Genomic DNA, 227825 nt, shown 5'->3' on the forward strand with positions numbered 1-227825 from the left:
GGCACGCTGGACGCGGGGGAGAACACGGCCGCGGTGACCCGGGTGCTGCGCTCCAAGTCGGTCTGCGGCTGACGCCACTCACGAGGCGGCGCCAGCCGCCGGCCGCCGGGCCGTGAGCGGAGACGAGTGCCGGAACACCCGAGTGCATCCACGGGTCAGGACTGCGCCAGCGCCCGCTCCATCCCCTTGCGCACCGCGTCGATGAGGTAGGGCCGCAGCTCGGGCCCCGGCACGATCTCGTCGATCGAGCCCACCCGCTTCGCCCGCTGCACGCTGTGCGCGGTGTCGAACTCGTCGGCCACCTGCCCCAGCTTCTCCGAGCGCACGCTGGGCCGCACCGTCGCCAGCTCGGCGGTGAGCCGCCCGGCCTCGGCGTCGTCGCCCGCCTGCTCGGCCTCGGAGATCCGCGCGACCAGCCCGGCCACCCGCTCGTCGGCCGCCGTGCGCTTGTTGACCTCGCCCGCGAACACGACCGCCGCGGCGGGCGCCCCGCCGATCACCGACGCGTAGGAGCCCTCGACGGCCGCGACCTGCATGTTGTCGTGCAGCGTCTTGGAGAACACGACGAACGCGCCGCCGTGGTAGCGAGACACCACGCAGAACACGATCGGCCCGTCGAAGTTGACGACGGCCCGCCCGATCTCCGCGCCGTACTCCAGCTGCACCTCGCGCAGCGACTCCGGCGACCCGTCGAAGCCCGACAGGTTGGCCAGCACCACCAGCGGGCGGTTGCCGCTCGCGGCGTTGATCGCCCGCGCCGTCTTCTTCGACGACTTCGGGAACAGCGTGCCCGCCGTGAACGACGACGGCCCGTCGACGGGGATCCGCCCGCGCCGCGGCAGCGGGCGCGACTCGATCCCCAGCATCGCGACGGGCTGCCCGCCCAGGTGCGCGTCGATCACGACCACGCCCTCGGCGTCGATCATGTCGGCCCAGCGCTCCAGCGTCGGGTGGTCGGCGTCGGCGACCGACGCCATCACCGAGCGGATGTCGAAGGGCTTCTTGCGCTCCGGGTTCGTGACCGAGGAGAAGATCTCCCCGACGGTCGCGAAGTCGCAGCCCGGACCGCTGTGCGGCGACGGCGAGACGTCGCGGTCGACCGGGTCGGACGACGGCGCGGGCCGCGGGAACCGCTCGCCCGGCGCGCGGTAGGTGTGCGCGTAGTGGGCGAGCAGCACGTCGACGGCGCCGGACAGGTCGGGCGCCCAGTACTGCGCCTGCCCGTTCGGGCCCATGATCCGGTCGTAGCCGCCGATGCCGAAGTTGTCCTCGGCGCTGACGCCGCCGGAGTAGTCGAGGCTCTGCTTGCCGGTGAGCACCATCGCGCTCTCCGGCGTCATCACCAGGATGCCCTTGGTGTGCATGAGCATCGTGGCCTCGGCGTTCCAGTACGGCTGGGCGCCGACGTTGATGCCGGTGACCACGACGTTCAGCTCGCCGCCGGACTGCGTGAACTCGATGATCCCGCGCAGCACGCGGGAGATCCAGTCCATGTTCTCGGTGCCGGAGTCCATCGCGATCTTCGCGCCGGCCGACACCGCGAACCACTCGATCGGCGCGTCGAGGCGCCGCGCGAGCTCGAGCGCAGCCATCACGCGCGCGCACTCGGGCTCGGCCAGCGCGCCCAGCGCCTTCGTCGGGTCGCCGATCAGGACGACCCGCGTCATGCCCTCCGGGTAGCGCGCGGTCGGCGTGGTGATGGTGCCGAGCACGAGGTTGGCCGTGTTACCGCCGGGTGCGCGCTCGACGACGACGGGCGAGCCGCCCTCGCCGAGGTCGTACTCGGTGAACACGCCCGGCCGCCCCCCGGCGTCGGGGTTGCGCAGCAGCATCGGCACGAGCTCGTAGGGGTAGACCGCGCCTCGGCGCCGGGCGCGGATCACCTTCTGCGCGTAGGCGTCGAGCTCGCGCATCGGCTCGGTGGGCGGGTCGGTGACCCGCACCGTGAGCCCGGCGCCGGGCGGGCGCGACAGGCGCAGCAGGTGCTCCGTGGGCTCTCCCGCTCCGGCTCCACCCGCCCGCCCGGAGGCCAGCCGGAACTGGACCATCACCTGCTCCAGCCCGAGCGCGTCGCTGCGCGGCGCGAGCAGGCGGACCAGCGAGTCGAGGTCGGCGAGCGGGATGTCGACGACCGGCCAGACGTAGAGCAGGACGCGGTTCCACTCCAGCTTCGCGTCGGCGCGGCCGGCGGCGCGGGCCGAGCGCAGCGCGTCGAGACAGGCGTCCAGGACGTGCTCGAGCTGCGGGATCGCGCGGATGGTGCCGTCGTCGGCGCGCTGGACGGTGATGTCGCGGACGTCGGACAGCGCGAGCAGGCGCACGTCGTCGGGCACGTTGCGGCCGGCCGCGCGGAACAGGTGGACGTCGACGGGCGAGGGCAGGCGCTCGAGCGTGAAGTCGCCGAAGCGCCACAGCCCCAGCCGCTCGGCGACCATCGGGTGCAGCCCGCGCAGCGTGGTGTCCTCGACGGGCCGCCGGTCCGGCCCGGGGCGGAAGGTGAACCAGGCCGAGCGCTCGTCGCCCCGCGGACGCCGGACGGCGACGGCCACCTGCGCGAGCGGCTCGGGCAGCCGCCCCAGCAGCGCCAGGATCTTCTCCGCCGACCGCTCGGGGTCGGCGTCGGGCGCCTCGCCGGCGATCACGTACAGGTCGAGCGCGACCTTCGAGCCCGCCGGGACCTGCAGCAGCAGGCGCCGCAGGTCGCCCTGCACCGCCCGCGGGTCGGTGCCGGCCGGCGCGTCGGGGGAGGTGTAGACGGTGGTGGCGAGGACCGTGACCTCGCCGCCGTCGTGGGTGTAGGTCGCCGTCAGCAGGGGGCGCCCGCCGCGGTCGGAGACGGTGACGTCGCGCAGCGGCCGGATCCGGTAGTAGCGCCGGGTCATCACCTCGAGCATCGCGGCGTGGTGCTGCTCGCCGAACACGTCGAGGATCGGCTCCGCCGCGGCCACGATCCGCTCGATGCCCTCGGCCCGGGCGGGGTCGCCCGGCTCGGGCAGCACGTCGAGCTGCGCGCGCACCTGCTGCTGCCCGGCGGCCCGCTCGGCGGCGATCAGCGGGGCGTCGAAGCAGGTGTATCGGACGCGCCGCGCCAGGCTGCCGACCACCGGGTGCCGCAGCTGGGTGGCCGTGACGAGCTGGTCGAGCGTGCGCAGGTACTCCTCGCGCGCCGACTCCGGCAGCGCGTCGGGGTGCGTGAGGCGCCACTGCAGCAGCGCGAGCACCACCGGCACGTGCGCCGACGCGCGGCGGTGCGCGAGGAACATCCGGTAGAGCGCGCCGGACAGGGCCTCGGACTGCTCCAGGTCGGGCACGCCGTAGTGCGCCAGCGCCTGGCGCAGCCGGGCCTGGAACGACTCGGGCAGCCCCTCGGCCTCCGCGTCGCGGGAGCGGAGGTAGGCGTGCAGGTACTCCTGCGGGTTGCGCTCCTGCTCGCCGGTGGGCTCCCCGTCGACCGAGCCGCGGCGGTTGCGCGAGAGGGCGGCCAGGTCGGAGAAGATCCGCAGGACCGCGGTCTCGCCGGCCAGGACGGCCGGGTCGTCGGGCGCCAGCGCGTCGCGGGCGGCGGTGAGGCGGGCGAGCAGCGGGCGCGCGTCGCGGTCGTCGATGTCGAAGCCGAGCACGAGGTAGCGCAGCGAGGTGAGCGCGTCGGCGGCGTCGGTCGCGCTGTCGGACGGGCGGGCGTCGACGCCGGTGAGGGCGGAGAAGTCGACGCGCCGCCCGCCGGGGCCCGCGTCGGCGTCGGCGTCGGGCTGCAGGCGGACGAGCTTCGTGCCGCCCTCCACCTGCGTGTTCGCGTCGACGAGGATCTCCGCGACGCGACCGGCGACGGGCGCGCGCAGGGCCGTCTCCAGCTTCATGCTCTCCACGACCGCGACGACGTCACCGGCCTCGACCTCGTCGCCCGCGGACACCGGGATCGAGACGACCATCGCCGGGGCGGGCGCGCGGACGAGCCCGACCTCGCCGCCGGAGATGCGGTGCACGGCGCCGTCGACCTCGACGAGCACGTCGGGGTCCTGCGGCGCGGTGAGCACCGAGTAGGTCTGCCCGCCGACGGTGAGCCGGCGCTCGAAGCGGCCGGTGCGCTCGGTGTCGACGTCGAGCGCGGTGCCGTCGAGCAGCACCCGGTAGCGCGTGCCGCGCGCCTGCGCGACGTGCAGCCGGTAGGACTCGCCGCCCGCGCGGACGTCGACCTGGTACCAGGTCTCGTGCCCGACCTCGGGCCGCCCGCGCTCGGCGGAGGCGAACAGCCGCTCGCGCTGGCGGGCGACGTGCGCCTCCTGCGCCTCCACCGCGGTGGCGAGCAGCGCGACGTCGAGGCGCTGGGGCGGGGTGTAGCCCGCGGCCATGAGGCCGTCGAGCCAGGTGGTGTCGGTGTCGCCGGTGAGGATCTCCGGGCGGCCGAGCAGGTCGATGAGGAACGCCTTGTTCGTGGTGCCGCCGTCGATCACCGCAGCGGTCTGGCGCAGGGCCCGGCTGAGCCGGCCGCGGGCCTCCTCGCGGTCGCGGCCCCAGGCGATGATCTTGGCGATCATCGAGTCGTACTGCGGCGGGATGACGTCGCCCGCGGCCACGCCGGTGTCGACGCGGATGCCGGGGCCGCTGGGCAGGGCGAGGTGGTCGATGCGGCCCGGGGCGGGCGCGAAGCCGTTCTCGGGGTCCTCGGCGGTGAGCCGGGCCTCGATGGCGTGTCCGCGCGCGGGCGGCGCCTCCGGGGCGACGTCGACGAGCCTGCCGCCCATCGCGACGTGCAGCTGCAGCTTGACGATGTCGACGCCGGTGGTCACCTCCGTGACGGGGTGCTCCACCTGCAGCCGGGTGTTGACCTCGAGGAACGACAGCAGTCGCTCCTTGGGCTCGTAGAGGAACTCGACGGTGCCCGCGTTGACGTAACCGGCGGCCTTCGCCAGCGCGGCCGCGGAGTCGCGGAGCAGCCGCTCCTGCTCGGCGTCGAGCGCCGTGGACGCCGACTCCTCCAGCACCTTCTGGTTGCGCCGCTGCACCGAGCAGTCGCGGACGCCGAGCGTCCACACGTCACCGGTGGCGTCGGCGACGACCTGCACCTCGACGTGGCGGCCGCCGGAGATCGCGCGCTCGAGGAACACGGTGGCGTCGCCCGCGGTCTTCGCGGCCTCGGATCCCGCGCGCTCGAACGCCTCGGCGAGCTCCTCGGGCGCGTTCACCTTGCGGATCCCGCGCCCGCCGCCGCCCGCGGTGGCCTTGACCATCAGCGGATAGCCGATCGTCTCCGCGTGCCGGCGCGCGTCCTCGACGTCGGCGACGGGCCCGCCGCTCCACGCCGCCAGCGGGACGCCGACCTCGGCGGCCAGCTTCTTCGCCGCGATCTTGTCGCCGAGGCGCTCCATGACCTGCGCGGACGGTCCGATGAACACGATGCCCAGGTCGGCGCACAGCTGCGCGAACTCGGCGCGCTCGGAGACGAAGCCCCAGCCGGGCCACACGGCCTCCGCGCCGCACTCCTTGAGCGCGCGCTCCAGCTCGGCGTAGTCGAGGTAGGGGTTGGTGCCCGTGAACGCCTGGTCCGGGTCGTCGGAGCCGATGAGGACCGACTCGTCGGCCTCGCGCACGAACATCGCCGCCCGGTCGACCGCGGTGTAGAACGCGATCGTCCGCAGGGGGACGCGGTCCGGCTGGGCGTTCCACTCCCGCACGGCATGGATCAACCGCATGGCGGGCTCGCCGCGGTTGACGATCGCGATGCGCTGGAACGCCTGGTTCATCTCGCTCCCCTCGTCCGGTGCGCCGGGGTCACCGGCCGGGACCCACCCAAGCCGACCCGGCAGGGGCGGCACAACCTGCGCCCGGGGGAACCGGGGTGAAACCCGCCATGATGGGTGCGTGACGGTACGAACGACGGCGGTACGCATCCCGGTGGGCACGCTCGACGTCCGCGAGTCCGGTCCCCCCGACGGCCCGCCGGTCCTGCTGCTGCACGGCTTCCCGCAGGGCCCCGAGTCCTGGGACGAGGTGGTGCCCGCCCTGAACGGGGCCGGCTACCGCACGCTCGCCCCCGAGCAGCGTGGCTACGCGGCCGGTGCGCGGCCGTCCGGGCGCAGGGCCTACCGGCTCGCCGACCTGGCGTCCGACGCGCTCGCGGTGGTCGCGGAGCTGGCCGGCGGCCGCGCGCACGTCGTCGGCCACGACTGGGGCGCGGCGGTCGCGTGGCGGCTCGGTTCCCGGTACCCCGACGCCGTGCGCTCGCTCACCGCGGTCTCCGTGCCGCCCGCCGCGGCGTTCGCGCGGTCGCTCGTGACGACCCGGCAGGTGCTCGCGTCGTGGTACATCGGGGCGTTCCAGCTGCCGTGGGTGCCCGAGCGGCTGCTGCGGCCCGACGAGCGCGGGTGGTCGCCGGTCCTGGAGGGGGCGCTGCGCCGCACCGGGCAGACGCCCGAGCGCGCGCGCCGCGACGCGCTGCGGATGGCGCAGCCGGGCGCGCTCACCGCCGCGCTCGACTGGTACCGCGGCATCGCCGTCAGCGACCCGCGCGAGACCGACCCGCCCGTCACCGTGCCCACGCTGTTCGTCTGGAGCGACGGCGACACCGCGATCACGCGGCAGGGCATCGAGCTCACTCACCGCCACGTGACCGGGCCCTACACCTACGCGGAGCTGCGCGGGGTCAGCCACTGGATCCCCGAGGAGGCGCCCGCCGAGTTCGCCGCGCGCCTGCTCGACCACCTCGCCGCGCACCCGGGCTGAGCCGTGGAGATCCTCTCGTCCCGCGTCCTGCTGCGGCCCGCCGACCACGACGCGACCCTCGCCTTCTACCGCGACGTCCTGGGCCTCGCGGTCGCCCGCGAGTTCCCCGGCGGCACGGTCTTCTTCGCCGGCAACGGGTTCGTCGAGGTGTCGGGCGCGCGCGAGCCGGGGGAGCGCACCGGCGTCGCGCTGTGGCTGCAGGTCCGCGACCTCGACGTGGCCGCCCGCGAGCTCGCCGCGCACGTCGTGCGGGAGCCGCGGACCGAGCCGTGGGGCCTGCGCGAGATGTGGCTGGCCGACCCCGACGGCGTTCGCATCGTGGTCGTCGAGGTGCCGCCGGACCACCCGATCCGCCGCGACGTCCGCCACGACTGAGGCCTACGGCGCGGCGGGGTCGGCGTCCTGCTCGACGTTGCGCTTGATCGCGTCGAGGGTCTCCTCGAGCCCGCGCTCGATCCGCTCGTCCTCGACGTGCTCGGTGTGCAGGCGGACGGTCACCTGCGAGCCGGAGGCGGCGCCGGTGACCTCGAGCTCGCCGCTGTAGTCGTGCGGCCCGGGCGCGCCCCAGCGGATGGTGCGCGACTCCTCCTCGGCGGTGAACCAGGCGTCGCCCTCGCGCTCGGTGCCCTCGACCTCGGCGACGGTGTGCACCTTCTCCCCGCCCGCGGGCTCGGCCGAGCGCATGGCCGCGAAGTAGTGCGGCAGGTTCTCCACGTCGGAGAGGTAGTCGAACAGGACGCCGGGCTCGGCCTCGACGGTCGCGCTGCGCTCGTGGTCACCCATGCTGCGGGGCGTACCCCGCGCCCGCGAGCGTCAACCGGCTCGCAGGGCCGGCTCGAGCGCGAGCGTGTTCAGGCGCGTGCCCGACTCCACCACGTGGCCCTCGGCGCACCGCACCTCGACGTGCACCGGCGCGCCGCACCCGGCGTGCTCCACGCGCATCGGCGGGCCGTCGGCTCCGGCCAGGTGGCGGTCGCCGTAGTCGAGCATCGCGAGCAGGACGGGGCGCAGGTCGCGGCCCGCCGGGGTGAGCCGGTACTCGTGGCGCTCGCGGCGGCCGGGCTCGCGGTAGGGCACCTTCTCGACGAGGCCGGACTCGGTGAGCGTGACCAGCCGCCGCGTGAGGACGTTGCGCGCGATGCCCAGGTGGGCGGTCAGGTCGTCGAAGCGGCGGATCCCGTTGAACAGGTCCCGCAGCACGAGGACGGTCCACGCGTCGCCCACCAGCGCCGCGGTCCGGGCCACGGAGCAGCGGGCGCTGGGCAGCTCCCTGAAGTCCATGCGGCCAGGGTAGCCCGCGGATGGGTTGCGCGCGAGGACGCAGCATGTTTGTCTGCGTCCACCATGAGAACTCAGCGACCCGCCCTCGTCCTCGCGGTGACGTCGCTGGCGGCCTTCCTGGTCTTCCTCGACGTCACGATCGTGAACATCGCCTTCCCCGACGTCCGGGCGACCTACCCCGACACGTCGCTGGCCGACCTCTCGTGGGTCTTCACGGCCTACAACGTCGTGTTCGCGGCGCTGCTCATCCCGGCCGGCCGCCTGGCCGACGCCCGGGGCAGGCGCCGGATCTTCGGCGTCGGGCTCGTCCTGTTCGGGCTCGCCTCGCTGGCCTGCGCGCTGGCGCCGACGGCGGGTGCGCTCGTCGCGGCCCGCGCGGTGCAGGCCGTCGCCGCCGCGCTGCTCGCCCCGGCCTCGCTCGCGCTGCTGCTCCCGGCGTTCCCGCCCGAGCGGCGCGGTGCGGCCGTCGGGCTGTGGGGCGCCACCGGCGCGATCGCCGCGGCCACCGGCCCGGCCCTGGGCGGCGTGCTCGTCGACGCCTTCGGGTGGCGCGCGGTGTTCTTCGTCAACCTGCCGGTCGTGGTGCTCACGCTCGTCGCCTCGCGGTTCGTGCTGACGGAGTCGCGCGACCCCGACGCCCGGCTGCCCGACCCGGTCTCGGTCGTGCTGCTCGGCACGGGTGTCGCCGCGATCTCGCTGGGGATCGTGCGCGGGGAGGACGGCGGCTGGGGCGACGCGGTGTGGCCGCTCGTCGCCGGCGCCGTGCTGCTGGTGCTGTTCGGCGTCCGCAGCGCCCGGGTCGCGCGCCCGCTCGTGGAGCCCGCGCTGTTCCGACTGCGCAGCTTCGCCGGCTCGATCGCGGGCTACCTCGTGTTCTCCGGGGGCTTCTACGCGCTGCTGCTGTCGAACATCCTGTTCCTCACCGGCGTCTGGGGCTACGACGTGCTCACGGCCGGGCTCGCCGTCACGCCCGGGCCGCTGATGGCCGCGCTGGCGTCGTCGGTGGGCGGGCGGGTGGCCGACCGGTTCGGCGCCGGCGCGTCGGTCGTCACCGGGGGGCTGCTGTTCACGGCGGGCTGCGTGCTGTTCGCGGGCGCCGTCGGGCCCGACCCGGCCTGGCTCACCGTGTTCCTGCCCGGGCAGCTGCTCACCGGCCTCGGCGTCGGCGCCGTCTACGCGGGGCTCGGCACGGCGGCGGTGTCGGAGCTGCCGCCCGTGCGGTTCGCCACGGGCAGCGCCGTCGGCACCTGCGCGCGCCAGATCGGCGCGGTACTGGGCATCGCGCTGCTGCTGTCCGGGCTCGCCGCGGCCGGCTCGTCGTTCGAGGCGTTCCGCACGGGGTGGATCGCCATGGCCGCGGGTGGCATCGTCACGGTCCTGTGCGGGGTCGTGGTCGGCGCCGCGCGGGCCCGCTCCGCTCCCGTCCCCGCACCCGCTCCCGTGTCCCTGGAGGAACCGGCATGACCGCCACCCCGGCCCCGGCGCCCCCGAACGCCGTGCGTGAGCGCACGTACCGCTGGGAGGACCCGATGGTGACGGCCGCCGCCGCGGAGGGCGTCGACGGGCTCACGTTCCTGCGCCGGGTCGTGGCGGGGGAGGTCGCGCTCGCGCCGATCGGCTCGACGCTCGGCATGTCGCTGCTGGAGGTCGAGGAGGGGCGCGTGGTGTTCGGGCTGGAGCCTGCGGAGTTCCACTTCAACCCCATCGGCTCGGTCCACGGCGGCGTCTACGCGACGATGCTCGACTCGGCCACGGGCTGCGCGGTGCACTCCGCCCTGCCCGCCGGCGTCCGGTACACGAGCCTGGACCTCAGCGTGAAGTTCCTGCGCGGGCTGGGGGAGAAGTCCGGCCCGGTCCGGTGCGAGGGGCTGGTGGTGCACCTCGGTGGGCGGACGGCGCTGGCGGAGGCGCGGTTGTACGACGGGCAGGACCGGCTGTGCGCCCACGCCACGAGCAGCTGCATGATCTTCCGCCCGCCGACCTGACCCCCACGCCTCGCGAGTTCGCCGCCGGGCCGCGCGAGTTCGCCGCTTCTGCCCGGAGGTCGCCGCTCTGCTGCGCGAGCTCGCCGCCGGTGCCGTCAGGCCGCCGCACTCAGGCTCGGCGCCGCGGTCACCGGCGTGGCGCGCGGCGTCAGCGCCGAGATCACGGTCGCTCCCACCGCCGCCCCCGCCGCGGCCAGGAACACCACCGTGTACGCCGTGCCCGCCGGCAGTACCACCCCGCCGACCGTGATCGTCAGGCCGCTCGCCACCGCCGCCACCACCGCGCTGCACGAGGACGTGCCGAGCATGCGCATGAGGGTGTTGAGGCTGTTGGCCGCGGCGGTCTCGGTCGGCGGCACCGCGTCCATGATCAGCAGCGGGAGCGCGGAGTAGGACAGCGCCGCGCCGATCGCGGTGACCGTCGCCGCCACCATCACCAGCGCGAGCGAGCCGGGCAGGACGGCCATCGACAGGTTCCCGCCGATCAGCACGACCGTGCCCGCGGTGAGCGTCGTGCGCGGACCGAACCGCGCCGACAACCGGGCGGAGACCGGCGAGAACACCGCCATCGCGCCGCCGATCGGCAGCAGGACGAGCCCGGCCGTGACCAGTGACAGCCCGAACCCGTAGCCCGACTCCACCGGCGCCTGCAGCACCTGCGTCGTCACCAGGAACTGGGCGAACATCGCGAAGCCGATGAGGATCGAGCCGAGGTTCGTCCACAGGACGGCGGGACGGGCGGTGGTGCGCAGGTCGACCAGCGGCGACGACGACCGCAGCTCCCACCGCCCCCACGCGACGAACAGCACGACGGCCGCGACGAGCAGGCCGAGCACGACCGGGCTGCCCCAGCCCCAGTCGCTGCCCTTGGAGATCGCGAGCAGCAGGCAGACGAGCGCGGCGGACAGGCCCAGCGCGCCGGGGAGGTCGAAGCGCCCGCCCGACCGCGACGGCGACTCCGCGACGACCCGGCGCACCAGCAGGAACTGCACCGCGCCGAGCACCGCGGCCCCGGCGAACAGCCACCGCCAGCTCGTCTGCTGCGCGACGAAGCCCGTGATCGGCAGTCCGATCGCGCCGCCGATCCCCAGCGACGAGCTCATCAGCGCGACGCCGCTGCCCACGCGCTCGGTGGGCAGCAGGTCGCGCATGATGCTGATCCCCAGCGCGACGACGCCGAGCGACGCGCCCTGCAGCACCCGCGCGACGAGGAGCACCTCGATGCCCGGAGCGACGGCCCCCAGCGCCGACCCGACGGTGACGGACCCGAGCGCGACCAGCAGCATCCGCCGCTTGCCGTACATGTCGCCCAGGCGCCCGAGCACCGGCGCGCACACCGCCCCGGCGACGAGCGTGGCCGTGACCAGCCAGGTGACGGTGGACGTCGACGCACCCAGCAGGCGCGGGAACTGCGGCAGCAGCGGGACGACGAGGGTCTGCATGAGCGACACGGCCAGGCCGCAGGACGCGAGCACGCCGATCACGACGGCAGGACGGGACACCGGGGACGCCACCGCATCAGGTGAACAGAGATGGTTGGCAATGGCAAGTTGATAGCGTCCGACGGTGCGCACTCTCACCGACGTCTCCGACGGGTTCCGCGAGTTCTGGACCGAACGCCACCTCTGCACGCTCGTGACGCTGCGCGCCGACGGCAGCCCGCACGTCGTACCGGTGGGGGTGACGCTCGACGTCGAGGCCGGCATCGCGCGCGTGATCTGCCGCGGCGGCTCGCTCAAGGCCCGCAACGCCGCCGAGCGCGGCACGGCGGTGGTGTCGCAGGTCGACGGCGGCCGCTGGTCGACACTGGAGGGCACCGCGGTGGTGCGGACCGACCGGGTGTCCGTCGGCGAGGCCGAGCGCCGCTACGCGCAGCGCTACCGCGTGCCGCGGGAGAACCCGGAGCGGGTCGTCATCGAGATCGCGGTCCGTCGGGTGATGGGGTTGAGATGACGGGGTGCCGCACGGCACACTGAACCGGTCAAGTACCGGCTCGTCGGCGCGCCGGACCCTGTCCGACCTGCCCTGACGAGGAGCGCGCCGTGAGCGAGCCCGCCCGTGTGGTCACCCTCCCGCGCAGCGCGTCGCCGTCGCCGGACCTGGCGATCTCGACGCTCGGCCCGGCGCGCATCGCGTCACCGCTCGCCGAGCTGCTCGACAACAGCCGCACGAGCGAGCACTACGTCGACGAGGACGACAAGGTCCTGCTCGACGACACGCTCGCGGGCATCACCGCGCGCGGCGTCCCGGCGTCGGAGCTGCCGGGGATGGAGCCGTGCGGGCCCCGGCGCCGGATCTTCTTCGACCCCGCGAAGACGCGCGCGGCCGTCGTCACCTGCGGGGGCCTGTGCCCGGGGCTGAACGACGTGATCGCGGGGCTCGTCCGCACCCTGACCTACCACTACCGCGTGCGGCGCGTCATCGGCATCCGCAACGGCTACCAGGGCTTCGTCCCCTCCTACGGCCATGACGTGGTCGACCTGACGCCGGAGTCGGTGCGCGACATCGCCACCGACGGCGGCACGGTGCTCGGCACCTCGCGCGGCCACCAGGACCCCGACGAGATCGTCGACTGCCTGGAGCGGCTGCACGTCAACGTCCTGTTCGTCGTCGGCGGCGACGGCTCGATGCGCGGGGCCATGCGGATCGCCGCCACCGTCGCCGAGCGCGGCCTGATGATCGCCGTCGTCGGCATCCCGAAGACGATCGACAACGACATCCCCTACATCGACCAGAGCTTCGGCTTCCAGACCGCCTTCTCCCACGCGAGCGACGCCATCCGCGCCGCGCGGGTCGAGGCGACCTCCACCGCCAACGGCATCGGCCTCGTCAAGCTCATGGGACGCCACTCCGGCTTCATCGCGAGCTACGCCGCGCTCGCCCGCAGCGGCGCCGACGTCGTCCTCATCCCGGAGGTGCCGTTCGGCCTCGAGGGCGAGGGCGGCCTGCTCGCCCACCTGCGCCGGCGCGTGCAGGAGCGGGGGCACGCCGTCGTCGTGGTGGCGGAAGGCGCGGGGCAGGAACTGCTGGGCCACGACCCCGACGCCGACGCCTCCGGCAACGCGCGCCTGGGCGACATCGGGCCCTACCTGCGCCGCCGCATCGGCGACCACTTCGCCGACGCCGGCATCGAGACCTCCATCCGCTACATCGACCCGAGCTACGCGATCCGCAGCGTCCCCGCCAACCCCTACGACTCCGTCTACTGCGTGCGCCTCTCGCAGGCCGCCGTGCACGCGGCGATGAGCGGGCGGACGGAGATGGTGGTGGGCCGCTACCGGCGCCGGTTCGTGCACGTGCCGATGGCGGCCGCGGTGAGCCGGCGCAACCAGGTCGATCCGCACGGCGACCTGTGGATGGCGGTGCTGGAGTCGACCGGGCAGCCGGTGGCGTTCGCCTGACGGCCCCTGCCCCGCGAGTTCGCCGCCCTGCCCGGCGAGTCCGCCGATCGGGCCCGGCGGCCGCGGAGGGAGCGTCGCGAACTCGCCGGGCGTGATCCGCGAACTCGCTGAGTGCGATCGGCACATTCGCCGGACGTGATCCGCGAACTCGCGGGGCTCGATCGGCAAACTCGCCGGGGGGATGGGCGAACTCGCCGGGCCGGATCGGACAACTCGCCTGGCGTCGGCGGCAAACTCGCCGGGAGTTGTGGCGGGGTCGGTCGGGTGCGTGTCGATCGTGGACCGCCCGGCCAGCGATACTGCAGGCGTGCAGATGCGCTTCCTCGGCCACTCCACGGCCCGGCTGGAGCTGGCCGGGCGGGTGGTGCTGACCGACCCGGTCCTGACCGGGCGGGTCGGGCCGCTGCGCCGCACCGCCGCGCCGGTCGACCCGGCCGACCACGCGGGCGTCGACCTCGTCCTGCTCTCCCACCTGCACGCCGACCACCTGCACCTGCCGTCGCTGCGCCGCCTCACGGGGGCGCGGATCGTCGTGCCGCGCGGGGCGGGGGAGTGGTTGCGGGGCAAGGGGATCGCCCGGGTGGAGGAGCTGGGGATCGGCGAGGAGCTGGTCGACGGCGGCCTGCGCGTCACCGGCGTCGAGGCCGCGCACAGCGGCCACCGCTGGGGCCCGCGCTCCACCCGCGGCCCGCAGGCCCGCGCGATGGGGCACCTCGTCGAGGCCGACGGGCTCACCGTCTACGTCTCCGGCGACACCGACCTCTTCGACGCCATGGCCGACCTCCCGCGTCCCGACGTCGCGCTCCTGCCGGTCTGGGGTTGGGGACCCTCGCTCGGGCCCGGGCACCTCGACCCGGTGCGCGCCGCGGAGGCCGTCGCGCTGCTGCGCCCGCGCGTCGCCGTGCCGGTGCACTGGGGCACGCTCGCGCTGCCCGGCCTGACCCGCGCCCCGGGCGCGCGCGGGGAGAACATGCGCCGCCTGCTGGTGGAGCCGCCGCGCGAGTTCGCCGCCGCCGTGGCCGCCGCCGGCGTCGGCACGCACGTGGCGCTGACCGAGCCGGGCGAGCGCGTCGCGCTGCCGCCGCTGCCGGTGCAGCGATGAGTGCCCTCGGGATCGACTGGACCGACCCCACGACCTTGGGCTACCCCGTCGTGTTCGGCGGCGTGCTGCTCGGCTCGATCGTGCCGGTCGTCCCGACCGGGGCCGTGGTCGGTGCCGCCGCCGCGATCGCGGTGACGACCGGGCGGCTGTCGCTGGTCCTGGTACTGCTGCTGTCGGTCGCCGGGGCGCTGATCGGCGACCTCGTGACGTTCGCGCTGGCCCGCGCGGGCGGCGCGGCGGCGAGGCGGTGGCTGGCGCGCGGGCAGTCGCAGGACCGCCTCGACACCGTCCGCGGTCGGTTCGCGACGCGCGGCGGCCTGCTCGTCGTCGTCGGGCGGCTGCTGCCCGCGGGCCGCATCCCGGTGCTGCTCGCCGCCGGCGCGCTGGACTACCCGTGGCGGCGCCTGGTTCCCGCGGCGCTGCTGGCCTGCGTGCTGTGGGCCGCCGCGTACGCCGTGCTCGGCGTCGTCAGCGGCGGTCTCTTCGACTCCCCCGTGGTGGCCACGCTCGTGGCCACCGGTCTGGTGTTCGCCGTGGCCGGGCTCAGCGCCCTGGTGTCGCGGCTGCGAGCGGATGCGAGGAAGGCACGCGCATGAGTCCTCCCGAGGGTGCCGGGCGCATGGTGCGCGGCGGCCGGGTGCTGCTGCGGCTGCTCGCCGTCTGGGTGCTGACGACCGGCGCGCTCACCCTGCTCGACGAGCTCCTCGTCGGCTTCGAGATGACGAGCTGGTGGCAGCCGACGGTGCTCGCGCTGGCGCTCGGCGTGCTCAGCGCGGTGGTCTGGCCGCTGATCCTGCGGGTCGCGCTGCCGGTCGCGGTGTTCACCCTCGGCGTCGCGTCCTACCTGGTGATCGGCGCCGCGCTGCTGCTGGTGTCGTTCGCGATCCCGGGCGTCACCATCGTCAACCTGTCGACGGCGATCGGCGTCGCGATCGTGATGTCGGTGGTCGGCGCGCTGGTGTCGGGCCTGCTCGCGATCGACGAGGACGAGGTCTTCTTCCGCCGCGCCGCGCGCCGCCCCGGCGCCACCTCCGACACCGACGACCGCCCCCCGGGCGTGCTGTTCCTGCAGGTCGACGGCCTGGGCCACGACACGCTGCGGCGCGCGCTGCGCAGCGGCGAGATGCCGGTGTTCTCGCGGTGGCTCGCCGAGGGCAGTCACCGCCTCACGCACTGGAACACCGACTGGAGCTCGCAGACCGGCGCCAGCGTCTGCGGGATCCTGCACGGCGACTCGTCGGACATCCTGGGCTTCCGTTGGTACGAGAAGGACGGCGACCACGTCATGGCGTGCTCGAACCCGCTCGACGCCGCGGAGATCGAGCGCCGCGCGTCCGACGGGCGCGGGCTGCTCGCCGTCGACGGGGCCGGGCACGGCAACCTGTTCACCGGCGACGCCCCCTACGTCAGCCTGACGATGAGCGCGGTGCCCGTGCTGAGCGGGCGGGGCAGGCGCGGGCGCCACCACGTCGCCTCCGGGTACGGGTACTTCGCCTACTTCGCGAGCCCGGTCAACGCGCTGCGCACGCTCGGCGGGGCGGTCGCGGAGATCGTCCGGGAGCTGCGGGCGTCGATCACGCAGCGGCAGCGGAAGGTGTTCCCGCGCGTGCACCGCGGGCTGTGGTTCCCGTTCGTGCGCGCCGGCACGAACGTCATCGCCCGCGACGTCGTCGTCTCGGCGGTCATCGAGGACATGTTCGACGGCCGGGCCTGCGTCTACGCCGACTTCCTGGGCTACGACGAGGTCTCGCACTACTCCGGCGTCGAGCGCTGGGACTCCCTCGCCGTGCTGCGCGACATCGACCAGCACATCGGCCGCCTGCACCGGGCGACGCAGCTCGCGCCGCGGCGCTACCTCGTCGTGTGCCTGTCCGACCACGGCCAGACGCAGGGCTGGGCGTTCGCCGACCGCTTCGGCGAGTCGGTCGAGGAGCTCGTCGGACGGCTGTGCGGCGCGCCCGGCACCACCCACGGCGCCACCGGCCGTTCGGAGAAGGGCTGGCAGGCGGGCACCGTGCTGGCGGAGGCGTCGGGGCGCGGGTTCGTCGCCAACCGGCTCCGCGAGCGGGTGGAGCGCGTCCGCGCCGAGGAGCCCGCGCCGCACGTCGCCCAGGACGAGCGCGTGCCGCGCGTCGCGCCGGGCGTCGTCGCCGTGGCGTCCGGGCACATGGCGATGGTGTCGTTCACCGACCACGAGGGGCGGGTGGAGCTGGAGACGATCGAGCGCGAGTTCCCCGACCTGCTGCCCGGGCTCGTCGACCACCCGGGGATCGGGTTCCTGCTCGTGCGCAGCGCGGAGTTCGGGCCCGTCGTGCTCGGCCGCGACGGGCTGCACCGCCTCGCCACCGGCGTCGTCCTCGGCGAGGACCCGCTCGCCGGCTACGGCCCGCACGCCGCCGACCTCGTGCGCCGCGTCGACACGTTCGGCAACTGCGCCGACCTCATGATCAACAGTTGCTACGACCCCGCCACCGAGGATGCCCCGCCGTTCGAGCCGCACGTCGGCAGCCACGGCGGGCTCGGCGGCGCGCAGTCGCGCGGGTTCCTGCTGCACCCGGCGGTGCTGCCGGCGCCCGACCACGAGATCGTCGGCGCGGGCGACCTGCACCGTGTGCTGCGCGGCTGGCTCACCCACCTCGGCCACCCCGTTCCCGACGCCGTCCGGCCGGCGGACGTGACGAGCTGAGTCCTTTTCCGCGTATTGCCGGAAAGGGTGCGCCGCCGATAAGGTCGGCGCCATGACTGCCGGGTCGGCCTCGCGCCGCTCACGAGACGGGCACCCGGCCAGGGCGTGACCGCCCGGCGGGCCCGTGGCCCGCCTGCCCCACAGAACACCTTCCACCTGCGGATCCTCTGCGTCCGCGGGTCACCCGCCGTCGGCCCGCTCCGGCCGTGCTCGCCCTTTTCTCGTCCCTCCACCGCCGCGGCATCCACGTCGCCCCGGCGGCGCTCCGTCATGCCCAGGAAATGGAGAACAATTGCCGAACGCCTTCAACGACCCGATCATCGCGGAGTTCCGCGCGCACCACGGCAGGGTCGGCGGTTGGTTCGCCGACGCCCGCCTGCTGCTGCTCACGACCACGGGCGCCCGCACCGGCGCACCGCACACCGTGCCCCTGGGCTACCTGCCCGACGGCGGCGAGCGGGTGCTCGTCATCGGGTCTGCGGGCGGGGGACCGCGTCATCCCGCGTGGTTCCACAACCTGCGGGCCGACCCGCGTGCCGTCGTCGAGGACGGCGTGTTCACCTACCCGGCCGAGGCCACGATCCTCGAGGGCGACGAGCGCGACGCCGCGTTCGCGCGCGCCGCCGAGGCCGACCCGGGCTGGGCCGCCTACCAGGACGGCACCACGCGCGTGCTGCCCGTCGTCGCCCTGCGCAGCGTCCAGGACGGACCGCCCGACGTCGCCGCCGGCTCGCCCGGCGCGGCCCTGCGGCTCGTGCACGACGCGTTCCGGCGCGAGCTCGCCCTGATCCGTACCGAGATGGCGGACGCCGGCCCCGGGCTCGGCGCGCAGCTCCGGATGAACTGCCTGACGCTGTGCGCGGGCCTGCGCCACCACCACGGCGGCGAGGACGCGGCGATGTTCCCGTTCCTCGACCGCACCCGCCCCGACCTCGCCCCGGTGCTGGAGCGGCTGCGGCGCGAGCACGAGGAGATCGCCGCGCTCACCGCGCGGCTGGCCGCGGTGCTGGCCGAGGGGGGAGCGGGGGTGGCGGTGCAGGTCGACCGGCTCGTCGACGACCTCGAGCGCCACCTCGCCTACGAGGAGGAGCAGCTCATCCCGGTGCTCGACGGCGGGCGCTGACGCCCGCAGGCCGCACACCGCGGGGCTCGCACACAGGCCGCGGGGCCCGCACACAGGTCCGGACCTGTGTGCGGGCCCCGGACCCTGTGTGCGAGCGCCCCGCTCGCGGCGAGCACCCCGCCGTGTGCGAGCGCAGAGCGGGGGGTCAGCTCCCCGTGCCCTCCGGCGCCTCCACCTCGCGGCGCAGGATCTTGCCGGTCGGGCCCTTGGGCAGCTCGTCGACCACCCACACGTGGCGCGGGTACTTGTACGCCGCCACGCGCTCCTTCACGAACGCCTTGAGCTCGTCGGGCTCGGCCGACTCGCCGGACTTGAACGCGACGGCCGCGCCGACCTCCTCGCCGAGGTCGCCGTGCTTGATCCCGATGACGGCGGCCTCGGCGACGGCGGGGTGCTCGTAGAGCGCCTCCTCGATCTCGCGCGGGTAGACGTTGTAGCCACCGCGGATGATGAGGTCCTTCTTGCGGTCGACGATCGTGTAGTAGCCGTCGGCGTCCTTCGTGGCGACGTCGCCGGTGCGGAACCAGCCGTCGGGGATCGACTCCGCCGTGGCCTCCGGGCGGCCCCAGTAGCCCTTCATGACGTTCTCGCCGCGGATGGCGATCTCGCCGGGCTCGCCCTCGGCGACCTCGTTGCCCTCGTCGTCGACGACCTTCATCTCGCAGCCGGGGACCTCGAAGCCGATGGTGCCGGGCTTGCGCTCCTTGCCGGGCTGGTTGAACGAGGCCACCGGCGAGGTCTCGGACAGGCCGTAGCCCTCCAGGATCGTGCAGCCGAACTTGTCCTCGAACGCCTTCATGATCTCCACCGGCATCGCGGAGCCGCCGGAGATGCAGGTGCGCAGCGAGGAGACGTCGGCCGAGTCGGCGTCGTTGTGGTGCAGCATCCCGGCGTACATGGTCGGGACGCCCTCGAACACGGTGACCCGGTCGCGCGCGATGACCTGCAGCGCCTTCCCGGCGTCGAAGCGCGGGATCAGGGTCAGGCACGAGCCGGTGGCGACCGAGGCGTTGAGCCCGCAGGTCAGGCCGAACACGTGGAACAGCGGCAGGCAGCCCATGATCACGTCGTCGGGCGTGATCTGGATCAGCGCGTCGACGGTGGTGCGGCAGTTGGTGTCGAGGTTGTGGTGCGTCAGCTCGGCGCCCTTGGGCTGCCCGGTGGTGCCGGAGGTGTAGAGGATGACGGCGGTGTCGTCGTCGGCCCGCTCGACGGCCTCGGGCGCGGGCGACGCGCCGCCGAGCTGCTCCTCGGTCGGGCCCGTGGCGCCGACGATCACCGAGTCGATGCCGACGGTCTTCGCGGCCTCGGCGACCGCGTCGCCGCCGCCGTCCCAGCCGAACACCAGCGACATGCCGGAGTCCTCGAGGTAGTACTCCACCTCGCGCGCCTTGAGCAGCGGGTTCATCGGCACGACCGTGGCGCCGGCCAGCAGGGCGCCGTAGAACGCGATCGGGTAGGCGGGGACGTTCGGGAACACCAGGCCGACGCGGTCGCCGGGCTCGATCCCGCGGTCCTTCAGCATCCCGGCGACACCGGCAGCGGACGAGAGCAGATCGGAGTAGGTCAGGACGGCGTCGTCCAGGCGCACCGCCGGGCGGTCACCGTGGTCGGCCGCCGTCTGCACCAGGTTGGCTGCGAGGTTCGTCATGGAACGGACCCTAACCCGGGTGCGTGATGGGTCACACGCCAGAGCGTCCCGCGTTGATCACGGGGAGCAGCACCCGGTCGACGAGGGTCTCGACGAACTCCGCGTCGGCCGGTTCGTCGGTGAGCAGCAGGTGCTGCAGCGTCATGCCACGGGTGACGTCGGCGACCAGCATCGCGTCGACGCCGTCGCCGACCTCCCCGCGCTCGCGGGCCCGCGCGAGGATCACCTTCATCAGCCGCGCCTCCTGCGAGCGCAGCAGCTCCAGGGCCAGCGCGCCGAGCTCGCCGCTCGACGCCGCGACCGCGAGCAGCCCGTGCGTGAGGTTGCGGGTCGGCGCGGCGGAGGGGCGGTGCAGGTTGGCGACCAGGTCGCCGCGCAGCGTGCCGGTGTCGGGGAGCTCGGCGGACTCGTGGCCGGCGCGGGTGACGGCGTGCTGCAGCGCCGCCGTCATCAGCTCCTCCTTGCCCGACCAGCGCCGGTACACCGTCTTCGCGCTGGCATGGGCCCGCTTGTGCACCGCGGAGACGGTGAGCCGGTCGTAGCCGACCTCGGCGAGGACCTCCAGGGCGGCGTCGAGGATCGCCGCCTCACGCTCCGGGTCCGGCGGGCGTCCGGGGCCGCGTGTGCCCGAGGTCATAGGGGCGGATCTCCTCTCCGGGGAACACAGGGGCAGGGGCCGTACGTCACACTACAGGGAAACGACACACTGCCCTTTCCTAATGCCGCCACCCGGAACGGATGACGCTCATGGACGTACCCGCCCTCGTCTGGGGCCTGACGATCGTCGGGATCGTCGGTCTCCTCCTCTTCGACTTCGTCTTCCACGTGCGCAAGGCGCACATCCCCACGCTGCGCGAGGCGGCGGTCTGGTCGGCGATCTACGTCGGCATCGCGATCGTCTTCGGCATCGGCGTGTGGTGGTTCGGCGGGGCGACCATGGGCACCGAGTACTTCGCCGGGTACGTCACCGAGAAGGCGCTCTCGGTCGACAACCTGTTCGTCTTCCTCATCATCATGGCGAGCTTCGCCGTGCCCCGGGCGGACCAGCAGAAGGTGCTGCTGTTCGGCATCGTGTTCTCGCTGCTCGCCCGCACCGGCTTCATCTTCCTCGGCGCGGCGCTGATCAACTCGTTCGCCTGGGTGTTCTACATCTTCGGCGCGATCCTCATCGTCACCGCGGTGAACCTGCTCCGCGAGGACGACGACGAGGAGCAGCAGGACAACGTCATGGTGCGGCTGGCCAAGCGGTTCTTCCACACCAGCGAGCACTACGACGGCGACAAGATGTTCACCTACGAGAACGGCAAGCGGATGCTGACGCCGATGCTCCTGGTGATGGTCGCCATCGGCGCCACCGACCTGCTGTTCGCGCTCGACTCCATCCCGGCGATCTTCGGCCTGACCCAGAACACCTACATCGTGTTCACGGCCACCGCGTTCTCGCTGATGGGGCTGCGGCAGCTGTTCTTCCTGATCGACGGCCTGCTCGACCGGCTCGTCTACCTGTCCTACGGGCTCGCGATCATCCTGGGCTTCATCGGCGTCAAGCTGATCCTGCACGCGCTGCACGAGAACAACCTGCCGTTCCTGGGCGGCGGGGAGCCGCTGCCGGTAGTCGAGATCAGCACCGGGCTCTCGCTCGTCGTCATCATCGGCGTGCTGGCCGTGACGGTCGTGGCCTCGCTGTTCAGCGCGTCGGGCAAGGCGAAGAGCGTGTCGTCCGCGGCGCGCAAGCACGCGAAGGAGGCCGTCGACCAGGAGCTGGACGACGACACCCGGGCCCGCAACTACGAGCTGCTCGCGGCCGACGAGCAGCGCATCAAGGACCTGCCCGACGACAAGCACGGCCAGGAGGTCCGCGAGGACGCCGAGCTGCGCGAGCTCATCGAGCGGGCCCACCGGGAGGCTTTGCGCTGACGCACCCGTGAGTGGCGATCGTGGCCAGGGCCACGATCGCCACTCACGAGGGGGTTCAGCTGATCAGCGGGTCGCGGGGCAGGCCGAGCAGGCGCTCCGCGACCTGGTTGCGCGCGATCTCCGACGTGCCGCCCGCGATCGTCAGGCACCGCGCCCACAGGTAGCAGCGCATCACGAGCTCGTTGCCCCCCGCCACGGCCGCGGTGCCGGCCAGGCGCACCGCCAGCGCCGTGACGCGCTGGGCGTGCTCGGAGGAGAACAGCTTGTTGAGGTTGCCCTCCGGACCGGGCTCGGTGCCACCGACCGCCCGCGCGGCCTGGCGCAGCAGGAGCAGCCGCTTCGTCAGGTCCTCGACGACCAGCGCCCCCACCTCCCGCTCCGCGGCGTGCGGGTCGGGCGACGCGTCGGCGAGGGGCAGCAGGTCCCTGGCGCGGAACGGGATCGTGCCCGCACCGCCCCCGCCGATCGACACGCGCTCGTTGCCCAGCGTCGCCCGCGCCACCCGCCAGCCCTGCCCGACCTCACCGACGACGTCGGAGTCGGGCACGAAGACGTCGTCGAGGAAGACCTCGTTGAACAGGGCGTCGCCGGTGAGCTCGCGCAGCGGCCGGACGTCGACGCCCGGCGAGCGCAGGTCGATCGCCATCATCGTGATGCCCGAGTGCTTCGGGCCCGAGGAGTCGGTGCGGACCGTCGCGAAGCCCCAGTCGGACTGGTGCGCACGGGTCGTCCACACCTTCTGGCCGCTCACCCGCCATCCGCCGTCGACGCGGACGCCGCGCGTGGAGATCGCCGCCGCGTCGGAGCCCGCGCCGGGCTCGGAGAACAGCTGGCACCACTCGGTCTCCCCGCGCAGCGCGGGCAGCAGCCAGCGGTCGTGCTGCTCTGGCGTGCCGTGCTGGGAGATCGTCTGGATGTTCCAGGCGGTGATGCCCAGGGACGGCATGTCGACGCCGCGGAACTCCTGCTCGATGACGAGCTGCTCGGTGGCCGACGCGTCGCGGCCCCACGGCGGCGGCCAGTGCGGCACGAGGTAGCCCGACTCCACCATCTTCACGCGGCGCGCGGGCGCGTCGAGACCCTCGATCGAGGCGACGAACTCGCGGGCGGCCGCGCGGTGGGCGTCGGCCTCGGGCGGGAGGTCGAGGTCCGGGGCGCGCGTGACGCCGTCGCGGGTGAGGCGGGCGGCGTCGCGGTCGGCGTCACCGGTCTGCGCGACGACCGCGGCGAGCGTGAGCGCGCGGCGCAGGTAGAGGTGGGCGTCGTGCTCCCAGGTGAAGCCGATGCCGCCGTGCAGCTGGATCATCGTCTCCGCGGCCCGGACGGCGCCGGGCACCGACCGCGCGGCCGCCACCGCGGCGGCGAGCTCCGCGCCGGGCGTGCCGGCCGGGGCGCGCGAGGCGTCCCAGGCGGCGGCGACGGCGAGCTCGGCGTCGAGCAGCAGGTCGGCCGCCTTGTGCTTGACGGCCTGGAACGTGCCGACGGTGCGCCCGAACTGCTTGCGCTCCTGGACGTAGGCGACCGAGGTCTCCAGGCAGGCGGTCGCGATGCCCGCGGCCTCCGCGGCGGCCAGCACGCGGGTGAGCCGGCGCGCCACCGCGGCCCCGCCCGGGATGACGCCGAGCACGGGGGCGGCGTCGAGGGTGACGAGGGCGCCGCGGCGGGTGCGGTCGAGCAGCGCGGCGGGGACGTCCTTCGTGACGGCCTCGACCACGACCACGTCGTCGCCCGCCACCAGCAGGAACAGCTCGGCGAGCCCGCCGCCCAGGACGAATCCGGCGTCGCCGCTCGCGGTGGTGCCGTCGGTGGTGACGCCGGCGCCGAGCCCGACGGCCGCGGTGCGCGACCCGTCGGCCAGCCCCGGCAGCAGCGACGCCCGCAGCTCCGGCGTGCCGGCCTCGGTCAGGACGGCCGACGCGAGGACGGTCGGCAGGAACGGCCCGGGCGCGACGACGCGGCCCAGCTCCTCCAGCACGACCGCCAGCTCCGGCAGCCCGGCGCCCTCGCCGCCGTGCTCCTCGGGCACGGCGAGCCCGAGCCAGCCGAGCCCGGCCAGCTCCTTCCACGACGCGGGCAGCGCCTCGTCGGGCCGGTCGAGCAGGTCGCGCGCGGCCGCGCGCTGCCCGGAGAGGGCGGAGCGGGCCACCTGGGCCAGCGTCCGGTGGTCGTCGGTGATCGCCAGAGCCATGCCTGCACGCTAACCGGCGCGCCGTCCCGGCGGGAGGCGGTCGCGAAGAGACGAGCTCCGGCGCGGCGCGGGCCGACGCGTTGACGGGCCGGGAGATCGCGTTAGGTTACGGCCACCACGGCCGACCAGGGGGACCTCGATGCAGTCGTTGGAGCTGGTCGCCGCGGGGCGGCGGATGCAGGTCCCACCCGGGCGCCCCTTCGTCATCGGGCGCGGGCCCACCGCCGACCTCGACCTCCCCGGCGCGCACGTCTCGCGCACGCACCTCGTCGTCGAACTCACCGACGGCCGCTGGACGATCACCGACCACTCCCGCTACGGCACGTTCGCCGGCGGCAGGCGCGTCACGACGATGGCGGTGACGGGCCCGGTCACGGTGCACCTCGGCACGCCGCCCGACGTCACGGCGCTGGAGCTCCGGCCGGTCGGGGCCCCGCCGCCGCCCGGCCCCCCGTCACGGGACCGGCTGCCCCCGGTGCCCCGGGGCGGGGTGCTGGCCCGCCAGGGTGGCGGCGCCACGATGAGCTACAGCGTCGCGCGGGCCGCGCCGACCGCCCGTATCCGGGTGGGCCGGCTGCCCGACAACGACGTCGTCCTCGACGACCTGCTCGTCTCGCGCCACCACGCCGAGCTGCGGCGCACCGGTCAGGGCTGGCAGATCGCCGACCTCGGCACCGGCAACGGCACGTTCGTCAACGGGGTGCGGGTGCGGACGGCCGCGGTCGGGCCGCGCGACGTCATCGGCATCGGGCACGCCCTCCTGCAGCTGCACGGCGACGAGCTCGTCGCGGCCGTCGACACCGGCGACGTCGCCTTCGAGGTGCGCGACCTCGGCGTCACCACGCCCGAGGGCAAGGCCCTGATGCGCGACGTCGGCTTCGGGCTGGCCGGCAAGAGCCTGCTCGCGGTGGTGGGGCCCAGCGGGGCGGGGAAGTCGACGCTGCTGCGGGCGCTCACCGGCAGCCGGCCCGCCGACATCGGCGAGATCCGCTACGCCGGGCGCGACCTCTACGCCGAGTTCGACGAGCTGCGCCACCGCATCGGCCTGGTCCCGCAGGACGACGTGCTGCACACCCAGCTGACGGTGCGCCGCGCCCTGCGCTACGCCGCCCGGCTGCGCTTCCCGGCCGACGTCAAGCGGGCCGACCGCGAGCGGCGGATCACTGAGGTGCTCGAGGAGCTCGGCCTCACGAAACACGCCGACCAGCGCATCGACACGCTGTCGGGCGGGCAGCGCAAGCGCACGTCGGTGGCGCTGGAGCTGCTCACCAAGCCGACGCTGCTGTTCCTCGACGAGCCGACGTCCGGCCTCGACCCCGGCCTGGACAAGGCCGTCATGCAGACGCTGCGCGGGCTGGCCGACGGCGGGCGCACGGTCGTCGTCGTCACCCACAGCGTGGCCAACCTCGACCAGTGCGACCGCCTGCTCGTGCTCGCCCCCGGCGGTCACGTCGCCTACTTCGGGCCGCCCGGCGAGGCCCTGGCCTACTTCGACCAGCCCGACTACGCCGAGATGTTCCTGCTGCTGAGCCGCGTGCCGGGCGAGGAGATCGGGGCGCGCTTCCGGCAGTCGGCGCAGCACCGCCGCTACGTCGCCGGCGCCACCGGGTACACGCCCCGGATCGCCGACCGCTCGGCCCCCTCGGCGGCCCCGCCGCAGCAGCGCTTCGGCACCCAGCTCGCGGTGCTGTGCCGGCGCTACCTGGCGGTCATCGCCTCGGACAAGCAGTACGCGATCTCGCTGGCCGCGCTCCCGCTGATGCTGAGCCTGCTGGCCCGCCTGGTGCCGGGCGACTCCGGCCTGTCCGTCACGGCCGCCCTCGGCGCCGCCGACGGCCAGCCGCTGCAGCTGCTGCTCGTGCTCGTCGTCGGCGGGGCGCTGGTGGGGCTGGCCGCCTCGATCCGGGAGCTGGTGAAGGAACGCCCGGTGTACGTCCGGGAGCGCGCGATCGGGCTGTCGCTCCCGGCGTACCTGGTGTCGAAGCTGCTGGTTCTGGGCCTGATCACCGGGCTGCAGGCGGTGCTGTTCACGCTGCTCGCGACGCTCGGGCGCGACGGCCCCGACGAGGCGCTCGTCCTGGGGTCGCCGGTGGCGGAGGTGCTGCTCGCCGTCGTCGCCGTCACCGTGGCGTCGATGGTGGCGGGGCTCGCGATCTCCGCGTTCATCGACAACGCCGACCGCGGCATGCCGCTGCTGGTGCTCGTGCTGATGCTGGAGCTCGTCGTCAGCGGCGGGATCTTCCCGGTGCACGGGCGGCCGGTGCTGGAGCAGCTGGCGTGGCTGGTGCCGTCGCGGTGGGCGTTCGCGATGGGCTCCACGACCATCGACATGAACCGGCTGCAGACCGACCCCGACCCGCTCTGGGAGCACAACGCCGGGCAGTGGCTGCTCGCGGTGGCGGCGCTCGTCGTGATCGTGGCGGTGCTCGTGGCGCTCACGGCGGTGCGGCTGCGGCGCCTCGACCCGGTGCGGGCGCGGCGCTGAGAGATCCTCGCGGCCCGGGTGCAAAATCCGGCCGGGCCGTTCGTGGAGTCGGTACACGCCCCCGCGACCGGGGGCAGGACACCGGGAGACCGCCATGACCACCATCCCCACCCGCGCCGGCACCACCTCGGCGCCCGACGAGCTCACCGCCGACCGCGTCACGAAGTCGCTGCTGGGCTACGGCGTCATCGCCGGGCCCGTGTACGTCGTCGCCTCGGTGGCGCAGGGCCTGCTGCGCGAGGGCTTCGACTTCTCCCGCCACGCCTGGAGCCAGCTCGCGCTCGGCGACGGCGGGTGGATCCAGGTGACCACGTTCGTCGTCACCGGTGCGATGGCGGTCCTGGCCGCGCTCGGGCTGCGCCGCGCGCTGCGCACCGGCCCGGCCGCGACGGCGTCACCGGTGTTGCTGGCGCTGTTCGGGCTGAGCCTGGTCGTGGCCGGGATCTTCCCCGTCGACGCCGTGAACGGGTTCCCGGCCGGCCTGCCGCAGGCCACGACGATCAGCGGCACCGCGGCGGTGCACCTGCTCGCCGGCGCGCTCGGGTTCCCGTGCCTCGCCGCGGCGCTGCTCGTCCTCGCCCGGCGGCTCTCCCGCGAGGGGTTCGCGGGGCTCGCCACGGCCTGCCGGGTCGTCGCGCCGCTGTTCCTCGCCGGATTCCTCGCCATGGCGGCGGGGCTGCTCGGATCGGCGGGCGTGCCGGTGTTCGTGGCCGTCGTCGTCGCCGTGTTCGCGCTGCTCACCGTCGTGTTCGTGCACCGCTACCGGACCATGCCGAACACCGACGGCCGCTGACACCCACCCCCCCGAGAGGAACCTCCCGATGCGCTACCTCGTCGTGCTGGAGGCCAGCACCCCCGACACCCCGCCGCCCGCCGAGCTGATGGCCGGCATCCTGGCGCTGGGGGAGGACGCCACCCGCGCCGGCGTGCTGCTGGACACCGCGGGCCTCGCCCCGAGCGCCGCGGGCGCCAAGGTCGCCGTGGGCGGTGACGGGCTCCGCGTCACCGACGGCCCGTTCGCGGAGTCCAAGGAGATGATCAGCTACGCCGTCTACGACACCCGCACGAAGGAGGAGGCGGTGGAGTGGACCAGCCGGTTCATGGCCCTGCACCACGACCTCTGGCCCGGCTGGGAGGGCGAGGCGCGCGTGCTGAAGGTGATGGGGCCCGAGGACTTCGCGCCCCCGGCGTGAGAGCGGGCCCGGCATGATGGCGGGGTGACCGGTGCGTCGGGCGTCGCCGCCGTGGAGGCGGTGTGGCGCATCGAGTCGGCGCGGTTGGTGGCCGGGCTCGCCCGGCTGACCGGGGACGTGGGCACCGCCGAGGAGCTCGCGCAGGACGCGCTCGTCGCGGCGCTGGAGCGCTGGCCCGTCGACGGGGTCCCGCCCAACCCCGGCGGCTGGCTGATGACCACGGCCAAGAACCGGGCGGTCGACGGGTTCCGGCGCGCGGCCGTGCACCGCCGCGCCGTCGAGGTGATCGGCCGGGACGCCACCGACGTCGTCGACGCGCGCGACGCCGTCGACGACGCCCTGGACGACCCCGTCGGCGACGACGTCCTGCGGCTGCTGTTCACCGCCTGCCACCCCGCACTGCACCGCGACCACCGCGTCGCGCTCACGCTGCGCTGCCTCTCGGGCCTGCGCACCGACGAGATCGCGCGGGCGTTCCTGGTGCCCGGGACGGTGGCCGGGCAGCGGGTCTCGCGGGCAAAGAAGGCGTTGCGGGACAAGGGGATCCGGTTCGCGATGCCGGCGCCCGAGGAGCTGGTCGAGCGGCTCGCGAGCGTCCTCGAGGTGATCTACCTGGTGTTCAACGAGGGCTACAGCGCCACCGCGGGCGAGGACTGGATGCGCCCCGAGCTGTGCGCCGAGGCGCTGCGGCTGGCCCGACTCACGGCCTCGCTCGTGCCGGGGCAGGCGGAGGCGCACGGACTCGCCGCGCTGCTGGAGCTCACGCAGGCGCGCGCCGCCGCCCGTCACGACGCCGACGGCCGCCCCGTCCTGCTGCAGCACCAGGACCGGCGCCGGTGGGACGCGCTGCTGGTCCGGCGCGGGCTCGCGGCGCTGGCCCGGGCCGCCGAGGTGGGCGGGATCGGGCCGTACACGCTGCAGGCGGCCGTCGCGGCCTGCCACGCCACCGCGCGCACCGCCGCCGAGACCGACCGCGCGCAGATCGCCGCGCTCTACGACGTGCTGGCCGCCGGGTGGCCCTCGCCCGTCGTCGCGCTCAACCGGGCGATGGCCCACGGCTACGCGTCCGGGCCCGAGGCCGGGCTGGCGCTGTTCGACGAGGTCGTCGCCGTGCAGGAGCACGCCGCGGCGCTGGCCGCCTACCCGCAGCGCCCCGCCGTGCACGGCGAGCTGCTGGCCATGGCCGGGCGGCACGCCGAGGCCGCCGACCGCTTCGTCGAGGCGGCCGCGCTCACCCGCAACGGGCCCGAGCGCGCGCTGTTCGCGGCCCGCGCCGCGGAGGCCGCCGCCGCGCATGCACCAGAATCGGGTCGTGATCGCTGACGACCGCCCGACCGGACCGCTCGCGGGGGTGGTCGTCGCCGACTTCGCCCGCATCCTGGCCGGCCCCTACGCCACCATGCTGCTCGCCGACCTCGGCGCCACCGTGATCAAGGTGGAGGGCCCGCCGACGGGCGACGACACCCGCACGTGGACGCCCCCGGTCTCCGCCGACGGCACCGCCACCTACTACCTGTCGACCAACCGCAACAAGCGCTCGATCGTCCTGGACCTGCGCGACGCCGACGACCTCGCCGTCGCCCGCCGCCTGGCCGACCGCGCCGACGTCCTCGTCGAGAACTTCAAGCCCGGCGGGCTCGCGCAGTTCGGGCTCGACCACGCGACGGTCTCGGCCACCAACCCCGGCCTCGTCTACTGCTCGATCTCGGGCTTCGGCCCCGACTCCGGCCTGCCCGGCTACGACCTGCTCGCGCAGGCGGTGTCGGGGCTGATGAGCGTCACGGGCGAGGCCGACGGGCCGCCGCTGCGGGCGGGCGTCGCGGTGCTCGACGTCGTCACCGGGCTGCACGCGACCGTCGCGATCCTGGCTGCGCTGCACCACCGCGACGCCACCGGCCAGGGCCAGCACGTGCAGACCAACCTGCTGTCCGCCGGACTCTCGGCGCTGGTCAACCAGACGTCGGCGGTGCTCGCGGGCGGGGTCGTCCCGCAGCGGCTGGGCAACGCCCACCTGAGCCTGTTCCCCTACGAGCCGCTGCCCACCGGCGACGGCGACCTCATCGTCATCGCGGCCAACGACGGCCAGTTCCGCAAGCTCGCGACCGCCATCGGGGCGCCGGAGCTGCTCGACGACCCGCGCTTCGGGTCGATGGCCGACCGCAACGCCCACCGCGACGAGCTCCGCCCCCTGCTGCTCGAGCGCCTGGCCACCCGGTCGGCGCAGGAGTGGTTCGACGTCCTCGCCCCGGTCGGCGTGCCGTGCGGCCCGATCCAGGGCGTCGACGAGGGGCTCGCGCTGGCCGAGCGGCTCGGGCTCGACCCGGTGGTGCGGCCCGGCGGGATGCCGAGCGTCCGCAACCCCGTGACCTACTCCGCCACCCCGCCCGCCTACCACCGCCCGCCGCCGGGCCTGGGTGCTGACGAGGCCGAGATCCGGGCCTGGCTCGCCGAGGACTGACCGGCCCGCGACACACGCGCAAGGAGACCCCGACTCGCGGGGGGAATCCCGCGAGTCGGGGTCTCGTGGTGACCGTGTCGGGGTCTCGTCGTCGTCACCCGCCCCGGCCTGCCTAAGGGTTACCGCGCCTCCGTCGCCGAAGGGCGGTCAGTTGCCGAAGGGGCTGCCGAACGGGGACTGCGGCGCGGTCTGGGCCTGGCCGCCGCTGCTCGTCGTCGCCGCCCGGTCGGGGGCGCTGCCCAGGGTGACCTGGACCGTCCGCTCGGACCCGTCCTGGCCGACCGTCAGCGCGACGGTGTCGCCAGGGGTCTGGGCACCGATGCGGGCGACGAGGTCGGCGAAGTCCTCGACGCGGGCGTCGCCGACCCTCGTGACGACGTCCCCGGCCGCGAGGCCGGCCTGCGCCGCCGCGGAGCCGGGCTCGACCGCCGCGATCTGCGCGCCGCCCCCGCTGCTCGTCGCCGCGCCGCCCTGCACGCCCAGCACCGGCTTGGAGGCCGTGCCCGAGTCGAGGATCTCCTGCGCCACGCGCCTGGCCTGGTCGACCGGGATCGCGAACCCGAGGCCGATGCTGCCGGTGCTCTGGCTGCTGCCGGTGGCGATCGCGGAGTTGATGCCGACGACGCGGCCCTGCAGGTCGACGAGCGGGCCGCCGGAGTTGCCCTGGTTGATCGGGGTGTCGGTCTGCAGCCCGTTGTAGACGACGGCCGAGCCGTCCTCGCCCTGCACGGCGACCGTGCGGTCGAACGCGCTGACGATGCCGGTGGTCACGGTGCCGGTGAGGCCCTGCGGCGACCCGATCGCGACGACCTGCTGCCCGACCTGCAGGTCGGCGCTGTTGCCCAGCACGGCCGGGGTGAGCCCGGAGACGCCCTGCAGCTCCAGCACCGCCAGGTCGTAGCTCGGCGAGGTCCCGACGACGGTGGCCGAGTGCGTCGTGCCGTCGGCGAGGGTGACGGTGATGTCGCCGGTGCTGCCGGCCACGACGTGGTTGTTCGTGAGCACGGCGCCGTCGGCGGTGAGGACCACGCCGCTGCCCTCCGCGGTGCCCTGCGCGAGCGTGACGCGGATGTCGACCGTGCTCGGCGTCGCCGTGGCGGCGGCGCCGGCGACCGTCCCGGCCGTCGCGGCCGCGGCCGGCGAGGCGGGGGACGTGAGCAGCGTCGGCGCCGTGGAGTCGTTCTCCAGCAGCGCGTACGCGCCGCCGAAGCCCGCGCCGCCGCCGACGAGCCCGGCGATCAGCGCGGCGGTGACGATGCCGGTCATCGTCCGCGACCGGCGCGGACGGTCGGCGGTGCCGGTCGGCCCGCCGCCGGGCCCGGTGGGCCCGGCCGGACCGGTCGGGCCCATGGCGAACGCGCCGTAGGCCGGGTAGATCGGGTGGGTGTGCCCGTGGGCGTGGCGGGCGGTCCCCGACCCGTCCGGAGCCGGGGCTCCGGCGTAGGTGGGGACGGGGTGCTGGTCGGCGCGGGGGCCCTGGGGCGCGCTCGCGTCCGGTCCCTGCTCCCTGTTCTCGGTCATGGCACCACGGTGGGCCCGGAGTCTGGGAGGCAGCTGAGACGCTCCTGGGAATCGCCTACCGATTCCGGTCCGTCAGGCCTATCTCAGCCCCCGGTGGTTCAGCGCAGCAGTTCGACGATCGTCGCGTTCGCGGTGCCGCCGCCCTCGCACATGGTCTGCAGGCCGTAGCGGATGTCGCGGTCGCGCATGTGGTGCACGAGCCGCGTCATGAGGACGGTGCCGGACGCGCCCAGCGGGTGCCCGACGGCGATGGCGCCGCCGAGGGGGTTGAGGCGGTCGAGGTCGGCGCCGAACTCCGCCTGCCAGGCCAGCGGCACGGGGGCGAAGGCCTCGTTGACCTCGAACGTGCCGATGTCGGACACCGACAGCCCGGTGCGCTTGAGCACCTTCGCCGTGGCCGGGATCGGGCCGGTGAGCATCTTGAGCGGGTCGGCGCCGCTGACCGCGCCGCCGTGGTAGCGCGCGATCGGCGTGAGCCCCAGCTCGGCGGCCCGCTCCGGAGTGGTGATCAGGACGGCCGAGGCGCCGTCGGAGATCTGCGAGCTGTTGCCCGCGTGGATGACGCCGTCCTCGCGGAACACCGGCTCGAGCTTCGCGAGCGTCTCGGGCGTGGTGCCGCGGCGCAGGCCCTCGTCGGCGGTGAGGCCGGGGGCGTCCGGGACGGGCGCGAGCTGGGCGTCGAAGGCGCCCGCGTCGATGGCGGCGGCCGCGAGGGCGTGCGACCGCGACGAGTACTCGTCGAGCTGCGCCCGCGAGAAGCCCCACTCCGCGGCGATGCGCTCGGCGCCGACGCCCTGGTTGAAGTCACCGCCGGGGAACTCGCCGCTGGTGAGGTCGGTGGCGTAGCGCTCGCGGACCAGCGGGCCGAACGGGCGGCCCAGGTCGCGGCCCGAGCCCAGCGGCACGCGCGTCATCGATTCGACGCCGCCGGCGACGACGACGTCGTACTGCCCGGACATGACCATGCCGGCGGCGAAGTCGAACGACGACTGGCTCGACCCGCAGGCCCGGTTGATCGTGACGCCGGGGACGCTCTCCGGCCAGCCCGCGGCGAGCACGGCGTAGCGCCCCACCTGCGACGCCTGGTCGCCGACCTGGTTGACGCAGCCCCACACGACGTCGTCGACGAGGGACGGGTCCATGCCGGTGCGCTCGACCAGCGCGCGCAGCACCACGGCGGAGAGGTCGACGGGGTGGACCTCGGCGAGCGATCCCTTCCGCTTGCCGATGGGCGTGCGGACCGCGTCGACGATGACGGCGTCGGGCATGTGATCTCCTCCACTGCTGGGGCGGGTCCGGCGACGGACCGGCCCCTGCAGCGTATGGTCTGGACACGCGAAGGGGAGTAGCTCCCAACGTCGCGGTCGACACACTGGCTCCCCGCCCATCTCCGGGACGCCCGGCCGCACGGCCTGCCACCACCAGGCGAGCGAGACCTTCGATCCGGTGACTGCAACCGGGTCGGAGTGGACCCACCTCGATCCGGTCCGAGATCGAGGACGTGGCTCTGTCGTGGACGCCGTACTACTTCATGACAGCCTGCTGGCGCTCGGCGTCAGCGCGCTGGTCGTGTTCGTCGCCGAGCTCGGCGACAAGTCGCAGCTGATGGCCCTGGCCTTCGCCACCCGCTACCGCGCGGTCCCCGTGATCGTCGGGATCACGGTCGCCACCTCGGTGGTGCACCTGATCTCCGTGGCCGTCGGGCACGGGCTCGGCTCCGCCCTGCCCACCGGGTGGATCTCGCTGACCGCGGCCGTCATGTTCCTCGGGTTCGGGCTGTGGACGCTGCGCGGTGACTCGCTGACCGAGTCGGAGCAGGCCAGGGCGGCGCGGGTCGGGGGATCGGCTCTGCTTGCCGTCACGGTCGCGTTCTTCCTCGCCGAGCTGGGCGACAAGACGATGCTCGCCACGATCACGCTCGCCACGCAGTACGGCTGGGCCGGGGTGTGGGTGGGATCGACCGTCGGCATGGTCGCGGCCGACGCGCTCGCGATCGTCGTGGGGCGCCAGCTCGGCAGGCGGCTGCCGGAGAAGGCGATCCGGGTCGGGGCGTCGGCGCTGTTCTTCCTCGGTGGGGCGTGGCTTGCCGTCGAGGCGTCGGGCGACCTGCCCGGCTTCGACCACCACGTCGCCGGGTGGGTCGCGCTGGTGCTCGGCGTCGCCGCGGTCGCGCTCGGCGCCCTGGGCCGCGGGCCGCGCCCGGCCGGCCGGGCGGGCCGGACGGCGGTCGCGTGGTGGGCCCGGAGCCTGTTCGCGCTGGCCGCGGTGCTCGGCCTGGCCGCACCGCTGCTCGTCGGGGCCGACGTCATCGACCCCATCGCGCTGTTCGACGACCCGGGCGTCGCCGTGATCGGGGCCGGGCTCTCGCTGCTGGGCACGGTGCTCGTCCTGGCCGCGCGGAGCCAGGTCGCCGCGGTGCGCCGCTCCGGGCCGGCGCTGGTGACGGACGGGCTGCACGAGCGCGTCCGCCACCCCGGTCTCACCGGCGGCGTGCTCGCGCTGGCCGGCACGCTCGTCATGGTGCCGACGCTGGTCGGGGTCCTCGCGACGGTCGTGCTCGTCGTCGCCGTGCAGGTGCAGGTCCGCGGGGTGCGGGAGCCGGCGCTGGCGCGCGTGCACGGCGAGACCTACACCGAGTACGCGGCCCGCACCGGCCGCTTCCTGCCCCGCGTGCGCGGCATCGAGCCGGCCACCCCGCCCGGGCTCCCCAACAGGCACGCCCGGGTGGGGTGAGCCGGTCGACAGGTGTGCGCCTCGGGGCACACGGATGCCCTCCGGGCTCGTGAGTGGCGATCGTGGCCAGGGCCACGATCGCCACTCACGGGGGTCAGCTGCCGACGAGCGCGGGCGTGCGATCGGCGAGCTCGGCCTCCTTCTCCCGGATGATCGGCAGCACGTGCGTGCCGGAGGGCGCGCGTGATCACGGAGCTACCGTGCTGGGCGCCGCTCGGCGCTGTCGACCCCGCGGGCGGGAATGGGGCGCACACGACAGGGTGTTCCACCGGTATGACCGCGACGCTCGACCTGCACTCCGCGTGGGACGCCTGGCACTCCGACCGCGAGGAGCAGCTTCGCACGGCGCACGGCTGGCTCAGCCTCACCGCGCTGCACTGGCTCACCCCCGAGCCGTCGACGGTCGAGGGCCTGCCCGGTCTCTGGAGCGCCACGCCGGACGGTGTCGTCGTCACCGCGTCGACGGCCGACGGGCTGTTCGTCCGCGGCGTGCGCGGCCCGCTGCCGGTCGACGGCACCGCGGTGCTGCACCCGGTGAACGGGCTGCCGGGTTCGCTCGTGGAGGTCGGCGACAAGGTCGTCGAGATCGCGCGCCGCACCGACGCCCACGTGCTGCGCGTCCGTGACCCGCACGCCCCGACCCGCACCGCGTTCACCGGGGTGCCGGCGTTCGACGTCGACCCGCGCTGGGTCGTCGACGGCGTGTTCGAGGCCTACGACGAGCCGCGCCCGATCACCGTCGACGCGGTCGTCGACGGGCTGCAGCACCACCTCACGGCCGTCGGCGTCGTCCGGTTCGTCGTCGACGGGGCCGAGCATTCGCTGGTGGCCGTGCCCGGCGAGCAGGGCGGGCTGTCGCTGCACTTCCGCGACGCCACCTCGGGCGTCACGACCTACCCGGGCGGGCGCTCGGTGCAAGTGCCCGACCCGGTCGACGGGCGCGTCACGATCGACCTCAACCGCCTCGTCAACCTGCCCTGCGCGTTCACCGACTTCGCGACCTGCCCCCTGCCGCCCGCCGGCAACGCGGTGTCGGCGGCGGTGACGGCGGGGGAGAAGTCGCCCCTGCGCTGAGGGAGCGCGCTGGGGGGATCTATCTAGAGCCAGGCCCCGCCGGACAGCGCGGCCGAGCGGGCGCGGAAGCCCACCGTGCCCTCGACGATGGCGTGCACGAGCTCGGCGCGGTTGCGGCCGGTGCTCGGCACCGTCGGGCCCAGCGCGCGGGCCAGCTCGCGCAGCACCGGCACCGTGAAGCGGCGGTCGGCGAGGTGGTCGGTGATGTCGGTGCGCGTGCGCATCTCCCGGATCGCCTCGACGTCGGCGCTCAGGTCGACGACGGGCGCCGCGGGCCGGCGCGAGCGCGTCGGCGGCGCGCACGGCGCGTACACCAGGCGGCCACGGCCCTCGGCGAGGTCGCGCAGCTGCTCGGGAGAGAGCTCGTTGAGCACGCGGGCGAGCGCGGCCGCGGGCAGGACCGGGTCGCCGACGACCAGCGCCTCGACCGGGAAGGACTCCCCGGTGAGGGACTCCGCGGTGAAGGTCTCCGCTGTGAGCAGCTCCGTCACGCCGCCATCCCCTCGGTGCCGTCGATCTGGGCGGAGACCTCGGAGACCAGGTCGCGCAGCTCGCGGGTGAGCGCGCGGCCGGTGCCGCCGAGGATGACCGGCACGCCGTACTCGGGCGCCGGGCCGTACACGGCCTTGCTGTCGCGGATCGTGGTCGACAGCGGCGCGACGCCGCCCGCCTCGATCCGGCTCATCACCGCGCGCTGCGCCTCGATCGGCTGGTCGTCGTGCAGCTGCACCATCGTGAAGACGACCGACGCCGGCGGGCGGGTGATCTGCTCCATCGAGCGCGCGTTGTACTCGTCGACGAACTCGCGGATCTTCAGTCCGAGCGAGTCGATGCCGTTCGTCGACAGGTAGTCGGGCTTGGTCGGGATGAGCAGCAGGTCGCTCGCGGCCACCGCGTTGCGGGCGATGAGCCCGAAGTTGGGGGCGCAGTCGATCAGCGCGACGTCGTACTCCGCGAACGCCGGGTGCTCCAGACCGACGCGCAGCCGGCTGTGCAGGTCGACGAAGCGCTCCGGCGCCGACATGAGCTGCGCAGCGAGGACGGTGTCCATGTCGGACAGGTCGCGGTGCGCGGCGATCAGGTCGAGGCGGCCCGGCGAGCGCGACAGCTTCTCGCGCACGCGCCGCGGAGTGGCCACGAGGCCGCCGGGGCTCTCCAGGGCGGTGCCGTCGTCGAGCCCGTCGAACCAGTGCTTGATGGTCCGCTCCGGTAGCAGCTGCTCGGCCCACTCCGGTGGCGTGAAGAACGAGACCGTCAGGCTGGCCTGCGAGTCGAGGTCCAGTAGCAGGACCCTTCGACCTCGCGCGGCGAGACCTGCCCCGAGGTTGGCGGTGAGCGTCGTCTTGCCCACGCCGCCCTTGTGATTGATGATCGAGACGACCTGCACGGCTCTCCTCCCACAGTGACGCGGCGCAACCATGCCATACGCCCTGTGCACGCCCGCCCGAGGGTGAGCCGGTCCTACACCACTCCTCCGGGCGGTGTGTCGCAGCCGTTGACGGCGGTGCGTCCGGGCGCGATACCCGTGGTGGGGGTACGTGTCCCGGCCGGGTGGCCCATCGGTGGTGCCGCCGTTCGGCGGGTCACCGACGGTGTGCTGCGGCACGTTCGGGCACGGTCGGGCCCGATCGGGTGCAGTGGCGCGCGGTGACCGGTACAGCCTGTGCGGCGAACGTCGCGGTGGGTGGTCGTCCGCGGCCCCCGGGCGGGCACGGGCTCCTAGAGTTCGGTCATGGCACCCGACATGCACCAGCTGGCCGACGACCTCGCGGCGGAGTCCGCCGTCCTGCGCGCCCTGCTGGCCGACCTCGACGACGCCGGCTGGGACGCTCCGACGCCCGCCGCGGGCTGGGCCGTCCGCGACCAGGTGAGCCACCTCGCCCACTTCGACGACGTGGCGGTGCAGTCGGCCACCGAGCCCGACGCGTTCCGGGCGGCGCTCGCCGCGAAGGCCGGCTCGGGCGTCGATCCGGACGCCATCGCGGCGCGGTACCGCGACCTCCCGCCCGCGGAGCTGCTCGCGTGGTTCGACGAGGCGCGGGCCCGGCTCGTCGCCGTCTTCCGCGACCTCGACCCCGGCCTGCGGGTGCCGTGGTTCGGCCCGGCGATGAGCACGGCCTCCTCGCTCACCGCGCGGATCATGGAGACCTGGGCGCACGGGCAGGACGTCGCCGACACCGTGGGCGTCACCCGCGAGCCGACCGACCGGCTGCGCCACGTCGCGCACATCGGGGTGCGGGCGATGCCGTTCAGCTACGCGGTGCGCGAGCGGCCGGCGCCCGAGGTGCCGGTGCGGGTGGAGCTCGCTGCGCCGTCGGGCGGCACGTGGACGTGGGGGCCGGAGGGCGCGGCCGACCGCGTCACCGGCCCGGCCCTCGACTTCTGCCTGCTGGTCACCCAGCGCCGCCACCGCGACGACACGGCGCTGCAGGTGACGGGGCCGGTGGCGACGGAGTGGCTGTCGTTCGCCCAGGCGTTCGCCGGTGCGCCGGGGCCGGGCCGGGCCCCTCTCCCCTGAGTTGCAGGAAAGCCACGTTCCTGCCATGTGACGGCGGGAACGTGGCTTTCCTGCAACGTGGTGGGAGGGGTCAGACCGGCGTGCTCTCCTTCTCCGGGGTGTTCCGCCGGCCCACGACCTTCCGCACCACCGGGAACAGCAGGAGGGCGGCGATCACCAGGTACACGATGATCGACAGCGGGGTGGAGACCAGCGTCGACCAGTCGCCGTCGGCGATCTGCAGGGACCTTCGCAGCTGCAGCTCCGCGTCCGGGCCGAGGATGACGCCGATGATCGCGGGCAGGACCGGCAGGCCGTAGCGGCGCATCAGGAACCCGATGCCGCCGATGACCAGCAGCACGATCAGGTCGACGGGCTGGCCGCTCACCGCGTACGCCCCGACGCAGGCGAAGAACAGGATGCCGGCGTAGAGGTAGGGCCGCGGGATCTGCAGCAGCTTCGCCCACACCGGGGCCAGCGGCAGGTTGAGCACCAGCAGCAGCACCAGCCCGATGAACAGGCTCGCGATGAGCGTCCACACCAGGTCGGGCTCGTTGACGAACAGCAGCGGGCCCGGCTGGATGCCGAACTGCTGGAACGCCGCCAGCATGACGGCCGCGATCGCGGTGGTCGGCAGGCCGAGCGTCAGCATCGTCGAGAGCGTGCCCGCCGAGGAGGCCGAGGCCGCCGCCTCCGGACCCGCGACGCCCTCGATCGCGCCCTTGCCGAACAGCTCGGGGCGCTTGGACAGCTTCCGCTCGGTCACGTAGGACATGAACGTCGACATCTCGGCGCCACCGGCCGGGATCGAGCCGAACGTGAACCCGATGAACGGGCCGCGCAGCCACGGTTTCCACGTGTGCCGCAGGTCCTCGCGGGAGAGCCACGGGCGACCGACCGGGATGACCTGGTCCTTCTTGCGGCGCAGGTGCGCGGCCACCCACAGCGCCTCGCCGACGGCGAACAGCCCGACCGCGACGATGATGACGTCGATGCCGTCGGCGAGCTGCGGCACGCCGAACGTCAGCCGCGGCTGCCCGGAGATCGGGTCGAGGCCGACCAGGCCGATCGTCAGGCCGATGGCCAGCGCGGCGAACCCGCGGATCCGCGAGGTGCCCAGCACCGCAGTGACGGCGACGAACGCCAGCACCATGATCGCGAAGTAGTCGGGGGCGCCGATGTCGACGGCCACCGAGGCGACGAGCGGGGCGAGCAGCACGATGCCGATCGCCCCGACGATCCCGCCGATGAAGTGCCCGATCGCGGCCGCGGCGAGCGCCTGCGCCCCGCGTCCCTGTCTCGCCATCGGGTTGCCCTCGATCGCCGCGATCACCGACGCGGACTCGCCGGGGGTGTTGAGCAGGATCGAGGTCGTGGAGCCGCCGAACATGGCCCCGAAGTAGATGCCGGCGAACAGGATGAACGCGCCGGTCGGGTCGAAGGCGTAGGTGACGGGCAGCAGCAGCGCCACCGCCATGGCCGGGCCGATGCCCGGGAGCACGCCGATCGCGGTGCCCAGCAGGACCCCGATCGCGGCGAAGAGCAGGTTGCCCGGCGTCAGGGCGGCCGAGAAGCCGCCCATCAGCGAGGTGAAGGAATCGAGCATCAGCCGAACACCCCCATCAGCGGCCCGCCCGGGAGGTCGACGCCGAGCAGGGCGTCGAACACGATCCAGGTGACGAGCGAGACACCCGCCGCGATCAGCGGATCGCGGGGGACCGAGCGCGAGCCGAGCGCGTACGTCGCGCCCCAGAACAGCCCCGTGCCGGCCAGCGGCCAGCCCAGCAGCGGGATCAGTGCGGCGGTCGCGACGAGTACGCCGGCCAGCAGCAGCACCGTGCGCTTGTCGGCGGGCACCGTCAGGTCGACGTCCTCGCCGCCCTCCGCCTCGCCGTGCCCGCCCGAGAGGACGTCGCGGGCGAGCAGCACGGCCAGCACCACGAGCAGCGCGCCGACCAGCAGGGGCAGGGCGTGCGGGCCGAGCGGGTCGGAGCTCGCGGCGGCGTCGGTGCCGAACAGGCTGTCGACGACGACGACCAGTCCGACCAGGCCGAGCAGCACCGAGACGCCGAGCTCGGAGCGCTCGCGGAGCCGGTCCATCGTGGTCATGACACCAGCCCCAGTTCCCGCAGCACGCCGGCCACGCGGTCGTTCTCCGACGCGAGGAACGCGCCGAAGTCGTCGCCGACCAGGAACGCGTCGTCCCAGCCGTTGGTCTCGAGCGCCTCGGTCCACTCCGGCGTCCCGTGCAGGGACGTGAAGGCCTCGACCAGCTCGGCCCGCGCGGCGTCGTCCAGCCCCGGGGGTGCGACGATCCCGCGCCAGTTCGTGAACTCGACGTCGACGCCGGACTCGGTCAGCGTCGGCGCGTCGAGCCCGGGGGCGCGCTCGGCCGAGGTCACGGCCAGCACCCGCAGCTCGCCCGCGGCCACCTGCTCGGCGAACTCGCCGAGCCCGGACACCCCGAACGCCACCTTGTCGCCCAGCACCGCGGCGAGCAGCTCGCCGCCGCCGTCGTAGGAGACGTAGTTGACCGCGCTGGGCTCCAGCCCGACGGCCTGCGCCATGAGCATCGGCGCGAGGTGGTCGGGACCGCCCGGCGACGAGCCGCCACCGACGGGCACCGCACCCGGGTCGGCCGTCCACGCCGCGAGCAGCTGCCCGATCGAGGTGTAGGGCGAGTCCTTGCCGACGACGACGATCTCGCTCTCCTGCGTCAGCCGGGCGATCGGCGTGACGTCGGCGAGGGTGGAGGGCGAGGAGTTGGTGAACACCGCGCCGACGACGCCCAGGCCCATCGACATGACGAGCCGGTCGTTGCCGCTCTCGTTGACGGTGCGCCCGAGGCCGACGGTGCCGCCCGCGCCGGGGAGGTTGAAGACCTCCACCGCGCCGGACGTGCCGGAGTCCTCCATCGCGCGGGCCGCCGTGCGGGCGGTGATGTCGTAGCCGCCGCCGGGGGAGTTGGGGACGAGCACCCGCAGTCCGCGCAGCTGGGTGCCGTCACCGCCGCCCGCGGCCGAGCCGATCAGTGGTGGCACCAGCAGCACCGCGGCGATCGCCGCGAGCACTCCCAGCACGGTCCGGGGACGCATGTCCGTTCCTCTCCGTCGAGGTGTCGGTCTGTGGTGCACGTCATCGTGCGGTGCCCGCCCGCCGGTGTCTCGCTTCCTCGCGCAACGGTCGTTGTGGTCGTTTCGGTCACGGCCGTGCCAGGCTGCGGTCATGCCCGGACGAGCCGCTCCACGGCGCACGCTCGCGCGGCAGTTCCTGGGCTGGCAGCTCGGGATCGTGGCGCTGCTGCTCGCGGCCGTCGCGGCGCTCGCGGTGGCGCAGTCCGACGCCGCGTTCCGGGAGACGCAGGGGCGGCGGATGCTGTCGGTCGCCGAGGACGTCGCGGCCACGGCGGCGCTGCGGCAGAGCCTGCAGGTCGGCGAGTACGGGGTGCTGCCGGGCATCGCCACCACGGCGCGCAACCTCTCGGGCGCCGACGAGATCGCCGTCGCCGACGCCGACCTGGTGGTCCGCACCGCGGCCGATCCCGCCGACGTCGGACGGCCGTTCGACCTGGGCGCGAGCACTGCGGCGACCGGCCGGTCCTGGGTCGGCCACCCCGACGGGCGCACGGTCGTCGCGCAGGTCCCGGTGCTCGCCGACGACGGCGCGGTGGTCGGCATCGTCGAGGCGCGGGTGGCGGCGCCGCCGCTGCTCACCGGGCTCGCCGGCGCGCCCGGCCGGACCGCGGCGCTGCTCGGCCTCGCGCTCGTCGTCGGGGTGGTGGGGTCGCTGCTGCTCGCCCGGCGCGTGCGCCGCCAGACCCTCGGCCTGGAGCCCGCCGAGATCGTGGAGCTGGTGCAGCGGCGCGAGGCGATGCTGCTCGGCGTCAAGGAGGGGGTGGTGGGCATGGACGCCGCGCACCGCGTGACGCTGCTCAACGGGGCCGCGCGCGAGCTGCTGGACCTGCCCGCCGACACCGGCGACGCCATGCCCGAGCTCGACGGCCTCGACGACCGCCTGCGCGACGTCCTCACCGGGGCCAGCGCGGGGGAGGACCAGGTCGTGCTGCGCGGGGCGCGGGTGCTCGTGCTGAACCGGATGCCGGTCGTCGTCGACGGGGCGGAGGTCGGCGCCGTCGTGACGCTGCGCGACCGCACCGAGCTCGCCACCCTGCAGGGCCGCCTCGACGCCTCGAAGCACGTCACCGACACCCTCCGGGCCCAGACCCACGAGTTCGCCAACCGACTGCACACGATCGCCGGGCTCACCGAGCTCGGCGAGCACGACGAGGTGCGGCGGTTCGTCGCGGGCGTGGTGGCCGAGTCCGACCAGTGGCGCCGCGAGGTCACCGAGCGCGTCGGCGACGCCGCCGGCGCGGCGCTGCTCGTCGCCAAGGCCAGCCTCGCGACCGAGCGCGGCGTGGCGCTGCGGCTCGCGCCCGGCACCCGGCTCGCACCCGCGCGGCGCGACCCCGCGTTCTCCGCCGACCTCGTGACGGTGCTGGGCAACCTCGTCGACAACGCCATCGACGCCGCCGGCACCGGCGGGGACGTCGAGGTCGGCCTGACCGACGACCCCGACGACGGCGGCGTGCGCCTCACCGTCCGCGACTCCGGGCCGGGCGTCGCGTCCGATCTCGCCGAGGAGGTCTTCCGGCACGGCTTCACGACGAAGGCGGCCGAGGAACCGGGTGGTCGCGGGCTCGGGCTGGCGCTCGCCCGGCAGGCGTGCCTGCGCCGGGGTGGCACGATCGCGGTGCACAACGAGGACGGGGCGGTCTTCACGGCCGTGCTGCCGTGCGCGGAGGGGGTGGCGTGATGCGGGTGCTCGTCGTCGACGACGACTTCATGGTGGCCCGCGTGCACAGCGGCTACGTCGGGCGGATCCCCGGCTGCGAGGTCGTTGGCGTCGCCCACACCGGCGCCGACGCGCTGGCGCTGGCCCGGGAGCTGCGCCCCGACCTCGTACTGCTCGACGTGTACCTGCCCGACGTCTCCGGGCTGGAGGTGCTGCGGCTGCTGCGCACCGGAGCCGCCGACGACCCGTTCGTCCTGATGATCACCGCCGCCGACGACGCCGTGACCGTCACCGGCGCCCTGCACGGCGGCGCGGCCCACTACCTCGTGAAGCCCTTCGACGCGGCGGTGCTGGCCCAGCACGTCGAGCGCATCGGGCGGGTGCGCGGACGGCTCGCGGGCCTGGCCGGGTCGAACCAGGGACGGGCCGGGCAGGCCGACATCGACACGGTCTTCGGCGCCCGCCCCGGCGTCGCCACGCGCCTGCCCAAGGGGCTCACCGCCACCACCGCCCGGCTGGTGGAGGGCGTGCTGCGCGCCGCCGAGGGCGACCTGTCGGCCTCGGAGTGCGCCGAGCGCACCGAGCTGTCGCGGGTGAGCGCGCGGCGCTACCTGGAGCACTTCGTCACCACCGGGGCGGCGGTGGTCCGGCTGCGCTACGGCGGCACCGGGCGGCCCGAGCGGCGCTACCGCTGGGGCGCCTGAGCGCCCCGCCTCCCGAGGGGGCTACCGCGGCGCGTGGGCGCCGCTCGTCTGTGTCAGCACGGCCGCGGCCAGCGGGGCGACGACGGTCGGGTTGACCGCGTGCCCCATCCCCGGGATGCGGACCAGGCGCCCGCGCCCGAGCGAGCGGGCCAGGTGCCCGGAGTGCGGCGGCGGGTTGATCGGGTCCTCGGGAGCCTCGACGACCAGCGTCGGCACCTCGACGGCGGCGAGCTCGGCGCCGCGCTCGAGCCCGTCCTGGGAGGCGCGGGCGTGCGCGGCGGTGTTGTCGTGGCGCCCGGCGTGCTCGATCGCCCCGCGCTCCAGCGCGCGGAACCAGTCGGCGTCGAACGGGGTGCCGGTGCCGTTGAGCAGCCGCCAGTGCGCCACCCGCCAGTCGAGCTCGGCCTCGAGGTCGCGGGGGTCGGCCATCTGCTCCCACAGCGCGAGCAGCGCGGGGGAGGGCGCGGGCAGCTCGGGCGAGCCGTCACCGCCCAGTGCCGCGGTGCAGAACAGCGTGGCCGTGGCGACGCGCTCGGGGGCGTCGAGCAGCAGGAGCTGGCCCAGCACCCCGCCCAGCGACATCCCGACGACGTGCGCGCGCGGCACCTCGAACGCGTCGAGCACGGCCACGGCGTCGCGGGCCAGCTCGGCGATCGGGTACGGGTGCTCGTCGAACGCCCACGTGGAGCGGCCGGTGTCGCGGTGGTCGTACTTGATCACGCGGTGGTGCTCGGCCAGGCGCGCGATCAGCTCGACGGGCCACAGCAGCCCGGACGCGTTGGCCCCCATGACGAGCAGGACCGGGTCGGGCTCCGGTGCGTCGGTGGCGGCGGGTAGGTCCTGCGCCCACAGCCGGACCCCGGGTGCGACGTCGACGGTGCGTTCCACGCCCGCCAGCCTGCCACCCGGGAGGTGCCCGCCCGGCCCCGGTGTCCGGGACCGGGCGGTGGCCCGCCCTACTTGAGGGCGTCGAGCAGCGCCTGACGCTGGCGGTCGCCGAGGCCGGCGGCGCGGCGCGAGGCGTCGATGCCGGTCTGCTCCAGCAGGGCGGAGACCTTGGCCGGGCCGTAGCCGGGCAGGCTCTTCAGCAGGTCGGCGACCTTGGTCTTGCCGACGATGGTGTCGGACTTCGCGCGGTCGAGGACCGCGGGGATCGTCTCGTCGCCGCGGGCGATCGCGTCGCGCAGCTCCTTGCGGGCGGTACGGGCGGCGGCGGCCTTCTTCAGGGCGTCGGCGCGCTGCTCGGGGGTGAGCGTGGGCAGTGCCATCTCGGCTGTCTCCTCTCCGTGCGCCGACCCCGGACGGTGTCGGCGCAGGTCATCTTCACGTCCCAGCCTGACAGAACCGCACGCGGCGGTGCGGGCGACCCCCCTGGTGGGGGCCCCGCACGCGCGGACGGCGCCCCCGTGGAGGGGGCGCCGTCCGGGAAGGGTGGGTGCGGGTCAGGTCGGCGAGGTGACCGGCGCCTTCTCCAGCGACGGCGCCGGCTCCCCGGCCGGGGCGCCGTGGTCGTCGTCGACCATCGAGGCCTCGTCGAAGGCGTCCTGACCGGCGAAGACGCGCTCGGCCTGGGTGCGGTCGAACTCGCCGACCCAGTTGCCGATCAGCACCGTGGCGACGGCGTTGCCGGCGAAGTTGGTGACGGCGCGGGCCTCGGACATGAAGCGGTCGATGCCGACGATGAGGCCGACGCCGTCGACCAGGTCGGGGCGGTGGCTCTGCAGGCCGGCGGCCAGCGTCGCCAGCCCGGCACCGGTGACGCCCGCGGCGCCCTTCGAGGCGATGATCATGAACAGCAGCAGTGAGATCTGCTCGCCCAGGGCCAGCGGCGAGCCCTGCGCGGTGGCGATGAACAGCGACGCCATCGTCAGGTAGATCGCGGTGCCGTCGAGGTTGAACGAGTAGCCGGTGGGCACCGTGATGCCGACGACCGGGCGGGAGACGCCCAGGTGCTCCATCTTCGCGATCAGGCGCGGCAGGGCCGACTCCGACGACGAGGTGGAGACGATCAGCAGGAACTCGCGGCCGAGGTACCTGAACAGCGTGAAGATGTTGATGCCGGCGCCCAGGCGCAGCACCAGGCCCAGGATGCCGAAGACGAACAGCGCGCAGGTCAGGTAGAAGCCGAGCATGATCTGCAGCAGCGCGCCGATGGCGGACCAGCCGGTCTCGCCGACGACCGCGGCGATGGCGCCGAACGCGCCGACCGGGGCCAGCCACAGGATCATGGTGAGGACCTTGAAGACCAGCTTCTGGAAGTACCCGATGCCGCGCAGGATCGGCTCCCCCTTGGCGCCCAGCGCCTGCACCGCGAAGCCGACGAGCAGCGCGACGAACAGGGTCTGCAACACGCTCGTGCCGACCAGCGGGCTCACCAGCGTGTCCGGGATGATGTCCAGCCCGCCCTCGCCGCCGGCCGGTGCCTCGTAGGGCTCGTCGGGCAGCACCAGGCCGGAGCCGGGCTGCACGATGTTGCCGACGATCAGGCCGATCGCGAGCGCCGCGGTCGACATCGTGAGGAAGTAGCCCAGCGCGATGGCGCCGACTCGGCCGACCTTCGCGGCCTGCTTGACCGCCCCGATCCCCAGGACGATGGTGCAGAAGATGATCGGCGAGATCATCATCTTGATGAGGTCGACGAACGCGGTGCCGATCGGCTTGAGCGACTTGCCCAGGTCGGGTGCGACGATGCCCACGGCGACACCGAGGATGACGGCGACGATGACGGCGATGTACAGGTAGTGCGTGCGGTCCCGCTTCTGGGCCGGCTGCGCTCCCGGACTGGTGTTCTCGGTGCTGGTGGACACGGGTTCCCCTTCGAATCCGACGGACCGGTGCGTTGCGCGTCCGGGACTCCGAACGGCACCCTTCGGCATCAGGATGAGGGGAGTCGTGGTGCGCCTCACCCTTTCGTTCATTTCGTTCGACGGAGCGTGCGCAGCGTGACCCCTGTTCGCCGGACGGCGCGGCTCAGCCTCGCGGCGCAGCTGTTCGCCCTGCAGGCCGCGCTGGTGGTGCTGGTGCTCGGCGGCGTCGGTGCGGCCGCCTACCTGCAGTTCGCCGGCGACAACGAGCGCGAGACGGCCGAGGAGATGCTCGGTGTCGCGCACACGCTGGCGGCGGTCCCGCAGGTGCGCGAGGCCCTCGACGACCCCGACCCGTCGGCGGTGCTGCAGCCGCTGGCCGAGGGCGTGCGGGCCGACACCGCCACCGACTTCGTCGTCGTGATGAGCACCCGGGGCGTCCGGTACTCCCACCCCGACCCCTTCGAGATCGGCCGGGTCTTCCGCGGCACGATCGGGCCCGCCGTCGCGGGCGACACCACGTTCACCGAGACCTACGCGGGCACGCTCGGGCCGTCGGTGCGGGCGGTCGTGCCGGTCGTCGACGACGGCGGCCGGGTGGTCGCGCTGGTGTCGGCCGGGCGCACGGTCACGGCGGTCTCGCGCGAGCTGGCGGGGCGGTTGCCGGTGCTGCTGGCGATCGCGCTCGCCGCGCTGGCGCTGGCCGCGCTCGGGTCGTGGCTGCTGAGCCGGTGGCTGCGGCGCACCACGCACGACATGGGCCCGGCCGAGCTGTCGCGGATGTACGAGTACTACGACGCGGTGCTGCACTCCGTCCGCGAGGGGTTGGTGCTGCTCGACCGCGGCGGGCGCGTGCAGCTCGTCAACGACGAGGCGCGGCGGCTGCTCGCGCTGCCCGCCGAGGTCGCCGGGCGGCCCGTCGACGGGCTGGGGCTGCCCGACGCTCTGGGCGCCGCGCTGGCGTCGGCGGAGCGGCGATCCGACGAGATCCACCTGACCGCCGACCGGATCGTCGTGGTCAACCAGGCGCCGGCGCGGTGGGGCGGCAGCGACCTCGGCACCGTCGTGACGCTGCGGGACCACACCGAGCTGCGCGCGCTGTCGAGCGAGCTGGAGACGATCCGCGGGTTCGCGCAGTCGCTCAACGCGCAGGCGCACGAGGCCGCCAACCAGCTGCACACCGTCGTCTCGCTGATCGAGCTCGGTCGCGCGGAGGAGGCGCTGACCTACGCCACCGCGGAGCTGGAGCTGGCCCGCCACCTCACCGACGCCGTGCTGGCCGGCATCGCGGTGCCCGAGCTGGCCGCGCTCGTCGTCGGCAAGGCGGCGGAGGCGGGGGAGCGCGGGGTCGACCTCGGGCTGGGCGAGGGCGCGCAGGTCCCGGCGGGCATCGCCGACCCGCGCGACCTCGTCACGATCGTCGGCAACCTGCTCGACAACGCCGTCGACGCCGCGCTGGAGGGTCCCGAGCCGCGCTGGGTGCGCCTGGACGCCGGGCGCGACGCCGACGGGTTCGTCCTGCGCGTCACCGACAGCGGCACCGGGCTCGACGACCCCGAGGCCGCCTTCACCAGCGGCTTCAGCACCAAGCCGGCCGAGGGGCTGGGCCGGGGGCTGGGTCTCGCCCTCGTCCGCCGGGCGGTGCACCGCCACGGCGGCACCGTGTCGGCGGGGAACGCGCCCGGCGGCGGCGCGGAGCTGCGCGTGCGGCTGCCCGTCCGGCAGGCGCAGCCGTGAGCGTCGACGAGCTCGTCATCCGCACCCTGGTCGTCGACGACGACCCGATCGCGCTCGACGCGCACGCCGCCTACGTCGAGCGGGTGCGCGGGTTCGCCGTCGTCGGACGGGCCGCCACGGGTACCGCGGCGCTGCGCGCGCTCGCGATCCGGCCCGTCGACCTCGTCCTGCTCGACGTGCACCTGCCCGACATGAGCGGGCTCGACGTGCTGCGCCGCATGCGCTCCGCGGGCCACGCCTGCGACGTGATCATGGTGACGCGGGCCCGCGACCTGGAGGTCGTCCGCGCCGCCGTGGCGTTCGGCGCCACCCAGTACCTGATGAAGCCGTTCCCGGCCGGGGTCGTCCGGGCGAAGCTGGAGAGCTACCTCGCCTACCGCGAGCGCGACCCGGGCCCGCTCGTCGCGCAGTCCGACGTCGACGGCCTGCTCGACGCCCTGCGCGCGCCGGCCGTGGAGAGCGGCCTGCCCAAGGGGATCAGCCGCGAGTCCCTCGACCAGGTGTCGGCGGTGCTGGTGCCCGAGACCGGGCGCACCGCGGTGGAGGTGGCCGACGTCGTCGGCGTCTCGCGGGTCACCGCGCGGCGCTACCTGGAGCACCTCGCCGACACCGGCCTGGCCGAGCGGGCGCTGCGCTACGGCACCACCGGGCGTCCGCAGGTGGAGTACACGTGGCGGCCGCGGGGCGGGACCTGAGCAGCAGCCCGGCCCCCAGCAGCCCGGCCCTCCCTCAGCAGCTCTGCGCCACCGACACCGGCGTCGAGGTGAGCGGCGCGTCGGTGGTGGCCTCGGCGCCCGGGTCGCCGGTCTCGGAGTCCTCGTCGGCCTCGGGTATGGCCGACGGGGCGGCCGCGACGGTCGGCGGTGTGGCGGCCGGGTCGCGGTTGATGGCGTCCTGCACGACCTGCTTCATCAGGTCGAAGTCGGGGTCACCGGTGTTGAAGCGCCCGTCGGACTGGTCGGGGTCGGGCAGGTTCGGGTCGAACGCGACGCTCTCCAGCTGGATCGGCGCGTCCGCCACCGACAGCAGCGCCGGCAGGGCCTGCTGCGGGATGTCGGTGGAGACGCTGTCGGTGGTGGCCCGCGCGATCGACTGGAAGTTGGTGAGCAGCTCGGCCGGCTGGTTCTGGTCGAGGATGTTCTGGATGAGGCAGCGCTGGCGGCCCATGCGCACGTAGTCGGTGGAGTTGGTGCGCGAGCGGGCGAACGCGAGCGCGTCCTCGCCGCCCAGCTGCTGCACACCGGGCTCGATGTAGCCGGTGGGCGTGACGGCCCGGCCGGTCGGGCTGATGCCGCCGATCGGGATGCGCTCGGGGCCGACGTCGACGCGCACGCCGCCGAGCGAGTCGATGATCGCGGCGAAGCCCGCCATGTTGAGCTCGACGTAGTAGTCCAGGTCGAGCCCGAGCATGTAGGACACCGTCTGGTGCAGCAGGTTCAGGCCCGGGTCGTCGGTCGGCGTCGTCGGGGCGAGCGCCGGGAACTCGTGGCCGTAGGCGTAGACGGCGTTGAGGTAGTAGTTGCCCGAGGGCCCGGCGCTGTCGTGGAAGCCGTCCGGGAACTCCTCGGCCATCGGCGAGCCCGGCGGGAACTGCGCGTAGGCGATGTTGCGGGGCAGGCTGAACAGCGTGGTGCGGCCCGACGCCGTGTCGATGCTCGCGACCATCATCGTGTCGGTGCGGGTGCCGGTCCGGTCGGGCCCGGCGTCGCTGCCGACCAGCAGCAGGTTGACGCGCGGCCCGAGCGCCGCGGCGCTGCCGGCGTCGTCGGTGAACAGCTCGCCGAGCACCGAGCGCGAGGAGTTGGCGAGGTTCGCCGCGAACCCGAAGGGTGCGGCCACCAGCAGGCACAGCGCGGTCACGACGGCGACGCCGACGGTGCGCCTGCCGCTGTCGAGGCCGCGGGGCTGCGAGATGACCCAGGTCCGCGCGATCACCGCGATCCAGGCCACCGCGGCCAGCACGCACCCTGCCGTGGCGAGGCCGAGCCCGTTCGAGGACAGCAGCGGGGTGAGCAGCGTGGAGCGGCGCTGGGTGGCCAGCAGCAGCAGGAGCGCGACGACGAGGAACAGGAACGGGCCGAGGATCAGCCAGCCCGTGCGGCGGCGGTGCAGCATGAGGTGGCCGCTGCCCGGGGCGACCGTGGCGGCCGCGGTGGTGAGCAGGGCGCGGCCCAGGGTGCGGGGGCGGCGCCGGCCCGTGCGCCGCACCGGCGGCGGCGTGGGGCGGCGGGTGCCGGAGGTCCGCTCGGGGCGGGCGGTGGCGGGCTCGTCGGCCTCGGCCGACGCGCTCGCCGCGACCGCGCGGGCGGGGGTGCTCGTCGACGCCCTGCCGCCTCCGGAGGTCGTCGGGCCGGCCTTCGCGGGGGCGGCCTTCGCGGGGCCGGTCTTCGCGGGGCCGGTGTTCGCCGTCGTCGCCGGGCCGGCTTTCGACGGGCCGGTCCGGGACGTGCGCGTGACCCCGGCTCCCGGTGTGCCGGTCCTCGGTGTGCCGGTCCTCGGTGTGCCGGTCTTCGGGGGTCCGACCCTGGGTGCCTTCGCCGCCCCGACGGCCGCAGCGGCTCCGGCTCCCGGCAGCGGCGAGTCGGGGGGCGTCGCCGAGGGCGGGGACTGCCGGACCGGGCGGGTGCGCAGGTCGTCGCCGTCGTCGACGGGACGGCGGGGGACGGCCGGGCGGGTGATGCGGGTGACCGGTTCGTCGCGGTCGCGCTCGCGCCGGGTGCGGCGGGCCGCCTCGGCGGCGGCGCGGTCGGCCGGTGTCCGGTCGGCCCGTGTCCGGTCGCCCGGTGTCCGGTCGCCCGGTGTCCGGTCGCCCGGTGTCCGGTCGGCGGCCGCGCGCTGGGCGGCAGCGCGGTCGTGGGCGGCGCGCACGCGGGGACCGACCGGGCGGGTCGGGTCCTCGACGGAGGGCGGCTCGGTCGGTCGGCGGCGCGGCGGCACCGGCGGGCGGCCGTCGGTGCCGCCGCGGGTGCGCTCGCGGCGGTCCTGGTCCCGGCGCCCGCGGCGCTCGCGGTCACGCCGCTCGAGGTCGCGCCGCTCCTGCTCGCGCCGCTCCTGGTCGAGGCGCTCGCGCTCGGACCGCCGCGGCCACGGGGCGTCGGCCGGCGGCGTCCGGGGAGGGGTGCGGTCACGCCCCGGTCGGATCCGTTCGTCCACTGCGCGTCACCCCCGCCCTCTCTGCACGTGCCCTTCCACGACGACCGATCGCGTTGTCCGAGGCGGTCCCCACCGGTGCCCGGGGGTCGCGACGTCACGCCGGCACTCGACGGTGAGACCTGCACCGAGAGTACTGTGCGTGACCGCTGTACGGATGTGAGACCTCGTCAGGCGATCGCGGATGCGACATCCGGTCGCACACCGGTCAGCTCTTCGGCGCGCTGCCACAGCGCACGGCCCAGCGCGCGGTCGTGCGAGGCCGCCGAGCTGCCCACCGGACGCGGCGCGCCGCGGACCTCGCCGGGCCCGTCGGGGCCGATGTAGGAGCCACCGGGCAGGTCGGCGACGGTCGCGGCGTAGAGCGTCGGCAGGGCCCCGCCCTCGGGTCCCTGGGCCACGACGCGGTTGAGCAGCCCCATCGCGAGGTCCTGCGCCGACTCGGTGCGTGACTGCAGGTTGGTGGCGGCGTAGCCGGGGTGCGCGGCCGTCGAGCGCAGCAGCGAGCCCGCCGCGACGAAGCGCCGCTGGAGCTCGTAGGCGAAGACCAGGTCCGCCAGCTTCGACTGCCCGTAGGCGAGCCAGCGCTGGTAGCGGCGGCGCTCCCAGTTGAGGTCGTCGACGTCGAGGTGGCCGATGCGGTGCGCCGCGCTCGACAGCGTCACGACGCGGTCGGTCACTCGCGGCAGCAGCAGCCCGGTGAGGGCGAAGTGGCCGAGGAAGTTGGTGCCGGTCTGCATCTCGAAGCCGTCGGCGGTGCGCCGGAACGGCACGGCCATCAGCCCGGCGTTGTTGACGAGCACGTCGACGGGGTGGTCGACGCCCGCCGCGAACTCCCGGACCGACGCGAGGTCGGCGAGGTCGAGCCGGCGGACCTCGGCGGTGCCGGACAGCCCGCGCAGCGTGGCGGCGGCCGCCTCGCCCTTCGCGGTGTCGCGCACGGCCAGCACGACCCGCGCGCCCGCCCGCACCAGCTCGCGCGTGGCGGCCAGGCCGATGCCGCTGTTGGCGCCCGTCACGACGACCGTGCGCCCGGCCTGGGGCGGGATGTCCGAAGCGCTCCACCGGTCCATGACCCGACGGTAACCAGGACGGCGGATACTGGCGCGGTGCGGGTGGGTGCGGCGGCGTTGGTGCTGGCCGGGGGCAGCGGCAGCCGGGTCGGCGCCGACCGGAACAAGGTGTACCTGCCCGTGGCGGGTCGCTCGGTGCTGGCCTGGTCGGTGGACGCGCTCGCCGGTGCGCCCGGCGTCGGCCCGGTGGTACTGGTGGTGCGCCCCGAGGACCACGTCCACGTCCGGCGGCTGCTCGACCACGAGGTGGACCACGCGGTGGAGGTCGTCGACGGCGGCGCCACCCGGCAGGCGTCCGAGCTGGCCGGGCTGCGGGCGCTCGCCGGGCGGATCGGCGCGGGGGAGGTCGACGTCGTGCTCGTCCACGACGGGGCGCGGCCGCTCGTCGGCCCCGCGCTGGTCGCGGAGGTGCTGCGCGTCGCCCGCGCGTCCGGGGGAGCGGTGCCGGGGCTGGTGCGCACCGACCTCGCGGTGACCGACGGCACGACGCTCTCGGCGCCGGTGCGCCTCACCGCCGTGCAGACCCCGCAGGGCTTCCGCGCCGCGCCGCTGCTGGCCGCCTACGAGCGCGCCGAGGCCGAGGGGTTCGCGGGCACCGACACGGCGTCGTGCGTGGAGCGGTTCGCGCCGGGGCTCGCCGTGCACGCCGTCCCGGGCGACCCGCGCAACATCAAGGTCACCTATCCGCACGACGTGGACGTCGTCGCCGGGGCCCTGACCGGTACCCGATCGGTCCCTTGATCGTGTGCGACCGAACCTTCGGGGCCGCGCGGCCGTTGTCGTGGGTAGAACCCGCTCCACGACGAAAGGAACGCCCGTGCCGAACCTCGGTGGTTGGGAACTCATCGTCCTGCTCGGCGTCCTCGTGCTGATCTTCGGCGCGAAGAAGCTGCCGGACATGGCCCGCTCGGTCGGCCAGTCCGCCCGCGTCTTCAAGGGGGAGATGCGCGGCCTCAAGGAGGACCGCGGCGCCGACGCCCCCGCGGAGCCCGCGACCGCGGACGCCCCCGCGGCCGCGTCGCTGCCGTCCGTCACGAAGACCCCGCCCGCGCCGACCGCCGTCCTGCCGGTCGTCGAGGCCGAGGTCGTCGACGCCCGTCGCTGACCTCCGCTCGGGAGTGGCGCACGTCGCTCCGTCCTGACGGCCGCCGCGTCAGCGGACGGCCGCGCTCCACTGCTCCGAACGCGTGGACCGCGGCCGCGCCGCCGTGCTGCCGGTCGTCGGCGAGCTGAGCGAGGCCCTGCCGCGCCACCGCACGCCCATCACCACCGGCGCCGGGATCCGCGCCCGCCACGTGCTCGGCGTGGGCCCGCACCTCGGCCTGCCCACCGGTGCCCTGGCCGGGCTGGCCGCCACCGAGGCGGAGCAGAACGGCCACATGATCGCCGCGCTGCTCGCCGCGGACGGCGTCTCCTACGTGGCCCACGAGACCGCCGCCCGCCAGCACGCCGCGCACCTCACGGCCAGCCGCGCGATCGTCTCCAACGGCTACCCGCCCTACGGTCGCCACGAGTTCCCGCCGGCCGTCGGCAAGATCCCGGTGCACCGCGGCGACGCGGGCACCTTCCTGCTCGCCGACGCCCACGGCGCGGCCACCCCGGTCTACGTCAAGGACGTCGACGCGGTGGACACCGGTTCCGGCGTGGTCGGGCGGATCGGGGCGGCGGAGCTGCTGGACACGAAGCCGGAGAACCTGCCGGTCGCCGCGCTGGTGCTGAGCCTGGTGGCGGACGCCGAGCACGTCCGGGAGATCCGGGTCGTCGACGGCCTCACCCCGGCGCCCTCACCCGCGCCCTGCCCGGTGAGGACGTGGGGACGCTGATCCGCCTGACGCTCCTCTTGGCCGGTGCCACGCCCGCCGCCGTCGCCGGCCGGCTGTCGGGGCGGGCGGAACGGGGCCGCACCTGTCCGGCCGTACAGGTCCACCGGTCACATCCGACGGGACTCGGAGGCCGGGAGGGGGCAGCGGGGTTAGGGTGCGACGAGGACTGACGGGCGCCCGGTGCGCCCGGCGAAGGAGCGGTGATGGCCAGCAGCAAGGAGTGGTTCGAGACGGTGGCGGAGGCGCAGCGCCGCGCGAAGAAGCGGCTGCCGCGCTCGGTCTACCTCGCGCTGGTCGCGGGTTCGGAGCAGGGGATCACCCTCGACGACAACGTCAAGGCGTTCTCCGAGATCGGCTTCCGCCCGCACATCGCGAACCTGCCGCAGGAGCGGGAGCAGTCGACGACGGTGATGGGGCAGGACGTGTCCCTCCCGGTGCTGATCTCGCCCACGGGCGTGCAGGCCGTCACCCCCGACGGGGAGGTCGGCGTCGCCCGCGCGGCCAACCAGGTCGGCACCGCGATGGGTCTGAGCTCGTTCGCGAGCAAGCCCGTCGAGGACGTCGTCGCGGCCAACCCGAAGACGTTCTTCCAGATGTACTGGGTCGGCTCACGCGACCGGATCCTGCAGCGCGCCGAGCGCGCGCGGAAGGCCGGGGCGAAGGGCCTGATCGTCACCCTCGACTGGACCTTCGCCACCCGCCGCGACTGGGGCAGCCCGCCCATCCCGGAGAAGATGGACCTCAAGGCGATCATGCAGTTCGCCCCCGAGGGCATCATGCGCCCGCGCTACGTGCTGGAGTGGGCCCGCAGCGGCGGCCTGCCCGACCTGACGACGCCGAACCTGGCCGCCCCCGGCGAGGACGCGCCCACGTTCTTCGGCGCCTACGGCGAGTGGATGGGCACCCCGCTGCCCACGTGGGACGACATCGCGTGGCTGCGCAACGAGTGGGACGGCCCGTTCGCGGTGAAGGGGATCATGCACCCCGACGACGCCAGGCGCGCCGTCGACGCCGGGGCCACCGCGATCTCGGTGTCCAACCACGGCGGCAACAACCTCGACGGCACGCCCGCCTCGATCCGGGCGCTGCCCGACATCGTCAAGGCGGTCGGCGGCCAGACCGAGGTGCTGCTCGACGGCGGCATCCGTCGCGGAGGCGACGTCGTCAAGGCGCTGGCGCTGGGCGCGAAGGCCGTGATGATCGGCCGCGCCTACCTGTGGGGCATGGCCGCCAACGGGGAGGCCGGGGTCGTCAACGTCCTGTCGATCCTGCGCAGCGGCATCGACGAGGCGCTGCTCGGGCTGGGCAGGTCGAGCATCCACGACCTCACGCCCGACGACCTGATCGTCCCGGAGGACTTCACCCGCGGCCACCGCGCCCGGGCGCTGGCCGCGCCCTGACCTGCGCAGCACGGACGGGGCGCCCGGTGATCCGGGCGCCCGTCGCGCGTTCTACAGCGCCGGGATCACCGACGCCCCGTACGCCGCGACCGTCTCGTCGACCGCATCGTGCATGGCGTACACCGCGAACTGGTCGACGCCGAGCCCGCGCAGCTCCGCGAGCCGCTCGAGCTGCGCACCGGGCGGGCCCAGCAGGCAGAAGCGGTCGACGACCTCGTCGGGCACGAAGCTCGTCGAGGTGTTGCCGGCGCGGCCGTGGTGGCTGTAGTCGTAGCCGTCGCGGTCCTTGATGTAGCCGGTGAGCGCGGCCGGCACCGCCGCCGACTCCGCCCCGTAGCGCGTCACGAGGTCGGCCACGTGGTTGCCGACCATGCCGCCGAACCAGCGGCACTGGTCGCGCGCGTGCGCGACGTCGTCGCCGACGTAGGCCGGCGCGGCCACGCAGATCGTGATCGACGCCGGGTCGCGGCCCGCCGCCTCCGCCGCCGCGCGCACCGTCTTCACCGTCCACTCGACGAGGTAGGGGTCGGCGAGCTGGAGGATGAAGCCGTCGGCGACGCGGCCGACGAGGTCGAGCGCCTTGGGCCCGTAGCCCGCCATCCACACCGGCAGTTCCGGGACGCCCTCGGCGACCCACGGGATCCGCACCTGCGTGCCGCCCATGTCGACCGCCCGGCCCGCGGCCAGCTCGCGGATGACGTGCATCGACTCCTCGAGCCGCGCCAGCGTCGTCGGCGGCCGCCCCTGCACGCGCACGGCGGAGTCGCCGCGCCCGATGCCGCAGATCGTCCGGTGCCCGAACTGCTCGTCGAGCGTGGCGTGCATCGAGGCCAGCACGGTCCAGTCGCGCGTGGCCGGGTTCGTCACCATCGGCCCGACGACCAGGTGCGACGTGCGCTCCAGGATCCGCGGGTAGAGGACGTAGGGCTCCTGCCAGAGCACGTGCGAGTCGAACGTCCAGCCGTGGCTGAACCCGAGGCCCTCCGCGCGCACCATCCGGTCGACGACGGCCTGCGCGGGCGGGTCGGTCTGCAGGACCAGCCCGACGTCCATCCCCGTCGCGCTCATCGGAGGTACTGGCAGGTGTCGCGGCGCAGGTACGCGCCGTCGCCGGGCCTGCCGTGGTACGCGCCCCCGTCGATCACGACGCGCCCGCGGGAGAGCACCGTGTCGACCTTCCCGGTGATCTCCTTGCCCTCGTAGGCGGAGTAGTCGACGGCCATGTGGTGCGTCGCGGACGAGAGGACCTGCTTCGCGGCCGGGTCGTAGAGGACGATGTCGGCGTCGGCCCCGGGCGCGATCGTGCCCTTGCGCGGATAGAGCCCGAACATGCGCGCGGGCGTGGCGCAGGCGATCTCGATCCAGCGCCGCCGCGAGATGTGGCCGTCGACGACGCCCTGGTGGAGCAGGTCCATCCGGTTCTCGACGCCCGGCAGACCGTTGGGGATCTTGGAGAAGTCGCCGATCCCCATCTCCTTCTGGCCGGTGAAGCAGAACGGACAGTGGTCGGTGGACACGACCGACAGATCGTCGGTGCGCAGCCCCCGCCACAGGTCGGCCTGGTGGTCCTTGGGGCGCAGCGGCGTCGAGCAGACGTACTTGGCGCCCTCGAAGCCCGGGCGCGCCAGGTCGTCGGTGGACAGGAACAGGTACTGCGGGCAGGTCTCGGCGAAGGCGTTGAAGCCCTCGTCGCGCGCCTTCGCGATCTCCGCGAGCGCCGAGCGGGCCGAGAGGTGCACGACGTAGAGCGGCGCGCCGGCGACCTGGGCCAGCTTGATCGCGCGGTGCGTCGCCTCGGTCTCCAGCAGCTCGCGGCGGACCTCGCCGTGCACCCGCGGGTCGGTCTCGCCGCGGGCCAGCGCCTGCTCCACGAGCACGTCGATGGCGATGCCGTTCTCGGCGTGCATCATCGTCAGCGCACCGGTCTCGGCGCCCTTCTGCATCGCGCGCAGGATCTTGCCGTCGTCGCTGTAGAAGACGCCGGGGTAGGCCATGAACAGCTTGAAGCTGGTGACGCCCTCGCCGACGAGCGCCTCCATCTCCTTGAGCGAGGAGTCGTTGACGTCGGCCAGGATCATGTGGAACGCGTAGTCGATCGCGCAGCGGCCCTCGGCCTTGGCGTGCCAGGCGTCGAGCCCCTCGCGCAGCGAGCCGCCGACCGACTGGATCGCGAAGTCGACGATCGTGGTCGTGCCACCCCAGGCCGCGGCGCGGGTGCCGGTCTCGAACGTGTCGGCCGCGTAGGTGCCGCCGAAGGGCATCTCCATGTGCGTGTGCGCGTCGACGCCCCCGGGGATGACGTACTTCCCGGTCGCGTCGAGGACGGTGTCGGCCGTCCAGGCCTGCCCGACGCCCAGCGCGACGACGGTGCCGTCCTCGACGAGGACGTCGACGGCCATCTCGTCCGACGCCGTGACGACGAGCCCGCCGGTGATCAGGGTGCGGCTCAACGGGGTCCTCCTGCAGGGGTCGTGAGTGGATACCGGTGCTGGAGCACTGGTTGCCACTCACGGGCGGCGAAGCCGCTCATGAGGCCTCCTCGATCGCGGCGAGCAGGGCCGCCAGGCCCTGCGCCGCCTCCTCGGCCGTCAGGGTCAGCGGCGGGGCGATGCGCAGCACGTTGCCGTGCAGCCCGCCCTTGCCCACCAGCAGTCCGCGCCGCTTGCAGCCCTCCAGCACCGCGCCGGCGAGCTCCGGGGCGGGGTCGCCGGGCGTCCCCGTGCCGGGGCGGACCAGCTCGACGCCGAGCATCAGCCCCTTGCCGCGCACGTCGCCGACGATGGGCGAGCCGAGCGCGCGCAGGCCCTCGAACAGCGCCGGGCCCTGCGCGGCCGCGTTGGCCTGCAGGTCGTTCTCGAGCAGGTAGCGCAGGTTGGCCAGCGCGCCCGCCGACGTCAGCGGCGAGCCGCCGAACGTCGAGATGTGGTTGGCGCCCAGCGAGTCCATGATCGCGGCGGGTGCGATCACCCCGCCCATCGACAGCCCGTTGCCGATGCCCTTGGCGAACGTCACCAGGTCCGGTGTGCCGCCCGACGCCTGCCAGCCCCAGAAGTGCTCGCCGGTGCGGCCCCAGCCGGTCTGCACCTCGTCGGAGATCCAGAGGATGCCCTTCTCGCGCAGCACCTCGGCGAACGCGCCCAGCAGGCCGTCGGGGCCGGAGGTGAACCCGCCGACGCCCTGCACCGGTTCGGCGATGAACGCCGCGACGTCACCGCCCGCCTGGTCGAGCACCTCGCGCAGGTCGGCCACGCAGGCCGCGATGTACTCGCCGTCGGACAGCCCCGCGAACGGCGAGCGGTACTGCTGCCCGCCGTGCACGTAGTAGGTCTGGAACGGCGAGAGCGACGTCGGGCTCCACGACCGGTTGCCGGTGATCGCGATCGTGGAGAACGAGCGCCCGTGGTTGCTGTTGCGCAGCGCCAGGATCTGGTTGCTCCGCCGCAGCGACGACGCCAGCAGCAGCGCCGCGTCGTTGGCCTCGGTGCCGCTCGGGGTGAGGAACACCTTCGCGTCCGGGATCTCGGAGACGGCCGCGATCTGCTCCGCCAGCTCCACCATCGGCCGGTTCAGGTACAGCGTGGAGCTGTGGACAATCTTCCCGGCCTGGTCGGCGACGGCCTTGGTCACCTCGGGCAGCGCGTGCGCCGTCATCGTGGTGAGGATGCCGCCGAAGAAGTCGAGGTAGCGGTTGCCGTCGGCGTCCCAGACGTGGCGGCCCTCGCCGCGCTCGAGCTCGATCGGCTCGTCGTAGTAGATCGCGAGCCACGACGGCAGCGCCGCCCGCGTCCGCTTCAGCAGCTCGGAGCTCATGACTCGACCAGCGGGCCGTAGGCGTCGGGGCGGCGGTCCCGGTAGAACGCCCACTGCTGCCGCACCTCGTCGATCAGGCCGAGGTCGAGGTCGCGGACGACGAGCTCCTCGTCGTTGCCGGAGGCGACGTCGCCGACGAACCGACCGCGCGGGTCGACGAAGTAGCTGGTGCCGTAGAAGTCGTTGTCGCCGTACTCCTCGACGCCGACGCGGTTGATCGCGGCGACGAAGTACTCGTTGGCGACGGCGGCCGCCGGCTGCTCCAGCTTCCACAGGTACGACGACAGGCCGCGGCTCGTGGCCGAGGGGTTGAACACGATCTGCGCCCCGGCCAGGCCCAGCGCGCGCCAGCCCTCGGGGAAGTGGCGGTCGTAGCAGATGTAGACGCCGATCCGGCCGACGGCGGTGTCGAAGATCGGCCACCCGAGGTTGCCCGGCCGGAAGTAGAACTTCTCCCAGAAGCCCTTGACCTGCGGGATGTGGTGCTTGCGGTACTTCCCGAGCACCGTGCCGTCGGCGTCGATCACCGCGGCGGTGTTGTAGTAGTGGCCCGCGTCCTCGATCTCGAAGACCGGGACGACGAGCACCATCCCCGTCTCGCGGGCCAGCTCCTGCATCCGCACGATCGTCGGCCCGTCGGGGACCGGTTCGGCCCAGCGGTAGTGCTCGGACTCCTGCACCTGGCAGAAGTACGGAGCGTTGAAGACCTCCTGGAAGCCCATCACCTGCGCGCCCTGCTCGGCGGCGGTGCGCGCGTAGGACTCGTGCACCTCGATCATGGAGGCGGTGTCCCCGGTCCACTTCGCCTGCAGGATGGCGGCCCGGACGATGCCGTCGGTCATGTGTCACGTCCCTCGTACTCGGCAGCGGCCCACTGTCGGACCGTGGGGGCGGTCCGCGCAAGGGGGTGGTCACTCTGACCCGCCGCCGGTGCGCCCGACAAGATCGGGCGCCGGGCCGTTACGCGTCGTTCACCGGCTGGTGTCGTCGCTGTACGTGGTCGACGGTAACGTTCCGTCATGCGGCTCGGATACCTCACGCACGTCGCCGGGGCGGACCCCGCGCAGGCCTACCGCGACACCGTCGCACTGGCCGTCGCGGCGGAGGAGTCGGGCTTCTCCACGTTCTGGGTCGCCCAGCACCACGACGGCCACCTCGACGGGCTGCTGCCCTCGCCGCTCGTGCTGCTCGCCGCGATCGCGCAGGCGACGTCGACGATCCGGCTCGGCACCGCCGTCGTCACCGCGGCCTGCGAGGACCCGCGCCGGCTCGCCGAGGACGCCGCCGTGCTCGACGTCCTGTGCGGCGGGCGCCTGGAGCTCGGCGTCGGCGCCGGGGCGGACGAGGCCGCGTCGGAGGCGTTCGGCCGCGACCACGCCCGCCGCCACGCCGACTGCGCCGACGCGGTGCGGGCGCTGCGCGGGCACCTCTCCCGCATCGTGCCCGCCGCCCCCGGTCTCGTTGGGCGGCTGTGGCAGGCCACCGGCACGGCCGACGGGATCGCCGACGCCGGGGCGCGGGGCCTCGGGCTGATCACCGGGCGCGCCGACGCCGCCCCGCACCTCGCCCGCTACTGGGCCCGCGCCGCGGGCGAGCCGCGCGTCGCGGCCGTCCGGGCCGTGGCGCCGGGGGAGCGGCCCGACGCGCTGCGGGAGCGCTGGCGAGCCGACCCGGTGCGCGAGTGGGCCACCGAGCTCGTCGTGCGGACCCAGCCCGCGGACGCGCCCGTCGCCACCCACCTCGCGACGGTCCGGGCGCTCGCCGCCGGGCGGGTCGACCCGGACCGCCCCACTCCCGTGGCTCCGCTGCTGCGGGTGCTGCAGGGCGGTTCCGCCGCCCGTCCCGGCCGCCTAGGCTTGATCGGATCGTGATCGTCCGACCACCGGGAGTGAGATCCATGCGCCACATCGTCACGTTCTGCGGCCAGTGCAACTGCGGCTGCCCGGAGCTGTTCGTCGACGACGCCGCGGCGCCGGAACAGCGCATCGTGATCACCGACGACTTCGGCCAGCGCATCCGGATGAGCGTCGGGCAGCTCTCCGACCTCGTCGACGACGTGCGCCGGGGCGTCCTCGACGAGGTGCTGACGGCGGCCCGCCAGGCGTGACCGGCCGGGCCGCGACGGATCAGGGTGCCTCGGCCCGCCCGCCCTCGGGGGTGACGGCGAACCACTTCTCGCCCTTGCCGTTGCCGTCGGTGGCGCCGGGGGCGGAGTCGGCGGCGTAGCGGTAGACCGGCCAGCCGCCGATCGTGAGCTGCACGCCGCCGTCCTCGCGGGTGATCGTGCCGACGGCGGCCTGGTCGATGCCGTCGACCGTCAGCGGCGTGCCGGGCTCGGCCAGCACCGGCGGCCAGGTCGTGGCGCAGTCGCCGGCGCAGTTCGACGCCGGGGGCTGTGCGGTGTCGTCGTCGAAGCGGTAGAGCGTCCAGCCCAGCCCGTCGATGACGACGGTGCCCAGCTGCGCGGTGCTGTTCGCGGTGAGGACGGTGCCGGCGGGCGGCGCGAGGGTCTCGGGCGCGGCCACCGGGGCGCTCGCGCCGTACCCGTCACCGCCACCGGACCCGCCGCAGGCCGTCAGGGCGATCGCGGTGATCGCGGTGGCGGCGGCGAGCGCCGGGGTGCTGCGGAACATGGGAGAACCTCCGTGGGGAGCGGATCGTCACCTCCCACACGGACGGCGGCGGCCCGCGGTTCATCCGGCGCCGCGGTTCAGCCCGGAGTCGGGGTCATCCCTGAGAGATCTACGACTTCCTCCCGATGTAACCGGGTGGCGCTGCGCGGCATCGTTCCTCCCGTGGACCTCTTGCGGCTCGTGACCGAGGCGGCGCTGGCGTCACCGTGGCTGCTCGCGGTGATCGTGGGGATGGCGGTCGTCGACGCCCTGCTGCCCGTGGTGCCCAGCGAGGCCCTGATCATCGCCGCCGGGGTGTCGGCGGTGACCGGGGAGCAGAACCTGCTCGCGGTGATCGCGGCGGCGGCGTTCGGCTCGTTCCTCGGCGAGTGCGCGGGCTACCTCATCGGGCGCGCCGTCGGCCCGGCCGTACGGGGCCGCTACGCCGCCCACGGCAGCCGGGCCGAGAACTACGACCGCGCCGCGCGGCTGCTGCACCGCCGCGGCGGCACCGTCCTGCTGACGGCCCGCTTCCTGCCGGCCGGGCGCACGGTGGCGACGCTCGCGGCCGGCGCCACCGGCTACCCGGCGTCGCGGTTCGTGGCCTTCACCGCGCCGGGGACCGTGCTGTCGGCGTCGTGGTCGGCGCTGCTGGGGTTCGTCGGCGGGGCGGCGTTCGCGCACGACACCGTGACCGCGCTGCTCGTCGGGTTCGGCTTCGCCACGGCCGTCGGGTTCGTGGTCGAGGGGGTGCGGCGGCTGCGGGTGCTGCTGCGCGACCGGGCGGCCGCGACTCGGGCCCGCACGGCTCAGGACGCCGTGAACACCACCGAGTGGTACCCGGTCGCGCCGTCGGGCAGCACGTCGGCGCGCTCCTCGGTCTGGGTCGTACCGTCGGCGTCGGTGGCCCGGACGGCCACGACATGGGAGCCGGGGGCGACGTCGACGCTGGTGCGCCACATGCGCCAGGTGCGTCCGCCGACCTCGGTGGCGAGCTCCGCGTCGGCCCACGGCCCGTCGTCGAGGCGGACCTCGACGCGGCTGATGCCCCGCGGCGGCGACCAGGCGATTCCGGCGACGGCGACGCGGCCGGCGGGCGCGCTGCCGTAGCCGCGGGGCGCGTCGATGCGCGACTGCGTCTTCACCGGCCCGCGCTCGCCCCACCCGCGCTGCAGCCAGTACGCCTGCTTCGCGCCGAACGTCGTGACCTCCAGGTCGGTGACCCACTTCGTCGCCGACACGTACCCGTAGAGCCCGGGCACGACCATCCGCACCGGGAAGCCGTGCTCGGGCGGCAGCGCCTCGCCGTTCATGCCGACGGCGAGCAGCGCGCCGCGGTCGGGCTCGAGCAGGACGTCGACGGGCGTGCCCGCGGTCCACAGGCCGTCGCTGCTGGTGGAGAGCACCTGGTCGGCGCCGGGGGCGATGCCGGCCTCCAGCAGGATCGCGCGCAGGTCGACCCCGACGAAGTCGGCCGTGGAGACGTACTCGCCGCCGACCTCGTTGGACACGCAGATCATCGTGATCGTGCGCTCGACCAGGGGGCGGGCGAGCAGGTCGTCGAAGGTGAGGACGAGCTCGCGCCCGACCATGCCGTGGATCCGCAGCGACCAGTCCGCCGCGGTCTGCGTGGGGATCCGCAGGGCGGTGTCGATGCGGTAGAAGTCGGCGTTCGACGTGCGGAACGTCGGTGTGCCCTGGTCGGGGAACGCGGCACCGGCGGGGATCGCGGGGGCGTGCTCGGCCCGCGGCAGCCCGCGCAGGGCGGCCGTCACCTCGTCGCGGGAGCCGCTGAGCCGCCCGCCGAGGAGCTGGCCCAGCCCGCCGGCGGCGAGGGAGCCGAACGCGGCGGCGCCGAACGCGGCGGCCGACACTCCCGTGAGCACGGTCCGGCGGTCGGGGCCCGCGGTCGCCGGACGCGGCTGCGCGAGGGCGTGCAGGCGGCGCAGCACCAGGATCCCGGCGCCCGCGGAGGCGGCCGGGGCGAGCAGGTCGACGGGGGTGAACGAGGGGGAGAGGGCGACGGCGGCGAACCCGAGCAGGCCCAGTGCCGTGATCGCCCGCACGCCCGGCTGCGGCCGCGCCCGCGACGCGAGACCGGCCCCCGCGGCGGCCGCGACGAGCACCACGGCCATGCCGGCGAGCAGCACCGGCTTGTCGGCCGTGCCGAACGCCGACTTCGCGAACTCCACGAGCCACTGCGGCGCCAGCGCGATCGCGCCGTTGCCCACGGCGAGGAACGGCGACGACGCCGGCGACACCAGCCCGGCGACGAGGTGCCCGGCCCCCAGCGCGGCCGCGACGGAGAGCACGCCGACCAGCGCGGACGTGCGGCGCGGCAGGAGCGGGGTGCGGGGGGCGGTCGTGGTGCTCACCCCCTCATCCTCCTCCCGCGCGACGCGTCCTCGGCCCGCCGCGTCTTACGGATCAGTGGCGATAGGCTGCGCCCGACAGGCACGACAGTGAGTGGGGAGTACGCCGGATGAGCGACGACAGGGGCCTCGACGACGCGCCCGCGATCCCGGACGTCGACCTGACCCGTCCGTCGATCGCCCGCGTCTACGACTACGTGCTCGGCGGCAAGGACCACTACGAGATCGACCGGCAGGTCTCCGCCGCCCTCTTCGGTGCGGTGCCCGAGACCAGCCAGCTCGCGCTGGACAACCGCAACCACCTGCGCCGCGCCGTCACCTGGCTGGTGCGCGAGGCCGGCATCCGGCAGATCGTCGACCTCGGCTCGGGCCTGCCGACCGTGGGCAACGTGCACGCGATCGCGCACGCCGTCGACCCCTCGGTGCGCGTCGTCTACGTCGACATCGACCCCATCGTGCTGGCGCACGGCCGCGCGCTGCTCGAGGACGACGACACCACCACCGTGATCCTCGGCGACGTCCGGGACATCGACGCGGTCTTCACCCACCCCTCGGTGGAGTCGCTGATCGACACCACGCAGCCGTTCGCGGTGCTCGCGGCCAGCATCCTGCACCACCTGTCCGACGACGAGGACCCGTACGCGGTGGCCGCGGCGATCACGGCGAAGCTCAGCCCGGGCAGCTACGCGCTGTTCAGCAACTTCCTCGACGACGACGAGCCGCGCGCGAAGGCGCTGGAGCGCGCGTTCCTCGAGGGCGGCCTGGGCACCGGCCGGTTCCGCACCTGGGCCGAGCAGCAGCGGTTCTTCGAGGGCCTGGAGCTGGTGGAGCCGGGCCTGACCTACGCCAACGACTGGCGCCCCGACGACCAGACCCCCACCGACAGCCCCACCCATACCCTCTACGCCGCGGGCGTGGGGCGGAAGGCGTAGCAGTCCGGAGCAGCGCCGGTCAGGAGTACAGGCGCTCGATCAGGTCCGTGAGGGCCTGGCGGGTGTCGCGCGGCGTGAGGGCCTGGACCACCAGACGCTCCCAGACGCCGAGGTAGTCCTCCACCTCGGAGCGCTTGTCGAGGTAGATCGCGCTGTTGAGCTGCTCGAGGTAGACCACGTCGGGCAGGTCGGTCTCGGCGAAGCGCAGGATCGAGAACGGGCCGCCCGCGGCGGGGTGGCTGCCCGCGGTGAACGGCAGCAGCTGGATCGTCACGTTCGGCCAGCGGCTGGCCTCGAGCAGGTGCTCGAGCTGCCCGCGCATGACGGCGGGGGAGCCGTAGGCCCGGCTGACGGCGGCCTCGTCGAGCACGGCCCACAGCTGCGGGGCGTCGGGCTGGCGGAGCATCTTCTGGCGCGCCATGCGCAGCTGCACGCGCTGGTCGACGTCGGCGGGCGGGGCGCCGCGGTGCCCGAGCAGGACGACGGTGCGCGCGTACTCCTCGGTCTGCAGCAGCCCGGGCACGAACTGGAGCTCGAACCCGCGGATGACCTGCGCGGCCTGCTCCAGGCGCAGGTACATCTCGAACCAGCTGGGCAGGACGTCGCTGTGCTGCTGCCACCAGCCGCGGGCGTTCGCCCGGGTGGCGAGGCCGCGGTAGCCCTCGCGCTCGGCCGGGTCGGTGACGCCGTAGAGGGTGAGCAGGTCGAGGACGTCGCGCTCCTTGCAGCCCACGCGTCCCAGCTCCAGGCGGCTGATCTTCGCGCTGGAGGCGCGGATCGCGTCGCCGGCGACCTCGCGGGTGATGCCGTGGGCCTCGCGCAGCCGGCGCAGCTGCGTTCCCAGCAGGATGCGCAGGACGGTGGGGCCGCCCTGGTCGGGTACGCCGGGTGGTGTCGCAGTGCTCACAGGTGCCCCCCCATCACACTCAGCATAGACGCCGTCACCCGTTCAGCGCGGCTGCCCGTGCCCGTCGAGGGCGCGGGCGACGCGGGCGATCTCCGCGGCGTCCAGCGTCCGGGGCGGGAGACCCGTGGACAGCGCGCGCAGCGCCACGTCGCACACGTACTCCAGGTACCCGGCCCGGTCCAGCGCCCCCTCGACGGCCGGGGCGACGAGCACGGCGCCGTGGTTGGCCATCAGCGCGGCGGTGCGGCCGGCCATCGCGCCGAGCACGTGCGCGGCCAGCTCGGGCGTCCCGAACGTCGCGTAGGGGGCCACGCGCACCGCGCCGCCGAAGAACGCGGCGTAGTAGTGCGTCAGCGGCACCTCGCCGACGACGGTGGACAGCGCCGTCGACGCCGGGGCGTGCGTGTGGAGCACGACCTCGCCGTCGCGGGCGCCCTCGCGGGTGTGCAGCAGGACGTGCAGCGCGAGCTCGGAGGTGGGGCGCAGCGGGGCGTCGATCGCGGTGCCGTCGAGGGCGTGCAGGCCGATCACCTCCGGCGTCAGCGACGCGTAGTCGACGCCCGAGGGGGACACGGCGATCGTGTCGCCGTCGCGCACCGAGACGTTGCCCGCGGTGCCGACGACGAGCCCGCGCGCGACCAGGCCCCGGCAGAGGTCGACGACGGCGGCGCGGGCGCTCACCGAGCGTCCGCGGTGAGACGCCCGCGCGTGGACACGGCCACGGCCAGCGCCGTCGTCAGCGGGACCGAGGCGACGAGCCCGATGCTGCCGACCAGCGTCCGGACGATCTCGGTGGCGATGACCTGGCTGGTCAGCGTGCTCGCCAGCCCGCGCTGGGCCACGCTGAACAGCAGCAGCAGGGGCAGCGCGGCGCCCGCGTAGGCGAGGACGAGCGTGTTCACCGCCGACGCCACGTGGTCGCGCCCGATCCGCATGGCCGAGGTGAACAGGGCGCCCGGGCGCAGGGTCGGGTCGGCGGCGCGCAGCTCCCAGACCGCGCTGGTCTGGGTGACGGTGACGTCGTCGAGCGCGCCCAGCGCGCCGATCATCAGCCCGGCGAGCACGAGCCCGCGCCCGTCGACGGCGGTGCCGAGGCTGTTGGCCAGGCTCGCGGTGTCCTCGTCGGCACCGGTGAGGCGGGCCGCGGCGGCGAACGCGACGCCGAGCACGCCGATGAGCACCAGGCTGCCGAACGTCCCGAGCACGGCGGTGGAGGTGCGCGAGGAGATGCCGTGGGTGAGGTAGAGCGCGCAGAACATGATCGCGGTGCAGCCGACGACGGCGACGAGCAGCGGGTCGCGCCCGGCCAGGATCGCGGGCAGCACGAACCCGACGAGCACGACGCCGGTGAGCACCAGCGAGCCGAGCGCCGCGAGCCCCCGGAACCGGCCCAGCGCCACCACGGCCGCCGCGAACAGCAGCGCCAGCACGAGCAGCGGGACGCCGCGCTCGAAGTCGACGATCTGGTAGGAGTCGGGGTCGCCCGGGTCGCCGTCGAGGGAGAGCTGCACGGCGTCGCCGGTGGTGAACGGGGCGACGCCGCGCACGACCGACACGAGCGTCACGATGCTCGACCCCGCCGCCGGGCCGCCGTCCAGGCGCACGGTGAGCGCCGCGCAGCCGCCGTCGCCCTCGCCGGGGGAGCAGTCGCTCTGCGCGGTGGCCGTGACGGTGCCGGGCACGCGCGGCACGGCCGCGGCGCCGTCGAGCGGCTGCGCCGGCTGGTAGGGGAACAGCAGGACGATCCCCACGAGCGTGGCGAGCGCGGCCGGCACGAGGAGCGCGGCGATGGCCAGGCGGACGCGGCGGTCGGCGCCGGGCGGCGGGCCGTGGCCGTGGCCGTGCGTCGCGGGCTGCGCCCGGTGCGGGCCGGTGCGGGTGGCGCCGCTGCTGCGGTGGCGGGGCCCGTGCCGGGGGGAGCTCATGGCGTGATCCTCCCGTGACCACCGCGCGGGCCCGGTCGGGGGAGGACCTCCCAATTGACATTCGACGTGCGCATATCACGATTTCTCGTGCAGGTGCCCGTCGACCAGCCGGTAGTGGCGCTCGCGGTCGTGCCGCTCGCCGGTGACCAGCCGCGCGGCCCGCAGCACCCGCAGGTGCTGCGACACCAGCGGTCGGCGCACCCCGAGCGCCTCGACCAGCTCGCCGACCGACCGACCGACCGACCGAGCGCGGCGCCTGCGCCAGCTGCATCACGATGGCCGGGCGCACCTCGGTGGCGAGGGCCTTGAACAGCTCCGTCGCGTCGGTCACCGCGGCGGCGGCGCGCGCCGGCGGCGGAGGCGGCGCTGCGGCGGCGGTCATGGTCGGACGTCAGTGGATGCGCATCTGTCGACTCAACCGATCGCGCGAACGACCTCCACGACGACCGTGACGTCCTGGGTGCCCGGCAGCAGCGGCACCGCCGACGCCTGCTCGGCCGCCGCCCCATCGGCCGCGGCGAAGGGCTGCGGCCCGGCCTCGACCGGGATCTCGGTGATCGAGAGCAGCCCGCCGGGGGAGGCGCCGGCGGCCTGCGCCATCTCCGCGATCTGGGCCTCGGCCCGGCGCACCGCGTCGGCGCGGGCGGCCGCGCGCTGCTCGGCGTCGTCGTCGAGGGAGAAGGTGATCTGCTGCACCCGCACGGCGTCGCCCGCCGCCTGCGCCGCCGCGTCGATCAGGGCGCCCGCGCCGGCGAGGTCGCGCAGCACCGCCGTGACCTGGTTGCTCACCTCGTAGCCGCTGATCGTGCCGCCGTCGGCGTAGGTCGGGTAGATCGACAGACCGCTGGTGCGCAGGTCCTCGGGCGCGACCCCGCTCCCGCGCAGCACCTCGATCAGCGCCGTCGCCCGGGCGGTGTTGTCCTTCAGCGCGGCCGCGGCGGCGGGGCCGTTCGTGGCGACACCGAGCACGACCGTCACGGTGTCGGGGGTGCCGCTCACCGTGCCCACACCGCGTGCGGAGATGCCGGGCGGCGCGGCGGCCGGGCCGGTCGCCGTGGCGGGTGCGGCGCAGCCGGCGAGGGCGAGGGCGAGGGCGACCGCGGTGAGGGTGAGTGCGCGCTTCATGCGGGGAGGACGGAACGGGCGCTGATCCGGTTGCACGCGGCCCGCACGCATCAGCGCGGGTGCGGCGTCGTCGGCGACCACGGCGCGGAAGACCGGCGTCTTCTCGACCCGCGAGCGGGCGAACAGCCCCGGCGCCAGCAGCACGGCGCGGAGCAGCGCAGGACCACCAGCAGCACCGGCGCGAGCGCGCCGATCTGGGCCGGGGTGGGCAGCAGGCCGATGAGGATGCTGGCCACACCCAGCAGCGTCATTTTCGTGACCAGCATCTTCTCGCGGGCCAGGCGGTCACCGATGTGGCCGAACAGGATGCCGCCGAGCGGGCGGGCCAGGTGGTACCCGATCACGCTGCCGAGGTGACCGGACGGCGCGGCGCGGCGCAGCTGCGGGGTGGTCGGGCGGGTGCGGTCATCGGGCGGCCTCGCGTAGGTCGGTCCACGTCACGCGCAAGAGTGGGCAGCCTTGTCGACGACCGTCAACAGAACGCCCAGCGTTCGGCCGCGGATAGGCTGCCCGCGTGGGAGAGGAGCGCGACGGCAGCCGCCCGCAGACCGTGCTGCTGGCCCTCCTCGGCGCGTACGCGGTGGGCCGCGACGTGCGGGTGGCGACGGGCGGGGTGCTGGAGCTGCTGCGCCGGGCCGAGGTGTCCGAGCAGGCGGCGCGCTCGACGCTCAGCGGATGGCGCGCCGCGGGCTGCTCGACCGCACCCGCCGCGGCCGGGAGGTCTACCTCGGGCTCACCCCGCTCGCCGAGCGCGTGCTGTCCGACGGCGGCGAGCGGATGTGGCGCACGGGGGCCCGGTCAACGACGGGTGGGACGGCACCTGGACGCTGCTGTCCTACTCGCTGCCCGGCTCCTGGACCCGGCAGCGCCACGCCCTGCGCGCCCGGCTGGTGTGGGCGGGGTTCGGGTCGCCGACTGGCTGCGCGCGATCCGGCAGGACCCGCGGTTGCCGGTCGGGCACCTCCCGGCGTCGTGGCCCGCTTCCGCGGCGCACGCGCTGTTCCTGCGGCGCCACGGCGAGGTCGCGCCGGAGGCGGCCCGGGTGGCGGCGGAGATCCTGAGGTCGGTGCCGGCGGGCGTCAGCTGAGGGCGGCGCGGCAGCGGTCGAGGTGCGAGCGCAGGGCGGCGCGCTCGTCGTCGTCGAGGGCTCCGAGCATCCGCTCCTCCAGTGCGTCGACCTCGTCGCGGACCGCCGCCAGCAGCGCCCGGCCGGCCGGGGTGAGGCTGGTGCGCAGCCGCCTGCCGTGCGCCGGGTCGGGGCTGCGGACGATGTGCCCGCGCCCCTCCAGCGCCGTGACGATGTCGGCCATCGCCTGCGGCGTGACGAACGAGGTGCGGGCGAGGTCGGCCGTGGTGAGGCCGTCGCGGCGCTCGAGCACGGTGAGCGCGGTGTAGGTCGACGTCGTCAGCCCGTGGGGGCGCAGCAGCTCGTCGAGGTGGGAGCGGACGGCGAGCTCCACCTGCTTGACGACGTAGAGCAGGGACGGCGGCACCGCTCGACAATAGCAGGTTTCCTGTTATCGTCACCGGCGTGCATCCCCCTGACGGACTCGGCAGCTGGCCCGCGCGGCGGGCCCGGATCGACGCCTCCCGCACGGCGCTCGTGCGCCCCGACGGCACCGGCGTGGGCTACGGCGAGCTGGCCGGCCGCGTCGACCGGCTCGCCGGCGCGTTGGCCGCCGCGGGCGTCGGGCCGGGCGACCGCGTCGCCCAGCTCGGCGTGAACGCCGTCGAGGTGCTGGAGACGTTCTTCGCGGTGTGGCGCCTGGGCGCGGTCGCCGTGCCGCTCAACCACCGGCTCGCGGGGCCCGAGATCGCCTACATGCTCCAGGACGTGGGCGCGTCGTTCCTCGTGTCGAGCCCCGACGCCGCGGCGCTCGCCGCTGAGTTCTCCGGGCCGCGCCTGGAGGTGGGGCCGCAGTACGAGGAGGCCGTCGCCGATGGGGAGGGGGCGGCGCACCCCGTCGGCCTCGAGGACGCCGCGCTCGTGCTCTACACCTCCGGCACCACCGGGCGTCCCAAGGGCGCGGTGCTCACCCACGGCAACCTGACCTGGAACACGGTCAACCAGCTCGCCCACGTCGACGTCGCGAGCACCGACCGCGTGCTGTGCATCGCGCCGCTGTTCCACTGCGTCGGGATCGGGCAGATCACGCTGCCGACGCTGTTCAAGGGCGGGTCGGTGGAGCCGGTCGCGAAGGTCGACCCCGGTGCGATCCTGGCCCGCATCGGTGCCGCGGGGATCACCGGCTTCTCCGCCGTGCCGACGATGCTGCAGATGATGTGCGACCACCCGGGCTTCGCCGACGCCGACCTCTCCTCGCTGCGCGTCGTGCAGTACGGCGGGTCGCCGGTGCCCGAGCGGGTGGCGCGCGCCTGGCTCGACCGCGGCGTCACGCTGCAGCAGGGCTACGGCATGACCGAGGCGTCGCCGGGGGTGCTGATGGCCACCCGTGAGGGCTCGCCCGCGCACCCGGTCGCCGTCGGCGTGCCGCACTTCTTCACCGACGTGGCGATGGTGCGCGACGGGGAGGTCGCGCCGCTGCACGCCGGTCCGGCCGAGCTGCTGGTGCGCGGCCCGCACGTGTTCGCGGGCTACCACGGCCGCCCCGCCGACACCGCCGACGCGATGCTGGAGGGCTGGTTCCGCACCGGCGACGTCCTCACCGTCGCCGAGGACGGATGGGCCACGGTCGTCGACCGGGTGAAGGACATGATCATCTCCGGCGGGGAGAACGTGTACCCGGCCGAGGTCGAGGCCGTGCTGCTCGGCGTCGAGGGGGTGGTGGGCGCGGCCGTCGTCGGGGTGCCCGACGAGCGGTGGGGCGAGACGGGCGTCGGGTTCGTGCAGGCGGCGCACGGCGCGGTGCTCGACGTCGACGCCCTGCGCGCGCACCTCGCGTCGCACCTGGCGAAGTACAAGGTGCCGAAGCGGCTGGTCGTCGTCGACGAGCTGCCGCGCAACGCCACCGGCAAGATCCGCCGCACGGAGCTGCGGTCGCGAGCGGAGGAGACGTCATGACCCTGCCCGAGTCGGTGCAGGTCGAGGACCACGGCGAGGTCGCGGTGGTGCGGCTCGCCCGCGCGGCCAAGCGCAACGCCCTCGACGACGCCACGGTGCTGGGCCTGGAGGCGGTGTTCGCCGACCCGCCCGCGGGCGTGCGCGCCGTCGTCCTCGACGCGGCGGGCGACCACTTCTCCGCGGGCCTGGACCTCGGCGAGCTCGCCGAGCGCGACGCCTTCGAGGGCCTGCAGCACTCCCGCATGTGGCACCGGGTCTTCGACCGGATCGAGCGCGGCACCGTCCCGGTCGTGGCCGTGCTCAAGGGCGCGGTCGTCGGCGGCGGGCTGGAGCTGGCCTGCGCCGCGCACATCCGGGTGGCCGAGCCGAGCGCGTTCTACGCCCTGCCCGAGGGGCAGCGCGGGCTGTTCGTCGGGGGCGGGGCGTCGGTGCGGGTGCCCAAGCTCGTCGGGGTGCACCGGATGGCCGACATGATGCTCACCGGCCGCGTCCTGGACGCCGACGAGGGCCAGGCGCTGGGGCTCTCGCAGTACCGCGTCGAGGCGGGGCAGGGCCTGCCGCACGCGCTGGAGCTGGCGAAGAAGATCGCCGGCAACTCGCCGGTCACGAACTTCGCGGTGCTGCAGGCGCTGCCCCGGATCGCCGACGCCGACCCCGACCAGGGGTACCTGATGGAGTCGCTGATGGCGGCGGTGGCGTCGAGCAGCGGGGAGGCGCAGGAGCGGATGCGGGAGTTCCTGGCCGGGCGCGGGCCGAGGGTGCAGCGGTGAGCGCCTCCGGCGCCCGTGAGCGGCGACAGCCGCATCGGGGCGTTCGCCGCGTGGGTCCGCGAGCACCGCGGCGTCCCCGCCGACGACTACGCCGCCCTGCACCGCTGGTCGGTCACCGACCTCGACGGGTTCTGGAGCGCCGTCGTCGAGTTCTTCGACGTCGACCTCACCACGCCGCCCCGGGCCGTGCTCGGGCGCCGGGAGATGCCGGGCGCGGAGTGGTTCCCGGGCGCCGAGCTCAACTACGCCGCGCACGCGCTGCGCGGTGCCGGCACGGCCGACGGGGACGTCGCCGTCGTCGCGCACTCGCAGACCCGCGACGTCGTCGAGCTGACGTGGGCGCAGCTGCGCGACCAGGTCGCGCGGGCCCGCGCCGGGCTGCTCCGCCTGGGCGTCGGCCGCGGCGACACCGTCGTCGCGTACCTGCCCAACATCCCCGAGACCCTCGTCGCGTTCCTCGCCGCCGCGAGCCTCGGCGCGGTGTGGGCGAGCTGCGCGCCGGAGTTCGGGGCGCGCAGCGTCGTCGACCGGTTCGCGCAGGTCGAGCCGTCGGTGCTGCTCGCGGCGCCGGGCTACACCTACGGCGACAAGCCCGTCGACCGCCGCGACGAGGTCGCCGCGCTGCGCGCCGGGCTGCCGACGCTGCGCCACGTCGTCACCGTGCCCTACGGCGCCGGGGAGCTGCCGGACGCCGTCGCCTGGGACGAGCTGCTCGCGGAGCCCGCCGAGCCCGCCTACGACCCGGTGCCCTTCGACCACCCCCTCTACGTCCTGTTCTCCTCGGGCACCACGGGGAAGCCGAAGGCGATCGTGCACGGGCACGGCGGCATCACCGTCGAGCACCTGAAGAACCACGCGCTGAGCTGGGACCTCGGCCCCGGCGACCGCATCCTCTGGTTCTCCACGACCGCCTGGATGATGTGGAACGCGCTGGTCTCGGGCCTGCTCTGCGGGGCGTCGGTGGTGCTGGTCGACGGCAACCCGGTGCACCCCGACGTCGGCTGGCAGTGGCGCCTGGCCCGCGACACCGGCGCCACACTGATGGGCGCGTCGCCCGGGTTCCTCATGGCCTGCCGCGCGCAGGGCTACGCCCCGCCCCCGCTGCCGCGGCTGCGGCAGCTCGGCGCGGCCGGTAGCCCGCTGCCCCCGGAGGGCTACGCGTGGGTGGCCGAGCACCTGGGCGAGGGCGTGCTGCTCAACGTGGGCAGCGGCGGCACCGACGTGTGCACCGGGATCGTGCAGGGCAGCCCGTGGCAGCCGGTCGTGACGGGCGAGATCGCGGGGCCCGCGCTGGGCGTCGCGGCCGCCGCGTTCGACACCGACGGGAACCCGGTCGTCGGGGAGCTGGGGGAGCTGGTGATCACCGAGCCGATGCCGTCGATGCCGGTGGGGTTCTGGGGCGACCCGGACGGCGAGCGCTACCGGGCGTCGTACTTCGACGCCTACCCCGGCGTCTGGCGCCACGGCGACTGGGTGCGGTTCTCCGCATCGGGGAGCTGCGTCATCGCCGGGCGCTCGGACGCCACCCTCAACCGCGGCGGCGTGCGGCTGGGCACCGCCGAGTTCTACGCCGTCGTCGAGGAGCTGCCGGAGGTCGCCGACAGCCTCGTCGTGCACCTGGAGGACCCGGCGGGCGGCAACGGGGAGCTGCTGCTGTTCGTCCAGCTCGTCGCCACCGCCGAGCTCGACGACGCCCTGCGCGCCCGGGTCGCCCGCGAGCTGCGCACGGCGCTGAGCCCGCGGCACGTGCCCGACCGCGTCGTCGCCGTGCCGGTGGTGCCGCGCAACCGCACCGGCAAGAAGCTGGAGCTGCCGGTGAAGCGGATCCTGCTGGGTGCGCCCGTCGACGACACCGCGCGCGGGGTCCTCGCCGACCCGACGGCGCTCGACGGCTTCGAGACCCTGCGATGAGGGTCGCGGTCGTCGGGACGGGCGCGATCGGCGTCAGCTGGGCGGCGCACTTCCTCGCGCACGGCCTCGACGTCGTCGCCACGGACCCGGCAGCGGGGGCGGAGGAGCGGCTGCGCGCGGGTGTGGCCGAGATCGGTGCGGACGCGGCCCGGCTCTCGTTCACCTCCGACACCGCCGACGCCGCCGCGGCCGCCGACTTCGTGCAGGAGAACGCGCCCGAGCGCGAGGACGTCAAGCACGCGCTGTTCGCGGTCCTCGACGCCGCCGCACGCCCGGACGTCGTGCTGGCCAGCAGCTCGTCGGGGATGCTGCCGACGGCGATCGCGAAGGCCTGCGCGCGGCACCCCGAGCGCGTCGTCGTCGGGCACCCGTTCCATCCGCCGCACCTCGTCCCGCTGGTGGAGGTCGTGCCGGGGGAGCGGACGTCGGAGGCGGCCGTCGACGCGGCGATGGCGTTCTACACCGGTGTCGGCAAGAAGCCGATCCGGCTGCGCCAGGAGCTGCCCGGCCACATCGCGAACCGGCTGCAGGCGGCGCTGTGGCGCGAGGCGTACTCGCTGGTCGACCGCGGCGTGGCCTCGGTCGCCGACATCGACGCCGCCATCTCCCACGGGCCCGGGCTGCGCTGGGCGGTGCTCGGGCCGTTCGCCAACCAGCACCTGTCCGGCGGGCCGGGCGGCATCGCGCACGTGCTGGAGCACCTCGGCCCGCCCACCGAGGCGTGGTGGCGCGACCTCGGACACCCCACGATGACCCCCGAGCTCGAGCGGAAGATCGTCGAGGGGGTGGACGAGGAGCTGGCCGGCGTCGACCCCGCCGCGCTCGCCCGCTACCGCGACACCGTCGTCCGCGCGGTGCTCGCGGCCAAGGAGAGGAAACCGTGATGGACCTGTCGACGATCGACGCCATCGACGTGCACGTCCACGTCGAGCAGGACGGCCACGGCTGCCTGTCGCTCGACCAGGAGCTGATCGACGCGTCGGCCGCCTACTTCCGCGCCGACGCCGACCGCACCCCGACCGTCGACACGATCGCTGCGCACTACCGCGAGCGCCGGATGGCCGCCGTCGTGTTCACCGTCGACGCGACCTCGGCCACCGGGCACCCGGCGCTGTCGAGCGAGGAGATCGCCGACGCCGCCGCCGCGCACCCCGACGTGCTGATCCCGTTCGGCTCGGTCGACCCGCACGGTGGGAAGGCGTCGGTGCGCCGGATCCGCGCGCTGGTGGAGCAGCACGGCGTCCGCGGGTTCAAGTTCCACCCGAGCCTGCAGGGGTTCGCGCCCAACGACACGGCGTTCTACCCGCTCTACGAGGCGATCACCGAGGCCGGCGTGCCCGCGCTGTTCCACACCGGCCAGACCGGGATCGGTGCCGGGCTGCCGGGCGGGCGCGGCATCAAGCTGCGGCTGTCGGACCCGATGCTGATCGACGACGTGGCCGCCGACTTCCCGGAGCTCACCGTCGTCCTCGCGCACCCCTCGGTGCCGTGGCAGGACTCCGCGATCTCGATGGCCACGCACAAGGCCAACGTCTTCATCGACCTCTCCGGCTGGTCGCCGAAGTACTTCCCGCCCCAGCTCGTGCGGGCGGCGAACTCGATGCTGCGGCACAAGGTGCTGTTCGGGTCCGACTTCCCCGTCCTCACCCCGGACCGCTGGATCGCGGACTTCGCGAAGCTGGACGTCAAGGAGGAGGTCCGGCCGCTGATCATGAAGGAGAACGCGGTGCGGGTGCTGGGGCTCGGGACCCCGCCGGACCGGGCATGACCCGTTTCACCGCGCGGCGGGGTTTGGGCTGAGCACCCCCAGGTCAGATCGCCGGGTGCGATTCATCACGGTCTCTCCGGGTTGACCCGGCCGGGGAGCCCCCACCTAGCGTCGTCGACCGCCCGGCACGAAGCCGCCGGGCGTGCTCGGAACCACCGGTGCCGCCGCGCCAGCACACTCCCCGTCCCGCGGCCCCGGTCCGTCGATCCAGAGGCGGGACGGGGGCCGGGTGCCCCGGGTGGCGCGGGATTCGGAACAAGGTCAACCACATGTCTCGTCGAACCACGTCCCTCTCCGTCCGGGCGGCCGCCGTGGGAGCCGCCGTCCTGGGCGCGCCCCTGCTGATGGCCGGCACCGCGAACGCGGCGTCGAGTTCCACCTGGGACGCCCTCGCCGAGTGCGAGAGCAGCGGGAACTGGAGCGCGAACACCGGCAACGGCTACTCCGGTGGCCTGCAGTTCAGTCCGTCCACCTGGCGGGCGTTCGGCGGCGAGGGCAGGGCGCACGATGCCAGCCGCTCCGAGCAGATCGCGGTGGCCGAGCGGGTGCTCGACGGCCAGGGCTGGGGTGCCTGGCCGGCCTGCTCGCGCGAGCTCGGCCTGCGCTGACGCGCCCGTGAGCGGGAACCCTGGCCCCGACCACGGTTCCCGCTCACGAGTAGTTTGATCACATGGGAGACGACGGGATCCCCCAGCGCGGGGTGGCGCGGTCGGCGCGGCTCGCGATGCTCCCGCTCGGTTTCGCCGGGCGGGCCGTGGCCGGCTGGGGCCGGTCGCTCGCCGGGGCCGACGCCGACGAGGTGGCCGCCGGCGCCGCCGCGCGCAACTCTGAGCAGCTGTTCGCGGTGCTCGGGAAGCTCAAGGGCGGGGCGATGAAGCTCGGCCAGGCGCTCAGCGTCTACGACGCGCTGGTGCCGCCGGAGTTCGCCGACTCCTACCACGAGGCGCTGGGCCGGCTGCAGACCGCGGGCCCGCCGATGCCGGCCCGCGAGGCCCACCGCGTGCTGGCCGAGCAGCTCGGCTCCGGCTGGCGCGGGCGCTTCTCCTCCTTCGACGACGAGCCGGTCGCGTCGGCCAGCCTGGGCCAGGTGCACCGAGCGGTGTGGCACGACGGGCGGGCCGTCGCGGTGAAGGTGCAGTACCCGGGCGCCGACGTCGCGCTCGACGCCGACCTGCGCCAGCTCCAGCGCTTCGCCGGGCTCTTCGGCTCGCTCCTCCCCGGCCTCGACGCCCGCGCGCTGATCCGCGAGCTGCGCGAGCGGATGCTGGAGGAGGTCGACTACCGCGCCGAGGCCGACCACCAGCGCGCCTTCGCCACCGCTTTCGGCGACGGGCCCGACCTGTACGTGCCGTCGGTCGTCGCGTCGGCCCCGAAGGTGCTCGTGTCGGAGTGGCTCGACGGCGTGCCGCTGGGCCGCGTCATCGACACCCAGGCCGCCGACGACGACGAGCAGGCCGTCCGCGACGCCCACGCCGCCACGATCATCGACACGATGTTCGCCTCGCCCGCGGAGATCGGCCTGCTGCACGCCGACCCGCACCCCGGCAACTTCCTCGTCCTCGACGACGGGCGCCTGGGGATGATCGACTTCGGCGCGGTGGCCCGGCTGCCCGACGGCATCCCGCCCGTGCTGGTGCGGATGCTGCGGCTCACGGCGGAGGGGGACCGGGAGCCTCTCACGGACCTGCTGGTGGCCGAGGGCTTCCTCGCCCCGGACGCCCCCGACGCCGACGTCCTGCGCTGGGTCGGCGCGCTCGCCGATCCGTTGCGGGAGCCGGAGTTCCACTTCTCGCGGGCGTGGATGGCGCGGCAGGGGGCGCGGGTGGCGAACCCGAACAACCGCGCGTTCCAGGGGACGGGGCGGGCGTTGAACCTGCCCCCGGAGCACGTCCTCGTACTCCGGGTGCTGTCGGGGTGGATGGCGATACTCGCGCAGCTGGACTGCACCGTCGGGGTGCGGGGGATCGTGGAGCGGCGGGTGCCCGGCTTCGCCTGATCGGCTCCCTCCGGGGGCCGGGCGCTGCCCGGACCCGGCCTCGCTCGGAGAGGTTCCCCGGTGAGTGCCGGTGGGTGGTCGGTCGGGCCGGGAAAGTGCTGCTGATCCGCCCAGCCGGGGTCGGTGCGGCCTCTGCCGCCGCCGGCCCCGCCCGTGCGGCGATCCACTGGCGACCATCCGCCCTTGATCGGCGGGTTCGGGCGCGTCTGAGGCGGGTGGGGGCGGGTGCGTGGCCGCGCGGGCGTCATGATCGCCAGGAGTGGTGCGAGGGGGTCATCCGTGACCGCTCTGCACCACTCCTGGTGATCTTGGGGTGGGTTCAGGCCGCGGCGAGGTGGGCGAGGACCTTGCGCCGGGGTGTTCGACTCGGGTCGATCCACTTCGGTGGCAGGAACTCCGGGAGGCCGTCGCGGATCCGAACGTGCCAGTCGGTGTGGTGGACCTGGCGGTGGTGGGCTCTGCAGAGCATGACCAGGTTGTCGAGTCGGGTGGGTCCGCCGTGTTCCCAGTGGTGGATGTGGTGGATCTCGGACCAGGAGGGTGGGCGGTCGCAGCCGGGGTGGGCGCAGCCGCGGTCTCTGGCGGTGACGGCGCGGCGCAGGCCGTCGGGGATGGTGCGGGTGGCGCGGCCGACGTCGAGGGGTTGTCCGGCGCCGTTCATCACGACCGGGATGACGCCGGCGTCGCAGGCCAGGGTACGCAGCGCGGCGGGCGTCGACGTCCCACCGAACTCCAGCATGGCCGAGCGGGCGCGGTGCTCGAGGTCCTCGAGCCGGACGAGGACGGTCAACACCGGGCGGCGGCCGCCGGTGTCGGGCAGGTCGTCGCCGTGGTCGAGGACGTACCCGCAGACGTCGGCGAGTGCTTCGGCCTGTCGTTGCGGCGCAGGTCGGTCGTCGTCGGCGGTGAGCGGGGCGGCTTTGGCGTCGATGACCGCGGCGATGGCGTCGTAGAGGGCGGGGTCCTGGAACCGGCCCTTGATCGACCCTCCGGCTGCGTGGCGGGTGAGACGGAGTTCATTGACCGGGGCAGGCACCCGGTCGTCGGGTTCGGCCCCGTCCTGGTCGAGCAGGGCGACCAGTGCGGTGCCCAGGGTCTGGAGTTCGGCGGGGTTGAGGCGGGTGGCGTCGGCGGCGAGCTGGGCCTCGACCAAGGCCCACTGCTCGGGTGAGAGGCGGCGTGCGGCGTCGGTGGACAGCACCCGCCCGATCACGTCGACGTGCCGCAGCGCGATCTTCCCCCCACCGAACGCGGCTGCGGCAGAAGGCAGCCGGGCGGGCAGCGGAGTTCCGTCGAGGGTGGTCCGGGTGTGGACGTCAGAGGCTACGGCAACGCGACGTCGAGCCTCGACGTAGTCCCACGACAGCAGATCGGACAGGGCGCGGGCGGCGGACCGGTAGCCGCGGGTCAGAAAGGCGCCTTGGTCGTCCAATGCGGCGACGGCGGACGTGGAGATCGCATCCACGCGACGGGCAACGCTCTCGCACAGCGTCAGCAGTGAGAGGAGTTCGGTCTCGGATCCAGTGGCCACGACGGAGGCGAGCTCGTCGAGCGCATCGTCGAGGACCGGACCCATGCCCTCATCGTACTAGAACATATGTTCGATAGATAGGCTTTGAGCAGGGAAAACAGCACCACAGGATAGTCCCCGCAATGAGAACGGGAACCGTTCTGTGCCCGGGTCCGGAGGCCATCGGGACCACGACGGCGACCGACCCGGTACACGTCCTGCGCGCCCGCAGGACCACAGATCACGCAGGCTGCTCACTCCGCTGCTGCGGAACCGAAGGGACCGAGTCAACCGCAGCGAACGGAGCGGAGAGGCTCCGCTGTGCCGGCACCTCCACGACCGGGATGGGGCCCGTGTCGAGGTATCCCTGCCAGTCGTGCGTCGGGAAGCCGGCGTACTTCTCGGCCCGCCAGTCGTAGGTGTTGCCCCGCCCCCCGCACCGCTCGCACGTCTTCTCGCGCCCGTGCCACGTGCGCAGGCAGCGGCAGCACTGCAGGTGGGCGGCGCGCCAGCGCTCGTCGACCCGGGTCATCGCGAGCGAGCCGATCACGATCGTGGCGGTGCCGATGGCCAGCGTCACCCAGATGAGCATGGAGGAACGGTACCGATCGGGTGACGGGCCGACTACGCACAGCACGTCGACACGGCCCCGCGCGGCGCCGAACGGCACTTGCGAGGATGGCGCGGTGACCGCACCCGACCCCACGCTGACGCTGGCCGGTGCGCCGGTGCCGCTGACCGTGCCCGCCCGCCTGTACGTCTGCGGCATCACCCCCTACGACGTCACGCACCTCGGCCACGCGTCGACGTTCGTCTGGGCCGACACGGTCGCGCGGGTCGTGCGGATGACCGGGACCGACACCGTCGTGGCCCGCAACGTCACCGACGTCGACGACGAGCTCACCCGCGCCGCCGCCGAGCGCGGCAAACCCTACGACGAGTTCGGGCTCTCGCAGGAGTTCACCGTCGACCACGACCTCGCCGCGCTGCACGTCCGGCGCCCCGAGCACGAGCCGCACGCGCGCCACCACGTCCGCCACGTCGTGGCGCTGGCCGCCGCGCTGCTCGGCGCGGGTGCGGCCTACGAGCGTGGGGGCGGGATCTGGTTCCGCGGCGCGGCCGTGCCCGCGGCGGCCGGCCTCGACCGCGACACCGCGCTCGCCCTGGCCCGCGCCAACGGCGACGACCCCGACGACCCGCGCCGCGACGACCCCTTCGACGTGCCGGTCTGGTGGCCCGCCGACGGCCACGGCCCGTCGTGGCCGAGCCCGTGGGGGCCGGGCCGGCCGGGCTGGCACGCCACCTGCGCGGCGATGGCGCTGGCCACGCTCGGCGGCACCGTGGACGTCCTGGTCGGCGGCGCCGACCTCGCCTTCCCGCACCACGCCTACCAGGTGGCGCTGGCCGCGGCGGCCACCGGTGCCGCGCCCTACGCGCGGCGGCGGATGCCGGTCGGCACCGTGCACGTCGACGGCGCCAAGATGGCGAAGTCGACGGGCAACCTCGTGCTGGTCGGCGACCTGGTCGAGCGGTACCCGGGCGCGGCCCTGCGCCTGCTGCTGCTCGAGCGCCCGTGGGCCGTGGACTGGGAGTACCGGCCCGAAGCCCTCGACGACGCCGCCGCCCGGCTCGACCGCCTCTACCGCGCCGCCGCCACCGGGGGCGGCTCCGAGGCCGACGTCGCCGCCGTCCGCGCGGCCCTGCTCGACGACCTCGACGTGCCCGCCGCGATGGGCGTCGCGCTCGACGCCGGAGGAGCGGCGGCGCGCCAGGTCGTGCGCACCCTGGCGCTGCAGTAGCTACGGCTCCTGCGCGCGGCGGCGGGCCCCCATCCCGGAGCGGTACTGCACCGGCGGGGTGAAGCCGCGGTAACCCTGGTCGATCGCCGCGTTGAGCGTCCAGTACGGGTCGACGAGGTGCGGCCGCGCGAGGCAGCACAGGTCGGCCCGGCCCGCGGCGATGATCGTGTTGGCGTCCTCGACCGACGCGATCGCGCCGACGGTCATGGTCGGCACCCCGGTCTCCTGACGGATCCGGTCCGCGAACGGCGTCTGGTAGAGCCGCCCGTACGCCGGGTCCGCCTCGGTGCTGGTCTGGCCGGTGGACACGTCGACGATGTCGGCGCCGTGCTCGGCCAGCATCCGGGCGAGCTCGACCGCGTCGTCGCCGTCGAACCCGCCGTCGACCCAGTCGGTGGCGCTGATCCGCACGCTGATCGGCCGGTCCTGCGGCCACGCGGCGCGCACGGCGTCGAGCAGCTCCAGGCCGAAGCGGGCGCGGCCGCGGAGGTCGCCGCCGTAGCCGTCGGTGCGGTGGTTCGACAGCGGCGACAGGAAGCTCGACACCAGGTAGCCGTGCGCGTAGTGCAGCTCCAGCAGGTCGAAACCGGCGTCGGCGGCCCGGCGCGCGGCGGCCACGTGGTCGTCGACCACCTGCGCCATGTCGGCCGGCGTCATCTCCCGCGGCACTGCGCTGTCGGACCGGTACGGCACCGGCGACGGCCCGACGATCTCCCAGCCGCCGTGGTCCAGCGGGTCGTCGATGCCCTCCCACATGACCTTCGTGGAGCCCTTGCGGCCCGCGTGCCCGAGCTGCATCCCGATCTTCGCGCCGCTGTGGGCGTGCACGAAGTCGACGGTCCGCGCCCACGCCGCCGCCTGCTCGTCGTTCCAGATGCCGGGGCAGCCCGGGGTGATCCGCGCGTCCGGGGACGTGCACGTCATCTCGGTCATCACGAGCCCCGCCCCGCCGACCGCGCGCCCGCCCAGGTGCACGAGGTGCCAGTCGGTGGGCATGCCGTCGACGGCGGAGTACTGCGCCATCGGCGAGACGACGATCCGGTTGGCCAGCTCCATGCCCCGCAGCCTGTAGGGGTGGAACATGGGCGGCGTGCCGTCGGCGACCTCGAGACCGCTCGTGCGGGTGCGGTCGGCGAGCCAGCGGTCCAGGCGGGCCACGTAGTCGGCGTCGCGCAGCTTGAGGTTGTCGTAGGTGACCCGCTGGCTGCGCGTGAGCAGCTGGAACACGAACTGCTCGGCGGGTAGCCCGCGGTAGCGCGCGGCGCCCTCGAACCACTCCAGGCTGGTCTGCGCCGAGCGCTGCAGCGACGCGACGACGGGCTGCCGGTCCTCCTCGTACGCCTTGAGCGCGGCCTCGATGCCCGGCTCGCGGTCGACGGCGACGGCGAGGCTGATCGCGTCCTCCAGCGCCAGCTTGGTGCCCGAGCCGATCGAGAAGTGCGCGGTGTGCGCGGCGTCCCCGACGAGCGCGACGCCCTCGGCCGACCAGCTGCGGTTGCGGATCACGGCGAACGAGAGCCAGCCGGAGTTGTTGCCGATCAGCCGGTGCCCGTCGAGGTGCCCGGCGAAGACGCGCTCGCAGAAGGCCAGCGTGGCCTCGTCGTTCTCGCCCGGGCTGCGCGGCACGGCGGCGAACGCGTCGAGCCCGGCGCGGCGCCAGGTCTCCTCGTCGGTCTCGACGATGAACGTCGAGCGCTCGTCGTCGAAGGGGTAGACGTGCGCCCAGAACAGGCCGAACCCGGTCTCGACGAACAGGAACGTGAAGCAGTCGAACGGGCGCGTCGTGCCGAACCAGACGTACTTGGCGGAGCGGCGGTCGACCCGCGGGTCGAGGTGCTCGGCCAGCTGCGCGCGGAGGAGGGAGTTGACGCCGTCGGAGGCGATGACGAGGTCGTGAGCGCGCTTGAGCGTCGCCAGGTCCGGGGCCTCGGTGCGGTAGCGGATGTCGACGCCGAGCTCCCGCGCCCGCTCGCCCAGGATCGCGAGGAGCCGCTTGCGCTCCAGCGCCGCGAACGCGTGGCCGTCGGAGCGCTCGCGGACGCCGAGGAAGTCGGTGTCGATGGCGCTCCAGCACCGGAACCCGGCCTCGATGCGCCGGTAGGACTCCGGGTCGGCCGCGGCGATGTTGTCCAGCGTCTCCTGGGAGAACACGACGCCGAAGCCGAACGTGTCGTCGGCGGCGTTGCGCTCGTAGACGGTGATCTCGCGGGCGGGATCGGCCTTCTTGAGCAGGATCGAGCCGAACAGCCCGCCCGGCCCCCCGCCGACGGCGGCGATCCGCACGTCAGACCCCCTCGTCGAGCAGGTGCTCGAACCGCAGCCCGAGGTCGGTGACGACGACCGCGACGCTCGCCAGCGCGGCGCGCAGCCCGGCGGCGGCGCACGGCGGCAGGTCGGCGGCGAGCAGCGCGCGGAGCTGGTCGTGCACGGCCAGCAGCGCGTCCTCGTCCGCGGTGGTGGTGCGGTGCAGCAGGTCGGTGACCATCACGCGCTCCTCGTGGTCGGTGCGGGCCGCAGGTCGGTCAGCCGCTTGGCCTTGAGCTCGAAGCGGGGCAGGGTGTCGGCGGGGGCGCGCTCGACGTGGAAGCGCAGGCCCTCGTGGGCGTCGGCGAGCTCGCGCCCGAGGTCGGCGGCGAGGCGGCCCCACGGCTCGTCGCCCATGGTCGGCGCCGGCTCGACGCACAGCACGATCTCGTCGCGGTCGCCGCGGCGCTCGATGCGCACCTGGAACTCCTCGATGCCCCCGAAGCCGCGAACGACCGCCTCGATCGCGCCGGGGTAGACGTTGGTGCCGCGCACGAGCTTCATGTCGTCGACGCGGCCGAGGATGCCGCCCTCGTAGAGGTCGAAGGTGCGGGGACCGCGGCTGGGCACCTTTACCACGACGTCGGCGGTGCGGTAGCGCAGCAGCGGGGTGGTGCTGCGGCCGAACGAGGTGCAGATCCGTTCGCCGCGCTCCCCGTAGCCCACCTCGCGGCCGGTCTCGGGATCGACGACCTGCTCGATGAAGTGGTCCTCGATGATGTGGCTGCCGCCGGGCCGGCCGGTCGGCTCGAACATGAAGACCGTCGAGATCTCGGTCATCCCCGCGGTGTCGTGGGCCCGGGCGCCCCAGCGGTCCTCGATGATCGCCTTCGTCTCCGCGACGACGGGCTCACCGGAGAGGATCACGGTGCGCACCGGCCCGTTGCGCAGGTCGACGCCCAGCGCATCGGCCTCGGCGGCCAGGCGCAGCGCGTAGGTCGGCGTCGAGGCGACGACCGTGGCCCCGAAGTCGACGATCTGCTTCACGCGGTTGGGGGTGGTCTGCGCGCCGCCGGGGACGGTCAGCGCGCCGATCCGCTCCAGCCCGTTGTGCAGGCCCCAGAACCCGATGAACGAGCCGTAGCCGAAGGCGACGTAGCCGACGTCGTGCGACCGCACGCCCGCCGCCCACAGCGCGTAGCACCACATCTCCGCGGCCCAGGCCCAGTCCTTGCGGCTGTCGAGCGCGCGCAGCGGCGTGCGGCCGGACGTCCCACTGGTCGTGTGCACGCGGATCGCCGACTCCGGGCCGACGACCGGGAGCTCGCCGTAGGGCGGGTGCTCGTCCTGGCTGCGCATCCACTCCTCGCGGGTGAGGAACGGGATGCGGTCGAGGTCGGCCCACGTCCGCAGCTGCTCGGGCCGGACCCCCGCGAGCGTGCGCCGGTAGTGCGGGCTGCGGGCCCGCGCCCACCCGACGAGCAGGCGCAGCTTGGCCAGCTGCAGCTCGCGCAGGTCCTCGCGCGGCAGCAGCTCCGTCTTGGGGTTCCAGTACTCGCTCACAGGTGCACCAGCCCCTCCTGCGTCACGCTCGCCAGCAGTGCCCCGTCGCGGGAGTAGAGGCGGGCGGATCCGAGGCCCAGGCCGCGCAGCGCCACCGGCGACTCCTGCACCAGCGCCACCCAGTCGTCCATCCGGCCGTCGTGGTGCCACCACATCGCGTGGTCGAGGCTCGCGGTGACGAGGCCGTCGTCGGACCAGGCGGCCCCGTGCTGCCGCAGGACCGGCTCGAGCAGCGTGTAGTCGCAGACGTAGGCGAGCGCGCTGCGGTGCAGGGCCGGGTCGTCGGGCAGGGTCTCGAACGCGCGCAGCCACACCGTCTGGCGGCGGACGGGCTCGCCGTCGGCCGCGGTGTAGATCGCGGCGGGGGAGTGGCGGATGTCGAAGCTGCGGTCATGGGACCAGTACCGCGCGTCGCGGACGCTCGATCCGCGGAGCGCCTCCTCCGACGTCGGCAGCGACTCGGGATCGGGCAGGTCGGGCATCGGTTCCTGGTGCTCCACGCCCGGCCCGGGTACCTGGAAGGACCCCATCGCCTGGAACAGGACGCGGTCACCCTGGATGCCCTGGACCGCGCGCACGGAGAAGTTGCGGCCGTCGCGCAGCCGCTGCACGACCCAGCGCGTCGGCTGCTGCACGTCGCCGGCGCGCAGGAAGTAGCCGTGCAGGGAGTGGCTGACACGTGAGGGGCCGGGCCGGTCGTCGCCGACCGTGTGCGACATCGCCACCTGCGCCTGCGCCACGAGCTCGCCGCCGTAGACCCGGCCCGACGGGATGACCTGCGGGTGGCCGACGAAGGTGTCGTCCCCGTCGGGCGTCAGGGACAGGACGTCGAGGAGGTGCTTGCTGGTGCTCATGCGCGCCGGTACCCCGCGAGCACGGAGTCGTCGACCTCGTCGAGGTTGACCACGATGTTGTCCGGCGTCCGGCAGGTCAGCCAGACGAGCTCCTCGGTGGTGCTCATGTTGGCCTCGACGTGCGGCATGTGCGGCGGCACGAACACGAAGTCGCCCTCGGTCATGTCGAGGAACTCCGAGTAGCCCTCACCGAAGTAGATGCGCGCGGTCCCGGTGAGCACGTAGCCGCCGGTCTCGGCCTCGCCGTGGTGGTGGGGCAGCGAGCGGTAGCCCGGCTCGTTGCTGACCTTGCCGAACCAGATCCGGGTGGCCGGGGTGTGCTGCGGGGAGACGCCGGAGATGCGGACGGCGCCGCCGGACTGCCCGGTGGCGTCGTGCTCCCGGCCCTTGCGGGTGACGACCGGCACGACCTTCACGTCGGTGGACATGGCCCCTCGCTTCCGTATCGCGTAATCGTTACGATAGTCATGGAAGCACACCACGTGCGATGCGTCGAGGAGCAGCGATGGAATCCTTCAACCCGCCCGAGCTCGCCAGGCCGTCCGGATTCACCTACGCGGTCCGGCACGGCGACACCGTCCACCTCGCCGGCCAGACGGCCATGGACGCCGACGGGAAGATCGTCGAGGGCGGGATCGTCGAGCAGTTCCGGCAGTCGTTCGGCAACGTCCTGACGGCGCTGCGCGCGGCGGGCGGCGAGCCGTCGGACCTGCTCAGTGTCACGATCTACCTGACCGACATCCCCGACTACCAGGCCAACGGCCGCGAGATCGGCCGCATCTGGCGGGAGATGGCGGGCACGGGGTACCCGGCGATGGCGGGCATCGGCGTCACCGCGCTGTGGCAGCCCGAGGCGCTGATCGAGATCCAGGGCGTGGCGGCGGTGCGGGCCGCCTGACCGTCGCTACGCCTGACCCGCGAGCAGGGCCCGGGCGTGGGTGGCGGCGGGGCCGGCGAGGCGCTCGCGCAGGGCGGCGAACAGGTCCTCCGCCGTCACCCCGACCCAGCCGACCGGCAGCACCTCCAGCGGCAGCCCGGGGTCGAGGTAGGGCAGCCGGCGCCAGGCCGTGACGACCTCGACGAAGTCGGTGAACGCGCGGGCGCCCGGCCCGTCGGGGTCGGCCGCCCAACGCGCGCGGACGGGCTCGAAGCGCTGGACGAACTCGGCGTAGACGGCGTCGAGGGCGTCGAGGTCCCACCAGGTGCGGACGGTCTCCCGCGCCGGCCGCGACGAGACGTGGTGGCTGCGGAACAGGTCGGTGAACCCGCGCAGTCCCGCGCGCTCCAGCGCCGCGGCGACCTCGGTCTCGCGGTGCGCCGGGGCGATCCACAGGCCGGGCGCGACCGTGCCCAGCCCGAGCCGGGCGAGCTGGGTGCGCAGCAGGTGGCGCTTCTCCCGCTCGGCCTCGGGCACCGAGAACGTGACGAGCAGCCAGCCCTCGTCGAGGGTGCCGCGGCGGCGGGAGAAGATCCGGGAGTCGCCCTCGGCGAGGATGTCCTGGCCGACGTCGGAGAGCCGGTAGCCGGCCGCGCGCCCCACCTTCTCCGCGATGAGCAGGCCCCGGCGCTTGAGCCGGAACACCGACGAGCGCACCGCCTGCCCGTCGACGCCGAACTCGGCCATCATCCGCACGACCGACGCCACAGACAGCCACCCGTCCTGCTGGCGGGCGTAGAGGCCGTACAGCGAGACGATCAGGGCCCGCGGCGCGGCGGCGACCCCGACCTCTGCTGCGTCCTCGGCCAGGGTCACCGCCGCACCATATCCCGTGCCCGCGGCGGGCTCAGTGCCCGCGGAACGCCTCCGCCAGCCACCACGACGGCTCGTCCGCGCGGACCTTCGCGTCGACGAGCATCGGCCGGTCCCGCGGCCCGGCCAGCCACGTCGTGACCGCGGCCAGGTCGTCGACCGAGCGGACGGTGACGGCGTCGCAGCCGTACCCCGCCGCGATCGCGGCCAGGTCGGCGTCGGGGAAGCGGACGGTGGCGTGGTCGGCGTCGTCGAAGTGGTGGAACTCGGCGCCGTAGCCGGCGTCGTCGTAGACCACGACGAGCAGCCCGATCCCGAGCCGCACCGCGGTCTCCAGCTCGGAGATCCCCATGAGGAACCCGCCGTCGCCGAGCGCAGCCACGGGGACGCGGTCCGGGCGGGCCAGCGCGGCGCCGATCGCCGTCGCGAGGCCGAGCCCGATCGACTGGAAGCCCTGCGTGAAGCAGAACCCGGCGGCGTCGGGCACAGCCAGGTAGGCGCTCGGGTAGCCCATGAAGTTGCCGGAGTCGACGGCGAGCGTGCGCTCCGCGGGGAGCAGGGCGTCGAGCGCCGTCGAGAGGGTGCGGGGGTCGATGCGGCCCGGGACCCCGTCGGGGACAGGGACCTGCGCCCAGCGCCCCTCGGCGGCGATCCGGGCGCGCACGTCGTCGGTCCGGTGGCCGGGCCCGCCCCGCACGAGGGCGGTCACGTCGAGCGCGGTCGTGCGCACGTCCCCGAGGACCGCCAGGTCGACGGGCCGCTGCGCGCCGAGCGCCTCGGGGGTGTCGTCGACCTGCACGACCGTCGCGCCGTCGCCGAGCAGCGCCCCGTGCCGGGTGGTCCACATCGTCAGCGACGCGCCCCAGGCGACGACGAGGTCGGCGTCCGTGATCAGCTCCGCGGCGAGGTCGGTGGCGAACCCGCCGGAGATGCCCAGGCTCCAGTCGTGGCCGGTGAAGAGCCCGTTCGCGACGGCGGAGGTGGCGAGCAGGGCACCGCAGGTGTCGGCGAGCGCGGCCAGTTCGGGGCCGGCTCCGCGCGCGCCGCGACCGGCGACGAACACCGGTCGGGCGGCCCAGTCGAGGAGGCAGGCGAGCTCGGCGGCCGCGCCGGCGTCCGGGCGGGCCGGAGGCAGCGGCGTGAACGCGGCCGCGGCCGACTCGCAGGGCTGTTCCTGCACGTCGAGGGGCAGGCTGAGCACCACCGTGCGGCGCAGGCCGCGGCAGGTGGCGTACGCGCGCCGGACGTCGGCGACGGTGGACGCGGCCGAGTGCACCCGCTCCGCGACGGCGCCGACGGAGGCGACCAGCGCGTCCTGGTCGATGCGGAAGTTCGACCGCACCGCGGCCCCGGCGGTGTCGGCGGCCAGCACCAGCAGCGGGGTGCGGCTCTTCGCGGCCTCGGTGATGCCGGTCAGGGCGTTGGTCAGGCCGCAGCCCTGGTGCAGCGTGAGCACCGCGACCCCGCCCGCGGTCCGGGCGTACGCGTCGGCCATCGTCGCCGCCCCACCCTCGTGGCGGGCCGCGGTGAACGGCACGCCGTGCGCGCGCAGGGCGTTGGTGACGTGGAAGTTGCCGCTGCCGACCACGCCGAAGGCGTGGCCGACGCCGAGCTCCGCCAGCAGCGCGCCGACGACATCGGCGACGGTGGTCGGCGTCTCCGGTGAGGTACCGGACGCGGAGGTGGTCGGCGCGGAGGTGGTCGGCGCGGAGGTGGTCGTGAGTGGCGATCGTGGCTCCGGCGACGGTTGCCGCTCACGGGCGGCGGAGCCGCTCACCCCTCCACCAGCGCGAGCACGCGCGCCGGGCTCCCCGACCCGCCGACGATCGGCAGCGGGCACACGATGAGCACCGCGCCGGTCGGCGGGAGCGCGTCGAGGTTGCGCAGGCTGGTCAGGCCCCATTTGTCGGCGCCCATGAGGAAGTTGTGGCACGCGAACGGCGGGTCGAACCCGGCCGCGGCGCCCGCGTCGGTGCCGACGGTCTCCACCCCGAACCCGCTGATCGGAGACTCCTGCGCGAGCCAGCGCGCGCACGCGACCGAGACGCCCGGCGTGTGCGGCCCGTCCTCGTCGGCGTTGGCGAACGCGGCCGCGTCGTCTCCGCGCGCCGACCAGCCGGTGCGGTAGAGCAGCCAGCCGCCCTCGGGCAGCGGGCCGTGCTCGGCCTCCCACGCCCGCACGTGCTCGACCTCCAGCAGGAAGTCGGCGTCCGCCTCCACCTGTGCGGTCATGTCGATCACCGCGGCCGCCCCGACGAGGGTGCTCAGCGGGGCCTGCGACACGTCGAGCCCGTCCTTGCCCGACACCCAGTGCACGGGCGCGTCGAGGTGGGTGCCGGTGTGCTCGCCGGTGTGGATGTCGTTCCAGTACCAGGCCGGGCCGCGGTCGTCGTAGCGCGAGAGCTCCTCGAGGCGGAACCGGGAGGTGTTCGCGAACGGCGGCGGCAGCTCCAGGATCGGCGTCGTCTCCCGCAGCGGGGTGGTGAGGTCGACGATCCGGACCGCGCCGGAGCGCGCGGCGTCGAGGACGGCGGACAGGACGGACATGGCGGCTCCTCGGGACGGGTTGCCGCCACGATGCCCGGGCGTGCCCGCCCGCACCAACCGGTGCGCGGGAGATCGGCGTGGAAGATCGGGCGGGCCCGCCCGGTTGGCGTGGACGTGGACATCGACCTGACAGGACGGACCGCACTGGTCACCGGCTCGACCCAGGGCATCGGGCATGCCATCGCGACGGGTCTCGCCCGCGCCGGCGCCGACGTCGTGGTGAACGGCCGCGACCAGGGGCGCGTCGACGCCGCGGTGCAGCGCATCCGCGACGCCCACCCGCAGGCGCGGGTGCGCGGGATCGCCGCCGACGTGGCCGACGCCGACGGCGCCGCCGCGTTGGTCGCGGAGCTGCCGCGGGTGGACGTGCTGGTCAACAACCTGGGGATCTTCGGCGCGGCACCGGTCCTCGAGATCGACGACGACGAGTGGCGGCGCTACTTCGAGGTCAACGTGCTCGCCGGCGTACGCCTCACCCGCGCCTACCTGCCGGGGATGATGGAGCGCGGCTCCGGGCGGGTGCTGTCGATCTCCAGCGACTCGTCGGTCGTGACGCCGGTGGAGATGGTGCACTACGGCGTCACGAAGACCGCGCAGCTCGCCGTCACCCGCGGGTTCGCGAAGGCCGCGGCGGGCACGGGCGTCACCGTCAACTCGGTGCTGGCCGGGCCGACGCACACCGGCGGCGTCGAGGACCTCGTCACCGAGCTGATCGGCGACGACCTGCCGTGGGACGAGGCCCAGCGCCGGTTCATGACCGAGCACCGCCCGCAGTCGCTGCTGCAGCGGCTGATCGAGCCCGAGGAGATCGCGAACCTGGTGGTGTACCTCAGCTCGGACCTGGCGTCGGCGACCACCGGCGGGGCGCTGCGGGTCGACGGCGGGTACGTCGACTCGATCCTGCCCTGACCCCCGGCTACAGCGCCCGCGTCGTCGAGATCCCGCCGTCCACGGCCAGCGTCACGCCGTGGACCAGCGCCGCGTCGGTCGAGGCGAGCCAGGCGACGGCGCGGGCGATGTCCTCGGGGCGGACGGTCCGCCCGGCCGGGGTGCCGGCGGCGAGCCGGTCCAGGACGTCGCCGTCGGACTCGTTCATCGGCGTGCGCGTGACGCCGGGCACCACGGTGTTGCACCCCCGACGGCCCGAACTCCGCGGCCCAGCTGCGGGTGAGTTGCTGCTCGGCGGCCTTCGTCGTCGCGTAGAGGCCGACGGCCGGGCTGCCGGTGCCCGCCATCCAGCAGCCGATCGTGACGACGGCGCCGTCGCCCCGCTCCACCATCCCCGGCACGAGCGCGGCCACGAGGACGTGCGGGGCGCGGACGTTGACGGCGAGCGACTCGTCGAGCTGGGCGTCGCTCAGGCCCGTGGTCGTGGTCGGGTGGCAGACGGCGGCGTTGTTGACGAGGACGTCGACGCGGCCGCCGAGTGCGTCGCGGGCGGCCGCGGCGAACGCTCGGACCTCGTCGGGGGTGCCCGCGAGGTCGGACGGGACGAAGAACGCGGTGCCGCCCTCCTCGGCGATCTCCTTGACGACGGCCTCGCCGCGGGGCGCGGTCGCGCCCGGCGACGACGACCGACGCGCCCTCGGCGGCGAGGACGCGGGCGGTGGCGGCGCCGATGCCGCTGGTGGATCCGGTGACGATCGCGTGGCGGCCGGTGAGACGGGTACAGGTCATGGCCCCTGTCTACGGGTCGCCGGCGGGTGGCCCCAGGGCGAGCGCAACCGGGGCACGGCGTGACCGGGCACGATCGCCGCATCGCGACCTACGCTCGACGCGTGCCCCCCGGCCGCACGGCCTTCGGCGACTTCCTGCGCTCCCGGCGCGACCGCCTCACCCCCGCCCAGGCCGGCATGGCGCCCTTCCCCGGCCCCCGCCGCGTGCCCGGCCTGCGCAAGGAGGAGCTCGCGGTGCTCGCCGGGCTCAGCCCCGACCACTACAGCCGGCTCGAGCAGGGGCGCCAGGCCACCGTCACCGACTCCGTCGTCGACGCCCTGGCCCGCGCGCTGCGCCTCGACGAGGTCGAGCACGCCCACCTGCGCGACCTCGCCGCCCCCACCTCGCGGCGGCGCGGCGGGGGAGCGGAGGCGCCGCAGCGGCCCGACCCCGGCCTGCTGCGGCTGATGACCGCGCTCGACCACGTCCCCGTCCTGCTGCTCGGCCGCCGCGCGCAGGTCCTGGCCCGCAACGCCCTGCTGCCCGCGGTGCTCGGCCGCGCGCTCGAACCGGGCTCGTCGTTCGCGCGGTACCTGTTCCTCGACCCCTCGGCGCGCGAGCGCATCGTCAACTGGGCGCACTTCGCGGCGGCGGCCGTCGGCGCGCTGCGGTTCGAGGCAGGCCGCCGCCCCGACGACCACCGGCTCGCGGCGCTGGTGGCCGAGCTGCGCGCCGCCGACCCGGACGTCGCCCGGTGGTGGGACGACCACGGCGTCCGCGACCACACCTCGGTCGCCAAGCGCATCGCCCACCCCACCGCCGGCCCGCTGGCGTTCGGGATCGAGGCGGTGTCGACGCCGCACGATCCCGGGCAGCGGCTGGTCGTCTACACCGTGGAGCCCGACTCGCCGACGGCGCACGTGCTGCCGATGCTGGCCGGATGGGGTGCGGAGGCACTGTCCCCCTAAGTGCACTGGGTCACACCCACACTCCGCTCCTACCGTCCGACCTGCGCATCTGGGCGAGCGGACGGAGCTGTCATGAGCGATCAGAACGAGGTCGGCACCGGCACGAACCTGTTCACGGCGGGGGAGGTGCGCGGCACGGCGCGGTGGTTCAACGACACCTCCGACGTCCTCTCGATCGACGACGACGACCTCGAGGACACCATCGCGTTCGTCAGTAAGGGCGGGATGACGTTCCTGTCGCCGATCCTGCCAGACCTGCGCGGCATCGTCTGCACGGCCGGGAGCCGGGAGTCGCACCTCGCGATCCTGTCCCGCGAGTCGGACGTGCCGTGCGTGCTGGCCGCCGAGCTGACCGGCACTGTCACCGACGGCGACGCCGTCGTGCTCGACCTGTCCGACGCCGAGACGGCCCGGATCTCCGTCGCCGCCGGGGTGTCGGCATGAGCGACCTCAAGGCGCTGCACACCGACGCCTCCTACGAGCCCACGCTCGACGAGTGGAACCACCTCGTCCACGAGGGCGGCGCGGCCTACAAGTCGGAGTTGACGTCGCGGACGGTGTTCGAGTCCGAGCTGTTCGGCATGAACACCTACATCCTCATGTCGATGATGGAGGACTACCTCCGCGTCCCCGACCGGATCCGCACGATCCTGAGCCACGCGACACCGGCCGAGCTCGTGCGCCGCGCGCTGCCGATCGGCACCAAGCGCAGCTTTATCAACCTCGCCGCGATGCCGCTGCACTACATGACCGGCCGCGAGCTCTTCGTCGACCTGGGCGAGAACAGCCTGACCGACGGGCTGGAGGACCAGCTCACCGTGCTGAGGTTCTGGCGCGAGGCGACGATCGCGATGCGCACCGACGGCGTGCTCTACAACATGGACGCCGACCCGCCCAACAGCTCGCACGTCGTCTCCGACGAGCTGCTGGCTGAGATCCGCGGCCACCTGCTGCCCGCCGACGACGAGCACAAGTCGGCGATCCGGAAGTTCGGCGCCCGGCTCACGGCGTACGCGTTCCTGGAGAACTGCGACGCCCGCACCGCGGTCTGCGACACCGGCCCCTACCAGCTCGAGGACGGCTCGTTCCTCGCGCTGCGCGAGACCTGCGCCGACGGCGACGGCGACTTCCCGTGGCTCGACGGCATCCGCGAGACGCTGCCCTTCCACCACTTCGTCATCGCCCACCGCCTCCCGGCGTCGGTGAGGATGGACAACAACGTGTGGGGCACGGCCTGGTTCACGCCCAGCGACTACCAGGCCGACATCATCGAGACCCGCGTGTTCACCACCGACGGCGGCGCGCTGCGCCCGCTCGACCTCGCCGAGCTGGCCGAGGCCACGGCCGCGATCCGCAAGGCGCACCGCGCGCTCTACCAGCGCCTCGCCGAGACCGATCCTCAGGTGCGCAACCTCTACGCCACGTCGATGTACGCCTGGAAGCTCAAGGCGTGGGCGCGGCTGGCGGGCTGCTACGACGAGATCGACTGGACCGTGTCGGACTCCATCCAGCAGTCGTACGAGAAGTTCCAGGACCCCGACCTCGCGCTCTCGCTCATCGGCGGGATCTTCGTGCCGCAGGACCGGGACAGCTGCTTCCGACCGATCGGAGGATGACGTGACCGTCATCGGCAAGGGCGTTCCCTCGTACACGTTCGGCCGGGTCACGGGTGCCGTCCGGCACTTCCGGTCGCCGCAGGACGTCATCGCGTCCATCGACTCCGACCTGGAGGCGACGATCGCCGTCGTCTCCTCCGGCGGCACGACGTTCCTGTCGCCGATCCTCGGGCGCCTGGGTGGCATCGTCGCCCGCGACGGCACACTGCGCAGCCACCTCGCGATCGTCTCGCGCGAGTTCGAGGTGCCCTGCCTGGTCGGGGCCGACCTGACCGAGGAGCTCGCCGACGGCACAGAGATCACCCTGGACATCGTCGACGGCGCCGGCGTCGTGCGCACGGGGGCCGAGGCGCCACCACCGGCCGCGCCCGATGCTGACGTGAGCGCGGCGTGGTGGGCCTACGTCCGCCGCGTCGGCGACGAGATCGCGGTGAAGCCGTTCGACGTCACCGTCGGGCCGGAGGCGCTCGACCGGCTCCTCGCCGAGGAGCTCTCCGACGACCGCCTCGACGACCTCGTCCAGCACATGGGCCGGGCGTTCAAGCCGGAGATCACGCGGCGCTCGGGCTTCACCTCCGAGCTGTTCCCGATGCTGCCGTACATGACGCTGTCGGTGATCGACGACTTCCACACCTACGCCGAGCGCGTCGCCGTCATCGACGCGGCCATGCCGGCGGAGGAGATCGGGAAGCGGCTGCGCGGGCAGCCCGGGCTGGTGAGCCCGCTGTGGATCTGGATGGTCGGCTACCACTACCTGTGCGGGCGCGAGTGCCTGATCCAGATGGGGAAGCTGCGGAGCGACGAGCGGATCGAGGAGGTGCGCACGGTCGTCGACTTCTGGCGCCGGCTCACCCTCGCCCACCGCGGCGACGGCACGCTCGACTACAAGGACGCCGGGTTCACCAACCGCTACCTGCCCGCCGACGTCGTCGACGACCTGGTGGCGCAGGGCAGCACGCTGGACGCGGCGTCGTCGAAGGCGCTCAAGCGGCTCAACGCCACGGTGTCGGGCTACTCGTTCCTCTACTTCTGCGACTCGCGCGTCGGCATCTGCGACTCCGGGCCGTACCCGCGCCGGGACGGGCGGCACACGATCGTCCGCGACTACCTCTCGCTCGGTCCGAGCGCGTGGGAGTACCCGTGGGCGGCGGACCTGACGCCGCCGTACGCCGGGCTGACGCTCGCGCTGACGTTCGACCCGGCCGCGTTCACCGAGTTCGAGATCAACGACTGGGGCACGACGTTCACCGAGCCCGACCAGCTGCTCTCGGCCGTCACCGAGGCCACCGTGGTCGGGCGGCACACCGACGGCTCGTCGGAGGTGCTCGGGCCGGACCGCTGGGCCGACGTGCTCGCCGACGTCAGCCGCGCGCACATGGAGCTCTACCAGCAGTTCGCCGACATGGGCCGCGAGGACCGGATCTTCTCGGCGACCCGGATGTACACCTCGGGGCTGCGGCCGTTCGCCGCCCTCGCCGGGGTGACCGACCGGATCGACTGGGCGTTCTCGCCCGACACCACGGCCCTGTACCCGGAGCCGCTCGACGACGACACGCAGGCCGCGACGATCTTCGGGACCGCCCTCGTGGCCAACGACCTGCCCGGATCGTTCTCGCCCATCCGCTAGGAGACACCGTGCGCCAGTCCCAGCAGATCCTCACCCACGCCGACGAACTGCTCTGCCACCAGACGCCCCAGACCTTCGCCACCATCGGCCACGCCGACATCTCCTGGACCGAGAAGCTGTGGGGGTCACTGTTCGCGCGCGACGGCTCGCTGCAGGTCGACGTCGGGTTCGGCAAGTACCACAACCGCAACGTCATGGACGGCTTCGGCGGCATCTCCCGCGGCACGGAGCAGCTGACGGTCCGCTCCACCCGCCGCCTCGACGCCGACCCGGAGCGCGTCGGCGTCGGGCCGCTGGATTACGAGGTGATCGAGCCGTTGAAGTCGGTGCGGTTCACACTGCGGGAGAACCACGTCCTGCCGATCCGCTTCGACCTCGTCGTGACCGGCGTCCTCCCGCCCTTCCTGGAGCGCAAGGACGAGCAGCGCGAGCCGCACGGCTTCCGCATCCAGTCCGACCTGCTGCGCTACCACCAGGCCTCGACGGTCCGCGGCACGATCCACATCGACGGGCAGCGGATCGACGTGCGCGACGACGAGTGGTTCGGGTTCCGCGACCACTCGTGGGGCGTGCGGATGGACGTGGGCGACCCCGCCCCGGACGTCTTCAAGCCCCAGCGGCTCGACCAGGACTTCCTGCTCACCTGGAGCCCGATGTGGATGCGCCGCCCGGACGGCACGTCCTACGAGATCCACCACTACCAGCAGCAGGTCGACCACGAGACCACCTACTTCTCCGGCTTCGTCAACGAGGCGGACGGCTCGCAGCGCGACCTGCACGCCGTGCGCGACGAGCTCAAGTTCGACCCCGTCAACCGCCGCCTGCTCGGCGGCAAGATGACCTTCGACGCCGGCTGGGGCGAGACCCGCACCGTCGAGATCGAGGCGGCGAGCGACACCGGGTTCCACCTGGGCACGGCCAAGTACTTCGGGTTCCGCGGCCAGCGCCACGGCCAGTGGCACGGGGAGAAGTTCATCGACGGGGAGCGGTTCTCCGACGCCTCGTCGCCGGAGACGGTGAAGGAGATCCACCAGCTCCGCGACTGCGTCATCCGGGTGCGGGAGGGGGACGCGGTCGGGTACGGCATCTTCGAGTCGATGGTGATCGGGGAGCACCCGAGGTACGGGCTGACGAGGGAGTCGTCCTTCCTGTAACTGCCTCTCGTCAGCCCGGCCTCGGGTTGATCCGGGCGATCACGGGCGGCCGGGGTCGCGGGCTGCCGTGGGAAGCGGGGGCCACGCCACGCGGTCCGTCCGTGCGGCCTCCTCGCCCGTCGTCCGGTGTCGCTGGAGGTGGTGAGCACGTCCTGCGCCGCGCCCGGGATCGGGGGAAGCGTCAGCCGTCGTCCCGCACGCCCGCGCTCCACTCTCCGGCAGCAGCGCAGCTGGGTCGTGCCGGCCCCTGTGCCTCACTGCGTGCACGCCTCCTGGGCGCAGCGGCAACAGACGGCACCTCCGCACACAACCCTCCGGTGCTCGAACACAGTTCCGGCCCTGTGTGCCAACCCCGCAACCTGTGTGCGAACCCAGAACTCGAGCGCGAGCGGAGTCCGAGCGCGGCTCGTCGACGCCTCGCAGGTCACGGCGGAGCAGCCGCCTCCGCTGGTCCCGAAGCTGTCGCGCCTCTGGTCGGTACCTGGCGACGACTCCCGCTCGCACACCTTCCGGGCTGGCGCAAACGTCCCGCCCTGTGTGCGAGCCCGGAGCATGTGCGCGCGACTTGCCCGAGCGCGAGCCGACGTCGATGCGCCCGCCATCAGCCGCTCGCACACCTCCCGTGGCCCGCACACAAGTCCGGCCTTGTGTGCGGACCCCGCACCCTGTGTGCCAGCCCTCGGCCGAGCAGGCCCCCGGCACGAGCCGGCGAGCCGGCTGGCGGACGAGGTGAGCTCAGCCCCGCGACCGCGCCAGCAGTGCCAGCTCCATCCGGCTCTGGCAGCCGGTGGCGCTGAGGATGCGGCTCACGTACTTCTTCACGCTGTCCTCCGCCAACGACAGGGTCTCGGCGATCTGGGCGTTGGACAGGCCGTCGGCGACGAGCTGCACCACCTGCCGCTGCCGCTCCGAGAGGCCGGCGAGGGCGGCCTTCGGGCGGGAGACGGGCAGGCCGCGGGCGATGGCGGAGAGCTGGCGCGACAGTGCGCGCAGGGTGGCCAGGTCCTGGGGGGAGAGGCGGTCGGGGGCGGTGTCGAACATGCCGACCAGCGCGGTATGGCCGCCGGGCAGCTCGAGGCGCATCGCAGCGGCCGACTCCATGCCCCAGGTGGCCTGCAGGAAGTGGCGGACGTAGGCGTTGGCCGAGGCCGGCAGCGCGCCGAGCGCACGCAGCTCGGAGAGGGACGAGACGCCGCTGGAGACGAGCTGGCGCATCGCGGCGGGCGTGCCGAACACGTCGTAGCGCGACCACCGCTCCTGGTACTCCGGCAGCATCCGCGCGGTGTGACCCTCGGTGACGGGCGCGAGGTCGCCGAAGATGTTGTGGAAGGTGGCGCCGACGAAGAACGACACGTGCTTGAGCCCGAAGCGCTGGTGCAGGGCCTCGACGAGCTGCTCCCGGAAGTCGGGCAGCGACGGGGACCCGTCGCAGTCCTCCAGCACGTCGAAGGCGCGCTCGTAGTCGGCTCTGCGCAGGGCCGTGCGTGGTGAGGAACGAGCCCGGCGGGAGGGCGTGGCAGTCGTCGTCGACGCCGGACTGTCCACCAACGTGGACTGGGTCACACGAGCCAACGTACCTACCTTTCAGCCTCGTGAACAGCCGCAGAACGGGGCCCGCGGGCTCCCGGACGTGGCATTGGATCCGACGCCGGTGGCCGAACCGCCGACCCGATCACGGAGAGGTGACGATGTCCGATCCCGCCCCCGAGGCCGCCCTGACACCCCCGAAGTGGGGCACGAAGGAGATGCTGCCGCTGCCCGGCCGCTACAACTCCGCCGTGCGGGAACTGGCCGCGCAGCGCTTCGCCGCGACCAGTGCTGCCTGGAAGGACGTGGTGTTCGACCGGCAGTACGACCTGTTCTCCCTCGCCGACGCGCAGGCCGTCGAGCAGGAGGCGCTCGACTCCGGCTACCGCTTCGACTTCTCCGCGACGGTGTCGCTGGAGTCCGAGCCCGAGAAGTACAAGCGGCCCGAGAAGGCGGCGTCCGCGTTCGCCGACGGCGCCGTCACCGACGGCCGCCGCCAGGTCGGGGTGGGCGACAACGTCATCCGCAAGACCTCCTCGGTGACCGGGCCGGTCGCGCTGATCTCCAAGATCGAGCAGGTCATGGGGTTCCTCGCCGACGGCGTCCCGGACGGCACGATCGCCGTCATCGACGACTCCGGCGGCACGCTGACGGCCCCGATCATCGAGGGCTTCGCGGGCGTCATCTGCCTGGGCGGCTCGGTCCGCTCGCACCTGGGGATCCTCGCCCGCGAGTACGACGTGCCGACGCTCATGAACTGCACGATCGACACCCTCGTCGACGGCGACGTCGTCGAGATCGAGGTGACGGCGGCGCCGCCGGCGGCCGACGCGTACGAGACCGGGGACACCGGGCACGCCCGGATCTGGAAGATCGAGGGCTGAGCGATGGCGGACCTGAGCTACAAGAGCCTGCTGGAGACGAACAACTACCTCCGGCAGCTGAGCGACACGACCTACTGGCTGTGCATCACGCGGACGGTGCAGGAGTCGAAGTTGTTCCCGATGAACCCCTACATGCTGCTCAGCTACCTCAACACGTTCTACCGGCTGCCCACGCAGCTCCGGGAGATCGACGCCGCGACGCCGGCCGAGGAGCTCGGCGACCGGGCGCGCGAGGTGAGCCTCAAGGTCGACACCGTCAACGCCGCCTGGGGCATGCCGGCCTTCTACCTCATCGGCCGCGAGATGCTCATGAACTGGGGCCTGCTGGGCCCGGCCGACGCCGTCGAGGACGTCGTCGACGTGCTCGACTTCTCGCGCCGCTTCAACCTGGCCTACCACCGCAACGACGGCCACATGACGAACAAGGAGTTCGGCGACCGCAGCCAGTTCCTGCCCGAGCGCACGCTGCAGGTCTTCGAGTCCGATCTGCACGGCGTGGTCCCCGGCGACCGGCTGCACACCGCGGCCACCAAGCTCGTCGCGCAGCTGTCGCAGTACGCGTTCCTCGCGCACTGCGAGTGCCGGATCGGGCTGCACAACAGCGGCCCGTACAACTTCGGAGACAACCGCCAGCTCATCGTCCGCGACTTCTTCGAGCTCACCGAGGGTGACTACCCCTGGCTCGACGGCATCGCCACGCAACTGCCGTTCGGCAACCTCACGATCCCCATCGTCTTCAAGGACACCAACTTCAACCTCATGGACGACTGGGCGTCGTTCGAGGCGGAGCCGTCCTACGACGCGTCCAACATCGCGGCGGTCGGCATGTACACCTCCGACGCCCTCACCGACGGCTACCAGCCCGTCGGCATGGAGAACGCGGAGAAGCTCGCGGAGACGATGGAGTCCTACCGCGAGATCCTCAACGCGGCCACGGCCGACCTGTGGAAGCGGATCGCGGGCTGGTCGCGCGAGCAGATGATCGACGCCGGCGCGCTGGTCTACTCGTCGGTGGCCAAGGACTTCGCGCACCTCGCGGGGACCTACCGCCAGGACGACTGGTTCCAGCTCGACGACCGCGTGCAGCGCTTCAAGCCGCTCATGAACGACGAGTACGGCCGCGACAACCTCGGCGAGATGGTCGGCCTGCTGGGCTTCCCGCACCAGAAGACCAGCGAGTACACGATGGCGCGCTACTCCGGGCTCAACCAGAACATGCTCACCGGCGTGCCGTACTCGGTGCTCACCGACGACGACTTCGCGCCGACGGCCGGCTCGACCCTGTCCGGCTCGTCGAGCCTCGACCCCAAGACCGGGCTGTGGACGACGAGCGCGGGGCGCCTGGAGCTCGACGAGTACAACCGCCGGGCCCGCGGCTTCACCCCGTCCGCGCAGGCGCCGGAGTTCCGCTACCTCGACGAGGAGTGGGTCAAGCGGCACTACACCTCCGACCGCGCGAACGCGCTCTACGAGCTGGCGCAGCGCGACAGCCGGACGCTGCAGGGCAAGGGGGCCGGGCTGCGCCGGGCCGACCTGCAGGGGAACGGCTGACCGTGCAGATCGGTGACCTGATCCGGCGCGCGGGGCGGCAGTTCGGTGCCGCCCCCGCGCTGGTCCACCCGGATGACGACGGCGGGGCCCGGACGGTGAGCTTCGCCGAGTTCGACGCGCTCACCGACCGGCTCGGCCACGCTCTGCTGGCCCGGGGGCTGGAGCCGGGGGACCGGGTGGCGGTGCTGCTGCCCAACGGGATCGACGGCGTCGTCGTCTACTACGCGCTGGCCAAGGCGGGGCTCGTGCGGGTGCCGCTCAACACCCGCGAGACGCCGCACGAGCACGCGTTCAAGATCGAGGACTCGCAGGCCAGGGCGCTGGTGCACGCCGGCGACCCGCCCGCCGCCGTCGAGGTCATGATCACCGCTGACGACCTGCCGGGCCTCATCGCCGGCGCGCCCGACGGGCCGTGCGACGTGCGGCGCGAGCCGGACGCCCCGCTGCGCCTGGCCTACACCGGTGGCACCACGGGCCGGCCGAAGGCGGTCGTGCTCACGACGCGCAGCGAGCTGGCCGAGGTGGCGAACTTCCTCGTCGACCTGCTGCCGAACCTCACGCCGTCGTCGGTGATGCTGCACGCCGCTCCGATCACGCACGGCAGCGGCGCGTTCTTCCTGCCGCACCTGGTGAAGGGGGCGCCGAACGTCCTCGTCACGAAGTTCTCGCCCGCCGCGTTCCTGGAGGCGGCGCAGCGCCACCGCGCCACGTCGACGTTCATGGTGCCGACGATGATCGCGATGCTGCTCGAGGACCCGGCCACCGCGGCGCTCGCGTCGTCGGGCGGGCTCGCGCTGGAGCGCCTCTGCTACGGCGGCGCGCCCATCGCGACGACGGTCCTGCAGCGCGGCATCGACGTCCTGGGCCCGGTGTTCGCCCAGCTCTACGGACAGGCCGAGGCGCCGCTGGCGATCACCTGCCTGCAGCCGTGGGAGCACACCCCCGAGCGCCTGACCTCGGCGGGCAAGCCGTACACGTTCGTCGAGGTGGACGTGCGCGACGCCGCGGGCCGCTCGCTGGGCCCGGACGAGGTCGGCGAGATCCTCACCCGCGGCCCGCACACCATGCACCACTACTGGCGGCGGCCTGAGGCGACGGCCGAGACGATCGAGCCCGACGGCTGGCTGCACACCGGCGACATCGGCCGTTGGGACGCCGAGGGCTACCTGCACCTGCTCGACCGGCGCCACGACGTGATAATCAGCGGCGGCTTCAACGTCTACCCCCGCGAGGTCGAGGACGCGCTGCTCAGCCACCCGGCGGTGGCCCAGGCCGCCGTCGTCGGCATCCCCGACGAGACGTGGGGCGAGCGGGTGGCCGCCGCCGTCGTCCTGCGGGCGGACGCGAAGCCCGCCGAGATCGTCGCCCACTGCGCGGAGCGCCTGGCCGGCTTCAAGCGGCCCCGGGCCGTCGAGATCTGGCCCGACCTGCCCACGAGTCCGGTCGGCAAGTCGCTGCGCCGCGAGGTGCGCGACCGGATGACCGCCGCCGCGACCACCCCCTGAGAGGACCTCCGATGCTCGACCCCCACCTGCTCACCCTGCACACCCTCACGATGAAGCAGCTCGCCACGGCCGAGGAGCTGGCCGGCGTCTCCGGGCAGCCCGCCACCGAGGTCGAGGCGGAGCTGGAGAAGGCGGTCGCGGACGGCGCGGTGATGGCGGCCCGCGGCAAGTTCATGATCACCCCGGCCGGGCGGGAGCAGCTCGACGCGGCCTACCCGGTGGTGTTCGGGGCCCTGCGGTCCGACCCGGCCGTGGCCGCGGCGATGGACGCGTTCGAGAGCGGCGTCAACAAGCAGGTCCTCAAGGTCACGACCGACTGGCAGACCGTCGAGGTGGGCGGGGAGCGCGTCGCCAACGACCACTCCGACGCCGACCACGACGCGAAGGTCCTCGACCGCCTCGGGCGGATCCTCGACAAGCTGCCCGCCGTGCTCGGCCCCGTCGAGGACCCGCTGGTCGACCGGTTCGTCGACCGACTCGGCGCCGCACTCACCCGAGCGGAGAGCGGCGAGACCGACTACGTCAGCGGGGTGCGGGTCGACTCGTTCCACACCGTCTGGTTCCAGATGCACGAGCACCTGCTGCGCCTCACCGGGCGGGAGCGGGAGGAATGAGCACCGCGACCGGGTTCCGCTGGATCGTCGTCCCCGACGACACGGCGGTCGAGCCGAGCCGGGACCTGGTCGGCGGCAAGGCGTGGAGCCTGTGGCGGATGCGCTCGCTCGGGCTGCGGGTGCCGCCGGCGTTCGTCGTCACGACCGAGGCGTGCGCCGCGCACCTCGCCTCCGGGGGGCTGCCCGACGGGCTCGCCGAGGAGCTGGAGGCGGGCGTCCGGCTGCTGGAGCGCTCGCTGGGCCGCACGTTCGGCGGGACCGAGCGGCCACTGCTCGTGTCGGTCCGCTCCGGGGCGGCGGTCAGCATGCCCGGGATGATGGACACGATCCTCGACCTGGGCTGCACCGACGCCGTCGAGACTGCGCTCGCCGAGGAGAGCGGCGACCCGGCGTTCGCCGCCGAGGTGCACCGCCGGTTCACCGGCTTCTACGGGCGGCTCGTGCTCGGCTGCCTCGAGGAGCTCGACGACCTGCCCGACACCGCGGCCGTACGGGCGGCCATCGCCGAGGACGGCGCGGGCGCGGTGCCCGCCGACCCGTGGGAGCAGCTGCGCGCGGCCGTCGCGGCGGTGTTCGCGTCGAGCCGCTCGCGCCGCGCCGTCGCCTACCGGCAGCACCACGGCATCCCCGACCTGGGCACCGCCGTCACCGTGCAGGCCATGGTGTTCGGCAACCTCGACGACGACTCCGGCACCGGGGTGCTGTTCACCCGCAGCCCCGTCGACGGCGTGCGCGAACCCTACGGCGAGTACCTGCCGCGGGCGCAGGGCGAGGACGTGGTGTCGGGCCGGGTCACCCCGGAGCCGCTGGCGCACCTCGCCGCGTCGCATCCCGACGTGCACGCCGAGCTGCTCGCCGCCGCGGAGTGCCTCGACACCGAGGGCCGCGACGCCCAGGACATCGAGTTCACGGTGCAGGGCGGCGAGCTGTACCTGCTGCAGTCGCGCCCGGCCAAGCGCACCGCCCGGGCCGCCGTCCGGATCGCGGTGGCGCTGGTCGACGAGGGCGCGACCACACCCGCCGAGGCCGTCGGGCGGGTCACCGCCGAGCAGGTCCGCACGCTGCTGCGGCCCTCGATCGACCCCGCGGCCGCCGACGGGGCCGAGCTGCTCGCCTCCGGCGCCGCGGCCAGCCCGGGCGTCGCCACGGGGGTCGCCGTCGCCACCCCGGAGGAGGCGCGGCCGGGCACCGTCCTCGTCCGCCGGGCGACCAGCCCCGACGACGTCCAGGGCATGATCGCCGCGGACGCCGTCGTCACCGAGCAGGGCGGGGCCACCTCGCACGCCGCCGTCGTCAGCCGGGCGCTCGACACCCCGTGCGTCGTCGGGTGCGGAGCGGGCACGGTCGACGTGCTCGTCGGGCGGACCGTCACCGTCGACGCCACCTCGGGCCGGGTCTACGCCGGCGAGGTGGCGACCACCGCCGTCGACGAGACCGGCGACGACGACCTGCGCCGCCTGTGCGAGTGGGCCGAGGCCGCCGCCCCGGTGCGAGTCGTCGCGCCCGGCGCCGACGTTCCCGCGCCGGTGTTCGACGCCGACGCCGCCGCGCCCGAGGAGCTGGGGGAGCGGCTGCCCGATCTCCCTCCCGGCACCCGCACCGTCCGCGGGGCCCTGTTCACCACCGCCGACGGCGTGCGCCACGCCCTGGACGGCGGCGTCGAGGTGATCGTCGCCGCGCACCGGCTCCCGGTGCTGCTGGCGGCCGCCGCCCACGCCGCCGCGCAGTCCGGCGCCGACGAGAGGAGACCGGCATGAGCGGGACCGACGTGCCCGACAGCGTCACCCACCGCGGGGTGCGGGAGGTGCTGCGGACCTTCGCGGCGTCCGACTGGACCGCCATGACCCTGGAGATCGGGGGCATAACGATCACGGTGGGAAAGAACGGGCCGCCCACGGCCGTCGCCGCTCCGGGGCCCGCCGCACCCGCCCCCGTATTGCAGGAAAGCCACGTTCCTGCCACCGGAGTGCGGGAAAGTGGCTTTCCTGCAACTCCGGAGGGCCCCGCCGCAGCCCCCTCGCCCCCCGTCCCCGCCCCGCCGGTCCCACCCGTCGACACCACCGGTCTCGTCGAGGTCCGCTCACCCGCCGTCGGGGCGTTCTGGGTCGCTCCGAGCCCGGGGGAGCCGCCGTTCGTCGAGGTCGGCAGCAACGTCGGCGAGAACGAGCAGCTCGCCATCGTCGAGGTCATGAAGCTGATGAACCCGGTGGTCACGCCGCGGGCCGGGGTGGTCGTGCAGGTCCTCGCCGCGAACGCCGAGATGGTGGAGTACGACCAGGTGCTCTTCCTGATCCGGCCGAGCGATGCCTGACACCGACCTGCGCGAACGGCACCCTCGCCCAACAGGGTTGGGTGGAGGTGCCGCTCGCTCGACCCCGATCCGCCGGGTGTTCATCGCCAACCGCGGTGAGATCGCCGTGCGGGTGGTGCGGGCGTGCCGGTCGCTGGGACTGGAGTCGGTCGTCGCCGTCTCCACCGTCGACCGCGGCTCGCTCGCCGCGCGCCTGGCCGACCGCGCCGTCTGCATCGGCCCCGCCCCGGCGGCGCAGAGCTACCTCGCGATCCCGTCGGTGCTCAGCGCGGCGCTCGGGTCGGGGTGCGACGCCGTCCACCCCGGCTACGGCTTCCTGTCGGAGAACCCCGACTTCGCGGCGGCCTGCGTCGCCGAGGGGCTGGTGTTCGTCGGGCCGCGCCCCGACGCCGTCGCCCAGGCCGGGGACAAAGCCCGGGCCCGCGAGCTGGCCCGCGCGGCCGGGATCCCGGTGCTCGACGGCTCGCCGGTCCTAGACTCCGCCGACGCCGCCGTCACCGCGGCGCGTGAGCTGGGCTACCCGGTGCTGGTCAAGGCCGCGGCGGGCGGCGGCGGACGCGGCATGTCGGTCGTCGAGGACGACGACGGGATGCGCTCCCGGTTCCCCGCGGCGGCGGCGGAGGCGCAGTCGGCCTTCGGCGACGGGCGGCTCTACGTCGAGCACTTCGTCCGCCGGGCCCGCCACATCGAGGTGCAGGTGCTCGGCGACCGCCACGGTCACGTCGTCCACCTCGGCGAGCGCGACTGCACGCTGCAGCGCCGCCACCAGAAGGTCGTCGAGGAGTCGCCCGCGCCGAACCTGCCGGAGCCCGTGCGCGAGGCGATCCGCGCGAGCGGCGTCGCGTTCGCCCGGGCGCTCCGGCTCGACAGCGCGGGCACCGTCGAGTTCATCCTCGATTCCGACACCGGGGAGTTCGCCTTCCTGGAGTTCAACGCGCGGATCCAGGTGGAGCACCCGGTGACCGAGATGGTCACCGGCGTCGACCTGGTGGCCGAGCAGCTCCGGGTCGCGGCGGGGGAGCCGCTGCGGATCACCCAGGACGACGTCGTGCTCACCGGCCACGCGATCGAGGCCCGCATCACCACCGAGGACCCGGCCCGGGGGTTCGTGCCCCGCCCCGGCACCGTCGACGTCTGGGAGCCGCCCACCGGCGACGGCGTCCGCGTCGACACCCACTGCGAGCCCGGGCACGTCGTCAGCCCGTACTACGACTCGCTGCTCGCCAAGATCGTCGCCCACGGGCCGGACCGGGACACCGCCGCCGACCGGCTCGGCGCGGCGCTGCGTCGCCTGCGCGTCGAGGGCGTGCCCACCACGGCCGCCTTCATCCGCGACGCGCTCGACCACCCCGACTTCCGCGCCGGCGACGTCACCACCGACTGGATCGCCGTCCGCGGCCTGCCCGACCACCTGGAGAAGCAGGGACTGACATGACCTACCTCGACCGCGCCCCCCGCAACGCCGACGGCAGCCGCCGGAAGGTCGGCGTCATCGACCAGACCCTGCGCGACGGCCCGCAGAGCTGGTGGGGCATGCGGCTGCGCAAGGACATGGGCCTGCCGATGGCCGCCGAGCTCGACCGCACCGGCTTCCACACCATCGACCTCGTCGGCAGCTCGATCTTCGAGGTGCTCGTGCGGCACTGCCGCGAGGACCCCTGGGACCAGCTGATCTCGCTGTCCTCGGCGATGCCGCGCACGACCGTCCGCGCGGGGACCCGCAGCAACGGCATCGTGACGTTCGGGCTGACGGCCGACAGCGTCATGGACCTGTGGGTGCAGCGCCTGTGCGCGCACGGCATCGGCAGCTTCTGGATCTACGACGGGCTGTTCAACACCGACAAGATCGGCCGGCTCGTGAAGACCGCGCAGGCCGAGGGCGCGGCCGCGATCCCCTGCATCCTCTACGCCGACAGCCCGTTCCACACCGACGAGTACTACGCCGCACGCACCCGCGAGCTGGTGGCGCTGGGCGCCGACGGCATCGAGCTCGAGGACGCCGCCGGCCTGCTGACGCCCGAGCGCACCCGCACGCTCGTGGCCGCGATCAAGGCCGCGGCGGGGGAGCTGCCCGTCGAGATCCACTTCCACTCCAACAACGCGCTCGCCCCGATCAACTACCTGGAGGGCCTGCTGGCGGGCGCCGACGTCGTGCACACCGCGAGCCGCCCGCTGGCCGCCGGGGTGTCGCTGCCGTCGACGGAGAACACGATCGCCAACCTGCGCTACGCCGGGTTCGACGTCGACCTCGACGAGTCGCGGCTGCCCCCGGTCGAGCAGCACCTGCTGCGCGTCGCGGAGTACGAGGCGCTGCCGGTCGGCCAGCCCGCCGAGTTCTCGCTGTTCCAGTACCGCCACCAGCTGCCCGGCGGGATGGCTGGCACGTTCAAGGACCAGCTGCGCGCCCGCGGGATGGAGGAGCGCTTCGAGGAGGTGCTCGACGAGATGTCGCGGGTGCGCGAGGAGCTCGGCTACCCCGTCATGGCGACGCCGTTCTCGCAGCTCGTGGGGACGCAGGCGGTGCTGAACGTCGTCACCGGCAAGCGCTACTCGGTCGTGCCGGACGAGGTGCTGATCTACGCGCACGGCTTCTACGGCGACCCGGTCGCCCCGCTCGACCAGAACGTGCTCGACACGATCATGGCGACGCCCAAGGCGGCGAGCTACACCGACTGGCAGCCCCCGCAGCCCAGCCTCACCGAGCTGCGTGAGCGGTTCGGCGGCGGCATCTCCGACGACGAGCTGATCCTGCGGCTGCTCGTGCCGGAGAGCGAGATCGACACCATGCGCGCCACCCCGGCCCGCAGCCGCGACTTCGCACCCACGACGAAGGAGATGCAGTTCGTCCGCGAGCTGGTCGAGACGAGCGTCGCGGCGTACCTGCACATCGAGGCGGCGGACTTCTCGCTGACGCTGGAGGGTGACCACTGATGACGTCCGAGCTCGGGGTGGGCCGCCCCACGAAGCGCCGCCCGGGTGCGGCGGTCGGCGGCCTGCCCGTCGCCGACTCCCGCCCGGTCCTGGACCGCTCCGCCGACGGGGGCGACGCCGTCCTCGGCGTCCGCTGCACCGCCTGCCGCTACCCGGCCGCGCAGACCGGCATCCCGTGGTGCCCGGCCTGCTACGGGCCCGTCGCGCCGGAGCGGTTCGCGGCGACCGGCACCGCCTGGTCCTCGACGGTCGTCGCGATCCGGGTGGGACAACGGCGCCCGCCCTTCGGGCTCGCGTACCTCGATCTCGACGACGGCCCGCGGGTGCTGGTGCACCTCGCCGAGCCTGTGGTCGTCCCGATCGGGACCCGGCTGCGGATCACCGGCACGGACGACGGCGACCTGCTGGCGGAGGCGTCGTGAACCAGGCGATGGTGTGGGGCGTCGGCACGTCGGACTACGGGCTGTTCCCGGAGCGCCGGGTCGAGTCGCTGGCCTGGGAGGCCGTGGCCGAGGCCGTCCGCGACGCCGGGATCAGCCCCGGCGAGATCGACGCGATCGTCGTCGGCTCGGTCTTCGGGCCGCCCGGCGTCGCGACGCGGGTGCAGCGCGGGCTGGGGATCCCCGGCGTGCCTATGTGGACGGTGGAGAACGCCTGCGCGAGCAGCACGAGCGCCTTCCACGAGGCGGTCGAGGCGGTGCGGTTCGGCCGGTTCGGGTGCGTGCTCGTGCTCGGCGTCGACCAGATGTCCACGCTGTTCTCCGGGGCCATCGTGCCGGAGGCCACCGACCCCGAGGGCGCGTCCTCGCTGCCGCTGCCGGGTCTCTACGCGCTCGCGGCGCAGCGCTACGTCGGCGAGTTCGGCGTGACGCCCGAGCAGCTCGCCGCCGTGGCCGTGAAGAACAAGCGCAACGGCCTCGACAACCCGCGCGCGCAGTTGCGCACCAGCGTGCCGACCGCCGAGGAGGTGCTCGCCTCCCGCATGATCGCCGAACCGCTGACGATGCTCCAGTGCTGCCCGACCAGCGACGGGGCGGGGGCCGCGATCGTCGGCGGCGACCGAGGGAACCGCGACGACCTGCTGGTCGAGGCCTCGGCCATGGTGTCCGGCGCCCTGTGGGACCACCGCAGCGACGACGTCTGGGGCTACGCCAGCGTCACCCGGGCGGCGGAGCAGGCGTTCGGGCAGGCCGGGCGCACCCCGGACCAGATCGACGTCATGGAGGTGCACGACGCCTTCACCATCGGCGAGATCCTCACGCTGGAGGCGCTCGGCATCGCACCCCGCGGGAAGGGGGCCGAGCTCGCGCCGGCCGGGCACACCACCCGCGACGGCGCGCAACCGGTGAACCCCAGCGGCGGGCTGCTCTCGCGCGGGCACCCCCTCGGCGCGACCGGCACCGCCCAGATCGCCGAGGTCGTCTGGCAGCTGCGGGGCCGCGCCGGCCCCCGTCAGGTCGCGCGGCACGCCGTCGGGCTCGTGGAGACCATGGGCGGCGGGGCGGCCGGGATGGACGGCAACGCCTGCGTCGTCACGATCCTGTCGACCCAGCAGTGAAGTGACCATCGAAGAGGAGAACCCGTGAACGTCCGCGAGTCGATCGTCGTCCCCGCGAGTCCCGACGCCGTCTGGCAGGTCGGCGGGGACGTCGGCAACGTCGCCGACTGGATCCCCGCCATCGAGAAGACGCACATGGTCGGCGACGTCCGGCACGCCACCTTCGCGGGCGGGGGCGGCGACGCGCAGGAGCGGATCGTCGAGCGCGACGACGCCGCCCGCGCCTACGTCTACGAGTACCTCTCCGGTCCGCTCGCGCTCGCCCACTACCGCTCGCGCTTCGCCGTGCAGGAGCACCCCGAGGGCTCCGAGGTGGTGTGGACGGCCGACTTCGCCGCCGAGTCGCCCGACGAGGAGCCCGGGCTCGCCGAGGCGATCTCGGGGATCTACTCCTCGGCGCTCGCGGAGCTCAAGGGCCGCTTCTGAGGCGCGTCAGCCCCGGTGCGGCAGCAGCGTCGCCGCCGCCGCCGGGATGCCGCGGCGCAGGATCCCGCGCCAGTCCGAGTCGCCGCGGATCACCGACATCGCGGTCTTCACGGCCTGGTCGCGGGTGAACTGCGGCGGGATCATCAGCTCCGCGGGGTCGACGACGGCGTCGATGACCATGGGCCGGTCGGCGGCCAGTGCGGCGTCCCAGGCCGGTCCGACCTGCGACGGGTCGTCGACGCGCACGCCGTTCAGGCCCAGGCTGCGGGCCCACGCGGCGTAGTCGACGTCGGGCACGCCCTGGCTCGCGTCGAACTTCGGCGTGCCCTCCCCGCTGCGCTGCTCCCAGCTCACGAACGCGAGGTCGCGGTTGTTGAGCACGAGCACCGCGAACCGCGGGTCGGCCCACTCCTTCCAGTACTTCGCCACGGTGATGAGCTCGTTGACGCCGTTCATCTGCATCGCGCCGTCGCCGATCAGCGCGAACAGCGGGCGGTCGGGGTGGGCGAACTTCGCGGCGATCCCGTAGGGCATCGCGCCGCCCATCGACAGCAGCGTGCCCGAGAGCGACGCGAGCATCCCGGGTCGCACGTGCAGGTGCCGGGCGTACCAGGCCGTGACGGTGCCGCAGTCGACGGCGACCATCGCGTCGTCGGGCAGCCGCGCGTCGAGCTCGGTGAGCGTGAGCTGCGGGTTCACCGGCTCGGCGGCCTGCTGCGCCACCTCGAGCTGCCCGGTCCGCCACGAGGCCGTGCGCCCGGCGATGTCCTCGCGCCACGCGGTCGGCGCGACGTGGTCGGCGAGCAGCGCGTCGAGCGCGCGCAGCGTCGGCCCGGCGTCGCCGGTGAGATTGACCTGCGTCGGGTAGCGCAGCCCCATCTGCGAGCCCTGGATGTCGATCTGCACGGCCGGGCGGCCCTCCGGCGGGTAGAACTCGCTGTAGGGCGTGTTCGAGCCGACGATGAGCAGCCGGTCGCAGTGCTTCATCAGGTACGAGCTCGGGGTGGTGCCGAGCAGGCCCAGCGCCCCGGTGACCCACGGCTCGCGCTGGTCGACGGCGGCGAGCCCGAGCAGCCCGGTGGCGACACCCGCGCCCAACCGCGCGGCGATCGCCGCGACCTCGGCCTCCGCGCCGAGCGCGCCCTGCCCGACGAGCATCGCCACCTTCTCCCCGCCGCGCAGCACGTCGGCGGCGGCGCGCAGGTCGTCCTCGGCGGGCATCGTGGGGCGGGTGCTCGGCGCGTTGGAGGTGGCGTAGTAGCCGTGGGCGTGCGGCGGATCGAGGACGGCCTTCTCGTCCTGGACGTCGTTGGGCAGTACGAGCACGGCGACGGTCCGGTCCGACAGCGCGGTGCGGCAGGCGCGGTCGACGAGGTGGCGGACCTGGCTCGGGTCGTCGAGCTGGGCCAGGAACCCGGCGACGTCCTTGTAGAGCGAGAGGAGGTCGACCTCCTGGTAGTAGCCGCCGCCCTGCGCCGTCAGCCCGGTCTGCCCGACGAGCGCGACGACGGGCTGGTGGTCGAGCTTGGCGTCGTAGAGGCCGTTGAGCAGGTGCACCGCGCCCGGGCCCGACGTCACGAGCGCCGCGCCGATCGGCCCGCCGCCGTACTTGACGTGCGCCGACGCGGCGAAGCCCGCGGTCTCCTCGTGGCGGACCTGCACGAAGCGGGTGTCCTCGCGGCGCTGCAGCGCCGCGGTCATCCCGTTGATGCCGTCGCCGGGGTAGCCGTAGTAGTGCCGGACCCCCCAGGACGCCAGCCGATCGACGATGTGGTCGGCGACGGTGGGACGGCGGGGCTCGTCACCCGTGGTGGGCTCCTGCGGCTGGGCGGTCGGCATGTGATCGGTTTCCCGGACGCCCGGCCGCTCAACCTCCGGCGACGGTGCCCCGGGGGAGTCCCCGGTCACCGGTGCCCCCCAGCGCGGCGAGCAGGTCGGCCAGGCCCCCGGGCGCCCGGCCGACGGTCCGTGCGCTGGTGCGCACCCGCCCGTCCAGCGCGGTGACGACGCGGAAACCGGCCTCGCGCAGCCGCCCGACCAGCGCGTGGTCCTCGCCGTGGACCACGGCCGGGAAGCCGCCGGCCGCGAGGTAGGCGTCGGCGCGCACGCCGAGGTTGGCCCCGTAGACGTGGCCGTGCCCGTCCGGGCGCAGGCCCGAGCCGACGATGCGGGCGTACTCGGGCCCGGGGTCGGGCGCGCCGTCCAGCGCCGGGTCGAGGTCGACGAGCCCGGCGACGGCGTGCGCCCCCGCGGCCGCGTGGCGCAGGTGGTCGTGCACCCAGCCCGGCCCGACGATCGAGTCGGCGTCCGTGCTGAGCAGCCACGCCGTGGCCGGGTCGGCCCGGTCGGCGAGCCGGGCCAGTGCGTGGCGGAGCCCGCGGTCGCGCAGCTCGCCGACGGTCAGCGGCACGTCGTTGACCAGCACGTCGACGCCCGGCGGCACGCGCGACGCCGTGGTGTCGGTGCAGCGGTCCAGCACCGCCACCACCGCCGCGTCGACGCCCGGGGGCAGTGCGGCGAGCACGCTGTCCAGGCACGCGGCGATGCGCTCCTCCTCGTCGCGCGCGGGCACGACCACCCCGACGGCGGTGATCACGCGCGCCGCAGCACGTGCAGCAGGAACTCCTCGTCGACGTGGGTCACCAGCGCGGTGAACCGGGGGTCGTCGAGCAGGACGCAGTGGGTGGCCCCGGCGTCGCGCGGCGCCTCGGCCGGCCAGCCCCGCCAGTGCGCGATCACGACGTCGCCACCGGGCTCCACGGCCTCGGCGATCCGGTCGACGGTGGCGGCCAGGACGTCGTCGGCGAGGTAGTAGAGGACCTCGGAGACGACGGCGAGGTCGAGCCCGGCGGGCAGCGCGGCGGCGTCGGGGAGGGCGGCCTGCTCCACGGTCGCCCCGGTCCCCTCGACGGCGGCGCGCGCAAGGTCGACGGCGGCCGCGGCGGCGTCGGAGGCGTCGAGCCGGTCGCAGCGCGCGGCCAGCTCGCGGGTCAGCGCGCCCGTGCCGCAGGCGGGCTCGGCGGCGTGCCGGTAGTGCTCGCGGGGCAGGCAGGCGAGCAGCACCGCGCGCTTGCGCCGCTCGTAGGAGCTGGTGCGGGTCTCCCAGGGGTCGCCGCCGTCGGTGGCGTAGAGGTCGTCGAACCGCTCGGCCGGCGCCCCGCCCGCGGCGGGGTCGCGGAACACGACCTCGGTTCCGGTGTCGAAGTGCGCCAGCACCTCCGGGCCCACGATCGGCGCGGCGCCCTCCGGGCCGGGCCCGGTCTGGGACACGAAGCAGGCCACGGCCCGCCGCTTGGCCTCCCGCGCGTCCGCGTCGAGGTGGTGGACGCGGGCGAGCGGCCAGGGGATCCCGTCGTCGTCCGGCCGCAGCCACGGCCACATCCAGATCGGGTAGTTCCAGCGGGTCGTGGTCACGGGGGCCGCGGCCGCGACGGCCCGTCCGGCCGCGGCGTGATCGGGGTGCGGGTCGCCGGTCCACGGGGCGAGGACGGCCTCGGCGCCGACGAGCAGCGGCTCCAGCGCGGCGGCGAGGACGTCGGCATCGAGGGCGGAGTCGGGCATCCCGAGGCGGTGCACCGGCACGCCGGCCATCCCGTGAGCGGCGAGCGCGGCGTCGAGCTCGTCGCGCCGGGTCGCCGCCAGCGCGGCGCGGGCGGTGTCGTCGCGGGCGGGGTCGTCGAGGGAGGGGAACGCGGCCTCGCCGTCGGTGGCCACCACGAGCTCCACGCGCGCGCCCGCCCGGTGCAGCGCCCGCATCAGCCCGCCGGCGCCGAGCGTCTCGTCGTCGGGGTGCGCGGCCACGACGACCACCCGCTCCCCGGCGAGCGCGGCGACCTCGAACGCGGGCGGCGCGTGGGCGTCGAGCAGCGGGAGCCAGTCCGCGGGCGGGGTCAGCGGCCGGGTCATGCGGACTCCTCGGTGAGGCGGGCGCCGAGCGCGGCCAGGTCGAGCTCGGCGTGGTGCTGGCGGACGTAGACGCCCAGGTCGGCGAGCCGCAGGCCGGGACCGGGCTCGCGGGTCAGGCCGGTGGTGCCGGCGATGCGCGGGGCCCGGTCGAGCACCGTGCGGACGAGCTCCTCGGCGGCCGCGCGGGCCGTCCACACCGCGGTGGTGTGGTCGGCGGCCGGGTCGGCGTCGATGTCGTGGGCGGTGCGCTCGAGCAGGGCGTCGGTCGCGGCGAGCGCGGTGTGCAGGGCGCCGACGTGCGCGAGGCGGTGCGGGTCCCCGCCCGCGAGCCCGCGCACGTCGTCGAGGACGCCGGCGGCGCCGCCGAGCCACACCGCCGCGACCCCGCCGCCGCCGAACCAGAACCCCGGGCGGGCGGTGTAGAAGCCGGGCGGGCCGACGCGGCGGTCCGCGGGCACGCCCTGGAACTCGACGTCGACGCTGTCGCTGGCGACCATCCCCGCCGGGTTCCAGGTGCCCATCACGGGCCGCACGCGCGGGTCGCGCACGTCGACGTCGACGAGCGCGTCCCCGGCGACGACGAGTGCGCGGTCGAGCCGGTGTGCGCCGGAGCAGAAGCGGACGACGCCGTGCAGGGCCCCGTCGCGCAGGACCGCGCCGGTGCCGGCCGAGCGGGCGGCCCAGACGCCGTAGAGCGCTCTCCCGACGGGGTCGCAGCCGGCCTCGGCGAGGATCGCGAGCGCGTCGGCGTGGCCCTCGGCCAGGCGGGCGAGGACGAGGTCGGTGCGGCCCCAGCGGGCCAGCGTCCGCCAGCGGCCCGCGGTGTCGCCGTGCCCCGGACGGGGGAGCGCATCGCGGACGGCGGCGGCGAGGGCGGGTCCGAGGGCGGCACTCGGGTCGGGGACGGGGTCGGGGGGACGCGGGTCGAGCAGGGTCACGGGTGTCCTTCCGGGGACAGGTGCAGCGCGTCGTGGGCCGGGTCGAAGACCACGGCCCCGCGCGCGTCGAGCTCGTGCAGCCAGCCGCTCATCGGCCACCACCCCCGGCGGCGGCGGAACAGGCGGGCGTTGCGGACGATCTCCGCGATCCGCTCCGGGGTCTCCCGCGCGGGCGGGTGGTGCTGGTGGAACGCGCTCGCGCCGCCGACCCAGTACAGGCCGGCGCCGGCGTCGCGGGCGGCGCAGGCGAAGTCGGTGTCCTCGCCGCCGTAGCCGGTGTAGTCCTCGCAGAACCCGCCGATCGCGTCCCAGGTGGCCGGGGTGACGGCGAAGGACAGCGACCAGAACAGCTCCCACCGCGACTCCGCCACGAGCTCGCCGTCGGGCGGGGCGGGGCGGGCGGGGTGCGGGGGTGCGAGCGCCGCCAGCCGGTCGGGGGCCGGGTAGCCACCGTCGGGGGCGGGCGGCAGGTGGTGCACCGGCCCGCACAGCAGCGCGGGTCCGTCGACGCGGCGCGCGGCGTCGGCGTAGCGGCGCAGCATCCCGGGTGCGGGGATGCAGTCGACGTCGAGGAACACGAGCAGGTCGGCGCCCGCGGCGGCGGCCGCCCCGGCGTTGCGGGCGGCCGAGAGCGGCAGCCCGGTGGTCGGCACCGGCACCCGGACGACGGCGACGGGCGGCGCCCCGGGCACGTCGGCGAGCTCGGGCTCGGCCCCCATCGCGACGACGACGTGCACGTCCGGCGGGTCGACCGCGAGCGCCTCGCGCTGGCGGTGCAGGTGCGCGGCGCGCCCGCGGACGGGCGTGATCACGGCGGTGCGGGTCACGCGGCCAGCCCGTCGAGCAGCGCGGCCGCGTGCGCGGCGCCGGTGCCGGTGGACCACGCCTCCCAGCCGGCGCCCCCGCGCTGCGCCGCGCGGTCCAGCAGCGCGGGCCAGGCCGCGGGCTCCGGCCACGCGCCGGTCGGCTCGGCGATGCCGGCGCGGGCGAGTGCCGCGGCCGTCGCGTCCTGCTCGCCGAACGGGCGCCGCTGCGGCACCACGACGGCGGGCCGCCGGGCCGCGGCCACCTCGGCCAGCGCGTTCTGCCCGGCGTGGGTCACGACGACGCCGGCCGCGGACAGCTCGGCCCACACGTCGTCGACCCAGCCGAGCCAGGTCAGGTTCTCGGGCCAGTCGCCGGGGCCGGGGTGCGGGCCGGCCACGACCCAGCGGTGCCCGGGGGTGGCGGCCGCCGCGGCGGCGATCCGGTCGGGTCCGACGTCGATGCCGCCGCGGCCCCACAGCACCAGCACGCGGCACGGGTCGCCCGCGGCCGGAGCCGGGTGCACGTCGAACCGGGACAGGGCCCCGAGGTGCACGGTCTTGGAGGCCCACCCGTCGGGCCAGCCGTCGGCGGGGCGGACCGGCCAGGGCGCGAGGATGCGCTCGGCCAGGTCGTAGGCGGTGCGGTGCGGGCGGTCGGTGCGCTCGCCGGGCTGCGCCACGACGACCACCGGGACGCCGTGCAGGCGTGCGAGCAGCGCCACCTCCACCGACACGTCGACGACGACGAGCGACGCCCGCACAACGGTCTCCGACACCCTTCGCATGCGCTCGGCCAGGCCCGCGTGCCGCCGCGGCACCCAGTGCAGCGTGCCGCCGGCGGTGACGTCGCGCGTCGCGGCGTCGACGCCGTCGCTGTCGTCGGGCAGGTCGACCCAGTCCCCGGCCCAGCCCGCGGGCCGCGGCCGTCCGGACATCCCGACGACCGGCGTGCGCGCCGCCGCGGCGATCGAGGCGGCGCGATGGACGTGCCCGCTGCCCTGGTGGTGCACGTAGTAGGCGATCACGCGACGAGCTCGTCGTAGAGGTCCTCGTAGCCGCGCACCATCGCCTCGACCGAGCAGACGTCCTCGGCGCGGCGGCGCACGGCGGCGCGGTCGAGCCGCGCGGCCGCGGGGATCGCGGCGGCGAGGCCGTCGACGTCCCCGGGGTCGGCGAGCACGCCGCACGTCGGGCCGAGCAGCTCGGGCAGCGCGCCCCGGGCGAACCCGGCGATCGGGGTGCCGCAGGCCAGCGCCTCGGCGACGACGAGCCCGTACGGCTCGTCCCAGCACGGCGACACCACGGCCACCGAGGCCGAGCCGACGAGCCGGGCGAGCGCGGTGTGGTCGAGGTGCCCGACGTAGTCGATGCCGTCGCCCAGCAGCGGCGCGACCTCGGCGTCGAACCAGCGGCGGTCGGGCCGGGGCCCGGCCAGGCGCAGCCCGCTCCCGGCGGCGCGGGCCGCGCGGATCGCCTCGACCGGCCCCTTCTCGGGCACGATCCGGCCCGACCAGACGGGCGTGCCGCCGCCGGGGCCGGGCGTCCACACGGCGGTGTCGACGCCGTTGCGGACCACCCGGACGTCGGGGACGAGGCCGCGCCACTGGCCCGCGGTGGTGTGGCTGACCGCGGCGAACCGGGGCCGGTTCTGGGTGCGCGGGAGCCGGATCGCCGACTCCAGCCACGGCGTCGGCGGGGTGTGCAGCGTCGTCACGACCGGGCGCGGCACGGCCGGACCCATCGCGACGGGCAGGTAGTGCAGCGAGTTGTTGTGCACGACGTCGTACGGCGCGTCGGGGGCCGACAGCTCGAGCATCAGGCCCAGGTAGGCGTGGTGCTCGGCCAGGAACCAGTCGGCGGGCATGCTCACGTCGCTGCGGGCGTGCCCGGTCAGCGGGGGAAGGGGCGTCATCTCGCGGACGCCGAGCGCGGGGTCGGAACCGGCCCCGCCGAACACGGTCACCTCGTGGCCGCGGGCGCGCAGCCGCGACGCGAGCTGCCAGGTGTGGGCCTCCAGACCCCCGGCGAAGGGCTCGCGGATGGGGTAGCGGGCGGAGGCGATGAGCGCGATGCGGTGTCGCTTCAACGCGGAAGACGGGTCGGCGACACGGCGGACTCCTGGTTCGGGGCAGCGGGCTGATGGCGACCCCGGATACCCCCGTCCACGCGCGGGTCACGCCATGACCTACGTCATAGCGAGGAGCGTGAGGCGTTTCGCGTGGCGCTCCAGCCCGGCCGCGACCCACTGCGGGTGGTCGGCGTACCAGTCGAGCTGTGCCGCCCGGACCTGTCCGTCGTCGACCGGGGCCCCGTCGACGAGCCAGTGGTCCCGGGGCTCGGCGTCGAGCCCGAGCGCGTCGAGCACGGCGGGGTCCAGCGGCGCGCGCACCCCGCCGAGCAGCGCCCGGCCCGGGTCGTCGGCGTCCGCCGGCAGCCCGACCGCGGCCTGCACGCGGCGGGCCAGTGCGATGAGCACGGGATTGCCGGGGTGGTTGAGGGTGTGCGCGGCGTCGGTGCCGAACCCGGCGAGCAGGTCGGCCACGCCGACGTCCGTGGCCCGTTCGCGCCCCGCGAGCTCGGAGACCGACAGCGCCGCGGCCTCCCGCAGCGCCGCGGCGTCCGGGCGCGGCGCACGGGTCAGTCCGGCGGCGGCCGTGAGGGTGCGCAGGTCGTGGTAGGGCACGACGGGCGGCACCGCGGCCATGTCGCCGGGGTGCCGGACGATCACCGTCCACGGGTGCAGGCCCGCGTAGCGCACCACGGGCCAGCGCAGGACGCGCGCGCCCGCGGGCAGGTGCGCGGCGAGCTCGGCGGTGCCCAGCGGCAGGTCGCGGTAGCCGTCGCGGACGGGCTGGGACAGCAGCAGCGCGGTGCGGGCGAGCAGCGCGTGCAGGTGCGGCAGGTCGTCGGCGGTGAGCTCGTGCACCGGCGGCACGCGCACCGGCCGCGGCGCGAACGTCGGCGACCCGGCGAGCAGCACGCGCAGCGACTCCGCCTGGCAGTTGCCGTGCACGAGGGTCACCGGGCCGGGCTCGTCGACCAGTCCGTAGAACTCGCCGTAGTGGCGGCGGCGTCCGTGATCCATGTGACCGATGCTGCCCGGGGTTTCGGGAACCGGCGCGCCGGGGCACCTGGGGCGGGTGCGCATCGCGTCGGTCCCGTCCGGTCACGTCTACGTCCGGCACCTCGCCGACCCCGCTCCCGCCGGTCACGACGTGGTCCGCCTGCCCGACCCGCCCGTGCCCGGCGCGCCACCCGGCCAGTGGTGGCCGCCGCCGATGCTCGACCCGTCGTGGGTGCGCGGGCACGCCGGGGAGTTCGACGTCCTGCACGTCCACTTCGGCTACGACGACCGCACGCCTGCACAGCTGGCCGCGCTCGTCACCGCGCTGCGCGACGCCGGCCGGGCGCTCGTCGTCACCGTCCACGACCTGCGCAACCCCCACCACGCCGACCCGGCCGCGCACGACGCCGCGCTCGGCGTCCTGGTCCCGGCGGCCGACGCGCTGCTGACGCTGACCGCCGGCGCGGCGGCCGAGATCGCGCGGCGCTGGGGGCGGGAGGCGACGGTGGCGCCGCACCCGCACGTCGTCCCGGCGGAGCGGATCGCCGCGCCCCGCCCGCCGCGCGAGGGGTTCCTCGTGGGGTTGCACGCCAAGAGCGTGCGGGCCAACGCCGACCCGGTGCCGGTGGCCCGCGCGCTGGCCGCGGCCGTCGCGGGGCTGCCCGGCGCCCGGCTGCGGGTCGACGCGCACGACGACCCGCGCGGGCGCGCCGTCGCCGCCGCCCTGCCCGACCTCGACGTGCGCGTGCACGCCCCGTTCACCGACGACGAGCTGTGGGAGTACCTGTCGGCGCTCGACCTCTCGGTGCTCCCGTACCGCTTCGGCACCCACTCGGGCTGGCTGGAGGCCTGCCACGACCTGGGCACGGCGGTGCTCGCGCCCGACTGCGGCTTCTACGCCGAGCAGGCGCCGTGCCTGCTCTACGGCCACGACGAGCACCGGCTCGACGCCGGCTCGCTGCAGGCGGCCGTGCGCCGGGCGCACGCCGAGCGCCCGGCGTGGCGGGCCGACCCGGCGGCCCGGCGGGCGCAGCGGGAGCGGATCGCCGCGGTGCACGCGGAGGTCTACCGGTCGTCGGTGCTCGCACGGGCCGCCGCGTGAGGGTGCGCGTCGTCGCCCCCGGCCCGCCCGGGCACGGGGTCGTCCGCCACGCCGCGCTGGTGGCGCAGCGCGCGGCCGCCCACGGGATCGAGCCCGTCGACGGGGGAGCCGCCGACCTCACCCATGCCCAGTTCACCGACGCCCTGTGGGGCCCCGACATCGCCGCGGCCGCCGCCGCGTTCACCGCGTGGGCGACCGGCGTCCCGCGCCCGCTGGTCGTCACGCTGCACGACGTGCCCGGCGCCGACCCCGACCCGGCCCGCGACGCCCGCCGCACCGCGGGCTACGCGCGGGTCGTGGCCGCGGCCGACGCCGTCGTCGTGTCCGCGGAGCACGAGGCGGCGAAGGTGGCGGCGTTCTCCGGACGGGTCGCGACCGTCGTCGACCTGCCGGTGCCGGCACCCGTGCCCGGCGGCGCCGCACCGGACTGGGCCGACCGCCCCACGCTCGGCGTGCTCGGCTTCCTCTACCCCGGCAAGGGCCACGCGGAGGTGCTCGACGCCGCCGCGCGGCACCCGTCGCGGCCCCGGGTCGTGGCCGCGGGCGGGCCCTCGCCGGGGCACGAGCCGCTGGTGGCGGCGCTCGCGGAGCGTGCCGCGGCGGCGGGCGTCGACCTCGTCGTCACCGGGGCGCTGAGCGACGCCGACCTCACCGCCGCGGCCCGCGCGGTGACCGTGCCGGTCGTGCCCGGGCGCTCGGTCAGCGCGAGCGGCACGCTGGCGACCTGGTGGGGGTGCGGTCGCCGTCCGCTGGCCGCGCGCGGCGCCTACGTGCGCGAGCAGGCCGTGCGCCGCCCCGGCGCGCTGACGCCCTACGACGACCTCGACGTCACCGCCGTCCTGGCCGACCCGGACGGGACCCGGCTGCCCGCCCCGCCCCCGTGCCGCGCGGGCGCCGCGCACGCCGCCCTCTACCGGGGGCTGCGCGCGTGCTGATCGACGTCCCCGTCCCCGGCAACCGCTACGACCTGCTCGACGCGCACCCGGCGCCGCGCCCGGAGGTCGCGGTCGTCGTCGCCCACTACCGCCAGCCCGGGCAGCTCGCCCGGAGCTGGGACGCGTTGTGCCGGCAGACGCTGGCACCCGTGGAGGTGGTGATCGCCGACGACGGCTCCGACCCGCCGCCCGCACCGCCCGCCGGCGGGCCGCCGGTCCGCGTGGTGACCCAGCCCGACCTGGGGTTCCGCGCCGCCGCCGCGCGCAACCTCGGCGTCGCGCACACGAGCGCCGAGGTCCTGGTCCTCCTCGACGCCGACACCGTGCCCGAGCCGGGGTTCCTCGAGCACCTGACCACGCGCGTCGCCCGCAACCCCGACGTGCTCGCCGTGGGGCGCCGCCGCCACGCCGACCTCGACGGCCATCCCGTCGACGTGGACCCGCGCACGCTCCCCGAGCTGCCCGAGCCCGTCTGGCTGCGCGAGGCCTACGCCGGCAGCCGGGACCTGCTCGACGCCGACGGCACCAGCTTCCGCCACGTCATCAGCGCCGTGCTCGCGTGCCGGCGCAGCCTGTTCGACGACCTCGGCGGCTTCGACGAGCGGTACGTCGGCTACGGCGGCGAGGACTGGGACCTGGCCTACCGGGCCTGGAACAACGGGGCGGTGCTGGTGCACGAGCCCACCGCGGTGGCCTGGCACGACGGCCCCGACTGGGCGCTGCGCGGCGAGGCCCCCGGGGTGAAGGAGCAGGAGGCGGCGCGGCTGGCCGCGCTGGTCCCGGAGCCGGGGACGCGGCGGGGCGCTCCGCCCGGCGAGGTGCCCGACGTGCTCGTCGAGGCGGCCCCGGTCGCCGTGGACTCGGTGCGCGCCCAGCACCACACCGATCTGGCTGTGGGCGGGGACTGGACCACCGACCAGCTCCGGCGCGCCCGCGTGCGGATGCGGGTGGAGCGGCCGCTTCCGCCGTGGGCGGTGGGCGCGGCGGTGCGGGCGCTGGTCGTCGGCGACCTCGCGACCGTCGTCCTGCGCACCGGGGGCGCGGTGGCCGCCACCGCGCGCAGCACCCGCGCGATCGGCCGGGCGCGGCGGTGGGGCGGGGGCGGGATCGGGTTCGGCGAGCTGGACCTCGACGTCGGGAGCCCCTGACACGACTGCGGCCCGCCCCGCGGTGAGCGGGACGGGCCGGGAAGCCGTTCTGTCAGACGGCGTTCTGCGGAGCGGCGTCGACGTCGCCGCGCCATCCGCCCTCCTCCTTGCCGCGCGCCTCGATGAACTCCTTGAAGTTCTCGAGGTCGCCCTTGACGCGGCGCTGGACGATGCCCAGCGCGTCGCCGGCCTTCTCGACGAAGCCCTCGGGGTCGTGGTCGAGCTGGAGCGCGACGCGCGTCGTGGCGTCGTCGATCCGGTGGAACGTCACGACACCGGCCTGGTGCGTGCCGTTCTCGGTGGTCCACGCGACGCGCTCGTCGGGGTGCTGTTCGGTGACCTCGGCGTCGAACTCGCGCTGCACGCCGGCGATGTTGGTCACCCAGTGGGTACGGGTCTCGGTGACCTGGTCGATGCGCTCGACGCCCTCCATGAACCGGGGGAACGTCTCGAACTGGGTCCACTGGTTGTAGGCCGTCCCGACCGGGACATGGACGTCGACACTGTGCTGAACGGAAGTGGCCATGATGAGCGGGTGCCCGTTGCGCCGCTGCGCAAACCCGCCACGCCGAGGCCGGCGGCCAGCCCGATGGCGGCCGCTCCCGCGGTGGCCCGCCCGATCCCGCTCGACGCCCCGGTGACGACCACGACGCCGTTCCTGATCCGTATCCCGCGTCGGTACCCGGTGGGACGGGTCGACGCGCGGTCAGCCGCCGGCGTCGGTCGGGAACATGCTCAGGTGCGCCCCCGTGGCCCAGTCGACGAGCACCAGCGTGGCGTCGTCCTGGAGGCGGCCGTCCTGGTGGGCGAGGACGGCGGCGCCCAGGCGGCGCAGCGTCTCCGGCGCGGACAGGTGGTCGGCGGCCGCGTGCTCGGTGAACTCGACGAGGCGGTCCTCGCCGAAGAACGCGCCGTCCACGTCGCGGGCCTCGACGATGCCGTCGGAGTACAGGAGCAGGCGGTCGCCGGGCTCGAGCTGCTCGCGGCCCACGGCCGGGGGCGGCCCGGGGATCGTCAGGCCCAGCGGCAGCCGCGGCGCCGACGCGAGCTGCTTGACGACCCGCCCGTCGCGCACCAGCAGCGGCGCCGGGTGCCCGGCCAGCAGGAACTCCAGCACGCCGGTGGCCGTGTCCAGGCGGGCCAGCACGGCGGTGGCGAACTGGTGGGGCCCGGCCTGGGAGAGCACCGCCTCGTCGGCCCGCGCGGCGATGGCCCGCAGGTCGGTCTCGCCGTCGCGGCGGGCGTTGCGCACGGCGGTGATGGCGAGCGCGGTGGTGAGGCCGGCGCGGAGGTCGTGGCCCAGTGCGTCGAACACGGCGAGGTCGATGACGTCGCCGTCGACGTTGTAGTCGTAGGCGTCGCCGGCGACGCGGTCGTGCGGCTCGAGCAGCGCGGCGACGACCACGCGGTCGGTGGCGAACGTGCGCGGCGGCAGCATCTGCCACAGCAGCTCCGATGCCAGCGACAGCGGCCCGTTGCTGCGCCAGCGCCGCAGCCGGTCGCTGTAGACGATCTTGGTCATCAGCAGGTGCCCGGTGAGCCCGGCGAGGATCCACACCCAGCGGCGCAGGTCGGCGTCGTCGTCGCGGTCGCCCAGGCCGATGCGCATGACGCCCGCCCGGTCGGTGCCGTCGAGGACCGGCACCCACAGCACCCGGGCGCCCGCGTCGTCGAGCCCGGGGAGGATCTCGCCGAGCTGGTAGGCCCGCCCGGCCATCGTGCCCACGACGCGGACCTGCTGGTCCGCCGCATCCCCGATCGGCACGAACATCCGCTGGGCCAGGTCGACGACGAGCACCTGGGCGGTGAGCCCGACCGGGCGCACGGCGTCGTCGACCAGCGTCGTCAGGTCCTCACCGCGGGCGAGGTGGCCGCCGTCGACGACGTGGGCGAGGACGTGTGCCCACGCCGCGTCCCCGTCCGATGCCGCCACCGTCGTGACCCTACCGGCGCGTCCGGGCGCCGCCGAGGACCGCCTCGATGCGCGCGGCCAGCGAGGCGGGCCGGGTGAGCGGCACCATGTGGGCCCCGCCGGACAGGGACGCGGCCGAGCCGCGGGGTGCGGCGGCGGCCAGCGCGGCCACCCAGTCGGCCGGGGAGAGGCGGTCGTGACGCCCGCGCACGACCAGCACCGGCGCATCGACGCAGGTCAGCGCGTCGTCGAGCCGGTGGCGGCGGGTCGCGGCGAACCCGCGCGCCATCGTCACCGGCCCGCTGCGCAGCCAGTCGGGCACCAGCACCGGCAGCTCCCACACGTGCTCGTGCACCGCGGTCCGCACCCACCGGTGCGCCAGCACGGGCGGGGTGAGGCGCGGGTCACCGGTCGGGCCCACGAGGACCAGCCCGGCGACGCGGCCGGGGGCGCGCCGCGCCGCCTCGGCCACCACGTGGCAGCTCGCGGAGTGACCGAGCAGGACGGCGGGCCGGTCGAGCGCATCGAGCAGGCGCCCGGCCAGGTCGGCGGGGTCGAGCGGCACGCCGGAGGCACACGGCTCGCCGTACCCGGGCAGGCGCACCGCGCCGGTCCGCCACCCGGGCCCCAGCGCGTGCAGGGTCGGAGCGGCGGTCCGCGGTGTGAGGCCCAGCCCGGGCACGGCGAGCAGAGTGCGGCACCCGGGCACCCCGACGCGCCGCTCAGCCCACCCCGGCGGCCGCCGCCGCCCGGCGAACCAGGTCGTCGTGCGCCGCCGGGTCGTCGGAGTCGACGACGAGGAACCCCGTGCCCGGCTCGCCCTCCTGGTGGATCTCCACACCCGGGTTGTGCACGCTCGACCCGTCGGCGAGGAAGAAGTGCGGGCTGCCCTGCACGGCGTCGCGGTGGTCGAGGTAGCTGCGCATCATCGGGCCGCGGGCCCGGCCGGTGTCGAGGGCGTCGCGCAGCCGGTCGACGTCGACGCCCGGGCACGAGGCCGCGACCTCGAGGACCTCGTGGCGCATGCTGACGCACCGGCTGTCGCGCCAGAACGCCAGCCGCAGGGCTTCGTCCAGCTCCTCGGCCGCGGCGGGCGACTGCTCCTTCGCCGCCTGCACCGCCTCGTTCGCGGGCATCGCGGTGACCGGGTACTCCGACAGGTCGCGCTGCCACGAGGTGAACCCCAGCTCCGTCGCGAGCGCACCGACCACCGGCTTCTCCGGCTCGATCGTCCGCCAGTTCAGCGCCATGCCGTTGACGTCCTCGAGCAGGAACGGCTGCAGGTCCAGGTGCAGCACGCCGTCGAGGCCGGCGGCGGTGCGGGCGCGGCGGAAGCGGTGCAGGGCGACGGTCGCCCAGCCGCACACGATGTCGGAGAAGACGGTGACCGAGGCGGGAGGGACCGGGGGAGGAGTCATGCCCGCGGGGATACCCGCCGCCGCGTGCCGGATGCGGCCGGACGGCCGCGTTTGGAGAGCAGGAGCAGGGGTAGCCACGATCATGGACGGTCGGACGCACGTTCTGGTCGTCGCCGCGGCGCTGGTCGCGATGGTGGCGGGCGGTTGTGCGGCCGCGCAGCGACCCGACGTCGAGCGGGTCGCCGTGGAGTTCGCCGCGGGCGTCCCCGAGGAGCGCTGCGGCCTGCTCGCGCCCGCCGTCGTGGCGGCCCTCGACGCGCAGGACGGCTGCGAGTCGGGCGTCGCGCAGGTCCCGGCCGCGTCGGCGGACGTGCTCGGCACCGAGGTGTGGGGCGACGACGCGCAGGTCCGGCTCCCCGGCGACACGCTGTTCCTGACCCGCACCACGACCGGCTGGAAGGTGACGGCCGCCGGGTGCCGCCCCGCCGGCGACGGGCCCTACGTGTGCGCGGTGGAGGCGGGATGAGCCGGGACGACCCGATGCGCAGCGTGCGCCTGCTGTTCGCGGCCTACGTCGGCGTGATCGTCCTCGGCCTGGTCTTCTCCACCGCGCTCGGGCTGCTGGGCCGGTGAACCGGACCGCGCGCGTGCTGCGCGACAACGGGCTGGGCCTGGCGTTCGGGGTCCTGTTCCTGCTGGCGCTGGCCGGGCAGGGCCTGGCCGGGCACGCGCAGTACAACGACCAGCAGGCCGCCGAGGGCTCCGACCCCGTCGGGCTCGGCCACTACCTGCTGTCGTCGTCGTTCGCCGTCGACGTGGTGGAGAACTGGCAGTCGGAGTACCTGCAGTTCTTCCTCTACATCCTCGCGACGGTGTGGCTGGTGCAGCGCGGCTCGCCCGAGTCCAAGGAGCTCGACGAGCCCGGCACCGAGTCCGACGCCGACCAGCTCGTCGGCCCGCACGCCCGCGCCGACTCCCCGCGGTGGGCCCACTCCGGCGACTGGCGCACGACCGTGTTCTCCCGCTCGCTCGGCCTGGTGATGGGCGGGGTCTTCCTGCTGTCCTGGGCCGCGCAGTCGGTGGCCGGGTGGGCGGCCTACAACGCCGAGCAGCTCGGCTCGCGGCAGGACCCGGTGACGTGGGCGGGCTACCTCGTCGAGCCCGACTTCTGGAACCGCACCCTGCAGAACTGGCAGTCCGAGCTGCTGGCGGTGGGGTCGATGGCGGTGCTGGCGGTGTTCCTGCGCCAGCGCGGGTCACCCGAGTCGAAGCCCGTCGGGGCCGCCCACGGCGACACCGCGATGACCGGCTGAACCGGACTATCCGCACGTCGCGGGGCGTTGCACCAGGTGCGATGCCGACCACCACACCGACCCGCCTCTGGGTCCCCCGCCGCGTCCTCGTCACCCGGTCCGCCGCCGAGCGGCCGCACACCGCCACCGTCCTCGAACGCTGCGCCGCCGCGGGCGTCACCGACGTCGAGTTCCTGCCCGCCGACCGGATCACCGGCCTGCGCGTGACGGGTCCCGACGGCGAGACCGACCAGCGCGCCACCTACGCCCGCGCCAAGTCGACGCTCGCCGTCGTCGTCAGCCCGCCGTCGCAGCGGCGCCTGCAGCCCATCCCGCCCAGCGCCGACTGGCGCCTGGACCTCGCGCAGGGCTGCCCCGCCCACTGCCAGTACTGCTACCTCGCGGGCTCGCTGGGCGGGCCGCCCGTCACCCGCGTCTACGCCGATCTCGACGACGTCCTGGGCGCGATGGACGAGCACGTCGGCCGCGGCGGGGTCACCTCGACGTCGGCCGCCCGAGGCCACGAGGGCACCACGTTCGAGGCGTCCTGCTACACCGACCCGCTCGGGATCGAGCACGTCACCGGCAGCCTGTCCGCGGCGATCACCCACGTCGGGACGCACGCGTTCGCGGGGCCGGTGCAGCTGCGGGCAACCACGAAGTTCGGCGCCGTCGAGCCGCTGCTGGACCTGCCCCATCACGGCCGGACCCGGATCCGTGCGTCGGTGAACGCGGCGGGCGTCGCGGGGCGCTTCGAGGGCGGCACCGACAGCGTCCCGGTGCGCCTGGCGGGGCTGGGCGCGCTCGCCCGCGCCGGCTACCCCGTCGGCGTGACGATCGCGCCGATCATGCCGCGCGGCGACTGGCGCGCCGAGTACGGCGCCCTGCTCGACGCCGCCGCGCACGAGCTGGCCGGGGTGCCCGGCCTCGATCTCACCGTCGAGTGCATCACCCACCGCTTCACGCCGTCGAGCAAGGACGTCCTCGAGGGCTGGTACCCGCGCACGCAGCTGGAGATGGACCCCGACGAGCGCAGCCGCAAGCGCGGGAAGTTCGGCTCGGTGAAGTACGTCTACCCCGCCGCGACGATGGGCGAGCTGCGGTCCTGGTTCACCGAGGCGCTCGAGACGCGCATCCCGGCCGCGCGTCCGCTCTACTGGACCTGACACCCGGGCCGCACCGGGCGTGGGCCGTCCGAGGCCGGGTACGACCTCGGAGCGCGCCGAGAGTCGGCGCGATCCCAGGAGGCCTCCATGTCCGAGCGCAACACCCTCGTCCGCAGCCTGCACGACGTCGGACTCGCCGCCTGGTTCGGCGGCACCCTCGCGGGGGCGGTCGGGATCAACGGCGCGGCGGCCGACGTGCCCGACCGGTCGCAGCGCCTTCGGGTCGCCAACGCCGGCTGGGCGCGGTGGACGCCGGTCAACGCCGCCGCCATCGGCGCCCACCTCGTCGGAGGGGCCGGGCTGCTGCTCGCCAACCGCAAGCGCGTCGCCGGGCAGTCCGGCGTCGCCGCGGTGACCGTGGCGAAGCTCGTCCTCACCGCGGCCGCCCTGGGCGTCACGGCCTACAGCCGGGCCCTGGGCAAGAAGGTCGAGCAGGGCGGTGGGGCCCCGGCCGAGGGCGGCACCACGCCCGCGGCCGACACCCCGCCCGACGTCGCGAAGGCCCAGCAGCAGCTGTCCGTGACCCAGTGTGTCATCCCCGCCCTGACCGGCGGGATCGCCGTGCTCAACGCGGCCGCGGGCGAGCAGCAGCGCCCCGAGGAGCAGACCTCGGGCATCCTGCGCCGGTCCGCGCAGCTCGTCGGCGTGGCGAGCTGAGCCGGCCGCCTGATGGACGACGACGTCGCGCCCGACGACCTGATCACCTGGCCGGACGGCAGCACCGACCGGGCCGGTGACCTCGTCGGGCGCGCCGTCGTCGACCGCCACGGCACGATCCTGGGCCGCCTCGACGGCCTGCACCCCGCCCGCGAGCGGCCCCGCTGGGGCGTGGTCGTGGCGGTGTTCGGCCGCCGTGCCGTGCCCCTGGCCGGCCTGACCCGCCACGGCCGCGGCGTGCAGGTCACGGTCGACGCCCAGCAGGTGCAGGCCGCCCCGGTGACGGACCCGGAGTCCCTGGACCTGCCGGAGTTCGGCGACGGCGAGCAGAGGCTGGTCCGGCACTACGGCGGGCGGGCGGGGGAGGCCGTGCCGTAGCCCTGCGCGCCGCCTACCCGCGTGAGTGCGACCCGCTCACCTCGCACACCGGGTGGTGACCTCGCACAGGGTCGGCGGTGTGCGAGGTGCGCACTCGGTGTGCGAGGTCGCCCTCACGCCCCCTCCGGCGTCAGCAGGTCCCCCTCCCGCACCGCGTCCAGGGCGAGCGTCTTGTAGCCGTGCTCCGCGAACAGCACCGTCACCCGGTCGTCCTCCGTCGACATCACCACACCCGGCCCGAACGCCGGGTGCTCGACGTGCTCCTGCGCGTCCGGCGCCCCGGCGTCGGGGTCGACGCGGGTGGAGCGCCCGGCGTCGCAGTTGTCGCAGCGGCCGCACGGCTCGGGGTGCTGCTCGCCGAAGTAGCCGAGCAGCAGGCGGCGCCGGCAGTCGGTGGTCTCGGCGTAGGCGCGCATCATGTCGATCCGCGACCGCACGGTCTCGCGCCGCCGCCGCGCCACCTCCCCGGCCCGCTCCACGGCCTCCGCGCGGTCCATCCCGGCCGCGGCCACGCGGCCGTCCGCGTCGACGGTGAGCGCGCCGGCCTGCTCCAGCAGGTTCACCGCGGTGGTCCGCCGCCGCGCCGACAGCCCAGCGCGCCGGCCCAGCTCGGCGGGCCGCGCCGGTCCCTCCTCCAGGGCGGCGAGGACGGCGTGCAGCGCGTCGGGCCTGAGCCGGCGGGCGGTGAGGAAGCGCTGCAGGTGCAGGTCGCCCGCGTGGTGGTGGAGCTCGATCGTCGCAGGCTCGTCGTCGCGCCCGGCGCGCCCGATCTCCTGGTAGTAGGAGTCGATCGACGCCGGGGAGGCGGCGTGCACCACGAACCGCACGTCGGGACGGTCGATCCCCATCCCGAACGCCGACGTGGCGACGACGACGTCCGCGGCCCCGGACCGGAACTCCTCGTGCACGCGGTCGCGGTCGGCTCGGCGCATCCCCGCGTGGTAGGCCGCCGCGCGGATCCCGCGGGCGGTCAGCGCCTCGGTGTGCCGAGTGGTGGCGGTGCGGGTCGCGCAGTACAGCAGCCCCGACCCGTCCCCGGCCACGAGCTCGACGACCCGTTCGACGACCTCGGCGTCGCGGAGGTCCTCGTCGGCGTGCAGGACGGCGGCCAGGTGCAGGTTGGGGCGGTCGAAGCCCGCCGTCACCTCGCGGGGGTCGCGCAGGCCCAGGCGCTCGACGATGTCGGCGCGCACGGGCGGCGCCGCCGTCGCCGTCAGCGCGACGACCGGCGGGTGTCCGAGCCGCTCCACGACGTCGGCCAGGCGCAGGTAGTCGGGCCGGAAGTCGTGGCCCCACTCCGAGACGCAGTGCGCCTCGTCGACGACGAACAGCGCAGGCGCCACCGCCGCCACCCGCTCCACGACGTCGTCGCGCGCGAGCTGCTCGGGGGACAGGAACAGGTACCGCGCCCCGCCCGACTCCACCGCCTCCCACGCCCGCGTGTTGTCCGACGCCTTCTGCGTGGCGTTGACGGCCACCGCGGGCGGCGGGCCCGCGCCGTCGGCGAGGGCGTCGTCGAGGCCCTCGCGCTGGTCGCGCTGCAGGGCCACCAGCGGGGAGACGACGACCGCCGGGCCGTCGCGCAGCAGCGCGGGCACCTGGTAGATCGCCGACTTCCCCGAACCGGTCGGCAGCACCGCCAGCACGTCGTGGCCGGTCGCCGCCGCCTCCATGGCCTCCAGCTGCTCGGGGCGCAGCTCCGGCAGCCCGAACGCGTCCGCCGCCACCCGCTGCAGGTCCGATCGCATGCTCACCGGCCCCACGTACCCGGCGGCAGGGCGTTCACCCGCGCTGTTTCGCACCCGGCACCCACGGGAAGCCCCAGCGGTGAGGGTGCCGTTCCTGCGCCGGCTGGGCCGGTCCTTCCCGGGCAGCGACCTGGCCCTGTGGGCGGCGGGCGTCACGTTCTTCGGGATCCTCGGGATCGTCCCCGCGGTGCTGGTCGCCCTGCGGCTGGCCGCGGCGCTCGTGGGCGCCGACGCGGTCACCGTCGGCGTCGCGACGGCCGTCACGGGCTTGCCCGGCGGGCACGGCACGCCGCAGGCCCTCGCCACGCTGACCGCCACGGCCGTGGGGCTGTCCTGGCTCGAGGTGCTCGTCGCGCTGTTCCCGGCGAGCCTGTACGGCGAGGGCCTGCGCCGCGGGTTCGGCCAGCTCGCCCCGGGCGACGGCGGCCGCTTCACCGGCTGGCGCGGACGCCTGGGCCTGCTGCCCGCGCTGGCGGTCGGCCCGCTGCTGGTGCTGCTCCTGCTGGCCGCGGCCCCGGTCGTCGCCCCGCTCTACGCCGCGGGCGGGGAGCGGCTGGCGCTCGGCGTCGTCGTGGCGTTCCACGTCGTGTGGATCGTCGTGTCGGTCGGGCTCACGCTGGTCTACGGGCTGGTGGGCGAGGGCCGGCCCGCCGCGCTCCCGCTGCTGGTCGGGGCGTTCTCCACCGGCGCGGTGCTGGCCGGTTTCCTCCAGGGCTTCCTGCTGTTCCTGGCCATCCCGGTGGAGTGGTCGGCGCCCTTCGGCGGGCTACCGGTGTTCGGCGCCGTCGCCGCGCTCGCGCTCTGGCTCTACCTGCTCCACCTGCTGGTGCTCGTCGGGTTCCGGCTGACCCTCGTGCTCGGCGAGGTCCACGCGGCCCGCCGTGCCAGCGCCACCGCGAAGGGTACGGCGACGAGCCCCATCACCACCCCGCCGACGAGCGCGGAACCGGGGAGCCCGAAGAAGGCGGCGTGCGCGAGCACGGACGAGCCGTAGGTCCACACGTACAGCGCCGCGGCGGGGCCCGACGGTCCGTCGGACGGGCCCACCAGGCGGTGCAGCAGCCCGACCATGAGCACGGAGACGAGCACCCAGCCTGCGTAGTTCGTGAGCGGGACGCCCGGCACCAGCGGCAGCGCGGGGGAGGGGTCGGCCCAGGTCCAGTGGCCGGCGTCGACCATCTGCGGGTCGAGGAACACGTCCCACACCGCCAGTGCGACGCCCCCGACCAGCGCCACCCCGACGCCGCTGCGCGCCAGGGTCCGCCCGACGACGAGCGCGGGCCACGCCATCATCACCCAGGCCAGCGGCACGACGGCGGGCACGCCGGCGACCTCCGCGCCGAGCGTGCCGCTGTAGGCGTACTCCCCGAACGGCAGCCCGGTGGCCAGCCCGACCGACTCGGCGAGCAGCCCCCCGCCCCCCGCCACGACGAGCAGCACCGCCGCGCCCCGCGTGCCGTGGCGCCGGGCGGCGTCGGCGACCGAGGCCGCGGAGAACAGCAGCACCGACGTCACGGTCACCGTCGTCAGCGCGCCGTCCGGCACGAGCGGGTAGACGATCTGCGCCAGCACCGCGGCCCCGACGAGGGCCCACACGGCGGCGGCCCCCACCACGGGGAGGCCGAACGGGGGGACGGCGGGGGAGCGCGCGGCGAGGGACGACACCCCGGGGCGGTACCCCGGATCGGCGATCCCAAACGGCGGTGATCACCATGCCGTCCCCGCGCGCCGCGGGCCCGCACCGGTCCTACGCTCGCGACCGATGCCGTCCACGACCCCCTACGGCCCGGTCCGGGCCGCCGCACGGGCGCTCGTGCGCACCGGCGCCGCGCTGGCGGTGGCCGGCACCGCGCACCTGCTCGTCAACGTCCGCGCCCTGCGGGTGCCGCCGCGCCGCCCGGTGCCGGTCGTCGAGCCCGTCTCGGTGCTGCTGCCCGCCCGCGACGAGGCCGCCCGCGTCGGGCCGGCGGTCGCGTCGGTGCTGGCGCAGGAGGGCGTCGCGCGGATGGAGCTCCTGGTCCTCGACGACGGCTCCACCGACGGCACGGCCGACGTCGTGCGGGCGGCGGGCGCGGGCGACCTGCGCCTGACCGTGCGCACCGGCACGCCCCCGCCCCCCGGCGTGCTCGGCAAGCCGCACGCCTGCGCGCAGCTCGCGGCGGCCGCGCGGGGCGGCGTGCTGGTGTTCGTCGACGCCGACGTGGTGCTGGCCCCGCACGCGGTGGCCGCGGCCGTCGGGATGCTGCGCGACGGCCGGTTCGGCCTGCTCTGCCCGTGGCCGCGGCAGGTGGCCGACGGGGCGGGCCCGCGGCTGCTGCAGCCCCTGCTGGCCTGGTCGTGGATGGTGACGCTGCCGCTGCGCGTGGCCGAGCGCTCGCCCCGGCCGTCGATGGTGGCGGCCAACGGCCAGTTCCTCGTCGTCGACGCCGGTGCGCTCGCCGCCGCGGGCGGGTTCGCCGCCGTCGGCACCCAGGTGCTCGACGACATCGGCCTGGCCCGCGCGGTCAAGCGCTCGGGCGGGCGGGTCGGGGTGGCCGACGGCAGCGCGCTCGCCGAGTGCCGCATGTACGAGGGCTGGGCCGACCTCAGCGCGGGCTACCGCAAGTCGCTGTGGGCCGCGTTCGGGCCGCCCGCGGCGTCGGCCGCGATCGCCGCGCTGCTCGCGGTGGCCTACGTCGTGCCGCCGGTGGCGGCGCTGGCCGGGTCGCGCGCGGGGCGCGTCGGGTACGCGGCGGCGGTGCTGGGGCGGGTCGTCGCGGCGCGGCGCTCCCGGGTCCGGGCCTGGCCCGACCCGCTCGCGCACCCCGTGTCGGTGGCGGCGCTGCTCGTCCTGTGGGCGCGGTCGTGGGCCGGGCACCGCCGCGGCGCGCTGACCTGGAAGGGGCGCGCCCTGTGAGCCGGGTCGTCGTCATCGGGGCCGGGGTGGGCGGGCTCGCCGCGGCCGCGCGGCTCGCCGCGCAGGGCCACCGGGTGGCGCTGCACGAGCGGTCGGGCACCCACGGCGGCAAGCTCGGCTCGTTCGAGCGCGACGGGTTCCGGTTCGACACCGGCCCCTCGCTGCTCACGCTGCCCGGCGTGTTCGAGGACCTGTTCGCCGACACCGGCGGCCCGTCCGGCCTCGACGTCGTGCCGGTCGACCCGATCTGCTCCTACCGCTTCGCCGACGGCACCGCGCTGGACATGCCGCACGACCCGGCCGCCGTCCCCGCCGCGCTGGACGCCGCGCTCGGCCCCGGCGCGGGGGACCAGTGGTCGGCGCTGCACCGCCGCGGCGCCCGGCTGTGGGACCTCGTCGGCGAGGACGTGCTCAGCCGTCCGCTCGACGGCGTCGGCGACCTGCTCCGGTTCTCCCGCCGCGTGCGCGACCTGCGCGTCATCGCGCCGTGGCGGACCCTGCACGGGCTGGGCCGTTCGATGCTGCCCGACCCCCGGCTGCGCGCCTGGCTCGACCGCTACGCCACCTACTCCGGCTCCGACCCGCGCCGCACGCCGTCGGTGCTGTCGGTGACGCCGTACGTGGAGCAGCGGTTCGGCGCCTGGTACGTGCGCGGCGGGCTGCGCGGGCTCGCCGACGCCCTGCTGGAGCGCTGCCGGGCGCTCGGCGTCGAGGTGCACCTGGGCTCGGAGGTGACCGGGGTGGCCGTCGTGGGCGGGCGGGTGAGCGGGGTGACGACCGCGGGCGGGAGCGTGCCGGCCGACGTCGTCGTCTGCGACGCCGACGCGTCCGTGCTCTACGAGGACCTGCTGCCGCGCCGCCTCGGGGCGGGCATGCGCCGCGGGCTGCGCCGGGCGCCGCGGTCGCTGTCGGGCTTCGTGCTGCTGCTGGCGCTCGAGGGCCACGAGCCGGGCCCGGCGCACCGGGTGTGGTTCCCGCGCGACTACGACGCCGAGTTCGACGCCGTCCTCGGCCGCCGGCCGGCGCCGGTGCCCGACCCGACCGTCTACGTCCACGCCCCCGACGATCCGGCCCTGCACCCCGACGGCGCGCAGGGCTGGTTCGTGCTGGTCAACGCGCCGCCGCAGGCCCCGGGCCGGGGCGTCGACTGGGACGAGCCGGGGCTGGCGGACCGCTACGCCGACCACGTCCTGGGCGTCCTGGCCGCCCGCGGCACCGACGTGCGCGGCCGCGTCCGGTGGCGCGAGGTGCGCACCCCGGCCGACCTGGAGCGCGCGACCGGCACCCCCGGCGGCGCCATCTACGGCACGGCGTCGCACGGGCCGCGTGCGGCGCTGCTGCGCCCGGCCAACCGCTCCCCGGTGCCGGGCCTCTACCTCGTCGGCGGCTCCGCGCACCCCGGCGGCGGGCTCCCGCTCGTCGCGCTGTCGGCGTCGATCGTGGCCGGGCTCGTCGGGCCCGCCTGACCCGGAGCGCGGCGTCCCAGCTCTCTCCGCACCCCGGCGCCGAGGTGCACCAGCCCGGCGACGCCGACGACCACCCAGCCGACGGCGCACACGCTCGCCCACGACCACCCGGTCCACGGCGTCCCGGCCGGGAACAGGCCCGTCCCCAGCGCGGCGACGGCCACCACGATCACGCGCGTGGGGCGCTCCTGCACGGTGACGGCGCCGGGCCCGTGCATCCCGGCGCCCTGGGCGCGGGCGCGCACGTACTCGTGCAGGAGCACCAGCGCGGCCGCGGCGGCGCACAGCGCGGGCGGGGCTCCGAGCACCAGCAGGACGGCGGCGAAGGCGAGGTCCCCGAGGCGGTCGGCGGTGGCGTCCACGACCTCCCCGAGCGGGCGCGCCTTCCCCGTCTGCAGCGCGACGGCGCCGTCGAGGCCGTCGAGCAGGCCGGTCAGGACCGCCAGGAGCGCAGCCAGCAGTGGCCACGCCCCGCCCGCCGCGGCGGCGCCGACCGCTCCCGCCGCGCACAGCACTCCGGCCGCCGACAGGGCGTCGGGTGGGATGCGGGAGACCGGCCCGGTCCGGGCGATCCCCTGCACGATCCCGAGCCACACCCGCACGGGCGGCGACAGCCGCACACCGCCGTGCTGCGTCGACCAGGCCTGCTGTCCGTCCACGGCACCAGCGTCGCAGGGGTCGGCCGCATCCGCCGCACGGATTCGCGCGCAACGTGTGTGTGGTCCCTGCACGGGGGGTAACGCTCCATCCGACACGGGACGGGGACGCCCGACCGGGTCGACGGGGAGACACGATGCCGGCCACGTGCCGGCACCGCACGCGTGGCGGACGGCGGCTGACAGCCCCCACCGGCCCCACTGGGCTCCTCACCACATCTGAACGGTCCGGGAGCGGGCCGATCGCGCCGCGGTCGACCGCCCCCGTGACGAGTACGCCCTCGTCCGGGCACCCCTGCCGGACGACGACACCGGCTCGCGAAGCGAGCAGAAGGAGATGCACCGCTGTGATCACCCAGGACCAGCTCCGCGACCTCGTCGGATCGACCGCCTACGACCGCGACGGCGACAAGCTCGGCAAGATCGGGCAGGTCTACTACGACGACGAGACGACCGATCCGAAGTGGGTCACCGTGAACACGGGTCTGTTCGGCACGAACGAGAACTTCGTGCCGGTGCAGGGCGCTGATGCCTCCGGTGACCGCGTCACCGTCGCCTACGACAAGGCGACCATCAAGGACGCCCCGAACATCGCCGAGGACGGCCACCTCTCGGTCGAGGAGGAGGAGCAGCTCTACCGCCACTACGGACTCGACTACGGCGGCACCGGTCACCGGACCGGCATCGGCCACGGGACGGACACCGACGGCACCGGGACCGTCGGCCACGACACCTCCGGCCCCACCACCGACAACGCGATGACCCGCTCCGAGGAGCAGCTCCGGGTCGGCACGGAGAGCCAGGAGGCGGGCCGGGCCCGGCTCCGCAAGCACGTCGTGACCGAGCACCAGCAGGTGCAGGTACCGGTCTCGCACGAGGAGGTCCGGGTGGAGCGCGAGCCCGTCACCGAGGCCAACGCGGGTGCGGCGATGGACGGGCCGGCCATCTCCGAGGAGGAGCACGAGGTCACCCTGCACGCCGAGCGTCCCGTGGTGGACAAGGAGGCCGTGCCCGTGGAGCGCGTCAAGGTGGGCACCGAGACGGTGCGCGACACCGAGACCGTCGGCGGCGAGGTCCGCAAGGAGGAGATCGAGGTCGACGACGCCGGCACGACCGGCCGCCGCCGCGACTGAGGTCATCTGCGGTCGGGGGTTGACAGAACCTCTCGCCCGCGGTGCACTATCCGAGTAACCGTACGAGGGCACCGGTGCCGCAGGGACGGCAGAGGCGTCGACGACCCGGAGGTGATCGTCTGGTAGCCGGACGGATTCGCGATCATCGATCAGAACGGTGAGACGACAGCGGGGCCCGGCCGTCAGGCCGGGCCCCGCTCGACGTGCGGGCACGGCGCCACGCAGATGACGCGCAGGACACGACGAGGGAGGCGCACGACGGACGGGCAGACGGAGCCGCAGGGCCTGGCCCGGCTCGACGACCAGGACTTCCCGGCGCTCACGATGGGGCAGGCCGCGGAGCTGCTGGGTGTGCAGCCCGCGTTCCTGCGCAGCCTCGACGCCGCCGGGGTGCTCATCCCGGGCCGCTCCGGCGGCGGCCACCGCCGGTACTCGCGCAACCAGCTCGAGCTGGTCGCCCGGATGCGGGCGCTGCTCGACGAGGGTCTGACGCTGGAGGCGGCCGTCCGCGTCACGGGCCTGGAGGACGAGCTCGGCCGCGCCCGCACGCGCATCGCGGAGCTCGAGGCCGAGGCCTCCGAGCAGGCCGGGGAGTAGCGCCGGGCTGCGGAGCGGGGCGAGACGCGACGAGCCCCGCCGGACCTCCGGCGGGGCTCGTCGTCGTCAGGGGAGGGGTGTCAGGCGCTGATCTCCTTGCGGTCGCCGTCGGCCTGCTCGATCGTGATCCGGCGCGGCTTCGCCCGCTCCGCGACCGGGATCCGCAGCGTCAGCACGCCGGCCTCGTAGGAGGCTCGGATGTGGTCGGCGTCCAGGGCGTCGCCGAGGAACAGCTGCCGCGAGAACACGCCCAGCGGCCGCTCGGCCACCTGCATCTCCACGTGCTCGCCCGTGGCGGCGGGGCGGCGCTCCGCCTTCACCGTGAGCACGTTGCGCTCGACGTCGAGCTCGACCGCGGTGGGATCGACGCCCGGCAGGTCGAACGCGACCACGAACTCGTCGCCCGCCCGGTAGGCGTCCATCGGCATGGCGGTGGGACGGGACCAGGTCCCCGTGGCACCCCCGAGGACGTGCTGGGCGAGGCGGTCCATCTCCCGGAACGGGTCGGTACGCATGAGCATCGCGGCCACTCCTTCCGTGTCGACTCTGTGAGCGATGCGCCCGGAGCGGTTCCCCCGCTCCGATACCTGCAATGATAACTAGAGCTTTCCTGGCCTGCAACACCCATTTTTCTGGTTACCGGAGCCGCATGTCCGCCGTGCGCCGCTCGCCCCTCCCCTCCCGCAGAGTTGCAGCAAGGCCACCTTCAGGACGATTCGTTGCGTGAAGGTGGCCTTGCTGCAAGGGGGCGCGGCGGGAGGCTCAGGGGCGTCGGTGGGACGCCACGGTGCGGCCGAGCAGCACGCCGAGCGCGATCATGCCGACGGCCAGGGCCAGGTGCAGCCAGTTGTCCGCGTCGTTGACGGGTACGAAGTTGGCGTCGCTGCCGTGGTCGATCAGCAGGCCGTAGAGCCACAGCACCGCGTAGACGATCCCGCCGCCGATGAGGTAGCCACGGGCGCCGGCGGCGGTGCGGGCCAGCGCGAGCCCGGCGACGCCGAAGGCCAGGTGCACGAGGTTGTGCAGGACCGACACGGCGAACACGCCGAGCAGCAGTGCGCCGGAGCCGTGGCCCGCGAACGACAGCTGGTCGTAGTTGGTCGTGATGCCGGGGACGAACCCCAGGATGCCGACCAGCAGGAACACGACGCCCACGGCGAGCGCGGCGGTCTGCACGGGGTGGCGGGTGGTGGTGGAGCGGGTTTGTTCGGAGGAGGACATCGGTCCGCCTTTCGACGACGGGAACTGCACAGTGGACGCGAGGTACCCCCGCGCTCCGCGCCCATACGCTCCCCGAGCGGAACCGTCGCCCGGACGTGACGTGCGCCATCGCTCCTTGCTCAGTTCCTCATCGCAACGCAGACTGGGTTGCGCTGAACAACTGATCCGAGGAGGCACCATGCGGGACGCGGTGATCGTGGAGGCCGTCCGGACGCCGGTCGGCAAGGGGCGCGCCGGCGGGGCGTACGCCGACGTCCATCCCGTCGAGCTGCACGCCCACGCGCTGCGCAGCGCCGTGGAGCGCCTGCCCGGCCTCGACCCGGCCGAGATCGACGACGTCATCGGCGGCGCGGTCGGCCAGGTCGGCGAGCAGAGCGGCAACACCACCCGCTTCGCCGCGCTGGCCGCCGGCTTCCCGGAGTCGGTGCCGGCCACGACCGTCGACCGGCAGTGCGGCAGCAGCCAGCAGGCGCTGTCCTTCGCGGCGCAGGGAGTGCTCGCCGGGGCCTACGACATCGTCGTCGCCTCGGGCGTCGAGTCGATGAGCCACGTGCCGATCGGCAGTTCCGCGGTCGTCGACGGCGTCCGCGCCGACGTCCACGGCCCGTCGATCGCGCGGATCCACGAGGGCGGGCTCATCCCGCAGGGCGTCAGCGCCGAGCTGATCGCGCGGAAGTGGGGCATCTCCCGCGAGCAGCTCGACGAGTTCGCCGCGCAGAGCCACCGGCGCGCGGCGCGGGCGTGGGAGCAGGGCCACTTCGCGGGCCAGGTCGCGTCGCTCGACGTCACGCACGCCGACGGCTCGGTCACCCGCCTCGAGCGCGACGAGACCGTCCGCCCCGGCACCACCCCGGAGATCCTCGCCGGGCTCAAGCCCGCCTTCGCCGACGAGCGCTGGACCGAGCGGTTCGGCGACCTCGACTGGAAGGTCACCGCGGGCAACTCCAGCCCGATCAACGACGGGTCCGCGGCGCTCGTCGTCACGACCTCGGAGATCGCGCAGCAGCGGGGCTGGCGCCCGCGCGCCCGCATCCACACCACGACCGTGGTCGGCGACGACCCGGTGCTCATGCTGACCGGCATCATCCCGGCCACGGCGAAGGCCCTGGCCCGCGCAGGCCTGACGGTCGACGACATCGACGCGTTCGAGGTCAACGAAGCCTTCTCCTCGGTCGTGCTGAGCTGGCTGGCCGAGACCGGAGCCGACCCGGCGAAGGTGAACGTCGACGGCGGCGCGATCGCCATCGGCCACCCGCTGGGGGCCAGCGGGGCGCGGCTGACCACCACCCTGCTCGGGGTGTTGGAGCGCACGGGCGGGCGCTACGGCCTGCAGACCATGTGCGAGGCGGGCGGCACGGCGAACGCCACGATCATCGAGCGGCTCTGACGGACCCCTCGGAGTTGCAGGAAAGCCACGTTCCCGCCGTCAGGTTGCAGGAACGTGGCTTTCCTGCAGCTACTGCCGTGGATGGGGAGCTCGCTGCGGTCGGATTACCGTCAGGCCGATGAGCGGGAGCGAGGTGCCCGAGCCCGTCCCGCCGCGCCCGCGGTTCCTCGCCCGGACCGTCCGGTCACTGAAGCACCCCAACTACCGCCGCTTCATCGGCGGGCACGCCGTGAGCATCATCGGCACCTGGATGCAGCGCATCGCCCAGGACTGGCTGGTCCTGGAGCTGACCGGCAGCCCCGTCGCCATCGGCACGGCCACCGCGCTGCAGTTCCTCCCGGTCCTGCTGTTCGGCATGTGGGGTGGGGTGCTGGTCGACCGGTTCGACCGGTGGAAGCTCATCGTCGGCACACAGGTCGCGAGCGGGGTGCTGGCCGCGGTCCTGGCGGTCTCGACGCTGCTCGGCGCCACCTCGCTCGGGCTCGTGTTCGTCATGGCAGCGCTGCTCGGGCTGGTCACCGTCGTCGACGGGCCGGCGCGCCAGGCGTTCATCACCGACCTCGTGCCCCCGGCCGACTACGTCAACGCGCAGGCCCTGAACTCCACGATCCACAACTCGGGCCGGCTCATCGGCCCCGCCGTCGCCGGTCTCGTCATCGCGGCGGCGGGCGCCGGGCCGGCCTTCGCCGTCAACGCCGTCTCGTTCGTCGCCGTGCTCGTGGGCCTGGCCCGGATCGACCGCGCGGCGCTGCACCGCACCACCCGCGTCGCCCGTGGCCCGGGCCAGGCGCGCGAGGGGCTGCGCTACGCGTGGCGGCACCGCGAGCTGCGCGCCGCCCTGTTCCTGGTGGCGGTGGTCGGGGTCTTCGGCCAGAACTTCCGGGTGGTCCTGCCGGTCATGGCGACCGAGGTGCTCGGCGGCGACGCGGCCACCTACGGCTGGCTGACGGCCGCGATGGGCCTGGGAGCCGTGCTCGGAGCGTTCGGGGCCGCATCGAGCGAGCGGGTGACGGGCCGCGGGCTGCTCGCCTGGACGCTGGTGTTCGGTGTGGTGAACCTGGTGGCGGCCCTGGCCGGGCAGCTCACCGTCGCGCTGGCGGCGCTGCTCGCGGTCGGCGTCGCCAACATCCTGTTCAACACCCTCGCCCGCACCCTGCTGCAGCTGCACAGCGCGCCGGAGATGCAGGGCCGGGTCATGGCGCTGCACAGCCTGCTGTTCCTCGGCACCACCCCGATCGGCGCCCCGCTGCTGGGCTGGGTCTGCGAGGTGGCGGGCGTGCCCTGGGCGTTCGTGGTGGCGGGGGGAACGGCCCTGCTCGCGGCGGGGGTGGCGGCGCGCCGGTTGCTGCTGCGGCCGGTGCCGGCCTGACGCGGACCGGTTCCCGATCACCCCCCCTCTGCGGACTTGTAAGAAAGCCACGTTCACGCAACCGGGTTGCAGGAACGTGGCTTTCCTGACGTCCGGGGGGCGGTACGTTCGGCGGCGAGACGCACCCGCTCTCACCCCCGACCCCGAGGAGCGAGCCCGAGTGGAACGCAGCGTGGCGATCACCGGCACCCGCAGCATCGGCGACGCCCCCGTCGACGGCCTGGCGGATGCCTTCGAGGCCTACCTCCGCCCCTTCGCCGACGCCTCGGCCCACTTCTACGTCGGCGGTGCGCCCGGCGTGGACACCGCCGCCCTGCAGTGGCTGGCGGCGGGCACCGGGGCCGCGCTGACCGTCGTCGTGCCGTGCCGGATCGTCGACCAGCCGGCCGGGTCGATCGAGGTCATCGACCGCCTGCGCGGCGAGGAACGCCTCGCCGACGTCGTCGAGATGGGGGCCACGCTGCTCGGGAAGGCCGCCTACCACGCCCGCAACCGGTGGATGGTCGACCACGCGGAGCTGGTCATCGGCTTCCCGCGCGGCGACGAGTCGGGCGGCGGCGGTACCTGGTACACGTTGGGCTACGCGGCCGAGCAGGGGAAGGCACGCCTGGTCGTGCCGCTGTGAGCGGTCAGCCCCCCTCGTTGGGGATGGACGGCCGTGACGCTGCTGTCGAGCCCGGCCCGGACGCAGCCGGACTCGGTGAACTCGTTCGAGGCGTAGACGCTGACCCACGGGCTGTCGCCGTCCTGGCCGATGATCAGGTAGCGGCTGGTGGGTCGGCCACGGCGAGGGTCCCGCCGCCCCGCGCGCGCATCGTGATGACGGCGTAGCGGGGTGGACCACGGCCTCAGGCGCGGCGAACCCGTCGCAACCGGGGATCCTCGGGGGAGTGACCCACCCGGTGGTGCCCGGCGAGGGGATGGTGCTCGTGATGTGGGTGTCCGAGGGGGGACTTGAACCCCCACGCCCGTTGAAGGGCACTAGCACCTCAAGCTAGCGCGTCTGCCATTCCGCCACTCGGACCGTTCGCGGCCGGGGCCGCGCACTGGGAAGACAATAACCGACGGCCCTCAGGGGGTGCGTGCGGGGACCGGTGCGAGCGGGACGAGCACGCTGAACCGCGCGGGGCGGCGTCCGGCGAGCAGCAGGCGCCCGCCCTCGGCCTCGGCGAGGCTGCGGGCCAGCGCCAGCCCGATGCCGTGGCCGTCGGCCACCTCGGAGCGCCGGGTGAACAGCTCCTGCTCCGATCCGGTGACGCCCGGGCCCTCGTCGGTGACGTCGACGGCCAGCGCGTCGCCCGCGTCGCGGACGGCGACGGTGACCGCGCCGCCGCCGTGGCGCACCGCGTTGTCGAGCAGGACGCCCAGCACCTGGCGCAGGGCGGCGGTGGAGGCGGCGGCGACCGGCGGGTCGGCGGGCGCGGTGACGGCGAGGGTGCGGCCGGCCGCGGCCAGCGGGCCGGTCCACTCGCGACGCACGCCGTCGAGCAGGGCGTCGAGGTCGAGGGCCTCGCCCGGGCGGTCGGTGTCGCGGGTCAGGGAGAGCAGGTCGTCGATGGTGCGCTCGAGGCGGTCGGCCCCGGCCATCGCGGTGACGACGACGGTGTGCAGGTTCTGCCCCGGGGTGTCCAGCGCGGCCTCCAGCCCGAGCCGTAGCCCCGCCAGCGGGGTGCGCAGCTGGTGGGACGCGTCGGCGGAGAAGGCACGCTCGCGGGCGACGAGCCCGCCGATCCGGGCGGCGGCGCCGTTGAGCGCGGTCCCCACCTCGTCGATCTCCGGGATCCGCGACGTCGGTGCGGTGGCGGTGAAGTCGCCCGCGCCGACGGTGCGCGCGGCGGCGGCCAGGTCTTCCAGGGGCCCCGCGAGGCGGGCGGCCAGGCGCCGCGACACCAGCCAGACGGCTCCTACGGCCACGAGCCCGCCCGCCGCCATCAGCGCGAGCGCGAGCGCGATCCGCAGGTAGGTCGGCGCCTGCGGGGCCGCACCGCGCAGCGCGCCGACGACGCGGTCGCCGTCGTAGAGCGGCACGGCGACGAGGAACTGCCCGGCGCTGTCGCCGTCGACGATGCCCTCGCCCTCCAGCACCTCCCGCACGGGCCCCTCGGCGACGACCGGGCCGTCGCCGACGAGCCGGGCGCCGGTGGAGTCGTAGAGGGTGAAGGTGACGCCGTCGACGGGGGGCAGCGCGCCGGGCACCCGTCCGCGGGCGAACTCGGCGGTGAGCGACAGGCCGAGGGTGTCGGTGGCCTTGTCGAGCTCCGAGTGCTCCGCGCCCAGCATGTACTTCGCCATCACGGCGGCCAGCGGGCCGCCGAACAGGGCGATGGTCAGGAGCGCGGCGACGACCGCCAGCACGACGATCCGGTGTCGCATCGACCCATGATGGGTCAGCGCCGCCACGGGCGCGAGGAGCGGGCCAGCGCCTCCCGGACCAGGCGCCGCGGGCGGCGGGTGGCGAGCTCGGCCGCCCACGTCAGGCCGGGGAGCGGATCGCGCACCGACAGCACCCCCGCGTCGCGGACGCCGTGGAACGTCCGCAGCACATCGGGCACGGTGGTGAGGTCGTGCTGCAGGCGGAAGCGGACGGTCCGCAGGTCCTCCTCGGGCAGCCAGACCTTGCGGCCGGGCACCGGGCGCGGCTGGGCGTCCAGCGGCAGCCCGACCAGCGAGGCGTAGAGGCGCCACGGCCCGTCGGCCCCGCAGGCCTGCGCCAGCCCGAAGTTGCCGGGGATGCGCACGTTGACCTCGATGAGGAACAGCTCACCGGTGACGGCGTGGCGCTTCATCTCGCACGAGGCGATGCCGACGAACCCGGTGTGCTCCAGCAGCCGCAGGTGGTGCGCGTGCGCCTCGGGGACGTCGAACGACTCCAGCATGGAGCCGACCCCGTAGTCGACGGGCCACTGCCGGATCTTGCGCCGACCGTAGCGCAGCGCCACCTCGCCCGACGCCGTCCGCACCAGCACCGAGCCCTCGAGCGCCGTCTCCGGGCCGGGAACGAGCTCGGTGAGCACGACGTCGAGCCCCAGGCCGAGCAGGACGCCGGCCTTCTCCTCCAGCTCCGCCGCCGAGTCGAGGCGGGTGGTGCCGAAGCCCGCCTTCTTCCGCGCGAGGTGACCGAGGGTGGCCTTGAGGATGCAGGGGTAGGTGAGCGCGCCGTGCACGGCGTCGAGCTCGTCGCGGCTGGACACGTGGTGCATCCACGGCGTCCGCACCCCGGCCTCGGCGGCGAGCTCGTAGAGGCGGTGCTTGTCCATCAGCCCGAGGTGGGCGCCGTCGGCGGTCTCGAACGAGCGCAGCGCGGCGGGGATCGCGGCGCGGTGCTCGCACAGGTACTTCGTGGCCGCGTCGGAGGCCGAGAGCAGGACGCCGCCGCCGTCGTCGGCCAGGCGCCGCAGCTCGCTCGTCCACCGCTCCGGGTCGACCGCGGGATCGGGCAGCACCGTCCCGGTCACGGCACGCGACCGCAGCGCGTGCGCGAACGCCGGGCTCGTCAGCAGGTGCACCGCGACCCCGCGGCGGGCGAGGACGCGCGCGATCGTCAGCGACCCGTCGTTGGGGTGCAGCACGATCAGCCGGGGCAGCGCTGCTCCCCGGGCCGCCGGGCGGGACGCGAGCCGGGTGACGGTCATGGGCCCAGGCTCGCTCACCCACGGTCAACGCACGGGCAACCGACGCCCACCGCAGCCCCAACTCTCGCCCGCCCGGCCCAGCCCGCGCCCCGGCTCCGGCTACCGCCCGCTGCCGGGCTGCTCCACCCGGAGGATCCCCAGCCGCCGGGTGGCGCGGGTGATCGACACGTAGAGGTCGGCCGGGTGGTGCGCGCGGATCCGCTCGGGGTCGACGAGGACGACGACGTCGAACTCCAGCCCCTTCGCCGAGACGGGCGTGTGCACCGGGATCGGCAGCGGGGGGAGTGCGGCCGGGTCGGGGGCGATCACGGCCAGCGTGCCCCGGCGCCGGTCACGGGGCCCCAACCTTGCCCCCTCCTCGTCGACGGCCGCGGCGACCGCCGCCGCGAGGCCGTCGGCCGGCACCGTCCGCTCCCAGGGCTGCTCCCCGGTCTCCCGCACCGACGCGGGCGGCCGGTGCTCCGGCGCGTACTGCGCCAGCACCGCCGCGGCGAGCGCCATGATCTCGGCGGGCGTCCGGTAGTTGACGGTGAGCGAGCGCCGGGCCCAGCGGTCGCCGAGCACCGGGGCGAGCACCTCGGCCCACGTGCCGGCGCCGGCGGGGGCGCTGCGCTGGGCCAGGTCGCCGACCGCGGTGACCGAGCGCGTCGGGCAGCGGCGCAGCAGCACGTGCCAGTCCATCGCGGAGAGCTCCTGCGCCTCGTCGACGACGAGGTGGCCGTAGCGCCACTCCCGGTCGCCCGCGGCGCGCTCGGCGACCCCGGCGAGCCGCCCGGGCACCTGCCGGGCCGCGAGGACGTCGGCGGTGACGAAGTCGGTGGGGCGCAGCTCGTCGGGGTCCTCGCCGGCGAGGTCGCGATCGGCCGACTCCAGGATGGCGAGCACCTCCGCGGCGTAGGCGCGCTCGGCGTCGTCGGTGCTCGCCGCGGGCGGCGCCGGCGGGGGCCCGAGCAGCTCGGCCAGCTCGTCGAGCAGCGGGGCGTCGGCGACGGTCCACGCCGCTCCCACGGACCGCAGCAGCGCGGGATCGGCCCCCGCGGAGGCCAGCCGCTCCGGTGAGGAGAGCAGGTCGTCGAGCACCCGCTCCGGCGTCAGCACCGGCCAGAGCCGCTCGACCGCGTCGTGGAAGCCGGAGTCGCGGCGCAGGTCGTCGCGCAGCTCCCGGCGCAGCTCCTCCGTGACCTGCGCGGCGCCCGACGGACCGACCTCCTCGCCCAGCTCGCCCTGCTCCAGTTCGCGCAGGATCGCCGCGATCTCGGGCGGGTCCTCCAGGTCCGCGCCCAGCCGCTCGACGCCCTGGCCCACGAGGAGGGCGCCGAGCGCGTCCCGGAACGCCGCGCGGGCGGCGTGATGGACCGCCCCCGTGTCGCGGGCCCGGCTGCGGGCCTGCGCCGCGGTCGCACGGTCGACCTCGACGATGACGTCGTCGAGCTCGATCGTGATCGGCGACGCCGGCAGCTCCTGGCGGTCGGCGACGGCGCGGCGCAGGACCTCCAGCATCGCGAGCGACCCCTTCGTGCGCGCCACCTCCTCGGGGTCGAGCGCGGTGGCGACGACGCCGTGCGCGAGCCGGCCGGGCGTCGTGAACACCACCGCCGACTCGCCCAGCGCGGGCAGCACGCCCCCGACGTAGGAGACGAACCCCGCGCTGGGACCGACGACGAGCACGCCGCTGCGGGCCAACCGCTCGCGGTGGGTGTAGAGGAGGTAGGCGACGCGGTGCAGCGCCACCGCGGTCTTGCCGGTGCCCGGCCCGCCCTCGATCACCACGACGCCGGGCAGCGGCAGCCGGATGATCTCGTCCTGCTCGGCCTGGATCGTGGTGACGATGTCGCGCATGGTCGACCCGCGCGGCGCCCGGAGCGCGGCGAGCAGCGCCGGGTCGGACGCCGAACCGGTGTCGGTGTGGCTGTCGAGCACGTCGTCGTGGAAGTCGGCCACCCGTTCGGCGGGCGCGGTCCCGGCGATCTCGAAGTGGCGGCGCCGGACGACCCCGAGCGGCGTCGCCAGCGTCGCGCAGTAGAACGGGCGGGCCGCGGGCGCGCGCCAGTCGAGCAGCGCGCTGTCGGTGCCGTCGGAGTCGGTGCCGTCCGGGTCGGTGAGCCCCGTGCGCCCGACGTAGCTCGTCGCGCCGTCGGTGTGGTCGAGCCGCCCGAAGCACAGCCCCGAGCGGGCCGCGCGCAGCGCCGACACCCGCTCCGACCAGCGGTGCGCCGACACATCGCGCTCCCAGCGCGCGCTGAGCTCACCGCCCGCGCGCTCGGCCAGGACGCCGCGGGCGCGGTCGGAGGCGGCGGCCGTCTCGGCGGCGAGCAGCGCGTGCAGCCGGTGGAGCACGGCCGTCTCGGCGTCGCGCTCCCGCTCGTAGGAGGCCCCGGCGGCGGTGTTATCCTGAAGGTGTAGAACGGTGGAATCGTTTTCTGCCTGCATTCACAAGAATAGCGCCGGGAATGCATTCCGGCTAGACCGGCGGGTCCAGCCTGTAGCCGTGCCCGCGCAGCGTGACGATCTCCGGCAGCCCCTCCGCCCCGGTCGCGCCCAGGCGCCGCCGCAGTGCCGCGATGTGCATGTCGAGCGTCTTCGTCGAGCCGAACCAGTTGACGTCCCACACGTCGCACATCAGCGTCTCCCGGCTGACGGCGTGCCCGGCGTCGGCGGCGAGGCGCGCGAGCAGGTCGAACTCCTTGGCGCGCAACGACACCTCCTCGCCCGCGACGGTGACGCGCCGCCCCGCGAGGTCGAGGAACAGCGCGCCCAGCTCGACGGTGCCGCGCGACGACGACGCCGGCCCGCCGCGGCGCAGGTGCGCGCGGACCCGGGCGCGGAGCTCGTCGAGGCGCAGGGGCTTGGTGAGGTAGTCGTCGGCGCCCGCCTCCAGACCGACGACGACGTCCATCTCGTCGGTCCGCGCGGTCAGCACCACGAGGACGGCGCCGGGCAGCTGCACGCGCAGGCGGCGGCAGACCTCGACGCCGTCGAGGTCGGGGAGCCCGAGGTCGAGCAGCACCAGGTCGGGATCGTGCCCGGCGGCCTCGGCCAGCGCGCCGCGGCCGGTGCGCGTCCAGGACACCTCGTGGCCGTGGGCCCGCAGGCTGGAGTCCAGCACCGAGCCGATGGTCTCGTCGTCCTCCACCACGAGCAGCCGGGCCATGCCGGCAAGGGTACGGCCGAGGTGCGGGTGGGGTGGGCGGTCGGGGTGCGGTGGTAGGAAGGCCGCGTGACCAACTCCGCCGTCGACGAGGTCGTCGAGCTCTGTTCCGACCTCATCCGGATCGACACCACCAACACCGGCGATCCCGACACCGTCACCGGGGAGCGCGAGGCCGCCGAGTACGTCGCGGCGAAGCTCGCCGAGGTCGGCTTCGAGACCGAGATGGTCGAGTCCGGGGCCCCGCGGCGCGACAACGTGTTCTGCCGCCTGCCCGGGGCCGACCCCTCGCGCGGCGCGCTGCTGGTCCACGGCCACCTCGACGTCGTGCCCGCCGAGCCGTCGGAGTGGTCGGTCCACCCCTTCTCCGGGGCCGTGCAGGACGGCTACGTGTGGGGCCGGGGCGCGGTCGACATGAAGGACATGGTGGCGATGACGATCGCCGTCGCCCGCCGCTTCAAGCGCGAGGGCGTGGTGCCCCCGCGCGACATCGTGTTCGCGTTCCTCGCCGACGAGGAGGCGGGCGGCGCGTACGGCGCGCACTGGCTGACGAAGCACCGGCCCGACCTGTTCGAGGGCTGCACCGAGGCCGTCGGCGAGGTCGGCGGGTTCTCGCTCACCCTCGCCGAGGACCGCCGCGTCTACCTCATCGAGGCCGCCGAGAAGGGCATCGCCTGGATGCGGCTGCACGCGCGGGGCAAGCCGGGGCACGGCTCGTTCCTGCACGACGACAACGCGGTCACCCACGTCGCGGAGGCCGTCGCACGGCTGGGCAACCACACGTTCCCGCTGACGATCACCGACACCGTCCGGCAGTTCCTGGAGCGGATGAGCGAGCTCACCGGCCTGGAGTTCCCGGAGGACGACCTGGAGGGCTCGCTGGCCAAGCTCGGGCCGCTCTCGCGGATCGTCGGCGCCACCATCCGCGACACGGCCAACCCCACGATGCTCACCGCCGGCTACAAGGCCAACGTCATCCCGTCCACGGCCGAGGCGGTCGTCGACTGCCGGGTGCTGCCGGGGCGCCAGGAGGCGTTCCTGCGGGAGGTCGACGAGCTGCTGGGCCCGCACGTCACCCGCAGCTGGGTCACCGACCTGCCGCCCGTCGAGACCCCGTTCGGCGGCCCGCTCACCGACGCGATGGCCGCCGCGCTGCGCACCGAGGACCCCACGGCCGAGACGGTCCCGTACATGCTCTCCGGCGGCACCGACGCCAAGGCGTTCGCCGAGCTGGGCATGGCCTGCTTCGGCTTCGCCCCGCTGCGACTGCCCCCGGACCTCGACTTCGCGTCGCTGTTCCACGGCATCGACGAGCGCGTCCCGGTCGACGCGCTCGAGTTCGGCACCCGCGTACTCGACACCTTCCTGAGGAACTCGTGATGGATCTCAACGGCAAGAGCGCGCTGGTCACCGGCGGCGCGTCGGGCATCGGGGCGGCGGTGGCGCGGCGGCTCACCGCGGCCGGCGTCGGGGTGGCGGTGGTCGACCGCGACGAGGCGCGCGCCCGCGAGCTCGTCGACGAGATCGGGGGGCTCGCCGTGCCCGCCGACGTCACCGACCCGGACGTGATCCACCGCGTCGTCGAGGAGGTGGAGGACCACTTCGGCGGCCTCGACATCGCCTTCCTCAACGCGGGCACCACCGCGGGCCAGTCCGGGATCGAGCACCTCGACGTCGAGGCCTACCGCAAGATCATGGGCGTCAACGTCGACCACGTGGTGTTCGGCCTCGCCGCCGCGGTGCCCGCCCTGCGGCGCAGCGGCGGCGGCACGATCATCGCGACGTCGTCGCTGGCCGGCCTGGTGCCGATGCCCGGCGACCCGATCTACACGCTCACCAAGCACGCCGTCGTCGGCTACGTCCGGTCGGTCGCGCCCACGCTGGTCGGCGAGGGCATCCGCGTCGCCGCGCTGTGCCCGGGCTTCGCCGACACCCCGCTGATCGCCCACGCGAAGGACCAGTTCGGCGACTTCCCGCTGCTCACCGCCGACGACGTCGCCGACGCCGTGGAGGCGATCCTCGACCGCGCCGAGGCCGGCGAGTGCTGGTTCGTCCAGCCCGGCCGCGAGCCCGCCCCCTACGGCTTCCGCGGGGTGCCCGGGCCCAAGGGCGCCGGCGCGCCGCCCGCCGTCACGTGGGAGGACCACCGGTGAGGGGCTGGCAGGTCGCCCGCCTGGGCGACCCGTCGGACGTGCTGGAGTTCGGCGAGCTGCCCGACCCGGAGCCCGGGCCCGGGCAGGTGCTCGTGCGCGTGCACGCCGTGGCCTGCAACTTCCCCGACATCCTCGTCTGCCGGGGGAAGTACCAGGAGCGCCCGGAGCTGCCGTTCACGCCGGGCCTGGAGATCGCGGGCGAGGTCGTCGCGGCGGGGGAGGGGGCGCGAGCCGCGGTCGGCGACCGCGTGCTGGGCACCCCGCCGGTCGGCCGCGGCGGCTACGCCGAGCTGGCCGTCCTCGACGCCGCCTCGACCATGGCGTGGCCCGAGGGCATGACGGCGGGGCAGGCGGCCGGGCTGTTCGTCACCTACCAGACGGGCGTGTGCGCGCTGGTGCAGCGCGGGCGGCTGCGGGCGGGGGAGACCCTGCTCGTGCACGCCGCGGCCGGCGGCGTCGGCAGCGCGGCGGTGCAGATCGGTAAGGCGCTGGGCGCCCGCGTCATCGGCACGGCGGGCGGGCCGGCGAAGTGCGAGGTCGTGCGCGGGCTGGGGGCCGACGAGGTCGTCGACTACGCCTCGGAGGACCTCGTCGCGCGCGTCAAGGAGCTGACCGGGGGCCGCGGGGCCGACGTGGTCTTCGACCCGGTCGGCGGCGACATCTTCGACCTCTCGCGCCGGGTCGTCGCGTTCGAGGGCCGGATCCTCGTCATCGGCTTCGCCGGCGGGCGGATCGCCGACGCCCCCACCAACCACGTCCTGGTCAAGAACTACGAGGTCGTGGGCGTGCACTGGGGCTTCTACCGCACGATGGCCCCGGAGCGGATCGACGAGTGGCAGGGCGTCATCGAGGACCTGTGGGCGCGCCGCGCCATCGATCCGCTGGTGAGCGCGGAGCTGCCGCTGGACCAGGCGCCCGAGGCGCTGCGGCTGCTGGGCTCGCGCGGAACGACGGGCAAGGTCGTGCTGGTCCCGGACGGGGTGCCGGCCTAGAAGGAGATCTCGGGCAGCATCCGGTTGCTGCGCTTGCGGCGCAGCGTCGCCTTGCGCACGCCGCCGGGGTAGAGCCGGACGCGGGACAGCTCCCAGCCGCCGAACTCCGCCTGGATCGCGAGCCGCACCGCCGCCGTCACCCGGGAGACGTCCCCGGGGATGTCGATCGGGCGGTACTCCCACTCCCCGTCGACCGCGTCCCCCTCGACGTCGGTGGTGGTCGTGCTCCGGGCCACCGGCACCTCCGCAGTTCGTCGCGCCGCACCGAGCGGCGACTGGCCCCACACGATAGGCGCGGCGCGGACGCGGTGCCAGGTCCGTCGGCGACCCCCTGCGGCCGGACCGGTTCAGCCGGGTGTGCTCACGTCGTCGAGCGCGGCGCGGATCTCCGCGGGCAGCGTCACCGACTCCGTGGCCATCGACGCGGCGAGCTGCGCGGCGTCGCGGGCCCCGACCACCGCCGAGGCGACGCCGGGCAGGTCGCGCACCCACGCCAGCGCGACGGCCAGCGGCGAGGTCCCCAGCCCGTCGGCGGCGGTGAGCACGGCCTGCACGATCCGCGCGGAGCGCTCGTTGCGACGCGCCTCGACGTAGGGGGCCAGCGTGGCCGAGGCGCCGCGCGAGTCGGCGGGGGTGCCGTCGGCGTACTTGCCGGTGAGCACGCCGCGCCCCAGCGGCGCCCAGGCCAGCAGCCCGACGCCGTGGTGCACCGCGGCCGGCACGAGCTCCGCCTCGACGTCGCGGGCCAGCAGGGAGTACTCGACCTGGGCCGACACCGGCACCGTGATCGCGCCGAGCGCCCGGCCCCGCTCGGCGACCGTGGCGAGCTGCCAGCCGCGCGGCGCGACGAGCCCGGCGTAGCGCGCCTTGCCCGACAGCACGGCCACCTGCACCGCCGAGAGCGTCTCGTCGAGCGGCACTCCTGCGTCCCAGGCCGGGAGCTGCCAGAGGTCGAGGTGGTCGGTGCCCAGGCGCTTGAGGGTGGCGTCCAGGCCCGTGAGCAGGGCGCCGCGGGCGGCGCTGTCACCGAGCGGGCCGCCGGGCAGCGTCGCGCGCCCGGCGATCACGAGGTATTCGCGCGGCACCGACGCGGCGAGCACGGCGCCGAGCGTCTCCTGCGCGAGGCCGTCGCCGTAGCCGTCGGCGGTCTCGACCAGCGAGCCGCCGGCGTCGACGAACGCCGTGAGCTGCGCGGTCGCGGCGTCGAGGTCGGTGTCGGCGCCCCAGGTCAGCGTGCCGAGGCCGATGCGGGAGACCTCCAGCCCGCTGCTGCCCACCCGTCGCCTCTGCACGGCGGGGAGCCTACGGCGGGGTCGATCACGGACCCCAGTACGGTCGCTCGACGTGACGTGGCTCGAAGTTCTCGTACTCGGACTGGTGCAGGGGCTGACGGAGTTCCTCCCGATCTCCTCGTCCGCCCACCTGCGGATCACCTCCGAGGTGTTCTTCGGCCGCGACGCGGGCGCCGCGTTCACCGCGGTGACGCAGCTCGGCACGGAGCTCGCCGTGGTCGTCTACTTCGCCAAGGACATCGGGCGGCTGGTCGCGGTGTGGTGGCGGGGCTTCTCGACGCCGATGGTGCGGATCACCGACGACTACAAGATCGCCTGGCTGGTGATCATCGGCACGATCCCGATCGCGGTGCTCGGGCTGCTGTTCGAGGACCAGATCCAGACCGTGGGCCGCAACCTCTGGCTGGTGGCGACCACGCTGATCGTCTTCGGCCTGCTGCTGGGGCTCGCCGAGCGCATCGGGCGCCAGCAGATCGAGCTGCGCAAGATCACCCCGAAGGATGGGATCCTGCTCGGGTTCGCGCAGGCCATGGCGCTGATCCCCGGTGTCTCGCGCTCCGGCGGCACGATCACCGCCGGCCTGTTCCTGGGCATGACGCGCCCTGCGATCGTCCGCTACTCGTTCCTGCTGGCCATCCCGTCGGTGTTCGCGGCGGGGCTGTTCCAGCTGCCCGACGTGTTCGCAGGCGACGGCCCGAGCGTCCTGCAGATGATCGTGGCGACCGTGATCGCGTTCGGCGTCGGCTACGCGACGATCGCCTGGCTGCTGCGCTACGTCGAGGGTCACAGCGTCTACGTGTTCGTCTGGTACCGCGTGGGTCTGGGGGTGCTGCTGCTCGCGGCGCTGAGCACCGGCCGCCTCGCGGCCACCTGATCGCCCGGCGACCTGATCGCCCGGCGACCTGATCGCCCTGCCACGTAGGGTCGAGCCGTGACCACCCTGATCCTGCTGCGCCACGGCCGCTCCTCGGCGAACACCACCGGCGTGCTGGCCGGCCGCACCCCCGGTGTCGAGCTCGACGAGACCGGCCGCGGGCAGGCGGAGAAGGTCGTCGGCCGGCTCGACGGCGTGCCGATCGCCGAGATCGTCTGCTCGCCCATGCTGCGCTGCGAGCAGACCGTGGCGCCGCTCGCGGCCGCCCGGGGGCTCACCCCGCTCACCGAGCCCGACCTGGCCGAGGTCGACTACGGCACCTGGACCGGCGCGGAGCTGAAGAAGCTCGGCAAGGAGCCGCTCTGGAAGGTCGTGCAGGGCCACCCGTCGGCCGCGGTGTTCCCCGACGGCGAGGGCCTCGCGGCGATGCAGGCGCGCGCGGTGGCCGCGGTGCGCCGGCACGGGGCACGGATCGCGGCCGAGCACGGCCCGCAGGCGGTCTGGCTCGCGTGCAGCCACGGCGACGTCATCAAGTCGGTCCTGGCCGACGCGCTGGCCACGCACCTCGACAACTTCCAGCGGATCATGGTCGACACCTGCTCGATCAGCGTCGTGCACTACACCGAGACGCGGCCGTTCGTGGCGCGCGTCAACGACCTCGGCGGGGACGTCGCCGGGCTCGTCCCGCCGGCCCCCAAGCGCCGCCGCCGCACCACCGCCCGCAGCTCCGACGCGGTGGTGGGTGGCACCACCTGACGCGCGGCGTGCCGTCCGCGGCGCGCGGGGCTACTCTGGAGGAGCCATGTCACGCGTCATCCACGTCTTCCGCCAGCCCGAGCGCTTCGTCGCCGGGACCGTCGGCGAGCCCGGCGACCGCTCCTTCTACCTGCAGGCCATCGAGGACTCGCGCACGATCAGCGTGCTCCTGGAGAAGCAGCAGGTGTCGGTGCTCGCCGAGCGCATCGCCGCCCTCCTGGAGGAGGTGAACCGCCGCTTCGGCGACGACGGACCCGCCGGCCCGGCCGACGGCACCGACCTCGACCCGCTGGCCGTGCCCCTCGAGGAGGAGTTCCGCGTCGGCACGATGGGCCTGGGCTGGGACGCCGACTCGAAGTCGGTCGTGGTCGAGCTCCTCGCGGTGAGCGAGGAGGAGGTCGACGAGTCGGTCGTGCTCGACGACACCGACGAGGGCCCCGACGCGCTGCGCGTGTTCCTCTCCCCGACCCAGGCGCAGGCGTTCGCCGACCGCGCCGAGAAGGTCGTCTCCGCCGGGCGCCCGCCGTGCCCGCTGTGCGCCGAGTCCCTCGACCCCGAGGGTCACGTCTGCGTGCGGCTCAACGGCTACCGCCAGCGCACCCCCGCCGGCGACTGAGGCCGCGCCTCGGTGACCGGAACCTCCTCCTCGGCCCGCGACCCGGCGGTGCCGGAGCTGCTGCGCCACGGCCGCATCGAGATCACCGGTCGCCTCGTCGACGCCTCCAACGCCACACTGTTCGGCACGGTCAGCGCCGACGGGGTCGAGGCGAAGTGCGTCTACAAGCCGGTCCGCGGCGAGCGCCCGCTCTGGGACTTCCCGGACGGCACGCTCGCCGGTCGTGAGGTCGGCTCCTACCTCGTCTCGGAGGCGGCCGGGTTCCGCGTGGTGCCGCCGACGCTGCTGCGCGAGGGCCCGTTCGGTCCGGGCATGGTGCAGGCCTGGGTCGACACCGACGACGAGCGCGCGCTCGTCGACGTCTGCTCGCCGAAGAAGGTCCCCGACGGCTGGATCGGCGTGCTGCGCGCCCGCGGCGACCGCGGTGAGCCCGCCGTCCTCGTGCACGCCGACACCCCGGCGCTGCGGCGGATGGCGGCGTTCGACGTCGTCGTCAACAACGCCGACCGCAAGGGCGGCCACGTCCTCGCGGGCACCGACGGCCACCTCTACGGCGTCGACCACGGCCTGACGCTGCACGTCGAGGACAAGCTGCGCACGGTCCTGTGGGGCTGGGTGGGCGAGCCGCTGCCCGGCGACGTCGTCGAGTCGCTGGAGAAGCTGCGCGCCGAGCTCGACGGGAGCTTCGCCGACGTCCTGGGCGAGCACGTCACCCGGCGGGAGGTCCGCACGCTGTCCTCGCGCGTCGACGCCCTGCTCGCCGAGCCGCGCTACCCGGAGCCTTCCGGCTACGGCCCGGCGATCCCGTGGCCGGCGTTCTGAACCGGCCCGACGCGCGCAGCTAGCCCGACCAGCAGCTAGCCCGACGCGAGCAGCACGATCCCGGCCAGCGCGAGGGCGGCGCCCGCCCGCTGCAGCCCGGACGGCCGCTCGCGCAGCAGGACGAACGCGAGCACGACCGTGACGACCGGGTTCAGCGTGGCGATCAGGGAGACCACGCTGAGCAGCCCGATCCGGGTGGCCTCGCCGAACGCGAACGTGCCCAGGGCCAGGAGCAGGCCCGGGACGAGGACCAGCGCACCGTCACGCGGGCCCACCCGCACCGGCGCGCGCAGCAGCACGATCCCCACCCCGGTCGTGACGACGAGCGCCACGCGCGACCACACCAGCGCGCCGGGGGAGGAGTCGGCGGCCGCGCCGGCGTAGGTGGCGAGGAACGTGCCGAACAGGACGGCCGCGGCCAGCGCCCAGCCGAGGCCGTCGGTGCGGCCACCGGAGCTCGCGCCGCCGCGGCGGGCGGCCAGCACGATGCCGGCGAGGACCACCGGGATGCCGACGAGCTGCCACGGGCCGGGGCGGTCGCCGGCCACCAGCCCCACGACGACGGGCACGACCGCGCCGCTCGCCGTGACGGGGGAGAGCACGCTGAGGTTGCCGGTGCGACCCGCGCGGTAGAAGCAGGCGAGCGCGCCGGAGTTGGCCGCGCCGGCGGCGACGGCGTACGCCAGGCCCGCGCCGCTCATCGTCAGGTCGGCGCCGAGCGTCAGCAGCACCGAGACGGCGAGCCCGGCGACCTGGCTGCCCAGCGCCACGGCCGCGAGCGGCATGCGGCGGCCGAGCACCGGCGCGAGGTAGTTCGCGACGCCGTAGGCGAGGGCGGTGCCGAGCGCCAGCAGGATCGCGATCACGTGATCATCATGCGGTACCGGTCACGGTCGGGTGACGTTGCTTCAGCGTTCATGCTTTCTGCGCTAAGTTGTTGAGACCTCAAGTCCCTACGAGCGCTGGGAGCGCACCGTGACCGTCGTCGCCTGGATCCTGCAGATCGTCCTCGCCCTCGCCTTCCTGGGTGCCGGCGGCATGAAGCTCGCCCGCCCGCGGCCCGCCCTCGTGGCGTCGGGCATGGGCTACGCCGAGGACTACTCCGACTCCGCCGTGAAGGGCATCGGCCTCGTCGAGGTGCTCGGTGCGATCGGGCTCGTCCTGCCCGCCGTCACCGGCATCGCGACCTGGCTGGTGCCGGTCGCCGCGATCGGCCTGGCGCTGGTCATGGCCGGCGCGGTCGTCGTGCACGTCCGGCGCAAGGAGGCCTTCGTGCCGCCGCTGGTGCTCGGGGTGCTCTCGCTGGTCCTCGCGGTGCTCCGCATCGCCTACCCTGCTTGACCGTGACCATCATGCCGGCGGCGTTCGTCGGGCACGGCAGCCCCATGAACGCGCTCGAGTCCAACCGCTACACCGAGTCCTGGCGCGCGCTCGGGGCGGCCCTGCCCCGGCCGCGCGCGGTGCTCGTCGTCTCGGCGCACTGGTACATCGGTGCCACCGCCGTCACCGCGATGCCGCGGCCGCGCACGATCCACGACTTCTTCGGCTTCCCCGGCGACCTGTTCGCCGTCGACTACCCGGCGCCCGGCGCGCCCGAGGTGGCGGCGGAGGTCGAGGAGATCGCCAAGCCGACGTGGGTCGGCCAGGACGTCGACAGCTGGGGCATCGACCACGGCACCTGGTCGGTGCTGACGCACATGTTCCCCGAGGCCGACGTGCCCGTGGTGCAGCTGTCGATCGACTCCGGCAAGTCCTTCGACGAGCACCTCGACCTCGGCGCGCGGCTCGCCCCGCTGCGCGAGAGCGGCGTGCTGGTCGTCGGCAGCGGCAACGTCGTGCACAACCTCGGCGGCATGGACCCGCGCCGCCGCGACGAGGGCTTCGACTGGGCGCAGCGCTTCGACGACGCCGCCCGCGCCACGATGACGGGCTCGCCCGAAGCCCTGCCCGGGATCGCCGGCGCGCGCGACTTCGACCTCGCCGTGCCCACCCCGGACCACTTCATCCCGCTGCTCTACCTCGCCGGGCTCGGCGCGGCGTCCGGGAGCGGAACCGACGTGCTCGTCGACGGGTACGCCTACGGGTCGCTGTCGATGACGGCCTACACGCTCGGCCTCGACGCCCCGGTGACGGCGAGCGACACCCCCGGCGCGGGGAGCGTCCCGCCCGGGCGCCCGCCGGAGACCATGAACATCTGACGGGACTAGCGCCCGAAGGACTCGAACCAGGCGCGGTCGATCCACGGGGGCAGGTGCGGCGGCACCGCCATCGCGGTGGTGGTGCCGCGGAACACGACCTCGGTGGTGTCGTCGGGCCGCACCCGGACCCGGATGTCCTCCAGGTTGTGCGGCTCGCCCGGGTCGTGGCCCAGCGTCGTGGCCATGAACGCGCGCATCGGCGCCGAGTGCGTGGCGACGACGACGAGCAGGTCGTCGACGGTGTCGTCGCGCGCCTCGGCGATGCCGCGCCAGAAGCGGTGCGCGGCGACGTGCGGCGGCTCGAAGTACAGCGTCGGGTTGTGCAGCCAGTACTCGATCGGGCCGCCCGCCGCGGCGACGGAGCGGTAGTCGGAGTCGAAGCGGTCGTACTCGCGCGCCCAGTCGGGCAGGTCGCCGGTCAGGCCCAGCCGCTCGGTGACGGCCGCGGAGGTGTCGACGCCGCGGCCGTGCAGCGAGTGGCGCAGGTTGTCGAACCACGGGTCGGGGTGCAGCGGCTCCGGCTCGACCCCGCCCTCGACCAGCGCCTCCCGCAGCCCGACCGCGGTCGCGATGGCCCGCGCGGTGCGCGCGTGCGGCATGCGGACGGTCGTCTCCGGGCCGATCTCCTTGGCGAGCGCGGCGCCGCGCTCGCGGGCCTGCTGCTCGCCGAGGGGGGTGAGTCCGAGGTCGCCGTCGTAGCCGAGCGTCTCACCGTGCCGCAGGAGCACCACTTCGTAGTCCGCCACCCCGCGCACGCTACGGCGCGCCCACCGCCGGAGGGGAGTGCGCCGTACCGGATGGCGGAACGCGGCGCCGTCGCGAGGGTGGGATCGACGCTCCCAGGCGCCGCCTCGCGGGCGGGTCTAGCGTCGGTGACGGGCGGTCGCGCGTGGCGGCCGCGGAAGAGAGAGCACCGTGGAGATCGGTCTGCACGTCGCGGACTTCACCTACCCGAACGGGCCCGCCGGGCTCGCCGACGACCTGACGCGCGTCGTCGTGGCGGCCGAGGAGGCCGGTTTCGCCCGCGTGAGCGTCATGGACCACGTCTGGCAGATCCGGCCCGTCGGCCCCATCGAGAACGACATGCTGGAGGCCTACACGACGCTGGGCTACCTCGCGGCGCGCACCGAGCGCGTCCAGCTGCTGGCCTGGGTCACCGCCGTCACCTACCGCGAGCCGGGCATGCTGGCCAAGCTCGTCACGACCCTCGACGTCCTGTCGAAGGGCCGTGCGTGGCTCGGCATCGGCGCCGCCTGGAACGACGAGGAGGCGCACGGGCTGGGGCTGCCGTTCCCCGGCACCGCCGAGCGGTTCGAGCGCCTCGAGGAGACCCTGCAGATCTGCCTGCAGATGTGGGGCGAGGGCGACGCGCCCTACGAGGGCAAGCACTACCGGCTGGGCCGGACGCTCAACACGCCCGCGCCGCTGCGGCGCCCGCCGATCCTCATCGGCGGGGGCGGGGAGAAGAAGACCCTGCGCCTGGTCGCGCAGTACGCCGACGCCTGCAACCTGTTCGCCGGCCCGGACCTGGAGCGCAAGCTCGAGATCCTGCGCGGCCACTGCGCCGACGTCGGGCGCGACTACGACGCCATCGAGAAGACGGTGATGTTCCCGCTGGACGCGGGGGAGAAGGGCGAGAAGGTCGACGCCCTGCTCACACAGCTGCAGGGCCTGGCCGCGCAAGGCGTCAGCGAGGCGCACGGTTGGGTCCCGGAGGTGTGGAAGCCCGAGCGCCTGGAGCTGATCGGCAAGGAGATCATCCCCGCGGTGGCCTCGCTCTAGGGTGTTCATCGGCACTTCGGAGCCGGCCTGCTGCTTTCGGGCGTCCGAGACAGCAGTATGGCTCCGGAGTGCCGATCGTCCGTCGTCGTCGTGAGGAGAGTTGTGAGCAGTCGCATCGGGGTCACCGGCCTGGCCGTCATGGGGGCCAACCTGGCCCGCAACATCGCCCGGCGCGGGGTGCCGATCGCCGTGCACAACCGCACGACGGCGAAGACCCGCGAGTTCATGGAGGCCTACGGCAGCGAAGGCGAGTTCACCGCCGCCGAGACCACCGAGGAGTTCGTCGCCGCGCTGGAGAAGCCGCGGCGGATCATCGTGATGGTGAAGGCGGGCAAGCCCGTCGACGCCGTGATCTCCGAGCTCACGCCGCTGCTCGACGAGGGCGACATCATCATCGACGCCGGCAACTCGCACTTCCCGGACACCAGGCGCCGCACCGAGGAGTGCGCGGCCAACGGGCTGCGCTTCATGGGCATCGGCGTGTCCGGCGGCGAGGAGGGCGCGCTGCTCGGGCCGAGCATCATGCCCGGCGGCGACCCCTCGGCCTACGCGGAGGTCGAGGAGGTCCTGACCTCGATCGCCGCGGTCGTCGACGGCACCCCGTGCTGCGTCCACGTCGGACCGGACGGCGCCGGGCACTACGTGAAGATGGTCCACAACGGCATCGAGTACGCCGACATCCAGCTCATCGCCGAGGCCTACGACCTGCTCACGCACGTCGGCAGCCTCGACGCCCCGGCGATCGCGACGATCTTCGAGGAGTGGAACACCGGCGACCTCGAGTCGTTCCTCATCGAGATCACCGCGAAGGTGCTCGGCAAGACCGACGAGCGGACGGGCGGCCCGCTCGTCGACGTGATCGTCGACCAGGCGGAGCAGAAGGGCACCGGCACCTGGACCGCCGTCGACGCCCTCGGCCTGGGCGTCCCGCTCACCGGCATCACCGAGGCGGTGTTCGCGCGCGGGCTCTCCGCGCTGCGCGACGAGCGCAAGGCGGCGGCGGCCACGCTCGCCGGCCCCGTGCCCGGCGAGGGTCCCGACGGCCTCGTCGACGACATCCGCCAGGCGCTCTACGCCTCGAAGGTCGTGGCCTACGCGCAGGGCTTCGCGCAGATGCGGGCGGCGTCGTTGGCCAACGGCTGGGACCTCGACCTCGGCGCCATGGCCACGATCTGGCGCGGCGGCTGCATCATCCGCGCGCAGTTCCTCAACCGGATCCGTGACGCCTACGCCGAGCACCCCGACATCGACAACCTGCTGATGGTGCCCTACTTCACCGAGGCCGTCGCCGACGCGCAGGACGCGTGGCGGCGGGTGGTGGTGACGGCGACGCAGCAGGGCGTGGCGATCCCGGCGTTCGCGAGCTCGCTGAGCTACTACGACGGCTACCGCCGCGAGCGCGGCCCGGCCAACCTCATCCAGGGCCTGCGCGACTACTTCGGCGCGCACACCTACCTGCGCACCGACGCCGAGGGCAAGTTCCACACCCGGTGGGGCCAGGACGGCAGTGAGGTGCGGACGGACGGCTGAGTCCGCTCGGGGGCTCCGGAGTGGCAGCAAGGCCACCTCGTGGACGGTTCATGGGATGAAGGTGGCCCTGCTGCAACCGGGCGAGGCGGGTCAGGCAGCGTCAGGGCGCCGGTGCGCGCCGGAACAGCTGCGACGACCCGATCGGGGTGAACCCGGCCGCGAGCAGCGCCCGCAGGCTGGCCGCGTTCCCCGGCGCCACCGCCGCGACCACGACCTCCCCGGCCGGCACGCAGGTCAGCGCGTCGCGCACCAGCGCCCGACCGGCCCCGCCGCGGCGCGCGGGCGGCACCTCCGTGCTCAGCTCGGTGAGGCCGGCGATCCCGCGGCCGAGCACGGCGAGGTCGTCGCCGTCGGCGCGGCCCAGGACGCGCACGTCGTCGCGGACGGCGCGGGCGAACGCGGCGCGGGGGTGACCGGCGAGGTCGGGCCGGGTCTGCAGGGCGGGCGGGCCGCCGGTGCCGCGGGCGACGAGCAGGGCGTCGAGGCTGTCGATCCAGCCGTCCGGCCCGGCCAGCGCGGTGACCAGGCGCGGGTCGTGCGCGCCGCCGAACCCGTCGACGGGGCGGGGCAGCGGGCCGTCGACGGCCAGCACCGCGAACCCGGTGAACGCCAGCACCGCCTCGAGCCCCGCGCGCCACGGCGGCACCTGCACCCAGCCGCCGTCGGCGGGAGGGAAGCGGCCGTCGGCGGCGTCGCGGACGAGCGCGGCGAGCGACGTCACGCGCCGACCCCCGCCAGCCGCGCCAGCACCTCCCGGGCCGCGGCGCGCCCGGCGCGGTTGGCGCCGATCGTGCTGGCGCTGGGGCCGTAGCCGACGAGGTGGATGCGCGGGTCGGCGACCACCCGGGTGCCGTCCATCGCGATCCCGCCGCCCGGCCCGCGCAGGCGCAGCGGCGCGAGGTGACCGAGCGCGGCCCGCCAGCCCGTGGCCCAGAGGATGACGTCCGCGTCCCAGATCGCGCCGTCGTCCCAGGCCACGCCGCCGGGCACGAGGCGGTCGAACACCGGCCGCCGGGCGAGCACGCCCGCCTCCTCGGCGGCGCGGACGGCCGGCGTCCGGAGCAGCCCGGTCACCGACACCACGCTGCCCGGCGCCAGCCCCGCCCGCACCCGCTCCTCGACGCGCGCGACGGCGGCGCGGCCGTCGAAGGTGTCGTCGGAGAAGACGGGCGGACGGCGCGTCACCCAGAGCGTGTCGGCCGCGACGGCCGCGATCTCGATCAGCAGCTGCACCGCCGAGGTGCCGCCGCCGACGACGACCACCCGCTTCCCGCCGAGGTCGTCGGGGCCGCGGTAGTCGGCGGTGTGCAGCTGCCGGCCGTCGAAGGTGCCGGGGTAGCGGGGCACGAACGGGCGGGTCCAGGTGCCGGTGGCGTTGATGAGCGCGCGGGTGATCCAGGTGCCGCGGTCGGTCTCGACGCGGAGGTCCGGTGCGGAGTCGTGGACCCCGAGCACGTGCACCGGCCGCTCGACGCCCAGCCCGAACTCGCGCTCGTAGTCGCCGAAGTACTCCGGCACCACCTCGGCCGCGGGGCGCGTCGGGTCGGGGGGGTCGAAGTGCAGGCCGGGGAGGTCGTGGATGCGGTGGGTGTCGTCGACGCGGAGGGTGGGCCAGCGGTGGCGCCACGCCCCGCCGGGCCCCTCCTCGCCGTCGAGGACGACGAAGTCGGCCCCGGCCCGGGCGAGCCCGGACGCGGCCGACAACCCGGCCTGCCCGGCCCCGATGACGACCACGTCGGTGCGCACACCCACCCCAACACCCGCACCGCCCACCCCCATCCCGCTCCCGCTGTGGGCGCGCCGTCCGCGTCTCGGCGGCCCGCCCCTCGCTCCGCGGCCCGAAGCTCCGCGAGCCCGCCATCCCAGCGCGCGGAGGGCCGTCCCGGTCAGTGCACCGGCGCCCGATCCGGGAAGGGGGTGGCGGTGTACCGGTCCGTCCACCCCGCCAGCGCCTCCACCGTCACGTTCCCCCCGCAGACGACCAGGCCCAGATGGACGTCGGGGCCCACGCGGTCGAGCACCGCCCGGGCCGCCGCCACCAGGCACCCGGCGGCCGGCTCGGCCCACACCTTCGCCTGCTCGGCGAGGGTGAGGGTGCCGCGCACCGCGGCGGCGTCGGACACCACCAGCACCTCCTCCACCCGCTCGCTCACGTGGTCGAGCGTGAGCTGGGAGACGTGCGGCGCCGAGAGCGTCGACACGATGGACGTCGGTGCGATCGGCACCGGCGCCCCCGCGGCGAGCGCGCGCGTCATGGCGTCGGCGCCCTCGGTCTCCACGCCCCACACTCGCGCCCCGGGGAACGCGGTGGCGACCCCGGAGATCAGCGCACCGCCGCCGATGCTCACCAGCACGTCGGTGACGTCCGGCGCCTCGGCCGCGAACTCCAGCCCGACCGTGCCCTGCGCGGCCACGACCTCGCGGTCGTCGAACGGGTGCAGCAGCGTCATCCCGCCCGCCACCAGCTCGTCGAGCAGGGCGAACGCGCCGGACATGTCCGGGGTGAGCCGGACGTCGGCGCCGGCGGCCCGGCACAGCTGCACCGCCCGCGCGGGCACCGACTCCGGCATGACGATCGTCGCGGCGATCCCGAGTGCGCCCGCGGTGTCGGCGACGGCGAGCCCGTGGTTGCCCCCGCTGACGGCGACGACCCCGGCCGCGCGCTCGGCGTCGGACAGCCCCAGCAGCTTGTGGAACGCCCCGCGCGGCTTGAACGACCCCGTCCGCTGCAGCAGTTCGAGCTTCAGCGTGACGGGCGCGTCGAGGTGCCCGGAGAGGCCGGGGGAGGGGACGGTGGGGGTGCGCACCACGTGGCCGGCGATGCGGTCGGCCGCCACGAGGATGTCGTCGATCGAGATCAGGTCGCTCACCACCGCCACGCTAGGCCCCGGCCGCTCAGCCCAGCACGTCGACCGCCCGCGCGACGACCAGCGCCACGGTCACCGGCGACACCAGCGCCCGCACGAGCATCGCGCCCTTCGCCCGGTGCGGGAACGGCAGCGTGTCGGTGGGGCTGAACGCGGCGGAGTGGTGAAAGAGAGGTAGAGGTGGTCGACGAACGCCGGTTCCCGGTCGGGGTCGGCGGCTCCGCCGCGGTCGAACTCCCAGTGCAGCAGCGCGAAGGCGATGGTGTGCGCAGGACCCGCGACTCGCGGTCGACGCGCAGCGGGGCGCTCACGCGGGCACGCCAGCGAGTCGTGAGTGGCAACCGTGCCCTCAGGCACGGTTGCCACTCACGGGCGCGTCAGCGCAGCGGCACGACCTCCGGCGCCCCCATGCGGGCGGAGTCGGCGGTCTCGTCGTCGGGCATCTTCTGGCTCTCCCGCTCGGCGTCGACCCGCTTGCGGTAGTGCTCGACCTCCCGCGCCACCTGGTCCTCGCTCCAGCCCAGCACCGGGGCGAGGAGCGCGGCGACCTCGTCGACGCACCCGATGCCCCGGTCGAAGGTCTCGATCGAGATGCGGGTGCGGCGGGCGAGGACGTCCTCCAGGTGCCGGGCCCCCTCGTGCGAGGCCGCGTAGACGGCCTCGGCGCGCAGGTAGTCCGGCGCCCCGGCGAGCTCCTCGCCCAGCGACGGGTCGGCGGCCACGAGGTCGAGGACCTCGTGGATCAGCGACCCGTAGCGGGTGAGCAGGTGCGCGATGCGGGCCTCGTGCACCCCGTAGCGCGCGGCCAGGACGTAGCGGGAGTTCTTCAGCGCGGTGAACCCCTCGGCGCCCAGCAGCGGCACCTTCTCCGTGACCGACGGCGGCACCTTCGCGTCCAGGGCGTGCACGGCCGCGTCGACGGCGTCCTTCGCCATGATCCGGTAGGTCGTGTACTTCCCCCCGGCGACGACGACGAGCCCCGGCGCGGTGTGGGCCACCGCGTGCTCCCGCGACAGCTTCGACGTGGCGTCCGACTCGCCCGACAGCAGCGGCCGCAGACCCGCGTACACGCCCTCCACGTCGGCGTGCGTGAGCGGCTGCTCCAGCACCTCGTTGACGTGGTCGAGCAGGTAGTCGATGTCGGCGGCGCTGGCAGCCGGGTGGGCCTTGTCGAGGTCCCAGTCGGTGTCGGTGGTGCCGATGATCCAGTGCCGGCCCCACGGGATGACGAACAGCACCGACTTCTCGGTGCGCAGGATCAGCCCGGACGAGCCCTGGATCCGGTCGCGCGGGACGACCAGGTGGATGCCCTTGCTCGCGCGGACCTTGAACTGCCCGCGCTCGCCCACCATCGACTGCGTGTCGTCGGTCCACACGCCGGTGGCGTTGATGACCTGCTTGGCGTGGACCTTGAACGTGCGCCCGGACTCGAGGTCGTGGACCTCGGCGCCGGTGACGCGCTCGCCCTCGCGCAGCAGCCCGACCACGCGCGACCGGGTGGCCACGTGCGCCCCGTAGGCCGCGGCGGTGCGGGCGATGAACATCGTGTGGCGGGCGTCGTCGACCTGCGCGTCGTAGTACTGCAGGGCGCCGACGAGGGCGTCCTTGCGCAGCGACGGCACGATCTTGCGCGCGCCGCCGCGGGTGAGGTGGCGGTGCAGGGGCAGCCCGGCGCTGTGGCCCGACACCCGCGCGAGCACGTCGTAGAGCGCCACACCGGCACCGGCGTAGAACCGCTCCCACCCGCGGTGCTTGAGCGGGTAGAGGAACGGCACCGGCCGGATGAGGTGCGGCGCCAGCTTCTCGATGAGCAGCCCGCGTTCGGAGAGGGCCTCGGCGACCAGCCGGAAGTCCAGCATCTCCAGGTAGCGCAGGCCACCGTGGATGAGCTTGCTCGACCTGCTCGACGTCCCCGACGCGAAGTCGCGGGCCTCGACGAGCCCGACGGTCAGCCCCCGGGTGGCGGCGTCGAGGGCGGCTCCCGCGCCCACGACACCGCCCCCGACGACCAGCACGTCGAGTTCGGTCGACGCCATCGCCTCCAGCGCGGCCTCACGGGCCTGCGGGGAGAGCGCGACCGATCTCATGGTGTGTCCTTTCGTCCGTTCGTACGCGGGTCGGATCCGTCAGCCCACGTCTACCCAGTCCAACGTCCGGGTGACCGCCTTCTTCCACTGCTCGTAACCGGAGTCACGCTGATCGGCCGACCACTGCGGCTCCCAGCGCTTGGACTCGTTCCAGTTGGTCCGCAGCTCGTCGGTGTCCTTCCAGAACCCGACCGCGAGACCCGCCGCGTACGCCGCGCCCAGCGCCGTGGTCTCCGCGACGACGGGCCGGCTGACCGGCACGCCGAGCACGTCGGCCTGGATCTGCATGCACAGCTCGTTGGCGGTGACGCCGCCGTCGACCTTGAGCGTCTCCAGGTGCACCCCGGAGTCCTTCTCCATGGCCTCGGCGACGTCGCGGCTCTGGTAGCAGATCGCCTCCAGCGCGGCCCGGGCCAGGTGCGCGTTGGTGTTGTAGCGCGAGAGGCCGACGATCGCGCCGCGGGCGTCGGAACGCCAGTACGGCGCGAACAGCCCGGAGAACGCCGGCACGAAGTACACGCCGCCGTTGTCCTCGACCTGGCGCGCCAGCGTCTCGCTCTCCGAGGCGCCGGAGATGATGCCGAGCTGGTCGCGCAGCCACTGGATGGCCGACCCCGTGACGGCGATCGAGCCCTCCAGGCAGTAGACCGGCGCATCGTCGCCGAACTGGTAGCCGACGGTCGTGAGCAGCCCCGCCTTGCTGCGCACGAGCTCGGTGCCCGTGTTGAGCAGCATGAAGTTGCCGGTGCCGTAGGTGTTCTTGGCCTCGCCGGGGGCGAAGCAGACCTGGCCGACGGTGGCGGCCTGCTGGTCGCCGAGGTCGCCGGTGATGAGCACCTCGCCGCCGAGCGGGCCGTTCGTGAGCGTCGAGCCGTAGCCGCCAGGGCAGGAGCTGGGCTTGATCTCCGGCAGCATCTGCCGTGGGATGTCGAAGAAGCTCAGCAGCTCGTCGTCCCAGTCGAGGGTCTCGAGGTTCATCAGCATCGTGCGGCTGGCGTTGGTGGGGTCGGTGACGTGGCTGGCATCCTTCCCATTGGCGCCGTTGACGCCGCCGGTCAGGTGCCAGATCAGCCACGTGTCGGTGTTGCCGAAGATCGCGTCGCCGCTCTCGGCGAGCGCGCGGGCCCCGTCGACGTTCTCCAGGATCCACTGGATCTTGCCACCGGAGAAGTAGGTGGCCGGCGGGAGGCCCGCCTTCTGCCGGATGACGTCGCCGCGCCCGTCCTTGTCCAGGGCGGTGGCGATGCGGTCGGTGCGGGTGTCCTGCCAGACGATCGCGTTGTAGAGCGGGCGCCCGGTGCGCCTGTTCCACACGACGGCGGTCTCGCGCTGGTTGGTGATGCCCAGCGCCACCAGGTCCGACGACGACAGGCCGGTCTTGTTCAGCCCCGTCTGGATGACCGCGGAGGTGCGCTCCCAGATCTCCACGGGGTTGTGCTCGACCCAGCCCGCCTGCGGGAGGATCTGCTCGTGCTCGAGCTGGTGGCGGCCCACCTCGTTGCCGCTGTGATCGAAGATCATGAAGCGGCTGCTGGTGGTGCCCTGGTCGACTGCTCCGACGAACTCGGCCATCAGGCTCTCCTCTACGCGTTCTGGTTGGTGTCGGTCGCCGTGCCGCGCGGCTCGGGCACCGTCGGCTCCGAGACGGTGACCTCCTCCGCCTCGGCGGGCAGGAAGCCCTCGATCATGAACTTGAACAGGGCTCCGCCGATCAGGCCGCCGATGATCGGCGCGATGATCGGCAACCACCAGTAGGGCGTGCCGTTCTGGTCCACCCACGCCGTCTGGTAGCCGGTGATGTACGAGGCGAGCCGCGGGCCGAAGTCGCGCGCCGGGTTGATCGCGTAGCCCGCATTGGCGCCCCACGCCATGCCGATGCCGACGACGAGCAGGCCGACGACCACCGGTCCGAGGTTGGCCATCGGCGGGTTGTTCGCCGCCGTGGTCAGCGCGAAGATCACGAAGACGAGGATCGCGGTGCCGACGATCTGGTCGAAGAACGCCGTGCCGATGCCGACGCCGTCCGCGCCGTTGCCTGGGAGCGTCGAGAAGACGAACTGGGTGGCGACCGTGTGCATCGGGTCGACCTTGTTGATCAGGTCGGAGTAGACGAAGCGCACGATCAGCGCGGCCACGAACGCGCCGGCGGTCTGGGCGAGCGAGTAGGGCAGCACCTTGCGCCAGGAGAAGCCCTTGAAGGCCGCCAGCGCGATGGTGACGGCCGGGTTCAGGTGTGCCCCCGACAGCCGGGCCGCGACGTAGACACCCAGCGTCACGCCGATGCCCCACGCCCAGGTGATGGAGTCGTGGTCGCCGAGGCTGCCGTCGGGCGTGGTGACGACCTGCGCCACGACACCGACACCGAACAGGATGAGGATCATGGTGCCGAGGAACTCGGCACTCAGCTCCCCGACTAACGAGTTCTTCATCAGCGAAGTCCTCTCTCATCGGCCCACCCCCACAGCAGGCCGTGACCGAAAACTAGGAACGGCCACGATCGGGGTCAACGCGAGGTGTTCGACATTGTCGAACCGCCGTTCGGCCGCAGATCACACATCGGTCCTACAGTGGGTCGGGTGCCGGGTTCCATCCAGTCGATCGAGCGCGCCGCGGCCGTCCTCCGGCTGCTCGGCAGCACCGACCGGCCGCTGGGCATCAACGAGATCGCCGCGGCGCTGGACCTGCCCCGTCCCACCGCACACGGCATCGTGCGGACGCTGCGGGAGGTCGGGTTCGTCGAGCAGGGCCCGTCCTCGCGCTACGTCCTGGGCGACGCCCTGCGCGAGCTGGGTCGCGGCGGCTGGGACCGCCACGACCTGCGCGCCCGCGCCCTGAACTGGGCCGACTCGCTGGCCGGCAGCACCGGGCTCGCGGTGCAGATCGGGGTGCCCGACGCCGGGGCGGTGCGGCTGGTGCACCACGTCTTCCGCCCCGACGGCACGCCGCAGACCATCCGCACGGGCGAGGAGCAGCCGCTGCACGCCACGGCGCTGGGCAAGTGCCTGCTCGCCTTCGCCCCCGTCGCGACGCCGCCCCCGCGCGAGCTGTCGCTGACGCCCTACACCGGGCGCACCTGCGCGTCGCTCCCCGCGCTGGAGGCCCACCTCGCGGTCGCGCGGCGGCGGGGCTGGGCGGGCGACAGCGGGGAGTTCGAGCCCGGCACCGGGGGAGCGGCGGCGGCGCTGCGCGGCAGCGGCGGGCTGGTGGCGGGCGCGATCGGCGTCGTCGGGCCGGTGGAGGAGCTGTTCGGGATCGGCGGGGAGCTGCGGCCGGCGGTCGCGGTGCACCTCGTCGCCGCGGCCCGGGAGATCTCGGCCTCGCTGGTGGTGGGCACGCCGTGAGGGGGTGGCGGGCGTGATGCGGGAGCGGGTCGTCGCCGCGATCGACCAGGGCACCACCAGCACGCGCTGCCTGCTGTTCAACCGCTCGGGTCGGATGCTCGCCGTCGCCCAGCGCGAGCACCGCCAGCACTACCCCGCGCCCGGGCTCGTGGAGCACGACGCCGCCGAGATCTGGCGCAACGTCGGCCGGGTCGTGCCGGCGGCGCTGCGCAGCGCCGGGCTCGGCCCCGAGGACCTCGTCGCGCTCGGCATCGCCAACCAGCGCGAGACCACCGTCGTCTGGGACCGACGCACGGGCGTCCCGATCTCGCGGGCGATCACCTGGCAGGACACCCGCACCGACGGCATCGTCGCCCGCCTCGCCGACGACGGGCACGCCCCGCTGATCGCCGCCGTCTGCGGCCTCGCCCCGGCCACCTACTTCGCCGGGCCGCGGCTGCGCTGGATCCTCGACCACGTGCCCGGCGCGCGCGAGGGCGCCGACGCCGGCGACCTGCTGTTCGGCACGATGGAGTCCTGGCTGATCTGGAACCTCACCGGTGGCCCCGACGGCGGCCGCCACGTCACCGACGTCACCAACGCCAGCCGCACGATGCTCATGGACCTGCGCACGCTGGAGTGGTCCGACGTCCTGCTCGACGTCCTCGACGTGCCGCGCCGGATGCTGCCGGAGATCCGCTCCAACGCCGAGGTCTACGGGACGTGCACGTCGGTGCTGCCCGGGGTGCCGGTCGCGGGGGCGCTGGGCGACCAGCAGGCCGCGCTCGTCGGGCAGGCCTGCTTCGCCCCCGGGGAGGCGAAGTGCACCTACGGCACCGGCGCGTTCCTGCTGATGAACACCGGGGCCCGGATCGCGGAGTCGACGCACGGCTTGATCCCGACGGTCGGGTACCTGCTGGGCCCCATGGCGACGGGCGCCGAGCCGGTGTACGCGTTGGAGGGCGCCATCGCGATGACGGGCTCGCTCGTGCAGTGGTTCCGCGACTCGCTCGGCATGATCGGCACCGCGGCCCAGATCGAGACGCTCGCGGAGACCGTCGAGGACAACGGCGGCTGCTACATCGTCCCCGCCTTCTCCGGGCTGTACTCGCCGCGCTGGCACCCCGACGCGCGCGGCGTGATGGTCGGGCTGACGTCGTTCATCAACCGCGGACACCTCGCCCGAGCGGTGCTCGAGGCCACCGGGTGGCAGACGCGCGAGGTCGTCGACGCCATGAACCTCGACTCCGGCGTGCCCGTCACCCGCCTCAAGGTCGACGGCGGCATGACGGCCAACCACCTGCTCATGCAGTTCGTCGCCGACGTCCTCGACGTGCCGGTGGAGCGCCCGCTGGGTTCCGAGGCGGTGTCGCTCGGGGCGGCCTACGCGGCGGGGCTCGCCGTGGGGCACTGGGCGGGGGTCGAGGTGCTGCGCGCCAACTGGCACCGCGCGGCGGCGTGGGAGCCCGCGATGGACCCCGGCCTGCGCCGGCGCGAGCACGAGAACTGGGGGCGGGCGGTCAACCGGAGCTACGGCTGGGTGCAGACGCCCGGCGGATGAGCGCTCACCGGGACCACGTCGCGTCGCCGGTGAGGGTGTCGGCGAGCTCGTCGGCGTCGGCCACGACCTTCTGCGCCCCCACCAGCTCGCCCGGCCCGGCGTAGCCCCACGACACCCCGATCGTCGGGATGCCGAAGGCGGCGGCGCCGTCGACGTCGTGGTGGCGGTCGCCGACCATGACGACCGGTTCGCGGGACGGGTCGAGGCCGAGCCGCTCGAGCACCGAGGCGATGACGGCGGCCTTGCCCAGGCGTCCGTTCGGCTGGTCGGCGCCGCCGACGAGGGCGAAGAACCCCGCGATGCCGACGCCGTCGACGATCCGGCGGGCGACGTGCTCGGGCTTCGACGTGGCGATGGCCAGGCGCAGCCCGCCCAGGCGCTCCAGCAGGCCGACGGTGCCCGGGTAGAGCGGCGTCCGGGTGGCCGCGACGGCGTCGTAGGTGGAGCGGTAGACCGTGATCGCGGCGGCGGTCTGCTCGGCGGTGAGGCCGAGCGCGGGCAGCGCCGTCTCGAACGGCGGGCCGACGAGCGGGAGCAGCTCGGCCGGCGTGCGGGTCACCCCGATCGTGGCCAGTGCGGCGGACAGGTGCGTGGTGATGAGGGCGGCGGAGTCGACGAGGGTGCCGTCGAGGTCCAGCAGGACGGTGCGCACTGCGACGAGCCTACGGCGTGGCCCGGTAGGAGACAGATCACACCGGGCCCGGGCGGTGCGGCGGCCCGAACCGGGTTCGCGGACCGTCTTCCGGGATCGCCGGAACACGGCTCGGCACCGGGACGCCGCGCCGCACTCCACCCCTCTACGACAGTAGGTACTCCTTCCGCCACTCGCGCGTCGACCGTGCACCGGAGTGACGATTCCGCTGGTCGTGGGCGGGTACCAGTCCCTTCGCAGTGACGCGAGAGGTCGACGAGAGGGACAGCCATGGCAGAGGTAACCGGCCCCCGGACCGGGGTCGCGATCATCGGGCTGGGCGGGGCGGTCGCGACGACCGCCGTCGCCGGCATCGAGCAGCTCCGGCTCGGCACGATCGGTACCGACGGCCTCCCGCTGGCGCATCGCACCGAGCTCGCGCCCTACGAGTCGCTGGTGTTCGGCGGGTGGGATCTCGACGGCGGCGACCTCGCGAAGGCCGCCGCGGTGCACCGCGTCATCGAGCCGGCGCAGCTCGACGCCGTCGCCGAGCCCCTCGCGTCGATCACGCCGTGGCCCGCGGTGGCCGACCCGGCCTACTGCCGCAACGCCGTCGGCGCGAACGTCGTGCCCGTCGGGCCGCTGCGCGAGCGCGTCGCCCACCTGCGCGACGACCTGCGCCGCTTCCGCGAGGAGCGGTCGCTCGACACCGTCGTCGTCGTCAACCTGGCCTCGACCGAGTCGTGGCCGGACCGCACGTCGGCCATCCTGGGCGACCTCGACACGTTCGAGAAGGGCCTCGACCTCGACGACCCGGTGATCACGCCCGGGATGGTCTACGCCTACGCCGCGATCACCGAGGGCTGCCCGTTCGTCAACTTCACCCCGAGCCTCGGCCCGGACGTGCCCGCCCTGCTGGAGCTGGCCGCGCGCGAGAACGTGCCGGTGGCGGGCAAGGACGGCAAGACCGGGCAGACGATGGTGAAGACGGTGCTGGCGCCGGCGTTCCGCTCGCGCGCGCTCACCGTCGAGGGCTGGTACTCGACCAACATCCTGGGCAACCGCGACGGCCAGATCCTCGACGACCCGTCGTCGTTGGCGAGCAAGCTGGACACGAAGGGGTCGGTGCTCGACTCGATCCTGGGCTACGACGTCGGCGACCACGTGGTGCGGATCGACTACTACCGCCCGCGCGGCGACGCCAAGGAGGCCTGGGACAACATCGACCTCGTCGGCTTCATGGGCCAGCGGATGCAGATGAAGATCGACTTCCTGTGCCGGGACTCGATCCTCGCGGCGCCGCTGGTGCTGGAGCTAGTGCGCCTGGTCGCCGAGGCCGCGCGGCGCGGCGAGGGCGGCGCGCAGGAGCAGCTGGGGTACTTCTTCAAGCAGCCGATGACGTCCGACGGCCGCGTGCCCGAGCACGCGCTGCACCTGCAGGAGCAGGTGCTGCTGGACTGGCTGGACAGGGCGTGACGGAGGTGCCCGCCGCGCGGCTGGCGGCGGTGACACCGCTGTTCCGGGAGGTCACCGACCTCAAGCGGGTGCGGGTCGCGCACGCGGAGGGCTCGGTGGCGGACCGGTCGTTCGCGCGGGCCTGGGCGGCGGTCCTCGGCGGCGCCGACGAGGGCGCCGTCGCGGACGCGGAGTGCGCGGCGGCGCTGGCCGGCGCCCGGCTGGCCGGGATCGACGCCGACGTCCTGGCGGCCACGGGGGTCGCCGACCCCGCTGCGGTGCTGCGGCGGGCGATCGACGAGGTGGCCGGTCCGCTGCACCCCGCGACGGTGGCCCGGGTCCGGGTCGCCCCGCCGGTGGCGGTGGAGCCCGTGGCGCCGCCCCCGTTCGTCGACGCCCTGCGCCGCCAGCCGCGGGCGGGGGCGACCGCACCGGGGCGGCCGCGGCTCGTCGTCGAGCCGCCGGAGGACCACGCGGAGCACTGCTGGGCCGTCGCCGTCCTCGGGGCGCTGCTGGCCGACGACCTCGGCGCCGACCCGGGCGCGGTGTTCCTGCTCGGGCTCGCCCACCACCTGCACAACGCGGCGCTGCCCGACGCCGGGTTCGCGGGGGAGACGCTGCTGGGGGCGGAGCTCGACCCGCTCGTGGAGCGGCTCACCGAACGCGAGCTCGCGACGCTGCCCGACCCGCTGGCCGGGCGCGTGCGCGACCTGCTCGCGCTGCGGGCCGACGCCGACACCCCGGTCGGGCGGGCCTTCCACGCGGCCGACGTCCTCGACCGCGTGCTGCAGGTCCACCACCACGCCCGCGCGGCCGCGTTCACCCCCGCGCAGGCGCTCGACGACCTCGACCTCGTGCACGCCGGGCCCGTCACCGGCTACCACGACGCCGTCCTCGCGGCGGCCGGTCTCGCGGTGGCCGGGTCGTGACCGCATCCGCCTGGGTGGCCGCCGACGGCACCCCGCTGCGCGCCGACTCGCGGGCGACCCTCACCGACGGGGAGCGGCGCTGGCCGGTCGTCTCGGGGATCGCGTGGCTGCGGGCCGGGCGTGACGAGGTGCGGGAGCGGGCCGTCGCCGCGCTCGACGACGGCGACCCCGACGGCGCGGCGGTGGCCCTGCTCGCCGACGCCGACGACTGGTGGGACGAGCCGCCACCGCCCCCGGAGCGGCTCCGGGCGGCGCTGCACTCGCGGACGCTGCGCGACGCCGTGACGCTTCTCGGACTCGGCCGCGTCGGCGTCTACTTCCTGCACCGGTGGTCGGACCCGAGCTGGCTCGCCGCTCTCGCGCTCACCGCCGCGCACCCGCCCGCCGGGCGTCCGGTCGTCGACCTCGCCTGCGGGGCCGGGCACCTGCTGCGCCACCTCGCCTCGCACGGGCACCGCGACCTCGTCGGCGTCGACGTGGTGTTCGCGAAGCTGTGGCTGGCGCACCGGTTCGTGCTGCCGGCCGGGGCGGCGTCGCTCGTGTGCGCCGACCTCACCGCGCCCTGGCCGCTGCCCCCGCCCGAGCGGCCGCGGCACGTCGCCTGCCACGACGCGCTGTACTTCCTGCCCGACAAGGAGCGGGTGGTCGAGCGGGCGCGGGCGGCGGCGGGCGACGGGGGAGCGGTGCTGCTCGGGCACTGCCACAACGCCGAGCACCCGGCCGGGCGCTCGGGCCTGCCGCTCGACGCGCCCGCGTGGACGGCGCTGCTGCCCGGCTCGGCGACCTACGCGGAGGAGGAGCTGACGGCCGCGGCCGTCGAGGACCGCATCCCGCTGCCCGCGACGCCCGCCGAGCTGATGGGCACCGAGGCCGTGGGGCTGGCCGACGACGACGCGGCGGTCCCGCCCGACCGCACGCTGCTGCGGCCCGCGCCCGGCGCGTCCCTGCGCCCCAACCCCCTCTACGGCGACCCCGGCGGCCCGCGCGGCCGGATCTGGCCGCACGTGCGGTGGGCGGAGGAGTACGGCCCGCGGGCGGAGCGGTACTTCCCGGAGCGCTGGACGCCCCTGCCCGTCGCCGACGCCGTGCGGCGCCGGCTGCTGCTCGACCTGCCGGACCGGTGGTGAGGGTGGTCGGGGCCGTGGACGGAACCGTGAACTGGGGCGTCGTGGGCTGCGGCTGGGTGGCGCGCGACCACGTGCTGCCCGGGCTACGGGCGGTGGCGGGCGCGCGGGTGGTGGGGGTGCACGACCGGGACCCCGTGGCGGCGCGGGCGGCGGTGGCGGCGTACGGCGGGGCCCTCCCCGAGGGTCAGGAAAGCCACGTTCCTGCCACCACGTTGCGGGAACGTGGCTTTCCTGCAACTCCGGAAGCCCTCGACTCCCTCCTCCAGCTCCCCGACCTCCACGCCCTCTACCTCGCCACCCCCACCCACACCCACCCCGCCGTGGTGGCCGCCGTCGCCTCCTCCGGCCTCGCGCTGCTCTGCGAGAAGCCCCTCGCCCCCGACGTCGCCGGGGCGCAGGAGCTGGTCGACGCCGCCCCCGCACTGGCCGGCACCGCTTTCGACCAGCGCTTCCACCCCGCCCACCGCCGGATCGCGGAGATCGTGGCGGCCGGGGAGCTGGGCACGGTCACCGCGGTGCGGATCGTCTACGGCTGCTGGCTGCCACCGGACTGGTCGCCCGACGGCGCGCCGCAGCACAACTGGCGCGTCGACCCGGGCGGCGGCGCGGTCATCGACCTCGCCCCGCACGGCGTCGACCTCGTCGGCACCCTGCTCGGCGGCGACGACCTCGTCGCGCTCTCCGTCCTCACCCGCACGCGCGTCCACGACTACCCCGTCGACGACGGCGGCGTCCTCGCCGGGCACACCGCGGGCGGCGTCCTGTACTCCGCGCACGTCTCCTTCGCCACGCCCGACGCCCTCCCGCGACGCCGCCTGGAGGTGGTCGGGACGCGCGCGCAGCTCGTCGCCGTCGACACCCTCGGCCAGACCCCCGGCGGCACCCTCACCCGGATCGACGCCACCACGGGCGAGGCCGTCGACGTCCCGTTCGACACCACCACCAGTCCCTTCACAGCGCAGCTCGCCGCGTTCTCGGCCGCGGTCGCGGGCACGGCGGACTGGCCCTACCCGCTGCACCGCGACCTCGCCCTGCACACCCTGCTGCTCACCGCGCTCGAGAGGACCTGACATGCCCCTCCGCCCCTACTCGTGCGACAACTGCGGTCACTGGCAGCGCTGGTTCGCCGAACCACCGTCCTGCCCGGTGTGCACCGACGTCCGCAACGCCCTGCCCGAGGACGGCTGGGCCTGGACGACGCCCGACGACCTCGCCGACCGCACCGCGCGCTGGGCCGAGGTCGCGCCGGGGGTCACCGGGTTCTGGTGCGAGCCGCAGATCGGGCTCGGCACCACCGGCTGGGTGCTGGAGACCGACGCCGGGCCCGTCGGCTGGGAGGGCGCCGGCTTCTACCCGCCCGAGGCGCTGGCCGAGCTGCGGCGGCGGGGCGGGCTGGTCGCGCTGGGCGCGAGCCACGTCCACGGCTACGGCGCGCTGTGGCAGCTGCAGGACGAGCTGGCCCCGCCCGTCCTCGCGATCGACGTCCGCGACCTCGCCTGGACCAAGGCCTTCGTCGTCACCTGGCCCACCGACGCGCGCCACGAGCTGGCGCCGGGACTGGTGATGCACCGGTCCGGCGGCCACTTCCCCGGCCACGCCGTCCTGCACGACGAGCGCCGCGGGATCCTGTTCGTCGGCGACCTGCTCAAGGTCGACCTCGACGGCGACCGGCCGGTCGGGCTCAGCTGCCACAAGGCCTACCACGCCCAGATCCCGCTCTCCCACGACGAGATCCGCGAGGCCCGCGCGCTGGTGGAGCGCCTGGACTTCGAGGCCGTCGCCACGCCGTTCGAGTTCGCCGCGCCCGTGACGCAGAAGCAGGTGCTCGCGCTGTTCGACCACCACCTCGGGCGGCAGCCGCTGGCGGGGCCGGTGCCGCTCGAGGAGCTGACGTGAGTGCCGCGGCCGTCGGCACCGCCGACCTCCTGCGCGCCGCACTGGGCGACGACGACGCCGGCGACTTCCCGATCTCCGGCGCCGACCGCGTCGGGGTGCCGGTGGTGGCCGCGGACGTCACCGGGCCCCCGCGGTTCGGCTCCTTCGGCTACGGCGACACCGTCGAGCAGGCCCGCACCGGCGCCTACGGCGAGCTGGTCGAGGCCGCGCTGCTGCACCGGCACCTGCGCGCGCTCACCCCGCGCCGGGCGTCGTACGCGGAGCTGCGCCGCGAGCTCGGCGGGCGCGGCGTCGTCGACCCCCGGGAGCTGGTGCTGCCCGCCGGCACCGTCGTCGACGACGACCGCCCCCGCACCTGGCTCCCCGCGACGCGCTGGCGCACCGGTGAGGCCGTCCGGCTTCCGGCGGAGTTCTGCGCGTCCTGGGCGCCCGACGTCGCGGGCCAGGACCCGGCCGAGCGGCTGATCACGGTGATCACCAACGGCTCGGGCGCCGGCGACACCGCCGAGCGCGCCGTGGCCCACGGCCTGCTGGAACTGCTGCAGCGCGACGGCAACGGCACCGCGTTCCGCGCGCTCGACGAGGGCACCGTCCTCGACCTCGACGGCGTCACCGACCCCGTCACGCGCCGCGTGCTCGGGCAGCTGCGCGACGCCGGGATCACGGTCCTGGCCAAGCTCGCGTCGACGCAGTTCGGGCTGGCCGACGTGCACGTCGTCGGCGTCGACGCCGACCCGGACGCCGAGCCGCTGGCCGTCACCGCGTGCGGGGAGGCGTGCCACCCGGACCGGGAGGCCGCGCTGCGCAAGGCGCTGCTGGAGTACGCGGCGGCCCGCTCGCGCAAGGTGTTCGCGCACGGCCCGCTCGACCGGGTCCGCCCGCTCGCCCCGTCCGCCTACTGGGAGCGCGAGCTGGCGTCCCCGGTACCGGAGCAGGAGCCGCGGGCACTGGCGGCGATGCGGGACTGGTCGCGGCGCAGCGCCGCCGAGCTGCAGGACCTGCTCGCGCCGACGGTGCTCGGCGTGCACCGGACCGTCCCGTTCACCGACCTCCCGACGGTCCCTCCGGGCTCCCTCGACGACCCGGCGGCGCTGCTCGACGATCTCCTGCAGCGCCTGTCCGACCTCGACGTCCTCGTGGTGCTCGCGCGCGGCGACGGGGCGGTGAGCGCGAAGGTCGTCGTCCCGGGGCTGGAGGTCGAGACCATGTCCTACGGCCGGATCGGGGCGCGCGGGGTGCAGAAGCTGCGCGCCCGCAGCGACCGGGCCGGGGACCTCGCCGGCCTCGGGTCGCCACCTCACCCCGGCGCCGCGCCCGTCGTGCTCACCGCGCAGGGCCGCGAGCGCCTCGGCGACGACGCGTGGCTCGACCTCGATGCCGTCGCCGCGGTCGTCGGCCCGCTCTACCCCCTCTACCGCGAACCCACCCGGCACGCACTGGCGAGGAGCACCGCATGACCCTCCGGTACGCCTACAACACCAACGGCCTGACCAGCCACCGACTCGACGACGCGCTCACGCTGCTCGCCGACTCCGGATACGACGGCGTCGCGCTCACCCTCGACGTGCACCACCACGACCCGTTCGCCCCCGCGCTGCCCGCCCGCACGCGCGCGCTGCGGCAGCAGCTGGAGTCGCTCGGCCTCGGCAGCGTCGTGGAGACCGGGGCGCGGTTCCTGCTCGACCCGCGTCACAAGCACCAGCCCACGCTCGTCACCGACGACCCGCACGGGCGCGCCGTCCGGGTCGCGTTCCTGCGCACCTGCGTGGACGTCGCCGCCGAGCTGGGCAGCGAGGCCGTCTCGTTCTGGGCGGGCGTCCCGGCGCCGGAGATCGACCGCGCGCAGGTGTGGGAGTGGCTGGTGGAGGGCGTCGGCGAGGTCGTCGAGCACGCCCGCGGTGCCGGTGTGACCTGCGCGTTCGAGCCCGAGCCCGGGATGCTCGTCGACGACTGCGACGACTGGGCGCGCCTGCACGAGGCCGTCCCGGACCTCGCACTCGCGCTCGACACCGGCCACTGCATCGTCTCGGGCGCCCACGAGCCCGCCGACGCCGTGCGCACCTTCGCCGGGCACCTCGGGGCGTGCGCCGTCGAGGACATGCCCCGCGGGCGCCACGAGCACCGCGCGCCCGGCGAGGGCGACATGGACCTGCCCGCCGTGCTGGGCGCGCTCGCCGACGTCGGCTACCGGCGGCTGGTGTCTCTGGAGCTGTCCCGCGACTCCCACCGCGCCGACGTCCTCGTGCCCGCTGCGCTCGCCGCGCTGCGCGAGGCGGAGAGCCGGGTGGCGGCATGAGCCGGCGTCGATTGAGGGTGGGCTTCGTGTCCCGCCGCTACTGGCCCGCGGTCTCGGGCATGAGCGCCTACGCGGAGAACCTGCTGCGCCACCTCGTACGGGTCGGGCACGAGGTGACGATGGTGTCGCAGTACCGCGGCGACGAGGCCGGTCGCGCCGTCTACGGCGGGGGTCCACCGCCCGCCGACCGGGTGCCCGACGGCGTGCAGGTCGTGGCGCTGGAGGCGCTGGGGGAGCAGGCCGTCGGGCGCGGGGAGCGGGCCGACTTCGAGGGCGACGTCGACACGATGACCCGCACCGTCCTCGACCTGCACGAGAAGGAGCCCTTCGACGTCCTGCACGCCCAGTACGCCTACCCCAACGGCCTCGCCGTGCTGCGCGCCGCGCGGGAGGCCGGGCTGCCCGCGGTGGTGTCGGTGCAGGGCGGCGACGGGCACTGGGTCGGCACCTGCTGCGCCACGCACCGCGATCTCGTCCGTGGGGTCTTCGCGCACGCTCCCGCGCTGCTGATCGGCTCGCCGTCGTTCGCCGCGGAGGTCGCGCAGCGCCACGGCATCGACGCCGGGCGGTTCACGCTCGTGCCCGGCGCCACCGACGCGGAGCGGTTCACGCCCGTCGACGGGGAGCCGGTCGCGCCGGTGGGTGACCCCGCCGTGCTGCTCTACCACGGTCGCGTCGACGCCCGGAAGGGCGTGCTCGACCTGCTCCAGGCCGTGCGCCTGCTGCGCGACGACGACGTGGCCGTGCGGCTGCTCGTCTCCGGCATCGGGCCCGACACGGACCTCGTGGCCCGGACCGTCGACGAGCTCGGCCTGCGCGCCGACGTCGACCTGCTCGGCGCCGTGCCCTACGAGCGGGCGCACGAGGTCTACCGGCGCGGTGAGGTCTTCGTCAGCCCCACCTACGCGGAGGGGTTCTCGAACACGATCCTGGAGGCGATGGCGTCGGGGCTGCCGGTGGTGTCGACCGACGTGGTGGGGGTGCGCGACTGCGTCCGGGCGGGCGGGAACGACGACGACAACGGGGTCCTCGTCCCGCCCGCCGACCCGCCCGCGCTCGCCGCCGGCATCCGCCGCGTGCTCGACGACGACGCGCTGCGGCGGCGGTTGGTCGCGCGGGCGCACTCCGACGTGCACCGGCTGTGGTCGTGGCCGGTGGTCGCGGGGCGGATCACCGACGTCTACGACGCCGTCCTGGCCGAGCGCGCGGAGATCCCGGAGATCCCCGACCCGCCCGTCGACCCGGAGTGCCGGTTCCGCACCGCGCCGCACCTGCTGTGAAGGCTGGGCTGTGAGGGCCGTCGCGGTGTCGCCCCACCTCGACGACGCCGTGTTCTCCGCGGGCGCGACCCTCGCCGCGCTCGCCGCCGCGGGGTGGGAGGTCGTGGTCGTCACCTGCTTCACCGCGAGCGTGCCGGACCCGCCGCCGTTCGCACTGTCGACGCAGCTGGACAAGGGGCTCGACGCGTCGGTCGACTACCTCGCCCTGCGCCGGGACGAGGACGCCGCCGCCTGCGCGGTGCTCGGCGCGGCCCCGGTGCACCTGCCGCTGCCCGAGGCGCCGCACCGGGGCTACACCAGCGCCCCGGACCTGTTCGCGGGAGTCCACGACGACGACGGGGTGCGCGGCCCGCTCGCCGCCGCCCTCGCCCCGCACCTCGACGCCGCCGATCTGGTGCTCGCGCCGCAGGGGATCGGCGACCACGCCGACCACCGGGTCGTCGTCGACGTGGTGGCGCGGCTCGCGCCCGGCGCCGCGTGGTGGCGCGACGCGCCGTACGTGCTGCGGCGCCCGGACGCGCGGCCGTGGTCGCCGCCGGGGGAACCGCGCGCCGTCGACGTCGCCCGGCACCTGGACGCCAAGATCGCCGCGGCGCGCTGCTACACGACCCAGCTGGGGTTCCAGTTCGGCGGTCCGGAGCAGGTGGGACCGGTGCTGCGCGAGCTGGCGGCGGCCGAGGCGGGACCCGGACCCGGCGGGTGCGCGGAGGTGTTCACGGTGCCCCGGTGTAGCGCCGCGGTCCCCGGTGCGGTAGCCCTACTCCCGTGACGGCACGCAGTTGGCGCAGACAGCTCACGTACGCCCTCCTCCGGTTGGAGGACGTCGTCGAGACCGGGATCGCCGCCGGCGCCCGCCTCGGGGGTCATCGGTACCCGCTGATCATCCCGTTCATCGGGCACGGCACCACGGAGCGCGCGCGGGTCGGCGCGCGGCTGGTGCTGGGGCGGCGCGCGGCCGTCGAGCCGTCGGCGCCCGCGGTGCGCATCGGCGACACCCCGTCCTCGCCGCGGTCGCGCCGCGCGACCCTGCGGGTCAGCCTCGCGCGGTTCCTCACCGTCGAGGTGCCGCGGGCGTCGGTGACGATCCACGCGCCCGGCGGCGACGTGGTCGTGCAGACCAACCGCGACGGCTACATCGACCACGAGCTGCAGCTCTCCGGCGTGGAGCCCGGTTGGCTGGAGCTCGAGCTGAGCGGACCGGGCGGTGCGCACGCCACCGCGCGCGTGCTGCTGGTCGACCCGGCCGTCGACGTGGGCGTCATCAGCGACGTCGACGACACCATCCTGCACACCGGCCTCACCCGCGGCCTCGACTTCCTCAAGGCCACCCTGCTCACCGACGTCGAGGAGCGCACTCCGCTCCCCGGCGCCGCCGTCCTGTACCGCGCGCTGGTGACGAAGCCGGGCAAGCCCGAGCGGCCCGTGTTCTACGTGTCGACGAGCCCGTGGAACCTGCACGAGATGCTGCTGCAGTTCGTGTCGATGCGGGGCTTCCCGCTCGGCCCGCTGCTGCTCACCGACTGGGGCCCCTCGCACACGGGCCTGTTCCGGATCGGCGCCCAGGCCCACAAGCCCGCCCTGGTCCGGCGCCTGCTCGACGAGCACCCCCAGCTCCGGCTGGTGCTGATCGGCGACAGCGGCCAAGAGGACCCGGAGATCTACGCCGACATCGCCCGCGATCACCCCTCCCGCGTGGCCGCGATCTACATCCGCCGCGTCACCGGTCTCGACCTGGGGCGCAACGACGAGATCGATGCGCTGGCCGCCGAGATCACCGCTCTGGGGGTGCCGATGCGGGCGGTGGACGACAGCGTCCAGATCGCCGAGCACGCCGCGGAGCACGACCTGATGGACGCCGCGGCGGTGGCGGCGGTGCGGGCGGAGCTGGCCTGAACCCTCCGTCCGCAGCCGCACGGCCGTGGTGGTGCGGTCCTGGGGGATCCGGCGTGGTGATCGCCGGGAAGGTGACGTCGCGGTCCTTGCGGGGGCCGTGGTGGCGCGGTCTCGGCGATCAAGGCGAGACGGTGCGGGCGGCCCGGCGGGCGAGCTCGACCCGCACCTCCGCCACCACGAACCCCGGGTGCTGCAGGACCGTGAGGGCGTCGAAGCGCAGGATCCGCCAGCCCTGGCGGGCCAGGTCGGCCTCGCGGCGCAGGTCGGCGTGGGCGCGCCGCTGCCCGCGGTGCTCGCGCCCGTCGTACTCGATGGCGAGCAGCAGGTCCGGGTAGGCGAGGTCGAGCCGGTAGCGGCGGCCGTCGACCTCCACCGCGTGCTGCACCACCGGTGCCGGCAGCCCGCCGAGCACCAGCGCCACCCGGATCCGCGACTCCATCGGCGACTCCGCCCGCCCGTCCACCAGATCGAGCACCCGGTCGAGCCCGCGCGTGTGGTGCGCCCCGAGGTGGCGCCCGGCCAGCGCCCGCACGCCCTCAATCGTCACGCCGCAGTGGAACGCCGGCGCGTCGAACGCGGTGACCTTCTCGACGAGGTCGGGCGCCCAGCGGATCAGGTCGAAGGCCGTGCGGACGGCGTCGGTCATCAGGACGCCGCCGCGCCGGACGGTCTCGCCGGGAGCGAGCACGTCGCGGTGGACGACGAGCCCGGGCACCGGTCGTCGCGGCCGCCCGTCGAGCATCAGCACCTCCGCCGGCGCACTTGGGCGGGCGCAGGACGCCCCGAGCAGTTCCGCCGCCGCGTAGCCGGCGACGACGCCGCGCCCGTCGACGAGCACGAACGCGGCCCGCGCCAGCACCGACAGCGTGAGCAGCACCCGCGATCCGACGTAGACGTCCGGGAAGAGGCGCCGGTAGCGGGGGCCGCGCAGGATCCGCGGTGTGACGAGGCCCGCGGCGATGGCGCGCGACCCGCGGAACGGGGACAGCAGGGGGATCGGCATGGCGCTACTGACGGATCCACCACCGCGGCGGTTCCGTGATCACCGAGACCGTGACGTCACGGTCGTCGGGAGGGCCGCCAGGTCGCGGTACCGACGATCACGGGGTCGGGATCAGCGACACCAGGTCGAACTCCCGCATCCACCCCGGAGCAGTGGCGGCGCAGGTGAGCGGGCGGCCCGCCTCCACCCGCCTCTCCCGCACCTCCACCACGACATCGGGATCACCGAGCACCACCCGCCACGTCCCCGAGGACAGTGCGGTGACCGACCGCAGCGCCAGCGCGTCGACCTCCCGCACCCCCGTGGCCAGGCGGGCGTGGTGCTGCGCCGCCTGCACCGCGGGCGGGTGGACCGAGCGGCCGCGCAGGAACTCCGCGTCCACGAGGCCGTCGGCGTAGGCGGCGGCGATCGCCACCCCCTCCTGAGGCGACATCCCGCCGAACGCGAACCCGTGCGGCAGCGTCACCAGCGAGGGGGCGAAGCGGCAGCCGCCGACGTGCGAGCACTCCCACGCCTCGGCGGGCCGGGCGGCGGCCAGCGCGGCGGCGAGCGGACGTCCGCGGACTGCGCAGCAGGTGTCGTGGCGCCCGTGCGCGCAGGTGAGGAACAGCGGTCCGGTGTGGACGGTGCCGGGGGCGCGCAGGGCGTCGACCAGGCCGTCCTCGTCGGTCCACGTGCCCGTCCGGACCTCCTCGCGACCGGGCCGGGAGTCCACCCGGAACCAGCAGCGGGGGCCACCGGACCGGCGTCCCGGACGCCGGACCAGCAGCACCCGTCCGCCGACCTCGCGCGCCCACCCGTCCATCGCCGAGACCGCGGCCGGCCCGAAGCCGGACTGCGCGAACGCGACCCGGCCCCACGGCCCGGGGTGCTCGACGAGGAACCAGTGGTCGCCGGGCGGAGCGGTGCCCGCGCGGGTGTCGTCGACGGCCAGGTCGGAGCAGCGGGGAGCGGCGGTCATGCCGTCGTGCGGGGGGTCATGCCGGAGCGGCCGGCACCAGCACGCCCTCCCGCAGCAGCCGGCGCACGAGCACGACCTGGTCGGCGTCGTCCATGTCCGGCAGGCTACCCACAGAACGGGTGGTCCCGTCGAGCACCGCGCGCACCGCCGCGGCGGTGCCGCCCGGCAGGGCGACCTCCCGGTCGGCGAGCTCCAGCACGACCCGGTCACCGCGCTCGACGATGCGGTGCCCGAGCCCGGTCCGCAGGCGGACGGCGTCACCGGGCGCGAGGCCGTCGGCGAACGCGGCACCGGCGACGGGCCGCACGGGCTCGGGGCGGTTGCCGGTCCAGGCGCGCGAGCGCACCCGCCGGGCGACGTCGGCCGCGGGCACCCGGCCCAGCGCGGCCGCCAGCGCGTCGCGCACGGCGTCGACGTGCGGGGCGAGCGCGTCCGGGTCGGCCACGTCGAGCCCGGGCGGCAGGGACGCGCGCAGCGCCGGGTCGCCGGCCACGAGCGCGGTGAGCGCCTCGACCAGCACGTACCGCGTGAGGACGTGCACGCCGACGGTCAGGTGCGCCGACACCTCGCCCTGCGCCGTGGCCGCGTGCAGCCACCCGCGCGGCAGGTACAGCGCGTCGCCGGGCTCGAGGACGGTGTCGATGACCGGCTCGTCGTCGCGGGCGCGCGCGGCGACGGCGCCAGCGTGGTCGTTCCACGGCTGGTCGCGCAGCGGGTCGGCGTGCACGGGGGCGTGCACCGTCCAGTGCTTGGTCCCGGCGAGCTGGAGCACGAACACGTCGTGCACGTCGTAGTGCGCGGAGAAGCCGCGCGAGGACGCCGGCGTGACGTAGGCGTTGGCCTGGACGGGGTGGCCGAGCTCGGCGCCGAGGCGCGTCGCGAAGTCGATGACGGGGGGCCACAGGCGGTGCAGCGCCTGGAGGACGACGGTCGTGCCGTCGGCGAACAGGGCGGCGACGCGGTCGTCGTGCACCTGGTCGGCGATCTCCGCGCCGACGCCGGCCGGCCCGGTGAACGAGGACGAGCCGACGACCGCGCCGTTGCGCGCCAGGCGCAGGAACGGCGTGCGCAGGCCGCGGGAGGAGAGCAGCTCGTCGACGCCGTCGAGGTCGAGCAGGTCGCGGAAGGACTCGGCGTCCGCGCCCCGGACCAGGAGCGGCCCGCGGCCCCAGTGGGCGTCGGCGAAGGCGCCGAGGTCCATGCCGGTGGCCCGGCGCACGGCCGAGGCCGGGCGGTCCGAGGTGGACCGCCCGGCCTCGAGGGCAGGCTCACGCACCGCTGTCGGCACCACCGTCGGCGCCGCCGTCGGAGACGCCGGGGGTGCCGCCGCCCGCGCCGGAGTCGGCCGGGCCCTCGGCACCGGAGTCGGCGCCGCCGTCCGCGCCGCCGTCGGACTGGCCGGGCGTGCCCTGGCCCGCTCCGCTGTCGGCCGGGCCCTCGGCACCGCTGTCGGCGCCGCCGTCCGCGCCGCCGTCGGACTGGCCGGGCGTGCCCTGGCCCGCGCCGGAATCGGCCGGGCCCTCGGCGCCCGAGTCGGCACCGCCGTCCGCGCCGCCGTCGGAGACGCCGGGCGTGCCGCCGCCCGCGCCGCTGTCGGCGGGGCCCTCCGTGCCGGAGTCTCCGCTGGTCGTGATGTCGTCGTCGCTGAGTGCCATCTGGTACCTCCTGGGGAGTCGGAACGGTCCAGCCCGACTACCCGGTCCGGACGCCGATCACTCATGACGATCTTGCGGGTACCGTCCGCTCGTGGACATCCGCGACACCGGCCGCCTCGCCCGCTCCCTCGAGGCCCTGCACTCGATGACCTACTTCGCGCCCGAGACGGAGGAGTCGCTGACGGCCGCGGGCCTGGAGCCCGGGCGGATGAGCTACTTCGCCGGGCGCGCGGCCCCGATGGGAGCGGTCGGCGCGGGCGTCGTCACCGCCACCTTCTTCAACTTCAGCCCGACGCTGGTCGCGCGCAGCATCCCCGCCGCGTGGGCGCTCGCGAGCCCGGAGGCCCTGGTGCAGGCCCGGTTCGCCGCCGTCGACGCGGCGCTGCGGCGGATGCTCGGCGACACCGTCGTCGCGTCGCCGGAGGTGGCCGAGGCCGCCGGCCTGGCGCGGCGCGCGGCGCAGGCGTGCTCCGTCGAGGGCCGCCCGCTCGCCGCCGGGCACCTCGACGTCGCCTGGCCGGACGAGCCGCACCTCGTGCTCTGGCACGGGATGAGCGTCCTGCGCGAGCACCGCGGCGACGGGCACGTCGCGATGCTGCTCGGCGCCGGGCTGTCCGGCCTGGAGGCGCTGATCTGCCACACCGCGTCCGGCCGCGGGTTCGTGCCGGAGTTCGCCCGGAGGAGCCGCGGGTGGTCCACCGAGCAGTGGGACGCCGCGGTGGCCGGCCTCGTCGAGCGCGGCGTGCTGGGCGCCGACGGCGCGCTCACCGACGCCGGCGCGGCGCTGCGCAAGGACGTCGAGGACGACACCACCCGTCTCGGCGCCGGCCCGTGGCTGCACCTGGGCGACGAGGGCGCCGCACGGCTCGGTGACCTGGGCGGGGTGCTGGTCCGGGCCCTGCTCGCCGCCGGCTGCTTCCCGGATGGCGTGTTCGCCGGGGCCCGGTAGATTCCTCCGTAGGTAAAGGGTTCGTCAAGGAGGATGTCGTGCTGGAGATCTCCGGGCTGACGTGGGGCGTGACGATCGGGCTGATCGTCGGGCTGCTCGCTCTCGACCTGGTCCTGGCCGCCGTCCGGCCGCACAAGGTGGGCTTCGCGGAGGCCACCGCCTGGTCGGTGTTCTACATCCTCGTCGCGGTGGGGTTCGGGATCTGGTTCCTGTCCGCCTACGGCGGCGACTTCGGCACGCAGTACTTCGCGGGCTACATCGTCGAGAAGAGCCTGTCGGTCGACAACCTCTTCGTCTTCGTCATCATCATGACGACGTTCGCGGTGCCCGAGGAGCACCAGCACAAGGTGCTGACCTTCGGCATCGTGCTCGCGCTGATCATGCGCGCGATCTTCATCGCGCTCGGGGCGACGCTGCTGTCGCTGTTCTCGTTCATGTTCCTGCTGTTCGGGCTGCTGCTGATCTTCACGGCGGTGCAGCTGTTCCGGCACCGCGACGAGGACCCCGACATCGAGGACAACGGCGTCGTCAAGGCCGCGCGGCGGCTGCTGCCCGTCACCGAGGAGTACGTCGGGGGCAGGCTCGTCACGCGCGTCGACGGCCGGCGGATGGTCACGCCGCTGTTCATCGTGCTCATCGCGATCGGCAGCATCGACCTGCTGTTCGCGCTCGACTCGATCCCCGCCGTCTTCGGCGTGACCGAGGAGCCCTACATCGTCTTCGTGGCCAACGCGTTCGCGCTGCTCGGCCTGCGGGCGCTGTTCTTCCTGGTGAAGGGCCTGCTCGACCGGCTGGTGTACCTGTCGACGGGCCTCGCGCTCATCCTCGCGTTCATCGGCGTGAAGCTGATCCTGCACTGGGCCCACGTCGACATCAACCCGGCCGTCCCCGAGATCTCGACGCCGGTGAGCCTCACCGTGATCCTCGTGGTGCTGGTCGTCGTCACGGTGGCGAGCCTGGTCAAGACGAAGGGCGACCCGACGGCCAAGGCCCACCCGGGCTCGCTCAAGGCGTCGAGGAAGAAGGACCAGGAGACGTCAGCCTGACAGGCCGGCGCCGCCGAGCGGGGTGAGGTCCACCAGCTCCGGCGGCCCGGCCAGCAGCTCCAGGACGTCGCCGATGCCGACCTCGCCGAGCTCCCCGGACAGCGCGCGGTCCGAGGCCTCCTCGTCGGCCCACACCTCGGTGACCCACACGACGTCGGGCTCGTCGGCCGAGGCGTTGATCAGGTAGAGCTCGCAGCCGGTCGTCCCGCGCAGGCCGTCGGCCACGCGGAGCAGGGTCGTCGCGAGCGCCTCGCCCTGCCCGGGCCGGGCCTCCATCCGGACGTACCGGCCGACACGGCCGCTGCGTGCAGTCATGCCGCGACGGTAGCCGCGGGGGTCGGAGCGGGTGCCGCCCGCCCACCGCCGCCCGGCGCCACCGGGTCAGGACGCCGGGGTGAAGAGCCGGTTGCGGAGGCATCCGCGCAGGTAGGGCACGCCCGAGGTGTACCCGGACCCGTGGGCGTCACCGAGCAGGCGTGTCGCGAGCCCGACGTGGGTGGTCTTCCAGCGCTGGTGGCTCTCCTCGAGCGCGCCCAGCGCGGCGTCGAACCGCGCCCAGCCCGGCCCGTCCGGATCCGCGGTGCGGGCGGCGGTCGCGGCGGCGGTGAGGTCGTCCTGGCCGCGCAGCACCTCGGCCCGCACCACCGGCACGTTCGTGAAGGCGTCCGATGCCAGGCGCGCGGCGTCGGGCCGCCGGCAGGCCGCCTCGAAGCGCTTGTACTGGTCGGACTGGATGGCGCTCGCGCCCTCGGTGGACACCCGGAACGCGTGGAACGTCGACGGGCGCATCGTGGCGACGACGCGGAACAGCAGCGCCGCGCGGCCGAACACCGCGTCGGCGTGGCGCAGGTGCGCGGCGGCCGCGGCCGGGTCGCCGCCCTGCAGGGAGCCGGTGGCGCGGCGGACGTCGGCGAGAAGCGCGGTGAACACGAGTTCGTGGCACTGCAGCACCCGCACGAAGAAGTACTCGTCGTGCAGCGCCGTCACCGGGAGCGCGGTCGCCGGGAGCCACTCCGCGACGAGCCCGCGCGCCTCGGGCAGGTCGGCTCCGGGTCCGCCCGCCCCCCGGCAGAGGTCGACGAACCGCCGCGCGTGGCGCAGCCTCGTGTCCAGGGTGCGGGCGTCGGGCCGGTCGGGTGCGCCGGCCCCGGCCGGCAGCCGGGCCGCGGCGAGCTCGAACCGCACGACGTCGGCCATCAGCAGGGCCGCCATCTCGTCCGCGTCCGTGCCGGTGGCCGCCATCAGCTCCTCGACCAGCGGCAGGGCGAGGTAGGTGCGGTTGCGGAAGCGGTCGTCGTGGCGGCCCAGGACGCTGTCGAGGAAGGCGGCCAGGCACGGGTCGTCGACGCCGCGGTCGCGGACGGCGGCCAGCCGGGCGAGGAACCCGGGTTCCAGCGCGGCGGTCCCCGACCGCCGCACGGCGTCCAGTACCGCGCGGGCGGCTGTCGGACCGTCGCCGGTCGCCGGGCGCCGACGGGGGCGGAGGAGGCGGTGCTCACCGGTCCCGCCGACCGGCCGGCCGTGGCCGGCCACGGCGGACGGGACGGTGCACCGGTCGGTGGCGGGAGGTGTCATGGCGGGAGTGTGCCGAGATCGTCCGGGTGGGGTCCCGGGAACGATCGAGGGACGCCGGTGCGCCCTCCGCCGCGGAGGGCGCACCGGGCGGTCAGGCGCCGCCGTCGAGCAGGGTGTGGATGCTCGTGATCAGGCCGTCGCGCACGAGGACGATGTCGGCCCCCGTGACGACGGGCGGCGCGCCCTCGGGACCGAAGCCCCAGGCGAGGTACCCGAGGTCCTGGACGACGCGGACGTCGCCGGCGGGGGTGAACACGAAGCCCGGCGCCCCGTCGAGGATCTGCTGGGCCTTGGCGACGAGGGCGTCGTGGCCGGTGAGCGTCCCCTCGGCGTCGGCGAACTCGACGTCGTCGGCGCACAGGCGGGCGACGGCGGCCCGGCGGCGCCCGGCGTCACGTTCCCCGAACACCTCCAGCAGGTCGGCCAGCACGATGTCGGCGATCGCGGTCATGCGTTCTCTCCTTCGTCGGCGTTCACGAGCGGGACGACCTTGGTGCCCAGGAGATCGATGCTGCGCATGATCGCCTCGTGCGGCACCAGGCCGTTGGTCATCTGCAGCGTGACGCGGGAGACGCCGCCCAGGTCGTCGGAGACCCGGCGGATCCCCGCGGCGACGGTCTCCGCGCTGCCGATGAGGAACGGGCCGCCCTCGCCGCGCTGCGCGTCGTAGCCGGTGCGCGTCACCGGGGCGAAGCCGCGTTCGGCCCCGATCTCGGTGAACATCTTCGCGTAGCCCGGGTAGAAGGCGTCGGCCGCCTGCTGGTCGGTGTCGCCGACGAAGCCGATGCAGTGGACGCCCACCTGCAGCTGCGACGCCGGGTGTCCGGCCCGCCGCCCGGCCTCGCGGTAGAGGTCGACCAGCGGCCGGAACCGGCTCGGGGCGCCGCCGATGATCGCGACCATCAGCGGCAGCCCGAGCGCCCCCGCCCGCACGAACGACGACGGGGTCCCGCCGACGCCGAGCCAGATCGGCAGTACCTCCTGGTGCGGCCGCGGGAACACGCCCTGACCGGTCAGCGGGGCGCGGTGCCGGCCGGACCAGTGCGGGTGCGCGTCGTCGCGGACGCGGAGCAGGAGGTCGAGCTTCTCCTCGAACAGGACGTCGTAGTCGGCGAGGTCGAGGCCGAACAGCGGGAACGCCTCGGTGAACGACCCGCGCCCGACCACGAGCTCGGCCCGGCCCTGCGAGATGAGGTCGAGCGTCGCGTAGCTCTCGAACACGCGGACGGGGTCGTCCGCGCTGAGCACCGTGACCGCGCTGCGCAGCCGGATCCGCTCCGTCAGCGCCGCCGCGGCGGCGAGGATCGTGACGGGTGCGGAATCGAGGAACTCCTCGCGGTGGTGCTCGCCGATGCCGAACGTGTGCACGCCGGAGCGGTCGGCCTGGACGATCTGGGCCAGCACGCGCTGCATCTGCTCGGCTCCCGACCCCGCCTCCCCGGTGGCGGGGTCGATCGCCGCGGCGACGAAGTTGTCGATGCCGATCTCGATGGCGCCCATCAGCCGACCAGCCCCATCGCGGCCGCGAGCCGCAGCGGCCCACCCGCCTCGTCGTGCCGGCTCTGGCGCTCCAGGGTGCGTCCGAGCAGGAGGTGGGCGTAGGCGTTCGCGGGGTCGGCGTCGAGCACCGCCCGCGTCACGGACTCCGCGCGGTGCAGCTGCGCGGAGTGGTAGTAGGCGCGGGCCAGCAGCAGGCGGACGGCGAGGTCGTCGGGGACCTCCACCGCCAGGTCGGCCAGCAGCGCGGCCGCCGGCTGGTACTCGGCGGCGTCGAAGAGCCCGTGGGCGTGGGCGTACCTGACGCCGGGCGGCGTCCGGGTGTCGGTCATGACGTCCCTCCCTGTCCAGTTGTAGAACGTTCAACTACTGGGGAGGGAGCGTTCGCGGGGCCTGGTCTATTCCGGGCCCTGGACGGGACCGGTGAGCAGGCGGCACGCTGGGAGGCCTCGACGACATCGCCGCCGCAGCGGGGGCCGAGGGGGAGCGATGGGCGCAGTGCCGGACCGGATACCCGTGGTGCGGGGGCTGCCGGTCCTGGGCAGCCTCGCCGAGCTCGCCCGCGACCCGGGGGAGCTCTTCGTCCGCGCCTACCTCGAGCACGGGCCCGTCTTCCGGGTCCGGGCGCTGAACCGCACGCTCACCGTGCTGGCCGGCCCGGAGCTCGGGCGGTGGATGGGTTCGAAGGAGGGCCGGTCGTGCCTGCGGTCCCGCGAGGTGTGGCAGGGGCTCGTCGACGAGTACGGGGCGACGCGGACGCTCACCGGGCTCGACGGGCCCGAGCACCGCAGGCTGCGCGAGGTCATGCGCCGCGGCTACTCGCGGGAGGCGCTGCACGGCAGGCTCGACGAGCTCGTGGCGATCACCGACCGGTGCCTCGAGCGCGACTGGGTGCCGGGCACGGCCGTGCCGGTGGTCAGCGCGTTCCAGCACCTGGTGACCAGCCAGCTCGGGACGCTGCTCACCGGGCGGGCGCCGGTCGAGTACGTCGCCGACATCCGCACGACGATCCTCTACATCCTCAACACCCTGGTCACGAAGCAGCGCCCGACCGTGCTGCTGCGACGCCCGGAGTACCGGCGGGCGAAGGCGCGCGTCGCGGAGCTGGGGCGGGCGATGATCCGCGACTTCCGGGCCCGGCCGCCGGCAGCGGCGGATCGGCGCACGCTCGTCGACGACATCATGGACGCCCACGACCGTGATCCGTCGCTCGTCGCGGAGAACGACCTCGTGCTCGCCCTGACCGGGCCCTACGTCGCCGGTCTCGACACCGTGGCGAACACCCTCGCCTCCCTCGTCCATGCCGTGCTGGCGCACCCGGAGGTCCTGCGCCGGGTCCGGGCCGAGGCCGACGCCCTGTTCGCGACCGGCCCGGTCACCGAGGCGTCGATCGCCGACCTCCCCGCGATCAGCGGCGCCGTGCAGGAGACGATGCGCCGCTACCCGATCGCCGTCGCGCAGCCGCGGGTCGCCGACCGCGACTTCGAGTACGCGGGCCACCGGATCCGGGAGGGTGAGCCCGTGTACTGCGCGATCACCGTGCCGCACTTCCTGCCCGAGTTCTTCCCCGACCCGCTCGCGTTCGACATCGACCGCTACGGCGACGGCCGCCGCGAGCACGCGGTGCCCGGCGCCTACGCCCCGTTCGGCAAGGGCCCGCACACCTGTCTCGGCAAGGGCATCGCCGACGTCCAGATGACGCTGACCGCCGCGCGCCTGTTCCACCGCCTCGACCTCGACCTCGACCCGCCCGGTCACGTCCTGCAGCGCCGGGCCGCGCCCACCCCGGGCCCGACCGACGGCTTCCGCGTGCGGGTCGCGGGGGTGCGGCGACCGTCCGACGGTCAGCGCCCCCGGACCGCGTAGGTGAGGTGGGTCGTCCGCGCCGTCGGGTCCGCACGCAGCGGCTCCAGCGCCACGCGGCCCGCGTCGACGCCCTCGAACAGGCGGACTCCCTTCCCGAACAGCACGGGGGAGACCGCGACCGTGAACTCGTCGACCAGGCCCGCGTTCACGTGCTGCAGGATCGTCGCGCCGCCGCCCGCGATGCGGACGTCGCGGTCGCCGGCGGCCTCACGCGCCTGCTCCAGCGCCGACCCGATGCCGTCGTGGACGAAGTGGAAGACGGTGCCGCCCGGGCGCTCCCACGGCTCGCGCTCCTCGTGCGTCACGACGAAGACCGGCGTGTGGAACGGCGCCTCCTCCGGCCACATCCGCTCGCCGGCGTCGAACATGCGCCTGCCCATCACGCTCGCGCCGGTGCGGGCGAACGTCCGCCGCGCGATGTCGTCGTCGGGCCCCTCCTCGCCGCCCTCGCCGAGCCCGAGGTTCTCCCGGAAGAAGCGCGTGGGGAAGATCCACTGCTGCAGCTCCATCCACTGCTTCCCCATCAGTTCGTCACTCGATTCCGGGGCGATGAACCCGTCGAGTGACATGGAGACGCTGAAGAACACCGTCCCGGCCATCAGGCGGTCCCGGTGACGTGGGCGGCGAGGTTGTCCAGGGTCTGCCCGCCGGCCTCGACCGCGTGGTACTTCTCGACCGCCTCGTCGCGCTGCTCCCTGGTGGGGAACACCGTGCGCATCTCGATGCGGGTGCCCGCCCCGTCGGGGGCGAACGTGAGGACCGTGACGAACGCGTCCGGGTCGTCGCGCGACTCCCCGTGCAGCATCGCGATCCGCTCCGGCGGGTCGATCTCGGTCCAGGCGATCCACTCCTGGTAGTCCGTGCCGTCGGGTCCGTGCATCACGAAGTCCCACGCCCCGCCGACGCGGAACTCGAACGCCCGCGTGGTGGTGGTGAACCCCTCCGGTCCCCACCACCGCGACAGGTGCCGCACCGCCGTGAACGCCTCGAACACCCGCTCCCGCGGCGCACCGATCACCCGCGAGACCACGATCTCGCGGTCGGTGTCCCGTTCTGCCCTCTGCATCGGCCTACTCCTCCTGCTCCAGGTCGCGCACGTAGGCGTCGAGCCGGTCGAAGCTCGCGTTCCAGAACCGCTCGAACCCGCCGGTCCACTCGTGGACCGGCCGCAGCCCGCGGGCGTCGAGGCCGTAGAGGCGCTGCTTGCCCGCCCTGCGGTCCCGAACCAGCCCGACCTCCCGGAGCACCCGCAGGTGCTTCGACGCCCCCGGCTGGGTCATCCCCAGCTCCCGGGCGAGCTCGGTCACCGGCCGCTCACCGGTGCGCAGGAGCGCCAGGATCTCCCGGCGCTGCGGCTCGGCGATCGCGTTGAAGACGTCCGACGTCGTCGCTGCCCGTGCCATGGCGCCATCATATGCCTATATGGGTATGCGTCAAGCGTCGGGCGGCACCGCACGCAGGTCGGCGTTCGCGACGGTGACGGCCGTGGGTGATCCGCGCTGCAGGCCGACCGCGCCGCCCGCGGGGACGAGGCAGGCGAGCGGACGGCCTCCGGACTCGGGGTCGACGTCGATCCGCACGCCGGCGCCCAGCGGCACGATCCGGCGGACGGTGCCCGGCACGCGGACGTCGCCGGGCGGCGGGGCGTCGTCGAGCCGCAGCGGCCGGCAGTGCTCGGGACGGGCGACGAGCAGCCCGGACCGTCCGGTGAGGGCGGGCGGGAGCAGGTTGGTGCATCCGACGAGCTGCGCGCAGTCGGCGTCGGCGGGCCGGTCGAGGACCCGGGCGGTGGGACCGTGCTGGCGGATGCGCCCGGCCACGAGCAGCGCGGTGCGCCCGGCGAGCGCGTGGGCCTCGTGGCGGTCGTGGGTGACGAGCACGGTGGCGGTGTCGAGGTCGTCGAGGACCGCGCGCAGGTCGGCGACCAGGTCGGTGCGGGTGGTGGCGTCCAGTCCGGCGAACGGCTCGTCGAGCAGCAGCACCCGTGGTCCGACGGCGAGTGCGCGGGCGATCGCCACCCGCTGGGCCTCACCCCCGGACAGGGTCCGGGCGTCCCGTCCGGCCAGGTGCCCGACCCCGAGCGCGTCGAGCCACGGCACGGACCGCCGTGCGGCCTCGGCCCGGCCGACGCCGCGCAGCCGCAGTCCCGCGGCGGCGTTGGCCGCGACCGTTCCCCGGCGCAGGATCGGGCGCTGCAGCACCGCGGCGACCGCGGCGCGCACCGCCCGGGCGTCGGCGGGCCGCCCGTCGAGCAGGACCTGTCCGGCGCGGTGCGGCCGGCCGATCCGGGCCAGTGCGCGCAGCAGCGTGGACTTCCCGGCGCCGTTGGGTCCGAGCACCGCCAGCGTCTCCCCGGCGTCGACGTCGAGGTGCTCCACGTGCAGCAGGTCGCGGTCGCGGACGCCGACGCGCAGGTCGCGGCACCCGATCCGGACGGTCATGGTCGGCGGGTCATGGTCGGCGGGTCACGGTCGGCGGGTCACGGTCGGCGGGTCACGGTCGGGCGGGCTCCCGCTGCTGGGCGAGGGTCAGCGCCAGGTTGACGGCGAACGCGATGAGCAGCAGGACCAGTCCGAACGCGATGGCCAGGGCGAACTCGCCGCGGCTGGTGGCGAGCACCGCCGCCGTGGTGAGCACCCTGGTCTCCCCGGCCAGGTTGCCGCCCACCATCTGCGCCGCGCCCACCTCGCTCACGACCGCCCCGAACGCGGCCATCGCCGCGGCGAGCAGCGGGAGCCGCGCTTCGCCGAACAGCGCGAGCAGCGCCCTGGCACGGGTGGCGCCGAGGCCCTGCATCTGCACGAGGAAGTCGGGATCCACCTGCTGCAGCGCCGTCGCGGCGAGCGCGACCACGATGGGCGTGGCGATCGCCGCCTGCGCGACGATCATCGCCGTCGGCGTGTAGAGCAGCCCGAACGCCCCGAGCGGGCCGCTGCGCCACAGCAGCACGGTGACGAACAACCCGACCACGACCGGCGGCAGCCCGAGCCCCGTGTTGGCGGCGGCGAGCACGACCCGCCGTCCGCGGAAGGCGGTCAGCGCGACAACCGCGCCCAGGGGCACGCCGAGGACCAGCGCGACGGCGGTCGCGGTCAGCGAGACCCGCAGCGTCAGCGCGGTGATCTCCCAGGTGTCCGCGTCGCCGGTGAGCAGCAGCCGCCACGCCTCGACCAGGCCGTCGAGCAGGACGTCCATCAGGCCGCGTCCACGGTCCGGCTCATCCGGTGGGGTCGGGCTTGCCGGCGTCGGGCACGAACAGCGGCTGCCCGTACTCCGCGCGGCCGAAGTCGCCGATCATCTGCTGGGCCGGGGCGTCGAGGATCCAGTCGGCGAAGGCGGCGGCGCCCTCGGGCTGCACCCGGTCGCCGGCGCCGGTCGTCATCTCGATCACGTGGTAGACGTTGAGCAGTCCCGGGTCGCCCTCGCCCAGCACCACCAGCGAGCCGGGCTGGCTCAGCCACGTCGCCCGGTCCGAGAGGGTGTAGCCGCCGTTCTCGTCGGCGATCCGCAGCGTGGCGCCCATGCCCTGCCCGGTCTCCTGGTACCAGGATCCGCCCGGGGCGATCCCGGCCGACTCCCAGAGCTGGTCCTCCCGGGCGTCGGTCCCGGAGTCGTCGCCGCGGGAGACGAACACCGTGCCCGCGCCGGCGATCCGCGTCATCGCCTCCGCCGCGCCCGCCCCGCGGACGCCGGCGGGGTCGGACGCGGGCCCGACGAGCACGAAGTCGTTGTGCATCACCAGCCGGCGCTGCCCGGTCGCGCCCTCGGCGACGAGGGCCTCCTCCGCCGCGGGGGAGTGCACGAGCAGCACGTCGGCCTCGCCGCGGCGGCCCAGTTCGATGGCCTGCCCGCTGCCCACCGCCACCGTCTTCACGCCCCAGCCGGTGTCGGCGGTGAACGCCGGGAGCAGCGCGTCGAGCAGCCCGGAGTCCTGCGTGCTGGTGGTGGTGGCCAGGATCAGCGACCGCTCCGCCGACGGCCCGGCCGCGGGGCCGCCGCACCCCACGAGCAGCAGCAGCGCGACCGCGACGAGAGCTGTTCTGATCTGACCTACCACAGAACGGGAGCATAGGCTGCGACGCTGTGACGCGATACCGCGAGATCTGCACCGACCTGGCCGAGAGGATCAGCGCGGGCGACATCGCGGCCGGCGCCGAGCTCCCCGCGGTGCGCGAGCTGGCGCACCGGTTCGGGACGACGGCCACGACGGTGAGCCGGGCGCAGCGGACGCTGGTCGACGCCGGCGTCATCGTCACGGCCGACCGACGGCGGACGCGGGTGGCCGCCGCAGGCGCGGTGGCCGCGCGCCGGTTCCTGCACGCCGAGCTGGTGTTCCGCCTCGCCGGCAGCGACGACCCGGCGCTGGACGTCGTCACGCGGACCGTCGGTCAGGCCGTACACAGCATCGGCACCGACGGCAGCTTCGACGGCCTGCGCGCGGTCAGCCAGGGCCGGGCCGACGGCGCCGCTGTGCACCTGATGCACCACACAGGCGTCTACAACGCGCCGTTCGCCCGCAGCGTCCTGCGCGACCGGCGACCGCACCTGATCCACCTGTGGCGGCGCGAACAGGGCCTCCTCGTGCCTCCCGGCAACCCCCGCGGGCTCGCCACGGCCGCCGACCTGAGTCCGCTGCGGATCGCCAAGCGCCGTCCCGGTACCGGCACCCGGATCCTGCTCGAGCGGCTGTTGCTCGCCGCCGGCCTCGACCCCGACGCGCTGCGGGGCCCGGAGAACGGCTCCCACCTGGAGGTGGCGCTGTCCGTCGCGTCCGGGACCGTCGACGCGGGCCTCGGGGTCCGCTCCGCGGCACGTGACCTCGACCTGGACTTCCTGCCGCTGGTCACCGAGGACTACGACATCGTCCTGGGTGCGGCGGCGCTCGACGCCGCCGCACCGCTGATCGCCGCGCTGCACGAGCCCGCCGTCCGGTCCGCGGTGAGCGGGCTCGGTGGCTACGACACCACCCTCAGCGGGGAGGTGTCCGACCTCGGCACTTCCTGAGCCTGCGGCGGCATGCCGAGCGGAAACCGGAGCTCGGTCTCCAGCCTGGGGAGGACTCGTCGCGCAGGATCGGGAAGTCCTCGAGGTAGTTCGGAAGAGCGATCGCGAGACCGTCCAGTCCCGCATCGTGCAGGCGGACGAGCGTCTGCGCGACGACGTCCGGCGAGCCGGGCAGGGGATAGGCGCCGTGGCCGCAGAACCGCTCGCGCATCGACTCCCACCGGGCGGGCGGCATCGACTCCGAATGGGGAAGACGTCCCTGATGAGGATGTCCGCTGCAGCCCAGTCGGTCGGATCGGCGCGGCGGCTGGCGCAGCCTCGACGCGCTCGACGACCGTGTCGTCGGTCGGTGGCCCTGGGAGCTCTACCTGGAAAGCAGAGCCCCGGCGATGCCCACGGCCGCGGCGTGCACGGCGGGTGCGAGGCGGTCGACGTCGATCTGATGCGCCCATCTGGTCACGGACACCGCGGCCATAGCCCGTCGACCGGTGTCCAGCACCGGCGCCGCGACGCAGGCGATACCCCTGGCGGACTCCTCGTGCTCGGCGGCGAACCCGCGCCCCTGCGCGGTGCGGATCTCGCGCAGCACGAGTCCGGGCGCCACGATCGTGCGTGGCGTGCGGCGCTGCAGCGGGTGGTTGATCACCTCCTGCTGGACCGCGTGCGGTGCATGGGCGAGCAGCGCTTTGCCCACCCCCGTGCAGTACGCAGGCATCCGGCCGCCGAGCCGCGACTGCAGCACCGGGCCGTGGCGGCTGCCGAGCTTGTGGACGTAGACGACGTCCGAGCCGTCGAGCACGGCCAGGTGCACGGTGCTGCGGGTGGTCTCGAAGAGGTCTGCGAGGAACGGTCCCGCCGCCTCCCGGAGCCGGTGCTGCTGGGGCGCGAGTGCGCCGAGCTCGAAGAGGCGAACACCTAGACGGTGCCCGTTCTCCGTGCGTTCGACCAACTCCCACTCGGCCAGCTCTCCGAGCAGGCGGTGAGCGGTCGGCTTGGGGAGCTTCGTGCGACGGGCCAGTTCGGCGAGGGTGAGTTCTGCGTCGCCGGGCCGGAACGCCGCGAGCAGGCACAGGGCGCGGCCCAGCTTGGAGGGGCCACCGTGCAACTCGCCAGCACTCATGCGATGCCCGCTCTCGACCTCGGGATGTGCGGCGCGTTCAGGCGCCGGCTGAGGCCACCAGCCTACGATTACGCATCGAGTAACGCAATGCATATTTTGGAACGTTGTTGTCAGTCCTGGACCGGGCACCCCAGCTCGGCCGAGATGGCCTTCGCCGTGGTGAGCAGTTCGGCGCGGATGGAGCGGGCATCGCGGTCGTCGTCGAACCGGGCTGGCATCGCGACGCCGATCACCACCTCGATGTGTTCGTCCGGTCCGAAGACCGGCGCGGAGATGACGTTCAGCCCGGCGATGACGCTTCCGGTGGCGGTGGCGACGCCGGTCGTGCGCACCTCGTCGAGAACCTGGGCGAGGCGCTCGGGCGGGAGATGGGAGCTCTCCTTGCGTCGCTGCTGGGCAGCGAGAATCGGAGCGGTGAGAGGTTCGGGCAAGTGTGCGAGGAATGCCCGTCCGATCGACGAATCCACGATCGGCAGGATCGAGCCGATCCTGACCACGATCGGCAGTGGATACCACCCGTGGTCCTGGCGCACCAGGCTCGGCCCGGCGTCTGTCCACAGCGCGAGGTACACGGTGTGCCCGGTGCGATCGCGCAGGGCGCTGGCATGGCGCGACGCGGTGCCCACCTCGTCGACCCGGCGCAGTGCCTCGACGCCGAGCCGCCTGGCCGCCGGGCCGAGGTTGTAGAGCCCGGTGTCCATCTCCTGCGTGACGAACCCGGTGCGCAGGAGGCTGACCAGGTAGCGGTGGGTCTTGCCCGGGAGCAGTCCACTGCTGGCGGCGATCTTGGACAGTGGCATCGGCCCCCCGCCCTCCTCGAGCGCCGCCAGCACGCGCATGCCGATCTCGACGGACTGGATGCCCTGCTGCTGATGTGGCGTCGTCACCGGTGATCGGGCTCCTCGGGACGGGGGACGCGGCCGGCTCATCATGCCGGACCGCTCGTCGAACCGGCATTCCAGCTACTGGAACGGATCTGTGGGACGCGTTCGGCACGGGTGCCAGGGTTCGCCCGGTTCCGACGAAGAGGTGGTTCTCATGAATGCAGATCTCGACGAGATCATCGGTCGCAGTCGATTCGGTCCGCTGCACCTGCGGATCGTCCTGCTCACCGGTCTGGTGATCCTGTTCGACGGCTACGACCTGACGATCTACGGAGCCGTGGTTCCGCGGATGATCGTCGAGTTCGATATCAGCCCGGCGACCGCAGGCCTGATCGGGAGCGGCGCTCTCGTCGGGATGATGATCGGGGCGATGGTGTTCGGCGCTCTGGCCGACAGGGTCGGGCGACGCAGGCCGATCATCGCGTGCGTCGTGCTCTACACGGTGTTCACCGGCGCGGTGTTCCTCGCGACCACGCCGTGGGAGGTGGGGGTATACCGCTTCCTCGCCGGCCTGGGACTGGGCGGCGTGATGCCCAACGCCGTCGCACTGGTCAGCGAGTACGCACCGGCCCGGCTCCGCAGCACGATGGTCGGCGTCATGTTCAGCGGCTACATGGTCGGTGGGATCGTCGCAGCGCTGCTCGGGGTGGTGCTCATCCCCGCCTACGGATGGAGGTCGCTGTTCCTGCTGGGTGCGCTCCCGCTCCTCGCCGTGCCCCTGCTCGTGAAGTACCTTCCCGAGGCCCCCGCCTTCCTGCTGCGCCGCGGACGTGCTGACGAGCTCGCCGCCACCCTGCGCACCCTGGACCCCGACCTGCCTCCCGCCGGCGAACTCCGGGTGACGGCGGGGGCGGAGCCGGCCGGTGAGCGCGAGGGCCGCGCCCACCAGGGGATCCGCCGGTCGCCGGTCGCGAGCCTGTTCCGCGACGGCTACGGCGTGCACACCGCGATGCTGTGGATCGCGTTCTTCATGGTGCTGCTGATGATCTACGGGCTGCTGACCTGGCTGCCACAGCTCATGATCGAGTCGGGATACCCGTTGGGCTCGAGCCTGTCGTTCCTGATGACGCTCTTCCTCGCGGGCATCGTCATCACCTGGGTCGGCGGGTACCTCTCCGACCGTTACGGGACACGGCCGGTGCTGATCGTCAGCTACCTCGTCGCCGCGGTCTTCGTCGCGGCCCTCGGGTTCCTCGGCGACAGCTCGCTCCTGTGGGTCTACGCATCGGTCGCACTGGGCGGCGGCGCCACCTTCGCCGCGCAGATCTTCGCCAACGCCTATGCCGCCCAGTCCTACCCCTCGTTCGCCCGGTCAGCGGGAATCGGCTGGGCTCTCGGGATCGGTCGGATCGGAGCGATCATCGGCCCGCTGCTGGGGGGCGTCCTGCTGACGGCCGGCGTTCCGCTCTACGTGAACTTCCTGGCGTTCGCTGTTCCCGGGATCATCGCCGCGGCAGCACTGGGATTGATCCGCACCCGCACGGCGGCCGCTCCGCGCACCCCCGTCACCCGACCGTCGATCGGGGCATGACGATGGCGACCACGGACGTCGACATCGCGGTGATCGGCGGGGGTATCGGCGGCCTGACCCTCGCACTGGCATTGCGACAGCGCGGGCTCGAAGCCGAGGTGTTCGAGCAGGCCGATGCCCTGCGCGAGGTCGGAGCGGCCGTCGCGATCGCCGCGAACGGCTCCCGGATCCTGCAGCGGCTGGGCCTTGGTGACCAGCTCGCCGCCGCCGCGGTGGTGCCGACCGCGCTGCAGTACCGGCACTGGCGCAGCGGTACCGTCGTCGCCGACCATCCCGTGGGCGACGCGTACGCGCGGCGCTTCGGCGCACCGTTCTGGGGCATCCACCGGGCGTCGCTCCAGCGGACCCTCAGCGAGGCCTGGGACGTGGAGCGGCTGCACCTCGGCCGGTGCCTGGCCGGAGTGAGCGACCGCGCAGACGGCGTGCTCCTCACGTTCCGCGACGGCCGGACGGTGAACGCCCGGACCGTGATCGGTGCGGACGGTGTGCACTCGCAGGTGCGACGGCACATCGACGCCTCCGTCCCGGTCTACTCGGGCACGAGCGGCTTTCGCGGGATGGTCCCGACCGACGCGCTCCCGTCCCTGCCGTCGCCCTCAGCCGTCCAGTTCTGGATGGGACCCGGCGGGCACGTACTGCACTACGCGGTCGGCGAGAGTGTCAACTTCCTCGCCGTTCTCGACGGCCCGGAGCGGTGGCCGCACCAGGCCGGCCACGTGGATGCGGGACAGGGCGAGTTGAACGCAGCTTTCGCGGACTGGCACCCCGTGGTCCGGGAGCTGCTCGGGGCCGTGCCGCAGAGCCCCAGATGGGGGCTGTTCACGCTTCCGTCACCGCTGCACTGGAGCCGCGGTCGTTCCGTGCTCCTGGGCGACGCCGCGCACGCGATGCTGCCGCACCACGGCCAAGGCGCGAATCTGACCATCGAGGATGCAGCCGTGCTCGCCCGCTGCATTGCCGACGCGGGCCCGGAGGGGTACGAGTCGGCGTTCGGCCGCTACGAGCGGCTGCGCCGACCCCGCGCCCGCGCCGTCCAGCGCGCGTCCTGGGACACCTCGGAGGCCCTGCACCTCCCGGACGGGCCGACCGCCGACATCCGTGACGAGCGTCTGCGCACGCTCGACGGATGGTTGGGCTGGATCCACGGCCATGACCCCGAGTCCCACCCGGCAAGCGTTCCTCCGCTCGCCGATGCCCACCCCTGAAGGAGATCACGCATGACCACCACCGTTCCGCCGAGGTACGAGATCGCACACCTCGCCCACGCCGAACTCCTCACCCCGGACCTGGAGGGCAGCCTGTGGTTCTTCACGGAGCTGCTCGGCATGCGCATTACCGCCCGACACGAGGACTCGATCTACCTGCGCTGCTATGAGGACCCCTACCACCACAGCCTCAAGCTCACTGCGGCCGATCACGCGGGACTGGGCCTGCTGGGCTGGCGCACCACTTCAGCCGATGCCCTGGAGCGCCGAGCGGCAGCACTGGATGCGGAGGGCCTGGGCAACGGCTGGACGACCGGCGACATCGGCGTCGGGCGCACCTTCGCCTTCCGGAGCCCCGACGGGCACGCGATGGAGCTCGTGTGGGACGTCGAGAAGTACAGCGCACCCACCGAGTTGCGGAGCCCGATCCTGACCCGTCGCTCGAAGCGGCCGCTGCAGGGCATGCCCCCACGGCGGCTGGACCACGTCAACCTGATGGCCTCTGACGTCACCGCTCAGAAAGAGGTGTTCGAGCGGACCCTCGGCTTCGGCACACGCGAGCGCGTGATCGACGCGGCGAACGGCGACACCGAGATCGGGGTTTGGCTCAGCGTCAACAACCTGGGGCACGAGATGGCGGTCATGTTGGACCAGACCGGCTCCCGAGGACGCCTGCACCACCTCGCGTTCTGGTACGGCGTTCCCCAGCACAACACCGATGCCGCCGAGCTGTGCCGCGAGTACGGCATCCAGATCGAGGCCGGCCCCGACGTCCACGGAATCACGCAGGGCGCGTTCCTGTACGTGTTCGAGCCCGGCGGCAACCGCATCGAGCTGTTCGGCAACTCCGGGATCCTGCAGTTCGAGCCCGACCACGAGATGGTGACCTGGGACATCAGCGACTTCGACACCGGCCTCGCGATCGGCGGGGCGACGCTGCCGGCCGAGACCTACTTCGTCTACGGGACCCCCGCGAACGCAGGACAGGAGAAGCTGCTCGCGCCGAGTGTGCTGCGGTGAGGCGATGGCATCGCGGTCGTCTGATCAGGAGTTCACCACGGAGGAACGAGATCACCGGGTAGATCCTGGTGGTGCCCACCGGTGCGAACGCCCCTCGCCGCAGCGCGGTGAGGGGCGTTCGTCACGTCGTGCGGCATCACACCAGGTCGAACAGTGCGGCGAGTCCCTGACCGCCGCCGATGCACCTGGTCTCGAGGCCGTACCGAGCGCCGCGGCGGATCATCTCGCGGCTGGGCGTGGCCAGGATGCGGGCGCCGGTCGCGCCGACGGGTGACCCTGTGCATCGCCGAACCCGTCGCATCGACTCGTCGACATCGCTCGGGGTGAGCCCCTTTCGCGGGTGCGGGCGAGGACTGCGAGGCGAACGCCTCGTCCGATTCGATGAGATCGACGTTCTTGAGGGCCACCTCGGTGCGATCCAGGGTCTTCGCGACGGCGGGCACCGGAGCCTGTCAGATGGTCTGTGTAAGAAGATCCTCTTGAGTTGAGGAGTACACAGATGTCCGTGGTCGATGATCAGGACGCGCATCCGCTCGGCGCCGGCCGTAAGGCCGGCGGCGAGCCAGAGACCGCACGTGACGCGGTAAACCGAATGATCAACGCGGGCCTGCTCGACGGGCTGATGTCCAAGGTCGACGCCGGCGAGCTCGCGCTGACCGGCGACGGCGGCTTCCTGCCCGAGATGATCAAGGCCGTGCTCGAACGCGGACTGGCCGCCGAGCAGACCGCGCACCTGGGCTACGAGAAGGGCGACCCGGCCGGGCGGGGAACCTCGAACTCCCGCAACGGCTCCACACCGAAGACCCTCGCGACCGAGGTCGGCGATGTGGCGCTGGACGTACCCCGGGACCGGGCCGGCACCTTCGAGCCACGGCTGGTCCCGAAGGGCTCGCGGCGGACCGGCGGCCTCGACGAGATGATCATTTCGCTCTACGCGGGCGGGATGACGGTGCGCGACATCTCCCACCACCTGGCCCGGACCTTGGGCACCGAGCTGTCCCACGACACCATCTCCACGATCACCGACTCGGTGCTCGAGGAAGTGAAGGCCTGGCAGTCGCGTCCGCTGGAGGAGATCTACCCGATCGTCTACCTCGACGCCCTCATGATCAAGGTTCGGGACGGGCACCAGGTTCGCAACCGGGCCGCGCACATCGCCGTCGGCGTCGACCTCGACGGCGTCAAACACGTCCTCGGGATCTGGGTCCAGGCCACCGAGGGCGCGAAGTTCTGGGCGGGCGTGTGCGCCGAGCTGCGCAACCGCGGCATCCGGGACGTGCTGATCGTGTGCTGCGACGGCCTCACCGGCTTCCCTGAGGCGATCGAGGCGACCTGGCCGCACACCATCGTGCAGACCTGCACCGTGCACCTGCTGCGCGCAGCGATGCGGTTCGTGTCCTACGGCGACCGCAAGAAGGTCGCCGCCGCGCTCAAACCGATCTACACCGCCCCGACCGACGAGGCCGCCCGCCTCGAGCTCGACGCGTTCGCCGAGTCCGACCTCGGCCGGCGCTACCCGGCCGCGGTGATGACCTGGACCAACGCCTGGGAGCGATTCATCCCGTTCCTCGCGTTCCCACCCGAGCTCCGAAAGATCATCTACACCACGAACGCGATCGAGTCGCTGAACTACCAGCTCCGGAAGATCATCAAGAACCGTGGGCACTTCCCGAACGACGACGCCGCGATCAAGCTGCTCTGGCTGGCCATCCGTGACATCGAGGACAAACGAGCCCGGGCCCGAGCCAAGGAAAAAGGCCTACCCGCCACCGCCCGCCGAGCACCCGCACGCCTCGTCGAAGGCGCCGTCGTCCTCGGCTGGAAACAGGCCCTCGGAGCACTCGCCCTCGCCTACCCCGAGCGCATCAACCCCTACCTGTCCTAATCCTGCCCTAGATCGACTTACACAGACTTCTTGACAGGCCCGGGCACCGGGCCGATGCCCGAGGAGAAGAGCCGGCAGCGCTCCCCGGGCATCAGGCCGCGGGGCGGGACCGGGGCGTGTCCCTTCGCCGACTCGATGCGCTCCAGCTCACGAATCATGTCCGCGGCGATGGCCTGGTGCAGCACGGGCTGTTGCAGGATCCCGGAGACGATGCTGCGGACCGTCCGTCGGCTGCTCGCGGCGTGGTGCGGCATGTCGGTCGTCGTCCCGTCCTTATGGTGAACGGTGCGGTGGGCCCGTTCGAGCCGGGAGAAGAAGGCCTCGATGTTGGCTACGTCGCACTCGCCCAGCGCAGTTCGCCGAGCTGGGGGAGGACCTTCTTGTCGAGCCAGTGCGTGTAGATGTCGAGGGTCGAGTCGGCCCGCTTGTCGGCGATCTTCTCCCGAGGCTGGAGTCCGTCCGCAGCGCCTCGACGCGCTCGCCGTGTCGGCGTCGGCGGTCGTCCTGTGCAGCAGCTCCGGGGCCTGGACGACGGCAGGCCGAAGCATTCGCTCTGGCCTGCCGTGTGGTGCGCCGTCAGGGACTTGAACCCCGAACCCGCTGTTCGAAAGTCAAGGCGATGACTAGCCCTCGCAGGGCGCGCTGGTGCTGGTCAGCGGCGGCATCACCGAACGGTGATCATACGGTGGGCGCCCTCGTGAGCCGCCGCGATCGTTGGTAAGCGTCGACCTTCGCGGCAGGCCTTTGAGCGTGTGCGTTCCGACTCTTCATAGAGGTCCGTGGATCGCGCCCTCGCGGGCGCTCAGCGGAACGCCGCTGCCGCCGAAGTGGCGCAGCACGATCTCCGCGGCGATCGACACGGCCGTCTCCTCGGGAGTGCGGGCGCCGAGGTCGAGCCCGATGGGTGAGCACATGCGATCGGTCTCCTTCTCCGTGACGCCGATCGTGCGCAGCCGGTCGAGCCGGTCGTCGTGGGTACGCCGCGAACCCATCGCTCCGATGTAGCCGACCTCTGGCAGGCGCAGCGCGATCTCCAGCAGCGGGACGTCGAACTTCGGGTCGTGGGTCAACACGCACAGCACGGTGCGGGCGTCGATTCGGCCGGCAGCGGCCTCGGTGGCGAGGTAGCGGTGCGGCCAGGCGACGACGACGTCGGCCGCGTCTGGCAACCGGGTCGCGGCCGCGAAGACGGGCCGAGCCTCGCAGACCGTCACCCGGTACCCGGTACCCGAGGAACGTGCCGATCCTGGCCATCGCAGCGGCGAAGTCGATGGCCCCGAACACGATCATGCGCGGGGGCGTCGAGAACGACTCGACGAAGACGTCGAGGCCTGCGCCGTGGCGGCGGGCGTCGGCACCGTAGTGCAGCAGCCCGTTGCGGCCGGTGTCGAGCAGACCGGCGGCGTCCTGTGCGATCACGGTGTCGAGGCGGGCGGAGCCGGTGCTGCCCTCGACGCCGGCCCCGCTGCGTTCGGGTCGGACCACGATCCGCCGCCCGCGGTGCTCGGCCGGTCCGGCGACGACGGTGGCCACTGCGAGCTGTTCGCCTTCGGCCACTGCTGCGGCCAGGTCGGCCAGCTGCGGGAACGACGCGGCGTCGACGCGCTCGACGAAGATGTCGATGATGCCGCCGCAGGTCAGACCGACGCTGAATGCGTCGTCGTCGGAGATGCCGTAGCGCTGCAGCACCGGGGCTCCGTCGGCCAGGACCTGCTGGCCGAGCTCGTGGACGGCGCCCTCGACGCAGCCGCCGGATACGCTGCCCACGACACTGCCGTCGGCGGCCACCAGCATGCTCGCGCCGGTCTGCCGGGGCGCGGAGCTGTAGGTGCCGACGACGGTGGCCAGCACCACCGGTCGGCCGGTGGACCACAGCTCGGCGAGCGAGGTCAGGACGTCACGCACGACGGAGCACCTCCAACAGGTTCTCGAGGGTCGCCAGGCTGTGTCCGGCGAGCAGGGCGTCGAGGTGGGGCAGCGCGGCGACGATCCCGCCCTGCACGGGGACGTAGCCGGACTTGCCGGCGTGCGGGTTAACCCAGACGAGCTGGTGCGCAAGCCGCGACAGCCGCTCGACCTGGAGGCCGAGCAGGGTGGCGTCGCCGCGTTCCCACCCGTCGGAGAACACGACAACGGCGGCGCGGCGAGCGACACCGCGTCGGCCCCAGCCGTCGACGAAGGTCTGCAGGACCTCGCCGAGCCGGGTGCCGCCCGCGCGGTCGAGGATCGCAGTGTCGGCAGCCCGGAGCGCATGCTCGGGGTCGCGCCTGCGCAGCTCTCGGCTGACCCGGGTCAGCCGGGTGCCGAGCGTGAACACCTCGGTCGAGCCAGGGGTGCGGCGGGCGATGACGTGGGCGAACCGCAGCAGCGCGTCGGCGTAGGGCTGCATCGAGCCGGACACGTCGATCAGCAGCACCACCCTACGGGGTCGGCGGTCGCGGTCGCGGCGGTGCAGGTCCCGCAGCTCCCCGCCCAGACGCGTCGCAGCCCGCAGCGTCCGCCGGGGATCCGCGCCGCCGTGCGCAGCGGGACGCCGTCGGCGGGTCCGCCGCAGCGGCGGCTCGGGGCGCAGCCGGGCCAGCAACAGGTGCAGGTGCTCGCGCTCGGCACGGGTGAGCGCGGCGAGGTCGCGATGGCGCAGCACCTCCTCTGTCGACGCTGCGACGGCGATCTCCAGCACCTCGTCGGTACCGTCGGGCGGGTCGTCGGGACCGTGGTCGTCCGCGAGCGGGGCCGGGCGTGGCGGTGGTGGTGTCGCGGTGGGCGGGGCCGTCCGGGTGGTGATCGCCGGGTCGAACCAGGTGGCGAAGGCGAGGTCGTAGCGGGGCAGGTCGTCGGGGTCGGAGCACAGGGTCACCCGGCCGGCCAGGTACGTGGCGGCCCGGTCGGTCACGCCGAGATGGTCGACGGCCCGCAGGAAGGTGACGACCCGGTCGGTCGCGACGGCCATCCCGGCGTGCCGCAGCACCGCGGCGAACCCGGCGAGCGCCGCCGTCGGTCCCCCGGTGGACGTGGCGACGAGCTCCGGATCGACCGGGGCGATCGCATCGGTGCGCGCCGCGTGCACCGGACCGGTCATGACGCCAACTCGTCGCGCAGAACGGCCAGCGCCCGCTCCGCGTCCTCCCGGTACTTCAACACCGCACCGAGGGTGGCCGCGGCGCCTTCCAGGTCGAGTGTGGCGGAGCCGATGAGCTGGAGCGCCTGTGCCCAGTCGAGCGACTCGGCCACCCCGGGCGGTTTGATCAGGCCGATCTGCCGGAGCGACGCGACAGCCTCGGCGACCTGGGCGGCCAGCCGCTCGGGCAGCCCGGGCAACCTGCTGCGCAGGATCTCGACCTCCCTGCCGACATCGGGGTGGTCGAGCCAGAGGTAGAGGCAGCGGCGCTTGAGCGCGTCGTGCACCTCACGGGTGCGGTTCGAGGTGAGCACGACCAGCGGCGGCACCGCCGCCCGGATCTCGCCGAGCTCCGGGATGCTCACGGCGTGCTCGGTGAGCACCTCCAGCAGGAACGCCTCGAACTCGTCGTCGGCGCGGTCGATCTCGTCGATCAGCAGGACGCTGGGCGAGGTCTGCAGGGCCCGCAGGATGGGCCGGGCGAGCAGGAAGCGGGGGTCGTAGAGGGATGCCTCCACCTGAGCGGCGTCGGGGGAACGCCCGCCGGCGCCGGCGCTCGCCTCCAGCGCACGGAGGTGCAGCAGCTGGCGGGGAAAGTCCCAGTCGTAGAGCGCCTGGGCGGCGTCGATGCCGTCGTGGCACTGCAGGCGGATCAGCTCGACGCCCAGGACCTGCGCCAGTGCCTGCGCCAGCGCGGTCTTCCCGGTGCCCGGCTCGCCTTCGCAGAACAGCGGCTTGCCCATCCGCAGCGCCAGGAACGCGGCGGTGGCCAGGTCGTCGTCGGCGAGGTAACCGGTGGTGGACAGTGCCTTCGCCAGCGCCGTGGGCGAGTCCAGCGCCGGCGGCGGGTCGGGTGGGACGGCCACGGGGGTGTCCTCCAGGAGGTGCCGGGCGCGGACGGGGCCGAAGCCGCGTCCACGCCCGGTCGGTGGTGGCGGGATCGGTCAGGTCTCGTCGGCGCCGATCGAGCCCACGAGCCTGAGCACGTAGTCCGGGGTCAGCGGGAGCTGCCTGATCTTCGCGCCGAACGGTGCGAGCGCGTCGGCCACCGCGTTGGCGACCGCAGCGGGCGCGGCGATCTGTCCACCCTCACCCATCCCCTTGATGCCGCCCACGCTGAAGGGCGAGGGCGAGCACAGGCTCAGTACCTCGATCGGCGGGACATCGGTGGAGGTCGGGATGAGGTAGTCCATGTAGGTCGTCGTCAGCGGTTGGCCGTCGTCGCCGTAGACGAACTGCTCGAACAACGCCCCGCCGACGCCCTGCGTGATCGCGCCCTGGACCTGTGCCTCGACGATCATCGGGTTGATCACCGTGCCGCAGTCCTCGACCGCGACGATCCGGTCGAGCGTCACCGTGCCAGTGCCGGCATCGACCTCGGCCAGCACCACGACGCAGCCGTTGGCGTAGGTCGCGGGCGGGTCGTAGAAGCGGGTGGCGGTCAGCAGAGGCTCCTCCGAGCGCACCTCGGAATCCCAGTACGCCGCGAAGGCGACTTCGGCCATCGTCCGTGACGTTCCCGGGGCCCCGGACACCGAGATCACCGAGTCCTCGATCGTGAGGTCCTCCGGGTTCGCCTCGAGCATGTTCGCAGCGACCTTGAGGAGCTGGTCGCGGACGTCGGCGGCGGCCCTGGCCACGGTCGCACCGCCGATCACGGCGCTGCGGCTGGCGTAGGTCCCCAGACCGTAGGGCGCCGACCGGGTGTCGCCGTAGATGACCTTGACATCGGCCATGTCGACGCCGAGTCCGTCCGCGGCGATCTGGGCGTAGGCGGTCTCGTGCCCCTGTCCGTGGCAGGAGGTGCTCACCGCGACGGTCACCGTGCCACCGGGATCGACGGTGACGGTCGAGTTGTCGTGCGACGGAAGCGGGGTGCCGGCCTGGGCCGACGAGTCGCTGCCCCATGCGGTCTGCTCGACGTAGGAGCTGATTCCGAGGCCGATGTAGCGACCCTGCTCGCGCAGGCTGGCCTGCAGCGCACGGAACGCGGTGTAGTCGACGGCTTCGGTCGCCAGCTCGAGCGACTCGTGGTAGCTGCCGCTGTCGTAGAGCTGCTCGGTGATCGAGCGGTAGGGCAGCTCGTCGGCGCGCAGCATGTTGCGCAACCGGATCTCGACGGGGTCGATGCCGAGTCCGCGGGCGATCTCGTCGACGATGATCTCGCGCACGGTGTTCGCGGCGGTCCAGCCCACGCCGCGGTAAGCGGCGACGGGACTCTTGTTCGTCAGCGAGGCCGCGACGGTCTCGTCGAACGCGGCGAGTCGGTACGGTCCCGGGAACGACTTCGCCGCCAGGGCCGGCTCGATCAGGGCACTCTCGGTGTTGAACGAGTACCCGCCGCCGTCGCCGATGAACTCGCCGCGCACCCCGAGCAGAGTGCCGTCGTTCGTCACGGCGACCTCGAGGTTGATGTACTCCTCCTTGGCCTGCGTGGCGGCCAGCAGGTGCTCGTGCCGGTCCTCGATCCACTTCACCGGTCTGCCCAGCTGCAGAGCGATGAACGGGATCGCGATCTCCTCGGGCGAAGTGCACATCTTCTGCCCGAATCCGCCGCCCACCTCCGGGGCGATGACGCGCACGCGGTGCTCGGGCAGGCTCAGCTGCCCCGCGATGACCGAGCGCAGGAAGTGCGGCATCTGCGTGGACGACCACACGGTCATCTGCTGCTCGGAGCGCTCGTAGTCGGCGAGCACGCCGCGGGTCTCCATCGGCGCGGCGCCGTAGCGGTTGTGGTGGAAGCGGATGGAGAACGTGCGGTCGGCTGCGGCGAACGCGCTGTCGGTGTCGCCGTGCCGCTCGGTCTGGCGGTAGATCTCGTTGGTCTTCAGATCCTCGAACAGGAGGGCCGCGTTCGGCGCATTGGCGGCGGCCACGTTGGGCACCGGCGCCAGCAACTCGTACTCGACGGCTGCGCCGAGCTCCTCGGCGGCGTCCTCGGCCGCGTACCGGTCAGCCGCGACGACCACCGCGACGGCGTCGCCGACGAAGCGGACCTTGTCGATCGCGATGACGTTCTGCGGCGTCCGCAGCAGGTTGTCCAGCGCGACGTGGTCGATCAGCGGCGGGACCTCGGCCAGGTCCTCGCCGGTGAACACCCAGACGGATGCGCCGAGCCCGGGGAGCACGGAGGTGTCCACGGAGACGATCCGGGCGTGCGGGTGCGGTGAGCGGACGTAGACGGCGTGCAGCATGCGGGGGAGGACGAGGTCGGCCACGTAACGGGCGGTGCCCGTGAGGTAGCGGGGGTCCTCGACCCGCTTGGCGCGCTTGCCGATCCACTTGTCCGTGCGGATCTTCAGGTGGCTGTCGGTGATGCTGGTGGTCGTCGTGGCGGAACCGGGGGTCGTGCCCGGAAGTGTCTCGGTCATGGGGTGGGGTCCTTCCCCTGAAGGGGCAGCGGTCGGGGGTCAGGAGGCCTGGACGTCGGTTCTCGCGGCCTTCCCCGCGGCGGCTGCAGCCGCGACGGAGCGGACGATGTTGGTGTAACCGGTGCAGCGGCAGAGGTTGCCGTTGAGCCCGACCCGGATCTCGGTGTCGGTGGGATCGGGGTTCTCGGCGAGCATCGCGTGCGTCGTCATCAACATGCCCGCGGTGCAGAAGCCGCACTGCAGGCCGTGGTTGTCGGTGAAGGCCTGCTGGACGTGGTCGAGCTTGCCGTCGTCGGCGAGGCCCTCGACCGTGGCGATCTCGGCATCCTCGACCTGGACGGCGAAGATGAGGCACGACCGGACGGCGGCGCCGTCGAGCAGCACCGTGCAGGCACCACAGACGCCGTGTTCGCAGCCGAGCTTCGTACCGGTGAGCCCGACGTCGTCGCGGAGCACGTCGGCGAGCGTGCGTCGGGATTCGGCGAGCACGTCGTGGGTCTCGCCGTTGACCGTCAGGCTGACCACGTTCTTGGGGTTCGTCGTCATCGGATTTCGTCTCCTTCGTGAATGCCGCGGTCAGGCAGCGGCGCGGTCGAGCGAGGTGCGGATTCCGCGCGAGAACAGAACACCCGCGACGTGGCGGCGGTACTCGGCGCTGCCGTGGATGTCGCCCGCCGGAGTCAGCGCCGCGGAAACGGCTTCGGCGCCCGAACGGACCAGGTCGTCGTCGACGTCGCCAGCTGCGGTGCCGACGAGCAGGCGCTCGGCGGCGGCGATGCGCTGCGGGGTGCCGCCGCCGCCGAAGACCGTGACGCGGGCGTCGGTGACGGCGCCCGCGACGAGCGTGACCAGCGTGATCACGCCGATGATCGCGAAGTCACCGTGCCGCCGGGTGACCTCGTCGAACGACCATCCGGTGCCCGGTTGCGGGACCGTGAACGTCACCGCGGTGGCGATCTCGTTCGCCTCGAGCGTGGTGGTCAGGTAGGAGTCGAAGAAGTCGGCGGCCTCGATCGTGCGGGTGCCCGCCGGGCTCTGCGCCGTGACCGTGCCGCCCAGGGTGGCGAACACGGCCGGCAGCTCCGCGGCCGGGTCGGCGTGGCAGAGGCTGCCGACGACCGTGCCGCGGTTGCGGATCTGCGGGTGCCCGACGTGCCCGAGCGCGGCACCGATCAGCGGGATCGCGGTGGCGACGCCCGCCGATGTCTCGACGTCGTGCTGGCGTGCCGTGGCCCCGATCGTGATGCCCCGAGGACCGGCGTCGACGGTGTTCAGGCCGGGAATGCGGTTGAGATCGACCAGGCTGCTCGGGTTCGCCAGCCGCAGGTTCATCATCGGGACCAGGCTCTGCCCCCCGGAGATGACCTTGGCGTCGGCATCCGAATCGAGCAGCCCGACGGCTTCCTCGACGCTGCGACAGGCGTGGTGGGTGAAGGGAGGTGGTTTCATCGGTTTCCCATCGGGGAGAGAGCGTCGTGGTGGAGGTGCGCGTGCGGGGCGGCGATCAGAGTGCTCTGAGCGTAGGAGTGCACCGGGGGGGCATCTTCGGAACTCCCGCCGAATGGTTCGGCGAACTTGGCTGATCTGCACAAGACGGTCGAAATTTGTCAACGCAGCGTTTTGTGGATATTGCCAATCGATGACGGAGGGCAGATGCGGGAGAAGGCCTGCCGGAGGTGTGCGCGACAAGATCCTCGTGAGTCGAGGAGTGCACAGATGCGCGGGACACGGTGAACTCGATGATCGAGATCCGGGCCGCTGGATCAGCTCGTGGCCGGCGCGCGGCGGTCTCGCCCTGACCGGACGGCGGTTCCTCCCGCAGATGGTCAGAGCTGTCCTCGGGTACGGCGTTCGAGGAGGCCCCCCGGATCGTCCACCGCGACGCCGCGAACGGCCGCGGATCCCGTCCGGTGGTGCGGTGCCGGTCGTCGGAGAGGGCCGTCAGGACCGGGAGGCGCGCAGCACCGCTGCGACGATCTTCTGGTAGCCGGTGCACCGGCACAGGTTCCCGGCCAGGGCCACGCGCACCTGCTCCTCATCCGGTCGGGGGACGCTTTCGAGCAGCGCGGTGGCCGACACGACGATCCCCGGCGTGCAGAAGCCGCACTGAACCCCGCCTGCGGCGAGCAGCTCGCGCTGCACCGGGTCCAGGGCCTCGGGGTCGCCGATGCCCTCGACGGTGGTGACCTCGAACCCGTCGGCCTGGACGGCCAGGTAGGAACAGGAGTTCACCGGGCTGCCGTTCAGCAGCACCATGCAGGCGCCGCACTCGGAGTCGTCACAGCCCTCCTTCGGGCCGGTCACCCCGAGGTTGGTGCGCAGCACCGACAGCAGCGTCCGGTGCGGATCGAGGTGCGCGGTCGACCGGACACCGTTGACGACCAGGGTCACGGGAACGGGTGTCATGGGGTCCTCCCGGTGAGGGCGTCTCCGGCGGCGCCGGCACGGTGGGTGGCGGTGGTCAGGGCCCTGGCCACCAGGACGGCGACCATCGCTCCGCGGTACTCCGCGCCGGCCCGGACGTCGCTGATCGGTCGCACCGCGGCTCTGGCCAGCGCCCCCGCGCGCGCGAAGGTCTCCGGATGCGGGTGGTGGCCGAGCAGCAGGTCTGCGGCCTCGGACACCCGGACACAGGTCGGGGCGACCGCGGTGAGCGCGATCGCCGCCGCAGCCACCCGCCCGTCCGACGCCAACGTGACCGCGGCGGCCGCGCCGACGATGGCGATCTCCATCGCGCGCCGGTGCTCCAACCGGACGTAGGCGCTGCCCGAGCGCGGCGGCAGCGGCGGCAGGTGCACCCCCACCAGCAGCTCGTCGGCCTCCGCAGCGGTGCGGGCCGGACCGCGGAACAGCTGGCCGACCGGCAGCGACCGGGCACCGCCTTCCCGCCGCAGCTCGACAGTGGCATCGAGCACCAGCAGCGGCGACCCGGTGTCCATCGCGGGGGAGCCGTTCATCAGGTTCCCGCCCAGGGTGCCCGTCGCGCGGGTGGCGGGGGAGCCGACCATCGCGGCGGCGTCGCTGAGCGCCGACCACCGCTCCCGGATCGCCGGATCGGTCGCGAGCCAGGCATGTGTGGTGGCGGCACCCAGTGTCGCGCCGGCAGCGGTCACGTGACGGTGGCGCAGCTCGTCGACGCGGTGCAGCGCAACGAGTGAATCGGGAAGCGGCTGCTTGCCGACCCGGGCCGCGACGACCAGATCGGTGCCGCCCGCGACCGGGTGCGTGCCTGGCCGGTCGGCGAGCAGCCCGAGCACCTCGGACAGCGTCGTGGGGGCGGCGTAGGTCCGGTCACCCATGGTGGTGCCCGGCCTCCGGGACGGCGCCGCGTCCTCGCTCCGGATCCTGCAGGACCGCCCACACGCGCTCGGCCGTCATCGGCAGCGTGCGGACCCTGCGCCCGGTGGCTGCGGCGATCGCGTTGCCGATGGCCGCCGTGGTGCCCACGACGGTGGGTTCGCCGACCGCCTTCGCACCGTACGGTCCGCCCTGATCGACGGGATCGTCGAGGAATTCGCTGACGATCCGTGGCGCGTCGGCCGTGGTGACCAGCTTGTAGCCGAGCAGACCGGGGTTGAGCTGGTGTCCGCCCGCGTACTTGCTCCCCTCCAGCAGTGCCATCCCCATCGCCTGGACGACGCCGCCTTCGACCTGGCCCTCGGTCCCGATCGGGTTCAGCACGCGGCCGAACTCGTGCACGGCCACGACCTCGGGAACGGTGGTGACTCCGGTGTCGGGATCGACCCGCACCCGCGCGACGTTGCAGAAGAACGACGGGGCCGAGAACGCGGAGTAGCCGAGTCTGCCGCCGCAACCGCTCACGTCGTGCTCGGGCAGCGGGGGCGGGGTGCCGGAGCCGCTGCCGATCAGCTGCGACCAGTTCGCCAGCTCGGCGATCGAGAGCGACCGGTCGGGCAGCCCGCGGACCCGCACCCTGCCCTCGGCCAGCTCCAGGTCGGACCGATCGATCTCCAGGCGTTCGGCGGCGAGGTCGAGCAGCTTGTCCCGGACCTCCCGCGCGGCCTCGACGACGGCCCGGCCGTTGTTAAACGTCGTCTGGCTGCCCGCGCTGCCGATGTCGAACGGCCCGGAGTCGGTGTCCTGGTACAGCACCGAGAACGACTCCGGCGCCATGCCGAGCTCCTCGGCCGCCAGCAGCGGCAGCCCCATCACCGAGCCGCTGCCGTTCTCCTGGGCGCCGGTGATGATCGTGCCGGTCCCGTCCGGGTTGAGCTTGAGGTAGGCCCCCGACGGGACGGACAGGCTGAACCACCATCCGACCGCGATCCCGAGCCCCTCGTCCGGCCCGGTGTGCCCACTGCGCGTGGCCAGCTCCACGGCCCGGTCGAGACACTCCACGGCACTGGTGCTGACGAATCGCTGCCCGGTCTGCCCGGTGTCCCCAGTCCGCACGAGGTTCCGCCGCCGGAACTCGACCGGATCGAGCCCGACCATGGCCGCCAGCTCGTCGGTGTGCTGCTCCACCGCCCAGCAGGTCTGCGGGCCGCCAGGGGCGCGCACGCTGCCAGCCGGCGTCCGGTTCGTGTAGACGGTGTGCACCTCGGCGTGCAGGTGCGGAATCCGGTACGGCCCCGCGACCATCATCAGCCCGATCTCGGTAGCGAACAGCGCGTCGCCGCAGTAGGCACCCGAGTCGAGCACCAGCCGGGCTCGACGGGCGGTGATGGTTCCATCGCGGCGCACCCCGGTCGTCAGCTCGATCCGGGTCGCGTGTCGGACCTTGTCGGTGGCCAGGAACTCCTCGCGCCTGCTGAACACCAGCCGGACCGGTCTGCGGGTGGCCCTGGCGAGCAGCGCGACGTGGGCCTCGAAGTGGAAGTCGCACTTGCCGCCGAACCCACCACCCAGGTGCGGCACGATGACCCGGATGTCGCTCTGCGGGATCTGCAGGGTCTCCGCTACGCCGGCGCGGGCCGGGAACGGGACCTGGCTGGTGCTCCAGATCGTGACCGCGGAACCCTGCCACTGTGCAACGACGGCGTGCGGCTCGATCGGGACCGCGTGCACCATGTCGCTGGTGTAGGTCTCGGTGAGCGTCAGCTCGGCTGCGGCGAAGCCGGCCTCCACGTCCCCCTTCACCGAGGTCATGTGCCCGCAGTCGTTGGGCCCGCGCTCCACACCGGCCGTCGTCGCGTAGCCGGCCCAGCCCGCGTGCACCGGCTGGGCCGCCGGGTCCAGCGCGGCCTCGACATCGATGGTGGGGGCCAGATCCTCGTAGACGACGTGGACGGCGGCCGCGGCCGCTGCCGCGTGCTCGGCCGTGTCGGCGGCGACGGCCGCGATGATCTCGGCCTCGAACCGGACGACGTCGGTCGCGAACAGGGTGCGGTCCTTGACGAACATGCCGTAGCGGACGGGTGGGGCGTCGGCCGCGGTCAGCACGGCGTGCACGCCCGGCAGCGCAGCCGCCGCGCCGGTGTCGATCGAGAGGATCCGCGCGTGCGGGCGGCCCGCGTAGACGAACGCGGCGTGCAGCAGGCCGGTGAAGGCCAGGTCTGCGGTGTAGAGGGCTTCGCCTCGCACCTTGGCCGGCCCGTCGCGCCGGACGATCCGACGGCCGAGCACCGTGAACGGTGTGGTCACAGGACACCCCTTTCCGGGATGGGTAGTGGTGGGGTCAGCGGCGGCCCGACGGCGCGAACCCGGATGCGGACGGCCGGATCGCGCAGGTAGGCGAGCGGCACCTCCTCGATTCTGGTCACCTGCACGCTGTCGGGTGCGGCGCCGGCCTGCACGGCCCGGTCGACGGCCTCGGCCCTCAGCGCCTCGACGGCGGCGCTGCGCAGATCCGGCCGGCCGGCGCAGATGCGTTCCGCGGACCCTCCGACCGGGGCGATCGCGGCTCCGACGGCGTTGGCGACCTCGCCGTGAGGAGGCCGGACCACCTGCGCCCCACCGGGGAAGGCGGCTGGCGCGATCCCGCCGCCACCACCGACGACGACGACCGGCAGCCCGTGTGCACCGAGACCGATCCGGTCCACCGCCTCCATGAGCAGCTGGTCCGCGGTGGCGAGCCGGGCGGCGAGCTCCGGGCGCCCGTGGTCGGGAACCGCTGTGGTGCCGCACTCCATCCGACCGTCGGCGACGGCGGCGTCGACGAGGGTGGGGATGTCACCGCCGCAGCAGAGGGAGTCCCGCAGGGCGCCGCCGCCGACCGGCACGACGATCAGGTCCGGCAGCCGCAGGCTGGTCACCACGCCGCTGACCGTGTACGGGGTGCTCGACTCCTCGGGGAAGCCGTCGACGAGCCGTCCGACAGCGGTACGGGAGCCACCGACGTCGACCACGACGGCATCGGTCAACCCGCTCCCGTGGGCTCCGCCGCGCATGCTGTTGGCCGGCCCGCTGCCGATCAACATGATCGGGAAGCGGCTGGAGTACGCGAGGGAGCGCAGGGTGCCGTCGTTCTGCGCCAGGTAGCACTCGGCGTCCAGGCCGTGCCGGAGCACGACGGAGCGCAGCGCCTCCGCGCTCGCCGCGACGCCGCCGGACAGTGCAGCGTTGAGCACGGTGGCGTTCTCCCGCTCCAACAGCCCCATCGAGCCGATCTCGTGGCTCGCCGAGACGGGCACGTCACCGAGCACGTCGGCGACGATGGCGGTCGCCCGCAGCTCGTCGGTCGGGTCGACGGGAGAGAACACCGAGGTGATCGCGACGGCCTCGGCACGACGTGCGGCTGCGGCAGCGAACTCGGCCACGGCCCGCTCGTCGAGCGGAGCGATCCGGGTGCCGTCGAACTCGCATCCACCGGCCACCACCGCGGTTCCGGCGTCGACCGCGGACCGCAGGCGGGCCGGCCAGGTCACGAGCGGCGGGAGTGCGGTGGTCAGTGGCGCGCCGATGCGCAGCACCGCGACCCGGCGGAGGCCCGTCCGAGAGGTGATCGCGTCGCTGGTCCGCGCGGTACCGAGGCTGGCCGAACGCACTGCGACGGGATCGATGGACCCGTCGGCGAGCAGGGCGGTCACCGCCGCGTCGATGCAGGAGCGGAGCTCGGTAGTCGCCGCGATCTTGGCCTGCGCGACGACGGCACCCGTGGCGTCGACGAGCACGGCGTCGACGCTGGTCGATCCGACATCGATGCCCATGCGCAGACCGGCGGCACCTCCCGCGTCACGCACCATGCCCGACCCTCGCTGCGCTGGTCGGGGCGGTTCCCGGCACGGGATCGAGGTCGTAGCCGAACGAGCGCGGGCCGACCACGGCGAGCCCGGCGGGACCGGACCACACCGACGGCGCGGGGATCGCGACCACGCCGACCCGTTGCCCGTAGTGCAGCCGCTCGGTGTCGACGGGGCGCCCGTCCTCCAGCCCCAGCACGGCGATGATGTCGGGAACCGTCGCCACCACCGCGCCGTCCTCCAGCGCCACCAGCACCTCGTTCTGCAGCTCCAGGCGGAGCCTCCGGGCAGTCGTGGTCTCGCCGCGCTCGACGACCGCGTGCCCGCGCGTGAACCCGGCGCCACCGTTGCGTTCCAGCTCGATGATGCGTCCTTCGAGGAGCACCCGGCCGTCGGTCAGCGCGGCGAGGGCCGCGGGCCATCCACGGCGACGCTGCTGCATCGCCGTCCCGACCGAGAGCGCGCGGGAGACCGAGCCGCTGATCGCAGCAGTGCGGGACCGCGCACCGGTCATGACGTACAGCGCACCGGCGCAGACCCCACCGAGCGCGGACGCGCAGCTGCGGGCGAGCCGCTCGGCATCATGGTTGTCCGCGGTGTGCAGCACGATGTCGTTGCGGCGCCCGTCGGTCAGGACCAGCGGCCCGGCGGAGACCCCCGCGATGTGCATGGCCTGCTGCTGCATCTCGGGGAACGCCCGGCCCATCCCGTCGGCGTCGAGCAGCGGCAGACCCAGTCGCGCCCCCCACAGCACGGGGAGCAGACCGTTGGCACCGGCGATCTCGTAGCACATGAGGGTGTCGACGGGCCGGTCGTGCAGCACCGCGACGGCGTTCGCGAGCCGGCCGCCCTCCTGCCCGCTCCAGATCCGTTCCTGGGCGACGGTGGGTGAGCCGATCAGTCCGCAGGGCATGACGAGCGCGCCGGGGTCGACGGCCTGCGGGTCCAGGACCTCGACGGGCCCGGTCGCGTCGATCGCGAGCCGGGCCATGGCCAGCCCGATCGGGGTGTCGCCGCCGCCGCCTGCGCCGAGCACGGCACAGCCGAGCGCATAGGCGTCGATGTTCGCGGCGGTGAGCTGCACGGCCGGACCGTAACAGGGCATTTTCCCGCTAGGGCTGTACTCCGTGCATGGATATCGGCATTCTTTCGTCAGTTCCGACGAAAGGATCCCGCCGTGGCCCCGCTGCATGAGGTGCTCCGAACCCCCGGGCTGGCGCTGGATCTGCTGGGGGGTGGCACCACGGACACCGAGGTGTGGTCCGTCGTCCTCGTGGAGGACCTCGCGAACATCGGCCAGGCCCCCGAGGCCTCGATCGTCGTGCTCGGCGTGCACGCCAACGCTGCGCTCGACACGTACCGTTTCGATGTCGCGCTGCGGGTCGCCGCTGGTCGCGGAGTGGCGGCGATCGTCCTCGCGGACCCGGACGCGCCGCAGCCGACGACCACCTCGGTGGCCGCGGCGCAGCGGTACGGTGTGACGCTGCTGCGCAACACCGTTGCCGGCAACGTCGCAGTGCTCGTCTGCGGTCTCGACGTCGCCCTGCGCGGGCCCGCCGAGCTCGCGCTGCGGCGGGCGATGGTGACCCTGCAGCGGATCGCCGGCCGCCGCGACGACACCCCGGACGAACTGGTCGCCGACGTCGCGCGGCTCGCCGACACCCGGATCGAGCTCGCCGACCGCCCCGACGGGGAGCTCGCGTTCCCCGTCGGGCTCGACGAGGACGTGGCGCAATGGGTCAACGTGCGGGCGGACGGTGCCAGCAGGCCGGAGCTGGCGCTGATCGGTCAGCTGCTGGCAGACGCGCTCGGGATCTCCCACCTCGCCGAGCGGCGGGCCAGGGACCTCCCGGTGCGGTCGCGCGCCGAGCTGCTCGCCGAGCTGCTCGACAGCTCCGCGCGCGGCCGCTCCGAGCTGCTGCGCCGCGCCCGGTCCCTGGGGCTGCCGATCGATGGCTGGCATGTGGTCGCTCGCATCGAGCAGGACGACGACATGCCCCCCGCCGCCGACGAGGTTGCTGCGTTCGCCGCGCGGGAGGAGCTGGTCCGCATCCTGCTCGAGAGCGTCCGCAGCAGCGGGACCTGGCACTTCGCACGCGCGGAGCGGGGTCTGCTGCTCATCCAGATGTCGCGCAGCGACCCTGGCGCCACCGCTGCGGTGGACGCCACGCGGACCGTTCAGCGCGCGATCGACGACGCGGCCGCCGCGTTCCCGAAGCTGGAGGTCTTCTGCGGCATCGGGTCCGTGCAGAGCGGCCCGACCGGGATGATCAACTCGGCGGCCGAGGCAAGGGCTGCCGCCGGTGCGATGCGGGCCAGGGCCCGGCCGAACACCGCGACCGCGTTCGACGGGCTCGGCCTGCGGCGCACCCTGGTCGAGTGGTACGCGTCGCACACCGCGCGATCCGCCGTCGATGCGGTTCTCGCCCCGCTGGACCGCATGGGTCAGGCCAAGGCCGACGCGGCCATCCGCACCCTGCAGGCCTACCTCGACAACCACGGCTCCCTCTCCCGCGCGGCCAGCGAGCTGCACCTGCACCGCAACTCGGTCGCGTACCGGGTGGATCGGATCTTCGCCGAGCTCGACGTCGATCAGAACAACCCCGACGACTGGCTGCTGCTGCAGCTCGCCTGCCGGGCCCGCTCGCTCACGTGAGCGCGACGAGCTGCTCGACGGGTGTCCACTCCTCGTCCAGGCCGAAGGCGCGGGGGCCGAACACCTCGAGCGCCTCGGGGGTACGCATGATCTCGGGCGTCCCGATGACGAAGACCCGTACGCGCTGTCCGTAGCGCAGCGCCTCGGTCGTGATCGGGAAGGCGGTCTCGGCGTCGAGCACGGTGATCAGATCCGGGGCGACCGCGAGCAGCCGGTCACCGGATCGCGCCATCAGGTGCTCATTCTGGAACGTGAGCTCGACGGTCCGCAGGCCGTCGAAGGTGGCGATGCGGGCCGTGCCGCGGACGAACCCGTCGGCGCTCTGCCGTTCGACGTCGGTGACCTTGCCCTCCAGCAGGCTGTGCCCGAAGCGGTAGATCGTGCCGGCCAGGCACTCGACCAGCGCAGTGAACGGGTTGCGATGCTGCTCGTGCGCGGTGCGGATCACCCGGCCCAGTTCCAGCGCCAGACTCAGCGTCCCGTGGATCGCGGTCTGCTTCACCTGGGTTCCGGTCATCGGGTACTCGGCGATGTAGGCGACCCCGCCCATGCGGACGGTCACGGCGCGGGCGTACCACTCCATGCTCGCGTTGTCGTGACCGGTTTCGATGATGGCGACGTGACCGCGTTCGTTGCAGATGGCGATCGGCGATCCGGCGACCCCGTACACACCGAAGGTCTCCATCTGCAGCTCGGGGAAGGCTCGCCCCATCCCGTCGCCGTCGACGATCGGCAGACCCGTCCGGGCCGCCACCAACAACGGGATCATGGAGTTGAGGCCGCCGCACTCCATGGGGATGATCGCGTCCGCCGTGCGGCCGAGGTGGAGTTCGAGCTTGCGCAGCGCCATGACGGGCTCGTCCCCGCCGGGGATCTTCTCGATCACCACGGTCGGCGCGCCCATGAAGGCGCTGGCGACGACGAGCGCGTCGTCCGCGACCTCGTCCGGGTCGAGCAATGTGATCGTGGCGCCGCGTTCCAGCTCGGCGGTGACCAGCAGCAGACCGATGTAGGGGTCGCCGCCGCCACCGGCGCCGAGCAGCGCGGCGCCCCGGGCGAGGTCGGGCAGGTCGTCGAGCAGGAGCTGTCGAGGCATGGTGACTCCGGGGTGATGAGGGAGCGTTCGAGAACTCGTCAGGGGGCCAGGGCGAGGTCGCCGGCGGCCTTCACGCGGATCCGGGTGGCGTTGCCGGGCAGGTAGGCCAGCGGTACCTCGTCGACGTCCACGATCTGCACGGAGTTCGGCTCGGCGCCGGCGGCGACGGCCTTGTCGACGGCCTCCTGCTTGGCCTCGTCGAGCAGTCGGTGCCGCTGGCCGGGACCCACCGAGTACATCCGGTCCACCTCGCCGCCCACCTGGGCGATCGCGGCACCGATCGCGTTGGCCGTGGCGTGGTGGGCGGGCCGGTGCACCAGTCCGACGCCGGGTAGCACCTCGGGGACGAGGATGCTGCCACCGCCGACCGCGACGACCGGGGTGGCCTCGTCGGCGGTGCGGACACGATCGACCACCGACCCGATCTGCTCGGCTATCCGGGCTCGGACGGCGGCTACCAACGCGGGGGCGAGACCACGGACGAGACCGGCATCGCCGATGTCGGCGATGCCGGCGGCCACCGCCACGTCCGTACAGGTCAACGTGTCGCCGCCGAAGACCAGCGACTCCTGGGTGAGCCGGTACCCGACGCTGTCGGGCCCGATGCGCAGGGGGTCCGAGTGCACGCGGCTGCCGCCACCGAGCCCGATCGACAGCACGTCCGGCATGCGGAAGTTCGTGCGGATCCCGCCGACGCTAATCTCCGTGCTCGCCTCGCGGGGGAAGCCGTTGCGGAGCATCCCCACGTCGGTGGTCGTCCCGCCGACGTCGACCACCGCGCAGTCGTGGAGACCGGACAGGAACGCGGCGCCGCGCATCGAGTTCGTGGGACCGGAGGCAAACGTCGCGACCGGGAAGTGCCGCGCGTGCTCGACGTCCATGAGGGTCCCGTCGTTCTGGCTCAGGAACAGCGGTGCGTCGATCCCGGCCGCCGCCACCGTGGCTGCCAGACCGGCGCAGATCCGCCCGGCGAGTTCGCCGAGACTCGCGTTGACGATGGTCGCGTTCTCGCGTTCCAGGAGACCCATCCGCCCGATCCGGTGCGACAAGCTGATCGACACGTGCGGGAGCAGTGGACCGAGGATCTCGGCGGCCTCCAGCTCGCACTCGGCGTTGACGGGGGAGTACACGGACGACACCGCGACGGCACGTACGCCGTTGGAGAGGATGTCCTCCGCAGCCCGTACGAGCTCCTCGCGGCGCAGCGGGGCGATCGTCCGCCCGTCGATCTCGTGACCACCGTGGCAGAGGTAGCTGCGGCCGCGGACGGCCTGCACCAGCCGCGCCGGCCACCCCGACATCGGCGGCAGCGCCCGCGTGGCCGGCAACCCGAGCCGGATCGCGGCGGTGGGGGCGAGGTCGCGGCCCTGCACGATGGCGTTGATGAAGTGCGTCGTCCCGATCATGACACCCTGGATCGAGGAAGGCCGGTGCGGCGCCGCGGCTTGCAGCGCCGCCAGCGCGGCCGCGATGCCGGACGTCACGTCCTCGGTGGTCGCGCTCTTGGTCTCCGCGACGACCATCGTGCCGTCGACGAGCACGGCGTCCGTGTTCGTCCCGCCCACATCAATGCCGATGCGCATGGCCACCCCGTCATCGAGCCGGAGGCGCACCGGATTCGGCGGCGCCAGATCGATGACGATAGGGAGCGCGAACCAGGATCCTTCTGTGCTCACCGCCAGAAGATTCGCCGGAATTCGTGCACAACCTCCGATCGGCGGGGGTCGGGGATGGTCCGGGCCTGCTTCGACATCCTGCACAACTGCCGGTCACAACTCGGCGAATCCGCCTAGGCCGCCGCCGCGCGGTCGCTCTACCGTCGGCTCCACCGACTCCGACGACGTCACCTGGGAGATACCGTGATCGAGTCCCGTCCTGCACCATCCACCCGACAGGTTCGGTCGTGACCGACCCGAGCGCGGGCTCGCCCGTCGGCCTCGTGCTCGGCAGTCACATGCCCCCGGGCGACATCGTCGCGATGGCCAGGACCGCGGAGGAGCTGGGTTTCGGGGAGCTGTGGTTCTCCGAGGACTGCTTCTTCTCCGGCGGGTTCTCCGGCGCCGCCGCTGCGCTCGCTGCGACCAGCCGGCTGCCCCTCGGTCTCGGCATCGTCTCGGCGCACGCCCGACACCCGGCGATCCTCGCAATGGAGCTCGCCACCCTCGACGTCCTGTTCCCCGGCCGCATCTACGGGGGGATCGGGCACGGTGTCCCGGCGTGGCTCGACCAGATGGGCCTCAGGCCCGCGAAGGCGCTGGCGGCGCTGCGACAGTGCGTGGGCGCCGTGCGCAGGTTGTGTGACGGCGAGGAGGTCACCGAGGACGGTCACTTCCGGTTCGATGCCGTCGCGCTCGCGCATCCCACCGCGACCCGGGTGCCGCTCTACACCGGCGTGGTCAACGAGAAGGGTCTGCGGCTGTCGGGTGAGATCGCCGACGGCACGGTGCTGTCGACCTTGTCCAGCACGCAGTACGTGCGGTGGGCGCGGACACACGTCGAAGCCGGTGCGCGGAAGGCAGCGCGCACCGAGCCGCACCGACTCGTGACCTACGCGTTGTTCTCCGTCGACCACGACGGCGCGGTCGCCAGGCGCGCGGTGCGCGAGTCCGTCGCCTTCTACCTCGCCGCCATGCCCGACAACGCGCTGTCGAGCACGTACGGCATCCAGGAGGAGCTGATGGCGCTGCTCGCGGAGGTCGGCCCGGCCGGGCTGGCCGACGCGATGCCGGAGAGCTGGGTGTCCGACCTCGCGGTGGCCGGCGACCCGGACGAGTGCGCCGAGAAGCTCCGCGCGCTGCTCGACGCCGGCTCCGACTCCATCGGCCTCTGGCTGTTCCCCGCGTCCGAGGCCGAGCGCATCGCCACGCTGGCCGCGCGAGAGGTGCTTCCCCGGCTCTGAGCCGACCATCCCCACCCGAGGAGGATCTGTGACCCACCGCGTCTACTTCCTGAACCGACTGCTCCCCGGAGTCGACCCCGCCGACTACGAGGAGTGGATCCGCCGGACCGACTACCCGATCGCACGAGCCAGTCCGGCCATCCTGAGCTACGACGTGACGCGCATCGACGGCACGCTCGACGGGACGGGTACCCCGTCGATCGCCTACCTCGAGGTCATCGAGGTGACCGACATCGAGGAGTACCGCGCCGTGGGCAGCACGCCGGAGTTCGTGGCGCTGCTGGCCGAATGGGCGACCTTCGTCGAGCTGGCCGAAGCCCTGCACGGTCCGGTTGTGGGGTGAATCGACGAGGCCGGCGGCGCTCGGCGTGACGGACTCGGCAACCGAGGATCAGGGCGCTGTGTGCACCTTCGCCGCGTGGCCGGGTCCGGCCTGTGAGCTCAGCACTCGACGACGTTCACGGGGATGGTGAGCGCCAGCCCGCCCCGGGACGTCTCCTTGTACTTGTCGCTCATGTCGCGGCCGGTCTCGCGCATCGTGGTGATGACCTGGTCGAGCGAGACCCGGTGGCTGCCGTCGCCTCGCAGTGCCATGCGGGCGGCGTTGACCGCCTTGCCCGCCGAGATCGCGTTGCGCTCGATGCAGGGGATCTGCACGAGTCCGCCGATGGGGTCGCAGGTGAGGCCGAGACTGTGTTCCATCGCGATCTCGGCGGCGTTCTCCACCTGCTCGGGGGTGCCGCCTAGGACCTCGGCGAGCCCCGCGGCCGCCATCGACGATGCCGAGCCCACCTCGCCCTGACAGCCGACCTCCGCCCCGGAGAT

At 74.4% G+C, this 227825-nt stretch carries 213 protein-coding genes, 1 tRNA gene and 7 pseudogenes (2 of these 221 cut by a window edge); 110 read left to right on the forward strand and 111 right to left on the reverse strand.

Annotation, left to right across the window (positions count from 1 at the left end; translation table 11 throughout):
• Window positions 1–72: the 3' portion of a glycoside hydrolase family 3 N-terminal domain-containing protein gene (locus tag I4I82_RS20740; RefSeq protein ID WP_218589667.1), read on the forward strand. The gene continues 1152 nt to the left of window position 1, outside the view; 72 of the gene's 1224 nt are visible here — the last part of the coding sequence; its start codon lies off the left edge, out of view; it ends in the stop codon at window positions 70–72.
• A gap of 83 nt (window positions 73–155) precedes the next feature.
• Here I4I82_RS20740 and I4I82_RS20745 read toward each other — a convergent pair whose 3' ends face one another.
• A complete protein-coding gene (locus I4I82_RS20745) occupies window positions 156–5741 on the reverse strand; it encodes an ATP-binding protein (protein WP_218589668.1) in 5586 nt (1861 codons plus the stop codon).
• A 118-nt stretch (window positions 5742–5859) separates the two neighbouring features.
• Between I4I82_RS20745 and I4I82_RS20750 the strand changes: the two genes are divergently transcribed.
• Together I4I82_RS20750 and I4I82_RS20755 are read left to right on the forward strand one after the other, a co-directional pair.
• Window positions 5860–6720: an alpha/beta fold hydrolase gene (locus I4I82_RS20750; protein WP_226370162.1), complete on the forward strand. Its 861-nt coding sequence runs from the start codon at window positions 5860–5862 to the stop codon at window positions 6718–6720.
• 3 nt (window positions 6721–6723) lie between these two features.
• A complete protein-coding gene (locus I4I82_RS20755; protein ID WP_218589669.1) occupies window positions 6724–7095 on the forward strand; it encodes a VOC family protein in 372 nt (123 codons plus the stop codon).
• Between the two features lie 3 nt (window positions 7096–7098).
• Here the strand turns inward: I4I82_RS20755 and I4I82_RS20760 are convergent, their stop codons facing one another.
• Entirely contained in the window at window positions 7099–7503 is a 405-nt protein-coding gene (locus tag I4I82_RS20760; RefSeq protein ID WP_218589670.1) for an SRPBCC family protein, read from the reverse strand.
• A 30-nt stretch (window positions 7504–7533) separates the two neighbouring features.
• On the reverse strand, window positions 7534–8001 hold the full coding sequence (locus I4I82_RS20765) for a winged helix-turn-helix transcriptional regulator (protein ID WP_218589671.1): 468 nt from the start codon (window positions 7999–8001) through the stop codon (window positions 7534–7536).
• A 63-nt stretch (window positions 8002–8064) separates the two neighbouring features.
• Here I4I82_RS20765 and I4I82_RS20770 point away from each other — a divergent pair, with 63 nt between their 5' ends.
• The gene (locus I4I82_RS20770; protein ID WP_218595947.1) at window positions 8065–9465 is read left to right on the forward strand and encodes a DHA2 family efflux MFS transporter permease subunit; all 1401 of its coding nucleotides are present in this window, start codon (window positions 8065–8067) and stop codon (window positions 9463–9465) included.
• Complete coding sequence (locus I4I82_RS20775; RefSeq protein ID WP_218595948.1) at window positions 9462–9986, forward strand: PaaI family thioesterase; 525 nt, start codon at window positions 9462–9464, stop codon at window positions 9984–9986. Before I4I82_RS20770 ends, I4I82_RS20775 begins: the two co-directional genes overlap by 4 nt.
• Before the next feature lie 95 nt (window positions 9987–10081).
• Here the strand turns inward: I4I82_RS20775 and I4I82_RS20780 are convergent, their stop codons facing one another.
• Window positions 10082–11488 carry an MFS transporter gene (locus I4I82_RS20780; RefSeq protein ID WP_226370163.1) on the reverse strand — a complete coding sequence of 469 codons (1407 nt, stop codon included), beginning with the start codon at window positions 11486–11488 and terminating at the stop codon, window positions 10082–10084.
• A 64-nt stretch (window positions 11489–11552) separates the two neighbouring features.
• Between I4I82_RS20780 and I4I82_RS20785 the strand changes: the two genes are divergently transcribed.
• From I4I82_RS20785 to I4I82_RS20810, 6 genes are all read left to right on the forward strand, one after another.
• Complete coding sequence (locus I4I82_RS20785) at window positions 11553–11939, forward strand: pyridoxamine 5'-phosphate oxidase family protein (RefSeq protein ID WP_218594298.1); 387 nt, start codon at window positions 11553–11555, stop codon at window positions 11937–11939.
• An 89-nt stretch (window positions 11940–12028) separates the two neighbouring features.
• Entirely contained in the window at window positions 12029–13387 is a 1359-nt protein-coding gene (locus I4I82_RS20790) for an ATP-dependent 6-phosphofructokinase (protein ID WP_226370164.1), read from the forward strand.
• Window positions 13388–13700: 313 nt separating this feature from the next.
• Window positions 13701–14489: an MBL fold metallo-hydrolase gene (locus tag I4I82_RS20795; RefSeq protein WP_218596508.1), complete on the forward strand. Its 789-nt coding sequence runs from the start codon at window positions 13701–13703 to the stop codon at window positions 14487–14489.
• A gap of 11 nt (window positions 14490–14500) precedes the next feature.
• On the forward strand, window positions 14501–15085 hold the full coding sequence (locus I4I82_RS20800) for a DedA family protein (RefSeq protein ID WP_218589443.1): 585 nt from the start codon (window positions 14501–14503) through the stop codon (window positions 15083–15085).
• On the forward strand, window positions 15082–17175 hold the full coding sequence (locus tag I4I82_RS20805; RefSeq protein ID WP_218595949.1) for a phage holin family protein: 2094 nt from the start codon (window positions 15082–15084) through the stop codon (window positions 17173–17175). The genes I4I82_RS20800 and I4I82_RS20805 overlap by 4 nt, the downstream gene beginning before the upstream one ends.
• 292 nt (window positions 17176–17467) lie before the next feature.
• Entirely contained in the window at window positions 17468–18298 is an 831-nt protein-coding gene (locus tag I4I82_RS20810; protein WP_218589439.1) for a nitroreductase/quinone reductase family protein, read from the forward strand.
• A gap of 145 nt (window positions 18299–18443) precedes the next feature.
• Here I4I82_RS20810 and I4I82_RS20815 read toward each other — a convergent pair whose 3' ends face one another.
• Both I4I82_RS20815 and I4I82_RS20820 read right to left on the reverse strand, forming a co-directional pair.
• Window positions 18444–19949, reverse strand: coding sequence for a long-chain-fatty-acid--CoA ligase (locus tag I4I82_RS20815; RefSeq protein WP_218589438.1), 1506 nt, complete (start codon window positions 19947–19949; stop codon window positions 18444–18446).
• A gap of 31 nt (window positions 19950–19980) precedes the next feature.
• Complete coding sequence (locus I4I82_RS20820; RefSeq protein ID WP_218589437.1) at window positions 19981–20586, reverse strand: TetR/AcrR family transcriptional regulator; 606 nt, start codon at window positions 20584–20586, stop codon at window positions 19981–19983.
• Between the two features lie 110 nt (window positions 20587–20696).
• On the opposite strand from I4I82_RS20820, the gene I4I82_RS20825 reads away from it, so the two are divergent.
• Window positions 20697–21866 (forward strand): TerC family protein, encoded by a 1170-nt coding sequence (locus I4I82_RS20825; RefSeq protein WP_218589436.1) that lies wholly within the window; start codon window positions 20697–20699, stop codon window positions 21864–21866.
• A 55-nt stretch (window positions 21867–21921) separates the two neighbouring features.
• Here I4I82_RS20825 and I4I82_RS20830 read toward each other — a convergent pair whose 3' ends face one another.
• Complete coding sequence (locus tag I4I82_RS20830; protein ID WP_218589435.1) at window positions 21922–24054, reverse strand: acyl-CoA dehydrogenase family protein; 2133 nt, start codon at window positions 24052–24054, stop codon at window positions 21922–21924.
• A gap of 139 nt (window positions 24055–24193) precedes the next feature.
• Here I4I82_RS20830 and I4I82_RS20835 point away from each other — a divergent pair, with 139 nt between their 5' ends.
• The 5 genes from I4I82_RS20835 (at window position 24194) to I4I82_RS20855 (ending at window position 30190) form a co-directional block, all read left to right on the forward strand.
• Entirely contained in the window at window positions 24194–26539 is a 2346-nt protein-coding gene (locus I4I82_RS20835; protein WP_218589434.1) for an FHA domain-containing protein, read from the forward strand.
• 94 nt (window positions 26540–26633) lie between these two features.
• Entirely contained in the window at window positions 26634–27332 is a 699-nt protein-coding gene (locus tag I4I82_RS20840) for a DUF998 domain-containing protein (RefSeq protein ID WP_218589433.1), read from the forward strand.
• Window positions 27333–27360: 28 nt separating this feature from the next.
• On the forward strand, window positions 27361–27732 hold the full coding sequence (locus I4I82_RS20845; RefSeq protein WP_218589432.1) for a YciI family protein: 372 nt from the start codon (window positions 27361–27363) through the stop codon (window positions 27730–27732).
• A gap of 24 nt (window positions 27733–27756) precedes the next feature.
• Window positions 27757–29055, forward strand: coding sequence for an RNA polymerase sigma factor (locus I4I82_RS20850; protein WP_218589431.1), 1299 nt, complete (start codon window positions 27757–27759; stop codon window positions 29053–29055).
• Window positions 29045–30190 (forward strand): CaiB/BaiF CoA transferase family protein, encoded by a 1146-nt coding sequence (locus I4I82_RS20855; protein ID WP_226370165.1) that lies wholly within the window; start codon window positions 29045–29047, stop codon window positions 30188–30190. The genes I4I82_RS20850 and I4I82_RS20855 overlap by 11 nt, the downstream gene beginning before the upstream one ends.
• Before the next feature lie 147 nt (window positions 30191–30337).
• Here the strand turns inward: I4I82_RS20855 and I4I82_RS20860 are convergent, their stop codons facing one another.
• Both I4I82_RS20860 and I4I82_RS20865 read right to left on the reverse strand, forming a co-directional pair.
• Window positions 30338–31711 carry a S1C family serine protease gene (locus tag I4I82_RS20860; protein ID WP_218589429.1) on the reverse strand — a complete coding sequence of 458 codons (1374 nt, stop codon included), beginning with the start codon at window positions 31709–31711 and terminating at the stop codon, window positions 30338–30340.
• Between the two features lie 98 nt (window positions 31712–31809).
• The gene (locus I4I82_RS20865) at window positions 31810–32979 is read right to left on the reverse strand and encodes a thiolase family protein (protein WP_218589428.1); all 1170 of its coding nucleotides are present in this window, start codon (window positions 32977–32979) and stop codon (window positions 31810–31812) included.
• 244 nt (window positions 32980–33223) lie between these two features.
• Between I4I82_RS20865 and I4I82_RS20870 the strand changes: the two genes are divergently transcribed.
• The gene (locus I4I82_RS20870) at window positions 33224–34444 is read left to right on the forward strand and encodes a TMEM165/GDT1 family protein (protein WP_226370166.1); all 1221 of its coding nucleotides are present in this window, start codon (window positions 33224–33226) and stop codon (window positions 34442–34444) included.
• Window positions 34445–34717: 273 nt separating this feature from the next.
• Entirely contained in the window at window positions 34718–35518 is an 801-nt protein-coding gene (locus tag I4I82_RS20875; RefSeq protein ID WP_218589427.1) for a DUF1684 domain-containing protein, read from the forward strand.
• Window positions 35519–35541: 23 nt separating this feature from the next.
• Here I4I82_RS20875 and I4I82_RS20880 read toward each other — a convergent pair whose 3' ends face one another.
• Both I4I82_RS20880 and I4I82_RS20885 read right to left on the reverse strand, forming a co-directional pair.
• Window positions 35542–36009 (reverse strand): hypothetical protein, encoded by a 468-nt coding sequence (locus I4I82_RS20880; RefSeq protein WP_218589426.1) that lies wholly within the window; start codon window positions 36007–36009, stop codon window positions 35542–35544.
• Window positions 36006–36905 carry a ParA family protein gene (locus I4I82_RS20885; protein ID WP_218589425.1) on the reverse strand — a complete coding sequence of 300 codons (900 nt, stop codon included), beginning with the start codon at window positions 36903–36905 and terminating at the stop codon, window positions 36006–36008. The genes I4I82_RS20880 and I4I82_RS20885 overlap by 4 nt, the downstream gene beginning before the upstream one ends.
• 345 nt (window positions 36906–37250) lie before the next feature.
• On the opposite strand from I4I82_RS20885, the gene I4I82_RS20890 reads away from it, so the two are divergent.
• A complete protein-coding gene (locus I4I82_RS20890; protein ID WP_218589424.1) occupies window positions 37251–38036 on the forward strand; it encodes a TIGR03084 family metal-binding protein in 786 nt (261 codons plus the stop codon).
• A gap of 70 nt (window positions 38037–38106) precedes the next feature.
• Here I4I82_RS20890 and I4I82_RS20895 read toward each other — a convergent pair whose 3' ends face one another.
• The 3 genes from I4I82_RS20895 to I4I82_RS20905 are packed head-to-tail and all read right to left on the reverse strand — an operon-like array spanning window position 38107 to window position 41110.
• Complete coding sequence (locus tag I4I82_RS20895; protein WP_218589423.1) at window positions 38107–39621, reverse strand: tripartite tricarboxylate transporter permease; 1515 nt, start codon at window positions 39619–39621, stop codon at window positions 38107–38109.
• The gene (locus I4I82_RS20900; protein ID WP_218589422.1) at window positions 39621–40124 is read right to left on the reverse strand and encodes a tripartite tricarboxylate transporter TctB family protein; all 504 of its coding nucleotides are present in this window, start codon (window positions 40122–40124) and stop codon (window positions 39621–39623) included. Before I4I82_RS20900 ends, I4I82_RS20895 begins: the two co-directional genes overlap by 1 nt.
• Window positions 40121–41110 carry a Bug family tripartite tricarboxylate transporter substrate binding protein gene (locus I4I82_RS20905; RefSeq protein ID WP_218589421.1) on the reverse strand — a complete coding sequence of 330 codons (990 nt, stop codon included), beginning with the start codon at window positions 41108–41110 and terminating at the stop codon, window positions 40121–40123. Before I4I82_RS20905 ends, I4I82_RS20900 begins: the two co-directional genes overlap by 4 nt.
• 130 nt (window positions 41111–41240) lie before the next feature.
• On the opposite strand from I4I82_RS20905, the gene I4I82_RS20910 reads away from it, so the two are divergent.
• Window positions 41241–42830: a sensor histidine kinase gene (locus I4I82_RS20910; protein ID WP_218589420.1), complete on the forward strand. Its 1590-nt coding sequence runs from the start codon at window positions 41241–41243 to the stop codon at window positions 42828–42830.
• Window positions 42827–43513 carry a response regulator gene (locus tag I4I82_RS20915; RefSeq protein WP_218589419.1) on the forward strand — a complete coding sequence of 229 codons (687 nt, stop codon included), beginning with the start codon at window positions 42827–42829 and terminating at the stop codon, window positions 43511–43513. The genes I4I82_RS20910 and I4I82_RS20915 overlap by 4 nt, the downstream gene beginning before the upstream one ends.
• A 21-nt stretch (window positions 43514–43534) precedes the next feature.
• Here I4I82_RS20915 and I4I82_RS20920 read toward each other — a convergent pair whose 3' ends face one another.
• The 3 genes from I4I82_RS20920 to I4I82_RS20930 form a co-directional block, all read right to left on the reverse strand.
• On the reverse strand, window positions 43535–44401 hold the full coding sequence (locus tag I4I82_RS20920) for an alpha/beta fold hydrolase (RefSeq protein ID WP_218589418.1): 867 nt from the start codon (window positions 44399–44401) through the stop codon (window positions 43535–43537).
• Between the two features lie 68 nt (window positions 44402–44469).
• On the reverse strand, window positions 44470–44781 hold the full coding sequence (mihF, locus tag I4I82_RS20925) for an integration host factor, actinobacterial type (protein WP_172154007.1): 312 nt from the start codon (window positions 44779–44781) through the stop codon (window positions 44470–44472).
• A gap of 174 nt (window positions 44782–44955) precedes the next feature.
• Window positions 44956–46320 carry a cation:dicarboxylate symporter family transporter gene (locus I4I82_RS20930; protein ID WP_226370167.1) on the reverse strand — a complete coding sequence of 455 codons (1365 nt, stop codon included), beginning with the start codon at window positions 46318–46320 and terminating at the stop codon, window positions 44956–44958.
• 135 nt (window positions 46321–46455) lie between these two features.
• Between I4I82_RS20930 and I4I82_RS20935 the strand changes: the two genes are divergently transcribed.
• Both I4I82_RS20935 and I4I82_RS20940 read left to right on the forward strand, forming a co-directional pair.
• Window positions 46456–48054, forward strand: a complete 1599-nt coding sequence (locus I4I82_RS20935; RefSeq protein ID WP_226370168.1) for a sensor histidine kinase — start codon at window positions 46456–46458, stop codon at window positions 48052–48054.
• Window positions 48051–48749, forward strand: a complete 699-nt coding sequence (locus I4I82_RS20940) for a response regulator (protein WP_218589416.1) — start codon at window positions 48051–48053, stop codon at window positions 48747–48749. Before I4I82_RS20935 ends, I4I82_RS20940 begins: the two co-directional genes overlap by 4 nt.
• Window positions 48750–48783: 34 nt before the next feature.
• Here I4I82_RS20940 and I4I82_RS20945 read toward each other — a convergent pair whose 3' ends face one another.
• On the reverse strand, window positions 48784–51207 hold the full coding sequence (locus I4I82_RS20945) for an LCP family protein (RefSeq protein WP_218595951.1): 2424 nt from the start codon (window positions 51205–51207) through the stop codon (window positions 48784–48786).
• A gap of 167 nt (window positions 51208–51374) precedes the next feature.
• Window positions 51375–52277, reverse strand: a complete 903-nt coding sequence (locus tag I4I82_RS20950; protein ID WP_218589813.1) for an oxidoreductase — start codon at window positions 52275–52277, stop codon at window positions 51375–51377.
• A gap of 36 nt (window positions 52278–52313) precedes the next feature.
• Between I4I82_RS20950 and I4I82_RS20955 the strand changes: the two genes are divergently transcribed.
• The 4 genes from I4I82_RS20955 (at window position 52314) to mftD (ending at window position 55500) form a co-directional block, all read left to right on the forward strand.
• A complete protein-coding gene (locus I4I82_RS20955; protein WP_372451367.1) occupies window positions 52314–53018 on the forward strand; it encodes an IspD/TarI family cytidylyltransferase in 705 nt (234 codons plus the stop codon).
• Between the two features lie 76 nt (window positions 53019–53094).
• On the forward strand, window positions 53095–53382 hold the full coding sequence (gene tatA / locus I4I82_RS20960; RefSeq protein WP_218589812.1) for a Sec-independent protein translocase subunit TatA: 288 nt from the start codon (window positions 53095–53097) through the stop codon (window positions 53380–53382).
• An 82-nt stretch (window positions 53383–53464) separates the two neighbouring features.
• On the forward strand, window positions 53465–54100 hold the full coding sequence (locus I4I82_RS20965) for an amino acid kinase family protein (RefSeq protein WP_218589811.1): 636 nt from the start codon (window positions 53465–53467) through the stop codon (window positions 54098–54100).
• Between the two features lie 203 nt (window positions 54101–54303).
• On the forward strand, window positions 54304–55500 hold the full coding sequence (mftD, locus tag I4I82_RS20970) for a pre-mycofactocin synthase MftD (protein WP_218589810.1): 1197 nt from the start codon (window positions 54304–54306) through the stop codon (window positions 55498–55500).
• A gap of 51 nt (window positions 55501–55551) precedes the next feature.
• On the opposite strand, the gene I4I82_RS20975 is transcribed toward mftD, so the two are convergent.
• The 4 genes from I4I82_RS20975 to I4I82_RS20990 form a co-directional block, all read right to left on the reverse strand.
• A complete protein-coding gene (locus I4I82_RS20975) occupies window positions 55552–56553 on the reverse strand; it encodes a TIGR03842 family LLM class F420-dependent oxidoreductase (protein ID WP_218589816.1) in 1002 nt (333 codons plus the stop codon).
• 11 nt (window positions 56554–56564) lie between these two features.
• The gene (gene hydA / locus I4I82_RS20980) at window positions 56565–57950 is read right to left on the reverse strand and encodes a dihydropyrimidinase (protein ID WP_218589809.1); all 1386 of its coding nucleotides are present in this window, start codon (window positions 57948–57950) and stop codon (window positions 56565–56567) included.
• A 76-nt stretch (window positions 57951–58026) separates the two neighbouring features.
• On the reverse strand, window positions 58027–59310 hold the full coding sequence (locus I4I82_RS20985; RefSeq protein WP_218589808.1) for an aspartate aminotransferase family protein: 1284 nt from the start codon (window positions 59308–59310) through the stop codon (window positions 58027–58029).
• A complete protein-coding gene (locus I4I82_RS20990) occupies window positions 59307–60152 on the reverse strand; it encodes a nitrilase-related carbon-nitrogen hydrolase (RefSeq protein WP_218589807.1) in 846 nt (281 codons plus the stop codon). The genes I4I82_RS20985 and I4I82_RS20990 overlap by 4 nt, the downstream gene beginning before the upstream one ends.
• A gap of 177 nt (window positions 60153–60329) precedes the next feature.
• Between I4I82_RS20990 and I4I82_RS20995 the strand changes: the two genes are divergently transcribed.
• Together I4I82_RS20995 and I4I82_RS21000 are read left to right on the forward strand one after the other, a co-directional pair.
• Window positions 60330–61181: an LLM class flavin-dependent oxidoreductase gene (locus tag I4I82_RS20995; RefSeq protein WP_218589806.1), complete on the forward strand. Its 852-nt coding sequence runs from the start codon at window positions 60330–60332 to the stop codon at window positions 61179–61181.
• A 26-nt stretch (window positions 61182–61207) separates the two neighbouring features.
• Window positions 61208–61417 carry a hypothetical protein gene (locus I4I82_RS21000; RefSeq protein ID WP_218589805.1) on the forward strand — a complete coding sequence of 70 codons (210 nt, stop codon included), beginning with the start codon at window positions 61208–61210 and terminating at the stop codon, window positions 61415–61417.
• 19 nt (window positions 61418–61436) lie between these two features.
• Here the strand turns inward: I4I82_RS21000 and I4I82_RS21005 are convergent, their stop codons facing one another.
• Window positions 61437–61943: a hypothetical protein gene (locus I4I82_RS21005; protein WP_218589804.1), complete on the reverse strand. Its 507-nt coding sequence runs from the start codon at window positions 61941–61943 to the stop codon at window positions 61437–61439.
• Window positions 61944–62174: 231 nt separating this feature from the next.
• Here I4I82_RS21005 and I4I82_RS21010 point away from each other — a divergent pair.
• A pseudogene (locus I4I82_RS21010) lies at window positions 62175–62567 on the forward strand (DedA family protein); the annotation flags it as partial.
• A gap of 164 nt (window positions 62568–62731) precedes the next feature.
• Here I4I82_RS21010 and I4I82_RS21015 read toward each other — a convergent pair.
• A complete protein-coding gene (locus I4I82_RS21015; protein ID WP_218589803.1) occupies window positions 62732–64297 on the reverse strand; it encodes a molybdopterin-dependent oxidoreductase in 1566 nt (521 codons plus the stop codon).
• A gap of 107 nt (window positions 64298–64404) precedes the next feature.
• Between I4I82_RS21015 and I4I82_RS21020 the strand changes: the two genes are divergently transcribed.
• On the forward strand, window positions 64405–65226 hold the full coding sequence (locus tag I4I82_RS21020) for an SAM-dependent methyltransferase (protein WP_218589802.1): 822 nt from the start codon (window positions 64405–64407) through the stop codon (window positions 65224–65226).
• A 19-nt stretch (window positions 65227–65245) separates the two neighbouring features.
• Here I4I82_RS21020 and I4I82_RS21025 read toward each other — a convergent pair whose 3' ends face one another.
• The 6 genes from I4I82_RS21025 to I4I82_RS35165 all read right to left on the reverse strand — a co-directional run bounded on the left by I4I82_RS21025 (window position 65246) and on the right by I4I82_RS35165 (window position 69527).
• Window positions 65246–66133, reverse strand: coding sequence for a Sco1979 family transcriptional regulator (locus I4I82_RS21025; RefSeq protein WP_226370169.1), 888 nt, complete (start codon window positions 66131–66133; stop codon window positions 65246–65248).
• A gap of 42 nt (window positions 66134–66175) precedes the next feature.
• Window positions 66176–66814, reverse strand: coding sequence for a class II aldolase/adducin family protein (locus tag I4I82_RS21030; RefSeq protein WP_218589801.1), 639 nt, complete (start codon window positions 66812–66814; stop codon window positions 66176–66178).
• Window positions 66811–68058, reverse strand: a complete 1248-nt coding sequence (locus I4I82_RS21035) for a YibE/F family protein (protein WP_218589800.1) — start codon at window positions 68056–68058, stop codon at window positions 66811–66813. The genes I4I82_RS21030 and I4I82_RS21035 overlap by 4 nt, the downstream gene beginning before the upstream one ends.
• Window positions 68059–68133: 75 nt before the next feature.
• Window positions 68134–68259 (reverse strand): hypothetical protein, encoded by a 126-nt coding sequence (locus I4I82_RS34795; RefSeq protein ID WP_308112815.1) that lies wholly within the window; start codon window positions 68257–68259, stop codon window positions 68134–68136.
• A 213-nt stretch (window positions 68260–68472) separates the two neighbouring features.
• Window positions 68473–69183: an SIMPL domain-containing protein gene (locus tag I4I82_RS21045; RefSeq protein WP_218589799.1), complete on the reverse strand. Its 711-nt coding sequence runs from the start codon at window positions 69181–69183 to the stop codon at window positions 68473–68475.
• A gap of 50 nt (window positions 69184–69233) precedes the next feature.
• The gene (locus I4I82_RS35165) at window positions 69234–69527 is read right to left on the reverse strand and encodes a hypothetical protein (protein WP_443690113.1); all 294 of its coding nucleotides are present in this window, start codon (window positions 69525–69527) and stop codon (window positions 69234–69236) included.
• Window positions 69528–69962: 435 nt separating this feature from the next.
• Between I4I82_RS35165 and I4I82_RS35025 the strand changes: the two are divergent.
• Window positions 69963–70046 (forward strand): annotated as a pseudogene (locus tag I4I82_RS35025) (hypothetical protein); the annotation flags it as partial.
• A gap of 29 nt (window positions 70047–70075) precedes the next feature.
• Window positions 70076–70270, forward strand: coding sequence for a PaaX family transcriptional regulator C-terminal domain-containing protein (locus tag I4I82_RS35030; protein ID WP_372481296.1), 195 nt, complete (start codon window positions 70076–70078; stop codon window positions 70268–70270).
• On the opposite strand, the gene I4I82_RS21060 is transcribed toward I4I82_RS35030, so the two are convergent.
• Window positions 70263–70676 carry a MarR family winged helix-turn-helix transcriptional regulator gene (locus tag I4I82_RS21060; RefSeq protein ID WP_218589798.1) on the reverse strand — a complete coding sequence of 138 codons (414 nt, stop codon included), beginning with the start codon at window positions 70674–70676 and terminating at the stop codon, window positions 70263–70265. The two genes, I4I82_RS35030 and I4I82_RS21060, sit on opposite strands and share 8 nt — an antisense overlap.
• 38 nt (window positions 70677–70714) lie before the next feature.
• Here I4I82_RS21060 and I4I82_RS21065 point away from each other — a divergent pair, with 38 nt between their 5' ends.
• The 7 genes and pseudogenes from I4I82_RS21065 (at window position 70715) to I4I82_RS21095 (ending at window position 78650) form a co-directional block, all read left to right on the forward strand.
• The gene (locus I4I82_RS21065) at window positions 70715–72205 is read left to right on the forward strand and encodes an AMP-binding protein (RefSeq protein WP_218589797.1); all 1491 of its coding nucleotides are present in this window, start codon (window positions 70715–70717) and stop codon (window positions 72203–72205) included.
• On the forward strand, window positions 72202–72975 hold the full coding sequence (locus tag I4I82_RS21070) for a crotonase/enoyl-CoA hydratase family protein (RefSeq protein WP_218589796.1): 774 nt from the start codon (window positions 72202–72204) through the stop codon (window positions 72973–72975). The genes I4I82_RS21065 and I4I82_RS21070 overlap by 4 nt, the downstream gene beginning before the upstream one ends.
• 15 nt (window positions 72976–72990) lie before the next feature.
• Window positions 72991–74886, forward strand: a complete 1896-nt coding sequence (locus tag I4I82_RS21075) for an acetoacetate--CoA ligase (protein ID WP_218595952.1) — start codon at window positions 72991–72993, stop codon at window positions 74884–74886.
• Complete coding sequence (locus tag I4I82_RS21080; protein WP_218589795.1) at window positions 74883–75770, forward strand: 3-hydroxyacyl-CoA dehydrogenase NAD-binding domain-containing protein; 888 nt, start codon at window positions 74883–74885, stop codon at window positions 75768–75770. The genes I4I82_RS21075 and I4I82_RS21080 overlap by 4 nt, the downstream gene beginning before the upstream one ends.
• Window positions 75770–76654 carry an amidohydrolase family protein gene (gene couO, locus I4I82_RS21085; protein WP_218589794.1) on the forward strand — a complete coding sequence of 295 codons (885 nt, stop codon included), beginning with the start codon at window positions 75770–75772 and terminating at the stop codon, window positions 76652–76654. Before I4I82_RS21080 ends, couO begins: the two co-directional genes overlap by 1 nt.
• 269 nt (window positions 76655–76923) lie before the next feature.
• A pseudogene (locus I4I82_RS21090) lies at window positions 76924–77253 on the forward strand (transglycosylase family protein); the annotation flags it as partial.
• Between the two features lie 71 nt (window positions 77254–77324).
• Window positions 77325–78650 (forward strand): ABC1 kinase family protein, encoded by a 1326-nt coding sequence (locus I4I82_RS21095; protein WP_218589792.1) that lies wholly within the window; start codon window positions 77325–77327, stop codon window positions 78648–78650.
• A 319-nt stretch (window positions 78651–78969) separates the two neighbouring features.
• Here the strand turns inward: I4I82_RS21095 and I4I82_RS21100 are convergent, their stop codons facing one another.
• On the reverse strand, window positions 78970–80226 hold the full coding sequence (locus tag I4I82_RS21100) for an HNH endonuclease signature motif containing protein (RefSeq protein ID WP_218595953.1): 1257 nt from the start codon (window positions 80224–80226) through the stop codon (window positions 78970–78972).
• Between the two features lie 175 nt (window positions 80227–80401).
• Entirely contained in the window at window positions 80402–80752 is a 351-nt protein-coding gene (locus I4I82_RS21105; RefSeq protein ID WP_218592183.1) for a hypothetical protein, read from the reverse strand.
• 94 nt (window positions 80753–80846) lie between these two features.
• Between I4I82_RS21105 and I4I82_RS21110 the strand changes: the two genes are divergently transcribed.
• Window positions 80847–81959, forward strand: a complete 1113-nt coding sequence (locus I4I82_RS21110; RefSeq protein WP_226370171.1) for a cysteine--tRNA ligase — start codon at window positions 80847–80849, stop codon at window positions 81957–81959.
• Here the strand turns inward: I4I82_RS21110 and I4I82_RS21115 are convergent, their stop codons facing one another.
• The 5 genes from I4I82_RS21115 to I4I82_RS21135 are packed head-to-tail and all read right to left on the reverse strand — an operon-like array spanning window position 81960 to window position 87048.
• Entirely contained in the window at window positions 81960–84242 is a 2283-nt protein-coding gene (locus I4I82_RS21115) for a bifunctional salicylyl-CoA 5-hydroxylase/oxidoreductase (protein ID WP_218592184.1), read from the reverse strand. It lies immediately after the preceding gene.
• A gap of 1 nt (window position 84243) precedes the next feature.
• On the reverse strand, window positions 84244–84444 hold the full coding sequence (locus I4I82_RS21120) for a hypothetical protein (RefSeq protein ID WP_218592185.1): 201 nt from the start codon (window positions 84442–84444) through the stop codon (window positions 84244–84246).
• Window positions 84444–85766 (reverse strand): phenylacetate--CoA ligase family protein, encoded by a 1323-nt coding sequence (locus I4I82_RS21125; RefSeq protein ID WP_218592186.1) that lies wholly within the window; start codon window positions 85764–85766, stop codon window positions 84444–84446. Before I4I82_RS21125 ends, I4I82_RS21120 begins: the two co-directional genes overlap by 1 nt.
• Complete coding sequence (locus tag I4I82_RS21130; protein ID WP_218592187.1) at window positions 85763–86620, reverse strand: acyl-CoA thioesterase; 858 nt, start codon at window positions 86618–86620, stop codon at window positions 85763–85765. The genes I4I82_RS21125 and I4I82_RS21130 overlap by 4 nt, the downstream gene beginning before the upstream one ends.
• Window positions 86617–87048 (reverse strand): cupin domain-containing protein, encoded by a 432-nt coding sequence (locus tag I4I82_RS21135; RefSeq protein WP_218592188.1) that lies wholly within the window; start codon window positions 87046–87048, stop codon window positions 86617–86619. Before I4I82_RS21135 ends, I4I82_RS21130 begins: the two co-directional genes overlap by 4 nt.
• 77 nt (window positions 87049–87125) lie before the next feature.
• Between I4I82_RS21135 and I4I82_RS21140 the strand changes: the two genes are divergently transcribed.
• Window positions 87126–87518 (forward strand): RidA family protein, encoded by a 393-nt coding sequence (locus I4I82_RS21140; protein WP_218592189.1) that lies wholly within the window; start codon window positions 87126–87128, stop codon window positions 87516–87518.
• A gap of 6 nt (window positions 87519–87524) precedes the next feature.
• Here I4I82_RS21140 and I4I82_RS21145 read toward each other — a convergent pair whose 3' ends face one another.
• From I4I82_RS21145 to I4I82_RS21155, 3 genes are read right to left on the reverse strand one after another with little or no spacing between them, the layout of a single operon-like run.
• Window positions 87525–88373, reverse strand: coding sequence for a PaaX family transcriptional regulator (locus tag I4I82_RS21145; RefSeq protein ID WP_218592190.1), 849 nt, complete (start codon window positions 88371–88373; stop codon window positions 87525–87527).
• A gap of 31 nt (window positions 88374–88404) precedes the next feature.
• Window positions 88405–90147, reverse strand: coding sequence for a thiamine pyrophosphate-binding protein (locus I4I82_RS21150; RefSeq protein WP_218592191.1), 1743 nt, complete (start codon window positions 90145–90147; stop codon window positions 88405–88407).
• A complete protein-coding gene (locus tag I4I82_RS21155) occupies window positions 90144–90917 on the reverse strand; it encodes a cyclase family protein (RefSeq protein WP_218592192.1) in 774 nt (257 codons plus the stop codon). The genes I4I82_RS21150 and I4I82_RS21155 overlap by 4 nt, the downstream gene beginning before the upstream one ends.
• A gap of 114 nt (window positions 90918–91031) precedes the next feature.
• Between I4I82_RS21155 and I4I82_RS21160 the strand changes: the two genes are divergently transcribed.
• Window positions 91032–91826: an SDR family NAD(P)-dependent oxidoreductase gene (locus I4I82_RS21160; RefSeq protein WP_218592193.1), complete on the forward strand. Its 795-nt coding sequence runs from the start codon at window positions 91032–91034 to the stop codon at window positions 91824–91826.
• Between the two features lie 7 nt (window positions 91827–91833).
• On the opposite strand, the pseudogene I4I82_RS21165 reads toward I4I82_RS21160, so the two are convergent.
• Window positions 91834–92440, reverse strand: a pseudogene (locus tag I4I82_RS21165) (SDR family NAD(P)-dependent oxidoreductase).
• Between the two features lie 70 nt (window positions 92441–92510).
• A pseudogene (locus I4I82_RS35035) lies at window positions 92511–92594 on the reverse strand (hypothetical protein); the annotation flags it as partial.
• A gap of 101 nt (window positions 92595–92695) precedes the next feature.
• Between I4I82_RS35035 and I4I82_RS21170 the strand changes: the two are divergent.
• The 5 genes from I4I82_RS21170 to I4I82_RS21190 all read left to right on the forward strand — a co-directional run bounded on the left by I4I82_RS21170 (window position 92696) and on the right by I4I82_RS21190 (window position 97938).
• The gene (locus tag I4I82_RS21170) at window positions 92696–93541 is read left to right on the forward strand and encodes a helix-turn-helix transcriptional regulator (RefSeq protein WP_226370172.1); all 846 of its coding nucleotides are present in this window, start codon (window positions 92696–92698) and stop codon (window positions 93539–93541) included.
• Between the two features lie 72 nt (window positions 93542–93613).
• On the forward strand, window positions 93614–93985 hold the full coding sequence (locus I4I82_RS21175) for a PEP-utilizing enzyme (protein WP_172163659.1): 372 nt from the start codon (window positions 93614–93616) through the stop codon (window positions 93983–93985).
• Window positions 93982–95157 (forward strand): hypothetical protein, encoded by a 1176-nt coding sequence (locus I4I82_RS21180; protein ID WP_218592142.1) that lies wholly within the window; start codon window positions 93982–93984, stop codon window positions 95155–95157. Before I4I82_RS21175 ends, I4I82_RS21180 begins: the two co-directional genes overlap by 4 nt.
• 1 nt (window position 95158) lies before the next feature.
• Complete coding sequence (locus I4I82_RS21185) at window positions 95159–96784, forward strand: PEP-utilizing enzyme (RefSeq protein WP_218592141.1); 1626 nt, start codon at window positions 95159–95161, stop codon at window positions 96782–96784.
• 8 nt (window positions 96785–96792) lie between these two features.
• Window positions 96793–97938, forward strand: a complete 1146-nt coding sequence (locus tag I4I82_RS21190) for an Rv3169 family protein (protein WP_218592140.1) — start codon at window positions 96793–96795, stop codon at window positions 97936–97938.
• 735 nt (window positions 97939–98673) lie between these two features.
• Here I4I82_RS21190 and I4I82_RS21195 read toward each other — a convergent pair.
• Window positions 98674–99501 carry a helix-turn-helix transcriptional regulator gene (locus tag I4I82_RS21195; RefSeq protein ID WP_218592139.1) on the reverse strand — a complete coding sequence of 276 codons (828 nt, stop codon included), beginning with the start codon at window positions 99499–99501 and terminating at the stop codon, window positions 98674–98676.
• Window positions 99502–99626: 125 nt separating this feature from the next.
• Here I4I82_RS21195 and I4I82_RS21200 point away from each other — a divergent pair, with 125 nt between their 5' ends.
• The 11 genes from I4I82_RS21200 (at window position 99627) to I4I82_RS21250 (ending at window position 111245) form a co-directional block, all read left to right on the forward strand.
• Window positions 99627–100349 carry a PEP-utilizing enzyme gene (locus tag I4I82_RS21200; protein WP_218592138.1) on the forward strand — a complete coding sequence of 241 codons (723 nt, stop codon included), beginning with the start codon at window positions 99627–99629 and terminating at the stop codon, window positions 100347–100349.
• A gap of 3 nt (window positions 100350–100352) precedes the next feature.
• Window positions 100353–101900: a hypothetical protein gene (locus tag I4I82_RS21205; RefSeq protein WP_218592137.1), complete on the forward strand. Its 1548-nt coding sequence runs from the start codon at window positions 100353–100355 to the stop codon at window positions 101898–101900.
• A 2-nt stretch (window positions 101901–101902) separates the two neighbouring features.
• Complete coding sequence (locus I4I82_RS21210; RefSeq protein WP_218592136.1) at window positions 101903–103405, forward strand: class I adenylate-forming enzyme family protein; 1503 nt, start codon at window positions 101903–101905, stop codon at window positions 103403–103405.
• Window positions 103406–103416: 11 nt separating this feature from the next.
• Window positions 103417–104019, forward strand: a complete 603-nt coding sequence (locus I4I82_RS21215) for a hypothetical protein (protein WP_218592135.1) — start codon at window positions 103417–103419, stop codon at window positions 104017–104019.
• The gene (locus I4I82_RS21220) at window positions 104016–105776 is read left to right on the forward strand and encodes a pyruvate, phosphate dikinase (protein ID WP_218592134.1); all 1761 of its coding nucleotides are present in this window, start codon (window positions 104016–104018) and stop codon (window positions 105774–105776) included. The genes I4I82_RS21215 and I4I82_RS21220 overlap by 4 nt, the downstream gene beginning before the upstream one ends.
• Window positions 105773–106330 (forward strand): biotin/lipoyl-containing protein, encoded by a 558-nt coding sequence (locus tag I4I82_RS21225; protein ID WP_218595954.1) that lies wholly within the window; start codon window positions 105773–105775, stop codon window positions 106328–106330. The genes I4I82_RS21220 and I4I82_RS21225 overlap by 4 nt, the downstream gene beginning before the upstream one ends.
• A 76-nt stretch (window positions 106331–106406) precedes the next feature.
• Window positions 106407–107765: an acetyl-CoA carboxylase biotin carboxylase subunit gene (locus I4I82_RS21230; RefSeq protein ID WP_308112816.1), complete on the forward strand. Its 1359-nt coding sequence runs from the start codon at window positions 106407–106409 to the stop codon at window positions 107763–107765.
• On the forward strand, window positions 107762–109261 hold the full coding sequence (locus I4I82_RS21235; protein ID WP_218593189.1) for a hydroxymethylglutaryl-CoA lyase-like TIM-barrel protein: 1500 nt from the start codon (window positions 107762–107764) through the stop codon (window positions 109259–109261). Before I4I82_RS21230 ends, I4I82_RS21235 begins: the two co-directional genes overlap by 4 nt.
• Window positions 109261–109683 (forward strand): Zn-ribbon domain-containing OB-fold protein, encoded by a 423-nt coding sequence (locus I4I82_RS21240; protein ID WP_218593190.1) that lies wholly within the window; start codon window positions 109261–109263, stop codon window positions 109681–109683. Before I4I82_RS21235 ends, I4I82_RS21240 begins: the two co-directional genes overlap by 1 nt.
• On the forward strand, window positions 109680–110819 hold the full coding sequence (locus I4I82_RS21245) for a thiolase family protein (RefSeq protein ID WP_218593191.1): 1140 nt from the start codon (window positions 109680–109682) through the stop codon (window positions 110817–110819). The genes I4I82_RS21240 and I4I82_RS21245 overlap by 4 nt, the downstream gene beginning before the upstream one ends.
• Window positions 110820–110843: 24 nt before the next feature.
• Complete coding sequence (locus I4I82_RS21250) at window positions 110844–111245, forward strand: SRPBCC family protein (RefSeq protein ID WP_218593192.1); 402 nt, start codon at window positions 110844–110846, stop codon at window positions 111243–111245.
• 6 nt (window positions 111246–111251) lie between these two features.
• Here I4I82_RS21250 and I4I82_RS21255 read toward each other — a convergent pair whose 3' ends face one another.
• The 8 genes from I4I82_RS21255 to I4I82_RS21290 all read right to left on the reverse strand — a co-directional run bounded on the left by I4I82_RS21255 (window position 111252) and on the right by I4I82_RS21290 (window position 119980).
• The gene (locus tag I4I82_RS21255) at window positions 111252–113084 is read right to left on the reverse strand and encodes a thiamine pyrophosphate-requiring protein (RefSeq protein WP_218593193.1); all 1833 of its coding nucleotides are present in this window, start codon (window positions 113082–113084) and stop codon (window positions 111252–111254) included.
• 28 nt (window positions 113085–113112) lie between these two features.
• Complete coding sequence (locus I4I82_RS21260; RefSeq protein WP_218593194.1) at window positions 113113–113841, reverse strand: glycosyltransferase family 2 protein; 729 nt, start codon at window positions 113839–113841, stop codon at window positions 113113–113115.
• Window positions 113838–115151 carry a bifunctional PIG-L family deacetylase/class I SAM-dependent methyltransferase gene (locus tag I4I82_RS21265; RefSeq protein WP_218595955.1) on the reverse strand — a complete coding sequence of 438 codons (1314 nt, stop codon included), beginning with the start codon at window positions 115149–115151 and terminating at the stop codon, window positions 113838–113840. Before I4I82_RS21265 ends, I4I82_RS21260 begins: the two co-directional genes overlap by 4 nt.
• Window positions 115148–116089: an acyl-CoA dehydrogenase family protein gene (locus tag I4I82_RS21270; RefSeq protein WP_218595956.1), complete on the reverse strand. Its 942-nt coding sequence runs from the start codon at window positions 116087–116089 to the stop codon at window positions 115148–115150. Before I4I82_RS21270 ends, I4I82_RS21265 begins: the two co-directional genes overlap by 4 nt.
• Complete coding sequence (locus tag I4I82_RS21275; RefSeq protein WP_218595957.1) at window positions 116086–116916, reverse strand: glycosyltransferase family 2 protein; 831 nt, start codon at window positions 116914–116916, stop codon at window positions 116086–116088. The genes I4I82_RS21270 and I4I82_RS21275 overlap by 4 nt, the downstream gene beginning before the upstream one ends.
• Window positions 116913–117920, reverse strand: a complete 1008-nt coding sequence (locus I4I82_RS21280) for a glycosyltransferase (RefSeq protein ID WP_218594067.1) — start codon at window positions 117918–117920, stop codon at window positions 116913–116915. The genes I4I82_RS21275 and I4I82_RS21280 overlap by 4 nt, the downstream gene beginning before the upstream one ends.
• Window positions 117917–118981: a glycosyltransferase gene (locus I4I82_RS21285; protein ID WP_218594068.1), complete on the reverse strand. Its 1065-nt coding sequence runs from the start codon at window positions 118979–118981 to the stop codon at window positions 117917–117919. The genes I4I82_RS21280 and I4I82_RS21285 overlap by 4 nt, the downstream gene beginning before the upstream one ends.
• A 99-nt stretch (window positions 118982–119080) precedes the next feature.
• Window positions 119081–119980, reverse strand: a complete 900-nt coding sequence (locus I4I82_RS21290; protein WP_218594069.1) for a WcbI family polysaccharide biosynthesis putative acetyltransferase — start codon at window positions 119978–119980, stop codon at window positions 119081–119083.
• A gap of 55 nt (window positions 119981–120035) precedes the next feature.
• On the opposite strand from I4I82_RS21290, the gene I4I82_RS21295 reads away from it, so the two are divergent.
• The 3 genes from I4I82_RS21295 to I4I82_RS21305 are packed head-to-tail and all read left to right on the forward strand — an operon-like array spanning window position 120036 to window position 123144.
• Window positions 120036–121061, forward strand: a complete 1026-nt coding sequence (locus tag I4I82_RS21295; RefSeq protein ID WP_225920638.1) for a glycosyltransferase family protein — start codon at window positions 120036–120038, stop codon at window positions 121059–121061.
• Window positions 121058–121996, forward strand: a complete 939-nt coding sequence (locus I4I82_RS21300) for a glycosyltransferase family protein (protein ID WP_218595958.1) — start codon at window positions 121058–121060, stop codon at window positions 121994–121996. Before I4I82_RS21295 ends, I4I82_RS21300 begins: the two co-directional genes overlap by 4 nt.
• Window positions 121990–123144 (forward strand): glycosyltransferase family 2 protein, encoded by a 1155-nt coding sequence (locus I4I82_RS21305; protein ID WP_218595959.1) that lies wholly within the window; start codon window positions 121990–121992, stop codon window positions 123142–123144. Before I4I82_RS21300 ends, I4I82_RS21305 begins: the two co-directional genes overlap by 7 nt.
• Before the next feature lie 52 nt (window positions 123145–123196).
• Here the strand turns inward: I4I82_RS21305 and I4I82_RS21310 are convergent, their stop codons facing one another.
• The 4 genes from I4I82_RS21310 to I4I82_RS21325 all read right to left on the reverse strand — a co-directional run bounded on the left by I4I82_RS21310 (window position 123197) and on the right by I4I82_RS21325 (window position 126474).
• Window positions 123197–123670 (reverse strand): SRPBCC family protein, encoded by a 474-nt coding sequence (locus tag I4I82_RS21310; RefSeq protein ID WP_218592937.1) that lies wholly within the window; start codon window positions 123668–123670, stop codon window positions 123197–123199.
• 180 nt (window positions 123671–123850) lie between these two features.
• Window positions 123851–125077, reverse strand: a complete 1227-nt coding sequence (locus tag I4I82_RS21315; RefSeq protein ID WP_226370173.1) for a PP2C family protein-serine/threonine phosphatase — start codon at window positions 125075–125077, stop codon at window positions 123851–123853.
• Window positions 125078–125087: 10 nt separating this feature from the next.
• Window positions 125088–125738 (reverse strand): alpha/beta fold hydrolase, encoded by a 651-nt coding sequence (locus I4I82_RS21320; RefSeq protein WP_225920639.1) that lies wholly within the window; start codon window positions 125736–125738, stop codon window positions 125088–125090.
• A gap of 40 nt (window positions 125739–125778) precedes the next feature.
• The gene (locus I4I82_RS21325) at window positions 125779–126474 is read right to left on the reverse strand and encodes a DsbA family oxidoreductase (RefSeq protein WP_218592939.1); all 696 of its coding nucleotides are present in this window, start codon (window positions 126472–126474) and stop codon (window positions 125779–125781) included.
• Window positions 126475–126556: 82 nt separating this feature from the next.
• Here I4I82_RS21325 and I4I82_RS21330 point away from each other — a divergent pair, with 82 nt between their 5' ends.
• The 5 genes from I4I82_RS21330 to I4I82_RS21350 all read left to right on the forward strand — a co-directional run bounded on the left by I4I82_RS21330 (window position 126557) and on the right by I4I82_RS21350 (window position 129907).
• The gene (locus I4I82_RS21330) at window positions 126557–126940 is read left to right on the forward strand and encodes a hypothetical protein (protein WP_218592940.1); all 384 of its coding nucleotides are present in this window, start codon (window positions 126557–126559) and stop codon (window positions 126938–126940) included.
• A 103-nt stretch (window positions 126941–127043) separates the two neighbouring features.
• The gene (locus tag I4I82_RS21335; protein WP_218592941.1) at window positions 127044–127727 is read left to right on the forward strand and encodes a DUF6766 family protein; all 684 of its coding nucleotides are present in this window, start codon (window positions 127044–127046) and stop codon (window positions 127725–127727) included.
• 41 nt (window positions 127728–127768) lie between these two features.
• Window positions 127769–128872 carry a spore photoproduct lyase family protein gene (locus tag I4I82_RS21340; RefSeq protein WP_218592942.1) on the forward strand — a complete coding sequence of 368 codons (1104 nt, stop codon included), beginning with the start codon at window positions 127769–127771 and terminating at the stop codon, window positions 128870–128872.
• Window positions 128873–128959: 87 nt separating this feature from the next.
• Window positions 128960–129529 carry a hypothetical protein gene (locus tag I4I82_RS21345; protein WP_218592943.1) on the forward strand — a complete coding sequence of 190 codons (570 nt, stop codon included), beginning with the start codon at window positions 128960–128962 and terminating at the stop codon, window positions 129527–129529.
• 12 nt (window positions 129530–129541) lie between these two features.
• A complete protein-coding gene (locus tag I4I82_RS21350) occupies window positions 129542–129907 on the forward strand; it encodes a hypothetical protein (protein WP_218592944.1) in 366 nt (121 codons plus the stop codon).
• A gap of 113 nt (window positions 129908–130020) precedes the next feature.
• Here the strand turns inward: I4I82_RS21350 and I4I82_RS21355 are convergent, their stop codons facing one another.
• A complete protein-coding gene (locus I4I82_RS21355) occupies window positions 130021–131655 on the reverse strand; it encodes a RecQ family ATP-dependent DNA helicase (RefSeq protein WP_218592946.1) in 1635 nt (544 codons plus the stop codon).
• Between I4I82_RS21355 and I4I82_RS21360 the strand changes: the two are divergent.
• Window positions 131654–132484 (forward strand): annotated as a pseudogene (locus tag I4I82_RS21360) (YhjD/YihY/BrkB family envelope integrity protein); the annotation flags it as partial. The gene I4I82_RS21355 and the pseudogene I4I82_RS21360 overlap by 2 nt on opposite strands.
• On the opposite strand, the gene I4I82_RS21365 reads toward I4I82_RS21360, so the two are convergent.
• Window positions 132463–133320 carry a carotenoid biosynthesis protein gene (locus tag I4I82_RS21365; protein ID WP_226370174.1) on the reverse strand — a complete coding sequence of 286 codons (858 nt, stop codon included), beginning with the start codon at window positions 133318–133320 and terminating at the stop codon, window positions 132463–132465. The pseudogene I4I82_RS21360 and the gene I4I82_RS21365 sit on opposite strands and share 22 nt — an antisense overlap.
• A gap of 97 nt (window positions 133321–133417) precedes the next feature.
• Here I4I82_RS21365 and I4I82_RS21370 point away from each other — a divergent pair, with 97 nt between their 5' ends.
• On the forward strand, window positions 133418–134551 hold the full coding sequence (locus I4I82_RS21370) for a glycosyltransferase family 2 protein (RefSeq protein ID WP_218595960.1): 1134 nt from the start codon (window positions 133418–133420) through the stop codon (window positions 134549–134551).
• The gene (locus I4I82_RS21375; RefSeq protein WP_218595961.1) at window positions 134548–136017 is read left to right on the forward strand and encodes a phytoene desaturase family protein; all 1470 of its coding nucleotides are present in this window, start codon (window positions 134548–134550) and stop codon (window positions 136015–136017) included. Before I4I82_RS21370 ends, I4I82_RS21375 begins: the two co-directional genes overlap by 4 nt.
• Here I4I82_RS21375 and I4I82_RS21380 read toward each other — a convergent pair.
• Window positions 135924–136676, reverse strand: coding sequence for a CDP-alcohol phosphatidyltransferase family protein (locus I4I82_RS21380; RefSeq protein ID WP_226370175.1), 753 nt, complete (start codon window positions 136674–136676; stop codon window positions 135924–135926). The two genes, I4I82_RS21375 and I4I82_RS21380, sit on opposite strands and share 94 nt — an antisense overlap.
• Window positions 136677–137020: 344 nt before the next feature.
• Between I4I82_RS21380 and I4I82_RS21385 the strand changes: the two genes are divergently transcribed.
• Complete coding sequence (locus tag I4I82_RS21385) at window positions 137021–137806, forward strand: DUF2382 domain-containing protein (RefSeq protein WP_226370176.1); 786 nt, start codon at window positions 137021–137023, stop codon at window positions 137804–137806.
• Between the two features lie 225 nt (window positions 137807–138031).
• A complete protein-coding gene (locus I4I82_RS21390; RefSeq protein ID WP_218593766.1) occupies window positions 138032–138403 on the forward strand; it encodes a helix-turn-helix domain-containing protein in 372 nt (123 codons plus the stop codon).
• Window positions 138404–138483: 80 nt separating this feature from the next.
• Here I4I82_RS21390 and I4I82_RS21395 read toward each other — a convergent pair whose 3' ends face one another.
• Together I4I82_RS21395 and I4I82_RS21400 are read right to left on the reverse strand one after the other, a co-directional pair.
• A complete protein-coding gene (locus I4I82_RS21395) occupies window positions 138484–138924 on the reverse strand; it encodes an Hsp20/alpha crystallin family protein (RefSeq protein ID WP_218593767.1) in 441 nt (146 codons plus the stop codon).
• 241 nt (window positions 138925–139165) lie between these two features.
• The gene (locus I4I82_RS21400) at window positions 139166–139624 is read right to left on the reverse strand and encodes a DUF4383 domain-containing protein (protein ID WP_218593768.1); all 459 of its coding nucleotides are present in this window, start codon (window positions 139622–139624) and stop codon (window positions 139166–139168) included.
• 178 nt (window positions 139625–139802) lie between these two features.
• On the opposite strand from I4I82_RS21400, the gene I4I82_RS21405 reads away from it, so the two are divergent.
• From I4I82_RS21405 to I4I82_RS21415, 3 genes are all read left to right on the forward strand, one after another.
• A complete protein-coding gene (locus I4I82_RS21405) occupies window positions 139803–141011 on the forward strand; it encodes a thiolase family protein (protein ID WP_218593769.1) in 1209 nt (402 codons plus the stop codon).
• A gap of 118 nt (window positions 141012–141129) precedes the next feature.
• Window positions 141130–142380 (forward strand): MFS transporter, encoded by a 1251-nt coding sequence (locus I4I82_RS21410; protein ID WP_218595962.1) that lies wholly within the window; start codon window positions 141130–141132, stop codon window positions 142378–142380.
• Window positions 142381–142540: 160 nt separating this feature from the next.
• Complete coding sequence (locus tag I4I82_RS21415) at window positions 142541–143005, forward strand: hypothetical protein (protein ID WP_218592196.1); 465 nt, start codon at window positions 142541–142543, stop codon at window positions 143003–143005.
• A gap of 314 nt (window positions 143006–143319) precedes the next feature.
• On the opposite strand, the gene I4I82_RS21420 is transcribed toward I4I82_RS21415, so the two are convergent.
• The 5 genes from I4I82_RS21420 to I4I82_RS21440 all read right to left on the reverse strand — a co-directional run bounded on the left by I4I82_RS21420 (window position 143320) and on the right by I4I82_RS21440 (window position 149163).
• Window positions 143320–143404: transfer RNA gene (locus I4I82_RS21420), tRNA-Leu, on the reverse strand.
• 47 nt (window positions 143405–143451) lie between these two features.
• Window positions 143452–144753: a sensor histidine kinase gene (locus I4I82_RS21425; protein ID WP_218592780.1), complete on the reverse strand. Its 1302-nt coding sequence runs from the start codon at window positions 144751–144753 to the stop codon at window positions 143452–143454.
• A 14-nt stretch (window positions 144754–144767) separates the two neighbouring features.
• The gene (locus I4I82_RS21430; protein WP_218595963.1) at window positions 144768–146012 is read right to left on the reverse strand and encodes a carboxylate--amine ligase; all 1245 of its coding nucleotides are present in this window, start codon (window positions 146010–146012) and stop codon (window positions 144768–144770) included.
• A 99-nt stretch (window positions 146013–146111) separates the two neighbouring features.
• Entirely contained in the window at window positions 146112–148442 is a 2331-nt protein-coding gene (locus I4I82_RS21435; RefSeq protein WP_225920641.1) for a UvrD-helicase domain-containing protein, read from the reverse strand.
• 31 nt (window positions 148443–148473) lie between these two features.
• The gene (locus I4I82_RS21440) at window positions 148474–149163 is read right to left on the reverse strand and encodes a response regulator transcription factor (protein ID WP_218595964.1); all 690 of its coding nucleotides are present in this window, start codon (window positions 149161–149163) and stop codon (window positions 148474–148476) included.
• 66 nt (window positions 149164–149229) lie between these two features.
• On the opposite strand from I4I82_RS21440, the gene I4I82_RS21445 reads away from it, so the two are divergent.
• From I4I82_RS21445 to I4I82_RS21455, 3 genes are read left to right on the forward strand one after another with little or no spacing between them, the layout of a single operon-like run.
• Complete coding sequence (locus I4I82_RS21445) at window positions 149230–150540, forward strand: M20/M25/M40 family metallo-hydrolase (RefSeq protein WP_218595965.1); 1311 nt, start codon at window positions 149230–149232, stop codon at window positions 150538–150540.
• Complete coding sequence (locus I4I82_RS21450; protein ID WP_218592118.1) at window positions 150540–151313, forward strand: SDR family oxidoreductase; 774 nt, start codon at window positions 150540–150542, stop codon at window positions 151311–151313. The genes I4I82_RS21445 and I4I82_RS21450 overlap by 1 nt, the downstream gene beginning before the upstream one ends.
• Window positions 151310–152305, forward strand: coding sequence for an NADPH:quinone oxidoreductase family protein (locus tag I4I82_RS21455; RefSeq protein ID WP_218592117.1), 996 nt, complete (start codon window positions 151310–151312; stop codon window positions 152303–152305). The genes I4I82_RS21450 and I4I82_RS21455 overlap by 4 nt, the downstream gene beginning before the upstream one ends.
• On the opposite strand, the gene I4I82_RS21460 is transcribed toward I4I82_RS21455, so the two are convergent.
• On the reverse strand, window positions 152302–152541 hold the full coding sequence (locus I4I82_RS21460; protein ID WP_218592116.1) for a DUF5703 family protein: 240 nt from the start codon (window positions 152539–152541) through the stop codon (window positions 152302–152304). The genes I4I82_RS21455 and I4I82_RS21460 overlap by 4 nt on opposite strands.
• Window positions 152542–152652: 111 nt before the next feature.
• Complete coding sequence (locus I4I82_RS21465; RefSeq protein ID WP_218592115.1) at window positions 152653–153597, reverse strand: aldo/keto reductase; 945 nt, start codon at window positions 153595–153597, stop codon at window positions 152653–152655.
• Between the two features lie 52 nt (window positions 153598–153649).
• Here I4I82_RS21465 and I4I82_RS21470 point away from each other — a divergent pair, with 52 nt between their 5' ends.
• Genes I4I82_RS21470 through I4I82_RS21485 form a run of 4 tightly spaced genes read left to right on the forward strand, consistent with a single transcriptional unit; the run spans window position 153650 to window position 156665 of the window.
• Window positions 153650–154471: an undecaprenyl-diphosphate phosphatase gene (locus I4I82_RS21470; RefSeq protein WP_218592114.1), complete on the forward strand. Its 822-nt coding sequence runs from the start codon at window positions 153650–153652 to the stop codon at window positions 154469–154471.
• 57 nt (window positions 154472–154528) lie between these two features.
• A complete protein-coding gene (locus I4I82_RS21475; RefSeq protein ID WP_218592113.1) occupies window positions 154529–155227 on the forward strand; it encodes a histidine phosphatase family protein in 699 nt (232 codons plus the stop codon).
• A gap of 46 nt (window positions 155228–155273) precedes the next feature.
• On the forward strand, window positions 155274–155843 hold the full coding sequence (locus tag I4I82_RS21480) for a DUF3090 domain-containing protein (RefSeq protein WP_218592112.1): 570 nt from the start codon (window positions 155274–155276) through the stop codon (window positions 155841–155843).
• Between the two features lie 12 nt (window positions 155844–155855).
• Entirely contained in the window at window positions 155856–156665 is an 810-nt protein-coding gene (locus I4I82_RS21485) for an SCO1664 family protein (RefSeq protein WP_218592111.1), read from the forward strand.
• A 35-nt stretch (window positions 156666–156700) separates the two neighbouring features.
• On the opposite strand, the gene I4I82_RS21490 is transcribed toward I4I82_RS21485, so the two are convergent.
• Entirely contained in the window at window positions 156701–157531 is an 831-nt protein-coding gene (locus tag I4I82_RS21490; protein ID WP_218592110.1) for an EamA family transporter, read from the reverse strand.
• Window positions 157532–157640: 109 nt separating this feature from the next.
• On the opposite strand from I4I82_RS21490, the gene I4I82_RS21495 reads away from it, so the two are divergent.
• Complete coding sequence (locus I4I82_RS21495) at window positions 157641–158006, forward strand: DoxX family protein (protein ID WP_218592109.1); 366 nt, start codon at window positions 157641–157643, stop codon at window positions 158004–158006.
• 11 nt (window positions 158007–158017) lie between these two features.
• Window positions 158018–158863, forward strand: a complete 846-nt coding sequence (gene ygiD, locus I4I82_RS21500) for a 4,5-DOPA-extradiol-dioxygenase (RefSeq protein ID WP_218592120.1) — start codon at window positions 158018–158020, stop codon at window positions 158861–158863.
• A 5-nt stretch (window positions 158864–158868) separates the two neighbouring features.
• On the opposite strand, the gene I4I82_RS21505 is transcribed toward ygiD, so the two are convergent.
• Window positions 158869–159609, reverse strand: coding sequence for a histidine phosphatase family protein (locus I4I82_RS21505; RefSeq protein ID WP_218592108.1), 741 nt, complete (start codon window positions 159607–159609; stop codon window positions 158869–158871).
• Window positions 159610–159778: 169 nt separating this feature from the next.
• On the opposite strand from I4I82_RS21505, the gene I4I82_RS21510 reads away from it, so the two are divergent.
• The gene (locus I4I82_RS21510; protein ID WP_218592107.1) at window positions 159779–160645 is read left to right on the forward strand and encodes an LLM class F420-dependent oxidoreductase; all 867 of its coding nucleotides are present in this window, start codon (window positions 159779–159781) and stop codon (window positions 160643–160645) included.
• Between the two features lie 57 nt (window positions 160646–160702).
• Window positions 160703–162175: an NADP-dependent phosphogluconate dehydrogenase gene (gnd, locus tag I4I82_RS21515; RefSeq protein ID WP_218592106.1), complete on the forward strand. Its 1473-nt coding sequence runs from the start codon at window positions 160703–160705 to the stop codon at window positions 162173–162175.
• 100 nt (window positions 162176–162275) lie between these two features.
• Here gnd and I4I82_RS21520 read toward each other — a convergent pair whose 3' ends face one another.
• From I4I82_RS21520 to I4I82_RS21545, 6 genes are all read right to left on the reverse strand, one after another.
• The gene (locus I4I82_RS21520; protein WP_218595966.1) at window positions 162276–162896 is read right to left on the reverse strand and encodes an N-acetyltransferase; all 621 of its coding nucleotides are present in this window, start codon (window positions 162894–162896) and stop codon (window positions 162276–162278) included.
• Window positions 162893–163954, reverse strand: coding sequence for a flavin-containing monooxygenase (locus I4I82_RS21525; RefSeq protein WP_218595967.1), 1062 nt, complete (start codon window positions 163952–163954; stop codon window positions 162893–162895). Before I4I82_RS21525 ends, I4I82_RS21520 begins: the two co-directional genes overlap by 4 nt.
• A gap of 107 nt (window positions 163955–164061) precedes the next feature.
• Entirely contained in the window at window positions 164062–165045 is a 984-nt protein-coding gene (locus I4I82_RS21530) for a threonine ammonia-lyase (protein WP_226370180.1), read from the reverse strand.
• A 374-nt stretch (window positions 165046–165419) separates the two neighbouring features.
• On the reverse strand, window positions 165420–167129 hold the full coding sequence (locus I4I82_RS21535; protein ID WP_218593899.1) for a glycerol-3-phosphate dehydrogenase/oxidase: 1710 nt from the start codon (window positions 167127–167129) through the stop codon (window positions 165420–165422).
• 39 nt (window positions 167130–167168) lie between these two features.
• Window positions 167169–168701: a glycerol kinase GlpK gene (gene glpK, locus I4I82_RS21540; RefSeq protein WP_218593900.1), complete on the reverse strand. Its 1533-nt coding sequence runs from the start codon at window positions 168699–168701 to the stop codon at window positions 167169–167171.
• Between the two features lie 11 nt (window positions 168702–168712).
• Window positions 168713–169558 carry an MIP/aquaporin family protein gene (locus I4I82_RS21545; protein ID WP_218593901.1) on the reverse strand — a complete coding sequence of 282 codons (846 nt, stop codon included), beginning with the start codon at window positions 169556–169558 and terminating at the stop codon, window positions 168713–168715.
• 147 nt (window positions 169559–169705) lie between these two features.
• Here I4I82_RS21545 and I4I82_RS21550 point away from each other — a divergent pair, with 147 nt between their 5' ends.
• A complete protein-coding gene (locus I4I82_RS21550; RefSeq protein ID WP_218595968.1) occupies window positions 169706–170470 on the forward strand; it encodes an IclR family transcriptional regulator in 765 nt (254 codons plus the stop codon).
• A 16-nt stretch (window positions 170471–170486) separates the two neighbouring features.
• Window positions 170487–172010 (forward strand): glycerol kinase GlpK, encoded by a 1524-nt coding sequence (gene glpK / locus I4I82_RS21555; protein WP_218596512.1) that lies wholly within the window; start codon window positions 170487–170489, stop codon window positions 172008–172010.
• 4 nt (window positions 172011–172014) lie between these two features.
• Here glpK (I4I82_RS21555) and I4I82_RS21560 read toward each other — a convergent pair whose 3' ends face one another.
• The gene (locus tag I4I82_RS21560; RefSeq protein ID WP_218594435.1) at window positions 172015–172662 is read right to left on the reverse strand and encodes an HAD-IA family hydrolase; all 648 of its coding nucleotides are present in this window, start codon (window positions 172660–172662) and stop codon (window positions 172015–172017) included.
• A 270-nt stretch (window positions 172663–172932) separates the two neighbouring features.
• Here I4I82_RS21560 and I4I82_RS21565 point away from each other — a divergent pair, with 270 nt between their 5' ends.
• The 10 genes from I4I82_RS21565 to I4I82_RS21610 are packed head-to-tail and all read left to right on the forward strand — an operon-like array spanning window position 172933 to window position 183517.
• Window positions 172933–174117, forward strand: coding sequence for an inositol-3-phosphate synthase (locus tag I4I82_RS21565; RefSeq protein WP_218594436.1), 1185 nt, complete (start codon window positions 172933–172935; stop codon window positions 174115–174117).
• Complete coding sequence (locus I4I82_RS21570; RefSeq protein ID WP_226370181.1) at window positions 174114–175025, forward strand: HD domain-containing protein; 912 nt, start codon at window positions 174114–174116, stop codon at window positions 175023–175025. The genes I4I82_RS21565 and I4I82_RS21570 overlap by 4 nt, the downstream gene beginning before the upstream one ends.
• Window positions 175022–176152, forward strand: a complete 1131-nt coding sequence (locus tag I4I82_RS21575; RefSeq protein ID WP_218595969.1) for a class I SAM-dependent methyltransferase — start codon at window positions 175022–175024, stop codon at window positions 176150–176152. The genes I4I82_RS21570 and I4I82_RS21575 overlap by 4 nt, the downstream gene beginning before the upstream one ends.
• Before the next feature lie 14 nt (window positions 176153–176166).
• Window positions 176167–177222, forward strand: a complete 1056-nt coding sequence (locus I4I82_RS21580; RefSeq protein ID WP_226370182.1) for a Gfo/Idh/MocA family protein — start codon at window positions 176167–176169, stop codon at window positions 177220–177222.
• Window position 177223: 1 nt separating this feature from the next.
• The gene (locus I4I82_RS21585; protein WP_218594261.1) at window positions 177224–178048 is read left to right on the forward strand and encodes an MBL fold metallo-hydrolase; all 825 of its coding nucleotides are present in this window, start codon (window positions 177224–177226) and stop codon (window positions 178046–178048) included.
• Window positions 178045–179505 (forward strand): YcaO-like family protein, encoded by a 1461-nt coding sequence (locus I4I82_RS21590; RefSeq protein WP_218594260.1) that lies wholly within the window; start codon window positions 178045–178047, stop codon window positions 179503–179505. Before I4I82_RS21585 ends, I4I82_RS21590 begins: the two co-directional genes overlap by 4 nt.
• Window positions 179502–180344: a sugar phosphate isomerase/epimerase family protein gene (locus I4I82_RS21595; RefSeq protein WP_218594259.1), complete on the forward strand. Its 843-nt coding sequence runs from the start codon at window positions 179502–179504 to the stop codon at window positions 180342–180344. Before I4I82_RS21590 ends, I4I82_RS21595 begins: the two co-directional genes overlap by 4 nt.
• A 26-nt stretch (window positions 180345–180370) precedes the next feature.
• Window positions 180371–181624: a glycosyltransferase family 4 protein gene (locus I4I82_RS21600; protein WP_226370183.1), complete on the forward strand. Its 1254-nt coding sequence runs from the start codon at window positions 180371–180373 to the stop codon at window positions 181622–181624.
• 10 nt (window positions 181625–181634) lie between these two features.
• On the forward strand, window positions 181635–182393 hold the full coding sequence (locus tag I4I82_RS21605) for a PIG-L deacetylase family protein (RefSeq protein ID WP_218589818.1): 759 nt from the start codon (window positions 181635–181637) through the stop codon (window positions 182391–182393).
• Window positions 182390–183517, forward strand: coding sequence for an App1 family protein phosphatidate phosphatase (locus tag I4I82_RS21610; protein ID WP_218589819.1), 1128 nt, complete (start codon window positions 182390–182392; stop codon window positions 183515–183517). The genes I4I82_RS21605 and I4I82_RS21610 overlap by 4 nt, the downstream gene beginning before the upstream one ends.
• A gap of 118 nt (window positions 183518–183635) precedes the next feature.
• Here the strand turns inward: I4I82_RS21610 and I4I82_RS21615 are convergent, their stop codons facing one another.
• From I4I82_RS21615 to I4I82_RS21630, 4 genes are all read right to left on the reverse strand, one after another.
• Complete coding sequence (locus I4I82_RS21615) at window positions 183636–184520, reverse strand: endonuclease domain-containing protein (RefSeq protein ID WP_218589820.1); 885 nt, start codon at window positions 184518–184520, stop codon at window positions 183636–183638.
• A 97-nt stretch (window positions 184521–184617) separates the two neighbouring features.
• Window positions 184618–185481, reverse strand: a complete 864-nt coding sequence (locus I4I82_RS21620) for a sucrase ferredoxin (RefSeq protein WP_218589821.1) — start codon at window positions 185479–185481, stop codon at window positions 184618–184620.
• A 16-nt stretch (window positions 185482–185497) separates the two neighbouring features.
• A complete protein-coding gene (locus I4I82_RS21625) occupies window positions 185498–186757 on the reverse strand; it encodes a cupin domain-containing protein (RefSeq protein WP_226370184.1) in 1260 nt (419 codons plus the stop codon).
• Entirely contained in the window at window positions 186750–187136 is a 387-nt protein-coding gene (locus I4I82_RS21630; protein WP_218589822.1) for a BatC protein, read from the reverse strand. Before I4I82_RS21630 ends, I4I82_RS21625 begins: the two co-directional genes overlap by 8 nt.
• 91 nt (window positions 187137–187227) lie before the next feature.
• On the opposite strand from I4I82_RS21630, the gene I4I82_RS21635 reads away from it, so the two are divergent.
• Both I4I82_RS21635 and I4I82_RS21640 read left to right on the forward strand, forming a co-directional pair.
• The gene (locus I4I82_RS21635; protein ID WP_372451369.1) at window positions 187228–188085 is read left to right on the forward strand and encodes an SCO6745 family protein; all 858 of its coding nucleotides are present in this window, start codon (window positions 187228–187230) and stop codon (window positions 188083–188085) included.
• 38 nt (window positions 188086–188123) lie between these two features.
• Entirely contained in the window at window positions 188124–189131 is a 1008-nt protein-coding gene (locus tag I4I82_RS21640) for a TerC/Alx family metal homeostasis membrane protein (protein ID WP_218589823.1), read from the forward strand.
• Here I4I82_RS21640 and I4I82_RS21645 read toward each other — a convergent pair.
• The 5 genes from I4I82_RS21645 to I4I82_RS21665 form a co-directional block, all read right to left on the reverse strand.
• Window positions 189123–189446, reverse strand: coding sequence for a putative quinol monooxygenase (locus I4I82_RS21645; protein WP_218589824.1), 324 nt, complete (start codon window positions 189444–189446; stop codon window positions 189123–189125). The genes I4I82_RS21640 and I4I82_RS21645 overlap by 9 nt on opposite strands.
• A 66-nt stretch (window positions 189447–189512) precedes the next feature.
• Window positions 189513–190706 carry a tryptophan 2,3-dioxygenase gene (locus tag I4I82_RS21650; RefSeq protein ID WP_218589825.1) on the reverse strand — a complete coding sequence of 398 codons (1194 nt, stop codon included), beginning with the start codon at window positions 190704–190706 and terminating at the stop codon, window positions 189513–189515.
• A gap of 91 nt (window positions 190707–190797) precedes the next feature.
• Entirely contained in the window at window positions 190798–191157 is a 360-nt protein-coding gene (locus I4I82_RS21655) for a nuclear transport factor 2 family protein (RefSeq protein WP_218589826.1), read from the reverse strand.
• Complete coding sequence (locus tag I4I82_RS21660) at window positions 191154–192206, reverse strand: Atu2307/SP_0267 family LLM class monooxygenase (protein ID WP_218589827.1); 1053 nt, start codon at window positions 192204–192206, stop codon at window positions 191154–191156. Before I4I82_RS21660 ends, I4I82_RS21655 begins: the two co-directional genes overlap by 4 nt.
• Entirely contained in the window at window positions 192206–192535 is a 330-nt protein-coding gene (locus tag I4I82_RS21665; protein WP_218589828.1) for a tetratricopeptide repeat protein, read from the reverse strand. Before I4I82_RS21665 ends, I4I82_RS21660 begins: the two co-directional genes overlap by 1 nt.
• Before the next feature lie 157 nt (window positions 192536–192692).
• On the opposite strand from I4I82_RS21665, the gene I4I82_RS21670 reads away from it, so the two are divergent.
• The gene (locus I4I82_RS21670) at window positions 192693–194069 is read left to right on the forward strand and encodes a cytochrome P450 (RefSeq protein WP_218589829.1); all 1377 of its coding nucleotides are present in this window, start codon (window positions 192693–192695) and stop codon (window positions 194067–194069) included.
• Here I4I82_RS21670 and I4I82_RS21675 read toward each other — a convergent pair.
• From I4I82_RS21675 to I4I82_RS21700, 6 genes are read right to left on the reverse strand one after another with little or no spacing between them, the layout of a single operon-like run.
• Window positions 194048–194668, reverse strand: a complete 621-nt coding sequence (locus I4I82_RS21675) for a dihydrofolate reductase family protein (RefSeq protein WP_218589830.1) — start codon at window positions 194666–194668, stop codon at window positions 194048–194050. The genes I4I82_RS21670 and I4I82_RS21675 overlap by 22 nt on opposite strands.
• Window positions 194668–195135 (reverse strand): SRPBCC family protein, encoded by a 468-nt coding sequence (locus I4I82_RS21680; protein WP_218589831.1) that lies wholly within the window; start codon window positions 195133–195135, stop codon window positions 194668–194670. Before I4I82_RS21680 ends, I4I82_RS21675 begins: the two co-directional genes overlap by 1 nt.
• Window positions 195136–195139: 4 nt before the next feature.
• Window positions 195140–195472, reverse strand: coding sequence for an ArsR/SmtB family transcription factor (locus tag I4I82_RS21685; RefSeq protein ID WP_218589832.1), 333 nt, complete (start codon window positions 195470–195472; stop codon window positions 195140–195142).
• 30 nt (window positions 195473–195502) lie between these two features.
• A complete protein-coding gene (locus tag I4I82_RS21690; protein ID WP_218589833.1) occupies window positions 195503–196510 on the reverse strand; it encodes an ABC transporter ATP-binding protein in 1008 nt (335 codons plus the stop codon).
• A 52-nt stretch (window positions 196511–196562) separates the two neighbouring features.
• Complete coding sequence (locus I4I82_RS21695; RefSeq protein ID WP_218589834.1) at window positions 196563–197264, reverse strand: ABC transporter permease; 702 nt, start codon at window positions 197262–197264, stop codon at window positions 196563–196565.
• A 22-nt stretch (window positions 197265–197286) separates the two neighbouring features.
• On the reverse strand, window positions 197287–198126 hold the full coding sequence (locus I4I82_RS21700; protein WP_218589835.1) for an ABC transporter substrate-binding protein: 840 nt from the start codon (window positions 198124–198126) through the stop codon (window positions 197287–197289).
• Between the two features lie 26 nt (window positions 198127–198152).
• Between I4I82_RS21700 and I4I82_RS21705 the strand changes: the two genes are divergently transcribed.
• Complete coding sequence (locus I4I82_RS21705; RefSeq protein ID WP_218589836.1) at window positions 198153–199073, forward strand: GntR family transcriptional regulator; 921 nt, start codon at window positions 198153–198155, stop codon at window positions 199071–199073.
• A gap of 364 nt (window positions 199074–199437) precedes the next feature.
• On the opposite strand, the gene I4I82_RS21710 is transcribed toward I4I82_RS21705, so the two are convergent.
• Both I4I82_RS21710 and I4I82_RS21715 read right to left on the reverse strand, forming a co-directional pair.
• On the reverse strand, window positions 199438–200193 hold the full coding sequence (locus I4I82_RS21710; RefSeq protein ID WP_218589837.1) for an IclR family transcriptional regulator: 756 nt from the start codon (window positions 200191–200193) through the stop codon (window positions 199438–199440).
• Between the two features lie 110 nt (window positions 200194–200303).
• Window positions 200304–201125, reverse strand: a complete 822-nt coding sequence (locus tag I4I82_RS21715; protein ID WP_308112817.1) for an IclR family transcriptional regulator — start codon at window positions 201123–201125, stop codon at window positions 200304–200306.
• A gap of 106 nt (window positions 201126–201231) precedes the next feature.
• On the opposite strand from I4I82_RS21715, the gene I4I82_RS21720 reads away from it, so the two are divergent.
• Genes I4I82_RS21720 through I4I82_RS21730 form a run of 3 tightly spaced genes read left to right on the forward strand, consistent with a single transcriptional unit; the run spans window position 201232 to window position 204833 of the window.
• Window positions 201232–202608, forward strand: coding sequence for an MFS transporter (locus tag I4I82_RS21720; RefSeq protein WP_218589839.1), 1377 nt, complete (start codon window positions 201232–201234; stop codon window positions 202606–202608).
• The gene (locus I4I82_RS21725) at window positions 202605–203813 is read left to right on the forward strand and encodes an FAD-dependent oxidoreductase (protein ID WP_225920642.1); all 1209 of its coding nucleotides are present in this window, start codon (window positions 202605–202607) and stop codon (window positions 203811–203813) included. The genes I4I82_RS21720 and I4I82_RS21725 overlap by 4 nt, the downstream gene beginning before the upstream one ends.
• A 12-nt stretch (window positions 203814–203825) precedes the next feature.
• On the forward strand, window positions 203826–204833 hold the full coding sequence (locus tag I4I82_RS21730; protein ID WP_218589840.1) for a VOC family protein: 1008 nt from the start codon (window positions 203826–203828) through the stop codon (window positions 204831–204833).
• 136 nt (window positions 204834–204969) lie between these two features.
• Here the strand turns inward: I4I82_RS21730 and I4I82_RS35040 are convergent, their stop codons facing one another.
• A complete protein-coding gene (locus I4I82_RS35040; protein ID WP_372451371.1) occupies window positions 204970–205362 on the reverse strand; it encodes a hypothetical protein in 393 nt (130 codons plus the stop codon).
• A gap of 63 nt (window positions 205363–205425) precedes the next feature.
• On the opposite strand from I4I82_RS35040, the gene I4I82_RS21740 reads away from it, so the two are divergent.
• Entirely contained in the window at window positions 205426–206718 is a 1293-nt protein-coding gene (locus I4I82_RS21740; RefSeq protein WP_225920643.1) for an IS256 family transposase, read from the forward strand.
• Between the two features lie 17 nt (window positions 206719–206735).
• On the opposite strand, the gene I4I82_RS21745 is transcribed toward I4I82_RS21740, so the two are convergent.
• The 12 genes and pseudogenes from I4I82_RS21745 to I4I82_RS21800 all read right to left on the reverse strand — a co-directional run bounded on the left by I4I82_RS21745 (window position 206736) and on the right by I4I82_RS21800 (window position 221433).
• Complete coding sequence (locus tag I4I82_RS21745) at window positions 206736–206972, reverse strand: hypothetical protein (RefSeq protein ID WP_218589843.1); 237 nt, start codon at window positions 206970–206972, stop codon at window positions 206736–206738.
• 513 nt (window positions 206973–207485) lie between these two features.
• Window positions 207486–208623: pseudogene (locus I4I82_RS21750) on the reverse strand (XdhC family protein).
• Complete coding sequence (locus I4I82_RS21755; RefSeq protein WP_218595971.1) at window positions 208616–209797, reverse strand: vWA domain-containing protein; 1182 nt, start codon at window positions 209795–209797, stop codon at window positions 208616–208618. The pseudogene I4I82_RS21750 and the gene I4I82_RS21755 overlap by 8 nt, the downstream one beginning before the upstream one ends.
• The gene (locus I4I82_RS21760; RefSeq protein WP_218595972.1) at window positions 209794–210702 is read right to left on the reverse strand and encodes an AAA family ATPase; all 909 of its coding nucleotides are present in this window, start codon (window positions 210700–210702) and stop codon (window positions 209794–209796) included. The genes I4I82_RS21755 and I4I82_RS21760 overlap by 4 nt, the downstream gene beginning before the upstream one ends.
• A gap of 78 nt (window positions 210703–210780) precedes the next feature.
• A complete protein-coding gene (locus I4I82_RS21765) occupies window positions 210781–213207 on the reverse strand; it encodes a xanthine dehydrogenase family protein molybdopterin-binding subunit (RefSeq protein WP_218590339.1) in 2427 nt (808 codons plus the stop codon).
• A gap of 39 nt (window positions 213208–213246) precedes the next feature.
• Window positions 213247–213753, reverse strand: a complete 507-nt coding sequence (locus tag I4I82_RS21770; protein ID WP_218590340.1) for a (2Fe-2S)-binding protein — start codon at window positions 213751–213753, stop codon at window positions 213247–213249.
• A gap of 30 nt (window positions 213754–213783) precedes the next feature.
• Window positions 213784–214656: an FAD binding domain-containing protein gene (locus tag I4I82_RS21775; protein WP_218590341.1), complete on the reverse strand. Its 873-nt coding sequence runs from the start codon at window positions 214654–214656 to the stop codon at window positions 213784–213786.
• A gap of 492 nt (window positions 214657–215148) precedes the next feature.
• Complete coding sequence (locus I4I82_RS21780; RefSeq protein ID WP_218590342.1) at window positions 215149–215613, reverse strand: (2Fe-2S)-binding protein; 465 nt, start codon at window positions 215611–215613, stop codon at window positions 215149–215151.
• Complete coding sequence (locus I4I82_RS21785) at window positions 215610–216506, reverse strand: FAD binding domain-containing protein (protein ID WP_218590343.1); 897 nt, start codon at window positions 216504–216506, stop codon at window positions 215610–215612. Before I4I82_RS21785 ends, I4I82_RS21780 begins: the two co-directional genes overlap by 4 nt.
• On the reverse strand, window positions 216499–218811 hold the full coding sequence (locus tag I4I82_RS21790; protein ID WP_218590344.1) for a xanthine dehydrogenase family protein molybdopterin-binding subunit: 2313 nt from the start codon (window positions 218809–218811) through the stop codon (window positions 216499–216501). Before I4I82_RS21790 ends, I4I82_RS21785 begins: the two co-directional genes overlap by 8 nt.
• Window positions 218808–220316 carry a hydantoinase/oxoprolinase N-terminal domain-containing protein gene (locus tag I4I82_RS21795; protein ID WP_218595973.1) on the reverse strand — a complete coding sequence of 503 codons (1509 nt, stop codon included), beginning with the start codon at window positions 220314–220316 and terminating at the stop codon, window positions 218808–218810. The genes I4I82_RS21790 and I4I82_RS21795 overlap by 4 nt, the downstream gene beginning before the upstream one ends.
• Window positions 220317–220341: 25 nt before the next feature.
• A complete protein-coding gene (locus I4I82_RS21800) occupies window positions 220342–221433 on the reverse strand; it encodes an S-methyl thiohydantoin desulfurase family protein (protein WP_218590346.1) in 1092 nt (363 codons plus the stop codon).
• 93 nt (window positions 221434–221526) lie between these two features.
• Here I4I82_RS21800 and I4I82_RS21805 point away from each other — a divergent pair, with 93 nt between their 5' ends.
• Complete coding sequence (locus I4I82_RS21805) at window positions 221527–223005, forward strand: PucR family transcriptional regulator (RefSeq protein ID WP_218590347.1); 1479 nt, start codon at window positions 221527–221529, stop codon at window positions 223003–223005.
• On the opposite strand, the gene I4I82_RS21810 is transcribed toward I4I82_RS21805, so the two are convergent.
• Both I4I82_RS21810 and I4I82_RS21815 read right to left on the reverse strand, forming a co-directional pair.
• The gene (locus I4I82_RS21810) at window positions 222998–224101 is read right to left on the reverse strand and encodes an S-methyl thiohydantoin desulfurase family protein (protein WP_218590348.1); all 1104 of its coding nucleotides are present in this window, start codon (window positions 224099–224101) and stop codon (window positions 222998–223000) included. The two genes, I4I82_RS21805 and I4I82_RS21810, sit on opposite strands and share 8 nt — an antisense overlap.
• 38 nt (window positions 224102–224139) lie before the next feature.
• Window positions 224140–225684: a hydantoinase/oxoprolinase N-terminal domain-containing protein gene (locus I4I82_RS21815; protein WP_218590349.1), complete on the reverse strand. Its 1545-nt coding sequence runs from the start codon at window positions 225682–225684 to the stop codon at window positions 224140–224142.
• A 320-nt stretch (window positions 225685–226004) separates the two neighbouring features.
• Between I4I82_RS21815 and I4I82_RS21820 the strand changes: the two genes are divergently transcribed.
• On the forward strand, window positions 226005–227000 hold the full coding sequence (locus tag I4I82_RS21820; protein ID WP_218590350.1) for an LLM class flavin-dependent oxidoreductase: 996 nt from the start codon (window positions 226005–226007) through the stop codon (window positions 226998–227000).
• A gap of 28 nt (window positions 227001–227028) precedes the next feature.
• Window positions 227029–227343, forward strand: coding sequence for a RedY/HapK family protein (locus I4I82_RS21825; RefSeq protein ID WP_218590351.1), 315 nt, complete (start codon window positions 227029–227031; stop codon window positions 227341–227343).
• Between the two features lie 98 nt (window positions 227344–227441).
• On the opposite strand, the gene I4I82_RS21830 is transcribed toward I4I82_RS21825, so the two are convergent.
• Window positions 227442–227825: the final stretch of an L-serine ammonia-lyase gene (locus I4I82_RS21830; RefSeq protein WP_218590352.1), read on the reverse strand. It continues 999 nt past the right edge of the window; the window shows 384 of its 1383 coding nt (coding positions 1000–1383); its start codon lies off the right edge, out of view — the gene reads right to left on this strand; it ends in the stop codon at window positions 227442–227444.

Source organism: Pseudonocardia oceani (genome assembly GCF_019263585.2).
GTDB classification, from domain to species: Bacteria; Actinomycetota; Actinomycetes; order Mycobacteriales; family Pseudonocardiaceae; genus Pseudonocardia; species Pseudonocardia oceani.

Excerpts from the sequence above, each read along its gene's own strand:
- I4I82_RS20760 (WP_218589670.1), bottom strand. The coding sequence starts at position 7,503 with ATGGGTGACCACGAGCGCAGCGCGACCGTCGAGGCCGAGCCCGGCGTC.
- I4I82_RS21630 (WP_218589822.1), bottom strand. The coding sequence starts at position 187,136 with ATGGCACTCAGCGACGACGACATCACGACCAGCGGAGACTCCGGCACG.
- I4I82_RS21355 (WP_218592946.1), bottom strand. The coding sequence starts at position 131,655 with ATGCGATCGGACCTGCAGCGGGTGGCGGCGGACGCGTTCGGGCTGCCG.
- I4I82_RS21080 (WP_218589795.1), top strand. The coding sequence starts at position 74,883 with ATGAGGGTCGCGGTCGTCGGGACGGGCGCGATCGGCGTCAGCTGGGCG.
- I4I82_RS20840 (WP_218589433.1), top strand. The coding sequence starts at position 26,634 with ATGACCACCATCCCCACCCGCGCCGGCACCACCTCGGCGCCCGACGAG.
- I4I82_RS21655 (WP_218589826.1), bottom strand. The coding sequence starts at position 191,157 with ATGACCGCGATCGCCGACATCGTGCTGGCCGACCTGCTGGAGGTGTTC.
- I4I82_RS21135 (WP_218592188.1), bottom strand. The coding sequence starts at position 87,048 with ATGTCCACCGACGTGAAGGTCGTGCCGGTCGTCACCCGCAAGGGCCGG.
- I4I82_RS21430 (WP_218595963.1), bottom strand. The coding sequence starts at position 146,012 with ATGACCGTCACCCGGCTCGCGTCCCGCCCGGCGGCCCGGGGAGCAGCG.
- I4I82_RS20745 (WP_218589668.1), bottom strand. The coding sequence starts at position 5,741 with ATGAACCAGGCGTTCCAGCGCATCGCGATCGTCAACCGCGGCGAGCCC.
- I4I82_RS21585 (WP_218594261.1), top strand. The coding sequence starts at position 177,224 with ATGCCCCTCCGCCCCTACTCGTGCGACAACTGCGGTCACTGGCAGCGC.
- I4I82_RS21395 (WP_218593767.1), bottom strand. The coding sequence starts at position 138,924 with ATGCTCATGCGTACCGACCCGTTCCGGGAGATGGACCGCCTCGCCCAG.
- I4I82_RS20830 (WP_218589435.1), bottom strand. The coding sequence starts at position 24,054 with ATGGCTCTGGCGATCACCGACGACCACCGGACGCTGGCCCAGGTGGCC.
- I4I82_RS21220 (WP_218592134.1), top strand. The coding sequence starts at position 104,016 with ATGAGCACCGCGACCGGGTTCCGCTGGATCGTCGTCCCCGACGACACG.
- I4I82_RS21350 (WP_218592944.1), top strand. The coding sequence starts at position 129,542 with ATGGACGACGACGTCGCGCCCGACGACCTGATCACCTGGCCGGACGGC.
- I4I82_RS35040 (WP_372451371.1), bottom strand. The coding sequence starts at position 205,362 with ATGCGCGTCCTGATCATCGACCACGGACATCTGTGTACTCCTCAACTC.
- I4I82_RS21095 (WP_218589792.1), top strand. The coding sequence starts at position 77,325 with ATGGGAGACGACGGGATCCCCCAGCGCGGGGTGGCGCGGTCGGCGCGG.
- I4I82_RS21770 (WP_218590340.1), bottom strand. The coding sequence starts at position 213,753 with ATGACGACGAACCCCAAGAACGTGGTCAGCCTGACGGTCAACGGCGAG.
- I4I82_RS21345 (WP_218592943.1), top strand. The coding sequence starts at position 128,960 with ATGTCCGAGCGCAACACCCTCGTCCGCAGCCTGCACGACGTCGGACTC.
- I4I82_RS20900 (WP_218589422.1), bottom strand. The coding sequence starts at position 40,124 with ATGACCACGATGGACCGGCTCCGCGAGCGCTCCGAGCTCGGCGTCTCG.
- I4I82_RS21340 (WP_218592942.1), top strand. The coding sequence starts at position 127,769 with ATGCCGACCACCACACCGACCCGCCTCTGGGTCCCCCGCCGCGTCCTC.
- I4I82_RS20795 (WP_218596508.1), top strand. The coding sequence starts at position 13,701 with ATGCGCTTCCTCGGCCACTCCACGGCCCGGCTGGAGCTGGCCGGGCGG.
- I4I82_RS21525 (WP_218595967.1), bottom strand. The coding sequence starts at position 163,954 with ATGGGGGTGGGCGGTGCGGGTGTTGGGGTGGGTGTGCGCACCGACGTG.
- I4I82_RS20825 (WP_218589436.1), top strand. The coding sequence starts at position 20,697 with ATGGACGTACCCGCCCTCGTCTGGGGCCTGACGATCGTCGGGATCGTC.
- I4I82_RS20805 (WP_218595949.1), top strand. The coding sequence starts at position 15,082 with ATGAGTCCTCCCGAGGGTGCCGGGCGCATGGTGCGCGGCGGCCGGGTG.
- mftD (WP_218589810.1), top strand. The coding sequence starts at position 54,304 with ATGGCCAGCAGCAAGGAGTGGTTCGAGACGGTGGCGGAGGCGCAGCGC.
- I4I82_RS21440 (WP_218595964.1), bottom strand. The coding sequence starts at position 149,163 with ATGGCCCGGCTGCTCGTGGTGGAGGACGACGAGACCATCGGCTCGGTG.
- I4I82_RS21765 (WP_218590339.1), bottom strand. The coding sequence starts at position 213,207 with ATGACCGAGACACTTCCGGGCACGACCCCCGGTTCCGCCACGACGACC.
- I4I82_RS21070 (WP_218589796.1), top strand. The coding sequence starts at position 72,202 with ATGACCCTGCCCGAGTCGGTGCAGGTCGAGGACCACGGCGAGGTCGCG.
- I4I82_RS21255 (WP_218593193.1), bottom strand. The coding sequence starts at position 113,084 with ATGCCGACCGCCCAGCCGCAGGAGCCCACCACGGGTGACGAGCCCCGC.
- I4I82_RS21645 (WP_218589824.1), bottom strand. The coding sequence starts at position 189,446 with ATGACTGCACGCAGCGGCCGTGTCGGCCGGTACGTCCGGATGGAGGCC.
- I4I82_RS21815 (WP_218590349.1), bottom strand. The coding sequence starts at position 225,684 with ATGCGCATCGGCATTGATGTGGGCGGGACGAACACGGACGCCGTGCTC.
- I4I82_RS21665 (WP_218589828.1), bottom strand. The coding sequence starts at position 192,535 with ATGACCGACACCCGGACGCCGCCCGGCGTCAGGTACGCCCACGCCCAC.
- I4I82_RS20990 (WP_218589807.1), bottom strand. The coding sequence starts at position 60,152 with ATGACCGACGGCATCGTCCGGGCCGCCATCCTGCAGGCGAAGTGGACC.
- I4I82_RS21200 (WP_218592138.1), top strand. The coding sequence starts at position 99,627 with ATGTCCGATCCCGCCCCCGAGGCCGCCCTGACACCCCCGAAGTGGGGC.
- I4I82_RS21480 (WP_218592112.1), top strand. The coding sequence starts at position 155,274 with ATGTCACGCGTCATCCACGTCTTCCGCCAGCCCGAGCGCTTCGTCGCC.
- I4I82_RS21100 (WP_218595953.1), bottom strand. The coding sequence starts at position 80,226 with ATGGGTCCGGTCCTCGACGATGCGCTCGACGAGCTCGCCTCCGTCGTG.
- I4I82_RS20950 (WP_218589813.1), bottom strand. The coding sequence starts at position 52,277 with ATGGACCGGTGGAGCGCTTCGGACATCCCGCCCCAGGCCGGGCGCACG.
- glpK (WP_218596512.1), top strand. The coding sequence starts at position 170,487 with ATGCGGGAGCGGGTCGTCGCCGCGATCGACCAGGGCACCACCAGCACG.
- I4I82_RS21650 (WP_218589825.1), bottom strand. The coding sequence starts at position 190,706 with ATGACACCTCCCGCCACCGACCGGTGCACCGTCCCGTCCGCCGTGGCC.
- I4I82_RS20820 (WP_218589437.1), bottom strand. The coding sequence starts at position 20,586 with ATGACCTCGGGCACACGCGGCCCCGGACGCCCGCCGGACCCGGAGCGT.
- I4I82_RS21690 (WP_218589833.1), bottom strand. The coding sequence starts at position 196,510 with ATGACCGTCCGGATCGGGTGCCGCGACCTGCGCGTCGGCGTCCGCGAC.
- I4I82_RS21390 (WP_218593766.1), top strand. The coding sequence starts at position 138,032 with ATGACGCGCAGGACACGACGAGGGAGGCGCACGACGGACGGGCAGACG.
- gnd (WP_218592106.1), top strand. The coding sequence starts at position 160,703 with ATGGCTCCGGAGTGCCGATCGTCCGTCGTCGTCGTGAGGAGAGTTGTG.
- I4I82_RS21325 (WP_218592939.1), bottom strand. The coding sequence starts at position 126,474 with ATGACTCCTCCCCCGGTCCCTCCCGCCTCGGTCACCGTCTTCTCCGAC.
- I4I82_RS21330 (WP_218592940.1), top strand. The coding sequence starts at position 126,557 with ATGGACGGTCGGACGCACGTTCTGGTCGTCGCCGCGGCGCTGGTCGCG.
- I4I82_RS21745 (WP_218589843.1), bottom strand. The coding sequence starts at position 206,972 with ATGCCGCACCACGCCGCGAGCAGCCGACGGACGGTCCGCAGCATCGTC.
- I4I82_RS21660 (WP_218589827.1), bottom strand. The coding sequence starts at position 192,206 with ATGGGCGCCATCGAGATCGGCATCGACAACTTCGTCGCCGCGGCGATC.
- I4I82_RS21720 (WP_218589839.1), top strand. The coding sequence starts at position 201,232 with ATGAATGCAGATCTCGACGAGATCATCGGTCGCAGTCGATTCGGTCCG.
- I4I82_RS21780 (WP_218590342.1), bottom strand. The coding sequence starts at position 215,613 with ATGACACCCGTTCCCGTGACCCTGGTCGTCAACGGTGTCCGGTCGACC.
- I4I82_RS21545 (WP_218593901.1), bottom strand. The coding sequence starts at position 169,558 with ATGAAGAACTCGTTAGTCGGGGAGCTGAGTGCCGAGTTCCTCGGCACC.
- I4I82_RS21400 (WP_218593768.1), bottom strand. The coding sequence starts at position 139,624 with ATGTCCTCCTCCGAACAAACCCGCTCCACCACCACCCGCCACCCCGTG.
- I4I82_RS21370 (WP_218595960.1), top strand. The coding sequence starts at position 133,418 with ATGCCGTCCACGACCCCCTACGGCCCGGTCCGGGCCGCCGCACGGGCG.
- I4I82_RS21620 (WP_218589821.1), bottom strand. The coding sequence starts at position 185,481 with ATGACCGCCGCTCCCCGCTGCTCCGACCTGGCCGTCGACGACACCCGC.
- I4I82_RS21005 (WP_218589804.1), bottom strand. The coding sequence starts at position 61,943 with ATGTTCCGCAGCACCCCGGCGCTCGCCGCCGCCACCGCGATCACCGCG.
- I4I82_RS20975 (WP_218589816.1), bottom strand. The coding sequence starts at position 56,553 with ATGGACGTCGGGCTGGTCCTGCAGACCGACCCGCCCGCGCAGGCCGTC.
- I4I82_RS20865 (WP_218589428.1), bottom strand. The coding sequence starts at position 32,979 with ATGCCCGACGCCGTCATCGTCGACGCGGTCCGCACGCCCATCGGCAAG.
- I4I82_RS21785 (WP_218590343.1), bottom strand. The coding sequence starts at position 216,506 with ATGGGTGACCGGACCTACGCCGCCCCCACGACGCTGTCCGAGGTGCTC.
- I4I82_RS21695 (WP_218589834.1), bottom strand. The coding sequence starts at position 197,264 with ATGGACGTCCTGCTCGACGGCCTGGTCGAGGCGTGGCGGCTGCTGCTC.
- I4I82_RS20910 (WP_218589420.1), top strand. The coding sequence starts at position 41,241 with ATGCCCGGACGAGCCGCTCCACGGCGCACGCTCGCGCGGCAGTTCCTG.
- I4I82_RS21565 (WP_218594436.1), top strand. The coding sequence starts at position 172,933 with ATGGCAGAGGTAACCGGCCCCCGGACCGGGGTCGCGATCATCGGGCTG.
- I4I82_RS21105 (WP_218592183.1), bottom strand. The coding sequence starts at position 80,752 with ATGCTCATCTGGGTGACGCTGGCCATCGGCACCGCCACGATCGTGATC.
- I4I82_RS20845 (WP_218589432.1), top strand. The coding sequence starts at position 27,361 with ATGCGCTACCTCGTCGTGCTGGAGGCCAGCACCCCCGACACCCCGCCG.
- I4I82_RS20860 (WP_218589429.1), bottom strand. The coding sequence starts at position 31,711 with ATGACCGAGAACAGGGAGCAGGGACCGGACGCGAGCGCGCCCCAGGGC.
- I4I82_RS20875 (WP_218589427.1), top strand. The coding sequence starts at position 34,718 with ATGACCGCGACGCTCGACCTGCACTCCGCGTGGGACGCCTGGCACTCC.
- I4I82_RS21045 (WP_218589799.1), bottom strand. The coding sequence starts at position 69,183 with ATGAAGCGCGCACTCACCCTCACCGCGGTCGCCCTCGCCCTCGCCCTC.
- I4I82_RS21405 (WP_218593769.1), top strand. The coding sequence starts at position 139,803 with ATGCGGGACGCGGTGATCGTGGAGGCCGTCCGGACGCCGGTCGGCAAG.
- mihF (WP_172154007.1), bottom strand. The coding sequence starts at position 44,781 with ATGGCACTGCCCACGCTCACCCCCGAGCAGCGCGCCGACGCCCTGAAG.
- I4I82_RS21265 (WP_218595955.1), bottom strand. The coding sequence starts at position 115,151 with ATGACCCGGCCGCTGACCCCGCCCGCGGACTGGCTCCCGCTGCTCGAC.
- I4I82_RS20985 (WP_218589808.1), bottom strand. The coding sequence starts at position 59,310 with ATGAGCTCCGAGCTGCTGAAGCGGACGCGGGCGGCGCTGCCGTCGTGG.
- I4I82_RS21710 (WP_218589837.1), bottom strand. The coding sequence starts at position 200,193 with ATGAGTGCTGGCGAGTTGCACGGTGGCCCCTCCAAGCTGGGCCGCGCC.
- I4I82_RS21120 (WP_218592185.1), bottom strand. The coding sequence starts at position 84,444 with ATGGTCACCGACCTGCTGCACCGCACCACCACCGCGGACGAGGACGCG.
- I4I82_RS21205 (WP_218592137.1), top strand. The coding sequence starts at position 100,353 with ATGGCGGACCTGAGCTACAAGAGCCTGCTGGAGACGAACAACTACCTC.
- I4I82_RS20895 (WP_218589423.1), bottom strand. The coding sequence starts at position 39,621 with ATGCTCGATTCCTTCACCTCGCTGATGGGCGGCTTCTCGGCCGCCCTG.
- I4I82_RS21130 (WP_218592187.1), bottom strand. The coding sequence starts at position 86,620 with ATGAGCACCAGCAAGCACCTCCTCGACGTCCTGTCCCTGACGCCCGAC.
- I4I82_RS21725 (WP_225920642.1), top strand. The coding sequence starts at position 202,605 with ATGACGATGGCGACCACGGACGTCGACATCGCGGTGATCGGCGGGGGT.
- I4I82_RS21685 (WP_218589832.1), bottom strand. The coding sequence starts at position 195,472 with ATGGCACGGGCAGCGACGACGTCGGACGTCTTCAACGCGATCGCCGAG.
- ygiD (WP_218592120.1), top strand. The coding sequence starts at position 158,018 with ATGCCGGCGGCGTTCGTCGGGCACGGCAGCCCCATGAACGCGCTCGAG.
- I4I82_RS20835 (WP_218589434.1), top strand. The coding sequence starts at position 24,194 with ATGCAGTCGTTGGAGCTGGTCGCCGCGGGGCGGCGGATGCAGGTCCCA.
- I4I82_RS21595 (WP_218594259.1), top strand. The coding sequence starts at position 179,502 with ATGACCCTCCGGTACGCCTACAACACCAACGGCCTGACCAGCCACCGA.
- I4I82_RS21290 (WP_218594069.1), bottom strand. The coding sequence starts at position 119,980 with ATGGATCACGGACGCCGCCGCCACTACGGCGAGTTCTACGGACTGGTC.
- I4I82_RS21435 (WP_225920641.1), bottom strand. The coding sequence starts at position 148,442 with ATGCAGGCAGAAAACGATTCCACCGTTCTACACCTTCAGGATAACACC.
- I4I82_RS21235 (WP_218593189.1), top strand. The coding sequence starts at position 107,762 with ATGACCTACCTCGACCGCGCCCCCCGCAACGCCGACGGCAGCCGCCGG.
- I4I82_RS21240 (WP_218593190.1), top strand. The coding sequence starts at position 109,261 with ATGACGTCCGAGCTCGGGGTGGGCCGCCCCACGAAGCGCCGCCCGGGT.
- I4I82_RS21615 (WP_218589820.1), bottom strand. The coding sequence starts at position 184,520 with ATGCCGATCCCCCTGCTGTCCCCGTTCCGCGGGTCGCGCGCCATCGCC.
- I4I82_RS21310 (WP_218592937.1), bottom strand. The coding sequence starts at position 123,670 with ATGGCCACTTCCGTTCAGCACAGTGTCGACGTCCATGTCCCGGTCGGG.
- glpK (WP_218593900.1), bottom strand. The coding sequence starts at position 168,701 with ATGGCCGAGTTCGTCGGAGCAGTCGACCAGGGCACCACCAGCAGCCGC.
- I4I82_RS21795 (WP_218595973.1), bottom strand. The coding sequence starts at position 220,316 with ATGGGCATCGATGTCGGATCGACCAGCGTCGACGCCGTGCTCGTCGAC.
- I4I82_RS21175 (WP_172163659.1), top strand. The coding sequence starts at position 93,614 with ATGAGCGATCAGAACGAGGTCGGCACCGGCACGAACCTGTTCACGGCG.
- I4I82_RS21140 (WP_218592189.1), top strand. The coding sequence starts at position 87,126 with ATGGAATCCTTCAACCCGCCCGAGCTCGCCAGGCCGTCCGGATTCACC.
- I4I82_RS21675 (WP_218589830.1), bottom strand. The coding sequence starts at position 194,668 with ATGGCCGGGACGGTGTTCTTCAGCGTCTCCATGTCACTCGACGGGTTC.
- I4I82_RS21155 (WP_218592192.1), bottom strand. The coding sequence starts at position 90,917 with ATGTCCGTCCTGTCCGCCGTCCTCGACGCCGCGCGCTCCGGCGCGGTC.
- I4I82_RS20775 (WP_218595948.1), top strand. The coding sequence starts at position 9,462 with ATGACCGCCACCCCGGCCCCGGCGCCCCCGAACGCCGTGCGTGAGCGC.
- I4I82_RS21000 (WP_218589805.1), top strand. The coding sequence starts at position 61,208 with ATGCGCCACATCGTCACGTTCTGCGGCCAGTGCAACTGCGGCTGCCCG.
- I4I82_RS20890 (WP_218589424.1), top strand. The coding sequence starts at position 37,251 with ATGGCACCCGACATGCACCAGCTGGCCGACGACCTCGCGGCGGAGTCC.
- I4I82_RS21740 (WP_225920643.1), top strand. The coding sequence starts at position 205,426 with ATGATCAACGCGGGCCTGCTCGACGGGCTGATGTCCAAGGTCGACGCC.
- I4I82_RS21775 (WP_218590341.1), bottom strand. The coding sequence starts at position 214,656 with ATGAAACCACCTCCCTTCACCCACCACGCCTGTCGCAGCGTCGAGGAA.
- I4I82_RS21450 (WP_218592118.1), top strand. The coding sequence starts at position 150,540 with ATGGATCTCAACGGCAAGAGCGCGCTGGTCACCGGCGGCGCGTCGGGC.
- I4I82_RS20770 (WP_218595947.1), top strand. The coding sequence starts at position 8,065 with ATGAGAACTCAGCGACCCGCCCTCGTCCTCGCGGTGACGTCGCTGGCG.
- I4I82_RS20995 (WP_218589806.1), top strand. The coding sequence starts at position 60,330 with ATGCGGCTCGGATACCTCACGCACGTCGCCGGGGCGGACCCCGCGCAG.
- I4I82_RS21755 (WP_218595971.1), bottom strand. The coding sequence starts at position 209,797 with ATGACCGGTCCGGTGCACGCGGCGCGCACCGATGCGATCGCCCCGGTC.
- I4I82_RS21730 (WP_218589840.1), top strand. The coding sequence starts at position 203,826 with ATGACCACCACCGTTCCGCCGAGGTACGAGATCGCACACCTCGCCCAC.
- I4I82_RS21020 (WP_218589802.1), top strand. The coding sequence starts at position 64,405 with ATGAGCGACGACAGGGGCCTCGACGACGCGCCCGCGATCCCGGACGTC.
- I4I82_RS21410 (WP_218595962.1), top strand. The coding sequence starts at position 141,130 with ATGAGCGGGAGCGAGGTGCCCGAGCCCGTCCCGCCGCGCCCGCGGTTC.
- I4I82_RS20905 (WP_218589421.1), bottom strand. The coding sequence starts at position 41,110 with ATGCGTCCCCGGACCGTGCTGGGAGTGCTCGCGGCGATCGCCGCGGTG.
- I4I82_RS21810 (WP_218590348.1), bottom strand. The coding sequence starts at position 224,101 with ATGCCTCGACAGCTCCTGCTCGACGACCTGCCCGACCTCGCCCGGGGC.
- couO (WP_218589794.1), top strand. The coding sequence starts at position 75,770 with ATGGACCTGTCGACGATCGACGCCATCGACGTGCACGTCCACGTCGAG.
- I4I82_RS21180 (WP_218592142.1), top strand. The coding sequence starts at position 93,982 with ATGAGCGACCTCAAGGCGCTGCACACCGACGCCTCCTACGAGCCCACG.
- I4I82_RS21035 (WP_218589800.1), bottom strand. The coding sequence starts at position 68,058 with ATGAGCTCCCCCCGGCACGGGCCCCGCCACCGCAGCAGCGGCGCCACC.
- I4I82_RS21425 (WP_218592780.1), bottom strand. The coding sequence starts at position 144,753 with ATGCGACACCGGATCGTCGTGCTGGCGGTCGTCGCCGCGCTCCTGACC.
- I4I82_RS21535 (WP_218593899.1), bottom strand. The coding sequence starts at position 167,129 with ATGAGATCGGTCGCGCTCTCCCCGCAGGCCCGTGAGGCCGCGCTGGAG.
- I4I82_RS21715 (WP_308112817.1), bottom strand. The coding sequence starts at position 201,125 with ATGATGAGCCGGCCGCGTCCCCCGTCCCGAGGAGCCCGATCACCGGTG.
- I4I82_RS20815 (WP_218589438.1), bottom strand. The coding sequence starts at position 19,949 with ATGACGAACCTCGCAGCCAACCTGGTGCAGACGGCGGCCGACCACGGT.
- I4I82_RS21680 (WP_218589831.1), bottom strand. The coding sequence starts at position 195,135 with ATGCAGAGGGCAGAACGGGACACCGACCGCGAGATCGTGGTCTCGCGG.
- I4I82_RS21215 (WP_218592135.1), top strand. The coding sequence starts at position 103,417 with ATGCTCGACCCCCACCTGCTCACCCTGCACACCCTCACGATGAAGCAG.
- I4I82_RS20765 (WP_218589671.1), bottom strand. The coding sequence starts at position 8,001 with ATGGACTTCAGGGAGCTGCCCAGCGCCCGCTGCTCCGTGGCCCGGACC.
- I4I82_RS21225 (WP_218595954.1), top strand. The coding sequence starts at position 105,773 with ATGAGCGGGACCGACGTGCCCGACAGCGTCACCCACCGCGGGGTGCGG.
- I4I82_RS21670 (WP_218589829.1), top strand. The coding sequence starts at position 192,693 with ATGGGCGCAGTGCCGGACCGGATACCCGTGGTGCGGGGGCTGCCGGTC.